The sequence below is a fragment of the Epilithonimonas zeae genome (genome assembly GCF_900141765.1).
GTDB lineage: Bacteria > Bacteroidota > Bacteroidia > Flavobacteriales > Weeksellaceae > Epilithonimonas > Epilithonimonas zeae.
In genome coordinates this window covers 2,422,199-2,584,580 of sequence record NZ_FSRK01000001.1, presented here as the reverse complement: position 1 = coordinate 2,584,580, position 162,382 = coordinate 2,422,199, and the positions used below count along the sequence as shown (strand labels likewise).

The window sequence follows — 162,382 nt, the reverse complement described above, 5'->3', positions numbered from 1 at the left end:
AAGCCCTCTAGCGCCGATGGTACTGCGAAAGCGGGAGAGTAGGTCGCCGCCAGTTTTTTTTAAAGCTCATCAATTTATTTTGATGAGCTTTTTTTATGACCATACCTCAAAGAAGAATCGATATAAGGATACCTTTAATTATATATTGAAATCATATTCAATACTAAAAGCTAGACTGTATGTATTCTGATGAGTTTTTTCGTGTTAAAGTTTTAGAATTATTCTTACTGAAGTTAAAGTCATTAATAAGTACTAAAGTCTCTACTGAAGCTAAAAGCTTCTTGTTTTTCCCTTTGTTAATAAATATACCTACAAAATATAAATTAATTTTTTTATTAAGTAATAAATATTGTTTATGACTTTACTTCCCCAAGAACAAGAAATCAATCAATTATTCATTCAATATCAATCAGAATCAATGTTATTTAAAAATGATAACTAAGAATTATCGGAATGTATTAGAAAAATAAGTTGATAGAAATACAGTAATCAAAGAAAAGAGAAGCGCTATAAGCCGGATTCTGTTGAAGCTTGTTATTTATCTGCGTCATACATTACTGCATCACTTTTGCTGCCTACCCCTCATCAATAGCCGAGCCGACCTTAACTGATGATATACTTGGCATTGCAAAGTATAATTTACTTCAGTCGTACTTTAGTAAACCTCTTAATAAATAAAAACTTGTCTCATTTGTTTAGGCTTTTTTTATTAATCCAATGTTGAATTTTTTTCCGAAAATCTGTTTAACATAATATTTTGTGTTTTATCAATTATATGATTCGGATATATATTATTGGTGTTTTTTATATTATAAAATGAATATTTATTTCTTTATAGTAGATAAAATTTTATTTTAATAATGTTATTTTTTTTAAATGATAATCTTTTTTTTTAAATATTATATTAAATATTTTTTTAAATAAATATTTTTTTTGGCAAAAAAATTCGAAATAAGTTATACATTAGCTTCATCGTAATAATTAATTAACACAAAAGATTATGATGAAAAAATTTACCTTAGTTAAAGCATTCTATGCTTTTTCGGGAAAGCTTGTCTTTTCCATCTTGTTCATTACTTTTCTATCATTGGTAAAAGGACAGGTCACTCAAACTTTTTCTTATACAGGTTCAGCACAATCATTTGTAGTACCATCTGGCGTAACTTCTGTAAGTGTCAAAATATGGGGAGCTGGAGGGGCAGGGTCTGATGGCTCTGGAGGTTCCGGAGCATTTTTGAAAGGAACACTAGCTGTCACTTCTGGACAGACACTTACTATTGTAGTTGGTGGAGGAGGTAGTCTCAACACTAGTGCAGTTTCTGCCGGTGGTTACGGAGGAGGCGGTGCATCAGGAGGAGCTTATGGTGGTTCAGGAGGAGGATATAGTGGTATCTTTAGCTCTGCAACACTTTCTCAAGCTAATGTTTTGGCTCTTGCAGCTGGAGGTGGAGGTGGAGGATATTATGGAGACTCATCTTATGGAGGAGCTGGAGGAGCTACAGCGGGAACAAATGGTGGTAATGCTGCTAGTACATCATATACGAGCGGTAGAGGAGCAACGATAACAGCAGCTGGAACAGGCGGACAATATAATGGAACTGATAACAGAAATGGTTATACAGGTGCAGCTTTACAAGGTGGAGCGGGTAACAGTTTTAGTGCAGCTTATTCTTATTATGGCGGTGGCGGAGGCGGTGGCTACTATGGTGGTGGAAGCGGTTATAGTAGTGGATCAACAACTAATTATTCTTCTGCCGGAGGAGGAGGGTCATCTTATATCAGTGGATCTTTGACAGCGACTACTAATACTGTTGGTACCACGAGTAATGCTGGAGCAGCGACCCAAGCACCTGGAAATGCCGAAACTGGCTATGTATCGGGAATTGGTAATGGAGGTGCTGGCTCTATATCTGCAACCACGGGTAAAGGAGGTAATGGCTTAATTACAATTACTTATAATACGGTTGCTTGTACAACACCTGCAACTCAACCAACAGCTTTGACTTTTGGAACTACCTCTGCAACATCTATTGCTGGATCTTTTACCGCTCCTGGAACACCACCCAGCGGTTATCTTATTTTAAGAAGTACAAGTTCAACAGCGCCAACACCAGTAAATGGAACTTCATATACTACGGGCAACACAGTGACTTTGGGCGGGAATTCTTATTACGTGATTCAAGGAAGTGCAACAACAGCCAATGCAACGACATTTACAGATTCGGCTTTGACGAGCAATACAAGATATTATTATTACATCTATTCATATAATAATGCATGTATCGGTGCGCCTTATTATTTGACAACATCACCTCTTTCAGACAATAAAATAACTTGTGCTGCAGCTCCTACATCACTTTCTGTTGGAACAATTACTTCCGCAGGAGCTACCTTCACTTGGACATCTGCTGCAGGTGGAAATGCCGGAGCCATCAGTTCAACACTTAATATCTATAGTAATAGCGGTTACACAACTTTAGTGACTTCGGTTCCTGGAGTTACTTCATCTTATGTTTTGTCTTCGGGATTAAATTCAAATACAACTTATTATTATCAAATTGTCAATACTAATGTTGGAGGTTGTAGTTCTTCTACCAATGGAGGAAGTTTTACAACGCTTTGTGCAAGTGTAAGTATTCCTTATCTGGAAGATTTCAATAGTGTTACAACGCCAGCGATTCCAAGTTGTACTACAGTTATTAATGCAGGTTCTGGAAATTCTTGGGCAACCGCTGCTAATCCTGCAGCTAATGGTTTTTCTTCTCAAGTATTAAGATATGCTTGGAATACAGGTAATGCTGCTAATACCTGGTTTTTTACCAAAGGATTAAATTTAACATCTGGGGTATCATACAGATTGACATTTAAATATAATAACAATAGTTCCACATTTGTAGAAAAGATGAAAGTGGCTTATGGTACAAATAATACTGTTGCAGCAATGATTAATACTTTAGCAGATTATTCTAACATTACTGGAGGTGCATCCACTGCAAATTCTGTTGTAATAGATTTTGTGCCTAGCTCTACTGGTGTTTTTTATATTGGTTTTCAGGCTTACTCTGCTGCGAATCAGTTTTATTTATATTTAGATGATATTGCTGTCAATGTTTCTCCAGATCCAATTGTTATTACACCTGCTGTTCCAAGTTTTTGTGCCGGAGGCTCAACGACATTGACAGCTTCCAGTACTACTTCATATACCTATAGCTGGTCACCAAGCACGGGACTTAGTTCTACTTCTGGCGCTACAGTTACGGCAAGTCCAACCACTACGACAACTTATACAGTTACTGGAACAAGTGGAAGTATAACCAATACAAAAACGGTGACGGTAACGGTAAATCCGGTTCCAACTAATGTATCGATTACAGAAACGCCATCTTCTGCGGTTGCGTGTGATATGGATTATGTTAAGCTGGATGCGAGTGGAGGAATAGGAAATGCTGTGGCATACAGTGAGGATTTTTCTGCAGGAGTTGGTAGTAATTGGGCATATGCTGGAACTGATACCAATATTATTGGGGTTTATTACAATTCCAACAATGCTGGAGGTACTGCTTATGAAGCTGGATTGAGTTGGAGTTCAGGTTCTAATACTACAGGAACTTGGGTGTTTTTACCATACAATATATCTACTTCTCAAAGTATTCCAATGGATATTTCAGCCTTTACAAGTCTGAATTTATCCTTCAAATATATGTTTGATGCTGATACAACTTCTAACTATGTAAGGGGGATTTATGTTGATGTATCAACTGATAATAATTCTTGGACTAATGTATGGAGCAGAACAGCAATTACTGCAGATATTGCAGCAACACAAATTAGTAATGTCAGTCTAGCGCCTTATATTGGGAATAACCAACTCTACATAAGATTCAGATATACGGGAGAAAGCTATGGTTTGTTTGATTGGTATATAGATGATATTGTTTTTGACGGTAATAAAAAACTGGTTACATGGTCTCCTTCTATAGGTTTATATACAGATGTAGGACTTACGACTCCTTATAATGGTACGGATTATCTTTCAACGGTATATGCTGCTCCGGGAACGGCTACTACATATACAGCTAAAGCCACATTAGGAACATGTGATAAGACGGCGGTAACCTCATCTATTGTTAGAAGTAAAATGCAATATACAGGTACAGGAACCGATTGGAGCACTGGATCTAATTGGTTTCCAGCGGTAGTTCCTGATGTTACAAAATGTGCCAATATCCTTGCTGGTAAAATAGTGGAAATTAATGCAACAGCTCAAGCAAAAACAATAACTATTGCTAACACAGCTAAACTTACAGTTAAGGCTAATAATTCACTTAGAATTATCGATGATATTAATATTACTAATAATTCCAATAATGATAATTTAACAATTGAAAGTGATGCAGTATTGCTACAAGATAATGCTAATGCTGTGAATTCCGGAAAAATATTAGCGCATCGCGATGTAAAAATGCGTAAAATGGATTACACTTACTGGAGTACGCCAGTAACAGGTCAAAAACTATTAAATGATACTACTTTGAATGATGGTTTTTCTGTAGGAACACCAAATAACAGAATTTTCTACTACAATGAGCCAAATGATACATTCAAAGCGGTTCCTGCTACCGAAACCACATTTATTAATGCTAAAGGATATGCTATTAGAGGTAAAGATAGTTATGATCCAGCAGTACTGACTTCAGATAACACATTAAAATTTGTTGGTACTCCAAATAACGGATCATTTTCTACAAATATCCAAAGGTCGGCCAATACGGGTACAGGTGGAACAGTTGAGCATGGCTATAACCTGATTGGAAATCCTTATCCGTCCAATATTGATTTTATTAAATTTTATAATCTTGGTAATAATAAAAATATAATATATGGAAAAGTGTGGTTCTGGACAGATGTTACCCCAGTTACAACGCAACAAGGATCAAGTTATTCAGGAAACAATTATGCAACAATTACTTTGGCAGGAGGAACGCCGCCAACTTACAGTGATACTACAGTAACACCTTCGCCATCTTCTGGTTCGTATACCCCAACAAAGAATATCAAATTGGGGCAGGGTTTCATTGTTCAAGCTAAAAATCTTGGAACAGGTCAGGTTATAAGTTTTGATAATACAGTAAGAACAAACGAGTCTGGAGTATTTTATAATAACAAGAATACAGATCAAACCAATCGTTATTGGTTGAAATTGATTTCTCCTCAAAATGTTATTAATACGATATTGATAGCACACATAGATGATGCTACTAATAATTATGAGGGCGATTACGATGCGGATATTCTTGTTGTTGGCGATGATTCTTTCTATTCTAAAGTAGATTCACATAAACTTCAAATTCAGGCAAGAGGAAGTTTTGTTGATAGTGATGTAGTTACGGTATCAGCTAAATATTCTGCAAACGGCACTTATAAAGTTAGTTTGGAAAATAATCAAGGAATTTTTGCAGAGAATCAAAACGTATATTTGAAAGATAAATTACTGAATATTATAACAAACCTCAAAGAAAAAGATTACAGCTTTACAGCAAGTAAAGGAACAGATGAAACACGATTCGAAATAGTATATAAAGATAATGCTGTATTAGGATCTGACGTTATGACTAAATCCGATTTTGAGGTTTATAAATGGCATGGTAATTATATTGTAAAATCTTCAAAATCTTTAGGTAAAGTTGAAGTTTATGATACATCTGGAAGATTAATGTATTCTGTAAAAACCAAAGAAACAACTTTGGAAATTGATGCTTCTAAATTGGTTAATGGAGTTTACATTATAAAAGCAGAAAATTCTGGCGATTTAAAAACTAAGAAAATTATTAAATAATAAGTAAGAAAAATATTGTTAACAGAACCATCTCGTATAGATGGTTTTGTTGATTTTGAAGCTTTGTAATTAAAAATTTATAATAGCTAAAATTTGATTAATTGAATTTTATATTTTAAATAAACTTATATTTGTTTCCTTATAAAACATAAATTCGATGAAAAAAAATCTATTTTCCTTTTGGAAGTTGATAGGCTTTTCCGGTCTACAAACATTTCTTTTTTCTTGCTTTTTTTTGATCAGTTTCCATAGTTGGGGACAAGTTCTTACTGAAAATTTTACAACAGGTTTGCCTTCTAGTTATACAACTGGAAATATAGTTTTGAATTCTGGTAATTGGAATGGTACAGATATTATTAATGGCTCAGGTGTGGCAGGATTTAGCGGCAACTATTGTCAGCTAAGAAGTGCAACTGGTTCACAGATTACCTCTCCGGTTATTGCTACGGGAGGAATAAGTACAATTCAGTTTAAAGCAAGAGGTAGTGCTACTACTAATGGTATTCAGGTAAATTATAGAATTAACGGTGGAAGTTGGACGGCAGCTACAGGTTCTCCTTTTGCTCCTACTAATTCTGGTGTGACAACATATACTGCTACTATAAATAATACAAGTAATAATATAGAATTCCAGTTCTACAGAACGGCAGGAACTATATATATAGATGATGTTGTTGTGAATGCTCCAGTAGTTAGTACTCCAACTTTAACAGCTTCGGGAACACTGAATGAAGCAACACTTAACGGAGCAACAGTTGGATTAACACTCGCCAACGATACATTTGCAGACGCAACATTGAATGCTTCAAATTTTACCTTAAACAATGCGCCTTCTGGAGTAACTATCCAAAGTGTTGCATATAATTCTTCAACAACAGCAACGGTTACGTTAGCTTATAATAATACAGATTTTGATGCTAATGTTACTAACTTTAGCATTAGTATTAACGGAAGTGAACTTGCTTCTGCTTCCAATTTAACATCCAATAATTTAACTATCACAGCAGTTACAGAAACACTTACTGTTAATACAGGAACTTTAGCTTTTGGAACAGTCTGTAATGGCTCGTCTAAGGAGTTTTCGTTTACTGTCTCAGGAACAGGACTCAAAGCAGGAACAATTAGCTTAGGTTCATTAGCTGGATATACTTACTCTGAAACATCGGGTGGGATTTCTGTGACAGGCTTTTCGCATGCTGGTGGCGACCTCGCTTCGAAAACCATTTATGTTACGCTGACTCCAACTGCAGCTAATCAAACTTATAATGGGAATATTGCAGTTTCTGGAAGTGCGGCTACAGCTGTTAATAAAGCTATTACTGGTAATTCCACAAGTACGGCTCAAGCCATCACAACTAATACAATTACGACATTTGCCCAAACTACGGCAACATTACGAGCTACGTCAATCACTCAAGGGAATTGTCCAAGTTCAACTATTCAGGGTTTTGTATATTCTGTAAAATCAACTAATGCAACACCAACTGTTGGAGGTGCCGGAGTTACTAATGTGACTGTTACCCTTGGAAGTACAAATTATGCTGCGACTTCTCTTACGGAAGCTACAACTTATGTTGTTCAAGCCTATCTTTATAATGGGGCGACTTATACTTATGGAGGTGTACAGGAATTCACAACAACTTTTAGTGGAAGCCTTAATAATGTAACTGGAGCTTCGCAAACGTGTTTAATAGATAACGGAGGAACTATTTCTTGGACAGCACCAACATCTGGAGCTGTGCCAACAGGTTATATGGTTTTTGCAATTGCTGGAGCGACAACGCCAAGCGGAACGCCTACAACTGCATTAACAGACTATAGTTATGCGAATAGTAATTTTTCCGCTTCTACTAATAGTGCAACACCTACAACTTTAGGCAAATTACTTTACAAAGGCACAGCTACATCTGTAGATATTTCCGGATTGACAGAGAATGGTATTTATTCATTTATGATTCTTGCCTACCAAGATGGTGCTTCTGTCAGAAGGTTTTCAAATGGATCTGCAAGTTCAAGAGCTTTGAATCTTCTTGCTCAGGATGATGTGAAAACTTTCACAGGGACTCCATCAAATAATCAAGTGACTCTTGAGTGGACACATAACACGGCAACTTGTTTTGACGAAGTTATGATTGTAGCCAATCAAGGCGCCATAACTTATATTCCATCTGGAGACGGAAGCAGTATCATTGCTGATGATTCTTGGAATAATGCCGGAAATCAGGTGGTGTATAAAGGAACAGCTCTCAGTAAAGCAATAACTAATTTTACCAATGGAACAGAATATTGCTTCAAAATTTGGCTAAGAAAAGGAACAACTTGGAGCGATGGAACTGATGTTTGTGTTACACCAGAGATTACATACTGTGCTTCTTCAGGGAATACAGATTATAATACAGGCATTAGATATGTAAAATTTAATACAATTGAAAATACAACTGCAGCAACTAAAACTGTAGGATATACCAATTTTACTACACCAACGACAACAGTTGTAAAAGGAGAAACTTATCCAATAACGGTTCGTGTTAATACAGCTGGGGATTATATAGTATATAGTAAAGTTTGGTTTGACTGGAATCACGATGGCGATTTTGCAGATTCCGGAGAAGAATTTGATTTGGGAACAGCGACTAACGTAGCAGATGGAGCGACATCTCTTTCGCCTCTTAGTATTGCAGTCCCAACTACTGCTGTACTAGGTGATATAAAAATGAGAGTGAGTGCAAAATATTCATCTGCTCCAACTTCTTGTGAAACGGGATTTGATGGGGAAGTAGAAGATTATATAGTTACAATTACTCAGCCTACAAATCAGGAAATTAATATCAAAGGGAATAATATCAGTATTCCAAATAATTTTGATGAGCCTTATGGTCTTAATAATACACTGTTTGCTGCGACTAACTTAGGGACAGATTCTGTAGAGAAAGAATTTGTGATTGAAAATTTAGGTTTAGCCAATCTTAATCTTACAGGAACACCAGTTGTGAATATCACAGGACTCAATCCTTCCGATTTTATTGTAACACAACAAGCCGTCTCTCCAGTTATTAGTGGAAGTACAACATCATTTAAAATTAAATTCCATCCAACAGTTGCCGGACTGAGAGAAGCTAATGTAAGTATTGCGAATAATGATTCTGATGAAAATCCTTATGTATTTAAAATTCAGGGGACGGGAACTTGTACCACTTCTCCTTCTATTACAGCATTTCCAACAAGCGGACCAGCCAATACTAAAGTTACATTTACAACTTCGGTTAATGATATGACTGGCGCTTCTGTAACTTATAATGGTGTGAGCGTACCTTTTGATTTGATATCATCAGGAAAAATCGAAGCACTGATTCCTACTGGAGCTACCGATGCTAATTTTGTAGTAACATTGGCTAGTGGATGTTCTTTCACTCAGGCTTTTGATGTGATTGATAATTTAGTTACAGATTGTGAAGGTACCGGAGGTAGTGGTGGTTCTACAACGCCAGCTTCTGATATCATTATTTATGAACTTTATGATGAAAATGGAGGTTCAGGTGGTATTATCACACTTTATAACAGAACTGGTGCTACGGTTAATTTGAGTACATATTCTATCCAAAGAGCCGGAGATTATGGCGGAACTTACACAACTTATGCTAACTTAACTGGAACTGTTGCGTCTGGAGCTGTTGCTGTAATTGGAGTGAGTTCTTCTGTCTGCGGATACGCGCCTACAGGTAACGGAAGTTTTGGCTCTACAGGATTTAATGCAAATGATGGTTTTAGATTAATGAAAGGTTCTACTATTATAGATGATGTTCACGCACCCAATACAGTCGGCTATTATCTAAGAAGAAAGAATGATTATCTTTCTCCGAAAACTGTTTTTGATGCTAACGAATGGACATCTCAAGCATTATCAAGTGGACAGTGTTTATCCGGAGGCGACGTAGCGCAACCACCAGTGGTTAAAAATCCGCCAGTTGTTAATACACAACCTTCATATTCTGTGACTTGTGGTGTTAATAATGCGTCTTTGACACTTACTGCAACAGAAGGTTTTGCTGGAGGAAATGGATTGGCTTATCAATGGTATGAATTGGGAAATACAGGAAGCTGGACGGCCGTTTCTAATGGTGGGGTTTATTCCGGTGCAACTTCTCAAACATTGAATATCTCTGATGTCAGCGGATTGGATAATTATCAATATTACTGCCAGGTAAGAGAAAATACACAGACTTGTTATGCAGCAACAAAAGCAGTACAAATTAAACCAGCGTCTAATACTTGGACAAGTAATGTTTGGTCAAATGGAACGCCTGTTTTGGGAAGCAAGGTAATCATTGCAGGAAGTTATAATACTCAAACTAATGGTGCTTTGGATGTTTGTGAGCTTACAGTGAGTTCTGCAGGAACAATGCTTGTAAAACCAAATTATCCTATTAAAGTCAAAAATAAAATCACGAATCTAAATTCTACCGCTAATAGCTTTGTGGTAGAAAGCGATGCTAATTTGATTCAGACTGATAATATAATTAATGAAGGAACTATCAAGATTGAGAGACAGGTTTCTGATATGAATAATGTAACCGGACACATTGATTATGTTTATTGGAGCTCTCCAGTTGCAGGACAAACGATCAAGGGAGCAAGTGGTTTCTCTCCAAATACACCTTCAAATGGTTATCTTCAGTATAACGAATCGACGGATAAATTTACGGTCACTTCCGATGCTACTTTCCAAACAGGAAAAGGTTACGCAATCCGTGCAGAAAATTCTTTGCCTGATGGATATGGCAAAACTTATAGCTTTACGGGCGTTCCAAATAATGGAAATCTTCAGTTCTTAAGTTTGCAAAAATCTGCCGGAGCAGACAAAGGTTATAATCTGGTTGGAAATCCTTATCCTTCTAATATCAGTTTCGATTTGCTTTACAGTTTGAATAGCGCCAAAATTTATAATACAGCTTGGTTCTGGACTAATATAGATTATACTGCTACACAAATGGGATCTGGATATACTGGAAATAATTATGCTGTGTTCAATGGTTCCGGAGGTGTTCCGCCGGCTTATGATTGGGCAGATTATGACCCAGAAAACCCAAGTGGTATTACACCCAATGGCAATATAAAAGTGGGACAAGCTTTTATCGTACAAGCGAAAACTGCTGGTGCACTAGATTTTAACAACGGAGTCAGAATTACAGATAACGGAACTTTCTATCAAAAAGGTGTAACGAAAAATAGATTTTGGTTGACGATGAGATCTCCAAAAAATATGGTTAACACAATTTTGATTGGTTATATCCCAGGTGCAACTAATAATTATGAAACAGATTTTGATGGTGAATTATTTGTTGTAGGATCGGATTCTTTCTATTCAGTTTTAGGAGCTAAAAAATTAGCAATCCAAGGTAAAGAGGATAATTTTTCTAATGAAGATGTAGTAACTCTTGGAAATGTTTTTTCAGCTGACGGAAGTTATGTCATCAGTCTGCAGACGCCAGAAGGTATTTTTGATGGTAACCAAACCGTTTATTTAAAAGATAAATTGTTAAATAAATATATCAATCTAAGTACTGATACAAATTATACATTCACAGCGGTTAAAGGGACGGATGCAAGTAGGTTTGAGATTGTATATAAGGAAGATGCAGTTTTGAATACTGGAGCTTACTCCAAATCTGATTTTATCGTTTATAAAGATGGCAATAGTCAGGTTATCAAATCATCCAAAAAATTAGGTAAGATTGATATTTTTGATGCGTCTGGAAAATTAATTAAATCAATTAATATAAATCATACTGAGGCAAAGATTGATGTTAGTAACTTTTTAAACGGAGTTTATATCATGAAAATCGAAAACTCTGGAGATATAAAATCTAAGAAATTCATCAAATAGAATTTTATTTTCCAATATTAAAGGCACTTTTAAGTGCCTTTTCTTGTTTTTGTATCTGTCAAAAAAATCAAACACTTATTTAAATATTCGTATCTAATTTCTAAGATTAATAATTAATTAAAAATAAATTAACTTTTTTTATATGAGTATATAAAAATTAATTAATTTAGCGCCCTCATTTCTACTTTTTTAAAATAGAACCTTATATATCGATGAAGAAAAATTTATTTAATCCACAAAACACAAAAACTTTTTACCATCAATTTTTATTACTATTAATATTATTCCTTTGCAGTAATGCTTGGGGGCAGACAACTGTTTTTAGTGATGATTTTGGATCGGTTCAGTCTGATACCTATACAACTTCGGGTGTTATAGGGACAAGTCCATGGACAGTGAATAGATCTGGCGCAGACTGGGGTGCCAGAAGAAGTTCTGCGGGACAGTTAGATGTCACAAATGACGCATCAGCAACCACCAATGTTGCTGGATGGGGATTTGCAAATGTGGCTTTAAGTAGTTTCTCGACTCCTTTTAGCTCAACCTTAAATTCTAATTCAGGTTTGGTAACTTGGACATTTAATTTTAGAACTAATAGAACAAGTGCTTTAGCTGGCTTTTCAGCAACCACTTCATATGGTTTAGCATATATTCTGGCGGGTACTTCAGCAACGGCAGGAACAGCAGGAACGGGATATGCAGTTGTAATGGGAGGAGGTTCTAATAATAATATTGCGCTAATAAAATATTCGACAGGTTTACAGGGGACAAGAACTACTATTATAGGTTACGGAAACACACCAACAAATCTTACAGATTACATCAGTGTAAAAGTTACCTATAACCCAAACGATAATACATGGAATTTATATACAAGAGATGATGGAACTACTTCATTTGCAGATCCTTCAGCAGGAACTCTTACACAAATAGGAACTTCTACTGTAGATAATACATATACAAGTACCGCAATGTCTTTTTCTGGAGCATATTGGCAAGGTAGTACAGGTGCAACACAATTTTCGACTTTCGATAATTACAAAGTAACTGTAGTATCTGCGGCAACTTGTGCCGCCCCAACTTCTCCATCAACAACTGGCGTTACTTCCAGTTCTGCAACTCTTAGTTGGACTGCACCTACCTCAGTACCTGCAAGCGGTTATCAATATTATTTATCAACAACCAATACTGCTCCAGATGCTTCTACAACGCCAACGGGAAATGTTGCTTCAGGAACATCTGTAAACGTTAGTGTTTCAGCAAATACAACTTATTATTGGTGGGTAAGATCTAATTGTAGTACTTCAGATAAAAGTAGTTGGGTTTCCGGAGGGAATTTTACAACATCACAGTTAGCTGCTTCTTTTCCTTACAGCGAAAATTTTGAAGGAACTAATGGAAACAATTGGACATTTGTTAATGGTTCTCAAACTAATAAATGGTTTGTGGGATCTGCTGTAAATAATGGAGGTTCACAATCCTTGTATATTTCCAACAATGCGTCTGGGACTACTCATAATTATGCTAATACAACATCAGTTGTACAGGTTTACAGAGATATTACAATTCCCGCAGGATCAACAAATGCAAATATAAGTTTTGACTGGAGAGCAAATGGAGAGACTTTTGGTAGCACAAAATACGATTATTTTTCAGTCTGGATTGTTCCTGCTTCATTCAATCCCACGGCTGGCTCTGTTATCACTACAGTTCCAAGTAGAATAAAAGTTGGAGATTTTAATTTAGTAAATACCTGGGGAAATTATACTAATAACTCTATTGATGTTAGCTCTTTTGCTGGTACTACAATGCGTTTAGTTTTTGAATGGCAAAATGATGGTAGTGGTGGTGCGCAAGCTCCTGCTGCAATTGATAATCTTGCAGTAACTTTACCACAAGCCTCTACAACTGTAACTCCAACCTCATTAACAGGCTTCACTGCAACAACAGCTTCTGACTCTGCACAACAAAGTTTTACAGTTTCTGGTGTTACTTTAGGAAGTAATAATATTACCATAACACCATCAACAGGTTATCAGATTTCTACAACATCAGGTTCAGGATATTCTTCTACACCTATTGTTTTAACACCGACTTCGGGAACTGTTGGAAGTACAACTATTTATGTTGTGCTTAAGAAGAATTCTACAACAGGTGCTGCCAATGGTTCAATAACAGTGAGTGCATCTCCTGCGGTAACGCCGGATAAAACGGTGAGTTTAGCAGGAACAATTAGTAAGGCGACTTTCACATCTGCGAATTCGGGGAATTGGGAAACCGCTGCTAACTGGGATCTTAACGCTGTTCCGGGTGCGGATGATAATGTGGTGATATTATCAGCGCATACTATCACTGCTACAACTGCACAAACAAGGAATTCCGGAACTACAACTACAGTTTCCGGTGTGTTAGCGACCAATGATTCTTATCTTAATAACGGAACCACAACCATTAATGGAACTTTCCAGATCAATGCTAATGGCTGGGGCGGGGGTTCTAACGATTTTGTTTATGGATCATCAGGTAATTTGATTTTCGCTCATAATAATGGCTCCGAATACGGATCAATAGATGCAACTCATAGATATTGGCCGGCAACATCCGGTCCGGTCAATGTTACAATCAATTCCAATAGTCCCATTAACTTGGGAGTTGCAAGAACAGTGACTGGTATCTTACAAGTAGCAGCAGGATTTAGAAATCTTGGAAATATTACTGTCGGTACTAATGGTACATTAAGATTGAATTCTGGCTACAGCTGGCTTAATGCCAATAGTAGTCCTGTTTATGGAACATCATCCAAATTAATTTATAATTCTGGCGGTTCTCCGGGTAGAAGTAATGAATGGACGGCTAGCACAGGAACAGTCGGAACAACAGCGGGTCTTCCTCAAGACGTACAGGTCAGCAATAATACAGCCATTAATTTTCCGAATGGAAATACTGCAACAGGTTCTGGTACAGTTGCGGCGATGGCAGGAGGCATTGTCACAGTAGACAGTGGTTCTGCTATTTATCTGGATTATGGTACGAACGGAAATTCGGCACTGATTGTCACTAAAGATTTATTATTAAACGGAAGTTTGTCATTAGGAAATGCTGAAGGCGGGAATATCACTGTTGGTGGAAACTGGACACAAGCAACAGCAGCAACTTTTTCTCCAAAAGGAAGAAGAGTGATATTTAACGGATCAGCAGCGCAAACTATTACAAAAACAGGAGGAGGAACTTTGGATTTTGACAGATTAGAAATCCAGAAAACCAATGCTACCAATGTCTCTTTGAGCAATGCGGCAGGAAATCTTACAAGTTTAAATCTTAATGGCACTAGTCTTAATGCGCTTGCTATTACAGGTTCAGGAACCGGCAGTCTAAATCTGAATGCTAATACTTTGACATTTAACAATGATGGTGGTGATATCTATGTAGACGCAGCAAAAACAATTGTGGCTTCTTCGGGTGCTGTTATTAATTTCAATGCGAATAAAAAAGTTTCTAATAACTCAGGAACAGGTAGTCTGACTTTTGCAGCAAATGCAACAATTAATATTAATAATAATGCAATAGTAGATTTCGGAAAGTCTTCCAGTACTAATATTTCTACAGTAAATGGTGTTCTTAATATCGTTGGGAATGGATCTTCGGTTACTCCAAATGGTCCGATCTATGCAACAGGTTCCAAATTAGTTTATAAAACTGCAGGAATATATGCGAGAAAAGCAGAATGGAATGCGACTTCCGGTGCAGGTTATCCATATGATGTACAGGTTACAGCCAACACAACTTTGAATTATCCAAACACAGGATCCGGTGCTTTTTCTACAGCTTTAGGAATTGCCAGAGACTTAACAATCGACAGCGGTTCCTCACTTTATATGGATTATGGTAATGGCGGAAACAAAAGTGGATCGCTTACTGTTGGCAGAAATATTGTTAATAGTGGAAGCTTATCTTTAGGAGATTTTGCAGGTGGAGATTTATCGTTAGGGGGTAGCTGGACGAGTTCCGGTACTTTTATACCGAACAACAGAGCTGTTACATTTAGTGGAAGTGATGGTAATGATCAAACTATCAATAGCGCAACAACCTTTGATTATCTTACTGTCAACAAAACAAGCACAGGAAGTGTTGTTTTGGCTGCAAGTATTATCGTTAATAAAGATTTAACTTTAACCAATAAGAGTATTGTTCTCGGAACTAATAATTTAACACTTCCAAACAATAGCTCTATAATAAACTCAAATGCTAATTCTTATATCCAAGCCATAGGAACAGGTCGATTAATACGTCAGAATGTAGATGGAACCAAAGATTGGGTATTTCCAATGGGTGTTGCTGCCGCTGGTAGATATGCACCGATTACTATTAAAAATTTATCAGGAACAACAGATTTGTCTGTCAATGTCAGTACATCAATTACTCCTACTGTTTCTGATGCAACCAGAGTATTAAGCACAAAGTGGTTAATTGCAACAACAAATAATGTTACTGCTAATATCTACACGGAATGGCAAGGTGTTGCAGCAGAAACCAATAGTATGACAATCCCAGCAACTGGAAGTTTAGCAACGACTGTTGGTGGAGCACCTTATACTTTTTACAATGTAAATCTGGTTGCAAACAACACCACTGCTACAGCTGTTAGTCTATCCAATACCGCAGCGAACGGAATTGTAATCGGTAATGATAATGCAATTTCAATAGCAAATGACGAATGTTCTGGCGCAATTAATATAACTGTAGATGCAGTAGCGGTTTCCGGTTCAAATAAAGGTGCCACTTCAAGCTCTGGTTTTAGTGCTTCTCCGTGTTCATCTAGTAGTAATAGTAGAGATGTGTGGTATAAATTTACTACGTCAAATGAGGGGAACTATAAAATAACTGTTTTCAAATCAACGGGTACAGGTGCAATGTCTGACCCTGTATTAGATTTAAGATCTGGAACTTGTGTAGCATCTGTAAATATCGGATGTTCTGATGGACTTGGTGATGAAGTTGTAACGTTATCTTTAAATGCTAATACTACTTATTATTACAGGGTTTTTAATTATGGAAGTGCTACCGGCGATGGATTCTTTACAACATCTGTATCAACAGTTCCAACTGTTATCGTCAATCCTATAGCTTTAACTTACGGAGATGTGACTTACAATACAACGTCTGATAAAACATTTACGGTTAAAGGTAATTTCTTAAATCCGGCAAATGATAATATATCAATAGCTTCTTTATCGGGTTATGAATACTCTTTAGACGGTGTTGCGTATTCAACTTCACTTACTCTTCCATATACAAGTAAAACATTGGCAGAGACAACTGTACATGTAAGATTTAATCCGACATCGGCTTGTACAGATTATAATGGAAACATTTCAGTTTCCGGAGGTGGAGCAACTACAGCCAATATTGCTGTTACAGGAAGAGGGGTAATCCAGGCGCCTACTGCGAATACAGCTACAGATATTACAACTAATTCTTTTGTTGCAAACTGGACGACGGTGAGTGGTGTAACAGATTATGAGTTGGATGTTTATACAAAAGGAATTGTTTCCAATACAGTTTTGAATGCTACTTTTGATGATGTTACCGGAGCAAGTGGTAATACAGGAGGTAATGATGGGCAATGGAGTGGAAGTATTGCTTCTGCAACAGTTCCGGCCGCTTACACAGCCGCAGGATGGGCTCTTACAGCTGCAAATGGAGCAGATAAGAGTTTAAAAGTGGGCTCGGGGAGTACTTTAGGAGTTCTTACAACACCTGACTTAGTTATTAATGGTTCAGGAACATTGACTTTCCGTGCAGGTGCTTGGAATGGTACTTCTGAAAGTACGTCATTAAAATTATCAGCTACTAATGCAACACTTGATTTAGCAACTGTTACTTTGGTAAAAGGCAGCTTTAATACATACACTGTTCAGGTTACGAATGTAACAGGAAATGTAAAAATTAGTTTTACAGGAGGAGGAGCTGCTACTACTTCAAGATTCTTTATTGATGATATTAAAGTAGTGACATCTGGCATCGGAAATATTCCAATTGCTGGCTCAACATTTACAGTCTCCGCTCCCGCAACTAGTAAATTAATTAATGGACTTACACAAGGACAAACTTATTATTATAAAATAAGAGGTATAAACGGAACTTGTAAATCAGCAGATTCCAACGAAATAGAAGTAACTACAAATAATACCATTATCTGGAACAATAATGCTTGGACCAATACAACAGGGCCAGATACAACTTTAGATGCAATTATCAGAACACCTTATTATGTGAAAGCTAATGCAGATGAGTTCGCAGTCCATAATTTGACAATAGAAAATACAGGTTTACTGAAAATTAAAACTGGTCACGGAATTACAGTAAGTGGTGATATCATAACACCAGATAATAAAATAATTATTGAAAGTGATGCAAGTCTTACTCAGACTAAAATTGCTAACGGAAACAGTAACAATAAAGCTATTGCGAAAAGAAATGTAAAAATGAAAACTCTTGATTATACTTATTGGAGTTCTCCTTTACAAGACCAGGTATTGCTCAATACAACTAACGTGAATGCTGCAAACAGTAGTGGTGGTTTCTCTGCAGGAACTCCAAATAATAGAACTTATGAATACAATGAGGTAACAGATAATTTCAAGGCTACAACCAATGCAACATTTGTTCCTGCAAAAGGTTATGCAATTAGAGGTAAATCAACCTATGGAACTGTACTTGCAATGGATTCTTTAACTTTTAGTGGAAATCTTCATAATGGTGATTATTCCATCCAAATCCAAAAATCTAAGAATACAACAGGTACTGGAGGTGTGATTTATGAGCATGGTTATAATTTGATTGGTAATCCTTATCCTTCTAATATTAATTTTATCAATTTTTATAATTTAGATCAAGGAAATGGCAATAAAAATAGTGATGTAATCTATGGAAAAGCATGGTTCTGGACCAACTTCTCTGCAAGTGGCACGCAGGCAGGTTCATCTTATGCTGGTAACAATTATGCTACTATTACGCTTGCTGGTGGGACATCTCCTACCAGTGTAGATTCTGCTGAAGGAAATCCAATGCCTAATGAATTCATAAAAGTAGCACAAGGTTTCATTGTGCAGATGAAAGGGACGCCTCCAACAGGAACTACACCTAATCTTGGAATTGTTAAATTTGATAATTCAATCAGAACCAACAATAATACGGGACATTTCTATAACAATAATAAAAATGCTGATGAAGGAATCAATCGTTACTGGGTTAAGATAGTTTCTCCTTATAATATTGCGAATACAATTTTGATAGCTCATATGGATGGTGCAACAAACAACTATGATCCTGATTATGATGCTGAATTGTTAGCAGTAGGTGATGATTCATTCTACTCAAAGGTTAATGCCCAAAAACTACAAATCCAAGCTAGAAATAATCCATTGAATAACGAAGATGTTATTGTATTGGGAACTAAACATGCAATGAGTGGACTTTATAAAATAAGTTTGGGTAATAGAGAGGGCGTTTTTGCTGAGAATCAAAAAATCTATTTGAGAGATAAGCTAACAGAAACTTATACAGATCTTACGATTCAGGATTATTCATTCAATGCAAATCAAGGAATAGATGATAACAGATTTGAAATCGTGTATAAAAATAAGGAGGTTTTGGGAACTGAAGGTATTGGAAAATCTGACTTCCTGGTATATAGAGACGGAAATAATTTTGTTGTAAAATCATCCAATAATTTGGGTAAGGTTGAGCTGTATGATGTAACTGGAAAACTGGTACAATCAAGATATTCTTCGGACAAAGAAGTTAAATTTGACAGTTCTGTACTTATTTCAGGAGTATATATCATAAAGGCTGAAAATTCTGGAAATATCAGAACGAAAAAAATAATTAAGTAAATAATTCTTAAAAGTATTGTTAATATTATTTAATGTTAATAATTTTAAGGATTTTGTTAAATTTTTATATCTTTACAACCTGAAAAATATGTTTAGTTTTAAACCATCGATGAGAAAATATTTGATCTTAATATACCTGAGTTTAAGTATAATGTCTTTTGCTCAATTTAAGGAGAATGCTTTTGATAATGAGCAATCCAAAGTTAGTCAGGAAAATGCTGTTAATCAAACTTCAGCATTTGAAGAAGAACCAACAACAGCATCAGCATTACCTCCAGGTGGTGAACAACCAGAAGGTCCAGGTAACCCTGGTGAACCGGTCCCTATTAATGGATTTGTTCCGGTGTTGTTATTAACTGGTATTATGTTAGCCATATATTATCAAAGAAAAAAGAATAAAATTAATATTTAAATTTTTAAATCCGAAATTTCAATAATTTCGGATTTGTTTTACCTGATGTATAAAATTTTCATAAAACCTTTGTTTGATTTTGTTTTTGCGTTTTTACTTGTTCTGATGCTATCTCCTGTATTTGTAATAATAATTATCTTATTATATTTTTTTAATCAGAAGAATGTGTTTTTTTTACAAGATCGTCCGGGTAAAAATGAAAAGGTTTTTAAAATTATAAAATTCAAGACCATGACGGATCAAAAAGATGAGTTTGGTAATCTTTTATCCGATGAATTGAGACTTACAAAGTTAGGTAAGTTTGTCAGAAAAACTTCTTTAGATGAGTTACCACAATTAATCAATGTTTTAAAAGGCGATATGAGTTTTATAGGTCCAAGACCTCTCTTGGTCCATTATCTCCCATTGTATAATGATGAGCAGAAAAAAAGACACAATATAAAACCAGGTATTACCGGCTGGGCTCAAGTCAATGGACGTAATGCAATTACCTGGCAACAGAAATTTATATTTGATGTTTATTATGTGAACAATTTAAGCTTACTTTTGGACTTAAAGATATTTTTATTGACCATAAAAAAAGTAATTAAAAGCGAAGGAATCAACACAGCTGGTGTAGCAACTACAGAAAATTTCAAAGGGAATGAATAAAGAAGTCTGTATTTTGGGCGCGGGAGGACACGCAAAAGTAGTAATTGAAATAGCTGAGGATTTAGGTTATAAAATTACTGGTATTTATGATCAGAATATAAATGTTACAACTATACTAGATTATAATGTCTCCAATGACATTGATTCTCTATTACAAAAAGAGAATATATTTTATGCATTTGGAAGTAATTATAATAGAAAAAGTAATTCTTTAAAGTACAAATCGGCTGATTTTAATTTGATACATCCTAGTTCTATAATATCCAGAACTGCTGTTTTTGGTCATGGTAATGTAGTGATGGCTGGAGCGGTGATTAATTCTTCTGTTCAAGTAGGTAATCATTGTGTTGTCAATACTTCTGCCTGTATAGACCACGACTGTGAAATTGAAGATTTTGTACATATTTCGCCCAACGCTGCTCTTGCAGGTAATATAAAAGTTAAAGAAGGTGCTCAGGTAGGTATCGGTGCCTCTATTAAACAAAATGTTATAATTGGGAAATGGTCTGTAGTAGGAGCTGGTGCTGTTGTTATCAATGATGTGCCTGATAATGTGATAGTAGTAGGAAATCCTGCGAAAATAATAAATAACATTCCAAAATAGTATAAATATTATTTTCTATCTGGTTAAATAATTTTCCGTAATAAAGTTAAATAATATTAACTTTGTTAATAATAAAAATGAATTTGGGCGATTCTAAATTAGTCACTATTAATGAAATCTAAAATCTGGTTATCATCTCCACATATGGGTGGAGGAGAAATGAAATATGTTCAAGATGCATTCGATCAAAATTGGGTTGCTCCGTTAGGAAAAAATGTAGATGAATTTGAAACTTCAATAGAAAATTTTCTTAATGAAAATAAGTTTGTTTCTGCACTTAGTTCGGGAACTGCAGCTTTACATTTAGCATTAGTTCAATTAGGTGTTGGATATGGAGATGAGGTAATCTGCCAATCGTTTACTTTTTCGGCTTCTGCTAATCCAATTAAATACTTGGGAGCCAATCCTGTCTTTGTTGATTCTGATGAATCTAATTGGAATATGTCACCGGTTTACTTAGAACAAGCTATCCAGGATAGAATCAAAAAAAATAAAAAACCAAAAGCCGTTATTGTTGTTCATCTGTATGGTATGCCAGCAATGATGGATGAGCTTTTGGAAGTATGTAATAAATATGATATTCCATTAGTAGAGGATAGTGCTGAATCCTTGGGCTCTACTTACAAAGGCAGACATTGCGGAACTTTTGGAGAATTTGCTTTACTTTCTTTTAATGGCAATAAAATTATTACAACGTCTGGAGGAGGTGCCTTAGTAACTAATACCAAAGAACAAAAAGATAAAACAATTTTCTTGTCAACTCAAGCAAGAGACAATGCACCCCATTATCAGCACTCGGAGATTGGATATAATTATAGATTGAGTAATATCTGCGCCGGAATTGGTAGGGGACAAATGGAAGTTTTAGAACAAAGAGTGCAAAAGAGAAGAGAAAATCATGACTTTTATAAAAGTTTATTTTCAAATATAGAAGCGGTGAATGTTTTTTCAGAAATAAGTTCAGATTTCTATTCCAATCATTGGTTAACAAGTATAACAATTAATCCTACCCTTACAGAAAAAACAAATCTGGAATTAATGACTGCATTTGCAGAAGAAAATATAGAAACGCGTCCATTATGGAAACCGATGCACCTTCAGCCAGTTTTTAAAGATTGTCCATATTATGGAGAAACTGTTGCAGAAGATTTATTTAAAAGAGGCTTATGTCTTCCTTCAGGATCTAATTTAACAAGTGATGATAAAAAAAGAATTAATGAAGTAATAAGTAAATACCAATTTTAAAAAATAACTAACCAAATAAAATGGATAAGGTTAAAAATCTTAAAAGATTTTCACTGAATGATAACGTACTGGATCTTGCGGACTTAAAATTTTTGCCAAGATGGGTCATCTTAGTTATTGATATATTAATATTGATTCTTTCTCTTACTGCGTCTCATTTACTTATAATGGGGTTAGAGGTGAAGCATTATGATGTTTTTCCTTTACTCTATGTTTTTATGTTTCTTATTTCGGTTAATGTTTTTTATATGTATATATTTAAAACTTATCTTGGAGTCATAAGACATTCTACTTTTGTTGATTTGTTTAAAATATTTCTTGCAAATCTTTGTAGTAATTTAACCATCATTATAATCAACTATACTTATTATTTTGGGTCACAGCAAAAAGTAGTATTAATACCTTTTTTGGGGTTATATTTTGCAATCTCATGTCTTTGTTTATTTGTTTTCAGACTTTGTGTGAAAGGTGGATTTAATCTCATTAAAGAAAATAAGAGAAGCCTTAGCAGAAAGAAAATTTATATACTAGGCGATGATGACTTATCTGTTGCGATAGCCCAAGTTATTCTTTCTAGTCCTAATCTTCCGTTTGATATTCAGGGTTTTATATCTTACAGTAATAAAAAAGTTAATATAAAACTATTAGATAAAAAAATTATTACCAAACAGAATTTCATTAATAATTTAAGAAATGGGATTAGTGATATTAATGGAGTTTTGGTTATAAAAGAAGCACTTCAGAAAGATGAATTAGAGTTTTGGGTTAATTTATTTTTAGAATATAATCTTAAGATTTACAAAGCGCCGGCAATGCAGAAGCTTAGGACAAACGACATTATTAATAATATCAAGACTATTCAAATTGAAGATTTGCTTAACAGAAAACAAATTAAGTTAGATAATCTTGAAGTTAAAAAAAGACACTTCCAAAAAACAATTTTAGTTACAGGTGGAGCAGGCTCAATAGGTGGTGAAATTGTAAGGCAAGTGGCACTTTTAGAGCCTCTGCAAATCATTATTTTAGATCAGTCAGAAACGCCGCTTTATGATACTGAGTTGGAGATGAGAGAGTTATATCCTCATATTAATTTTAAATTTATATTGGCAGATATCTCTAATCTTAGTCGATTGGAACCATTGTTTGCTAAATATAATTTTTCGATGGTTTATCATGCTGCTGCTTATAAGCATGTTCCACTGGTTGAAGATAATCCCCATGAGGCCGTTTTGGTTAATGTTTTAGGAACTAAAAACTTGGCTTTGCTTTCAAACAAATATAATGTGAACCGTTTTGTAATGGTTTCAACTGATAAAGCTGTAAATCCTACTAATGTGATGGGAGCTTCCAAGAGAGTGGCGGAATTATTTGTTCAATCTCTTCAGAATTTAGAAGGAAATACTACAAAATTCATCACAACGCGTTTTGGAAATGTTTTGGGATCCAATGGATCTGTCATCCCTCATTTTAGAAAACAAATAGAAAAAGGGGGGCCTGTTACAATTACTCATCCGGAAATTGTGAGATATTTTATGACCATAGCAGAAGCTTGTGAATTAGTATTGCATGCTGGAACAATGGGAGCAGGAGGTGAGATATATGTTTTTGATATGGGAGATCCCGTTAAAATATTAGAATTAGCAAAAAGAATGATTAAGCTTTCAGGCTTCGAGCCGGATATTGATATTAAAATTATTTATACAGGTTTAAGACCAGGTGAAAAATTATACGAAGAGCTTCTAAGCGATAATGCAAGAACTTTACCTACTTCTCATGATAAAATTATGATTTCTAAGGATCCGTCTATGCAATTTGCAGAAATAGATCAATTAACAGATCTTGTGATAGAATTTTCTAAAAAAGAAGAAAAGCAGGAAATAGTGAGAATACTAAAATCTATAGTTAAAGAATTTAAAAGCAATAATTCTATATATGAATCGTTAGATAAATAAGAATTCCTATATTTGCAAACCTTCAGTTAAGAATTATTATATATGAGAAGAGCTTTATCCATAATCTTTATGGCTTCATTATTTTGTGTTATATTTTCGTGCAAAGTAAAAGAAGATATTGATTACATGAAAAATATAGAGCAAACAGCAATTCAAGCATCGATACAAACATCTACTTTTACAATTCAGCCTGGAGATCAATTGATGATTTCTGTGTCGGCAAAGGATAATGATGTTGTAAGACCTTTTAATCAGAATTATTCGTCGAGTGATGTCTCTCAATTTTCATTACCGAGTAGTAATTTGCCTGTACAAGCACAAAGCTCTGTTTCTGGACCCACATATATCGTAGATTCTAATTCTAATATAGAGTATCCAATACTTGGAAAACTAAATACCACTGGAAAAACAATTGAGGAGTTTCGTGATATCTTGAAAGAAGGTCTTAAAAAGTATGTGAAAGACCCTGGAGTGAACATTCGAAATACTAATTTTAAAGTAACAGTATTGGGAGAGGTTAACAAGCCGGGAGCTTTTTTGGTTCCAGATGGGCAATCTATGACCTTGCTTGCTACTTTGGGACTGGCAGGAGATTTAACAATATATGGACAAAGGAAAAATGTATTAGTTATCAGGAATATAAATGGGGTGACTAGTAAAGAATATATAGACTTGACAAATGCTGAGTTTATTAATTCTCCCTATTATTATATGAAGCAAAACGATGTTGTATATGTTTCTCCCAATAATACAAAGAAAAATTCCTCAGCATTTGGACCGCAAGCAGGTGTATTTATATCGATAGCCTCAGTTGTTGTAGGACTTTTGGCCTTACTATTCAGATAAATATTTTTTCAGTTTCATTGATAAGATGATGGAAAAAAACACTAATAACCCCTCAGAATTTGATATTCACGCAGTACTAAAACCTTACCTGTCAAAATGGTACTGGTTTCTTATTGGTGTTTTTATAGCATTGGTATTAGCCTTTGCCTATATAAAAACATCTCTGCCAATATATAATGTGAGAAGTGCAGTACTTATAAAGGATGCCAAAAAATCACTCGGAGCAAGTGTAGGTGATGTTGGTGTTTTGGAAGGACTTTCCGGCTTTGGTGGGATGAGTACTAATAGTATTGAAAATGAGTTAGAAGTTTTTAAGACAAAAAAATTAGCAAGAGATATAGTTTCTAATAATCAACTGCAAGTTTCCATATATCAAACCAATGATATTGTTGAAAAAGAACTTTTTGGTGATACCTCTCCGGTAGCCATTCATATAATCAACGAAAAGAAAAATAAAAAGTTCCCAAAAGAACCTTTTTTATTGCGTTTTGAAGATAGTCAACCTGTTTTAGAATCAGAAGAATATAACATTTCTCAAAAAGTTGTCTTTGGTAGATATATCAGTTTACCTTTTGCCAATATAATTATTGCAAAAAACAGGTTATTTGATTCTGAAAAAGTGGGTAAGATTGGTAATCAATTTAAAATTTATTTCAATACGTTAGAGGGTGCGGCATCTTCTATACAAAGGTTGGTGCAAGTAGATCTAGCCGACAAAGATGCTACAATAATTAATTTGTCTCTTAATTATCCACAAACTGATAAAGCAAAAAAAATTCTGAAATCTTTAATCGACTCTTATAATAAGGATGCTATTTTAGACAAAAATTCTGAATCACAAAAAACAAAGGAATTCATTGATCAAAGAATTGTAAAAATCTCAAGAGAGTTAGGAGATGTAGAATCTGAAAAAGAAAAATTTAAGACAGATCATAAAATAACAGACCTGATGACAGAATCGAAGATCAATCTTGAGAGTTCTTCGGATGCGAGGAAAAAGCAGCTTGAATTAGGGGCGCAGTTTGAATTGAATCAAGATCTTATATCTTATCTCAACAGGCAGAACGGCTATCAAGTTCTTCCTATTAACATTGGGTTGGATAATAGTGAATCCAATAATAATATTGCAGCATATAATAAACTTGTAATAGAAAGGAATAGATTGTTGGAAAATGCCACACCGCAGAATCCTATCGTATTAGATATTACGCAACAGATTGATTCTATGAAAAAATCTATTGAAGAATCCTTGAAAAAAAATAAAGTTGCTATACAATTGGCGCTTGATGAGTATATAAGTGAGCAGAATAATATAGGATCGAAGATTACGAAAATACCTTATCAGGAAAAACTTTTCCGAAGTCTGGAAAGGCAACAGCAAATCAAAGAGAATCTTTACTTATTACTTCTACAAAAACGTGAGGAAACGGCAATTTCTTTAGCCGTTGTTGCACCAAAAGCGAGAGTCGTAGAACCTGCATTTGTTTCTGATAAACCTGTGGCACCTAAGAAGATAATTATATTATTATTAAGTCTCGTCTTCGGATGCCTGTTACCATTTGTAATAATTTATTTAAAGGAACTATTCAATACCAAAATTAGTTCAAAAGATGATCTTAAGTTATTAACCAAAATTCCTATAGTTGCAGAGATTCCCGCTATCAGTAAAAATATAGATCATCTGGTTAAACGAAATGATTTTTCTCAATTAGCAGAATCTTTTAGGATCTTAAATACAAATATTGATTTTTTATTACCAAAAAATGCTGATAATAATGTTATTTTTGTGACATCTTCTGTTAAAGGTGAGGGTAAAACATTTGTATCAATGAATCTGGCTTTAACTCTTACTAACTCTAGTAGGAATAAAGTTGTTATTATAGGCACAGATATTAGAAATCCACAACTCCAACGATACAATGATGGTGTTAATCCAGGGAAAGGTCTAACGGAATATTTGTACGATGATCACATTACTGTCGATGAGATTTTATTCAAAAATCCAAGTAACGATAAGTGTGATATTATTTATTCAGGGACAATTCCACCTAATCCAACAGAATTACTTACAAATGGAAGGTTAGGGATGTTATTAGAAGAGCTAAAAGTAAGGTATAATTATATTATTGTAGACACAGCTCCATTACTTTTAGTAACGGATACTTTTACTTTTGTAAAGCACGCAGATCTTGAGCTATATGTTACAAGGGCTAATTTCACAGATAAGAAACTTATAGAATTTGCAAACGACTCTGTTGAGACAGGGAAATTAAATAATGTGGCATTTATACTAAATGATGTAACAAAGCAAAACTTTGGCTATGGCAATAAGTATGGCTATGGCTACAACAACAAATAAATTACTTAATGGACGTTACGAAAAAAGAAGAAGAATTCAATTTAAGGGAGGTTATTAAACCGTATACAAAAAGATGGTATTGGTTTCTAGGAGCAATGTTTCTAACAACAGTTCTTGCAGTATTATATATAAAATTTACGACGCCTATCTATAAGATACAATCATCCGTACTCATAAAAGATGCAAAAAAAATGTCCACAGCATCTGGAGATTTTGGCGTGCTGTCTGGACTTGGAGGCTTTGCTGGAATGGGTACTAATAGTATAGAAAACGAACTAGAAATTTTTAAATCTAAAAAGATTATAGAAGATGTTACAAAAAATCTTAAACTTCAGGTTTCTATTTATTCTAGGGAAAAATATCATGACGTAGAATTATACAAAAATACTAACCCATTTATTATTCATGTAATAAATGAAAAGCCTTTTGAGGAGTTACCTAAAGAGCCAATTAATGTTAAAATACAAGGTAATAAGATTACTCTTTCTTCTAATGAATTAAAAGCTAATATTATTACGACCTTTAATAAAATAATCAGTCTTCCATATGCTAATTTTATAATCACAAAAAATTTAAATTTTAATCTTAAGAAAGTTAAAAAGTTGGATTTGAATGATTTTTATTTTACTTACTCCGATTTTGCTACTATTGTAGATAATTATCAAAAGGCATTGGAAGTAGATTTGATGGATAAGGATGCAACAGTAATTGGTTTATCTATGGCACATTCTAATAAGGAAAAATCTCAGGATATTCTTAATAATCTAGTTGATATTTATAATGAGTATGCTATTAATGATAAAAATACAGAATCGAAAAAAACCAAAGATTTTATAGATGAAAGAATAATATTAATATCAAAAGAGCTTGGAGATGTAGAAACAGAAAGAGAACAATTCAAAGTAAAAAATGATATTGTTGATATTGCAACAGAAGCAAGAATCAATTTGCAGATAGCTACTGAAACTAGGAGAAAATCTCTTGAGACAGATACACAAATTGAGGTTTCCAAGATGCTTTTGGGGTACATTGACAGCCAATCTTCAACTTATCAAATTCTACCTACAAATATAGGTTTAGATAATCCTACAGCTACTTCCAACATTACAGCGTATAATAAACTTGTAATGGATAGAAACAGATTGTTGGAGAATGCTACACTAGAAAATCCATTGGTTAAGGAAATTACAAAAGATCTTAATGGACTTAGAACTGCTATGCGGGAGAGTATTCAAAGATATTTAATAAACTTGAATACCAGCAAAAATCAAATTGATAGAGAAAATAACTATAGTGATACAGAAATACAAAAAGTTCCAAGACAGGAAAAGCTTTTCAGAAATATAGAGCGCCAACAACAGATTAAGGAAAACCTATATCTTCTTTTACTGCAGAAAAGAGAAGAAGCTGCAATTTCCATGGCCATGACAGATAACAAAGCAAGGGTTGTAGATCATGCCTACGTTTTGAAAAAAGCTGTTGCCCCCAAAAAAATGTTATCTATATTGGGTGCCTGGATAATGGGACTTTTGATACCATTTGGCTTTATATACATTAGAGAACTTCTTAATAATAAAATAATCAGCAAGCATGATTTAGAGAAAATTACAGATACCCCAATTTTATCAGAAATTCCTAGATTGTATAAAAAAGATGGTGAGACTATTGCTAAAAATGATGTGTCTCCATTAGCAGAATCCTTTAGGATTTTGGTTACCAATCTTAATTTTATGTTGCCTAAGACCAATGAAGCAAAAACTATTTTTGTGACTTCTACAATCAAAGGAGAAGGTAAAACATTTGTTTCTGTCAATCTTTCGTTAGCTTTGGCATCATCTACAAAAAAAATATTAGTAATTGGTTCCGATATTAGAAATCCACAGTTACAGAGATATAACCCTGAGATGAAAAATAGTAAGGGCTTATCCGAGTACCTTTATGAAGAAATTAATAACCCCAACGATATTATTCATCCAAGTGGATTCCATCCAAATTGTGACTTTATTTACTCAGGAGTTATTCCACCGAATCCGACAGATTTACTACAAAATGGTCGTTACAATCAATTATTAGATGCCGTACGGAATGTCTATGACTATATCATTTTAGATACCGCACCATTGATGCTTGTAACAGATTCGTTCTTAATATCCAGTGTCGCAGATGCTACTGTTTACGTTACAAGATCAGAAATCACAGAAAAAGGGTTTATTGATTTTGCAAACAAAAATATTGCATCACAGAAAATCAAAAATGTTGGTTTTGTTCTCAATGATGTTCATAAAACTAATTTTGGCTACGGAAATAAATATGGCTATGGCTACCAAGCAGAAGAGAAAAAATGGTGGCAAAGGATATTTTAATTATAATAACAAATGAGAAATCCTGAAATTATAAAACTTCCAAAGATAGTGGATCCAAGAGGTAATCTGTCTTTTTTTGAATATCCGAATCAATTGCCATTTGAGATCGCAAGAACCTATTGGCTTTATGATGTTCCGGGAGGAGAAGTACGTGGCAGTCATGCTTTCCGAGAACAACAGGAATTTATTATTGCTTTGTCGGGTAGTTTTGATGTCGTTCTGAACGACGGGGAGAAAGAAGAACGTTTTTCTCTTAATAGATCCTATTATGGATTATATATACCCAAGATGTATTGGAGGAGAATAGAAAACTTTTCAACCAATTCATTGGCTTTAATTGTATCTGATAAGAATTATAACGAAGCAGATTATATTAGAGATTTTGAAGATTTCAAAAATTTGAAACATGGATAAGAAGACAGTTTTCGAGTGCTCTGTTATTGATTTGGGAAAAGTTAGTTTTCCGGAAGGTAATCTTACTGTTATAGAAAATGATTCACAATTTCCTTTTGATGTAAGAAGGGTCTTTTATCTTTATGATATCGCTGGTGGCGAAAGTAGAGGTGCACATTCTCACAAAGAATGCCATCAATTCCTAATTGCCGCAAGTGGTAGTTTTGAGGTTCAATTGGATGATGGAAAATATAAAACACAAGTGTTTCTAAATCGTCCTGATGTAGGATTACATATCCCGCCAGGCGTTTGGGCATCTGAAGTTAATTTTTCTTCCGGAGCTATTTGTTTGGTTTTAGCTTCTCATACTTATAATGAGAATGATTATATAAGAAATTACGACGACTATTTAAAATACATCAATGAGTAAAATTCATCCTTTATCCGATGTACAAACAGCAACCATAGGAGAAAATACTTTGGTTTGGCAATACACAGTCATTCTAAAAGAAGCAGCAATTGGTGACAATTGCAACATCAATTGTCAGGTTTTTATAGAGAATGATGTTATCATAGGTAACAACGTAACGGTTAAACCAGGCGTTCAGATTTGGGATGGGATTCGTATTGAAGACAATGTATTTATTGGACCGAATGTCACTTTTACCAACGATCGGTATCCACGTTCCAAACAATATCCGGAAGAGTTCCAACAGACCATTGTTAAAAAAGGAGCAAGCATTGGAGCCAATGCAACTATCCTTGGAGGAATTACTATTGGCGAGCACGCATTGATAGGAGCTGGTAGTGTGGTAACAAAAAATGTTCCCGCAAATGAATTGTGGGTAGGTAATCCTGCAAAAAAACTCAAAAATATAAACAAATGATTAAGTTTTTAGATTTACAGAAAATTAATTTAACCCATCAGGCGGAGATAGAAGAAAGACTTATTGCTACTTTTAGAAGTGGATGGTATCTACTTGGCAATGAAGTAAAGGTATTTGAAGAAAACCTGGCTAAATATACAGGTAGTGCATTTGCAATAGGTGTTGCCAATGGATTAGATGCGCTAAGATTGATTCTCCGAGCATATATAGAATTGGGAATATTCCAAAAAGGGGATGAGATTATTGTTCCTGCCAATACTTATATAGCTTCTATATTAGCTATTTCAGATAATGACTTGGTTCCAGTCTTGGTTGAGCCATCTCTGGAACATTATAATATTGATATTGATAAAATTGAGGAAAAAATTACTGAAAAAACCAAAGGTATTTTAATTGTACATCTTTATGGAAGAGTCATTTTTTCTGAAAAACTGAAAGAGATCTCTGAAAAATATCAATTGAAAGTTATAGAAGATAATGCGCAGGCCATTGGTGCAACGTGGAAAGGAATCAAAACCGGAAATTTGGGTGATGCCGCCGGATTTAGCTTCTATCCGGGAAAAAATCTGGGTGCTTTAGGTGATGCCGGTGGAATTACTACCAATGATGAAGCTTTGGCAAAAACGATTAGAGCACTAGCCAACTATGGATCCAATCAAAAGTATGTTAATATCTATCAGGGTCTGAACTCGCGATTAGATGAGATCCAGGCTGCTGTCTTGGATGTGAAATTGAAATATATTGACACTGAAAATGACCGTAGAAAAGAAATAGCAGCAATATATATAGCTGAAATAAAAAACCCAAAAATAGTTTTGCCGGAAAATCCTAAAGATATTGCAGAACACTCTTGGCATATCTTCCTCATCAGGTCAGAGGATAGAGAAGCTTTGCAAAAATATCTTACGGACAAAGGTGTTCAGACACTTATTCACTATCCAATTCCGCCACATAAGCAGCAAGCTTATAAGGAGTGGAATGATTTGTCTTTTCCAATCACAGAGCAAATTCATAGAGAAGTTCTAAGTTTGCCAATATCTCCTGTTATGACGGATGAGGAAGTCTTATCAGTTATACAAATTATTAATGAATTTTAATGATTGCAAAAACAAAGAAAATACTATCGAGTGATCTTGTAAAAGTTTTCTCCTATACAGGGTTTTCTACTTTAATAAAACTTATCACAAGTTATGTAACGGTAAAAGTTGTTGCTAGTATTATTGGTCCCTCTGGTGTAGCTTTGGTTGGGCAATTACAGAACTTTACATCAATCTTCACGACGGTTGGAGCTGGTGGCATTAATAACGGTGTTGTAAAATATGTTTCCGAATATAAAGAGGATAAAACTACTCTACAAAAATATTTAAAAAACGGTTTCAAACTAACAGCTTATTTTTCAGGGATATCAAGCCTTTTTTTAATTGCTCTGTCAACATATTTGAGCCGGTGGGTTCTTTTTGAGGAAAAGTATCATTATCTGTTTATCCTTTTCGGGCTTAATCTGATGTTACTTTCATTTAATAATTTTTTCTTGTCTGTACTTAATGGTTTCAAAGAATTTAAAAAATTTGTAAGCATTAATATTTTTACTAATATCATCAGTTTGATATTTACCGTGATATTAGTATGGATATATGGTCTAAAAGGAGCACTAATTTCGTTGGTAACTTATCAGGGATTTATTTTGCTTATTACACTGTTTTATCTGAAGAAGAAATCCTGGTTTTCAAAACAATTATGGGGCAATTGGGATAAGCAGATTGTTAGAAAATATTTTTCATACACTCTTATGGCTCTTGTAACTGCAATGACACTTCCTGTCTCGCAATTGTTAATCAGAGGGTATATTATAAAGGAGTATTCTATAACAGATGCAGGATTTTGGGAGGGAATTAATAAGATTTCAGCAATGTATCTGATGTTTATTACAACATCTTTTAGTGTCTACTATCTTCCGAAACTTGCTGAGATAACAGATAACAACATCTTGAGAAAAGAAATTTTTAAAACGTATAAAATCATTACACCACTTATTTTTATAACTTTAGTTATGATATATTTGTTAAAGGATGTCGTAATAAATATACTTTTTACAAAAGAATTTTATCCAATGAAAGAACTGTTTTTATGGCAATTGATTGGTGATTTTTTTAAAATTATGAGCTGGTTGTTAGCTTTTGTGATGGTAGCAAAATCTATGACTAAAATGTATATCATTACAGAAATTTTGTTTGCAACTTCTCTAGTTTTGTTATCCTATTATTTTATAGACCACTTTGGTATTTTAGGTTCTACACAATCGTATTGTATTAATTATTTTTTATACTTTGTTGTAATGGTAGTAGTCTTCAGTAAAAAATTGAAATTAGCAAGATGAAAATTATAGTACCAATTTTAGGGAAATTTGGAAACTCGGGAGGGTTTCGTGTGCTTTCCAAACTTGCCAACTATTGGATTTCCAGTGGTAATGAGGTCAGCTTTCTTGTGTATGTTGGTTCAGAACCACCTTATTTTCCAACTACTGCAGATTTTTTATACTACAATAAAAAAGGTAATTTGGTTTCAAAAGACCAAAAAGATGCGTCTCTGCCATTATTGAGAATGTTTCAGATGAGGGTAGCAATGCAGACTGCTCTAAACAATTGTTACGCAGATGTTGTTTTGGCTAATCATTGTCTGACTGCGTTACCTGTAAAAAAATCAGTAATTAAGGCAAAAAAGTTCTACTATGTTCAGGCCTATGAGCCAGAGTACTATTATAGAAAGACTTTGAAAGATTTTATTTTTAAAAAAATAAGTAAGAATTCTTACAATCTCGGGTTAGATATTATAGTAAATGCTGATATGTATAAGAATTATGCTAATTTGCATTCGACAAAGGTGGTTTATCCTGGAATTGATCTTGAGGTTTTTCGTCCTGCTCTCAATGAAGAATCAAGCAATGAGAAAATTATAATTGGAACAATTGGCCGATTGGAAGAATATAAAGGAACTGCATACGTTATAAAAGCCTTCCAGTTGCTGCGACAAGAATTGGGTGAACGTGTAGAGCTTCATGTCGCGTTTGGAGAGGAAGCAATGGGTAATATTGATGGTGTAAAGGTTTTTTATCCCAATGGAGACCATAATTTAGCAGATTTTTATAGATCTTTGGATATCTATGTTTGTGCCGGAACTGTACAATTGGAAGCAATACATTATCCTGTTTTGGAATCTATGGCTTGCAAAATACCCGTTATTACAACTGGATACTATCCTGCCTCTATAGATAATGCAGAAATTGTACCTATAAAAAATGCGGAAGCTATCAAGCAAAAACTCTTAAAAATTATATCAGATAAAGATGATGTTAAAATTAATAAAGCTTTTGAAGATGTAAAACAGTTCGAGTGGACACATATTGCTAATAAAATGTTGAACTATTTTAAAAACTAAATAAGTTTGCAAATTTCATACGATGGTTGTGGAATAAAAACAATGATATATAATTTTTTGATTTTTTTTGTTGTCTGTCCATTTTAAAAAGAGATAAGACAGATTATTAACACTTATGACTTACTATTTATTTTTTGTCGTAACATCAATTTTGGCTTTAGCAGGAAACTACAAGTTCAAAAATATTGTTGTTACAATACTAATTATAGCACTTGCCTTATTTGCAGGTACGCGGACGGAGATAGCGCCTGACTTTAAGATGTACAAGAATTTTTTCAGATTTAGTGAAGATAGCTACAAGGACTTTGTTGATAATAATGTGACTTTAGAACCAATTATTTATATTATTCCAAACTTTCTGAAACTTTTTTTTGGTAGTAAAACGGATATTATAAACGGGAGTTTTCTTTGCTTTGCTTTTTTGGGAGTAGCTACCAAATTGATTGCTCTGAAAAAATATGCTAATAATTTTTTTCTGGGCTTCATTATCTACTTTACTTATCTCTACCTTATGATGGAAATGATAACCATTAGAGCTGGTATTGCCGGAGGTGTTTTTCTTCTCAGTTTACCTTATTTATACAAAGGAATGTATAAGAAAAGCCTTTTGATGATTTGCCTTGCAATGATTTTTCATACATCCAGTGTAATCTTTTTTGCCATTTTCATCGTCATAAGATTAAATGTTAAGATAAAATACTATTATTACTCATTAATACTTTCCTTTATATTAATAGCAACAAAAGTTAATCTCTTAACATTACTTCTATTAGATAAGGTTTTTCCAAAAGTTAAAGCCTATTTGGATTTGATGGAAAAAACTAAAGAGGAAGATGTCAATATTTTTAGTTTTAGAATCTTAATAGCTTTGTTTATGACTGTTTTCTTAGGATTCTACTATAATAAGCTGAAAAAAATAGAAGGATTTGAAGTCTTGTTCAGGATTCATATAATTTCACTTTTCCTGTTTTTCTCCTTCAGTGTTACAGCATCGGTATTTTCAATCAGAACATTTGAGTTATTATCTGTGGCTCAGTTATTACTGTTTCCTATGTTAACTTACGTTTTTGCACCTAAATTCAAATATATAGCCTGGGTTATTTTAATTATCTTTTCTTTTGCCCAGATATACTACATGATAGATATTTCGGAATTTTATGAACAATATAAATCTTGGCTTTTTTAATATTTCAAAAATAGAAAATACAAGATGTAAATCTTTTTTTATAAACGATTTTTACTTAGATTTAAAAAAAGATTTTCTATAAAACGTTATGATGAAATTAGCAGGTGTTGTAATCACTTTTTTTCCTGATATTCCAGAATTACAAAAAAATATCAATTCTTATATTGACGATTTGGATTTTCTTGTTATTTGGGAAAATACACCAATTGATAAACGGAATTACAAGGAAGATGATTTAAAAAATATAAGTGACAAAGTTATTGTTATGGGAGTAGGCAGTAATCTAGGAATAGGCGCTGCTTTGAACCAAAGTATCTGGCATCTTTTGGATTATGACTGCGATTATTTTGTAACTTTTGATCAGGATAGTAGTTTTGACTTCGGTGTTTTAAATCAATATAAAAAACTCGTTACAGAAAACAACCAGGAAGAAATTGGGGTTTTTGGTACCAATTATATTTCAAATGATAGTCTAGCTTATAGTGGTGATTTTGATAGTTTGGTAGTCAATGAATGTATAACATCTGGCTCTATATTTCCTAAAACAAATTTTATAAAAGGTCATTTTTTTAATGAGGATTTTTTTATTGATGCTGTGGATTTTGAGTACTGTTACAGGATTGCTAAAACTTCTGGGCTAAGTACAGTCATTTTTCCAAAAATTATTCTCAATCATAATATTGGCTACTCTGATCAATCTTTTGTAAGTAAACTGTCAGACAACTATTCGGCATTTCGTACATTTTTCCTGATAAAAAATCAAATCTATATTTGGCGAAAATATCCCGACTTATTTGAATTTAAAAGAAAAATTCATTTGGTCATAAAATACATTATACTTAGGATTGTTTCTGTTGTTTTTTTTGAACGAGATAAATACGCAAAGTTGAAGTCGATAATCAGAGGAATTAATCAAGGGCTGTCTAAGCCATAATTTGATAAAAGAAACTAATGAAAGTAAGCGTTTGTATTGCAACTTATAATGGCGAGAAGTATATTGTAGAACAATTAACATCTATTTTGAATCAAATAGGGCGTGATGATGAAGTAATTGTTTCAGATGATCACTCAAGCGACAGAACTATAGAATTTATAAATTCTCTCGATGATTATAGAGTGAAGGTGATTCTTAACAACGGTGAAAAAGGTTATACCTCTAATTTTGAAAATGCACTCTTGAATTCTACAGGAGAAATTATTTTTTTATCAGATCAAGATGATATATGGTTACCTGGTAAATATGAAGTTGTTGTAAAACATCTTGAAAAATATGATCTTGTTGTGACCAATTCCAAAGTTACGGATGAAAACCTAAATGTGACACACCATTCGTTCTTTGCCTTATATCATTCCAGAAAAGGCATTGTGAAGAATCTTATAAATAATACGTATTACGGCTCCTGTATGGCATTCCGAAAATCAGTTTTAAATTACGCTTTACCATTTCCAAAAGACAGAAAAGTTGGTTTTGATATTTGGATCGGACTTGTAGCAGAAATAACGGGTAAAGTCTTTTTCTTACCAGAACCCTATCTCCTCTACAGGAAATCTGCAGCCAGTGTTACTGTAGTCGGAAATAATCTCTTAACAAGAAGTAATAATCCTTTGTCAGAAAAAATTATTAAAAGATTAATCATTATGTACTATTTTTCTGTATTTTACGTAAAATATAAATTTGGAAAAAAAGAGATCAATTTTTAATCTCTCAAAAACATTTATTAATAATCATGAAAGTAGCATTAGTTCAAGATTGGCTAACGGAATTGGGTGGAGCAGAAAAAGTATTTAAACAAATTCTTGACATCTATCCTGATGCAGATATATATACTTTAGTTTACAATAAAGAAGTTTTGAAAAAGCTGGATATAGAAGAAACAAAAGTAACTGCATCTTTTATTCAAAATTTCCCTTTTTCAAAAACGAAATATAGAAACTATCTTCCTTTCTTTACAATGGCTATAGAGAGTTTTGATCTTCGGGGATATGATCTTGTGATTAGTTCTTCATATTGTGTTGCCAAAGGTGTTCTTACCACATCAACACAAAAACATATATGCTACTGCCATTCTCCAGTACGCTATGCGTGGGATCTACACCATCAGTATTTGGAAGAAGCAAATCTGAAAAAAGGATTAAAGGCTTTTGTTGTCAAATATTTTTTACATAAACTGAGAATTTGGGATATTGCTTCACTCAACCGTGTAGATCAATTCGTAAGTAATTCTAATTTTATCAAAGAAAGAATTAAAAAAGTCTATAACCGGGACTCTGTTACTATCTATCCCCCAATAGAGATTGATGAGTTCGAGTATCATCACACAAAAGATGATTTCTACATAACTTGTTCCAGAATGGTTCCTTACAAAAAGATAGACCTTATCGTAAGTGCTTTCTCAAAAATGCCAGATAAAAAGCTGATAGTTATAGGTACAGGACCAGATTATAACAAGATAGAAAAACTGGCAACATCCAACATTACGTTGATGGGCTATCAGACTTTTGCAGTCCTGAAAGATCATATACAAAGGGCAAAAGCTTTTGTTTTTGCAGCAGAAGAAGATTTTGGAATAGTTCCGTTAGAAGCACAGGCGGCTGGAACTCCTGTTATTGCATATAGAAAAGGAGGTGCTCTGGAGACTGTGATAGATGAGAAAACGGGTATCTTTTTTAACGAACAAACTGAAGAATCAATTATCGAGGCGGTGCAAAAGTTCGAGATTATTGGAAGTCATTTTAATACAAAAGACATTAGAGAAAATGCCGAAAAATTTAGTCCATTTTCTTTTAATGATAAATTTACAAAGCTATTAGAGAATTTATAATTTAGATAATTCTAATATGATACTATTCAGGAAAATTTTTCTCTTTCTGATTTTTAATCAGTTGGTATTTGTTAGCTGTCAGAGCAAAAAAGAGAAGGCAAGCATCGATATTGATTTGAGTGTTAAACCTTCAAATATTAATTCTATGTCTGGATTCCTTCACTATCAGGATATTAAAACTTTGGATAGTGATATTAAAAAACTGAAACCAAAGTATTGGAGAATAGGGTGGTCTTTTAATTCTATGGAGGAGATAGATTATATGCGAAAGAATAACATCACACCAATCATGGTTGTAAGTGATAAATATGGCTATCCTTACGAGACTCACAAAAAGTGGGAAGACCCTTTGAAAACAGATAAGCTTGTTGTATTATTGAAAAATATGTATCAGCAAATGGGTAATTCGGTAATCTATGATATTTGGAATGAATCAAGTTTTGAAGAAAAAGAATTTTTTTCCATTTTTAAAAAAGCCCATGATATTATTCGTTCCCAGCCAGGCGGTGATAAGGCTCTCATATCGGGACCTTCTTACGATAAATATGATCCAAAGCAAATAGACCGTTTTCTTCAGTTCTGCCTGGACAATAATGTTAGACTTGATGTGATGAGTTGGCATGAATGGCGTTATGGTGATAAAGAATTTCAGGATATTAAAAAAGATATTGCAGAACTAAAAGTGATTCTTAGCAATAGATATGCTAAAGTTGGCGTGAAAAAAATAATCCTTAACGAAGTAGTGTTTGCAGATATTCAGTTTAATCCTACAGAGATTTTACAAACTCTTAAATCTTTAGAAGAAAGTGGAATAGATGGAGCCTGCAAAGCATGTTGGGAAGAAAGCAACGGCGTATCCAACTGCAATAATAATTCTATGGATGGTATTTTGGATCAAAAAGGAAAACCAAGATCGGCTTGGTGGGCATATAAATTATATAATCTAAGTCTACAAAATAGAGTTAGGGCTCACTCTGATGAGAGTAATCTCATACCTTTCGTTTCCTATGATGATAAGAATATTCATTTAATTGTAGCTAACAATAGCAAGTATAACATTAATCAAGTGAGGATATCAGCCAAAAACCTACTGAAAAATAAAGACTTGAAAAAATATAAAAATTTTAATCTAAAAGTATATCAGATTCCTAATACTGGTGAAAATGTACTTTTAGAACCCAAGTTATTATCATCAAAACAAATGAAGTTGACCAATAATCAACTGATTTATAATTTGACTGACACAGGTTCCAAGACATTGTATTATTTGGTTTTATCAGGAAAATAAACCTTATAATGGTAAATTATCATATCTAGACTCCATAATTGCTTATTCTAAGATAATCCAAGACAAGAAGTTTACTTAATAAAAAGAAATTGTTACTTAAATGTTTTTTTTAGAAATAAACAACAATTATTTTCTATTTTTGCAATCATAGGACTAAAACATGAAAACAGAAAAAATAGGTATAACATTCTCGGCATTCGATTTACTTCACGCTGGTCACATTAAAATGTTGGAAGAAGCCAAGACTGTTTGTGATTATCTCATTGTAGGTCTTCAGATGGATCCAACCATCGATAGACCACAAAAAAATAAACCATCACAATCTGTTGTAGAACGATACATACAGCTGAAAGCTTGTCGGTCAGTTGACGAAATTATCCCTTATAATACAGAAGAAGATTTGATGGATATTCTAAAATCTTTTGTAATTGATGTAAGAATAATTGGTGATGATTATAGAGATAAAAACTTCACGGGTAAAGATTATTGCGAAATGAAGGGTATCCAAATCTATTTTAACAAGAGAGATCACAGATTTTCCAGTTCAGCACTCAAAAAAGCTGTATTTGAACAAGAATTAAAAAAAATAGATTCCACTTTGGGATAATAATTATATGAGAATAAAAGAAACACCTCTCAAAGATTGCTACATAATCGAGCCAACTGTTTATAATGATGATAGAGGTTATTTTTATGAGAAATTCAATGAACAAAAGTTTACAGAACTCTCTGGTCAAAACGGGCATTTTGTTCAAGATAACATTTCGAAATCGTCTTATGGCGTTCTAAGAGGTTTGCATCTTCAGAAAGGAGAGCATGCACAGGCAAAATTGGTTTCTTGCTTGGAAGGAAGAGTTTTTGATGTGGCAGTAGATCTTCGACAAGATTCTCCGACATTTGGTCAATGGTTCGGTATCGAACTTACAGAAGAAAATAAATTACAGCTATACGTTCCAAGAGGTTTCGGACATGGTTTTTCCGTACTTTCTGAGACTGCTGTGTTTTCTTACAAGTGTGATAATTTTTATAACAAAGCTTTTGAAGGTGGCGTGTTATGGAATGATGCGGATCTTGCGATAGATTGGCAATTGCCTTTGGAGGATATTTTACTTTCTGACAAAGATGCTGTTCTTACACCTCTTTCAGCCAAAAACTTTTGATACATACTCAAAAACACAAAAAACACTTTAATGAATTCATTCACTTACCTTGTTGCAAAGTTAGGAATGACTATAATCTAATAGAGCTGGATATATGATTGTTTATCTATTTAGGCACTTACCGAAAATATTTCTTGTTGTAGATTATATTGTAATCAATCTTTTTCTTTATTTATACAACTTTTACTTTTTTGAAGACCAGAGAAGTGATCTGTTTAATATAGATTACAAAATTCAATTTGTTATTGTCAATTTTTCCTGGTTTATAATTACTCAGCTTACAAGGCTCTATAAATCCAATACATTACAAGAATCATCGCTGCAGTTCAATGCACTTACAAAGTCTTGTTTTCTTTTTATTATATTTTTTCTGATTTATCTTTTTTTGGTATTTTCACAAAATATCAATTATGCCAAATTTTCACTGTATTTTATAGTAGTAAGCTTTTTAATGTTTACAAGCAGGTTTATTTTATTTTTATACAGGAAAAAAAATAGAGTGGCCATAGGAAGAAAGCTATATGCCTTCAGTACGGTAATTGTTGGAGAAAGTAATTATTCCAAATTATTGATGTCTGACAGAAGACTTAGAAGAAGTCTGGGTATTAGAAGTTCTTATACATATGATAAAGATAATTGTAAAGAAAAAAATATTGGCGATATCAACCAACTTTTCTCCGATTTGGAAACTGTGAAAATTAATAATATTATCTTCTGTGATGATAAAATTGATATAGATCTGTATGAGAAAATTGTAGATATTGCAGAACATAAAATGATTAGAATCTATATGGTTCCCGAATTTAAAAATAGTCATTTGGGATCTTACTATGTTGATGTGATCCATGAGATGCCTTTCCTTAAACTAATCAAGGAACCTTTGTCTAATCCAAAAAAACAACTTTTAAAAAGGTCTTTTGATATTTTGTTTTCGCTGTTTGTAATTGTTTTCCTCTTATCTTGGTTAATGCCAATTATAGCATTAATAATAAAATTGGAAAGTAAAGGGCCTGTTTTTTTCTTGCAAAAAAGGTCAGGTTTAAAAAATAAACCTTTCGATTGTGTGAAGTTTCGTAGTATGGCAGTTAATGAGATTGCAGATTTGCAGATAGCCAAGAAAAATGATTCCAGAATAACCAAATTTGGAGCCTTTATGAGAAAAACCAGTATAGATGAATTGCCACAGTTTATCAATGTTTTTCTTGGTGATATGTCAGTGGTCGGACCTAGACCTCATATGCTTTCGCAGACAGAGCAATACTCTAAGATAACAAAGAAGTACATGACAAGACACATTGTAAAACCCGGAATTACAGGTTGGGCACAAGTCATGGGTTCCAGAGGTGAGATATTTTCGGACAGAGATATGGAGAGAAGAATAGAAAAGGATATTTGGTACATACAGCATTGGTCGTTTTTCTTAGATCTTAAAATTATATTTCTTACGTTTTATAATATTGTCAAAGGAGACGAGCAGGCTTATTAGTAATCTATTTTTAATAAATACAAATAACAAGGAATCAAAAATTGATTCCTTTTTTTATTCCTAAATTTGCAAACTTAAAATTGTAGATAATGCGTACCAAATCTGTAGGTAAAAAGAAAATTAATATCGTGACACTTGGATGTTCCAAAAATGTCTATGACTCAGAAGTTTTGATGGGTCAGCTGGAAGCGAATGGAAAAAAAGTCGTTCACGAGGAAAAAGGTGATGTTGTAGTGATTAACACCTGCGGATTTATTGATAATGCGAAAGAAGAAAGTATCAACACCATTTTGGAGTATGTTGATTTGAAGAATCAGGGTATTGTGGAAAAGGTTTTCGTGACGGGTTGTTTGTCAGAAAGATACAAACCGGACTTGATTCGTGAGATTCCGGATGTTGACCAATATTTTGGAACGCGTGATTTACCGATTTTGTTAAAACATCTTGGTGCCGATTACAAACACGAATTGGTAGGTGAGAGACTGACAACGACTCCTAAGCATTACGCCTATCTAAAGATTTCTGAAGGTTGCGATAGACCTTGTTCATTCTGTGCAATCCCATTGATGAGGGGGAATCATATTTCAACTCCGATTGAAAAATTAATCATAGAAGCCCAGAAATTAGCAAAGAAAGGTGTTAAAGAATTGATTCTTATTGCTCAGGATTTGACTTTTTATGGTTTGGATATTTATAAAAAAAGAGCTCTTGGAGAACTTTTGAAGGAATTAATCAAAGTAGAAGGAATCGAGTGGATTCGTCTTCATTATGCGTTCCCGACAGGTTTTCCGGAGGATGTTTTAGATATTATCAGAACAGAACCTAAAATCTGTAACTACATTGATATTCCACTTCAGCACATCAATACAGAATTGTTGAAGGCCATGAAACGAGGAACAACATTTGAAAAAACAAATGCACTTCTGGATAAATTCCGTGAGAAAGTTCCGGATATGGCTATTAGAACAACCTTAATTGTTGGATTTCCGGGTGAAACAGAAGAAAAGTTCGAAGAACTGAAACAATGGGTAAGAGATCAAAGATTTGACAGATTAGGTTGCTTCACTTATTCTCACGAAGAAAATACAACGGCTTACGTTTTGGAAGATAATATTCCGGATGAAGTGAAGCAGAAAAGAGTAGAGGATATTATGGAAATCCAACAACAGATTTCTTGGGAGAAAAACCAGGAAAAAATTGGAAAAACCTTTAAATGTATTTTTGACAGAAAGGAAGGTGATTATTTTGTTGGACGTACAGAGTATGATTCACCCGATGTAGATAACACAGTTTTAGTGCCTGCAAAAGATGTCTATATCTCGATTGGAGAATTTGCCAATGTCAAAATTACTTCAGCTGAGGATTACGATTTGATTGGAGAATTGGTGTAATTCATAAAATTATTAATTAAAACCATCTTAATATTAAGGTGGTTTTTTTGTTTTATGTTAAAAAAATATTCGTTTTCAATTAAGTTGTTGTAATTCAGTATTTTATAATTTTATTGTATCCCGTAAATAATGTAAATTTTAATATATTGAATTATTAATAAAATATACTATTAATTTTTATCAAATATGTAAGTTATTTGATTTAGATGAGTTTATATTTAGCTAACATTAATTTAAAAATGATTTTAATTAATTTAATCAAATTATTGTTTAATATTTAATTGTCTGATTTTCAGTAATATTAATATTTTGTCTCAGTCTTAATTGATGAATATAATTAACAAAACTGAAAATAAATTAACATTATTTAACAAATCTTCTAATCTGCGTACTATAGCTGTATTACAGCTTCCAAAAATTAGTTTTTACCTCGAATCTGCTAGTCAAACTTCAAAAGCGAGGTTTCAGTAATCATTCCGAATATCTTTGCAGAGTCAAAACCAATAAATATATTCAAAATGATGAAAAGAGTTATTCTCGTAATCATAATGATGATTTCAACACTTGGCATTTATTCCTTCAAGAGTGATGCCACAGATGCCAAAACAAGTTTTGCATCGTTCTACCACGATAAGTTTAATGGTAGGAAAACAGCAAGCGGAGAAATTTTCAGTAACAGTGAGTTAACCGCTGCTAACAAAACCCTTCCTTTTGGAACAGAAGTAAAAATTACTAATTTGATTTCAGGGAAAAGTGTTGTAGTGAAAGTAAATGATAGAGGTCCTTACCATTCGTCAAGAGCCTTTGATTTATCTAAAGCTGCATTTAGTTCAATCGCAGATACCAGAAAAGGTACTATCGCTATTGAATACGAAATTATCGACTAAGATTATCTTACATTAAAACAAAAAACCATCTCAAAACGAGATGGTTTTTTGTTTTATATAATTCTGGTTTTAATTCCAGATTTCATTCATTTCTGTGAGGATGATTGGTTTCCCATCCGTAATTACAATCGTGTGCTCGTGTTGCGCCATAAAACCGCCTTTGTTTCCAACCATTGTCCAGCCATCGTTAGTTGTATCAGCAATAGATGAAGAAGTCGAAATAAAAGTTTCTATTGCAACAACAGAGTTTTTCTTAAATCTTCTTTGGTCAAATCTATTTCTGTAATTCAGTAATTCATCTGGTTGCTCGTGTAAACTTCTTCCGATGCCGTGGCCTCCTAGATTCTTAATAACCTTGTAGCCCCTCTTTTTGGCTTCGGTTTCCATCAGATGTCCAATGTCAGAAATTTTCACACCACCTTTGATCTGATTGATGGCTTTTTTCAAAATCTCCTTGGAAGCATCCACTAATTTCTGATGTTGATGAAAATCCTTTCCAACTACGAAAGACGAACCATTATCTGCCCAAAAGCCATTCAGTTCGGCAGAAACATCAATATTGATGAGATCGCCCTCTTTCAGAATTCTTTTCTCTGAAGGAATCCCGTGGCAAAACTCGTTATCTACACTGATGCAAGTCCATCCCGGAAATCCGTAAGTTAAATAAGGCGCAGATTTGGCTCCAAAATCAGCTAAAATTTTCCCTCCGAAATCATCCAGCTCTTTTGTGCTCATTCCAGGTTTTGCAAACTCTACCATCGCTTTCAAAGTATAGGCGACCGCTTTGCTGGCTTCCTGCATTCCTTTCAATTCAGATTCGTTGTTGATTGACATTTGTTTTGGTTTTAAGTTTTAAAGTTACGAAAGAATTCTTTATGCTTAAGATTGCTTTAATGTAGCCATTTTCTGTAATAATTCTTTTTTCAGCAAGAAAAAATTTCTTACAATATAGAAATGATAACTATTAACGGCAAAAAATAGGTGCTGAAGATTTGTCTCCAGATATTCATTTTGATTGAAGTATATTAAGTCGTTATTGATATAATATTCCAAATCTTTTCTATTCTGCTCACTGATTTCTTCTTTTAGCAAAGGATTTTCGATGATTTCTCGTAACTCTTGTTTTAGTTTTATTTCCAGCGGTTTTAGCTTTAAGAAGTTTTTGGTAATGCGCTCAAAAGGTGTTGTGGTGCTAACAAAATCTAAAGCTTTGCTGAGTTCCGCAAAAAAGCCGAATTTGTCACCGTAATACTTGTCATAATCATAATACTCAGAAAATGATTGTCTTAATTCAAATTCTTGATTCTTATCTTTTGCTAAACTCAGAAAGTATTGATATCGTTTTGCGTAATTTCTTCTTGTAATTTTTTGATTTGCTCATCTAGTTTTGGAGTCAGAATTTTAGCTTCTTTCGCTTTATATTTTCTTCCGTCATAATCAAAAGTTTTGATGTCGATGGTTTTATCAGCAATAGAAGAAATGGTGTTTTTGTCATTTTCCAAAGCAATTAAAGTATACACTAGTTCTACTTTTTCTTTAGAAAATAAATCCTCAAAATTGGAAACGTTCTCTGATGGGGTAGAGGAATTCAGGTCAAACTGATTCGGGTTTTTGTTATCATAATAATTATTGAAGATTTTATCAAAAGTATCTTTATTATAATTTTTCTCAAATTCATTTTGAAAAGTATCGAGATCTAATTCTGATTTAGGCTTTTCATATTGTACATTGGAAAATATTTTTGTAGTCAGTTTTTCTTCCGTAGCATCTATATTTTTGAACAAAGTTCTTGCAGAGTTGTTGTCATAATCTTTTATAATATTTAATTGTTGCAGTTTGGCAATTCTGTCTTCGGTAGAAGGATGGGAAGCCCATTGATTTTCTATTATCAATTTGGATTTGTTAAACAGTCCGGCTTCAGAGATTTTTACAACAGGTAGATCATATTTCAGTTCCAGTTCGCTTTCTTTTGCTAAAAAATTCATTACGAAATTTTGTTCTTTGTAAATATTTTTGCTGGTTTGGCTTTCTTCGATTTTGCTGTTATAAAAATCGATCACAGAACTGTAAGAATTACCCGCTAAGTCTAGCCTAAGAAGTGATTCTTCCAAAGCTATCGAACCTGCGATATTGGCTGCTACTTCATCTGCGTGAAACTCCATTTCTCTGGAAAGTGCCATATGACGGATGTTAACGAAGGAATACATCTTTCGCAGAATCCATTGGATGGCTTGGGTTATTTTTATTGCTAATTCTGCGAAGATGGCGAAATAACCACTTGCATTGGCCCAATCTTGGACGGTGTTTCTGTAAGATTCATCTTCGTTCACTAAGTTGAAAATGATTTGATTTACATTATAGACATAACCTCCAACTTTCATAGACCGTTGAGAAAAATGTCCGAATTCGTGAGCCAAGATAGCCTTCAGCTCTTGTTTTGTGCAGGCATTAACAAGTCCAATTCCAATAATCAGATTTTTTTTGATGGGCAGAAACATACTCCAAAAACTGGAATCATAGAAAACGCTGGCGTTCACATCGTAAGCCAGATAAACTTTTTTTGGAAAATCTGTTCCTGCTTCTTTTACGATCTCGTCTATCACTTGGAAGAGTTGAGGTTCATCATTTCTAGTGATTTCAGTAAGGTCGCTTCTATCATTGATGTGTTTTTTAAAAAGAAATTTTATCAGGAAATAAGAAATTAAAATCCCAAGGCTGGCAAGTCCAATACCTATCATAACTGTAAAAAACATCGGTTTTATACTAATAATCCAAAGTCCGGCGGCGATACAGCCAATGGTCAAAGCAATTGCGGAAAGGAATAATAAAATATAAACAATGATGAATAAAATGATTGAGAAAATTGCAGAATTGCTTTTCTTCTTAAACTCTTTTGAAACCTGAATCAGCATAAATGGTAATTAATTTTTTTATAAAAAAAAAATCAAATAATATACTGAAAACATTATTAAAAAAATCAAAAAAAAACCGCTCAGAAAATCTGAACGGTTTAATATATATTTGCTTCGGTCGCTGACCGTTACATCATTCCTGGCATTCCGCCGCCCATTGGCATTGCAGGTTCGTCTTTTTTGATTTCAGTGATCACACATTCGGTTGTAAGAAGCATTCCTGAAACTGAAGCTGCGTTTTCTAGAGCAACTCTCGTTACTTTAGTTGGGTCAATGATTCCCGCTTCCAGCATATTTACATATTCGTCAGTTTTAGCATTATAACCGAAGTCTCCAGTTCCTTCTGCAACTTTGGCAACAATTACAGAACCTTCACCACCAGCGTTAGCAACGATTTGTCTTAATGGTTCCTCAATAGCTCTTTTTACGATTTTGATACCAGTTGTTTCGTCAGCATTATCACCTTCGAAGTTAAGGGCAGAAACCGCTCTTACTAAAGCAACACCACCACCGGCAACTATACCTTCTTCAACAGCAGCTCTGGTTGCGTGAAGCGCATCGTCCACTCTGTCTTTTTTCTCCTTCATTTCTACTTCAGATGCAGCACCTACGTAAAGTACAGCAACGCCGCCAGCTAATTTAGCCAGTCTTTCCTGAAGCTTTTCTTTGTCATAATCAGAAGTTGTCGTTTCCATCTGAGCTTTGATTTGAGAAACTCTGCCTTTAATTTGAGCTTCGTCACCACCACCATTTACAATCGTTGTATTGTCTTTATCGATAGAAACTTTTTCAGCAGTTCCCAACATTTCGATAGTTACATTTTCCATTGTGAAACCTCTCTCTTCAGAGATTACAGTTCCGCCAGTCAGAATTGCGATATCTTCCAACATTGCTTTTCTTCTGTCACCAAAACCTGGTGCTTTCACAGCGGCAATTTTAAGAGAACCTCTTAATTTATTAACCACCAAAGTTGCCAAAGCTTCACCTTCAACTTCTTCAGAAATAATTAATAATGATTTTCCGCCTTGTGCAACTGGCTCAAGAACTGGTAACAATTCTTTCATAGAAGAGATTTTCTTCTCAACCAAAAGAATGTAAGGATTATCTAGTTCAGCAACCATCTTTTCAGGATTAGTTACAAAATAAGGCGATTGGAAACCTCTGTCAAACTGCATACCTTCTACAACATCTACAGTTGTGTCGATACCTTTTGCTTCCTCAACAGTGATTACACCTTCTTTCCCAACTTTTCCAAAAGCTTCGGCGATCAATGAACCGATAGTTTCGTCGTTGTTTGCAGAAACAGAAGCTACCTGTTTTACTTTTTCTGTTGAATCACCAACAGTTTGAGACTGAGATTTTAAGTTTTCAACAACAGCAGTTACCGCTTTGTCGATACCTCTTTTCAAGTCCATTGGGTTAGCGCCGGCTGCTACGTTTTTAAGACCTTCTCTTACGATAGCCTGAGCAAGAACGGTTGCAGTTGTAGTACCATCTCCAGCGATGTCATTGGTTTTGGAAGCTACTTCTTTCACCATTTGGGCACCCATATTTTCTACTCTGTCTTCTAGTTCGATCTCTTTTGCTACAGAAACACCATCTTTAGTTACGTGAGGAGCACCGAAAGATTTTTCGATGACTACGTTTCTACCTTTTGGTCCCAAAGTTACTTTTACTGCATTAGCCAATGCGTCAACACCTCTTTTCAAAGCGTCTCTTGATTCTATATCGAATTTTATTTCTTTTGCCATTTTTTGTTGTATTAATGTACGTTGTACAATTTATTTTACGTTTTACAAATTTTTAACCAATGATTCCAAGTAAGTCACCTTCTTTTACAATCAAGTAATCTTTACCTTCAAATTTCAACTCGGTTCCAGAATATTTTCCATAAAGAACTTTGTCGCCTACTTTTACAGTTGTTGGCTCGTCTTTTTTACCTGGGCCAACTGCTACTACAGTTCCTTCTTGTGGTTTTTCTTTCGCAGTGTCTGGGATAATCAATCCAGATGCAGTTTTCGTTTCAGCTGGAGTTGGTTCTACCAAAACTCTGTCTGCTAATGGTTTAAAATTTACTGACATAATAAGTATATAATTTTAATGTTATTCTGATTCCTACATCTCCAACAATGTGCCAATGGCGATGGAAAGCGGAACATGCAACATGGAAGTTAAATTTTGGCAGAATTTATTTATAGATGTGAAATTTTGGCAGAAAAAAAGTTTACCGATTGGGTAAACTTTATATTAGTAAGTTCTCATTATTCCATTATCATTTTCCTTCCACCTGCATTGATTTCCTGCTTAAGAACTTTTCGGGAATCGATATCAATGTAATAAGTGCTCTCCGTTTTTCTATCCTGAATATCATCAGTTGTTTTTACAACCCAAACTTTTTTACCATTATATTCAGATTTCTCAACTTTTTCTATGTAAGCTTTGATAACGCCTTTTTTAGCTGTCGGATTATAATCGAAAATAGAAATTTCTGTTGTATAATTTTCTTTCAAAGGTAAAAATCGGATTAAGGCGGGATAACTGTTGCTGTCAAAATATGGCGAAGTTGTAGCTTCATCAATCATATCTTTTTTCTGAGTTTTCTTATCAAGATAATATCCGGTTGCTTTGTTTTTATTAAATCTAATCGACATATTTCTCATCGAATTTAAAGACGAATGATAAACCGGCTGGAAATTTGAAATTTTAACAATAGTAGAATCAACCCAAGCTTCAGGCGATTGTTTCATCTTGACGGTCGTTTTTATCAGAAGGTCTTTTTTGTTTAATTTCTTAAAATCGGTGGTCACTTTACCAATTTCAAATTTTGAACCAGCGTTTTCCATTGTCCAGCTTACTTCCGATGATTCATCTTGGATATATTTTGAATCAAGCTTAACATTAGTTGGTGAAAGAAGGTTTTGTGCCGAAAAATTGGCAGTGCCAATTATTAAAAGAATAAGAAATGTTCTCATATTTTTTAATAATAAGTAGTGCCGACTAGAATATAGTTACAGCAAACAGAATTTACATTAATTTAATTTCCGAACCAAAGATTTTCACCTTCCAAAAACAATGGTGTTTCAAAATTATTGGTAAACAAACTTCCGGTGCCTAAACCTTGTGGCATCGGATTTTTTTTGGTGTAAGTATATTGAGCAATTGCATTCAGTCCAATATTGCTTTCAAGTGCTGAGGTAATCCACCAACCAATATTGTTTTTTTCTGCCAAATTTATCCATTCATCAGAACCGGAAAAGCCTCCAATTAAACTTGGTTTCAGAATAATATATTGAGGATCGATTTCTTTTAGCAAGTCTTTTTTAGATTCGAAATTTAAAACACCGATTAATTCTTCGTCCAAAGCAATCGGAGTTGGTGTGTTTTTGCAAAGTTCTGCCATAGCTTCCCAATTTCCAGCCTCTATTGGTTGTTCGATAGAATGAATGTCCAAATCTGCTAATTCCTGCAAAACAATTTTAGCCTGTTCCGGTGAAAAAGCGCCGTTGGCATCTACACGAAGTTCGATTTTTTCTTTTGGGAATTTTTGTCTTAAAGATTTTAATATTTCTTTTTCAGAATCCCAATCGGTTCCGATTTTTAGTTTGATACAGGTGAAATCATTTTCCAACTTTTCCTTGATCTGAGATTGCATAAAATCCGAATTTCCCATCCAAATTAATCCGTTAATTTTAATTGAATGTTTTCCATCTGTAAAATCACTTGGAAAATACAAATCTCCCTGATATTCAAGATTAAGTAAAGCCTGTTCGATTCCGAAAATAATAGAAGGATGATTGATTAATTCTTCCTGTAATTCTTCCAATTTGAGATTGATATTACGGCAAGCCCATTCCAAAGCATCTTCATAATCATCATCGTCATCAAAACTCAATCCTCGGAAAAGAGAACACTCACCGATTCCTTTTTTGTCATCTTCAAAAATTTCTATGAAATAAGTTTCTTTCGTGTTCAGAACACCTCGCGAAGTTCCGCTAGGTTGTTTGAAATTGAGAATATATTGATGGAATTTTGCAGTCTTCATTTTACAAAAATAAGAAAAGACCGACGAAATCGGTCTTTAGTATAGATTAAGATTGAAAATTAATCTTTGTGATTAACAGCTTTTGTCATAAATTCTTCAGCCTTAGTTACCATTGCTGCGCTACCACAGAAAAATGGAACACGCTGGTGAAGCTCTGTCGGTTCGATTTCCATAATTCTTTTGAAACCGTCACTGCATTTTCCGCCAGCTTGTTCTGCCAAAAATGCCATCGGATTACATTCGTAAAGTAATCTCAATTTTCCATTCGGCGATTGTGAAGTGGAAGGGTAGATGTAGATGCCACCTTTCAGCATATTTCTATGAAAATCAGAAACCAAAGATCCGATATATCTTGAAGTGTAAGGCCTGTCGCCTGCTTCTTCCTGACAATATTTGATATAATCTTTCACGCCTTGTGGGAATTTAGCATAATTTCCTTCGTTGATTGAGTAGATTTTTCCTGAAGTTGGAAATTTGATATTTTTATGAGAAAGGTAATAAGTTCCGATAGAAGGATCAAGTGTGAATCCATTGACGCCGTTTCCTGTGGTATAAACAATCATAGTAGAAGAACCGTAAACAATATAACCTGCAGCTACTTGATTAACGCCTTTTTGTAAAAAATCTCTAAGTTCAACAGGGGTCCCTGGATTGGTAACTCTTCTGTAGATGGAAAAAATTGTACCTACTGAAACGTTAACATCAATGTTGGAAGAACCGTCCAAAGGATCAATCAAAACAACATATTTACTAAGGTGTGCATTTTCTGTACATTTGATTTCGATAAAATCATCACTTTCTTCGGAAGCAATTCCGCAAACAACTTCTCTCTGAGACAATGCAGCGATGAAAATATCATTCGCCAAAACATCCAGTTTTTGCTGATCTTCACCTTGTATATTTTGATTGCCCACATTTCCAATAATATCAGCAATTCCGGCTTTGTTCACTTCTCGGTTGACGACTTTTGATGCAATCCTGATGGAACTGATGAGACGGGAAAGTTCCCCTGTAGAATACTTGAAATCATCCTGCTTTTCAATGATAAATTCTCCTAAAGTCTGTAAAGCCTGTTGTGACATATTGGGTTAATTTGATTTTCTACAAAACTAATTTTTTTTTCAAAGAAATAAAACAAAATTTATCAATTTTTGATGATACTTATCATAAAATCATTAATATGGTTTCATTATTTCACTTTGAAACATTAGAAAAAAAATGACTGATTTTTATATTTCGTTCATTATTAATATTTTTGAAGGTTAATAATCAATTAACGACTTCTTAATTCTTAATAAAAAAGTTTAACGGTAAAAAATCTAATGAAAGTTTACAAATTTGGTGGTGCGTCTGTAAAAGATGCTGAAGGTGTGAAAAATGTAGCCTTGGTTCTAGAAACTCAGGGGTTTGAAAAATGTTTAGTTGTGGTTTCCGCAATGGGAAAAACGACGAATGCTTTGGAAAAAGTAGTCGAATATTATTTCAAGAAGCAGGATTATCAGGCAGAAATTGAGTTAATCAAGAAAAATCACATCGATATTGCCAAGGGGTTATTTTCAGAAGGTCACGCTGTTTTTGGGGAGATATCATTATTTTTTGATGATATTGATTCTTTTTTAAGAAGAAATAAATCGCCGAATTACAACTTCGTTTACGATCAGGTTGTGAGTTGTGGAGAGATGATTTCGTCTAAGATTCTGAGTGAGTATCTTAATGATATTCAGTTTTTCAATCATTGGTTAGATGCGAGAGATTACATCAAAACCGACACAAATTACAGAGAAGGTATTGTAAACTGGCAGGAAACGGAACAGAATATTTCTAAGCTGGATAAAATCAACTGTTATGTGACTCAGGGATTTATCGGTTCTGAAAGTAATAATTTTACAGTGACATTAGGTCGTGAAGGTTCAGATTATACTGCAGCAATCTTTGCATATTGCTTAAACGCAGACGAAATGACTATCTGGAAAGACGTTCCGGGTGTGATGACTGGCGATCCGAGAAAATTCGAGAATGTAGAACTATTGTCACACATTTCTTACGAAGAAGCGATTGAGATGGCTTATTATGGAGCTTCTGTTATTCATCCAAAAACACTTCAGCCACTTAAGCAAAAAAATATTCCGTTTTTTGTAAAATCCTTTGTAGAGCCTAAAGAACCAGGAACTAAAGTGGGGAATTCTACAGAAAATGAATTGATAGAAAGTTATATCCTGAAAGAAAATCAAACATTGCTGAATGTAGAAACACGAGATTTCTCTTTCATAGCCGAGGATCACATCAGTTTAATTTTTACGCTTCTGGCAAAGTATAAAATTAAAGTTTCTTTGATGCAGAATTCAGCAATTTCATTAGCTTTATGTCTGGAAGATAAATTTGGAACTGCAAATGATTTTAATGAAGAATTACAACAAAACTTCATTACCCAAATGACAAAAAACGTATCTTTATTTACTGTCAGAAATGCTGAATTGGATAAGTTGGAAAAATTCTACAAAGACAAAAAAGTATTGCTGGAGCAGATTTCCAAAAAAACCTTCCAAATGGTAACCATGTAAAAACACTATGAGTTTAATTTCAAAAGAAGATTTGATAAAAGCCGCAGGACTCGATAAAATTGGTTTTCTCAAGAGACCGGTTGCCTCGGCAATTATGAATCTTACTAAAATAAATGAAGTCAATAATCTTTACAATAAACTGATCCATACCCAAGGTGTGCAGTTCTTTGATGAGTTTATCAGAGAGCAGGAACTCAGTTATATTGTTTTCGAAGAAGATTTGGCAAAAGTTCCCAAAACAGGACCTTTCATTATTGTTTCCAATCATCCGTTGGGCGCTTTAGACGGGATTTTGATGTGTAAAATTCTGTTGCGTGTTCGTCCGGATTTCAAGGTTATGGGGAATTTTCTTTTATCGAAAATTAAACCAATGGAACCTTTCGTCATCTCAGTTAATCCTTTTGAAGGGAGAAAAGATGCTTACAATAGTTCTTCCGGGATGCGAGAAACCTTCAAACATTTGCAAGAAGGTGGATGTATCGGTATTTTTCCTGCTGGTGAAGTTTCTAACAAGAATAATGAGTACGGCGAAGTTCTGGACAGACCTTGGGGAAAAACTGCACTGAAGATTATCAAAAAAGCAAGAGTTCCGGTAGTCCCAATGTATTTCCACGCAACCAACAGTAAAATGTTTTATAATGTTTCTAAGCTGCATCCGGATTTACAAACCTTGATGCTGCCAACCGAAATGATGCGAAAAAGAGATAAACCAATCAGAATAAGAATTGGAAAGCCAATCTCTGTGAAGCAAATGGAAGAAGAAGAAACTTTGGAAGAGCTGGGCGACTATCTTTATAATAAGGTTTATATGCTGAAGTCTTATTATGAAAGACGAAAAAGCATAACTGAGAAATTAAAGCTGCCTAATATGGTGCTTAAAAATCCGCTTCAGAAACAAAATAATATAGTACAGAATATCATAGATGAAACGCCTGTTGAAGATATTGTTAATGAAATAGAAAAATTAAAAGTTGCCGAAAATAAGAAACTTTTTTCTCACGGTGATTATGATGTTTTCTTTACAAAGTCAGAAGAAATTCCTTCTATTATGAGGGAAATCGGGCGACAAAGAGAGCTAACATTCCGAGCGATTGGAGAAGGAACCAATCTTCCTTTTGATTTGGATGAATATGATAACCATTATCATCATCTTTTTCTTTGGGATAATGCAGGCAAAAAGCTGGTTGGTGCCTACAGGATGGCTTTGGGTTCTGAGGTGATGAAGAAATTTGGGATTGATGGATTCTACACAAGCTCACTTTTTGAGTATGATCCGGAATTGCAACCGTTTTTCCGAAAAGTAATAGAAATGGGAAGAGCTTATATTTCAATTGAATATCAGCAAAAACCATTTCCATTATTCTTGCTTTGGCGCGGAATTGTTCACGTTTGCCTAAGAAATCCTGAACACAAATTCCTGATGGGCGGTGTAAGCATTAGTAATAAGTTCTCAGAATTCTCGAAATCGTTGATGATCGAATTTATGCGTTCTCATTATTATGATTCTGCTGTAGCGCAATATATCCATCCGAAAAATGAATTCAAGGTTGTGATGAAAGAGCGAGACAAAGCTCTATTCTTTGAAGATATGGATGCTGATCTTAATAAATTAGATAAAATTATCGACGATCTTGAACCTGAACTTAGATTGCCTGTTTTGATCAAAAAATACATCAAGCAAAATGCAAAAATGATCGCTTTCAACGTGGATCCGAACTTCAATGATGCGATTGATGGATTGATGTATATCAGGATTAGCGATCTTCCTGAAGATACAATTAAGCCTGTTTTAGAAGAATTGAGTGATTTTTTCAAAGCGCAAACTGAAAAAAAATCTTCTGATAATCAATGATTTTAAATAAAATGTGTGAAGAAATTCTAATATAATTTGCATTATAAGAATAAAGAATATACTTTTGCACCACTCAAAACAAAACGAGTGATGGTTTCTTAGCTCAGTTGGTAGAGCAACGGATTGAAAATCCGTGTGTCCCTGGTTCGATTCCTGGAGAAACCACTTACAAACCGCCTAACTAAGGCGGTTTTTTAAATAAAAAAAATCAAATTAGTAGCAATCTAATTTGGATTATATGAGTAAAGAGTGTATTTTTGCACCACTCAAAACAAAACGAGTTATGGTTTCTTAGCTCAGTTGGTAGAGCAACGGATTGAAAATCCGTGTGTCCCTGGTTCGATTCCTGGAGAAACCACTTAAAACCACCTAATTTAGGTGGTTTTTTTATAAGTAATCCAGAACAAAATAAGAACAAAATCCAATTTTGTTCTGAAAATAAAAAAATCCTGAAGCTAACTTCAGGATTTTTAATTTATTTTTTTTCAACTCTCACAGCATCAGGAACCATAATTTCATAGTTCCCGCCATAAGAAATAATTTCCCTTACAATGCTGCTGCTGATATAAGATTTTCCGGAGGAAGTCAAAAGGAAAATAGTTTCAACCGTATTTTCTCTGGTTAAAGCTCTATTGGTTTGCGCGATCGATTTTTCGAATTCGAAATCGGCTGGATTTCTTAGGCCTCTCAAGATGAAATTCACGTTTTTACTTTTACAGTAATCGATTGTCAAGCCTTCAAAATCATCAACTTCCACATTTGGAAATTTTTCGAATGTTTTTCTGATGAATTCTTTACGTTGTTCAAGAGAGAACATATATTTTTTCTGAGAATTCTTTCCGATGGCAATAATGATTTTGTCGAACAACGGGACAGCGCGCTCCACAATATCATAATGACCCAGAGTGATTGGGTCAAACGACCCTGGAAAAACAGCAATTTTCATAGAAATTTTAAATTTTAGATTATGAATTTTAGATTTCTCAAATAATTTAAAATCTAAAATTTATCATTTATAATTATTTGTTAAGTGCTTTTTCTACTTCGTTTCCGCAAAGGTCTTTGATAGAGATTCCGTAGATTTTTGCCTGTTGTGGAAGGATGCTTGCCGGAGAAAACCCGGGATTTGTATTCATTTCCAAAAGATGTGGGATTCCATCAACGATAATGAATTCTGAACGGGAAAATCCACTCATTCCAAGCGATTTGTAAGCTTTTATGGAAATTTCTTCTACCTTTTTTCTGGTTTCTTCATCAATTCTTGCAGGCGTAATCTCTTGAGAAGCACCTTCATATTTGGCTTCGTAATCGAAGAATTCTTTGTCTGGAACAATTTCCGTAATTCCTAAAACAATCACTTCGCCTTTGTAATCCAAAACGCCAACGGAAACCTCCATTCCGTTAAGAGCACTTTCGATAAGGATTTCGTCATCTTCTTTATAAGCAAATTCAATTGCGTTTTTAAGCTCGTTTTTATCTTTCACTTTAGAAATTCCAAGAGAAGAACCACTTTGATTGGGCTTTACGAAAAGCGGAAGCCCAAGTTTTTCTACAATCTCATCGTCAGAAACTTGCTCACCATTTCTTAGATAAATACTTTTTGCAGAAGGAATTCCGTATTTTGATAAAACAGCTAACGTATCTTTTTTATTGAATGTCAGTGCACTTTGATAGAAATCACAGCCTGTATATTTTTGTCCAATTGCGTCCCAGTAAGCTTGCATAATTCCATTTTCGCCTGGCGTTCCGTGGATGATATTGAAACAAACATCAAAGTTAAGAATGTCTCCATCGCCGAGGTTTACTGAGAAATCTGCTTTGTTGATGAATCTTTTTTTATCTTTTTCGTCTAACAAATACCATTCATCTTTTAGAATTATTACTTTGTAAACATCATAAAGTTCACGGTCAAGTGAATCAAAAATTAATTGTCCGCTTTTAAGAGAAACTTTGTATTCATCAGAATAACCGCCCATTACAACGGCTACATTTTTTTTGCTCATTTTAGAAATATATTGAAAACAAATGTAAAGATTTTATGAAAAAGATAGGATTAAAATTTTTCTAAATATTGTAATTAAGAATTTAAAGGGAACTGAAAAATACAAAGGCACAAAAGAATCTATATTTATTGTAGTGTTTTTAAGACACAAAGTTTAATTTCATTAAATAAAAATCTTTTATTTTCTTGTGTCTTAAAACGTTTATATAATTAAAAAAAATCATTGTGCCTATGTGTTAAACCGCTTTAATGAAATAACAATTTCAAATAAGGCCAATAAACCAAAATGCCAACACAAACCGAAGAAATCGTAGCCAACATTACCGCGCCACCAGCTAAATCCTTAATAATTCCAATTCGGGAATCAAACTCAGGTTGGATGTAATCACAAATTTTTTCAACACAAGTATTCAAAGCTTCTGTTACCAAAACAAAAAAGCAACAAAGAATAATCATAGCTGTTTCGATATTTGAAAGCTCAAAAAAAACAATCAGAAAAAGATTAATAATCAATCCTAAAATATGAAACTGGAAATTCCTTTCGTTTCTCAAAATCCAAATAATTCCTCGGAAGGTGAACAAAACACTTTTATGAAATGGCGGTTTTTTCATTGTGATAATATCAACAAAGATAGATTATTATCATAATTGTTAATAACTAAATTAATACACCTTTTACAATCGAACCGAAATCATTATATTTGTGGAATTGAAATAAATACAGTTTATGAGATTTATTGTTGCCAGTGGCGATTTGCAAAAAGCTTTACAGACGGTAAGTGGCGTGATTTCCGGTTCACAATCCAGACCAATTTTGGAGAATTTTCTTTTCGAGTTAGACCAGAACTTGTTGACAGTTACGGCTTCTGATGGTGAAACGACGTTGATCACTTCCCTTGAAGTGAAGTCGGATGACAAAGGAAAATTAGCAGTTCCAGGGAAGATTTTTCAGGATTTCCTGAAAACTTACGGTGAGCAGCCTTTGACTTTGGCGGTTAAAGATTCTGAAGACGGAAACGGAAGCGTTTTGGAAATTTTGGATGAAAAAGACAATTTCGCAGTGGCTTTGGATAATGCGGACGATTATCCGGAATTGCCGGAATTTGATGCATCTCAGAAAGTAACAATTGGAGGAGGAATTTTAGCAGAAGCTTTGGCTAACACTTTGTTTGCTACAAGTAATGATTCTCTTCGTCCTGTGATGACTGGTGTTTTGTTTCAGTTCAAAGAAGATGAGACCAATTTTGTTTCCACAGATTCTCACAGATTGGTGGTTTACAAAAGAACAGATATCGTACATCCGGAGACTTTGGAATTCATTATGCCAAAGAAACCTTTGTCAATTTTCAAAAACATTCTGAATAATTCCAACGAAGATGTTGTGATTGAATTCAGTGATAATATGGCGAAATTCACATTTGGAAATAATATTTGGATTTGTCGTTTGATAGACGGGAAATATCCGAATTACAACGCAGTAATTCCTAAGGAAAATCCAAACGTTTTGACCATCAACAGAAGCTTACTTTTAGGTTCTATCAGAAGAGCATCTATTATGTCAAACAAATCGACCAATCAGGTAAGATTCAAGTTGTCTGGCAATGTTCTACATCTTCACGCAGAAGATACAGAGTACGCAAACAAAGCGGATATGCAGATTCCTTGCGACTATAATGGCGATGATATCAATATTGGTTTCAGTTCAAAATTCCTGACAGAGATGTTATCCGTTTTGGCTTCTGACGATATCACAATGAAAATGTCTCAGCCAAACAGACCAGGAATCGTAGAACCGGTTGACGGATTGGAGGAGAACGAAAGTATCCTGATGCTGTCAATGCCTGTAATCGGTTTATAATTTTAAAATTAATCATATTTAAAATTTGAGATTTGAAATTCAAGTCTCAAATTTTAGTTTAAAAACTTCTTATAAGTTACATCGTTGTGAACTTAAAAGCAGTTTAAATTAAAAAAATCTTTGCGCACTTTGTGTTCAAAAAATTCAAATATAAAAAGAATGAAAATTTCTAATAATTGGCTTAAAGATTATATCAAAACAGACCTTAATTCTGAGAAAATCAGTGCATATTTGACCGATATCGGTTTGGAAGTGGAAGGTGTTGATAAATTCGAAAGCGTCAAAGGAAGTCTGGAAGGAATTATCGTTGGCAAAGTTCTGACTTGCGAAAAACATCCGAATGCTGATAAACTAAGCAAAACAACAGTCGATGTTGGCAACGGAAAAATTCTGGAAATCGTTTGTGGAGCGCCGAATGTTGCTTCTGGGCAAACTGTTCCTGTGGCTGTGGTAGGAACAAAAATCTATGCAAAAGACGGCAATTCTTTCGAAATCAAAAAAGCTAAAATCCGTGGCGAAGTTTCCGAAGGAATGATTTGTGCCGAAGACGAATTAGGTTTGAGCGATGACCACGCCGGAATTATGGTTTTGGACGAAACAAAATATGAAGTTGGGAAACCTTTCGCTGATTATTTTGAATTGACAAACGATGAGGTTTATGAGATTGGATTGACGCCAAACAGGACCGACGCCATGTCACATTATGGTGTTGCAAGAGATTTGCAGGCTTTTGTGTCTTCCAATAATTTGAAGTCAGAATTTACGAAACTAGAATCTAAAGTTTTAAACATCGAAGGTTCTCACGATTTCAAATTAGAAGTCGAAGATTCTGAATTGACGCCAAGATATCTGGGTGCTGTCATAGAAAACGTAGAAATCAAAACGTCTCCAGATTGGTTGAAAGATAGATTGAAAGCAATCGGACTTTCGCCAATTAACAACGTTGTTGATATCACCAATTATATTCTTCACGGCCTTGGACAACCGCTTCACGCTTTCGATGCAGAAAAAATTGCAGATAAAACTGTGAAAGTTGGAACCGTAAAAGCTGGAACCAAATTCAAAACTCTAGATAATGTTGAAAGAACTTTGAACGGTTCCGAAATCATTATTAAAGACGGAAAAGATAAACCAATGTGTATTGCTGGAGTTTTTGGTGGAAGCGAAAGTGGTGTTTCATCTGAAACCAAAACCATTTTCTTAGAAAGTGCTTATTTCAATCCGGTAGCGATTAGAAAAGCGTCTAAGTTACACGGTTTGAATACTGATGCATCTTTCCGCTTTGAAAGAGGTGTTGACCCAAATAATGCCAGAACAGCTTTGACTCACGCAATTAGTTTGATTCAGGAATTGGCTGGCGGAAAATTAGTTGGAGAGATTCTGGAACATTATCCTGAAAAAATCAAAGACCATTATGTGGTTTTCAGATATTCGAAATTAGACCAGATTCTGGGAACTAAAATCCATAGAGAAAAAATCAAAGAGATTTTAAAATCTCTTGATATTCAGATTCTTAATGAGATTCAAAACGGTCTTGAATTATCTGTTCCTGTTTATAGAGCAGATGTTACAAGAGAAATCGACGTTATTGAAGAAGTATTGAGAATCTACGGTTACAACAAAATCGATGCGCCGAAAAAAATCTCTTTCACACCAGTAAAATTGAGTTTCGATGATCAAGATGCTTTAGAAAATTCTTGGGCAAGAACATTGCAATCCAACGGTTTCCACGAAGTGATGAACAACTCACTGACTTCTGTAAAAGATGAAACCAATGCTGTGAAATTGTTGAATCCTTTGAGTAATGATTTGGCATTTATGAGAAAGTCTTTGTTGGAAGGACTTTTGGAAAATGCAATTTATAATATCAATAGAAAATCATCTGATATTAAGTTTTTCGAATTAGGGAAAATTTACCATAAAAAAGAAAAATACGAAGAAAGAAAGCAATTGGCGATTCTGACAGCTGGTAGAGAAGTTTCGGAAAACTGGCGTCAGCCAAAAAGCGCAACGGATTTCTATTATCTGAAAGCTTATGTAAAAGTTCTTTTAGAAAAGCTTAACCTTGAACTTAACGAATCTGCGTTAGATGACGACCGTTTTTCTGATGCTTTGGAAATCAAATCTGACGGAAAAACTATAGCAAGAATAGGAAAAGTTAGTCCTCAAATGTTGAAAGATTTTGATATCAGCCAGGAAGTTTTCTATGCAGAAATCGAATTGGAAACTTGCCAAGCTTTGAGAACAAAAGAAAATTTGAAATTCATCGATATTCCGAAGTTTAATAAGATTAGAAGAGATTTGGCTTTGTTGGTTGATAAAACGATTACTTATGCAGAATTATATGAGTTGGCAAAATCCAATAAATCACCTTTCTTGAAGAATATTAATTTATTCGATGTTTATGAAGGTAAAAATCTTCCGGAAGGCAAAAAATCTTATGCATTAAGTTTTGAACTTCTGAACGAAGAAAAAACTCTTGAAGACAAAGATATCACAGAAGTAATGAACTCTCTTATCAAATCTTTTGAAAAAGAGTTCAAAGCAGAGTTAAGATAAAAACTCAATTATAAAAATAAAAAATCGGGAAATTCTCCCGTTTTTTTTTATTTTTATAGAAAAATTTAAAACTGTGAAAAAAATATTTATTTATTTTGTACTTAATATTGCAAATACTGTACTCTCACAAACTTATAACTGGCAAGCTCTAAATTATCCGTCATCTACTACAGGTCGATACGATGATGTCTTTTTTCTGACCGAAAATCTTGGTTGGGCAGCAAGAGGAGGAAATGGAGCCGTTTTCAAAACAACCAATGGCGGTTCAACCTGGATAGAACAAGTTGTAAGTTCACAGACTGGACAATATTTCAGAAATATAGAATTCCTCAATGAGAATATCGGTTTTCTCGGAACACTCAATAATAACTTTTATAAAACAACAAATGGAGGAACAACGTGGACAAAAGTCAATAATATTTCTCCTTATCCAGCTGCAATTTGTGGTTTAGATTGTGTTGGAGAATCAACTGTTTATGGCTGTGGAGCCTGGTTTTCTCCGGCTTATGTTATTAAGTCAACAGACTCCGGTAGTACTTGGAAGTTTATTGACATGTCGACTTACGCATCTGCTTTGGTCGAGGTTCAGTTTATTGATGAAAATATCGGTTTTATTTCAGGAAGTGACGAACAGGGCGCGGTGATTCTCAAAACAACTGACGGTGGCGATTCCTGGGACAAAATTTACAGTGCAGGAGAATACGGCGATTATGTCTGGAAACTACAGATTTTTCCTGGTAACAAAACAATATTTGGTTCAATAGAATCTGAAACTCAAGGAAAATTACTGAAAACTTTTGACGGCGGATTAACTTGGCAGACCAAAAATTTCCCAGACCCATATGTTCAGGCTGTTGGTTTTGTTTCCGAGACACACGGTTGGATGGGCGGCCATAATTCAGGCTTTATGGAAACTTTTGATGGTGGAAATACTTGGGTCAATAACAGTCTCGGAGGTTCTCTCAATCGGATTTTTTTCGTTAATGGAGCAACTGCTTTTGCATCTGGAAATCAGATTTACAAAATGACAACAACGGGCTTGTCAACCAATGAATCTGGCAATGAAAAAGTTGAAAATCTAAAAATTGAAGTCGTTCCAAATCCGGTAAAAGATAAACTAAATTTGAACATCAACTACATCCATTCCGACCATATTATTATAGGATTGTATGATTTGACAGGGAAGTTTCTAGGGAATATTCTTAAAGATAATATCAGTCAAAAAGGACTGAAAAAGTATTCATTAGATTTCAAATATCCTATAGGTGAATATCTCTTGGCGGTACAATCCAATTTGGGAAGACAGTCTATAAAAATTATGAAGAAATAGTTTTAGGAGCTTAATCCCGCTATCCACTATATCTTTTTCTTTTTTTGCCAAAAAAGAAAAAGGATGCCGTTACTATCGGGGCTAGGGCATTTGTCATCAATATAGATTTCGATATTAGAAATAGAAACCACCAATCAAAAATCATCCCTAATTCAAAATCATTCCAAACATAGTTTTCGTAACTTTGCAGTGATGAATTCTTTAGTTGATAAATACAATATTCCAGGTCCGCGCTACACGTCTTATCCTACAGTTCCTTATTGGAATGAGGTCGATTTTACTGCAAACCTTTGGAAAAAATCCGTAATAAAATCCTTTTCAGAAAGCAATTCTGAAGAAGGAATTTCCATTTATATTCACCTGCCTTTTTGCGAAGCACTTTGTACATTTTGTGCTTGTCACAAAAGGATTACGAAGCAGCATTCGGTAGAAATTCCTTATTTGGAAAGTGTCTTGAAAGAATGGAGATTATATCTTGAATTATTCAATGAAAAACCGAAGCTGAAAGAACTTCATTTGGGTGGTGGAACTCCGACTTTTTTCTCTCCAGAAAACCTTAAAACACTTTTACAAGGGATTTTCGATACAGTTGAAATTGCAGAAGAACAGGAATTCAGTTTTGAAGGTCATCCTAATAATACAACTAGAGAGCATCTTCAGACTCTGTTTGATTTAGGCTTTAATAGAGTGAGTTTTGGTGTCCAGGATTACGACCTGAAAGTTCAGAAAGCAATCAACAGAATTCAACCTTTTGAAAATGTGAAAAATGTTACTGAATGGGCAAGAGAAATTGGCTATAAAGGAATCAGTCACGATTTGGTTTTCGGATTGCCACATCAAACTTGGGAAGCAACAGAATATACGATTAGAAAAACTTTGGAGTTGAAACCAGATCGATTGGCTTTCTATTCTTACGCACACGTTCCGTGGGTAAAAGGTGTTGGACAAAGAGGTTTTGACGAAAGCGATCTTCCAAGTGGCGATGAGAAAAGAAGATTGTACGAAGACGGGAAAAAACTCTTAGAAGAACTAGGTTATATTGAGATTGGAATGGACCATTTTGCGTTGAAGCACGATGATCTTTATCAATCGTTGATTCAGAAAAAACTGCATCGTAATTTTATGGGTTATACATCCAGTAAAACCCAGTTGATGGTAGGTTTGGGAATGTCAGCAATTTCCGATTCTTGGTACGCTTTTGCGCAGAATGCAAAAACGGTGGAAGAATATCAGAAGATTGTAGAAGAAGGTGAGATCCCGGTTTTTCGTGGTCATATTCTCGATAATGAAGATTTAATAATTAGAAAACATATTCTGAATCTGATGTGTCAATTGGAAACGAGTTGGGATTTACAAAATTCATTTCCGGAAATCGAAAATGCGATTGAAAAATTGAAAGAAATGGAATCTGACGGTTTAGTTGAAATATTAGACAATCAAATTAAAATCACAGAAAAAGGACGGGCTTTTACACGAAATGTAGCAATGGTTTTTGACCTCAGAATGATGAGAAACAAACCGGAAACCCGGATTTTTTCAATGACGATATAATGATTAAAAGAAGTTTTAGTAACTTCTTTTTTATTTTAAATAATATTGAAATGAATTTAATCAAACATAAAAATATAATCCTGAAAGGTCAAAAAGAATTTCTAGCTGATGCTTTTTATCTTGAGTCTAAAGAAAAATTTCCATTAATCATTTTTGTTCACGGCTACAAAGGCTACAAAGATTGGGGTGCTTGGGAACTGATGGGAGAGACGTTTGCGAAAGCCGGATTTTATTTTGTTAAATTCAATTTTTCACATAATGGAACTACGATTGAATACCCAAATCAATTTGCAGACTTAGAAGCTTTTGGAGAAAATAATTATTCCAAAGAACTAGAAGATTTGGAAGTGGTTATAAATCATTTTAAAAATCAGAAAGAAGTTGATTCTCAAAATATAACTTTACTTGGGCACAGTAGAGGTGGAGGGATTTCTATAATCAAAGCTTCTGAAAATAGTTCGATTTCAAAGTTAATTACACTAGCAAGTGTTTCTACACTTGACAGATTTCCTAAAGATGAAGCTTTTGAAAACTGGAAAAATGAAGGTGTTTACTTAGTAGAAAATGCCAGGACTAAACAAAAAATGCCTCATTATTTTGAGTTCTATCAAGATTTTGAAATTAATAAAGAAAGATTTGATGTAGAAAAAGCCTGTGAAAAACTCGCAATTCCAAGTTTATTTATTCACGGTTCTGCTGACGAATCTGTTTCTTTAAGCCATTCTGAAAATCTTAAACAATGGACAAAGGATTCTCAAATCAAAATCATTGGAAATGCCAATCACACTTTTGGGGCAAAAGAACCTTGGGAAGACGATTCTCTTCCAAAAGAATTAGATGAAGCCGTTGAAGTTTGTATTGATTTTTTAAGAGAAAAATAAACTTATTTTTTCTTCAAAAGGTTATTGTTTTCTATCCAACGTTTGCTGGTATTGATGTCTTTCAAATACCAAATATCATTGGCATTCATCAGATAAAGACTGTAAATAATAGGTGTTGCAATCTGCTTGCCTTCCAAATAATTGGCTCTGATAGAAATGGCATTTCTTTTACGAATAAAATCGCCACTGAATATATTGGAATAAGTTTGTCCGGTAGCTTTATCATCAATCAGCTCAATCAAAGTGATGCTGTTATCTTCTTTGAATTCGAGAATATGACGTTCTGAATGATCTTCAAAATCTTCTACTAAAACAAATTTTTTATTGTTAATTGTGTAGCCAGAAGCATCCTTCATTTTTTTGTGTTTACTTTCAATTTTCTGCAAAATATCATTGATAGCAGAAAAATTCTGAGAATAAAAATAAACAGAAGAGGTTAAGCTTAAGAATAGGACTAATTTTTTCATTTTGATGTGTCTTCTCTACAAAATAAGCTATTGTAAACTGGATACACAAATCTTTAACAAAAATTATAAAACAGATTTTTGATTATCTTTGCAAAATGATACGGATTACAAAAATTTTCACTTTCGAAACAGCACACGTTCTTTATAATTATGATGGTAAATGCAAAAATATGCACGGTCATTCCTATAAATTATTTGTAACAGTGAAGGGTAATCCAATCAATAATCTGGATGATCCAAAAAACGGGATGGTTGTAGATTTTGGCGATATTAAAAAAATTGTAAAAGAAGAAATTGTAGATATTTGGGATCATGCTGTTCTGGTGAATGGCGCTTCTCCGCACAAATCTTTGGGTGAAAATCTACAGAATGAAGGTCACAAAGTTATTTTTTGTGATTATCAGCCGACTTGCGAAAATATGCTTTATGATATTGCTTCGAAAATCAAATCTAAACTTCCTTCCGAAATCCAATTAGCTTATCTTAAACTTCACGAAACCGAAAATTCTTATGGTGAGTGGCTTGCTGAAGAGAACTGATTTATTGTATTATAGATAATTTTAAGTGCCTTTTTTTGTTAAATATTTGGTGTATTAATAAATTTTAATACTTTTGCACCCTAAAATTTAACAAACAATGAAAAAATTATTAGTTATTGGTGCGATTGCACTTTTCGGAGCTATGAATGCACAAAAGAATACTATCCTTGTTGGTGGTGATATTTCTTTACTAACTTCAAAAGACAAATTCGGCTCTACAACAACAAATGAAAGTAATACATTTAACTTCAATCCAAGAGTTGGTTACCAATTTACAGATAATTGGACTGCTGGTGTAAAATTAGGTGTTGGCACAGGGAAAGTTACAGAGCAAATTTCTGGAACTTCTTATGAGGGAACGGAAAAAATAAATAATTTTACTTACGGCGTATTTGGTAGATACACTCAGCCATTGAGTGAAACTTTTGCAGTATTTGGTGAATTAGATGTTTATGCAAGTAATGGTAAAGTAACTTACTCTACTAATGCACCTGGAAATTTTTCTTCCACAAACAAAACTACAGGTTTTGGTGTAATGTTTACTCCAAATTTGTTTATTAACTTTAAGAATTCTTTTGGATTGAACTTCAACATTGGTGGTTTAGGTTATGAAACTAGCAAAGTAAAAGATTCTGACTTCAAAACTAATGCATTTGGTTTTAGTTTCGGAAAAGGAGTTACTGTAGGTATTTCTAAAAACTTCGGTACAAAATAATATCGAATTATAATAAAACAAAAACCTCGCAATCTGCGAGGTTTTTTAATTGAAATATAAGTCTTTAATCCAATAGAAAAATCAAATTTTTATAAAATTAACTAATTTTGATTTTTGTTAAAATTTTCTTAAAATTGCAGACTTAAAATTAATAACAATGAAAAAACTATTTTTAGTTGGTGCTTTGGCACTTTTCGGAGCTATAAATGCTCAAACAACATTTGGAGCTAAAGCTGGATATGCTTTATCACAAATGAATTCTGATGATGAGGATGATATGGAGTTTGAAGGGATTGGGGTTGATAAGAAATCAAAATCCGGATTTTATGTTGGAGGATTTGTAGAACATAAATTGACCGACAAATTTGCACTTCAGGGTGAGCTTCAATATGCAGAATTGGGTGGAAGATATCAAGGGAAATTACAAGAATCTGGTTACCACGCAACATTAAATATGGATTTTAAAATCAATCAGATTTTGGTTCCAATTTCTGCAAAATATTATCCAACTGCTAATTTTTCATTATCAGCAGGACCTTACTTAGGTTTTGTAGTTTCAAATAAATTCGAAGCAAAATTCAAAGATTCCAATCTTCCAAAAGAAGTAATTGCTGAAGCAAATGCTGAATTAAGTGAATATAATGAAATGTTCAGTGATTCTTTTGATGAGAGTTTACAAAAAGTTACATTTGGATTACACGTTGGTGCAGAATATACTATCTACAAAGGTTTGTTAATTGATGCTAGATATAATTTTGGACTTTCCAATTTAGAAAAGGATACTAATACTTCAACAAAAATGAGTTTCTTTCAAGTTGGATTAGGATACAAATTTTAATTCGATTTCTAATAAAACAAAAACCTCGCAATTTGCGAGGTTTTTTTAATTTGGATAGAAAACATATTTCTGCCTTGTTTTCTCAAAATTTTCTAAATCTTTTTTCCAACTATTTTTTATTTCTTTTTCAGATTTGCCAGCAATGATTTGTTTTCTAAGTTCATCATTTCCAGCTAACTTATCAAAAAATAGATTTTTCAGGAAATAATCTTGTTGTGGATTTTTATAATTCTTGTAAGACTTCAAAAGCCATTCTAAATTTAATTCTCTTAAATCTTGAGAGTATTGACTCAGGTTTTCGCCGTAACAAAGTTTTCCATTCAGGAAAGGATCTTTTGCACCTTCTGTTGGTTTTGGTGTGAATTGATATGAGAAATCTTTTGTCCATGGGGAACCATAGATTTGAAATGGTAAATCAGTTCCTCTTCCTACAGAAACCTGCGTTCCTTCAAAAAAACAGAGACTTGGATAGAGATTGATAGATTTATCATTTGGAAGATTTGGAGACGGTTTGTCAGAAACACCATAACGTTGCTGTTTATGATAATTCAGCATTGGAATCAACGTGTATTTTGCAGTCACTCCGTTTTTCAACCATTTTTCTCCGTTCACCATTTTCCCGTATTCGCCTATTGTGAGTCCGTAAACAACAGGAACATTATGAAGTCCAATAAAACTTTTCCATTGATTTTTCATCATTGGTCCATCTGTGTAACCGTCGTGTGGATTTGGCCTGTCAAGGATAATCACTTCAACATTATTTTCAGCGGCAGCTTCCATAATATAAGATAGTGTCGAAATATAAGTGTAAAATCTTACCCCAACATCTTGGATGTCAAACAAAATAACGTCAGCACCTTTCAGATATTCGGCTTTTGGTTTTTTGTTGTCACCATACAATGAAACAATCGGTAAGCCGGTTTTACTATCAGTTCCATTTTTAACGTGTTCGCCGGCATCAGCAACGCCTCGAAAACCGTGCTCAGGCGCAAAAATAGATTTGATTTTTATATTATTTTCGACCAAGAAATCAACCAAATGTTTTCTGTTTTTCAGAAGACTGGTTTGGTTAGCTGCGACAATGACGTTTTTATTTTTTAATAAAGGAAGATACAGTTCCGGTCTGTCAGCAGCGGTTGCAAAACAATCTTTGGATTGATTTTGAGATTTAATAAATGGTATTGAACTAAAATAAATTAGCAGGATAAAAACTAAAGTTTTATTTTTGAAGCTTAAACTCATTGATTTGAATTTTCCGTTATATTTCTCGAAAAAGATAGCGTTTTCCAAAGATAACAAAAATAATCTCTCCAAGGTGATTGTCTATATCGGTAGGCTTTCTGTTGCTTTGGGCATCATAGTTTCGCTGATTACAATCTCTACAGGTCTTGGCTCCAAAAAGGCTATTGAAGATAGGATTTCCAATTTCAGCGGGGATATTTCTGTAAAATCGACGCGTTCCAATTCTTCTTACAATTCATCTGTTTTGGATGCAAACGGACTGGATACCAATGCTGTGAAAGCAATTCCTGGCGTTGCTGGTTTACAATCTTATGCATCGGTAAGTGGAATCCTAAGAACTGAAAATAATTTTGCGGGTATCATTCTGAAAGGTGTTGGAAAAGATTTCGATAAGGAGAGATTTCAACCGTTTATGATTTCGGGATCGATTCCGGATTATAAAGAAGACGGTTATAATAACGAGGTTATTTTATCAGAAAAAATCGCCAGCGACCTTTCACTCAAAGCGAACGACAGTATTGTTGCCATCTTTTCAAAAGAAGACCAAAAACCGATTTATAGAAAATTTCTGATTAAAGGGATTTACAAAACCGATATCAAATTGGTGGATGATCTTTATATGATTGGTGATATCAATCACGTTCGCAAAGTGATGAATATGAATGATAAAGAAGTAGGCGGACTTGATATTTTCCTGGATGACACGAGCGAAATAGATACTACTTTTCCTCAAATTGAAAGATACATCGGTTATAAAAATTATGCAGAAAAAGTAACAGAAAAATATCCTCAGATTTTGGATTGGGTTAATATTTTCAATCAGAATATATCTTTGATTATTGCCATTATGCTGATTGTTGTAGTCATTAATATCATTATGGTTTTACTGATTTTGATTATCGAAAGAACCAATTCCATAGGGCTTTTGAAAACATTCGGAGCTTCTAATGCGCAGATCAGATCAATTTTTATTAATTATACATTAATTATAATGATTCCAGGATTGTTGGCAGGAAATGTGATAGGAATCGGATTATTATTGATCCAAAAATATACAGGAATTATCAAGCTTGATCCGGAAAATTACTTCATCAGTACAGTTCCGGTAGATCTTAACCCGTTATACATCATTTCGATTTCGGTAGGGATTTTCATCGTATCGGGCATCGCAATGATTTTACCAAGTTACTTGATCAGTAGAATCTCACCACTAAAGGCTATTAAATACAGTTAATTAATTTTTATAGATTTAAAGATCTTAAAAAAAATACTTAAATGATACTAAAAAACCTCAATTATCCGCTTGATTTCAAATTCAAGATCACCACATTGGCCAGCGATTTCAACATTACGGACAAAAATGGGAATTATGTGGCTTATGTTCGACAGAAAATGTTTAAACTGAAGGAAGACGTGATTGTTTTCAATGATGAAAGCAAAACTCAAGAATTATTTAATATCAAAGCTAATCAATGGATAGACTTCAACGCATCTTATATGATTACGGATTTGGTTAATGGCAAAAAATTCGGAAGATTAGCAAGAAAAGGTGTTCGTTCTATCTGGAAATCACGTTATGATATCATTGATGAAAATGACCAGCCAAAATATCAAATCAATGAAGATAATGGTTGGGTAAAAGTTTTCGATAGTTTCATTGGTGAAATTCCAATTATAGGTTTGTTCACAGGTTATTTTCTGAATCCTTCTTACACCGTAAAAGATAATGCGGGTAAAGAATATTTCAGACTGAAAAAAATGCCTTCTTTGGTTGGAAGGAGATTTCAATTGGAAAGATTAATTGATATTGATGACGAAGACGAATCTCTTGTTGTTTTGAGTTTTCTGATGATGGTTCTTTTGGAAAGAGCGAGAGGATAATAGCCTTTATTAAAATAATAGAATATGAAATATTACAATAATATAGTTGAAACGATTGGTAACACACCTTTGGTTAAAATCAATAAAGTCTTGGGAGAGGATTTCCCGGCTTTGGTTTTGGCTAAAGTGGAAACGACCAATCCCGGAAATTCTGTAAAAGACAGAATGGCGCTTAAAATGATTGAAGATGCTGAAAAAGACGGTCGTCTGAAACCCGGCGGAACAATCATCGAAGGAACTTCCGGAAACACGGGAATGGGACTGGCTTTGGTGGCGATCCAAAAAGGGTACAAATGTATTTTCGTGACTAATTCTAAACAATCTAAGGAAAAATGCGATATCCTTCGTGCAGTTGGTGCAGAAGTGATTGTTTGTCCAACTGATGTAAAACCGACAGATCCGCGTTCTTACTATTCGGTTTCAAAAAGATTGGCTACTGAAACGGAAAATGGTTGGTACGTAAACCAATACGATAATTTGTCCAACAGGCAGGCACATTACGAAAGCACAGCACCGGAAATCTGGGAACAGACGGAAGGAAAATTAACACATTTTGTAGTTGGTGCCGGAACAGGCGGAACGATTACAGGTTGCGGGAAATTCTTCAAAGAGAAAAATCCAAATATCAAAGTCATAGGTATAGACACTTACGGTTCAATTCTGAAAGAAATCCACGAGACGGGAGAAATTCATCTGAACCATGCTTACACTTATGTTACTGAAGGCATCGGCGAAGATATTCTTCCTGAGAATTATGATATGAGTGTGATTGACCATTTTGAAAAGGTTACCGATAAAGATGGTGCTATATACGCGAGAAAACTGGCTAAAGAAGAAGGAATTTTTTGTGGCTATTCTGCAGGAAGCGCGATGTCTTCTCTGGTTCAGATGAAAGACCAGTTTACAAAAGATGATATCATTGTCGTTCTGCTTCACGACCACGGTTCCCGCTATGTAGGGAAAATCTATAACGATGAGTGGATGAAAGAAATGGGTTGGCTGGAATAATGAATTATTAATGATAAATTATAAAAAAACCGCTGTCGAGAGATAGCGGCTTTTTTATTTAAATGTGATGAGAATTATACAATTCCGCCACCTACTATCAATCTTAAAAATCCAAAAATAGCTGCTGCTGAGCACATAATAATTCCAGCCGTTGCATTGCCTTTTGGTAAATTATCTTCTTGTACATAAGCCACAATGCTGATTACCAATCCTATCATTGCAAACGGAATATTAATCCAGTTAAAGGCTCCAAGACAAGGAATAAACCCAAATAACATCCCGAAGATGGCTAAGATTCCCATTACTAGACTTGCTTTTTTCATAGTTTCGTTTTTATATTTTTTATAAAGTTTAAGAATACGATTGAATTTAGGAGTAATAATCCGAAAATAGAAATACTGAATGGGTTTAAATTGAAAGCGTTTTCAAAATTAAGATGTTTGATTTCGATAAAAGCTCTGGTTGAGCCACACAAGAAACATTCTTTCCCTATTTTTTGATAGTAACAGGTTGGCGAAATTGATAAAAGTTGATTATCGTCAACAAAAAATAAAACCAATAAAATCAGAATAGATAGAACTGCAGAGATTTTCCAAACAATTCTAATTGCGGTTTTAAGGTCTTGATTTTCGAAGATTTTTTGTGTTGGGTTCACTAGCATTTTTATTGTTCCCGTTGACTTTAATATTTATTTTACAGCAGATATAATCTTATCTATTTCGGTTAATGTATCCAGTAAATAATTCCAAGAATCTCTAAGTTCTATGAATTCAGGCTTATCGAATGGATTTTCTAAAAATGAATATTTTCTGAGACTGCCGAATCTATGAACTTCAGAAGTTCGGAATTTATCATCAAAACTTTGTATATGCCCAAGTATGTTATTTACATATTCAGGGTCTAGAAAATCTATTTCATCGGCAAGTTTTTTAAAAGCTTTTTTTCTGCTTTTGGAAGAATTAAATATTTTGAATTTTTCTTCACTATCAAATAAAACAAAAAATCCCATTATTTTATCCCACATTGCTCTATATCGAACTATGTAATTTGAATTTAAGTGGTGTATTTCTATTCTTTGTATGAATAATGAAGGATTTTCTAAAATATTATTACTTTCATCATTTTTTATGTTATTCTGGTTATTCCAAATAGCTCCGGATAAAAAATTTTCAACAAGTAAAGCTATAAAGTTTAATTTTAAATCCATTAAAGCCGTAAATGTTCTTTTTCCGTGTATATCATACTTAGAAAATTTTTGAAAAGCTGTAACTAAATTTAAATAGGGTAGATCAGTACCTGTTTTAGATTTGCTATAAGAAGATAAATTTTTTTCGAAATTTTCTACATCAGATTCTGTTTTTATAAGTTCATTCATAAGACTTGGTAATTATTTTGTTCTTCAAATCTATAAATAAATAGTTATTTAATTACCCAAAAACCTCAAAATCAATCCCATCAAAACTAGCGAAAACCATCGTTGGATAAGAATCCTGATGGAAGATATTACCTTCAGAATCAATCCCGATTGCACCGGCAAAACCGTCAATTTCTTTCAATTCTTCAAAGGTTCTGTCAAAAGCATTTTCTATGCTTAATCCGTCGGTTACTCGGGTTACGATTTTTGCGGCAGTCGCATTGCTCACGATATCTTCACCAACACCAGTACAGCTTACAGCACAAAATTGATTGGCAAAATTTCCGGCAACCGTCGCAGAATCAGAGATTCTTCCAGGGATTTCAAAACCTTTTCCTCCGGTTGAAGTCGCAACAGCCAGTTTTCCGTGTTTGTCAATGGCAACTGCGCCAACAGTTCCTTTTCCTCCATTTTTCAGTTTCTCTTCGTATTCTTTTATTCGTTGCGGAATTTCCGTTGAGAAGTTTTCAAAACCTTTTTGATTAGCATATTGTTTGGCGCCGTTGCCGCCTAAAACGCGGTCGTCTTCTTTCATTAATTCTTTGGCAACAAAAATCGGATTTTTCACATCCTGTATATTGATCACGCCACTCATTTTCTGAGTTTCGCCATTCATTATCGCAGCGCTCATACGGATAATGCCATCACTTTGGATTTGCGAACCAATTCCGGCATTGTAAAGCTCATTATCTTCCAACAGCGAAACCGAATAAGCAACCGTATCAAAAGCAGAATTGTCTTTTAAGAATTCATAGGATTTTTTCGCAATATCTTTCAGTGAATTTTGTTTAGCCAACTTCACTTCATTACTTTGACTGCTTTCTGAGAAAAATCCACCGTGGATGATTATTTTCATTTTTAAATTTTATTAGTTTTTTCAAAGAAAATCTCACAGATTAAGCAGATTGCTGATTTATTTTAAATGTTAATATGTTGAATTTGCTTAATCTCCGAGAAATTAATATTAATTATTCAGAACTCATCTGCGGAATCGGATTGTACTGGGAATTTACAATCGTCATTTCTCTGCTTTTCAGATCGAAAGTATCATTCATAGAAAGTACGTCTACAATCAGATTTTTGATAGAAATTGGCTGACCCAATTCTACATTGGTTAAGTTTGTATCTTTAATCTGAAGTCCATCAACCAAAATTACAAGACCGGAACCAATTGCTGTCATTGTATCCTCTTCAATGAACAAACCTGTGTCTTCACCAAGACCAATTCCCAATGTTCTTGGATTATTCACAACCGCCTGAAACAACCTTCCGATTCTTCCTCGCTGTACAAAATGGGTGTCGATGATCACATTTTCTATAAAACCAAGACCTTGAGTTGTTTTGATTTCACCTTTCAAAAGTGCTTCTGAACTGGATCCTTGATAAATCATATTTTCCGATGCGGCTGCAGCTCCAGCAGAAGTTCCGGCGTAAATAAAATCTTCGTTTTGATATTTGTTCAGAATCGAATCGTGAAATCTTGTTCCACCAAGAATTGAAGTTAAGCGAAGTTGGTCGCCACCTGTAAACATCACAACATCAGCAGCATTAGCTCTCGCAACAATCGCGTCGCTATTGGCTTGTTCACGATTTTGGATATCAAGAATATTACAATTTTTTGCGCCAAGATATTCGAAGGCTTTTTTATATTCGGGACCAACGATGTCAGGGATTTGAGATGCGGTCGTAATCACTTCAATGACAGAATCTTCTTTCAGTTTCGATTCATCAATAATCTTTCTGAGGATTCCGCGTTCAAAAAAGTTAAGATTTTTTTCAACATTTTGGTCAAAACTGGTCTCTGTAAAACTACCTTTGTTCACAGCGCCTCCAATGATGACTAGTTTTCCTTTTGATTTCATATTAACAAAAATAATAAATCATTACAGAATAAACCTCATATTAATCGTTTAAAAATCCACGAAACAGATTTAAACTTTTAATAATTAAGGACTTATTTCCGGAAAACAGTGCTTGTTGATTAATGAATTGTTAATTTTTCTAATGAATCAATAACAAATTTGTTTTATAATAGAATAATTATTTTCTATTTTTCTTGATTTTACATTATCTTTGATAAAATAGAGAATAAGAATTTACAAATTAGCTTGCCTATTGATTTGACATTTTAGTTCGGCATTAGATTTGGGCAGCTTTATCCGCCCTCCGTTCCCGCTATTTTTATTTTTATCAAAAATAAAAATGAGCTCCACTCAGGTCGGGCTGCGTGCAATTCAATGTCAAAAAATTAGGTTAAACAATCATCGAATATAGAATATGAAAATAGAAAAAATACAAGTTTTAAGAGGTCCCAATATTTGGAGCATCACGAGAAAGAAACTCATTCAAATGCGTTTGGATTTGGAAGAGATAGAACATCAGCCAACTAATAAGATCGAAGGTTTCCGAGAGAGAATTGAAAAACTATTACCATCACTATATTCTCACAGATGTTCTGAAGGAACCGAAGGCGGATTTTTCAAACGTGTAGAAATGGGAACTTGGATGGGGCACGTGATCGAGCATATAGCGTTGGAAATCCAGACATTGGCGGGAATGGATGTTGGTTTCGGAAGAACAAGAGAAACCAAAACGCCGGGAACCTACAATGTCGTTTTCAATTATATCGAAGAAAGAGCAGGCGTTTTCGCAGCCGAAGAATCTGTGAAAATTGCAGAATCTCTTATCGCAGGAACCGATTATGATATCAATTCTTGTATTCAGACACTGAAAGAAATCCGAGAAAGAGAACGTTTAGGACCATCTACAGGAAGTATTGTTGAGGAAGCGGCTTCCCGAAGAATTCCGTGGATTAGGTTGGGGAAAAATTCTTTAGTTCAATTGGGATACGGAATCAACCAACAACGTTTTCAGGCAACGATCACCGGGAATACAAGCAGTATTGCTGTTGATATCGCTTGTAACAAAGAACTGACAAAAAAAATGCTGGAAGATGCAGCAATTCCTGTTCCTTCCGGAGGTTTGGTGGTAGATGAAGAAGATTTGCAAGCGGTTATCAGAAAAATCGGTTATCCGTTAGTTCTGAAGCCTTTGGATGGCAATCACGGAAAAGGTGCTTCCATCAATGTTAAAGATTACGAAACAGCTTTGGTGGGTTTGGAACACGCTCAGAAATATTCCAGAAAAGTTATTGTGGAGAAATATATCACAGGCTTTGATTTCCGGGTTTTGGTTATTAATCATAAAATGGTTGCAGCAGCAAGGAGAGTTCCTGCGCACGTTGTCGGAGATGGGGAACTAAATCTTCAGGAATTGATTGATAAAGAAAATCTTGATCCAAGAAGAGGTTATGGACACGAAAATGTTTTAACCGAAATTGATGTTGATAAAGATACCAATGAGCTTCTTGAAAAACTGAATTATACCTTAGAAACCATTCCGCAAAAAGGCGAAATTGTCTATCTGAAATCAACAGCGAATCTCTCTACTGGAGGAACGTCGATTGATGTCACAGATATGATTCATCCGGAGAATATCCAAATGGCGGAACGTGTTTCCAGGATCATCGGATTAGACGTTTGCGGGATCGATATTATGGCGGAAAATTTAACGCAACCTTTGAAAGAAAGTGGCGGCGCCATTTTGGAAGTGAATGCTGCGCCTGGATTCAGGATGCATTTGGCTCCAAGTGAAGGTTTGCCTAGAAACGTTGCGGCTCCAGTTGTTGATATGCTTTATCCTCCGGGAAAAGAATTCAGAATTCCGATTATTGCGGTGACTGGAACTAATGGTAAAACTACAACGACTAGACTTCTTGCTCACATTGTTAAAAACAATGGTAAGAGAGTAGGGTTTACAACTTCAGACGGAATTTACATCCAAAATACTTTACTTGAAAAAGGGGATACCACTGGACCAATGTCCGCAGAATTTATTCTGAAAGATCCAACGGTAGAATTTGCTGTTCTGGAAACTGCCAGAGGTGGAATTCTTCGTTCCGGATTAGGTTTTGGAACTTGCGATGTTGGTGTTTTGACGAATATTAAAGAAGATCATTTGGGAATCAGTGATATTCATAACCTGAAGGATTTGACAAGGGTAAAACGTGTTGTTCTGGATAGCGTGAAAAAAGATGGTTGGTGTATTCTGAATGCTGATGATGAGTATTCTATGCGATTGGCGGGCGATTTACATTCCAAAGTGGCTCTTTTCAGTCTGGATGAAAATAATCCTCATATCAAAAAATTTGCTAAAGAAGGAAAAATCACCTGCGTTTACGAAGAAGGTTTTGTAACCATCAAAAAAGGCGAATGGAAAATCCGAATTGAAAGGGTCAAGAATATCCCAATCACAATGGAAGGGAAAGCGAAGTTTATGATTGCGAATGTTTTAGCTGCGTCATTAGCCGCTTACGTTTACGGCTTCGAAATTCCGAATATTGCTTTGGCTTTGACGACTTTTATTCCAAGTGCTCAATTGACGCCAGGAAGACTTAATATCTTCAAATTCAAAAACTTCAAAGTGATGATTGATTTCGCACATAATCCTGCGAGTTATGAAGCGATTGAAGATTATCTAAAAAATGTAGAATCCAACAAGAAAATCGGGATCATCTCAGGCGTTGGAGATAGGCGGGATAATGACATCCGAGAGTGTGGGAAAATCGCAGCAAGAATGTTTGATCACATCATCATAAGAAATGAAAAGCATTTGAGAGGTAGGCTGGAAGATGAAATTAATGGATTGATTATAGAAGGTATCCAGAGTATCGACAAAAGTGTAAGCTACGAATGTATCCCGAAAGAAATCGATGCCTTGAAACATGCAATGAGCCTGGCCGAAGAAGGTACTTTTATTACCGCTTTGAGCGATGTGATCAATAACGCCATAGAACTGGTTCAGGAATATCAGGCTAAGGAAGTTCAGGACGAAGGGAATTACTAGATTTCTAAATCCTAAAATATAAACCGTCATTTTAATGGCGGTTTTTTTGTTGCAAGACAAATGAATCCTTAAATTCAACCATTCAAATTGATATCAATGCAACCATTTAAAATAATAACTGCTGTTCTTACCTTAAGTTCATCACTTGTATTTTCACAGAATTATAAAATATCTTCAACAGTGAAATCCGGTAAAGAATTTCCAAAAATTGATGCTGATAGAAACGCTCAGTTTAAAGTTTATTTTCCAGACGCAAAATCTGTAATTCTGGAAGGCGGCGACGGAATGCAAAATGTGAAATCTACGACAACTAAAGATAAAGAAGGCTTTTGGAATATCTCAACTTCACCATTGGAAATTGGTTTCCATTACTATTGGTTCAATGTCGATGGAAAACGAACTAACGACCCGAATACAGAATTATATTTCGGTTACGGACAGCCAACAAGCGGAATTGAAGTTCCTACAAATGAAGATTTCTTCTTCGAAAAAAATGTAAAGCACGGAAAAATTGTTGATGACAATCTAGATTCTGAAATCACGAATGGAAAACGGAATTTCAAAGTGTATTTACCGCCAAATTATGGAACCAAGAATTTTCCGGTTTTATACCTTTATCACGGAACCGGCGAAGATGTTACGGGTTGGGAAAAACAAGGTTACATCAGGAATATTTTAGACAATCTTTTTGCAGAAAGAAAAGCAAAAGAAATGATTGTAGTAATGGATTACGGTGTTGCTTTGACTCCCGAACAGGAGAAATTACCAGACAATTATCCAAGAACAGTCCTTTCCGCTAAAAATTTGGACAAAATCGTAGTTCAGGAATTGATTCCGTACATCGATAAAAAATATAAAACCAATCAAAAACAAGCCATTGCAGGACTTTCGCGGGGAAGTTATCAGGCAATGTTGATTGGCGCTAATCATCCTGATTTGTTTTCAGCGATTGGTTCTTTCAGTCCGGTAATTTATGAGGGAACAGAAAGTCAGCCTTTCAAAGAATTGCCAATTGAAAATCTCTTGAAGTCGAAATCAAAACCTTTCTTTTTTATGGGAATTGGCGAAAAAGAAGACCAGCGTTTTATCAATTATAATAATTTGTTGAGTGATTATTTACATCAAAATAAATATCCGTTCGAACAATACCAATCTACCGGAACTTACCACGAATGGCTGACTTGGAGACGTTGTCTTTATGAATTTTCACAGAAAATATTTAGATAAACTACAAAATAAAACCGCTGATATTGAGCGGTTTTTTTGATTAATAACTTTCAATTTTTCTAGAATATTCTGGTGTGAAAACTTTATCTTGTACTTCCTGTGAATATTTTTTTACCCAATCTTTATAATAATATTCAACAGAAAGCCGACTATTTTCCAGCTTGTATTTTGCAAAAGATTTTCCTATTTCCGGCACTTTTTTCAGACCAAAAGTTTTGTTGGTTCCATTATCAAATTTGCAATCCATTTCTCTCGCCCAAATCATTTCAAACTCATTATCATTAATTTTTCTAATAGGATAGCTATACATGCATTGCCCATGATATTCAAAATTCAAAGTGGCTTCCGAGATATGAAGAATGACTAATCCATTTTCCCAGTTTCCGGTAAAATCATCTGAAAGTTGAAAACTCCGAACGAATGAATTGTAATCAAAACCTTCCATTGTATTGATTTTCCATTGATTATCCTCTTTCATAGCTTTCAAATTGTAAACCAAACCATCGCCCCAACTCCAATTATAAGAAACTGATTGACCGTCTTGTTTCAAATTCATAATCCAGATTTTATCTAAGAAATTATCTGGTCTGTCCTGACAGTTGCACCAGGGATTCGCGCCATTTCCGTAAGGTGGCAATTCTCCAACTTTATAAACTAAGGCGCCGGACTTCATTTCTTCATCAATTTTCAATGCGACTTTGTTGTAGTTATTAATGAAATCTTCGGTGAATAAATTGGTTTTTCTTAATTCTTCCAATCGTTTTTTATGTGCTGTTTTATCAATTTCTGAATAGACAGAATCATTTTCATTCTTTAATAAAACATCAAAATCCTGACCTTTACTTTCTGTTTCATTCCATTGATAAAGGTTCTTTGTTAATGCCAGAAGCGCAATACTATCGTTGGACTTGGAATCTATTTTTAATGCATTTTGTGATTGTTCTAGTTTAGGTGATTCTGTTTTATTACAATTCAATAGCAAAACAAGGAAGCTGAATAGAATTATTTTTTTCATTGCGCGTTTTTATATTAAACGAAATTATTTTGTTGTCTCTACACTTTCCACAGTTATTCCCAGTCAAAAACAGTTTGGCTGGAAAGGACAAATGAACAATCAAATCAGTATATCGGGATTCGAATTTTTATAATCAAAATTATGAAGATTTTTACAGTTATAATCCTTCTTATTCTTCTGGTAGCATTGATTCTTGTATTGAATTTGCATTGCTAAAATAGTTATTATTTTTTGGTTTAAGTATTCTTGTTAAGCAGACTAGGTTTTCTTTTGATTTGGTATATTTGCATTTAAACTCCGAAAGTGAAGCTTCACAACAAGAAAAAATACCTCAGCTTTTTAAAATTCAAAAGAGATTTCCAGCAATATGGGCTGGAGAAAGCGAGGAGCTATGAGATAGTTCTCCATTGGTTGAGTAGCAGAATGAGCAGAAGCCAATTTCTTCTTCTTTCGGGTATTCTGGTTGGTCTCACAGCTGGTTTGGCTGGTGTGATTTTGAAAACTTTGGTTCACAATATTCATTATTTCATCACGCACAAAGTTCACTTTGAGTATCAGATTTTATTCTACATCATTTTTCCTTTTTTAGGAATCGTGTTGACGACAGTTATAGTGCAGACCATATTCAAAGGGCAGGATAGAAAAGGGATTGGTGCTATTCTGTATGAGATTGCCCAAAATTCAAGTATTGTTTCTTCTGTTAAAATGTATTCTCAGATTATTCAAAGTGCTATAACGGTTGGTTTGGGAGGTTCTGCTGGTTTGGAAAGTCCAATTGCAGTTACCGGCGCAGCGATTGGTTCCAATTTCGCGCAAACTTACAGATTGAGTTATAAAGAGAGAACACTTTTATTAGCTGCGGGAGCAAGTGCCGGAATCGCTTCAGCTTTCAATGCACCAATTGCTGGGATTATGTTTGCCTTTGAGATTCTTTTGACAGGAGTGGTTTTTACAGATTTTATTCCGTTGGTTGTGGCGGCGGTTTGTGGAAGTTTATTGTCAAGAATATTACTTCAGGAAGATGTACTTTTTAGATTTTATACAAGAGAAGCTTTCAATTATAAAAATGTTCCTTATTATCTTATTTTAGGAATTGTAACAGGTTTATATGCCAGATATTTTGTAATAATATCTCAGAAAGTAGAGCATTTTATACACAAACTCAAGATGTCGCCTTTACGTAGAGCAATGTTTGGTGGCGCTGTTTTATCATTACTTTGTGTCTTGTTTCCGCCTTTGTTTGGCGAAGGTTATGATACGATTAAAGCCTTTACCAATGGCGAGACGCTTGAGATTATGGAAAACAGTTTGTTCCGATATTTTGAAATCAAGAGTCTGACGGTCATTGTCTTTCTTGTTTTAGTTTTGATTCTGAAAGCTTTTGCTACGCCATTCACTATTTTTAGTGGTGGAAACGGCGGTAACTTCGCGCCGTCTTTATTTGCGGGAGGAACAGCAGGGTTTCTTTTCGCTGTGGTTTGTGAGCAGTTGGGTTTCAAAGAAGTTCCGGTTACCAATTTGGTTTTAGTCGGAATGGCAGGTACAATGAGCGGAGTTCTCTATGCGCCACTCACCGCTATTTTCCTGATTGCCGAATCCAGTTTTGGTTACGATTTGTTCATTCCGTTGATGATTGTTTCGGTAATATCTTATTTGATGGCAAAACGATTTTCGGCCATTTCTCCTGAACTAAAATCCCTGGCTGACGAAGGTAAAATCTTTACCAACAAACACGATAAGAATCTTTTGTTTTCGCTTAATACCAAAGATTATATTGATTATGAATCTCAGACAATTAATGAAAATGCTTCTGTAGAAGAATTGTTTGAGATGATAAAAAACGGCAATAAAAATACATTTGCTGTGATTGATAATGACAAAAAGCTGAAAGGTATTCTGGATCTGGATGACGTTCGCCCTTATCTTTTCAGCAAAGAAACCGAGTCTCTTTCTCTCCGTAAAATGATGAAAGCGCCACCTGCAATCATCAATCCTGAAAATAAAGCACAGGAAATATTACAGATTTTTGATGATACTGGTTTTTGGAATTTGCCTGTTGTAGATAACAACAATCAATTCATTGGGTTTATCTCCAAATCAGCCATATTGATTGGTTATAGACAACTACTGAAATTATATTCTGAATAACAAAATTGTTCAGAAAACTAATGTTTCCTTTTGTGATAATTCAAAAGATATTTTCCTTTCTCAGAGCCTTTGGAAAAATTACCACTTAGTTCCCATAGATAACGGGCATTGGCTCTTGCGTCTTCGTTACTGAAGTTTTCATACTCGATTCTGTAGATAGAACTGAATAACCGTGAACGCCCAACACCGTGATGACAATGGATGAGTACAGGATAATTCTTTTTGTCATCCATAATCTTCAGAAACTTCTGAACTGTGCTATCTTGTGGAATTTGGTCTGTTGGCAGGTTGAAATAATTAACGTCGGAAATCTTATTTATAGCATTTTCTTCGGCACCAACCTGCTTTTTGGTTTCGGGATTCAGTTCGGTCTGTTCTTCACCGTCGCGTAGGTCGATAACTGTTTTTATTTTATGGTCTTTTAGAAATTCTGGTAATTTGCCAGGTGCAACCACACCAGAGTTGTAAACTTTATTTTCTGAGATGGTCACCAGATTGTAACGGACTTTTTTCTGATAAAAAACGAATGCTGAAATAAAGATCGCTATCATTATAAAAAGAAAAATGATTCTTTTCATTGTTGTACTTTTTAATTTCATAAAGTTTGAAGTTTCGAAATAAATCAATCGTGCATTATTCATCATTTAGAGAATCCACGCCATCATCTTTTAGTTTTGCCAAAGCCGTTTTCATACTTTCTACCTGCTCTTTTTGGTGACCTTTCCAAATACTGACTTCTCCCACAATTCTGAAAGGTAAAGTAGATCGGTAGGATTTTGTTGGATTACCCGGGAATTTTCTATCCGTCAGATCGGGATCGTCTTCTATTTCGCCCGTTGGTTCTACGAGGTAAATTCTTTCACGTCCTTCTCCAACTGCTAGTTCTGCACCCCAAATAGCAGCATCTAATGTAGCGCTGAGAAAAATATACTTGGCGTTTTTTCGCTTTCCAAAATTCGAGGTTTTTCCAGGCTCTATCAGTTGCCCCAGTTGTAGGTCAGCTTTTGTTCCGTGAAAATAGGTTTGGGAAAAAGGGGTTGGATTTCCCAAATTGGGAATATTGTGATGTTTTTCAGTCTCCATTATTTAAATATATTGATTTCTATTTTAAAATTAATTTTACTTTAATCTCCACCGCCACATCCACCACAGCTACTGCAAGAACTACCACAACTGCTTCCGCAAGATGAACTGCTACCGCTATCATTTCCAAAATAATTGTTCTTTTCTGTGTAACTTATGACTGGAATAAAAGTGGCTGTCAAAACTGCTGAACCGACAAGAAAATATTGCCATTGCCAATCGTCTTCTGTTTGCCTTGTTGGGAGAATCTCAGTTTTGTATAAATCAGGAATGGTTTTAGTGGAAAACAGTTTCGTAAGTTTGTTCAGATAATAGATAATTAAAACAATCAAAATTACGGTAATCATCAATATTTGAAAGACAGGCTTTTCTCTCAGAATTCCGGTTATTAATCGGATGGAACCCAGCATTAGTAAAATACTTAAAATAACAAAATTGATGTAAAACAAGTTTCCGAATTTCTTCGATTTGATAATATACTTTTGAAATGCATCAGCCCATTTTGCAGTATTCGAGAATATAGGCTTATTCATCAATTGTCTTAACAAAGCAGTGTAATGTGTCCTTCCTAATTCTTCTAAGGTTATGATTACTTGTAACTCTTTTTGCGAATTAACCTTTTTAGATTTCAACAAATCAATGGTTTTATCTGGGTTGATGAAGATGATGTTTCTATCAATTAATTCGTTGACAGTTCCATTGATGATATTGTCAAGTCTTTGAGTCTTTAGATAAACCAATTCATAAGGCTCGAGCTGATAAATAAAAGAATTTTTATCGAAGCCTTTTGTTATATTTTTAAGTTTAATTCGATTATAAAATTCCAGTCCGGCAAATGTCAAAATACTTAAACTAATAAATCCAACGACAAAATAAGGATTATTGATTTCAATATAAACAGGCTTCAACAAAAAGTAAAAAGGTACAACAAGAGCAATGAAACTAAGAATACCAAAGACCAAAAAAGTTCTGATTTTGAATCTAGCTTTATCAAGGTTCAGACTGTCAAACATACCATGATAATCCCAAATACTTTTAGGTTGTTCGCCGAAAATATCAAAATATAGTTTCTGTGTTCTTTCTTTCGCCTGACTGAATTTGTCAAATTCTGCTCTATTGTGTGTCGAAGGAATGTGTTGGATTTGCTTACCAATTAAAGTACAAAAGTTTTGATACGATTGTGTGAAAATCAAGTGCTGATGCCAAACTGTATCCACAATTTCAGATGGAGAAACCATCATCTCAGAAGTAGCTGCCAGATACATAAACTTTTTGTACTCCAGAATTGCAAGCTCTGTAAACGCCTCTGTCCAGAAGTTTTCATTAGCAAGACGGGTCGTAAATCCATATTCACTCGGCGGATCGTCAAAATCAAACTGAAGTATCTCCTCCCAAAGTTCTTTGTTCATAAAGTTTTACTTACGGTTTATGGATAATTTATACAGTTATACTTCTATTTCTCTGTCTTCTTTCTGAAATTCTTCACCAAAACAAAAGTCGCAAACAAAAGCGTAACTGTATAAAGAATAGCCAAAGCGGGTTTTTCAACAGTCATTGTTTTAAAATCGATTTGTTTGTACAAAGCTGAGCCAACAATTAGAGCGACAACAAGCATCGTGAAGATGGGTGCTTTATTATTTTCCATAGTTTAGTTTTAATTTATTGAATTCAAATATACAATTAATAGGAATACACATCGAACCATAAAATCTGTCTATCATTTATTTCAATTATAGGAATCATTACTGCTAAGGTTTTAAGAATTCCTTTTATAGCTTTGTTGAAAATAAAATTAAAGATAATGATTACCGGATTATACGAAACCCATATTCAGGTCAGCAACTTGGAAAATGCTGTCGAATTTTATACCCAAGTTTTAGGATTGGAACTGGCTCACAGAGACGAAAACCGCCCGATTGTTTTCTTGTGGATTGGAAAAAATAAACAGGCGATGCTTGGCTTGTGGGAGCAGAAGGAAAATCTGCAGACCAGACATTTCGCCTTCACCGCAGACAAAGAAGATATACTGAACCGCGCTGCTGACTTCCTCAAAAACAAAAAACTAAAACCCTACAATTTCCTGAAAGATGGCTTAGACAAACCGATGGTTTTTGCGTGGATGCCGGCTTTAGCGATTTATTTCAACGATCCAGATGGCAATCAATTGGAATTTATTTCAATATTAGAAGGTGAAGGTAAACCTGAATTGGGCGTGTTGTGTTATGAAGACTGGCTGGTAAAAAAGTAATCAATATTAAATTGAATTATATATTCCCAATCACAAACATATTTTCCATTGTAGGAACAGCACTTCCGCCTTCTTTTTCAAGCGTAATGGCAAAAGCCTGAGCATTCGGAATATTAGATAGTGCAATTTTGCTGTCTTTATTTTCAGAATATAGTCCTGCGCTTACAGGTTTTCCATCTACAATGGCCCAAAGCTGATACTGAGTACCATCTTTTGTTTTTGGGAGGCTATTTGCACTGAGGTAAACATCTTTAGACGTCTTATCCCAATATACAATAGCTTTAGATTCAGGATGTTTTTCTACACCTGCCAATACTATTTTGATCATATTAGGATTGGAGGATATATCTAATCTTTGCTCCAGATCCTTCATGACAAGATTCTGAGATTTTTTTTGGGTTTGGAGTTCAGCGATCTGTTGTTCATTTTTGGATTGGATATTTATCCAGAAAACATTAGCAGCCAAACTAAAAAGCAGTAAAAGCGACGCTGCGGCAGTAATAATCTTCCAGCTGTTGATTTTTCTGATTTTACGGTCTGGCTTATTTCGTACCTCATTGATATCTGTTGTCATTCCGGAAAGATTGGATTCAATAGTTTGTTCTTGTTGAATTTTGTTCCAAATCTTCGATTTCAAATCATCAGGAGGTTTTACAGCCTGAACGGTTGCGAGATCTTCCAATGTTTTTTGTGCTTCTTCGAAAGCCGCTTTTACTTCAGCATTGTTCTTCATCACACACTCCAAAATACCTGCTTCCTCGGGAGAAGCAAAACCTAGAATATAAGATTCTATAATTCCGGATGATATGTATTCTTTAGTGTTCAATTTATTGATAATCTTTTAGCAAGTCCTTTAACTTCATCAATGCGTTCCTCATTTTGGTTTTTACAGTGCCGAGAGGTATTTTCAGCTTTTCAGATATTTCGTTTTGAGTGAATCCTTGATAATAGGCTAAATTAATCAATTCCTGCTTATCTGTTTCAAGAGTTTCCAGCACATTTTTAATTCCGATAAAATCAGATTCTTCATTAGTTGTTGAAAGTTCTGCAGTGTTATATACGAAATCCGGCAGAGGTTGGTTTTTGAGTTCATTCTGAAATCCTTTAGACTTCAGATAATCAATCGCTGTATTTCGCGCAATATTGATCATCCAGGTATAAAGACGACCTTTCGAAGCATCATATTGATGAATCGAATTCCAAATTTTCACAAAAACTTCCTGGATGACATCTTCAGTATATTCTTTGGAGCAGACGATCCGGAGGATAACACCATACAAAGCACCCGAATAGTGATCATACAAATGATGAAAACCATTTTCGTTTTTCTCTCTTAGTAAGACGAGAAGTTGCTCTTCCGAATAGTTTGTTTTGATAAATGACGATTTAGTAATCCAAATGTAACAAAATAAAAGCCAACATAAATAAAATGTGAAAATATTTTTAAATCATTAATTATAATCTATATCTGTTTAAAAATTTTTAAAGCAAATGTGAATGTATTTTGAATTAATTTAAAAATAATTACCTGATTAACAATAATTTAAAATAAAATGTGAAAATTTTTAAATCCAAAAGATCATCGCTGTCGTAAATCATTTTATCAGTGAATAATATTAATCAAAAAATAAACTAAAATGAACAAACAATCAAAAATCGCAGTGCTGGGAATGATGGCTTTATCATTCGCCTTTAGTGGAAATCTTACTGCACAGACAATGAAGGAAAAAACAGTAATGGTGGGCGGAGCAGCAATGTATCCTTCCAAGAACATTATAGAAAACGCAATGAATTCTAAAGACCACAAGACTTTGGTTGCTGCTGTAAAAGCGGCGGGTTTGGTAGAAACATTGGAGGGCAAAGGACCATTTACGGTTTTGGCACCAACAGATGAAGCGTTCGCAAAATTACCAAAAGGAACGGTTGAAAATCTTGTTAAACCGGAAAATAAAACGATGCTGACAAAAATCCTGACTTATCACGTACTGTCAGGAAAATACAATGCGAAACAAATCTGGGCTGCTGTAAAAGCTGGCAACGGAAAAGCAATGATGAAAACAGTAGAAGGACAAGATGTTACTTTTTGGACAAAAGGTAAAGATCTCTATGTGCGAGATGCTAAAGGTATGGACGCGAAAGTGACTATTGCTGATGTAAACCAGTCCAATGGTGTGATCCATGTGATTGATACGGTTTTGATGCCGTAAGTAGTTGATAAGGCGGCGTAAATTTTTATGCTGCCTTTTCTGATTTCTTAATAGATACCAAATACTAAAAAAATAATATTATGAGAAAAACGATTAATGTGTCCAATCAGGGAGCGACCCTGGATACAGGAAGAAGAAACTTTTTAAAATTGAGTGGTGTAGGATTAGCGATTGCTGGACTTACGCTTGTAGGATGTAACGATGATGATATGATCATTGGTGGAAACAACGGTAATGTTTTCGATCTTGGAAAAGGCGATGTCGGAGTTCTTAATTATGCTTATGCACTGGAGCAGCTGGAAGCGGATTTCTATACCAAGGTGGTAAATAATTTTTACTCAGGGATATCCAGTGTGGAAAAGGAACTTTTTACAGATTTATATCATCATGAGGTAATTCACAGAGATTTCTTCAAAGCGGCAATTGGTGGTGCTGCTCCGAACAGTATTCTTCCAACTTTGGAATTCCAGTATCCTAATGTCAATTTTAGTGATAGAAATTCGGTGTTGGCAACGGCAAAAGCTTTGGAAGATACAGGTGTAGCAGCTTATAACGGCGCAGGAAAATATATTACCAATGCAGATTACCTTGTGATTGCGGGAAAAATAGTTTCTGTAGAAGCAAGACACGCTTCTGCCATCAGAAACCTGATTAAACCTGGTTCGGCAGATTTCTCAGGAGACGATGTAATTGATGCTAACGGGTTAGATTTGGCAAAAGAACCAAAAGATATTGTGATGGCAGCAGGCGGCTTTATCAAAACACCATTTACCTGGAAAGAAAGAAACATCGGTTAATTTATTCATCTTTTAAATTCAATTATTATGAACATTCTTAAAATATTAGATAAGCTTTCTGATGACAAATTCTTTACTGCAGAAGCTTCACGATTAGATACGATTACCAATATTACCAACTTTGGGAAAAAAGCGGCAGTGGCTGCAATTCCTTTAGGGTTAGGCGCCTTAATGACAACACCTGTAAAAGGCGGAACCACAAAAGCTGAATCATCATTTGCTTTCAAAAGTACATTAACAGATGCTTTGCAATTGGCTTTGGTTTTAGAATACCTTGAGGATGAGTACTACAGAATGGGATTGGGAACTTCAGGGCTAATCCCAAATGCTGACAGAACCGTTTTTATGCAAATCTCAAAACACGAGACTGCTCACGTTGCTTTTCTAAAGAGTGCTTTAACATCCTTAGGACAAACACCTGGTGCTAAACCAACCTTTGATTTTACAGCAAAAGGAAATTTCTCGCCGTTTACAGATTACAACCAGTTTTTGATTTTGGCTCAGGCTTTCGAAGATACAGGAGTGCGAGCTTACAAAGGTCAGGCTGGTAATGTAATGTCCAACAAAGATGTGTTGACCGCCGCTTTGCAAATCCATTCGGTGGAAGCAAGACACGCTTCTCAGGTCAGAAGAATGAGAGCAAACAAAGGTTGGATAGAGTTAGCTAATGGTGGCAATATGCCGTCAGCTACTAATCCAGTCTATGCTGGAGAACAAAATACGAATCAGGCTGGCTTCAATACAGCAACAGCTTTTGGTGCTGAGGCAGGTTCTGCATCTTACGATGAACCAATGAGTGGCAGCGATGCTCAGACTATTGCATCATTATTTATTGCATAGACCTTACATAGTATATTTTGGTAAATCATTTTTCAGTTTCGGCTGGGAAATGATTTTATTTTTTTAGCTAGAAATGGAGGTTTTAAGATTGACATTAATTTTAATAAAAAACAAAACCGCTTGATTAAAGCGGTTTTCGAGTATTTTTATCCCATCGGAGTGCAAACTTCTATCAGGAAACCATCAGGGTCTCTCAGGTAGGCTACAGTTTGTCCCCACGGTTTGATCTTAGGTTTTTCTACAAGCGTGGCACCTGCTGTTATAGCTTTTTCAACAGTTGCTTCTACATCATCTGTTGTGAAACCAATCTCAATCCCAAATGGCTTATTACTCAATTTACTTTCCGTAAAGCCTTCGGATAGATTAGATTGTGCTAAAGCGACCGATGCAAAAGCAAGAGTCGTTTCGCCGACCAAAAGCTCACCGTAATCTTGATCTGGGGTCACAAATTTTCTCGTGAAACCAAATCCATTCTCATAAAACGCAACCGTTTTCTCCACATCCTGAACGTATAGAATGGTGTAAGCAAATCTTATCATAGTTTTGATTATTTAATTTTTAAGTCAAATATAACGCACATAGTCTCTAGCTCAAAATCCCCACCGTCAGTTCGAATGATTTTTCGTAACATAACGAAGAAAAATTGTATCGAGGACCTTAATAATTTCTCGGTACGCTCCGTGACGAACAATCATTCATCCATTAATTTAAACTCTCTCATCCTTGATCTCATCAACAATCTCAGGATTCAAAAGGGTAGAAGTATCTCCAAAGTTAGAGAAATCACCTTCTGCAATCTTTCTTAGGATTCGGCGCATAATTTTCCCGGATCTTGTTTTCGGTAACCCAGACACAAATTGGATTTTATCCAACTTGGCAATCGGTCCAATCTGTTCAGAGATCAATTGGTTAATCTCTTTCGCAAGATTCTCTTTGTTTCGGACTTCTCCGGATTCTTTCAGAATGACGAAACCATACAGTGCATTTCCTTTGATATCGTGAGGATAACCTACAATAGCTGATTCGGCCACAGCAGGATGTTCATTGATACTGTCTTCTATTGGTGCTGTTCCAAGGTTATGTCCGGAAACAATCACGACATCATCCACACGCCCTGTAATTCTGTAATAGCCAACCTCGTCTCTCAAAGCTCCATCTCCCGTGAAATATTTCCCAGGAAATGCTGAGAAATAAGTCTCCTTATAACGCTGATGGTCACCCCAAATCGTTCTTGCAATTCCAGGCCAAGGAAAGCGGATACAAAGATTACCCGTTACTTGGTTGCCTGATATCTCGTTACGTTTGTCGTCCATCAGTACAGGCTGAATTCCGGGTAATGGCAAAGTGGCATAGGTAGGTTTGGTAGGTGTCACAAAAGGAATGGGAGAGATAAGGATTCCGCCCGTTTCTGTTTGCCACCAGGTATCGACGATGGGGCATTTCTTTTTCCCGACATTGTCATTATACCAATGCCAGGCTTCATCATTAATAGGCTCTCCAACAGAACCAATGACTTTCAAGGAGTCTAAATTGTGTTTCTGAACCCACTCTACACTTTCTTTGGCTAATGAACGAATCGCCGTTGGAGCCGTGTAAAACTGAGTCACCTTATGCTTTTCAATCACCTCCCAGAATCTTCCTGCATCCGGATAAGTCGGTACCCCTTCGAAGATGACGGTTGTTGCTCCATTCAGAAGCGGCCCGTAAAGAATATAGGAATGTCCTGTGATCCAGCCGATATCCGCAGTACACCAATAAATGTCATTCTCTTTATAATTAAAAACATTCTTAAACGTGTAAGCTGTATAAACCATATAACCTGCACAAGTATGAAGCATCCCTTTTGGTTTCCCTGTAGAACCCGAAGTATAAAGAATGAAAAGTGGGTCTTCCGCATCCATAATCACCGTCACAAAATCCGAAGACGCTTTATCATAATACTCCGACATCCAGTGGTCTCGGCCTTCTTTCATCTTTACATCATTGTGGGTTCTTTTCACAACCAAAACATTTTCTACAGTTGGTGTTTTCTCCAGAGCTTCATCCACAATGCTTTTCAGGTCAAGAACTTTGTTTCCTCTGTAGCTTCCGTCTGATGTGATAACCATTTTTGCACTACAGTCATTCACTCTTGAAGCAACAGCCGAAGCGGAAAATCCAGCAAAGATCACAGAGTGAACCGCGCCCAATTTAGCACATGCCAGCATCGTTATCGCCAATTCCGGAATCATCGGAAGGTAAATGCAGACTCTGTCGCCTTTCTCAACGCCCATTTCACGCAGGACATTGGCGGTTTTATTCACTCTTTCATAAAGTTCATTAAAGCTGATATGCTGAGCTTCTTCTTTTTTGTCATTCGGTTCCCAGATGATAGCGGTTTTGTCGCCACGCACAGAAAGATGTCTGTCCAGGCAGTTTTTGGTAATGTTCAGTTTTGCGTTTTTGAACCATTTGATGTTCGCTTCCTCCATATTGTAATCCACGACTTTGGACCAACGCTGATACCACACAAAATTCTCATCCGCAATCTTGTCCCAAAACTTTTTCGGATTTTTAATCGACTTTTTATACTCCTTGAAATAATCCTGTAAATTCTGAATGTGATAATTTCTCATATATTTTGATTAGGTTTTTAACTCTTGTTACTTTCAAGCCAATTTACATAAAATTAAGCAATTATGAACTGGGAATTACTTGTTATTAAGATAATATTGTCGTTAATATAAATTTAACAGATAAAATTATCTTTTTAATTTGGATAATAAAGATAAATATATTTAAATTTGCGACTTAATTAGATAATATCAATGAAATTAGAAGTTTCCTCAGAGAAACATTTGGTATATGTGGAAGAAATCCGAAACGAAATGGAGGATTCTGCGAAAAAAAGAGGAACAGGCATCGCAAAACGTTCCTCCGAATACTTGGGCAAAAAAATCTCGGAAGGTAATTCTATCATCGCCATCGACGAAGATGGAACCTGGGCAGGCTTCTGCTACATAGAAACCTGGACAAATGGAGAATATGTGGCTAATTCCGGATTGATAGTTTCGCCCCAATTCAGAAACGCCGGATTAGCAACTTTGATTAAAGAAAGAATCTTCGAGCTTTCCCGGGAGAAATATCCAAATGCAAAGATTTTTGGTCTCACCACCGGATTGGCAGTGATGAAAATCAACAGCAGTTTAGGTTACAAGCCCGTGATTTATTCGGAACTGACTCAAGATGAGCAATTCTGGAACGGTTGCAAAAACTGCGTGAATTATGAAATTCTGATGATGAAAGAACGCAAAAACTGTCTTTGCACAGCAATGCTTTTCGTCCCGGAAAAAGTAAATATGAATAAAGAAAAAGATTTTGAATCTATAAACAACGATAATGAGTAAGAAAGTAGTTTTGGCATTTAGCGGAGGTTTGGACACGTCGTATTGCGCCAAATATCTAAGCGAAACTTTGGGTTACGAAGTTCACGCTGTCACGATTAATACAGGCGGTTTTGACAAAAATGATGAGGTTTTGCTTAAAGAAAAAGCAGAAAAATTGGGCGTGGCTTCTTACAGGTTTATAGATGCTTCAGAAAAATATTACAATGATTGTGTCAAATATTTGATTTTCGGTAATGTTCTGAAAAACAATACTTATCCATTATCAGTCAGTGCAGAAAGAACGATTCAGGCACAGACGATTGCGGAAGCAGCTTTGGAAATTGCGGCAGATGCGATTGCTCACGGAAGTACAGGCGCAGGAAATGACCAAGTTCGTTTCGATTTGATTTTCAATGTAATGTGTCCGAAAATCGAAATCATAACCCCAATTCGTGATTTGAGTTTATCGCGTGAAGACGAAATCCAATTCCTAAAAGATCACAACTACGAAATGGATTTTGATAAAGCTAAATATTCCATCAACAAAGGACTTTGGGGAACTTCCGTCGGCGGAAAAGAAACTTTAACTTCCCGATTTTCACTTCCGGAAGATGCTTTTCCTTCTCAAGTTGAAAAAACAGAGCCTTCAAGTCTCGAAATCGAGTTCAAAAATGGAGAGTTGATTTCTGTCAATGGCGAGACGTTTTCGCATCCAGTTTTCGCAATTCAAAAAATTGAAGAATTGGCGTCACCTTACGGAATCGGTCGCGATATCCACGTTGGAGACACTATTGTTGGTATTAAAGGTCGTGTCGGGTTCGAAGCTGCGGCAGCATCAATTATCATAAAAGCGCATCATCTTTTGGAGAAACATACACTTTCCAAATATCAGCAGACCATCAAATCTCAATTGTCAGATTGGTACGGAAACTGGCTTCACGAGGCTCTTTTCCTCGACCCAGTGATGAGAAATATCGAATCATTTTTGCAGGATTCGCAGAAAATAGTCAACGGAAAAATATTTATCACACTTCATCCATATCGTTTCGTCTTAAATGGAATAGAGTCTGAAAATGATTTAATGTCTTCAAAATTCGGAAGTTACGGCGAAGAAAATCTCGCCTGGAGTGGCGATGATGTCAAAGGTTTTACCAAAATCCTCAGCAATTCGCTCAATATATATCATCAGGTTAATAAATTGAATTAGAATAATTTTGAAGATGTCATCCTGAAGGAAGTCGAAGGACTTTGCAACTTTAAATATTTTTAATAATTACAAAAAATCTTTGCGCTCTTTGCGTTAAAATATAAATGAAAAAATCAGTCGGAATCATCGGAGCCAATGGCTATGCAGGAAGCGAACTCGTTCGTTTGCTCGCATTCCACCCGAATATAAAATTAAAGTTTTTGTTCAGTCGTTCCAATTCCGGAATTAGAATTTCAGAATTATATCCGGATTTGGACTCGATTTGCGATTTGGTTTTGACGAACGAAATTTCAGAAACTGAGATTCTTTTCCTTTGCCTTCCCCACAAAGAAAGTCAAAATTGGCTGACTGAAAATCCGGTTTCAGACGATACTTTGATTATAGATTTAGGAAATGATTTCCGTCTCAATACCGATTTCGGAAATAGAAATTTTGTTTACGGTTTGCCTGAGATTTATTTTAATGAAATCCAAAACTCGAAAAGTATTGCCAATCCTGGATGTTTTGCAACTGCGATTCAGTTGGCGTTATTGCCTTTAGCAAAAGAAAATCTGTTGAATGATGTTTATACAACAGGAATCACGGGTTCGACAGGCGCAGGACAATCTTTGCAACCGACTACGCATTTCACTTGGAGAAATGACAATATTTCAGCCTACAAAACTTTAAATCACCAACACGTTGACGAGATTTTAAAACAAGTTAATTCGCTCAATAATCAAGACATAGAACTCAATTTTATTCCGTGGCGTGGCGATTTTGCAAGAGGAATTTTCACAAGTTCTATCATCGAATGCGATTTGAAATTAGAAAAAATTTATACTTTATATAAAGACTTCTACCAAGATTCACCTTTCGTAAAAGTTTCAGAGAAACCGATTGATTTGAAACAAGTTGTGAACACCAATTTCTGCGTCATCCAAATCGAAAAACAAGGAAACAAAATAGCAGTTCATTCCGCAATTGATAACTTATTGAAAGGCGCATCCGGACAAGCCGTTCAAAATATGAATATCGCCAATGGATGGGAACAAACTCTCGGATTAAACTTAAAACCAATTGCATTTTAAGCTTTGCGACTTTAAAGCAGTTTAAAATTAAAAAAATCTTCGCGCACTTTGCGTTAAAAAAATGTAAAAATGAATTTATTCAACGTATATCCACTTTTCAACATCAATCCTGTAAAGGCCGAAGGTTCTTTCCTTTGGGATGAAAACGGTCAAAAATACCTCGATTTTTATGGCGGTCACGCTGTGATTTCCATCGGTCACAACCATCCGAATTATGTTGAGAAATTGAAAAATCAACTGGAGAAAATCAGTTTTTATTCCAATTCGGTTCAGAATAATTTGCAGACAGAATTGGCCGAGAAATTAGGAAAATTGTCAGGTTACGAAGATTATTCATTGTTCTTGTGTAATTCAGGAGCAGAAGCAAACGAAAATGCTTTGAAACTGGCTTCATTCCACAACGGAAAAAAGAAAGTGATTTATTTTTCTGAAGCTTTCCACGGCCGAACTTCCGCCGCAGTGGCGGTAACAGATAATCCGAAAATCGTAGCGCCAGTCAACGAATCTCAGAATTTCATCAAATGTGAATTCAATAATTCGGAAAAACTGGAAAAGGTTTTTGTCGAAAATCAAAACGAAATTTCAGCAGTAATCGTAGAGGGAATTCAAGGTGTTGGCGGCATTAATTTATTGGAAAAAGATTTCATTTTAACGATTGAAAAATTGTGCAAAGAAAATGATGCAGTTTTGATTTTGGACGAAGTTCAGTCTGGTTACGGACGTTCAGGGAAATTCTTTGCGCATCAGGAATTTGACATCAAACCGGACTTGATTACAGTTGCCAAAGGAATGGGAAATGGTTTCCCAATTGGTGGGGTTTTGATTAGTCCAAAATTCGAAGCGAGTTACGGATTATTGGGAACTACATTTGGTGGAAATCATCTCGCTTGCGTGGCTGGAATTGCAGTTTTAGAAGTGATTGAAAATGAAAATTTAATTGATAATTCTGAAAAAATAGGAGCGTACATCGAAGAAAAAATCAAAAATTTCCCTCACATCAAAAAAATCAAAAGGCGCGGTCTTATGATTGGAATCGAGCTCGACCAAGCTTGTGCAGATGTCAGGAAAGCATTGCTGTTTGAGCATTTTATTTTCACTGGAAATGCCAATGACAAGAATGTTCTCCGGATTTTACCGGCGCTCAATATTTCGGAAAAAGAATCCGATTTGTTCATCAATGCTTTAGAAAAAACCTTGAAAGCTATTGATGAGAAAAAGAAAATTTTAACAGAGAATTAGAAAGATTTCTTTCTGATTCCAAAATTCAGCAAAATGAAAAATTTCACTTCAGTTTACGATATAGATAATTTGCAGAACATCATTGCAAAAGCTTTAAAGATAAAAGAAAATCCATTAGAAAATCCAACCAAAGGTAAAGGAAAAACGATTGGTTTGGTTTTCCTCAATTCCAGTCTCAGAACAAGATTAAGTTCCCAAATTGCCGCGCAAAATTTAGGATTAAATGTCCTGACGCTCAACGCTGCGCAAGAAGCCTGGAATCTGGAATTTGCTGATGGAACGGTGATGAACGGCGACACGGTTGAACACATCAAAGACGCCATTGGAGTTCTGAATCAATATTGTGATATCATCGCTGTACGATGTTTCGCAGGAATGAAAAGCAAGGAAGACGACGTGAACGAAAGTATTCTGAGCCAGTTCCTGAAACACGCAAAAGTTCCTGTAATTTCTCTAGAATCTGCGACTCGTCATCCTTTGCAAAGTTTGGCAGATTGCATCACAATTACAGAAAATTGGACAGAAAATAGAAAGCCAAAAGTCGTTTTGACTTGGGCACCTCACATCAAACCAATCGCGCAGGCTGTCGGAAATTCATTCACAGAATGGATGCAACGAATGGACGTTGACTTCGTGATTGCAAATCCCGAAGGTTACGATTTGGATAAAAATTTCACAAAAGACACAAAAGTAATTCATAATCAGGATGAAGCGTTGAAAGATGCAGATTTCGTTTATGTGAAAAACTGGTCGTCTTTTGAAGATTACACAACGATGCCGAAAGTTGAAGAAAATTGGATGTTGACTAATGAAAAATTAGAATTGACGAATGATGCAAAAGTGATGCATTGCCTTCCAGTTCGTAGAAATCTGGAATTAAGCGATGAAGTAATGGACGGCGAAAACTCAATCATTTATCAACAGGCAAAAAACAGAATCTTCTCTGCACAAGCAGTTTTCTCTGAAATTTTGGATGAATTAAAATAACAAATAAAGATTAAATCTTTGATGAGTTTTACGTCTTTGCGAACCTTAAAATATTTTCAATAATTAACAAAAAATCTTAGCGCACTTGCGTTCAAAACAAATGCAAAAACTACACATCATAAAAATCGGAGGCGCTCTAATCGATGACAAGAAATCATTGAAAGCTTTTCTCGAGCAATTTTCTCAAATCGAAGGTGCCAAAATTCTGATTCACGGCGGTGGAAAGATTGCAGAAACGTTGGCGGAAAAACTGAAAATCACGCAGACGATGATTGATGGGCGGAGGATTACCAACAAAAAAACTTTGAAGCTCGTAACAATGGTTTACGCGGGAAGAATCAATAAAAATATTGTGGCAAAATTGCAAAGTTTCAATTGCAATGCAATGGGATTTTCTGGTGCAGATGGGAATTTAATTCAAGCCGAAAAACGCCAGCATCCAACCATCAATTTTGGATTTGTGGGCGATATTAATGAAAAAAGTATCAATCAGGAATTGATTACAAATATGATAAATCTGGGTTTGGTTCCGGTGTTTTCTGCAATCACTCACGATAAAAAAGGAAATCTGTTAAACACCAACGCAGACACGATTGCCGGAACTATTGCTCAGGCTTTATCAAAAAAATTCGAGACAGAATTGTTGTTCTGCTTCGATAAAAATGGGGTTTTGGAAAATGTGGAAGATGAAAATTCAAATCTTGAAACCATTAATAAAAATGAATTTTCTGAATTAAAATCACAAGGAAAACTCCACAAAGGAATTTTACCAAAACTCGAAAATGCTTTCAAGGCCAAAGAAAACGGCGTTCAGAAAGTGTCTTTGATTAACGAGAAAAAACTGTCAGACCAAATAAAACAAGGAAATGAAGGAACTGAAATCTGTCTTTAGCAGAGAAGAACTTGCGGAAAACGCTGTCAAATTACTGAAGAAACTCATCGCAACACCATCGATGAGTCGCGACGAATACAACGCTTCGCTCATCATAGAAGGCTTTTTCAATGAGCATCAATTGACCGTCAACCGATTCAAAAATAACATTTGGGCAACCAACAAACATTTTGACGCTGGCAAACCATCGATTCTCCTCAACACGCACCACGACACGGTAAAACCGAACAAAGCTTACACTTTGGACCCATTCATTCCAGTGGAGAAAGATGGAAAATTATTCGGTTTGGGAAGCAACGATGCGGGCGCGTCTTTGGTGGCGATGGCGCAGACATTTCTCTATTTTTATGAAGCCGAAGATTTGTCGCACAACCTCGTGATTGCATTGACAGCCGAGGAAGAAATCTCCGGTCTGGACGGCATCGAAGCTTTATTTCCTCAACTCCCGAACGTAGAATTGGCAATCGTTGGCGAGCCTACAAAAATGAATCTCGCAATCGCAGAAAAAGGTTTGCTGGTCATTGATGGTGAAATGCTGGGAACGCCTTCTCACGCTGCGCATCCAAACGATGACAATGCGATTGTGAAATGTATGAAGGATTTGCAAAACATCCTCGATTTTAAGTTTCCGAAAGTTTCCGATTATTTGGGCGATGTGAAAGTCACATTATCCGTTCTCAACGCAGGAACGCAACACAATGTAGTGCCAGAAAAATGTAATTTTACGCTGGATGTCCGCGTGACAGACGAATACTCGAACCGCGAAGTTTTCGAAATCATCCAATCGCAGATGGAATCCAAACTGACACCAAGGTCATTCCGACTCAATTCCTCAAAAATCGACGTCAACCATCCGTTTGTTCAGGCTGGATTGGCGTTGGGCAGGACAACTTACGGTTCGCCGACATCCTCGGACCAGGCGATTATTCCGTGCACATCGGTCAAGCTGGGGCCCGGCGACAGCTTACGTTCCCACACCGCAGACGAGTTTATTTACATCGACGAAATCCGAGAAGGCATCGATGTTTACATCAAAATATTAGAGAAAATATTGTAATAAATTTTAAGGATTTGGGCAGCTAATCCGCCTTCCGCTCCCAATCTTTTTTGCAGACGATTTCACATTAAATAGAAATTGAGCATAAGCAAAAAAGGATTTCCACTCAAGTCGGGCTGCAGATTCGGTATAAAACAAGAGAGGATTATAATCACAAAGTTTGTCATTCCGTAGGAAACCTAACGAAGTGGTTCGACGAAGTCAATCTCAACCGTTTAGATTCCTCCGGAATGACAAAAGAACTTTAAAATTCATTCTTAGCTGAGCGTAAGCGCCTTTGCGAACCTTAAAATATTTTCAATAAAAAATCAAAAAATCTTTGCGCTCTTTGCGTTTAAAATTATTAAAATGAAAAAAATCTGGCAAAAAGACAACATCACAACCAATGATTTGGTTACAAAATTCACCGTCGGGAAAGACCTGGATTTTGACGACAGATTAGCAAAATACGATGTGTTGGGTTCTATCGCTCACGCAAAAATGCTCGCAGAAGTGGGATTGATTCGACTCGATGAAGAGCAGGCGATTGTTGCAGTTTTGGAAGAAGTTCTTATCGACATCGAAAAAGAAACTTTCGAAATCGATAAAACCGCAGAAGACATCCATTCTCAAATCGAAAATATCCTTATCGAAAAATTGGGCGAAACAGGAAAAAAAATCCACACTGCAAGGTCAAGAAACGACCAGGTTTTGACGGATATCAAGTTATATTTAATTGACGAAATCAGAGAAATCACAGAACTGACCGATTCATTTTTTCAAATCCTGAAAGACAAAGCCAATCTTTACAAAGATGTTTTGTTGCCAGGTTACACGCATTTGCAAGTTGCGATGCCATCATCTTTTGGATTGTGGTTTGGCGCGTATGCGGAATCTTTGGTAGATGATTTGGAATTGCTGTTTGCGACGAAAAATATCATTAATAAAAATCCACTTGGTTCAGCCGCAGGTTACGGGTCGTCTTTTCCGATTGACAGGGAAAGTACGACTTACAAACTCGGTTTCAGAACTTTGAATTATAATGTTGTTTATGCACAAATGACGCGTGGGAAATCGGAAAAATTATTGGCAAATTCATTGTCGGTTTTGGCAGGAACTTTAAGCAAATTCTCTTACGATGTTTGTCTTTATCTGAGTCAGAACTTTGATTTCATAAGCTTTCCGAAAGAATTTACAACTGGAAGTAGCATTATGCCACATAAAAAAAATCCGGATATTTTCGAATTGGTGAGAGCAAGATGCAACAGAATTCAGGCTTTGCCAAACGAATTGATTTTGGTGACTAATAATCTGCCTTCAGGTTATCACAGAGATTTACAATTGACAAAAGAAATCCTTTTTCCAGCCATCGATTCTTTGAAAGAATGCCTTGAAATCCTGATTTACACACTTCCAAACATCGAAGTGAAAGACAATATTTTGGACGATAAAAAGTATAAATACATCGTTAGCGTAGAAAAAATCAACGAAGAAGTGAAGAATGGAAAATCATTTCGTGATGCTTACATTCAAATCGGTCAGGAAATAGAAAGTGGTTTGTTCGAATACGATTACAAAGAACTCAATCATTCTCATCAAGGCAGTTTGGGAAATCTTTGCCTCGACGAAATCGAGTATCAATTCAATAAAGTCAGAGATAAATTGTTGGGTTAATCCAACTTAAACTTAGTCGTTTTTTTGACTTCAGCAAGAACTATAGAACTGTGATATTGACCAATGTGAGGACTGTTTGAAATCACATTTACAGTGAATTCGTTATAAGAATTGATGTCGTTGGCAAGGATTTTTAATTGATAATCATATTCGCCGGAAAGACTTGTAATTTCCTGAATTTCATCATATTTAGAAATGTAATCTTCAAATTCTTTCAAAGTTTTTTGAGATTGTTCTTTCAGGCGGATATTGCAGTAAACAACAATGTTGATTCCGAGTTTTTCACGGTTTAAAATTGCTACATATTTCTCTACAACGCCTTGTTTTTCAAGATTTTTGATGCGCTCGTAAGTAGGTGTGAAAGTCAGTCCGATTTTTTCGGAGATTTCTTTTACAGATAATGTAGAATCCTCTTGTAGAAGCGAAAGAATTAATTTGTCTTTTTTATCCAAACTCATAATGGGTAATCATTCTTTCAAAAGTAAAGAAAAAAATTGAAGGCAACAATTCGAGAATAGAAGTTCATTGATTTAACATAAAATATTGTGAAGAAGATTTCATAATATCAAAAATATTGGTATCTTTGCACCCAATGAATCTGGTACAGAATTTAGCGACAAAAACAATTGGCAAGTTTGCCGACAACAACAATATTTTTTATATTTAACGAAGTCTTTTAGGCTTCGTTTTTTTTATTTAAAAATTTGAATTATGATTAAGCTTTCACGCATTTCTACTGATAGTATTGAGAAAATTTTACAAGAAACACAACAGTTTGCCGATGGTAAAATAAGTAAGATCAAAGGCGACGTTTTTGCAGCGAACCTGTTTTTTGAGAATAGTACAAGAACAAAAACAAGTTTTGAGGTTGCTGAAAAGAAACTCGGACTTAAGGTTATCGACTTCGAAGCCGATAAAAGTTCGATTGCAAAAGGAGAAACACTTTTGGACACTATCAAAACACTGGAAGCAATTGGCGTGGAAGTAGCGGTTATCAGACATTCTGAAAAGCGTTATTACGATGCATTGAAAGATGCTAAACTAAGTATTATAAATGCGGGCGACGGCGTAGGGAGCCATCCTTCACAAGCGATTCTGGATGCGCTGACAATCATTCAGGAATTTGGAAAGATCGAAGGTCTTAAAATCGGAATTGTTGGCGATGTAAAGCACAGCCGTGTTGCGAATTCTGACGCAGGACTATTCAGAAGATTGGGTGCGAAAGTTTATTTCTCCGGACCAGAATTTTGGTTTGATGAAGGAATGCTGGTCAACGGAACTTATATGCAGTTCGATGATCTTGTGAAAGAAGTTGATGTTTTGATTCTGTTGAGAATCCAGCACGAACGCCACGAGAGAAATTTCAGTTTCAAACCGGAAGATTATCTGAAAAAATTTGGTTTGACAAAAGAAAGAGAAGCAAAGATGAAGCCCGGCGCCATCATTATGCATCCGGCGCCAATCAACAGAGGCGTGGAAATTGATTCGGAATTAGTTGAATGCGAAAGGTCGAGAATTTTCAAACAAATGCAGAACGGCGTTTTTGCGAGAATGGCAATCCTTAAATATGATTTGGAAAACAAAGGATTCGAATTCATCGACTCCAAAAATTAAAATATTTATTCACGCTTTCGGGCGTGTTTTTTTTGAGTAAAAATTGAAATAAAGAAACAAGAAGAAAGATTCAAGAATCAAGAAAAGTCTGAAATCTGAAGTCTCGGTTCTTGAATCTAAAAAAGTAAAAATGAAAAAGAAATTAATATTAGAATCCGGCGAAGTTTTTTACGGAACGGGATTCGGAGCAGAGCAGGACACTGCTGGAGAAGTGGTTTTCAATACGGGAATGACGGGTTATCAGGAATTGATTTCCGACCCAAGTTATTGTGGACAAATTGTTTGTATGACGTATCCTTTGATTGGAAATTACGGAATTAATCGTGACGATTACGAAAGCATCGAGCCTGCAATCAAAGGTTTGATTGTAAAAGAACTATGTGATTTACCTTCCAATTTCAGAACTCAAATCACTTTGGACGAATTGTTCCAAAAGAAAAATCTGTCAGGAATTTCTGGAATTGACACTAGAAGATTGACAAGAATCCTTAGAAACAAAGGTGTTGAAAAAGGAAAAATCGTCAATGCAGATGCAGACGAACAAACTGTTATCGAAGAACTGAAATCAACAACTTTTCCAACTAACCAAGTAGAGCAGGTTTCTACAAAAACGTCTTATGCAAGTCCGGGAAGAGGTTTCAAAGTGGTGTTAGTAGATTTCGGCTCCAAATTGGGAATCATCAGAGAATTATCTCAAAGAAACTGTGACATCATCGTAGTTTCTCACGACACAACTGCTGAAGAAATTCTATTAATGGACCCGGACGGAATTATGCTTTCCAACGGTCCCGGCGACCCGGAAGATAATGCAGAAGCTTTGGTAATGATTCAGAAATTGCTTGGGAAAGTTCCGATTTTCGGGATTTGTTTAGGCCACCAATTGATTGGTTTGGCTTGTGGCGCAAAAACTTACAAACTGAAATTCGGTCACAGAGGTGGAAATCATCCGGTTTTGGATTTAGAAAAAAATAAAGTAGCGATTACTTCTCAGAATCACGGTTATGCGATTGATCAGGAATCTTTGAAAAATACAGATTTAGTTGAAACCCATATTGCTTTGAACGATAGAACGAATGAAGGTGTAAAACACAAAATTCATCCTTGTTTCTCAGTTCAATATCATCCGGAAGCAAGTCCGGGTCCGGAAGATGCGAATTATCTTTTTGATGATTTTATTGAATTAATGGAGGAGTTTAAATCTAATCAAGTAAAAAATTAAAATGGCAAAGCGTACAGATATACAAACAATTTTAGTAATAGGCTCAGGCCCAATCATTATTGGTCAGGCTGCGGAATTTGATTATTCGGGAACACAGGCTTGCCTTTCACTTAGAGAGGAAGGTTACAAAGTGATTTTGATTAATTCTAATCCTGCGACGATAATGACGGATGTGGAGATTGCCGACAAAGTTTATATTGAACCGATTTCTTTGGAATTTGTTTCCAGAATCATTCGCAAAGAACGTCCGGATGCGCTTCTTCCAACTTTGGGAGGACAAACCGGACTCAATATGGCGGTTGAATTACAGAAGTCAGGAATTCTTGAAGAATGCAAAGTGGAAGTTTTAGGAACGAAACTTTCAGCAATCAATCAAGCAGAAGACAGAGATTTGTTCCGAGAATTGATGAGAGAATTGAACGAACCAGTTCCAGAATCAGATATCGTGACAACAGTTCAAGGTGCTGTAGATTTTGCTGATGGATTAGGTTATCCGGTGATTGTTCGCCCTGCTTTTACAATGGGAGGAACAGGAGGCGGAATTGCGTCCAACGAAACTGAGCTTCGTGAAATTGCGGAATTGGGACTTAAATATTCACCTGTGACACAATGTTTGATTGAAAGGTCAATCGCCGGTTTCAAAGAAATTGAATACGAAGTAATGCGTGATTCCAACGACAACGCCATTGTGGTTTGTAATATGGAAAACATCGACCCAGTCGGTGTTCACACAGGAGATTCTATTGTAGTTGCGCCTTCGCAGACACTTTCTGACAGAGAATATCAGTTGTTGAGAAATGCTTCCCTAAAAATCATCAGAGCTTTAGGAATCGAAGGTGGATGTAATGTTCAGTTGGCATTAGACCCACATTCATTCAATTATTATATCATCGAGGTAAATCCTAGAGTTTCGCGTTCATCGGCTTTGGCGAGTAAGGCAACAGGTTATCCGATTGCAAAAATCGCAGCAAAAATCGCAGTTGGTTTGACATTGGACGAAATCAAAAATCCGGTAACAGGAACTTCTTATGCTTGTTTCGAACCGGCTTTGGATTATGTGGTAACCAAGTTTCCTAGATTCCCATTCGATAAGTTTGAAACAGCTGACAGAAGATTGTCGACTCAGATGAAAGCAACAGGCGAAGTAATGGCAATCGGAAGAAACTTCGAAGAATCTTTGCAAAAAGCGATTCGTTCTTTGGAAACGGGATTGAGACATCTTGGACTTAAGAAAAAACAGGCAGATGCTTTAACAGCCGAAGAAATCGAAAGAAGGATCCGGGTTTGTGATGACGAAAGATTATTCATTATTGGTGATGCTTTACGAAGAGGGTACGATTGGGAACAGATTGTAGAGTGGAGCAAAATTGATAAATTCTTCATCTGGAAAATCAAAAAATTAATTGATTTTGAAACGAAAATCAAAGAAAATAAATTCAATAAAGACATTCTTCTCGAAGCTAAGAAATTAGGTTTCGCAGACTTGAATATCGCGCATCTTTGGGAAACCACTCAGAAAGAAGTGTTCCAGTTCAGAAAAGACAACGGAATAATGCCAGTTTACAAAATGGTAGACACTTGCGCCGCAGAATTTGAATCAGAAACACCTTATTTCTACGGAACTTACGAAGATGAAAATGAAAGTATCGTTTCTGACAAAGAGAAAATCATCGTTTTGGGTTCTGGTCCAATCAGAATTGGTCAAGGTGTTGAATTCGATTATGCAACGGTTCATTCGGTTTGGGCAATACAGCAGATGGGTTACGAGGCGATTATCATCAACTCCAATCCTGAAACGGTTTCTACAGACTTCTCGATTTCAGACAAATTATACTTCGAACCTTTGGCAGAAGAAGATGTGATGAACATCATCGAACTCGAAAAACCAAAAGGAGTTGTGGTACAATTCGGAGGACAGACAGCGATTAATTTAGCGGATAAATTGGCAGCGCACGGTGTACAGATTTTGGGAACTTCCCTTGAAGATCTGGACAGAGCTGAGAACAGAGATAAATTTGAAAAAGCTTTACAAGATTTAGGAATTCCTCAACCATTGGGGAAAACTTCGACTTCAAAAGAAGAAGCGATTGTGATTGCCAACGAGATTGGTTATCCGGTTTTAGTTCGTCCAAGTTATGTTTTAGGAGGAAGAGCGATGGAAATCGTTTATTCTGAAAAAGAACTCGCCCATTATATGGAAAATGCGGTGGAAGCTAGTCCAGATCAGCCAGTTTTGATTGACCGTTATCTGACAGGAAAAGAAGTGGAAGTAGACGCCATTTGTGACGGCGAAACGACAATAATTCCAGGGATTATGGAACATATCGAAAGAGCAGGTGTTCACTCCGGAGATTCGATTGCGGTTTATCCGCCTCAGACTTTGACGGAAACTCAAATCAAAACGCTTGAAGATTACACCATTAGATTAGCAAAAGGCTTGAACGTTATTGGGTTAATGAACATCCAATACGTGATTTCTGGCGGAGAAGTTTTCGTCATCGAAGTGAATCCGCGTTCGTCCAGAACCGTTCCTTTCTTATCGAAAATCACAGATGTTCCGATGGCAAATTTGGCAACGAAAGCAATTCTTGGAACGAAATTGAAAGACCTTGGTTACCAATCAGGTTTGGTTCCGAATAAAGATGGAATTTTTGTAAAAGTTCCGGTTTTCTCTTTCAGTAAATTAACAAAAGTTGATATTTCTCTCGGCCCGGAAATGAAATCGACAGGAGAAGTAATGGGTAAAGATTCAACTTTCGAAAAGGCTTTGTACAAAGGATTGATTGGAGCAGGGAGAAAAGTTCCGACTCACGGTTCTATTTTGTTCACCGTTGCAGATCAGGACAAAGAGGAAGCTGCTGAAATTGCAAGAAGATTTCATACTATCGGCTTCAGGATCTGGGCGACAGAAGGAACAGCGAAATACTTCGAGGAAAAAGGAATCCAGACGAAAATCGGTTATAAGATTGGAGAAGAAGATGTGAATTTGATAGATCTTATTCAGAAAGGAAAGGTACAATATGTTGTGAATACGACCACGAAAGGAAAACAATCCGAAAGGGACGGTTTCCAGATCCGAAGAATGTCCGTAGAAAACGGCGTTCCTTGTCTGACATCAATGGATACGGTGGAAGCGATTCTGAAAGTGATCGAAAGTATGAGTTTTAAAATGGAGACGATGTAGTTTTCAAAATAAAATATATTTGAAGCCTCGTAAGATAACTTACGAGGTTTTTTTAATTACCGTGCATAATTTGGAAAGCTTTTTTTTATTCAATATACATTTGTCCTGTTAATTAACAAACAATAAAATTTTAACTAAACAAATTAAAAAAAATGTCAAAAAATCACAAAGCTGATATCAGCAACAAAAACATCGGAACAAAAGGGTTGAATACTACTTTTAAAACAGCAAATAACAATCATGCAAATCAATTAAATCCTAATAATAAAATTTTTCAACCAAAGAAGAAATAAAATTTAAAATTTTGTAATCGTTTATTATTTTTGATAAACGATTTTTTTATTATGATGAAACATATTGTTAAAATATTTCAAAATCTTCCTCTCGAAAAACAAGAAAGGTTAATTGAAAACAATCTCGCTAGAATCTATGGTTCGCAAGAAATTGCAGGTGAGAGAATAAAACAAATAAAAGAGACGGCAGACTCAGATAATGATTTTGAACAACTGTTAATAAATGAGTTGAATGTTGATTTTTTGATGAAATTAGCAGAGCCACTAATAAAACCAGTTAATATTACTGAGATAATTTCTGGACTTAAAAAACTATCCGAAATCGATTTACAATCTTTTATTACCAATGAGGATAACCTTCATAATTTTTTTAATATCGATGAAAAAGATGAACAAAAAATTATCGATGAAAACTTTACGATTCTTTTCAATGTAAATTTAAAGAAAATGACAAATGATGAGAAGAAGATTTTTCTGATTAAAAAGTTTACAGTAAATAAGGATGATATAACAGAAGAATTTGGAATCAACAAAAGAACTTTGAACAAGTGGTTAATTTATTTTTTTAAAGACAAGTATAAGGGAAAAAGAAAAATATATCTTGATGAATATCTTGAAATTTTTTCCACTTTCATTACTTCAGAAAATGAAGACTTGTTCGAAGATTTTGAAATAGAAAAAATATATACCAGATTAAAAAAAGGACATTCTTTTTACAAATCTGATATTGCTTTTCTTCTGGAATCAGATTTAAAAACACAAAGAGAGAATGTAAAACAGGTTTTATTATATAATTTTATGGATAAATTTCCTTACAGGATAATGAAAGAAATCACTGATAAAATGGGCGGGGAAATTGATTTTTAACTATTAAGGAAGCCAAAATTTGTTTCAAAAGCTAGTTAATTTATTTATACCTTTAATCCAAATAAAAATCTATGAAAGTATCACACATTTTATCTTTAGGAATTTTCTCAACATTGTTATTTTCCTGCGCCACTGTTCACGACAGATTGCAAACAGGAACCATTGTAAGAGATTGCACAGGAACTTACCTCAGAGTCGGAGAAAATGAAGATTACCTGGTTTGTAATGCCGAAATTCTGGAATCTAAAAAAGAGGGCGAAAAAGTGTCATTGGTTTACGATTACACCAAAGAATGCAAAGAAAGAGACGGCAAAATTATGTGTATGATGTACCACGAAAGCAAAGGAATGATTCGTGTTAAAAGCGTGAAATAATAAAATAAAATCCCTCATTATTAATGTTTATGGGGGATTTGCTCTTAATTAAATTTGAAATATGGTGCGTCAAAATATTTACTAGGCTTGATGTAAATGTGTTTTGTTTCCGCATCGAAAATCCAATTGAATCTTCTTATCAAATCAGCTCCAAAATAGCTGGTAGATTGATTTTTAATTTCCCCACTGAAAAATCCAGCCGATACATTCTTTAAAGTAATGTTATCAATAATTGTCAACATTGGCAAGATTCCCTGTTTAGTTATAATGCTTTTTCCTGCAGAATTTTTTAATGTTTTTTCGCCTGTTATTTTCAGTTTTTTATTCAGATCTTTTGTGTCCGCAAACTGATTGTTATAAAGCAAGCCACCAGCATAACCCGATTGTAGAAGGAAATTTGATTCATAAGTTTCGTTGTCTATCAAATTATCACAGGATAAAAATATTTGTCCTTCCTGGTTAGATATATAAGAAACTTCTTTGTAACCTTTGATGTCAGGTTGTTTATCATAAATTACAAATTGATTGTTGTCATAATCTATTTTATAAGTTTTTCCTTTGAACATTCCTGTTCCGATTTTTCCGTCAGCTTCTGGTCCGGTCAGTTCGTTGTCATAGAATTTCACATTTTTCCATTCCAGGTTTCCAATCTTAACCGAATTATTTTCACTGATTTCATTTTTGAATACAATACTTTTTGCCGGTTTCAGTCTTTCGGGAGAAACAGAGGCATCCTGCATTGCGATTTGAAACATCAAGTCCAGAGAATCTTTGTCATTGACCAACGTTTTTACAATGATATTGTTGTACTTGGTAATTCTGAACGGAATCTTTTCCTGCGCATTAATTGAATTAATGAATAAAGCAGTGCATAAAAAGAAATAGATTTTTTTCAATGTTTTAAAGTTGTCAATGGTTGTTAATCTCAAATTTAATAAAATTAATTATACATTTAGATTTAATTTGAAATTTCTGGAACACCTATGATTTTAGAATTGTTGCAAACCCAACTTTCCTGGCAAACGAAAGAATTGAAGCGGAATGAATTTCTCAAAACGTCCGGAACTACCGATACGAACATTTATTTTGTAGAAGAGGGAAGTGTCCGGATTTTTATCGTAGATGAGGATGAAGAACGGATTATTCGTTTCGGTTATCAAGGCAATATCATTGTTTCGTTGGATTCTTTTTTGTCTGGAAAGCCTTCTGAGTTTTATATTCAGGCAATCAAAGCTTCAACGGTAAAAATGGCTTCCAAAAAGGATTTTTATGAATTTATTAATTCCAGTAATGAGAATCTGAAGTTATGGAATTCGATTCTGGAAGATCTTGTTTTGCAACAGATGGAGCGTGAAAAAGATTTGCTGTACAGTTCACCAAAAATCCGTTACGAAAGAGTTCTGAAACGCAGTCCGAAGCTTTTTCAGGAAATACCAAATAAGTATATTGCAAACTATCTCAGGATGTCGCCGGAAACATTATCGAGATTGAAAAAATCTTGACTTCAATCAATCTTTTTATAAATGAAGATTTGGACTTTTGTGAAAAATTTTGACGATGACGATTCCAATTAATCAATTACTTAACGAACTTAAAACTATCACAGAGAATAATATTGAGTTTGCTGAATCATTACTCAATCAAAATAATAGAACTTTAAATTTTCGAAAATCAGAAGACAGCTGGAGTATTTTGGAATGCATGGAACATCTCAATTTTTATGGTGATTTCTATCTTTCGGAAATCGAAAATCGAATCAGTGAAAGCCGGTTTCAAACAACTAAATCCTATTTTAAAAGTGGAGTTTTAGGAAATTATTTTGCCAATATGATGCTTCCGAAAGAGAAACTCAATAAGATGAAGACTTTGAAAATATCCAATCCAATTCATAAACTTTTGGACAAATCTATCATCGAAGAATTTATCAGCCAACAGAATAAAATGCTTGAACTTTTGGGAAAAGCAAAAAATGTTGATTTGGAGAAAACGAAAACTTCAATCAGTATTTCAAAACTCATTAAACTGAAATTAGGCGATACTTTCCGCTTCGTAATTTATCACAATTTGAGACATATCAAACAAGCTGAGAATATTCTGAAAAGTATTCAAATCGGAGTAAATTGATGAATTACTCTTGCAATTTGATAATGTAATCTTGGTAAATTTTTTGGAAATCAGCTAAGTTTGCTTTTCCGGATTTGATAATTTTTCCGTTTTTGTAGATGTTGTAAGGATTGGGTTCCTTGGCGTTTTTATTTTGATAGTCTAGAGTAATCCCATCCGTAATTATTCCCGAATCATTAGTTTTTAAATAGGTCAAAATCTTTGGTGCAAACTTTTCCGCATAATTTCCATAGAAAATTTTCAAAAGTGCATCTTCTTCACTGAAAAATGCTCCAATATTTTCAAAAATTGCGTCCAGATTATCCAAGTCGGTTCGGATATTCAGTCTATAAAAAAGTTTAAAGGTCTTGTCTGGATTATCATTGCCAAAAACCTCATAATCTGTTTTGATACTTACATTTTGGATAATATTATCAAAGAAAAAACGATTAATCATCGTGTTTTTTGGTAACTGATTGATATCAAAATCAATACTTTCAACAACGATTGCAGGTTTGTCTTTATAGAAAAAAGTTCGGACTTGTTTATTATTTTTTAATTCAATTTTAATGACAGAATTTTCATCATCAGCATTTGTAATTCTGATTTCGTTGTTTTTCTTGGCAAAGATTAGAGCATTACCGTAATTGACAGCGTACATTGCTACGACAATGCTATCCAGCTTTCCATTTTTATATTTTTTGAACGTGCTTCCACTTTCGATTTTCGTTTCTTTATAATCTGGCGACTCTAGATTCTGTCCAAAAGTAAATAGTGAAGCCATTAAAATAATAATGATTGTTAGACTGTTTTTCATACGATTTTATGTTGCTTCAAGATACAAAATTATCGCTTCAAAAGATTAATACTCACTGTAGCCAATTCAGAATCTGGAAATTTCTTGAAAAGATTAGTATCAGGTTCCAAACCGGATTCTTTACAAATTCTGTGAAAAACATCCACTTCTACAATGTATTGGTCAGAAAATCCGTGTGTTGCATCATAAGCTGTTGATGCTGTTAAACCAAGATTTTTTGAAGTGATTTCTGGCGAAAGCGTATGAAGTTCAATCAATAGCAGTCCAAATTTCTCAACATAAGGTGTCCATTTTTTAAGATGATTCAGCAGGTTTTCTTCCACATCTTTGTTGGACAATCGTTTTCCTCGGAAAGCAAAAGCACCAGTTGATGTACTAATTCTATCAGAATTAATATCCAAAACATCTTCCCAAATCCTGTTATGGTCAAGGAAAGTCCTGATATTTAAAAGTTCGCTAAGTTCAATATTATAATCGGATTGTAAATCTTCTGCCAGTTTTTGAGGATTTCCAATGTCGCCCCAAATCACTTTTGCCCAAATATCATTTTTAATGAGATTGGCTCTTGTGACTTTCAACGCAGCCTGATTGTAATCTGCACCTACCAAAAACAACGGATTTTCTTCGAGGTGTTTTCCACGTAAAGTCTGCCTTTCGATGACTTCGTAAAGATGTTGCAAAAGTGCACCGTTTCCACAGCCCATATCCAAAATTCCTTTTGGCTGTTCGCTCAAAGGTCGGTTGAAAATATCAATGATAAACTCATCAATCACTTTGAAATAAGTCAAATGTGCGCCACCGCTTCCCCAAACATTCATTTCACGGTTCACGTGGATTTCGTCTTCGCCGTCTTCAATTTCTCTGATTTCTGAAGCTTTTCCAAAAATCAAATTATCGAGTTTTGAGAACATCGGAAGATAAGAAACTGTTACGCCATAAGCAGTTGCTCGTCTTGCGAAGAACAATCCTGTTTCGGTGAATTGGAAGTTTTTTCCTTTTTTCGAAAACCAACCTAACTCGGAAAGATAATCGAGGATTTCCCCAAAATATTCAGGGGTTTTATGGAACTCTTCTGCGCTGAAACTGGCTTCCATAAAGTATTTGTGAAACATTCCGCTCATTCCGAGTTTGATGATAATTGGTCCAACAAGAGCTCCTTCGATATGTTTCTGGATTTGGTAATTCAGAGAAAATTCGTCTGCGTTTTCATTCAGAAAAGATTTGTATTTTTCAAAAAGCCGAATCCATTTTTTACAAAGATTTTCAGTTAGTTCTTTAGAATTAATAACATCATCATCTGCTAAAAATTCTGCTAAATCAACATAAAAATTCTGATGAGAAAAAGCGTCTTTGCTTTTAGAATTAACAGAAATTTTTACAATATCAGATTGATTATCCAATTCGTAATTCAAAAATCCTTGAGAAGCCAAAACCCGCAATGCGACATTCAGATAACCTTCGTTAGCTTCAAATTTTTCGTTGATTTCAGAAAGTTCCAAATTGTCATTAGCAAGAATAAAATTCAGTACTTTTTTCTTGGACAAAGCCGAAATCACAGGTGCTGTAACGATGCCGTCCAAATGTCTGAAAATAGATTCGCGAAGTTTTCTCTTGTCCATAAAACTGTTGATTTTGTGTTTTGGAAGATAAATATTTTCCTCCAATCTTAGCAAAGAAAAAATACTTGTTCATTTTTCGGTTGTTGACTGATTACGAAAACGATTAAATTTGTATCATTCAAGACAATCAATTATGGAATTGAGTAACGAAATAATGTATCAGGCATCGTTTGAAAAGAATCCGGAATTCGAAGGTGTATTTTGGATGGGTGTAAAAACGACGGGGATTTTCTGTCGACCAACTTGTACGGCGAGAAAACCGAAACCTGAAAATGTGGAGTTTTTTGATAATACAAAAGATGCCATACAGAAAGGTTATCGCCCGTGCAAAGTTTGTAAACCATTAGAAAATCCTGATGAAACACCAATCGAAATTCAAAAACTGATGGATGAATTGTCAGAAAATCCGGAACTCAAATTCAAAGATATTGATTTGATAAATAGAGGAATGGAGCCTGCAACTGTAAGACGTTGGTTTCTCAAACATCACGGAATGACTTTTCACGCATTTCAAAGAACTTTCAAAATCAATTCGGCTTTCAAGAAACTTCAGCAAGGAGAGAATGTCCTGGATGTAGCTTTGGAAAACGGGTACGAAAGTTTAAGTGGTTTCAATGACAGTTTCAAATCAATCATCGGAACTTCCCCAAAGAACTCAAAATTGGAAAAGATTGTTGACCTCAAAAGAATCGAAACACCGCTGGGAACAATGATTGCCTGCGCCAACGAAAACGGAATCTGTATGCTGGAATTCTCCGACAGAAAATCACTTTCGAAAGAACTGGACGATATTTCAAAATATTTCAAAGCCAATATTATTCAGGGAGAGAATCCTTATTTTAAAATATTAGAAAAAGAATTAGAGGAATATTTCGACGGCAAAAGATTGGATTTCACCGTTCCGCTTGCGCCTGTTGGCACGGACTTTCAAAAGAATGTTTGGGAAATCCTGAGAACTATTCCTTACGGAACAACAAGGAGTTACCAGCAACAAGCCGATATTCTTGGCAATCCAAAAGCTGTAAGAGCGGTAGCCAATGCGAACGGACTGAATAAAATCTCAATCATCATTCCGTGTCACAGAGTCATCGGAACTAATGGAACTTTGACGGGTTATGGTGGAGGAATCTGGCGAAAACAAAAGCTTTTGGAACTGGAGAAAGCGATACTTTTTTAATGATTAGAACAGATAACACAGATGAAATATGATAATAGATTACCAAAAAATTGATTTGTATGAAAAATCATTTATCCAAAAGATAGTGTTGAAACCACCTTTTGAGTTTGTATTTCCTGTTTCTGAACAAGCCTGCTTTTTGTATGTGAAGAATGGCAGAATGCAATATAAAACAGATGAAATATATTTGGATATTCCTCAAAATTATTCGTTATTTTTAAATTGTGTCAATTCTGGAAAAAAGATAGAACAATTGGATGCAGACGCTAATAGCGAGATTGTAATTGTCACTTTTCACGCTGATATTCTGAAAAAAATCTACGAAAGAGAATTTCCCGCTTTGCTACAATCGCCAAAGAATGCTGTCAGCAATCAATCGGGCGGAAAAATTAACAACGATTTCCTGATTCAGAAATATATAGAGGGACTGTTGTTTTATTTTGAAACACCAGCTCTTGTAAATGATGATATTTTGATTCTAAAATTGAAAGAAATTATTATTCTATTATCTCAAACCCAAAATGCAGAAACCGTAAATGTTATCTTATCACAGCTTTTTTCGCCAGTAACTTATACTTTCAAACAAATCATAGAAGCCAATCTGTTTTCTCAGGTTAGTGTAGAAGATTTAGCACAAAAGACCAATCTGAGTGTCTCTTCTTTCAAAAGAGAATTTGCAAAATTGTATAATAATTCTCCTGCCAATTATATCAGAAATAAAAGACTTGAGAGAGCATCGGAACTACTTTTGACCTCGGACAATCGCATCACAGACATCGCTTTTGAATGTGGTTTTAATGATTTGGCGAATTTTACCAAAAGTTTTCATAACAAGTATAATACATCTCCAACCAATTATCGAGTGAACCAAATGCACAAATAATTGACCTTTTTTGCAAAATGTTTCATTTTTTCATATCTCAAATTTGCACTGTCAATAATGACACAACAATTTGAAATTAAAACAAAATGGGACTATCTGGTTTAGGGATTTTTCATACCATCATCGGTATTATAGCGATTGCAGCTGCCATCATCGCTTTTGTAAAACAAGGGAAAATTGATTTGAAAAAGCTTACAGGCAAAATTTATTTTTATTGTACGCTCGTCACATCGCTCACATCATTGGGATTGTTGAAGCACGGCTTCAATCCTGGACATGTTTTTTCGTTATTTATCGTCATATTAATTGTGGTTGCTTTTTATTTGTCAGAAAAGAAATCTAATAATCATAAGGCTCGGTATTTTGAAAACTTTCTTCTGTCTTTCAGCTTTTTTCTATCATTTGTGCCGACGGTTAACGAGACTTTTACAAGAGTCCCAATTGGTCATCCATTAGCAAAAGCACCTACTGATCCTATTATTGCAAAGACTTTGCTGTTCTTTTTCATACTTTTTATTGCCGGTTCAGTGTATCAGTTTAGAAAACAACGCACTATTAATAAGACTGAAATGAATTAGAATAATCTGTGTTTAGAAAATAATAATGTTGATGAACAGCTTTTTGTTTTAAATTTGGTATCAGTAAACAGAATATGATACCACAAAACCTGAAAGATATCGCAATGCTTTGGTTTAAAGCTTTCAATGAACATAATTTGGAAAATCTGCTTGAACTTTATCATGATTCAGCAGAACATTATAGTCCGAAACTTAAAATCAGAGAACCGGAAACAGATGGTTTGATAAAAGGTAAAAACGCTTTGAGAACTTGGTGGAAAGATTGCTTTGAAAGGCTTCCGACTTTGCAATATGAAGTCAATAAGCTGACCGCAGATTCTGAACAGATTTTTATGGAATATACCAGAAAAGTGGAAGGCGAGGAAGATATGAAAGTGGGAGAGGTCCTGGAAATCAAACACGGAAAAATTGTCTTCTCCAGAGTCTATCACGGCTGAAAATAATTAAAAGGTTCGATAACCTCAGCCTGACAGAGAATATAACATTTATCAACCATAATTATCATATGAACATCCAACCAACTTTAGAGAACGACTTTGTAAGATTAGTTCCATTAGAAGAGAATGATTTTGAGCAATTGTTTTCAGTGGCTTCTGACCCAAAGATTTGGGAACAACACCCGAATAAAGACCGATACAAAAAAGAGGTTTTTCAAAACTTTTTTCAAGGCGCAATGGAGAGTCGGGGCGCTTTCAAAATTGTAGAAAAAAATACTGGAGAAATTGCCGGAAGCACAAGATTTTATGATTATAACCCGGAAGATAACTCGATATTCATTGGTTATACATTTTATGCAACCAAATTCTGGGGTTCCAAACTGAATCCAAAAGTCAAAAAACTGATGCTGGATTATATTTTTCAGTTTGTAGATAAAGTTAATTTCCATGTTGGAAAAGATAATATCCGTTCTCAGAAAGCAATGGAAAAGCTAGGTGCGAAGAAAGTAGATGAAGTTAATGTAGCTTACTTTGGCGAACCAGAACGATTGAATGTCGTTTTTGAAATTACAAAAGAAAATTATCTGATATGAAAAAGTACAGAATCCAGGCAAACCCTTTTATTGTTCCGACAACGGATGGGAAATTAATTGAAGAACATTGGGGGAATTCTACCAGAAACTCAGAAATCTCCATTGCGCATATGGTTGCACCGCCCAACTGGAGCGAACCATACCAAACGCCGGAATTTGATGAATTTACATTGATTATCTCAGGCAAAAAGCATTTCGAGATTGATGGTGATTCTATAATTCTGGAAAGAGGACAAAGTATTCTGATAGAAAAAGGAGCCAGAGTCCGTTATTCTAATCCCTTTTATGATCCTTGTGAATATATTGCGATTTGCTTGCCTGCTTTTTCTATGGATTTGGTAAACAGAGAGTAGTGATAATGTGAGTAAATATTCTTATATTATTTTATGGATTAAATATGGATAATTTATATGATGTTTTTATGAGAATATTGTATTTTTGAAAGGGTTTTGGTTGGATAAGCAGAGCTCATTTGCAAAATAAAACGATAGTTCTATGAAAAAGTCGCTCTACTTAATGCTTATTCTTTTTTCTTTTTATACGGTTTCTTATTCTCAAATCAGAAAGGAAACTCAAAGAAACATCATCAATAGTTATGATAGGATTGAGATTGATGATAAAGAGATTGCCAGTATGGATAAGGTTAAAAAACTGGCTGATCAATCCAAGAAAATAGACTTTCAACAAGGTGTTTTGAGAGGTTTGACGATGTTGCAAAAGATTGCCTTGATGAAAAATGATTACATCCTGTCCGGAAAATACAGTGACGAGGCAGAAGTGTTGGCTGAAAAACTGAAAAATAACTCTGCTCTTAGTGCAATCTATTTGTACCGAGGAAAAATCAATATTATTTTAGATAAATTACCCGAAGCAGAAATAATTCTAAACAAATCCCTTGGGTATGCTGAGAAAATAGAAAACCCTGCAGATAGACATATTCAGCTTTGCCGTATTTATGCAAATTTTGCAGGAATGTACGAGGGAGAAAATGATCCCAAGAATTGGTATGTTTCAACCAAAAAGAGCCTTAATGCTATAGAAACTACACCTACCAATAATCTTACGGAATATCAGAAATCAAAATACTATTATCTCTATATTTTTGAACTGATGAATATGGGCAGTTATTATGTCTATGGGCAGAAGCCTCCGGATTTTAATATAGCAGAAAAATATTTTGTAAAAACCTTAGAGTTCCAGACAACTGCTCCAAAATACTTTAAGATCTGCGAAAACGATGTTTATTATGCAATTAGCGGTTTTTATCTGGAAAAAGGCGACTATCAAAAGAGTATAGATTATTCTCAAAAGTTACTCGAAATTGAAAAGACTAAAAGTGAACCGAGGAATCGATTGTTTGCTTTTAACAATATGAAGAATGCGTACGGCTTTCTCAAAAATACCGCAGAAGAAAACAAGTATATGAAGTTGTACACTGCGCTTAATGACAGTATCAACTTTGTGGAGAAAAGAGCAATTGTTCATCAGTCCAGAGATGAAATTAAAAAAGCCAATGTCAAAAATGAGCAATCAAAAAAGACGCTTTTGTTCTATGGCGGGATTGTGATTGTAATTATAGCGTTTGGGTCTTGGGTCTTGGTTCGTAGAAATAACAGGATACTGCGCAAGAATTATGAGGCGATGATAGATAGGCTTAAGGTTGAATCGGTTCAAACTGAAAATTCAACCAATGCCATTCACGAAACTGAAGATAATACTCAAATTGAACCAGATTTTACTGATGATTTTGAAGTTTCTAACAAAAACTTGATCTCCGCCGAAACAGAAGCTCGAATTCTCAGAAGGCTATCAGCTTTCGAAAAATCTGACAAATTTCTTAGAAAAGATTTTACAGTCAGTCACTTGGCAACTCATCTTAATACCAATTCCAAATATCTGGCAGAAATTATCAAAAATAACAAGTCCCAGAATTTTAGCAATTATATCAATAATCTAAGAATTAATTATATCGTCCATAAGTTATATAATGAGCCGAAATATAGAGAGTGCAAAATCAGTTATCTCGCTGAGGAATGTGGTTATGCCTCACCTCAGGTGTTTGTTTTGGCTTTTAAAAAGATCAATGGTGTTACGCCGTCTTATTTTATCCAGAGTCTGAAAGAAGATGAAGTTTTGGTGTACAATTAATTTTACAAAACCAACTCTTCAAACAATCTTTCAAAAGTTTTTTCCAAATCTGGGCTTGATCCGGGATGAGGTCTTGAGGTTTGAATAATAGAACTTTTCACGGCAGTTAACCATCGGAAACGTTCCGGAATTTCAAGCTGAGCAATAGAGCCTGCAGACTTTTCACCTTTGGCAATACTGACAAAAGATTCCAAATGTTTTTTCACATCATTATAATCTATTTTCGATTGGATGACGCGAAACTTCTCCTCGCAAAGATGAATTTTTACCTGAATGAATTTTTCTCTTTTGGAGAACATAATTAATCCAACGTTGAAGAACTCTTCGCGTTCAGGTTTCGGAACCAAACGGATTACCGCGTACTCATATAACTTTTGCTCTTGCATTTTTGGCTTCATTTAAAAAGTTGTCAGAATTATCGCGTCTCAGGATTAGGAATTGGAAATATACCTCTTTGATTTCGGTTGGAGTTAAATCGGTGTCATTCCATTGTAGCCAATCTTCAGGAATCAGTTCTACGATTTCTCTCAAAACATCATCTGTCAATATCGCTTTGAATCGTTGATTCACTTCATCCAATTCTGAAGCTTGAGGAAGGAGGACGTGGTCCTTTATCATCACAAAAGGACTTACAGCGTTCTTCTCCCAATTGTCCCAGTTGTGATGGAAGTATAGGGAAGCACCGTTATCTATTAACCACAATTCCTGATGCCACATCAACATATTGGTATTGCGGAAAGTACGATCGATGTTGGTAAGAAATGCATCCAGCCAGACAATTTCGGATGATAATTTCGGGTCGATTTTTACTGCGCCCGGATCATAAGTGATGGCGCCGGAAAGATAATGAAGAGCGAGATTCAGTCCACAGCTATTTTTCAATAAGTCTTGAATTTCCTCATCAGCTTCGCTTCTTCCAAAATCCTCGGAAAGATTAGCAAATACCAACTCCGGAATACGAAATCCTAAAACTTGAGAAACTTTGCCTCCAATCAATTCTGATATCAAAGCTTTCACGCCATGTCCTGCGCCACGGAACTTCAGTACATATTTGAAATCGTCATCAGCCTCTGCCAAAGCAGGCAAAGAGCCTCCTTCTCTTAATGGCAGGATGTAACGTGTGACGGTAACTGTTCTTAAAGATAAGTCCAATTTGTAATTTTTCGTAAAAATAGGGATTTGTTTAGAGTTATGATAATTATTAAAAGGCTGAAATAAAAAAAGAGACCATCTATTAATGGTCTCTTAAAATTTAAAATTAGTTATTGTTTTAGTTTTTAATAACTTTAATTGTTTCTGATTGCTTATCGGAATTAATTTTCAAAATATAAACTCCAACAGGTAATTGTCTCATATCAATAAATCCTTTTTCAGAATTGATAATAACATTTCTAATTGCTGATCCAGAAGCATTGTAAATTTCTACAGTATTAATCTTTTTGTCATTGCTAATTTGTAATTGGTCAACGACTGGGTTAGGATAGTAATTAATTTTAGATTTATTAACATCCTGAACAGCTAAAGTAGTGTCGGTAAATTCGTATCCGCCTAAATCTGGTGTTGTAGCGCTTCTTGTATTGCCGTTCATATCTAGAGTGACGTCTGCTACAGGTGTTCCTTTGTTATCTAAGGTAGCATTTCCTGTTGTTGCTGGGGTTAAATCTGTTGCAGACACAAATGCTGGTAATACATTGATTGAATTCACATTGCCTCCAAAGCCTGTTTGTAAATTAGCTAAAGTGGCTCTAGCAGAACCGATATATCCAAGATTAGCTCCTGAAGAGTAGTAGTCATTATAGTCGATATTTGAAAAAACGGTATTAGCCGCACCGGAATAGATCGTGTACTTTTCTCCTGTCTGTGTTTGTTTATTTACAAAAATATTATTTCGAAGATCTATTGCTCCAGCTGCAGTAACTGTGCTTAATACGTTAAATGCGGAAGGTCTTCCTGCGTTCGTTTGGTTGGTGTCCATAACTACCGTATTGTAGTAAATCTTGAAACCGGCGCCGTTGCCAATTACTATACCGTTGCCGTTATCAGCTAATCCGCCGCCTGCTGAATATCCGGTGCCTGCAATATCATTAATAACATTGTTGTAAATTAATAAATTAGATGTAGCTGAGCCTGAATTGATATAAAGACCTACAGCGCCGTATCCGGCAGTGTTGGGTTGTTTGATATCCGAAATTCTGTTGTTGAAAATACTTCCGTTAGTTACTGCGGCGCCAACTAGAATACCTTGTGTTGTATTTGTGGAAGTTGCAGGAAGAGCTACTCCTTTTATTACGTTTCCGCTTACCTCAAAGTTTTTGGCGTTTTGTACTGCGATACCTCTAAATAGCATTTTGTCTGCAGTAACCGTAGATCCTATTTCGTTGTTTCTTACGATCCACCCAGTGTCGGTATTTGTTGCATTTCCAACCAAAAAGATACCATTTTGAGCTCTTATAAAAGTGTTGTTGATGGCTGAGAAGTTATTGTTGGGTACTTCGGCAGCTCCTAGAGTCGTTCCTGAAACAATAACGCCACCAATAGTTCCTGTTCCTGAGGATCCAGCAAAATTTGTATTTCTAAGCGTTATGTTTTCTGACCCATCCGTCGCAGTGCTGGAAACCCAAAGCACGACAGGTGTAGTGCCTGTTGTTGCTACAAAAGTGTTACTAATAGTCAAATTTCTTGAAGAGCTTCCATTATTGCTTCCGTTAATTGTTACGTTATCGGCACCATTGAATTTGATAGTTGCAACAGTACTTGCGCTGGTAATTGTTGCGTTAACTCCTGTTGCAGGTTGGATAAGAACCGATGTGTAACTGGAAGTGCCTGAGCTCGCATTTAGAATTGCTGTAGCAGTTTCGGTTGTATTTCCGGTTATGCTAATGGTGATAGCACCTTGGTGTGTTCCTGTATTAATGGCGTCAAAAGCTCCTTTCAATGTCGTGTAGGTTCCGGTTGCTGTACCAGATGATGCGGTAATGTCAACTTGTGCATACAAATTTGAAACTGCAACGCTTACAGTTAATAATAGTAGAATTTTTTTCATAATAGTTAATTTTTAATTCAATGTAAATTTATGATAGTTTTTTAATATTCGGATATTATTTGTGTTAATTTTTAAAAATATTTATTTAATCATTGGGAATATTTTATTAATAATGTTAAAATGCGTAGTTATTTCGTATTCTAATTATAAATGATTGAACGTATATTTTAGAACAAAAACCATTACTTTCAGAACATTTTTAATGAATAGGTCACGGAAGATTATAAATTTGAATCCTTACAAAATGTAGTTGGCAATATAAAAAATAGAGACTGCATTTGTTTATCTTTGTTAGGCTGTGAGAATCTATTTTGGCTTTTTTCTTTTTTTTCTGATTGTTTTTTGTTTCGGGCAAGAATCTATTCAGTCATTGGAAAGAAGTCTTGATAATAAGATTAAGAATTCAGATTATTCAACTGCTTTAGAATTGATTAATCAAAATAGAGAACGTTTTAAAGATTCTGAAAAAGTAAATTTGGACGTTTTAAAAGTGAAAATTCTAACAGAATTGGGACTCTATGATGAAGCTTTCAAACTGTCTCAAAATCTCATTAATTATAAATTAACGCCTGAACAGCAACTCAAAATCCATATCGAAAGAGAATTGATTTTTGAAATTAATAATGATGAAAAAGCCTCCAAAATCGAAATTGATAAAGCGGAACAGATAATCAAAAATCATCCCGAACTTAAACCTAAAAATTATACTCATTTTCTTATCAGGAAATCATCTTATTACAGGGTGAATGGTCATCGGGAAATTGCATTTGAAATAGCTAACGAGGCTAAAAAATATGCGATATCAGTCAATGATGAATCAAATCTTCCTGATGTAGAACTGATTCTCGGGTTGGGAAATCGGAACAATCCTGAGAAAAGATTAGCACATTTTCAGCGTGCACTTTATTTGTACAAAAGACTTCATCACAACGAGGCGATTAATTCTATGTATAATAATATTTCGTTTTTATATTTCTCAAAGCGGGATTATAAAATGGCTGATGTTTACATAGATTCTGCAATTGCTAATTCCAAAAATTCAAGAGTTTTAAATTACAGAGCGGATATTTTTCAATTGAAAAGTGAAATTATGGAAAAGCAAAATCAATCTGATTCCGCTTTACATTACTATAAACTTGCTTCAGACTTGTACAATCAGTTCCGTAATCAGCAAAGAGATCTTAAAGTTAAAGAACTGGGAATTCAATTTAATTTTCAGAAGGAAAAAACAGAGAAAGAACAACTACAAAAGAACATTGCAGGCACTCGAAAGCTTAATATCACATTATTTATTTCTGTTTTCGTTTTAGCGTTTTTACTTTGGTTGATTCTTAAAAATAAAAAGAAAATAGAAGTTCAAAAACAAGAAATTTCCGATAATAATCTTGCTTTGAAAAACAATCTTGAGCAAAAACAATTCTTGGTTCAGGAACTTAATCATCGTGTCAAAAATAATCTGGCTGTGATTCTCAGTCTGATAGATTTTCAGAAAGACCAAGCTGATAGTTCTGAGTATAAAAACAGATTCGAAGACTTGCGTCAACGGATAAAAACGATAATGATTGCGCACGAACTGTATTCTTACAGTGTGAATCATAATGATAATGCACTTATCGAGGTCGAAAGTTATACGAACAGGATTTTCGAAACGCATCAAAACAGTTCACAAAGAGTTATTGATTATAAAATTGATATCGAAAATATCACTCTGAAAGTAGACAAAGCATTACCATTTGGTTTGATTCTTAATGAATTGATTACTAATTCTATAAAGCACGCAAAAACAGAGTCGTTAATATTAAATTTAAAATTAAATTTGATTGATGATAAGATAGAATTGTCATATTCGGATAACGGAACCGATTTCGATTTTGAAAATAAGAAAGATTCGCTCGGACTTTTGATTATCGAAGGAATGGTAAAGCAGCTGAAAGGGAATTACATAAGAGATAATGCTAATTACAAAATCACATTTCTCAATGACTGAGCATAAAAACAGAATACTGATTGTAGAAGATGAGGTCTTGATTTCGTTCTCTGTCAAAAGAATGCTGGAGCCGTTTTTCTTGTCCGAGATTGCCCACGATTATGAAGAAGCAAAACTGTTGTTGTCTCACAAATTATTTGATTTGGTTTTGATTGATATTTCGCTTTCCGGAGAGAAGACGGGATTGGATTTGGCGCAATTCATCAATAATAATATTTCGATTCCATTCATTTTTACAACCGCTTTGACCGATCCAAGTACACTCGAAAAAGTGACTAATCTGAAACCTTCTGCCTACCTTTCAAAACCTGTTGAAAGTGTGAATTTGATCACAGCGATTAATCTTGCATTGGCCAATCAGGATAATATCTTCAAGATTGAGATTGGCAAACAGGTCTATTATTTCCAATCCAAAGATTTTCTTTTTGCAGAAGCTGACCATATCTATGTCGAAATCTATTTGAAGTCCGGTAAAAATCAAATTCTAAGAACAACGATGTCCTATCTGGAAGAGGTTTTCCCTTCTAAATATTTTAAACGGATTAACCGAAGCGTAGCCGTTAATCCATATCATATTTCAAAAATCGTGAATGATAAATTGCATTTGGAAGATAAGGTTTTCAAGATTTCCAAACATTTCTAATTTCATTTTAGAACAAAAAAGCATAGTTTCAGAACATTTTTTAAGATAAAAATTTCATCATTTCTAATTTTAATGGATGAATGCTAAATCATCGTCATTCAATTCTAATCTATTAAAACTGAAATTATGAAAACATTTCTATTCTTTCTTTCTTGTTTGTTGATTCCTGCTTGTGTTGGTGCGCAGATTTCACCAAGTCTTAACGGTATTGTTTATGTCAATGCGGCTGTAATTGATGGTGCAGAAACGGGTTCTTCGTGGTCCAATGCTTCTAAAAATTTGAAACAGGTCGTTACGGCTGCCAACTCTAATCCAGCAATCAAAGAAATCTGGGTTGCCAAGGGAACTTATTATCCTTCTATTACTTCCAACAGAGATGAGTTTTTTTACATTACCCGAAATGATTTGAAGATTTACGGCGGTTTTATAGGAACAGAAACTGCTTTGTCACAGAGAGATATTGTTGCTAACGAGACGATTCTTAGTGGTGATATTGGAACTGTAGGATCTGCTTCTGATAACAGTTATCATATCATGATTATCGATGCGTATGATTCAGCGATTGACAATTCTACACAGATAGATGGTTTTATTTTTCAGGATGGAAATGCAAGCGCCGGATCTGTTTTGAATAATTATTTTCCAAGATATACAGGAAGCGCAATTCTGGTTTATCCTTCGATTGCGAATAATTCTCCGTTGATATCCAATAATATATTTAAGAATAACTCGCAGTTTCAGTTAGGAGCTTTGGCAATCGAAGCTAATACGTCAGGAGCTAATGTCACGCGAGTAGAGAACTGTTCTTTCTATAGCAATTACGCAAAATATGCAGGTGGAGCGCTCGATGTTTTTAATCATTATGGAACGGACCAAAATATTGAGATCAAAGGCTGTCGTTTTGAAGAAAATGTTGTAGACAATGGTTCTCAAGGCGGAGCAAATGGTGGACTTGGGGCGGCCATTTTTGCTTATGGTAATAATAATATTTTAATCAATAAAAGTAAGTTTATAAATAATAAAATAGGGCCTTTTACCCAATATGCCGGAGCCTATAAAGGAACAGCAATTGCGGTGAGAAATGGCTCCAGTGTTACTTTGGTTAATAGTCTCGTTTATTCAGATCAGATTTATATTCCTTTTTATAATAATGCTTCTTCCCTCAGTTTTATTAATTCCACGGTCTATAATCCAGATGGCGGGACAATTCTGGCAACTGTAAATCCAATTCTTAATTTGATACAAAACTCTATTTTTTGGATGGGTGGCAATTCTGTCAATACAATTGATGGTGCTGGGGCAACTGTAACAGCGAACAATTCAATTATTCTCCCAAAGTATAATGTGACTTTGAACGGTTCTAATAATTATACAACTGATCCTTTGTTCAAAGATATTGCCGGAAAAGATTTCACATTGCAAACTTCTAGCAGCGGAATTAACCATGGAAATAATTCTTTCTACGATGCTTCAAAATATGGTAATTACGACCTTTCAGATAAAAGCAGAATCGAAGAAACAACGATTGATATTGGCGCTTTTGAATTGCAGCCGACTTTATCAATTTCGGATATTAATGAAGGTAAAAGTATCACTATCTACCCAAATCCTGTAAAGGACATTCTGAACTTGAAAACTCAGGAAAAAATATTGAAAGTGGAAATTATATCACTGGAAGGGAAAAAAATAATATCAAAAAATATGACTGGCGAAATGAATGTAGATCTGAAGTCATTATCAAAGGGGATTTATCTAATTCAAATTTATACTGCTAAAGATATTGAGAGTTTCAAATTCATTAAAGAATAATTTGAAAATAAAAAGCACTTTGGGATAAATGAAAGATAATCAGCTTGGTTTATTTGTAAAATCATTTGTCCTCCCATTGTCCACCCAGAAAAATTCAAATTTTTAAGTATAACAATTACATTTATCGAAAAAAAATTTAACAATCTTAAAAAGTAAACATTATGAAAAAAATCAATTCTTTGTTGGTAATGGTTTTATTAATCTTTTCCAATGCTTTTGATGCACAAACAAGTACAGAACATTTTGAAACCGAATCGCACGCAAGCAGTTCTTTTACGGACAATGGTGTGATTTTCAATATTATTTCCCACATAGGTACGTTCCAAGTACAGGGTAATTTTCCTGGAACAGGCTGGAACGGAACAGCAAATGATAATAGATACATTGATAACTCATACACGACAGATAGTCCAGCTTCTTTTAGCATTAAAACAACATCTAATTTATTCAAAGTTAATAGATTTTGGATGTTTTTATCTGCATTAAATCTTGATTTAAATGTTGCCGGAACCCTTACTATTACTGGTAAATTATCTGGAATTACCAAATTTACTCAGACCAAAACGAATGGTTTTGCTACTTCTTTTGGAAGCTCAAATGGTTATACCTTAATTGATTTGACAAATCTGAATGGTCAGAACTATTCTAATATCATCATAGATCAGCTTCAGATTACTTTGGGTGGAGCTTTTAGATATGCGGGTTTAGACGCCTTCACTTGGGTTAAGGATTCGGGTATTGTAATTGATCCTAATGCCCTTACTGTAAGTGCCGGAGCGCAGACAAATGTTAGCTGTAATGGTGGATCCAATGGTAGTGCTACTGTCAATGTTTCTGGGGGAACAGCACCTTACACCTATAGCTGGTCTCCAAGTGGAGGTACTAATGTTACGGCTAGCGGACTTGCTGCGGGAAATTACACTGTCACAGTAAAAGATGCTGCTAATGCGACAAAAACTCAAAGTTTTACCATTACGGAGCCTACTGTTTTGGCTGCAACTACAAGTTCCTCACCTGCAAGTTGTGGAAGTAATAATGGTACAGCTTCGGTAACTCCAAGTGGTGGAACATCTCCTTATACTTATCTATGGTCTAATGGAGCAATTACTAGTTCTGTTTCCAATCTGGCTTCAGGGAATTATAGTGTTACAATAACAGATGCCAAAGGATGTATTATTACACGTAATTTTGAAATTAATGGACAATTGCCATCTGCTCCGGCTATCAGACTTAGCTTCAACAATGGAGAAACGTTATCAAAGTTTACTGTAATAGGTCAAGGTATCAAATGGTATGCGACAGAAGCCAATGCTATAGCTCATACCAACGTACTGCCTGGTACAACATTAATCAGCAACAATTCAACTTACTACGCTACACAAACTGTCGATGGTTGCGAATCCAAGATCGCTTTAGCAATTAATGCTTATAATGAAACCTTGAACGTTTCTGACATTAATAAGAATTCTCAGATCACACTATATCCCAATCCGGTAAAAGATGTTTTGAATCTAGCTTCGGAAAGCAAAATGGATAAAGTTATTATTTCCGATTATTCAGGAAGAAAACTATTGGAAAAATCTTTGAATGGTAGTAAGATTGTAGATGTTCAATCTTTGGTTAAAGGAACTTACCTTATTCAAATCTTTACCGAAAAAGGTGCAGAAACCATCAAGTTTGTTAAGGATTAAAATTATTCTTATCAACAACTAAACTAACACCATAAAAAGTAGGCTTACTTAAGCCTACTTTTACCTAATATTAAGCCTTCTGTCAACCGATAGTGGGCTTGCTATTTTATTAATACAATGAAACTAAGATATAAGTCATTTTTTTGATATTAGGTATTCTTTAAAATAAAAAATGAATCGCTATTTTTGAAAAAAAATAAAAAATGTCCAGCTTCATAGATTTTGGAATTGCCCAAAAACAATACAACAAAATGAATAGAATCTCGCAGCTTTTCGGTACAAAGTATCCAATCGTTCAAGGTGGAATGATTTGGCATTCCGGATGGCGATTGGCTTCGGCGGTTTCTAATAATGGCGGATTAGGATTGATTGGTTCAGCGAGTATGTATCCCGACATTCTGAGAGAAAATATCAGAAAATGTAAAGCTGCAACAGACAAACCTTTCGGAGTGAATGTCGCTTTGCTTTACCCAAATCTTGAAGAAATCATCAATATCATTTTGGAAGAAGGCGTAAAAATCGTTTTTACATCGGCTGGCAATCCGAAAACTTATACCGAGACTTTGAAAAAAGAAGGTATCAAAGTCGCTCACGTTGTGTCGAGTGTGAAATTTGCTGTAAAATGTCAGGAAGCTGGCGTAGATGCAGTTGTAGCAGAAGGTTTTGAAGCCGGCGGACATAACGGACGAGATGAAACGACAACACTTTGTTTGATCCCGAATGTCAGGAAGCATATCGACATTCCTTTGATTGCTGCGGGAGGAATTGGTTTGGGAAGTCAGATGCGTGCTGCGATGACCTTAGGTGCAGACGGTGTTCAGATTGGTTCTCGTTTTGCAGCAACAGTTGAAGCCAGTTCTCACGACAATTTCAAAAATAAAATTGTTGAACTGAAAGAAGGCGATACGCAATTGACATTAAAGGAATTAGCACCGGTTAGATTAATTAAAAATAAATTCTTTCACGACTTAGAAAATCTTTACGAAACGGGTAGAAATATTGAAGCTCTGAAAGAAACGCTCGGAAGAGCCCGTGCAAAACGCGGAATGTTTGAGGGCGATTTGGTAGAAGGCGAACTGGAAATCGGACAAGTTTCTGCTTTGATAGACGAAATTCTTCCAGTTGAAAAAGTCTTCGAAAACTTAATTAAGGAATTCAATGAAGCAAAAGTTGATTTGACTTTGTAAATTCCAGGTAAGTCAGATTGCTCATCATTTATAATTCATCATTAATCATTTATAATTAACCACGTGTTTTCCAAACAAGAAGCTCAAAAATTGAAAACAGAATTCTGGACGGCTTTCGGGAAAGCTTTTCCGAGAAAATGGCTGTTGTATGATACCAAAATCAAAGATTTTTCTTTCAAATTTTACGCAGATAATAAAAAAGCTGAGGTTTCGATTGATATCGAGATGAAGGATGAACTGTTCCGTAATGCTTATTACGAGAAGATTTGGTCTCTGGAATCCATATTAGAAGATGAGATTGGAGAATTTACAAAAGATGAGTTTTATGTTTTGGATAATGGAAAAGTCATCAGCAGAATTTGGGTGGAGAAAACTGGAGTCAGTATTTTCAATAAGCAAACGTGGCCAGATATTTTCGAATTCTTTGTAGAAAAAATGGACGCCTTCGAACGTTTGTTTTATGAATATGAGGATTTCATCAAAGATATTTAATGAGCATTCAGAATACATTTTACTTTTTACAAAATACATTTTACATTAATGAAAAACATCACCATAAAAGCCAACGATTTTTTTGAATTACTGAAGTTAAAAGACCAATCGATGTGGGATATTTTTGCACAAATGATTGATGGCGAAGAAAAGGAAATCGGTTTTACAGATGAACACGATCAATATATCTTTCATTATATTCTTCCAAAAACTCTGGAAAAATTACAAGAAGACAAAGCACTTTTTGCTAAAGAATATGTAGAGAAATTATCAGGACTTAACTAAGTTTTTCTTCCATTCCAGATAACCAATGATTGCCATTGCTGTGAAAATCAAATATTGCAGCGCTGTAAATCCCAGACCTTTGTAAAGCATCATTGGAACGCAAACTATATCCGCAACAATCCAGAATATCCAGTTTTCAAGATTTCTTTTGGCCATAAAATACATTCCGACAAGGAATAATGAGGTGGTGACAATATCCGTGTAATTCGCCCAATCGAGGTGATAAAGTCCTAGTTTGACGCCTTCCATAGAAAACTGATTATCGATAAAAGGTTTGAAGTAATAGATTAATCCAACAAAAAGGAGGCTTCCAAAAAATAAAGCACTTCCGAAATTCCAATCGTTCTTACTTGCTTTTTTTACTTCTACGTGGATGTGGTCTTCTGAACTTTTTGACCAAAGAATCCAGCCATAAATACTCATAACTGTATAATAAACATTGATGAGCATATCTCCCAAAAGTCCAAAGACAAACATAATATAAATGAAAAGGACCGTAGAAATGATCCCTGTAGGATAAACCCAGATGTTTTTTTTGATGGAAAAGTAAACGCTAAGTAAACCGAATACAGTTGCAATGACTTCTAAAACAATCAAATAAGTTTCGTAAGATTGATATTGAGCAGTGAGTTCTTCGAGAAAATTCATATCCTCAAAGATAATTATTAATGTTCAAAAATGGGTTGGCTTATTCATAATTAATACAGATAAGTAAAATTAATTAGTTAAAAAAAGTTAATGAAAGCATTTTTTTAATATTTTCGTAATTCAAAAATAAATATAGAAGAAAAGCCCCCTTTAAATTTTTGGGGATAAAAAAAATTTTAAATTATGGCAAACATTTGGATTAAGAAGCCAATGGAAGCGTATGAAGCAGACATTAAAAAAAGTCAGCTGAAGCGTGTATTGGGAAAATGGAGTTTAACAGCTATTGGGATTGGTGCCATCATTGGAGGTGGTATTTTTGTTTTAACAGGTACAGGTGCTTACTATAATGCCGGTCCTGCTTTAGCACTTTCTTTTGTCATCGCTGGGATAGCCTGTGTTTTTGCGGCATTGTGTTACGCAGAATTTGCATCCATACTTCCGGTAGAAGGTTCAGCTTACGCTTATGCTTACGGAACGGTAGGAGAGATTTTCGCTTGGATTATCGGCTGGGGACTGATTCTGGAATATGCAATGGGCTCTATGACAGTAGCTGTTTCATGGTCCGGATACTTTGGAAAATTACTGAAGATGTTTGGGCTGCATTTACCGGCTTGGTTAACAACAGACCCACAAACATATCTTGCTGCAGGTAATTCTGGATTTTCTATGAACCTACCTGCATTTTTAATTGTATGGGTAGTGATTGGGATTCTTTTAAGAGGAACAAAGGGTGCTGCAAAAGCCAATAACTTCATTGTTGTGATGAAAGTTTCAGCCATTATTTTCGTAATTGTTGCCGGAGTATTTTTTATCAATCCAGAAAACTGGTCACCATTTATTCCTGCTGCAACTACAATTACAGAAAACGGCGTTTCACATTCAGCTTATGGTTATGCGGGAGTTGTTGCCGGTGCATCTGCTATTTTCTTTGCTTATGTAGGATTCGATGCCGTTTCCACACAGGCGGGAGAAGCGATTGACCCTAAAAAAGACGTTCCATTTGCAATCATTGCATCTTTGGTGATTTGTACATTATTATACATTTTGGTATCATTGGTTTTAACGGGAATGATGCATTATACAGACTTCAATCCATTGGGTAAATATCCGGATGCAATCAAAGCGCCTGTTGCTTACGCATTTGATATTGCTGGACAAGCTTGGGCTGGATATATCATTACAATTGCAGCAACAGTTGGTTTGATTTCCGTATTAATGGTAATGATTATGGGACAATCCAGAATCTTCTTAGGAATGTCAAAAGACGGATTAATTCCAAAAACCTTCTCAAAAGTAAATCCAATCACAGGTGTTCCTTCTAAAAACTTGATTATTTTAGGTGGTGTGATTTCAGTAATTGCTTCATTTACACCAATCAATGATTTGGCACATATGACCAGTTTTGGAACCTTGTTTGCGTTCACAATGGTATGTGTTGCAGTTTGGGTTTTGAGAGTTAAAGAACCGAATCTACAAAGAAACTTCAGGGTGCCAGCTTTGCCGGTTATTGCAGTTTTAGGAATTGCCATCAACATCTATTTGATTATCAACCTGAGCAAAGAAGCGCAAATGTACTCTTTGGGTTGGTTGGTTATCGGATTCTTTATCTATTTCTTGTACAGTAAGAGAAATTCAAAACTTCAGAACGGAGGCTTTGGAGAGACATTTAAGGCAGAACAAGAACCCTTGGAAGATGTTGATATCGACATCGACAACAAACACTAAAATATAAATTCCGCATCTTTTTGCGGAATTTTTTTTGGAGCTTAATCCCGCTATCCACTATATCTTTTTCATCATTGCGAACGAAGTGAAGCAATCTTTTGAACCATTTACCCCGCAATAACAAAAAAGGATGCCGTTCCTATCTGGGCTAGGGATTTTGTCTGTATAATCAAATTTTATCAACAATCATCAACATTCCCAAACTTTCATTAATTTTATAAAATGAAAAAACTAGTACTATTTTCACTGACGATGATTTCGTCATTTCTACTATCTCAGAAATTCACAGTCGATACTTTATTGACCGATAAAATCAGCATCAGAGCCATTCAACTCTGGGACGGAAAAGTTTGGTACGCAGGTACGGATTCTAAATTTGGATTTGTGAATTTGAAAGATAAAGCGGATAAGAAACAAATATTGCTTTCTGATAAAAAGTTACAGTTTCGAACTTTAGCACAAGATAAAGCTGACTTTTATACAATTAATATTGAAAGTCCAGCTTATTTTTTTAAGATTGATAAGAAAACTTTAAAGTCAGAAACTTTTCATACTGATTCTGCAAAAACAGCTTTTTACGATTCATTTGTTATTCAATCGAAGAATTTAGGAATTGCTATAAGTGATCCTAATGAAGATGGTTTTCCGAGATACTTCAATTTTAATAATAACAAAAATTATGAACTTTTGAATTATCCAAAATATGATAAAGGTGAAGCTCATTTTGCAGCCAGTAATACTAATATTGCTATGAATAAAGGTGTGGTATGGATTGCAACTGGCGGAACGAAAGCTAGAATTTTTAGATTTAGCTGGAATTATCCTTTACATTGGGAAGTTTTTGATACACCATTTGTTCAAGGAACTTCTTCTAAAGGAATCTATTCTATTGATTTTTATAGTGAAACTAATGGAATTGCAGTAGGCGGAGATTACACCAAACAATCCGAGAATATCAATAATATCGCAACGACAAACGATGGTGGACAAACTTGGCAAATCCAAGCCAGTGGACAAAATGCAGGCTACATGACTTGCGTTAAATTCCGTCCAAAAACAAATGGGAAAGAAATCGTTGCGGTCGGAGACCAACACATTAGTTTCTCATCAGATTATGGAAAGACCTGGACAAAAATTTCAGACGAAAAAAATCTTTACGCCTGCGAATGGCTCGATAAAAATATATTAATTTTAGCTGGAAAAGATAAAATTATAAGACTGAATTTCGATTAGAAAAATTGATTTTATGGCTATCAAGGATAGTTTATAGCTTTGTCCAATTCTATAGGATTATTATATTTCTTGATAACATTGCGCAGTTGATTATTGATTTCTCTCTGGTTTTTGGAGTTGACAACTGTTCCATCATTCAAAAAGAAATCTTCAACTTTTGAATTACCAATTCCGTTTTTGATGAAGTTGAAAGGAGATTCGTAATAATTCAGTTTCATTGCTTTATATTTTTTCCAGTCTACTGGGATGCTCATCTGTTTAGACATTTCTATGAATTGATTCTCTTCGGGATTTGCGATTTTTTCAGATTTAGCCAATTCAAAACGGTAATTGTTTTTATCATCAGAAAGTTCAATAATTAAACCAGGCAAACCGTGAAATTTATGCGGACCTTCTGGAAAAGGAAAACTTGTTGCGAACCAAGCAATCCAATGTCTTCCACCCCAAGTTGTGGTAGCTTTTTGTAATGTTAAATTTTTAATCTGTCTCTTTTCATCGGTCAATTTCCAGTTTTGGCTGTTCTCAGTTTTTAGATTCAGAACTGTGTTTTCTATCAGGTCATATTCCTCAAACTGATTATTTCCAATCTTGTGAACGATGATGTTAGACGTATTCAGTTTCATATCCTTAGGGAAAGGGATATTGTTGTTGATTAATGAGTCTGCAAGATAAAAATCCCAAGTGTAGAAAAGCGTTTCAGACTTATTAATATCCAAGATGTAATTTTCTTTCGTAGTAACCTCAGATGTAGAATCTTTTTTATAAATCACATCATATATGAAACGATGCGTCTGTGCCTTTGCAAAATTGGTAAGCATTACCAATGCTAAAAAAATATTAATTCTGTATTTCATTCGATTTTTCATTGATGAATTCTTCCTCTTCCTTAGATAAAAGTATGTCGCCTTTATCATAGCTCATTTTCAAATATTGCCAATAATCTTGGTTGATTTTGACTGGATTTTGAACTCCTTTTGAATCCGATTTTGCGAAATTTTTGAAAATAATCTCTCTTGCAGAACGTTTCTCATAAATTTTATCTCCGACAAAAGTTTTTAAATTTTCTACCACAAAACCAATTTTCGACGGTACATATTTATCCCCATTTTTATAATAATCAAAACTAAGGATTCCATCTCCCAATTGTACTAGATATTCTACACCGTCCTCATCTTTTAATGGTAAAGGTTTGGTAGAACTTTGATTGAAATGTAAGTCAAAATGCGTGATGGCTTTATCTATTTTATTATACAAAATCCGTCCTTTGTAAATATGGGTAGAATCTAATTTGATAAGAAAAGAAATATCTTGTTCTGTTCCATTATCGTCTAACAGCTTTCCAGATGTTTTTGACCTTTTCAATTCAGCAAACCTCAAGGTTCGTAAAAGTTCAAAACTTAAGAACAAATCTCCGATGTTATCTTGAGTAGTATTTTGTTTTTTTATTTTGATTTTATTCTCATAAGTTTCGGATTTCAAATATCGCAAATCATCTATCTGAAGTTGAACGAAATTATCAAATCTGTTGTTGATAGCTTCTTTTGGATAATAGGTTCCATCTTTACTCCAGAATTTTCCATCTGCAATCATCAGAAGTTTCATTTGGTTATTTTCAAAAGCTCTTTGTTTTATCGTGATGTCATAAAGTTGAGGTTGGTCATAATAGATTTTTGAGTAATTGTCAGAAACATCTTTCAGTAATTTTTTGATGTCGATGGAAACAATTTTTAATTCATCAATATTTTGATATTTTGGTTTTAAACTAATTATCGGTTTGTAATTTTTCACTGTTTCGGACAAATAACCAATTGCAGAGATCTCTTGTTTATCACTATTTTCAGGCAATAGAATATAGCCGTCATCATTGGAATAATAGACATTTTGGTTGGAGATGATTCTGGCATTAGGAATTGGTTTCGATGTTTCAGAATCAACAATTTTAATTTTTTGTTGACTAAAAACAATAATAGGAAACTGCAATAAGAGTATTAGTTTTTTCATGGTTATAATTTAAAGCTAAAGTACTTTAAATCCTGATTTTATTGTTATAATGAAATATTAAAGTTGACGGATGAAATGTTAATTTAAAGTTAGAATCACACGCTATAATTTAATAAATTAATCCTTAAATTAAATTCAACAATTCTAGAATCCCTACTTTTGCACCGAAATTAATGAAATAGGTTAATGAAAAATACGGTTATTTTTGATATGGACGGTGTGATTGTGGATACAGAACCACTTCACAAAAAAGCTTACTATCAACACTTCGGGGAACTGAATATCGAAGTTGACGCAGAATTATTCTCAAAATTTACAGGCAAATCGACCCGGAATGTCTATCAAATGATTAAAGAAATTTTTGGGATCGATACCAATGTTGAGGAATTAATCCAAAGAAAAAGAACCTTATTTTACGACTTATTCGATAGTGACCCAGCTTTGAAATTGTTAGATGGCGTAGAAATTCTAATCACAAACCTTTATTCTTCTAATTTCCAGTTGATATTAGCTTCTTCGGCTGCAAAATCTACGATTGACCGAGTATTTAAACGATTCAATTTATTTCCATTTTTCTCACATCTCGTGAGTGGAGAAGATTTCCCAGAATCTAAACCAAATCCTGCTATTTTTAATGAAGCACAAAGACTCTCAGGTAGTGAAAAATCAAATTGCATTATTATAGAAGACAGCACCAACGGAATCCAGGCTGCAAATGCTGCAGAGATATTCTGTATTGGTTACAAAAGTGAGAACAGCAAAAATCAGAATTACGAAACTGCCGATTTGGTCATTCATCATTTTGATGAATTGAAAATTGATGAATTGAAATTGATTTAAGAGACTCTTTTTTTATTGGAAGATTCTACCCATTCATCATTTTTGCAGACCTTACAATTGCTGTGTTCTCCGGATTTGAATTCCTGAGTATAGCCACAAAAAGTACAAGAATAATGAGTGGTTTTAGTAAATGTCTTTCGTGGATTTTCTAATGAATTGGGCATAATCGGTAAACCATATTTTACATCTTTATCTTCGTAATAAAAAACACTAATTTCACCGGAAATTTCCTCAATCGCTTTTTCAACCTGACCAAGTTGCGAAACGCCTTTCAGTCTTAGCTCCGCAAAGAATTCGTCTTCTCCAAGGGATTCTTTCTTGAAATCATCAATACAAAAAACTCCATCCTGAATCAAACAAATCGGTTTGCCTTCAACCAACTTTTCAAATTTTTTGCTTTTGCCAATTAAGTAAGTAATAATAGTATATAGGCTAATAATCATTGTGAAAACAACAATCGCAGGCATTATTCCAACATCTTTATAAAACATCGGGTCACCAGCGGCAGAGCCGAGCCCGATAATCACAACAAGCTCAAAAACTGATAATTGTTTCACGCCTCGTTTTCCCAAAAGCCGAAGTCCGAAAATGATGACAAAGAACATTATTCCAGTCCTGAGAACCGTTTCTAGAAGGAAGTTCCAATCTTCGGAACCGAGTAGAATTTGCTTAAAATCGAACATAGTTTTTTATCGCTATGTCCAAAAAATAAGCCAGAACTACAAGACAAGTAGTAACTTACTTCTCAAAAAATGCCATAGAACTCCCAATCCAAATCGCATCTTTCTTATTAAAATCTACATTTACCATTGCAGCTTTAGTCATTCTTACAAGATTGACAAGTAGTTCGGGATTTTCATCCTCTGGATTCCACGCAAAAAGCAAACGAATTTCGGCTTTGGAAAATTCTCCGTTGATGTCTTCAAAAAGAGGCGCATAAGTCACTTTTCTTTGAAGGATATAATTTTCTTTATCTTCAATTTGACTAATGATTTTCTGACTTGGATTAAGATTCACGCCACTTCCTGCAAATGAGAAAAGCGGTTTCAGAACGAAATTTTCCAGTTGTTCATTTTCAGTAAAACCGGACAAGAAATAACTTTTTGGAACAAAATCGTGTTTCAATTTTGGAAGGATATATTTTGAGATTTTGAAAAACCAATTCGGATGTGTGATCCATTCTACATCAACGTCTTCTCGGAAATTAAATTCGGTTTCCAAACTTTCAATCTTATCCAATTCATCAAAAATCACACGATTATAAATTCGGTTGATTTGGATTAGTTTTCCCTCATTTTCATAAAACAACTTTTTGCCTTCTTTTTTGATTTTCGTCAGACAAACCGTTTTGATTCCAAGATATTGCTCTGTCAAAACAAAATCAATTGCTGTTTTTTGTTTTTCAGGATAGATTTCCAGAAGAATCACATTTTCAGGATTTTCGTTTCCGACGATAACCTGTTTTATTTTTTTGATGTATTCATCTTTCGGAAGCGAGTTTTTCAATTCATTCAGAAAAGGATAAACTTCGGTAATGACTTCTTCAAACAACTTTTGAAATCCAAACAGACTTGGAAAAGCCTGCAATTCTATCAATTGCGGAATCACATTTCCATTTTCATCCTGACAGATTCCAAAATCTATCGCCACAAAATGTGGTTTTTGAGTGTCATTTGGAACATTACAATTAGCAGGAATTGCTTTTCTTAATTCCTCATCAGACATCTCTTTGATTTGCGAAATGATTGTCTGAGAAGCATCATCCAGCTTTTGCTGAAAATCTTTAGTTAAAAAAATAGGGCTCTCAGAAAGCCGAAACGCGGCTTCGTGACCGCATTTCTGTTTTATTAATTCATTAACTTTTTGGTGTTTTTCCTGAGAAAATTCTTCGTTGAATTGAGTTCTGTATTTTGGAATCATAGTTTGTGTTTGGTTGTAGGTATTTGGTTTTAGTTAGAATTATAATTAACCAAATACCAAGTTTTTAATAATTTGCTCAGAAGCAAGCTGTAAAAATCTTGGGATAATTTGTGCTCTGGTTAACACGATTTTGTCATCATCGTCCATTCTGTCAATTGTTTCAAGATATTTTTCCATCCCAAAGGTTTCAATCATCGCTTCCTTATTTTTTTCGTCTTCCAGATTTTTGATGAAGCCAAGCGGGTCAGCTTCCGGATGAAATTGTGTTCCGAAAATCTCGTCAGAAAAACGAACTGCCATCATTGCTCTTTCCAGATGAACTGTTGGGCGGATTTTTTCCAAAGCCACGATTTTCATTCCCAACTCGTCCAATTTTTCCTGATTTGGTTCAATACATTGGTACGCTCTGGAATCAACACCGTAGAAAGGATCGGGTAGATTTTTAAATAAAAATTCCTGCTCGCCATCTTCCGATTTATGGATTGGCATCACGCCGAAAGAATATGATTTTCTCTTGCATACATTTGCAATCCCAAAATGAATAACAGCTAATTGGAAAGAATGGCAAACCAAAAACAGATATTTTTTCTGTTCATTGGTTTTGTTGTGTTCCCAAATCTGCTTCAAAAAATCAGCAAATCTCTGCTCCCATTCATAACCTTCGCGATGTGGATTTCCCGGGCCACCAGAAGAAATGAAGATGTCAAAATCTTCAATATTTGGCATTTCATTTTTATAACGAACATCAAAAAGCTCCAGTGAAACATCGTATTCCGACTGCTCCTGAAAGGCTTTCGATAGCTCTTTTATATTTCTCATCCCTTGATTTGGATGATTATTGTTCATATCAAGAAGTGCAATTCTTACATCATTTTTACTCATATTCATAATTGTCTTTAATAAATTGATTTTTGCTTACCGTCTCTGAAATTAATTATTACAATTTGTTTCTTTTTCGGATTTATTTTGTAAACGATATAGTTATTTTCATCAACCATTCCTTTATGCAGATGTTTGAATCTAATAGTTTTAGGATATAGACTTGGCTGTAATTTGATTCGTTCAATGAATTTATGGATATTGTCTTCCAATCGCAGAATTTCCTTTTTTGTCCAATTTGATTTTAGATATTCAATTGTTTTGAAAAGCCCTTTTTCTGCACGATCTGTCCAGACGATTTCTATTTCCATTCATCAAACAATTTCATCACATCTTGGTTCGATTTAACTTGTCCGTTTTCAGCTTCTTTTAGTCCTAATTCAATTTCCTGATGTTCCGCTTCACTTAATTCTTCCCACCAATCCTTCGAAGATTCTTTCTGGAAAATCTCTTTTATCTTCTCAAGAACACTTTCTTTCTGAGTATTCAAAAGTAGTTTCATCAGTTCTAATTTGGTTGTTTCGATATTCATAACCAATCTTTTTGCAAAGTTACAAAATTGAAAATATTTCTTTAATTTATTAAATAACAGAATAAAATTAATACTCCATAATTACAAAAGTCCTTTCTCGGTTTCGTAAATCATATAATCTACAACTTTCTTCATATCACCGCCGCTTTCGTGAAAAACTTTCAATTGTCTGTCGGCACCGGTGCCGTTTTTCACAATTTCTCTGGCGTATTCAACTTCTTTTCGACAGCCTAAATCATCAACAACATCATCAATAAAAAGTAATAGTTCTTCCAAAAGGTCACGATATGGAACGCTGGCTTCTTTTCCAAAATCAATCAGATGTGCATCTATTCCATCTTTGGAAGCACGCCATTTATTTTCAGTTAGTAGAAGTCTTCTGTAACTTCTGTAACTTGTATTTTGCTGGTGCATTTTATAAACTTTTGCAACCAAAGCCTGCATAATTGCCGCAAGACAAACCGTTTCATCAATAGTCAAGGGCATATCACAAATCCTGAATTCAATGGTCGGGTAGAAAGGATGAACTCTCAAATCCCACCAGATTTTCTTCGCATTATCAATCGTTCCGGTTTTTACCATCAGATTGACATAGGCATCAAATTCTGCAACACTGCTAAAATAACTTGGTAATCCCGTTCTTGGGAATTTAGCAAAAACTTCCTGTCTGTAAGATTTGAAACCCGTCAATCGTCCAACCCAAAATGGGGAATTAGTTGATAAAGCGTATACGTGAGGTAAAAAGTAACGCATCACATTCTGGATTCTGATACCTTCTTCTCGGTCAGGAATCCCGATGTGAACGTGCAATCCAAAAATCAAATTCGATCTTGCAACATCGCCCATATCGCTTACGATTTTATCGTAACGGGCATCTTTTGTAATGATATTATCTTTCCAGTGCGAGAATGGATGTGTTCCACCTCCGGAAACTCGCAAACCTTGGTCGTGAGCCGTTTTTACAAGATGTCTTCTAAGGTCAGTCAATTCCTGGCGCGCCTGTTGGATATTTTCACAGATGCCTGTTTCCATTTCAACGACCGACTCGTGCATCTCGTGTTTTAGATTTTCGCTGAGAACTGCTTTTCCTCCTTCTATTATTTTGGAAACGTGAGAAACCAAATCGCGGCTTTCCGCATCGATGATTTGATATTCTTCCTCAACACCAATTGTGAATCTGTGCATATTTTTTCTTTGTGTTTGTAAATTAAAGTTAGTAATAGTTAGTTTAACAGTGAATTACACGCAGCCCGACCTGAGTGGAGCTCTTTTTCTTTTTTGATAAAAAAGAAAAAAGCGGGAACGGAGGGCGGATTAAGCTGCCATAAATATTATTATTTTTTTAAAGCTGATTGGTTACAAATTTTCCCCAATCGATATTGATTTTGCCAGGCTTGTAGTCTTTAGCTTTTTCGATTGCTAGTTTTGCAGCGTGTTCTACAATCCATTGGAAATTTTCTTCTCCAACTGAATTTCTATCTGCATCAGGAGCCGGATTACAGAAATCAATCGCATAAGGAATTCCGTCTCTCACAGCAAATTCCACTGTGTTGAAATCGTAACCCAGAGCTTCATTCATTTTGATGGTATAATCCGTAATTGTTTTTAATAACTTTTCGAGTTCCTTTCCTTCTGTTTGATGTGTAGTTGCATATCTCAAATGGTGTGGGTTTCTCGGCTCGTAAGGCATAATGTGAACATATTTTCTGCCCAGACAATACACTCTATAATAATCCTCAAAGACAATCTCTTCTTGAACCATCATTACCAATTGTTCTGTCTCAGCGTGTTTTGCCCACATATCTTCAGGACTTTCAACTCGATAGACATTTCTCCAGCCACCGCCGTCGTGAGGTTTCATATAAGCAGGAAAACCAATATAATTAAAAATGTATTCCCAATCGTGAGGGAATTTCAAATTTCTGAAAGATGTTTCAGAAGTGTTTGTTGGTCTTTCGTGTGAAGGTAGTAAAACGGTTTTCGGCAACGGAATCCCTATTTTTGACATCAATGCATTGTTGAAGAATTTTTCATCTGCACTCCACCAAAATGGATTATTGATAACGTAAGTTCCGTTAACAGCCGCATTTTTAAGATAAGCTCTGTAAAATGGAACATCTTGTGAAATCCTGTCGATAATCACAGCGTAACCATAATCTGCACCTTGTTCTAATTTATCTATTTGAACCGGTTCTGCGATATATTCTCCTTTTCCTAATTCATTGACTTTATCAATAAAAGCCCACGGAAAAGTATCTTCCATTCCGAATAAAATTCCAATTTTTTTTGCCATAATTTTGTTTTTTTAAGGTCGGAAGACGGATGTCCGAAGTCCGAAGTTTGTATGTTTATTTTATTAATTTAAATTTTTGATTACCCGAAAAACCTACCTATGAACTTGGGAAAAACCATTCTCCAAAGCACCCAGTCGTGGTCTATCCATTTTTGTTCATCATACCAATGATTGATTCCTTTTTCAGTTAAGATTCCTGCCATTTTTCTAGTTGGTTCCAAACAAATGTCACGGTCAGATGTGCTGAGAACAATATGCATATGTTTATATTTCCAGGCTTCGTCATTTTTCACGAATTCGTCTGGGCAATTGAAATAAATCAGTTGGTCTTGATAACCGTCCATAAAATTCCTGATGTTAAAAGCGCCTGACAGGCAGAAAAGATGCGAAACCAAATCCGGAAATCTGAACGCGAAATTCGCAGCGTGATAACCTCCGAAGCTTGCACCTGCTACGGCAACGCGATGTGTGTTGTGGGTTCTTTGGATGTAAGGAATGAACTCCTGAGCCAAAAACTGAACATACATTTCGTAGTTTCTGATTCTTTCATAAGGAGAAATTCCTTTGTCATAAAAACTGAATTTATCAATCGTCTGAACATTGAATAATTTTAAAATTCCATTGTCTGTGAAGTGAGAAATGCTTCCGTTCAAATGGAAATCTGCATTCTGAGTATAAGACCCTTGAGAAGTTGGAAACATAATAATCGGGTAACCGAAATGTCCTGTAACTTCGACCTGAAGGCTCATCCCGAGAATGTGTGAATAATAATCTGTATGTGTTATTTGTGGCATTTGTATTTATAATTGATGAATGATAATTGATAAACTTAGAACTTAACTTGTCGGTTTATCTTTTGGAGGAAGAATATTTAGAATCTGTTCTGTGACAACTTCTGCTGCTTGGTCTAATCTTTCCTCGATGATATCTGCTGTTTTTGCTTTGTAAACAATCCCAACGTGATAATCGATTGGTAAAAATTTTTCTACTTCTTCACTTTGCAAATTGTGAGTGTCGGGATGTTTATCTTTAGCTAATGCCACAATCAATCCTCCAAATAATTTATGAGTTTCTTCCACAGAATATTGAGTTCCATCTAAAAGTGCGTTTTCCAATTTTGCCCATTCTCTCCAGATGTTGACACCAGTCGCAGCTTCTACCATATCAGGAATATGTGCTCCGCCAACTCTGGAAGACGTTTCCAGGAAATAATATCGTCCGTCAGTTCCTCTGATATATTCGCTGTGAGTTGCGCCGTTTTGGATTCCGAATTTGTCCAGAACTTGTTTGTTAATTTCGTTTAAACCTTTTGCTTCTTCTGAATTTTTGTCCAGAGTTTTGGTACGGAAAACACCGCCTTCGTGAGAAACTTTCATCGGTGGAGAAAGATATTTTGAAAAGCAGGAAAACACGATTTCTTTATTGTAAACCAGACAATCCACGTGATAAACATCGCCTGGCTTGAAAGATTCTAAAAGAAATTTGTAACGTTCATCACCAAGATTTTCCACAGCCGGCCAAAGTTCTTCGGCTGAATTGATTTTCTTAATGCCGCTGGCTGAAGCTTCGGAACGAGGTTTCAAGACCCAAGGTCCGGGAACATCTTGTGTGAACTGATGTAGTTTTGCATCATTGAAAATTGATGAAAATTCTGGTACAGAAATTCCGTTGTCTTTTGCCTGTTGGCGCATTGCCAATTTATCTCTGAAATAACGATGCGTTGTCTGTCCCATTCCAGGAATACGGTAAGTTTCACGAATCATCGCCGCTTTTTCCACATCGAAATCATCTAATGCAATCACAGCATCGATCTGATGATTTTTCATCAAATATGCGAATCCCTGAACCAAATGGTCAAGATTCCAAACCGAAGGTTCCAGTTCCGGCATATAATAAACTTCATCGATAGCGTGCCAAGGCCAAGGTCTTTCCTTCAGATTTTCCGAAGTGATTAAAATGACTTTGTTCCCGATTTTTTTGCACTCGTCCATAAAATCGTAACCTTTGTAATAACAGGAGATACAGACAATCGTTTTTTCCATATTCATTTTCAAAATTGTATTGTGTAAAAAGTAAAATTTACAAAGATTTACTTCTTTATTTTTAGTCTAATAGTTTTCAATTAAATCTAATAAAAGTTGAATGCCATAACCAGTCGCCGCTTTATCTTTGGCATAACCAACATTTCCAAAAGCAACGCCTGCGATATCAAGATGCGCCCAATTTGGATGACCTTCTATAAACTGTTCCAAAAATTTTCCTGCAATAATACAGTCTCCAAAAGGTTTCATCGATATATTTTTAAAATCAGCAACATCCGAAGTGAAATCATCTTTCCAAATATCCCAAAGTGGAAGATTCCAAAGTCTTTGGTTGGTTTTATCCGCAGATTTTTCCAGTTTGATTTTCAAATCATTATTGTTAGAAAAATAAGCTCCACAAGTGTAGCCAAACATTCTAACCGAACTTCCGGTAAGTGTTGCCAAATCTATCAAAACATCGGTTTTGTAATTTTTTGACAAGTAAGAAAGTCCGTCAGCTAAAGTCATTCTTCCTTCTGCATCAGTGTTTAGCACTTCAATTGTTTTTCCATTGTAAGCCGTTACAACATCGCTTGGCAAATACGCATTTTCCGAAACAGCATTATCTGTAATCGGAAGAATAGCGATGATATTGACTGGAAGTTTCAGTTCCGAAGCTGTAATCAACGCTCCGATAACGGCGCTTGCTCCGCCCATATCGCTTTTCATATAATGCATATTGTCAGATGGCTTGATGGAGATTCCGCCTGTGTCAAACAAAACACATTTTCCCACTAAGCCGAAAGTTTTTGCATCATCTTTTCTGCAATTGTATTCCAAAATCGTGAAAGATGCTTCCTGTGAACTTCCTTGATTTACAGCTACAAACGCACCTAAACCTTCCTTAATCGATTCTTCTCTGTTGAATGATTTATATTTTAATCCATATCTATCTGCGGTCGATTTCAAAAAATCTGAAATCTGATTCACTTTTTTGTGATTGGCTGGTTTGTTCAGCCATTCCATTCCGGCAAATTGTCCGTTGCAAAGTGCTTCTGTTTTCAAGGCTAGATCTTTTCCTTCTTCCTCAGAAATATTTTCAAAATGAAGTTCAAAATTCTCCTGCCAAAACGGATGCGATTTCTCAAAAGGGTAGAGGTACGTTCCCAAGAATAAACCTTTTACAAATTCTTCCGTCAAATTCAATCCTAACTTTGAATGAACCGAAGTCGCAACTGCCTGCAGATTTTTTTTGTAATCATTCGCAAATTTGTTGGCTATTGCCTGAATTTCAAAACCTTTCGAATCTTTCCCGATTCCAATGAAGAAATCAAATTTATCAGACTGAGTTTTGATGAAAATTTCATTCTTTTTCCCATTGAAGAATAATTCAACATTCGGATACGAGCTTTTTTCCTGTTCCCAATCATCTTCGCTGAACAGATATATGTTTTGTATTGTTGATTCTTTTTTATTGTAAATTTTGATCATAGTTTTATAAGTTTTGGCTAAAGCCAAATACAATATTTAATTCTTCATCGGGCTAGAGCCCGATGCTATTGATGTCATTTTCTAATTCATTCTTGGCTTTCACAGGACTTTCGAGACTATCGATGTAAAGCCATTCTACTGCTCTTGGAAATTCCTGGGACCAGAAAAATTCCTGATGTGTTCCTTTGTCGCTGATGTTGGTTCTGACTTCAAAATCGAATGATTTCTGAGCTGTCAATTTCTTCAAAGCTTTTTCAAATAACCTGATTCTCCCAACCATTCGGGAGCCTTCTAATCTTCCGCCGTAGAGATAAACTTTGATCTTGTAAGGATTAGTGAAGTTTATCATCGGAAAATCATTTTCAGGCTCAACCCAAAGAGACGGAGAAAAAATCAATAATTTGGAATAGACTTCCGGATAAAGAAATCCCCCATAGATGCTGATCAATCCACCCAAAGAACTTCCACCAATTCCTGTGTTTTCTCTATCTTTTTTAGTTCTGTAATTTTTGTCAATCCAAGGTTTCAATGTGTCTGTGATGAATCTCAAATATTTTTTGCCTTCAGCATTTTTTGTCACATCTTCATTATCAAAAATATATTCCTTGATTCTATCATCGTTGCCATGTTCAACAGCTATTACAATCAAATCCCCGCGACCATATTCTGCAAGCAAAGACAATTTTTTATCGATTTCCCAATTTCCGTAAGCCGAACCTTCATTGAACAAATTCTGCGCATCCTGAAGATACAAAACCGGATAACTCTTCTCTGAATCATAATAATCATAAGGCAAAAGCGCCCAGACTTTTCTGGTTTTGTCGAGCTGAGGAATATAAAATTCTTCATCCATCAATTCTACAATCGGGAAAAATTCTTGTTTGAAAGGTCCCCAATTCAATCTCCATTTTTCTACAGAATCTTGTACTTTCTTTTTCTCTTTTTTTGTCTTTCTGTTCGGTGTGATGTTATCATATTTATCAATTTCCACATTTTCCCAACCGCCTTTTGTGAACTTATATTCGATTTCATCATTTAAAATTTCTTCGGGAATATTGATGTAATAATTATCCTCATTCAATTTTTCCAATTCAAACTTTGAATCTTTCGGATTCCACTTGTTGAAATTCCCGGTAATGAAAATCGGTCGGTCATCATTATCTTCTGATGTCAGAAAAAACTCCATTCTATTTTAATTCTCTTATTTCTTATAAATTTATAAAATTATTTCAATTGATGAAAAAATGTTGAGTATTTTTCTTTTAAAATTTAAGTTTGTTAATGAATATTAATCTAATTTTTAAAATCATTGAATTAATGAAAATTTAATATTTCGAAATAATAATCAGAAAAAATAAAAAAGCTTTCGAAGATTGACTCCGAAAGCTTGAATTTTTGTTTGAAAAACTTTAAAATTTATTCTGATTTTACAACTTTTGCCCGTTACTTAATCTATATTATGGATTTGCATATTCTTTCCACGTTTTAAAATGAATTGATATATTTTTTCAGTTAACTCAACAACTTCCGGAACCGTTTTAAAATCATCCCAAGTTAATTCTTTATTTAATGTTTTTTCAAGAATGATTCTACTAAGAGAAGCCTTGTCTTTGAACGTTTGCCATTCTTCTCCAGCGCCTCGAGGTATTTTTTTTGCAACTTCATTTAAGGGGATTCCTGAATCTTTTATTTTTTTTAAAAATTTACCAACATATTCTGTCTGGTTTAGTTCTGATATAGTCGAAAAGTAATTATCAATCTCATTTTGAGTTTCTTCTGTTACTTCTTTTTTATTACAAAATTCAATCAAAATTTTTCTCCAAACTTCTATTGATAAAAGATTTTCAGATTCTCGTATATTTCTAATTATTAAACCTTCTAAATTATTATCGGCAGAGAATTTTTCTTCGAGTAATTTCAATCTCTCAAATTTTTTAGTTCCTTCTTTTGCCATATCAGAATCGGCGAATAGAAAAATCTTATTGGATAACGCTAAAGTGTTTATCTCTTTAAGGAATTTCTCATCATCGTCAATTTCATCCAATTCGTCTCCGAAAATGTAATGTTCTATATTTCCGCCCGCATATTCGAAAAAGGCGAAATCAATATCTTCTTTAGGATAGTTTCTTTTGTTATCATCATCGCAATAGGCTCTCAGAAATGATTTAATGTAATTGCGGTCAGAAATTCCTTCGACCCAAATACTTGAGTTAGCAAGAAACACTGAAGTGTTGTTAACTCCTAAATCTTTTAATAATTCATTATTTCCAGAGTTTACATTTCTGACAATGATTTTTTTATTTCCCTTTTCTAAAACTGGATTGAAAGAATAAATTGAGACATTGTCGCTTTCTAATGTTAAGTCCAATAAATGATTTGAATGCGTGGAAATAAAATATGTGAGATTTTTTTTAGTGATATCATTATTTAATGAAATCTGTTCAAAGAATAATCTTTGCATACCTGGGTGAAGATTAAGTTCTGGTTCATCAATAAAAATTGTAGAATCATTTTCAGCCATAAATATTTGATACATCAAAATAATAATAGCTTGTATTCCGTCTCCAAGTTCATATAATTTTCTTGTGTCATTTTCGCCATCAATATGAATTGTAATTATTTCTCCAGAATTATCTCCATTTAAGCTTTTGTCCTTGTCAAATTCGGCAACAATATCAATCTTTTTTCCGCTGAAAAAATTATTTTGTACAAACGTTTCAAAATCTTCAAACCTTTTTCTGATTTCTTTTCTTGCATTTCTAGCATTAAGAATGGATTTGTATAGATGTAGCCCAGTAAATGTTTTTACATTTTCAGTTGGGTAATTTTTTTGTAAAGTATTGTAGAAAATGTCATCTTCTATTTTATGTCCTTCAGAATTATATAGAGAATGGGCTGTTCTCAGAGTAGGGATGTAAATTTTTTGTGTATTTTCCTGCTCGACAATATCTGTCATTAAAGCAAAAATTTGGAGATTTATTTTATCTAAAATAGTTATCAGATTTTTTTTGATAGGCTTATCGAAATATGCCCATTTATGTTCAGGAATATTGTCAAGAACTCTAAATGCGTCATTATTTACCCTTGTCGTTTTTGTAATATCGTTAAAATTTAAATTTTCAAACTTTTTTATATTTATAAGGGGCAAGGCACCATCGCTAAGCAATATGTTTTTTTGTTGGCGTGTTATAATGTCATTGGTAATACTCTTGTTGAAATTTATAATTAAATCATCAATTTTTTTTAAAGGAATCCTTTTGTAATCTTTTATTTGCATCAAATGTCTCATCATCCAACTTTTTCCGCTGTTATTAGCTCCTACAAAAATGTTTACAGTACGGATATTTGGTAAAAACCGGATTACTTTTTCATCCTCAAATAAATAGTATCTATCAATAATTTTATTATTTGTGTTTTCATTTAATAGTAAGTCATATTTCATTGAATTCGTTTTTGTTAAAAATAAAAAAACCTCAGAATAATTGCAATTATTCTGAGGTTTAAAAGTGAACTTTGTTTTATTTATTCCGATTTTACAACCTCGGTTCTTTCCGAGATTCCATTGGCGTTGAATGCTTCAATTTGGAAATAATAGGAGTCTGTTCTGTCAGCTCCGGTGAAAAAATATTCGTTTTTACCATAAACCATAATACTTCCATATAATTTGTCAGGCGATTTTCCCCAATAAATGACATAACCGTCAGCGTCTGAGTTTTGTTGCCACTTGAACCAAATGCTTCTTCTCTCGCCATATTTTTTCGGGTCAGCCCGCAATGGAACGAAGTTTTGAACTTTTGCGGGTTTTGTTCCGGCACCTTTTCCAAAAACTCGGAATCCACTCAAAGCAAATTTTCCTGTCGGCATTTTCAGATTTTCCATTTTGAGGAATCTTGCTTTTGCTGGCGTTTCCAATTCTACATAATCGTGCGGAACATCGGTTTGGTTTTTTGATTTGTCAACAATTACTTTCCAGTTTTTGCCGTCATTAGAGCCATAAATTTTGTATTGATGCATTTTGCCAAGCGTTTTTCCCATAAACTCAACATCTTGGTCGGCATAATTAATTTGGATTGCATTGATTGTAGAAACTTCTCCCAAATCTGTCTGAAACCATTCTCCTGAATTTCCAGTTTTTGCAGACCAATAAGTCTTGATGTCTTCATCTACTGCAAGATTGGGTTGATATCCGCCTAAAGTCGAGGAAACCTGAACGGGTTTGTTATAGTTCAGCAACATCCAACCAGGAAATAAACCTTTCGAAAAATCTTTGCCCTGAGCAAATTGTGGCAAAAGCGTCGGATAATCGCCGTAAGCCGTGTTGGTGTACATTACATCGTCTTTGTCAAAACCGGTTGGCCAGATTCCCAATCGTCTTTCGAAATTATTTTTGGTCGAGATGAAAATCGTGGAAACGTGCCACCAATTATTGTAGTTATCCTGAAATGTGGCACCGTGTCCCGCTCCTCTTGCAAATCCGCCAGGTTTGTAAGAAAACGGATTGTGTTGCTGATATTCAAAGCCTTCCAATGGATTTTTCGAAACATAAACACCATCAGAATATCCACTGAATTCCGTTGCCGGCGCGCCGTATTGAAGATAATATTTGTCTTTATATTTTGTCATCCAGGCACCTTCCACAAATGGCTGAAGGAAAACATTATCATTGTATTCTCCGAATCTTTCCCAGCCGTGGTCTTCTGGTTTAAGTCTGATGACGGGTTTTACAAAACCTTCAGATTGAAGAGTTTTTGTTTTGACTTCGGTTCCGAGAAGAGGCCATTCGTTGCTCGAACCCCAATAGAGGTAAAGTTTATCTTTGTCTTCATCATAATGAAATGCCGGGTCCCAAGCGCCAACTTTCAAAGTATCGACTGCGATTTTCCAATCGTCTTTCGTTGGGTTGGTGCTTTTCCAAATCGGAAAATCCTGTTCCCAAGTTGAACCGAAAACATATAAAGTGTCCTTCATTGCCCAAACTGCAGGTGCGTTCAGGTCGTGTGTATATTTGTTGTCTCTTAGGAATTTTCGATAGACAAATTTCCAGTCCAGCATATTGTCACTGTACCAATAACCTTCCTGATTGGTAGAAAACAAGAAAAGTTTTTTCTGAAAATTAACGATTACCGGGTCCGCAGTTGCACGATGTTTTCCTTGCTTGGAGAAAACTTCAAACGGCGTGTAACCATAATCGATGTTAATAGGATTACAATAGGTTTTTTGCTGAGCTGAAAATAATGATACAATAGATAATGAAACTATTGCGAGTAATTTTTTCATTTAAGTTTTATTTTAATTCCGAATATATTGAAAATTTGGAGAAGGGCAATTTATTCCTTCCAATTTTCCTTAATCAAGTCTAATAGGAAATCTGGACATCTTACGATTTTATTAGTTTCTGCATCCAGAAAAAATAGAGTAGTAGAAGCTTCGGTAATTTTGACTTTATCTTCATTGTAAATCTCATAATCGAATTCGATTTTAACACCCGGAATTTTTTTAACATAAGTATGAATTTCCAAAAGTTGGTCATAAAGTCCTGGTTTCAAATACTTAATTTTATATTCGGAAACGGGAAGAAAAATTCCTCTCTTTTCTATTTCGTCATAAGACATCCCAAGGGTGCGGAAAAGTTCAACTCTCGCTACTTCAAAATATTCTGCGTAGTTACCATAATAGACATATTTCATTGGGTCAGTTTCTCCGTAACGTACTCTTATTGAGTTGGTTGTGTGTATCATTTTAAGTCGTTAATAATTCATACAAATATATTTTTTAATAATCAATAGTGAAAAAATTTTTTTATGAAAATTAATAATTAGATATTTGTTGTCTTCTTAAAAAACTAAAATCCCACCGGAAATAGCAGCAGAAAAATGAATGAAAATTTAGAGTTAATCTGGGATAGATGCATCCAGTTTATGCGGGATAATCTAAACGCAGCGGAGGATAATACAGACCTCAAAAAGTTAGAAAATTCTTTCGACTTATTGTTTGATAAAGTTCAACCAATTTCTTTGGTGAACAATAATCTGACGTTGCTTGTTCCTAGTGATTTTTACAAAGAATATATCGAGGACAATTACTTGTCTTTACTGTCTGCTGCGCTTAAGAAAAATATTGGTAAAGGTGTGAAGTTGTGGTATTCTGTAATGGAAAATAAGCCTGCCGGAAAAGAAAAACCAATTACGATGAATGTAAAAGGGATTTCTACCCAGGCTCCAAAAATCCAGGAGGCCAGACCGGTTCTTAAGGATAATAATGTCAATGCTTTTGCGGTTCCGGGAATCAAAAAAATCAATATTGATTCTAACTTGAAAGCGGATCAATCTTTTGATAATTTCATCGAAGGAGAAAGTAATAAGTTTGCTTCCACTGTTGCGAGATCGATTGCAAAAAGGCCAGGCTCAACTGCTTTTAACCCGTTATTTGTTTATGGTGGATATGGAGTTGGTAAAACTCATTTGGCGCAAGCGATTGGACTTGAAGTGAAAGCTTCTTTTCCTGAGAAAGTAGTTTTGTATCAGTCTTCTGAAAAATTCATTCAGGATTTTGTGAAAGCGGCGAAATCTCAGAATAAAACAGATTTCCAGCATTATTATCAGATGATTGATGTTTTGATTATTGATGATATTCAGTTCTTGTCAGGAAAAGCGGCAACTCAGGATAGTTTCTTCCATATTTTTGACTATTTGCATCAGAACGGGAAACAAATTATCTTAACTTCTGATAAAGCACCGGCAGATATTCTGGATACTCAGGAAAGGATTATTTCCCGTTTCAAATGGGGACTTTCTGCAGAAATCAAATCGCCAAACTTCGATACAAGAAGAAAAATCATCGTTGATAAATTAAGCCGTGACGGAATCGAATTAACGGACGATATGTTAGATTATTTAGCATCAGAAGTTAAAACCAACGGTGTAAGAGAACTGATTGGTGTTGTGAATGCAGTAATTGCTTATTCAACGGTTTATAAATCTGATTTCAGCCTTGATTTATTAAAAGATACAATTAACAAATTAGCGACAACTCAGAAGAAAACCATCAATATTCCTTACATTCAGGAGATTGTTTGTGATTATTTCGGAATTCAGAGAGAACAATTGTTGTCTAAAACTAGAAAAAGAGAAATCGCTTTACCGAGACAATTAGCAATGTATTTTGCAAAAGAATATACCAATGCAACGTTCACAAAAATCGGTGAAGAAATGGGCGGAAAAGACCATTCAACTGTGATGTATGCTTGCGACACGATTCGAGATGTTTCAAAAATTGATAAAGAATTGAAGAAATACATCAAGGATTTGAAAGATAAAATTGCACAATAACAATACAAGGATTTAAGTTTTTAAATCCTTTTTTTATGATCTTATTTTTTTTAATTTTAAAGTCATAATACTTTTTACATCTTACTTAATACAAATTTGATTAATGAAAATATTAATGGTCTGTCTTGGGAATATTTGCAGAAGTCCTTTGGCAGAAGGAATCTTAAAATCTAAACTCGATGATAATTATTTTGTTGATAGTGCAGGAACAATCAATTACCACGAAGGAAATGGACCTGACGAACGTTCTGTAAAAACCGCTTTAAAAAACGGAATAGATATCTCGATGCAGAAATCAAGGCCAATCAAAAAGTCAGATTTGGATGACTTTGATTTGATTTTCTGTATGGACAAAAATAATTACAAAGATGTTTTGAAAATGGCAGACGATTCTCAAAAACATAAAATCAGATTAATTCTTGATAACGAATTAGAAGTTCCTGATCCCTATTACGGCGGAATAGACGGTTTTGATAAAGTTTACAAAATGCTCAATGATTCTTGTGAAATAATTGCAGAAAAAATCAAGAACAACACCATATAATTCATAAACAATTCTAAATTTGTAAGATAAGTCTTTTTATGAATTTGGACATTGAACAAAAACCTTTAAAACCGAAAAAATTCTACCAGCTTCTCTACATTCAGGTGCTGATTGCGATTGTCTTCGGTGTTTCTCTCGGTTATTTTTATCCTGACTTGGGTGAGAAAATGAAACCTCTTGGCGAAGGCTTTATCAAGCTGGTCAAAATGATTATTGCGCCGGTCATTTTTCTTACCGTTTCCACCGGAATTGCCGGAATGAGCGACCTTAAAAAAGTCGGAAGAGTAGCAGGAAAAGCATTCATTTATTTTTTTACATTTTCAACTTTGGCTTTGATTATCGGAATGATTGTCAGTCATATTGTTCAGCCGGGAAAAGGTCTTAACATCAATCCAAATACGCTGAACGGCGCAGAAGTTGAGAAATATGTAAAAGCGGCACACGACAATTCTTTGGTCAGTTTTATTTTCAATATTATTCCAGAGACGTTATTTAGTCCGTTGACAGGTGATAATATTTTGCAGGTGCTTTTGGTAGCAATTTTATTTGGGGTCGCTTTGGCAGTCACGTCGGAAAAAAGTCAGCCAGTTCAAGATTTTCTTCAAACCTTAACAATTCCAATTTTCAAAATTGTAGAAATTTTAATGAAATTGGCGCCAATCGGAGCATTCGGGGCAATGGCTTTCACGATTGGAAAATATGGTGTAGAATCGTTAAAAAACTTGGCGATGCTCGTCGGAACATTTTATGTGACCTCGGCGTTGTTTGTGATTTTGATTTTGGGAAGTGTTGCTTGGTATAATGGATTCAATATTTTCAAATTTCTGAAATATATCAAGGAAGAGATTTTTCTGGTTTTAGGGACAAGTTCGTCTGAACCTGCACTTCCAGGATTGATGAAAAAAATGGAAAATGCAGGCTGTGATAAAGGCGTCGTTGGTTTGGTGGTTCCGACTGGCTATTCCTTCAATCTCGATGGAACCAATATTTATATGACTTTGGCGGCGTTGTTCATCGCTCAGGCTTGTAATATCGATTTGACTTTGGAACATCAGATAGGTTTACTTTTGGTCGCAATGTTGAGTTCCAAAGGTGCAGCTGGCGTTACAGGTGCAGGATTTATCACTTTGGCGGCGACTTTGGCTGTTGTTCCCGAAGTTCCGATTGCCGGAATGACTTTGATTCTCGGGATTGACAAATTTATGTCGGAATGTCGTGCTTTGACCAATGTTATTGGGAATGCAGTAGCAACGGTTGTCGTTTCCAATTGGGAAAATCGATTGGACAAAGACCGATTAAAAGAAGTTTTGAACTAAATTTGTAATTGTTAGGATTTGGGCAGCTTCATCCGCCTGTAGTTTATCCTGAGCTTGACGAATGGCTCCCAATCTTTTTTGCAGACGATTTCAGATTAAATAGAACTTTAGGGTTAGCAAAAAAGAATTTCCGCTCAAGTCGGGTTGCGAGTGATTCGACTTTAATAATGACATTGGAAACGGAAGCGTTAAGAAATATTGAAAAAATTGCTTTAAGAAAAATCTACTGTTTGAAGCTGTTGCTGGAAAAGCATTGGCAGCGAGTTTAGATTTTTTAGTAATTTATTCAATATTTTAGCTGAGTTTCCACAGTCTTGAATTTTTGGTTCTTTTGTTTCAAGAAAAAGAACATAACATAATTAATAAACATAAAATGCTATACCTTTTACCAGCTTATCTTTCAGAAAATTCTCCTGTTGATTATTTTGCATCGACAATCAAAGACATTATTATAAATGTCGACCATTACTTTGTGGAAAACGAAAAGACAGCCCGAAAGGTCATCAAGTTTTTTGCTCCCGAGAAAAAACAACCGGAACTCAAATTGTTTCTTCTTGACAAATATTCTGAAACGGCAGATTTGAAAGAAGCTCAGAAACTAATGAAAGAAGGCGTAGATTTCGGATTGTTGTCGGAAGCAGGTTTGCCTTGCATTGGCGACCCAGGAAATATTATTGTTGGTTGGTCTCACAAAAATAATATTAAAGTGATTCCTGTTAATGGGCCAAGTTCTTTCGTTTTAGCTTTGATTGCGAGTGGATTCAATGGGCAACAGTTTTCATTCAATGGTTATTTGGCTATTGAAAAAGATAAAAAGAAAAAGGAAATTCAACATTTGGAAAATATGGTGGAGAAAACTGGATTCACGCAGATTTTTATGGAAACACCTTACAGAAATAATCCATTATTCGAAGATTTAACTAAATTTCTGAATCCAAATACAAAATTGTGCATCGCTGCCAACATCAATGACCCAGAAACTGAATTTATCAAAACAAAAACGATTAACGATTGGAAAAAAGACAAACCAGAATTGCATAAGATTCCAGCTGTTTTTCTAATCGGAAAATAAATTTAGAAGATATTAGAAGTTAGATTTTAGAAATTAGTCCAAAATCTAACTTCTAAAAACTAAAATCTAATAATATGAAGCAGACTTATCCTTTTTACCTCAAGTTATCTTGTATTCTCATCAGTATTGTTGTTCTGGGATTTTTAGCGATTATCGGCGAGCAAATTTTTGTTCCGATGATTTTGGGATTGCTTGTGGCGATTTTACTGACACCGCTTTCCCGTTTTATGGAAAAGCGATTGAGATTCCCGAGAAGTTTGTCATCTATTTTGGCGAGTCTTTTGGCTTTGGCAATTATTGCAGGCGTAATTTACGGAATTTCAATACAAGTGGCTAAATTGTCGAATGACTGGCCTCAGTTTCAGAAACAATTTATCACTTTGACGGACGATTTGCAAAGCTGGATTTCCAAAACTTTCGGAGTCAGAAGACGCGACCAATTAGAGTATTTAAATGACACAGCAAAAAAATCTATCAGTACAGGAACTGCGATTTTGGAAAGAGCATTGAAGTCGATTGGTTATATCTTGATGTTGACAGGTTTTACGTTTTTGTTTGCCTTATTTTTCCTTTTGTACAGAACTCATTTACTTAAATTTTTAGTAGCAAGTTTCACAGAAGCACATCACAAAACTGTTTTTGAGGTGGTTCACAGTATTCAGTTTATGGTGAAAAAATATCTGGTTGGATTGTTTCTGCAAATGATTATTGTGACCATTTTATCTTTGATTGCTTACACGATTATCGGCGTTAAATATAATTTTATGCTGGCAATCATTACAGGAATCTTAAATATTCTTCCTTACATCGGAATTTTTATTGCTTTATTGATTGGTGCTTTGATTACGTTTGCAACTTCTGGAATCAGTCACGTTTTGTTTATTGTGATTGCGATTGTTGTGATTCACGCAATTGATGGAAACATCATAATGCCAAGGGTTGTTGGTTCCAAAGTGAAAATCAATTCTTTGATTGTTATTATTGGACTTGTAATTGGCGAAATGCTTTGGGGAATTGCGGGAATGTTTTTGACGATTCCGGTTTTGGCAATTTTGAAAATTATTTTTGATAGAGTGGAAGGTCTCCAATCCTGGGGATTCCTAATGGGTGAAGATGATGAAGTTCCGGTTTTCAAATCGACTTTTGATAAGTATTTTCAAATGAAAAAAGCTAAGTTGAAGTCTAATGAAGTTGATGATTCTGAGAGTGAATCTGCTGACTAAATAATTAAATTGAATTATGAAAAAATTAAGTTTCCTATTCCTCATATTGTCTTTATTTTTAAATGCTCAGACTGAAAAAGAAAATATTGCATCGATAAAAAAATTCCAAAAAGAACTGAATTCAGAATATCTAAACCCAAAAGAATCGCCTTTACGAGGAGATAATCTTAAGAATTTTAAAAAGCATCCGTTCTTTCCAATCAATCTGAAATATAGAGTTACTGCTAAATTTGTAAAAACTGAAAACCCTGTTCCATTTGAATTGCCGACTTCCTCTGGGAAATTCAAGCAATATCAGGAGTATGGGAAAGCGACTTTTGAGTTGGACGGTCAATCTTTGACATTGACTTTATATCAAAGTCTGGATCTCATGAAAATGGAGAAATATAAAGATTATCTTTTTCTGCCTTTCCGGGATTTGACAAATGAGAAAGAAACTTATGGCGGCGGAAAATATATGGATTTGAAAATCCCATCAGGAAACGAAATTGTCCTGGATTTTAATCAATCTTATCAGCCTTTTTGCGCTTATAATGCTTTTGATTACAACTGTCCGATTGTTCCGGAAGAAAATAAGTTACCAGTAAGAATTGAGGCTGGTGTGATGTATGAGGATGTTTATCATCATTAATTGTTCGCTGATTATAAAAAAACCTTTCCAAGTTCTAAGCTTTGAAAGGTTTTTTTATTAACAATTTGAGATTTTAGATTCTTTCCAATTCTCCAGAATCAATCGTGGTTTTGAAGGTTCCGTAGTTAACAATCACTTTGTTTTTTGAAATCTTTTCAATGGTCCCAACACTTGTACTTCCGGCGATTCGGACGCGTTGACCGACTTTCATCCAAACGGCACGTTCTGCTTTACGTTTTTCTTCCAACTTTTCGTTGGTTTCAGCAATTTTTTCGATGACGTCTTCTTTCTTCAGTTGTTGCGTGATTTTGCGTTTCACCACCTGAAGACGTTTTGTTTCATCTTTGTCAGTTCCCAATTTTCGGAATTTTTCCTGTTCCAGGATTTTCACAAAATCTTTAACCACATCTTTTCGGGATTTACCTTTCACATAACTGTCGATAAACGCTTCAATCTTGTTTCCAAACTGAAGTTTTCTGTGTTCTTCTTCATACAATTTTTGGAAATTGAAAAGCTTTTGCTGAAGCTGTTCATTCAGTTTTTGAAGATTATCACGTTTGTCTTCTACAGAATCACGTTTTTCCGACAAATCAGATTTCAGTTTTTCAACTTCGAATTTTTCCTGCTGAAGTTTTACAATCGTTTTGTCAAGATTTACAATATCGTGTTCTACTTTCTTTCTTGCGTTTTTAATAATAAATCTAGGAATCTTATTTTTTTCAGCCACTTCAAAAGTGAAAGAACTTCCGGCTTGCCCGATTTCCAATTTATAAAGCGGTTCCAAAGAATGTTCGTCAAAAAGCATTGCTGCATTAGTTGCTGCAGGCAATTGTTCTACAACCAGTTTGATATTGGTGTAATGCGTTGTGATGATTCCGAAACTTTTCTTGTCGTAGAAATATTCCATAAAACTTTCTGCCAAAGCACCGCCCAATTCCGGGTCAGAACCGGTTCCGAATTCATCAATCAATAACAATGTTTTGTTATCCGCTTCACGAATCATTCCGGACATTTTTTTCAGTCGGGAAGAGTAGGTTGACAAGTGATTTTCTATGGATTGATTGTCTCCAATATCAGTCATAATCTTTTCAAAGAAAAACATCTCAGATTTTGGATGACAAGGAACTAAAATCCCACTTTGAATCATTAATTGTAATAATCCAACGGTTTTTAACGTGATAGATTTTCCACCGGCATTTGGTCCGGAGATACAGATGATTCGATTATGTTCTGTTAAAGTTAAAGTCTGTGAGAAAATCTCTTTGTTTTCGTTTTTATTCCTAACCCAAAGCAACGGATGAAAGGCATCTTTCAAACGCAAGGTTTGATGTCTGTTGATTTTCGGTAAAATTCCGTTGACTTTTTCGGCAAATTTTGCTTTGGCTCGAATTAAATCCAAATCGAAAATATAAGTTTGATAATCCGAAAGTTGTGGCTGGAATTCTGCAATCTCTGCAGTTAGTTGACGAAGGATTTTATCGATTTCTTTTTTCTCTTCTTCCTGATTTTCTCTCAGTTTGAAATAATGTTTCACAACATTTTCCGGCTGAATGTAAGTGATAGAACCTGTTTTGGAAATACCTAAAACACGCCCGTTCACTCTCTTTTTGAAACCGGATTTTACCGCTAAAACTCTTTGGTCTTCGACAATTGTTTCCCTGATATCTTCTAAAAAATCTGAATAAGTAACCAAAGATCGGTTGAAGTTTTCGTCAATCGCTTTTCTGGCGTGTTGGATTTCTGTTCTTAAGGTTTTCAGAATCGTTGAAGCTTCGCTTTTGACTTCTCCGAATCGGTTGAAAACTTTATCCACTTTATCGATAATTTCTTTTCGGAATTCCAAATCTTTGATTTCTTCCAATAATGTTGGAAAAGCTTCTGAAAGCTGAGGGAAGAATCTTTGCAATTTCCCGATTTGCTCGGTAATTGTTTTGATTTTGATAAACGATTTATTCTCTAATCTGTAATTCTCTATCAGCATCAGTTTTAGTTCCTCTTCGATGTCTTCATACTCATCAAAAGGAATGGCGTTGGAACTTTCAAAACTCGTTAAGAATTCTGAGGTTTTTTTCAAAGAGATTTCTGCCTCGTCTATTTCCATTGGACGAAGTTCCATTATTTTGTCTGCCGTTTTCGGCGAGTAAGCGAAAGGGGCAATTTCCGAAAGGAGTTCCGGAAATTCTAATTCGTTAAGGTCTGCTTGATTAATATTCACATTGCAAATTTACGAATTTGAAATATTATGAATTTTGAAAATTTTTGATGAATAATTTCTTTCAGAAATTTGTCTTCGAGAGCCTCAGACTGATAGATTGCTAAATTGTGCGATATTTTATTTGGTAATTTCTTCAGAATTAAGTTTTTTATTTGTCTTCGATTGGTTTGATTTGAAAGTGAAATCGTCGATAAAGACGCCCAAAACCTAATGAGTGGTTCGGTGAAGTTAAATAAAAAGGAACCTACAGCTGAGTCTGCAAGTTCCTCGAATCACAATGTCTTTCTAGCGCGATATTGTGATGTTGAAAAATCTAATTATATGAAAAAGTTATTGGATTGATTTTAAATTTTTGTTGCTAAGCTGAATGTCAAGTCCAAGTCATCTTTTACGACGATCATTCCACCCATTTTTTTCGGAGGTGTGATATTGAAATCACTGAATTTAACATTTTTGCGTCCGATTAACTTGTTGTTTTCTATCTCAAATTCTACGTTGTATCTTTTACTTTGGTTCATCATTTTGACTTCTACAATGGCGATATAATTTTTCTGAACTTTGGTGAAGTTGATGAACTTGATAATCATATTCGGGTATTTTTCAGAATTCAGTATTTTCTGAAAATCCTTGGTCATCATTTTGTTTCCACAATCAAACTCGTTGACTTTCAGAATGATATTCGGGAGGCTTCTTTCTGTGAAAGTATAAACGCCTGTTTCTGCTTTGAATTTGTTATTCACACACTGAAACTTGTTGACGTTGGTACTTCCGTTGATCTGAACAAAGTTTTCCTGTGCCTTTGCAAAAAGCGTCATAAAACCGAAAAGTAAATAAAGAAGTCGCATAATTTTAA

The 162,382-nt window shown here is 34.8% G+C and carries 138 protein-coding genes and 2 tRNA genes; 88 read left to right on the top strand and 52 right to left on the bottom strand.

Annotation, left to right across the window (positions count from 1 at the left end):
- Nucleotides 1-1,000 precede the first annotated feature (1,000 nt).
- From BUR19_RS11720 to BUR19_RS11590, 27 genes are all read left to right on the top strand, one after another.
- Entirely contained in the window at nucleotides 1,001-5,836 is a 4,836-nt protein-coding gene (locus BUR19_RS11720; RefSeq protein WP_074235492.1) for a glycine-rich protein, read from the top strand.
- Nucleotides 5,837-5,993: 157 nt separating this feature from the next.
- The gene (locus tag BUR19_RS11715) at nucleotides 5,994-11,720 is read left to right on the top strand and encodes a GEVED domain-containing protein (RefSeq protein WP_074235491.1); all 5,727 of its coding nucleotides are present in this window, start codon (nucleotides 5,994-5,996) and stop codon (nucleotides 11,718-11,720) included.
- Nucleotides 11,721-11,932: 212 nt separating this feature from the next.
- A complete protein-coding gene (locus BUR19_RS11710) occupies nucleotides 11,933-19,615 on the top strand; it encodes a T9SS type A sorting domain-containing protein (protein WP_074235490.1) in 7,683 nt (2,560 codons plus the stop codon).
- A 109-nt stretch (nucleotides 19,616-19,724) separates the two neighbouring features.
- Complete coding sequence (locus tag BUR19_RS11705) at nucleotides 19,725-20,027, top strand: hypothetical protein (protein WP_175565898.1); 303 nt, start codon at nucleotides 19,725-19,727, stop codon at nucleotides 20,025-20,027.
- A 45-nt stretch (nucleotides 20,028-20,072) separates the two neighbouring features.
- The gene (locus BUR19_RS11700; protein ID WP_074235488.1) at nucleotides 20,073-20,678 is read left to right on the top strand and encodes a sugar transferase; all 606 of its coding nucleotides are present in this window, start codon (nucleotides 20,073-20,075) and stop codon (nucleotides 20,676-20,678) included.
- Complete coding sequence (locus BUR19_RS11695; protein ID WP_074235487.1) at nucleotides 20,671-21,282, top strand: acetyltransferase; 612 nt, start codon at nucleotides 20,671-20,673, stop codon at nucleotides 21,280-21,282. The genes BUR19_RS11700 and BUR19_RS11695 overlap by 8 nt, the downstream gene beginning before the upstream one ends.
- A 111-nt stretch (nucleotides 21,283-21,393) precedes the next feature.
- Entirely contained in the window at nucleotides 21,394-22,527 is a 1,134-nt protein-coding gene (locus tag BUR19_RS11690; protein ID WP_074235486.1) for an aminotransferase class I/II-fold pyridoxal phosphate-dependent enzyme, read from the top strand.
- Between the two features lie 20 nt (nucleotides 22,528-22,547).
- Nucleotides 22,548-24,479: a polysaccharide biosynthesis protein gene (locus BUR19_RS11685; RefSeq protein WP_074235485.1), complete on the top strand. Its 1,932-nt coding sequence runs from the start codon at nucleotides 22,548-22,550 to the stop codon at nucleotides 24,477-24,479.
- 42 nt (nucleotides 24,480-24,521) lie between these two features.
- Nucleotides 24,522-25,325 (top strand): polysaccharide biosynthesis/export family protein, encoded by an 804-nt coding sequence (locus BUR19_RS11680; protein WP_074235484.1) that lies wholly within the window; start codon nucleotides 24,522-24,524, stop codon nucleotides 25,323-25,325.
- Nucleotides 25,326-25,353: 28 nt separating this feature from the next.
- Nucleotides 25,354-27,684 carry a GumC family protein gene (locus tag BUR19_RS11675; RefSeq protein WP_074235661.1) on the top strand — a complete coding sequence of 777 codons (2,331 nt, stop codon included), beginning with the start codon at nucleotides 25,354-25,356 and terminating at the stop codon, nucleotides 27,682-27,684.
- Nucleotides 27,685-27,692: 8 nt separating this feature from the next.
- A complete protein-coding gene (locus BUR19_RS11670; RefSeq protein ID WP_074235483.1) occupies nucleotides 27,693-30,047 on the top strand; it encodes a GumC family protein in 2,355 nt (784 codons plus the stop codon).
- A gap of 12 nt (nucleotides 30,048-30,059) precedes the next feature.
- Nucleotides 30,060-30,461, top strand: coding sequence for a sugar 3,4-ketoisomerase (locus tag BUR19_RS11665; RefSeq protein WP_074235482.1), 402 nt, complete (start codon nucleotides 30,060-30,062; stop codon nucleotides 30,459-30,461).
- Nucleotides 30,454-30,870, top strand: a complete 417-nt coding sequence (locus BUR19_RS11660) for a sugar 3,4-ketoisomerase (protein WP_074235481.1) — start codon at nucleotides 30,454-30,456, stop codon at nucleotides 30,868-30,870. The genes BUR19_RS11665 and BUR19_RS11660 overlap by 8 nt, the downstream gene beginning before the upstream one ends.
- Nucleotides 30,863-31,327, top strand: a complete 465-nt coding sequence (locus BUR19_RS11655) for an acyltransferase (RefSeq protein ID WP_074235480.1) — start codon at nucleotides 30,863-30,865, stop codon at nucleotides 31,325-31,327. Before BUR19_RS11660 ends, BUR19_RS11655 begins: the two co-directional genes overlap by 8 nt.
- Nucleotides 31,324-32,424: a DegT/DnrJ/EryC1/StrS family aminotransferase gene (locus tag BUR19_RS11650; protein ID WP_074235479.1), complete on the top strand. Its 1,101-nt coding sequence runs from the start codon at nucleotides 31,324-31,326 to the stop codon at nucleotides 32,422-32,424. The genes BUR19_RS11655 and BUR19_RS11650 overlap by 4 nt, the downstream gene beginning before the upstream one ends.
- Nucleotides 32,424-33,704, top strand: coding sequence for an O-antigen translocase (locus tag BUR19_RS11645; protein ID WP_074235478.1), 1,281 nt, complete (start codon nucleotides 32,424-32,426; stop codon nucleotides 33,702-33,704). Before BUR19_RS11650 ends, BUR19_RS11645 begins: the two co-directional genes overlap by 1 nt.
- Nucleotides 33,701-34,762: a glycosyltransferase family 4 protein gene (locus tag BUR19_RS11640; RefSeq protein ID WP_074235477.1), complete on the top strand. Its 1,062-nt coding sequence runs from the start codon at nucleotides 33,701-33,703 to the stop codon at nucleotides 34,760-34,762. The genes BUR19_RS11645 and BUR19_RS11640 overlap by 4 nt, the downstream gene beginning before the upstream one ends.
- Before the next feature lie 151 nt (nucleotides 34,763-34,913).
- Nucleotides 34,914-35,948, top strand: a complete 1,035-nt coding sequence (locus tag BUR19_RS11635; RefSeq protein WP_175565897.1) for an EpsG family protein — start codon at nucleotides 34,914-34,916, stop codon at nucleotides 35,946-35,948.
- A gap of 88 nt (nucleotides 35,949-36,036) precedes the next feature.
- Nucleotides 36,037-36,882 (top strand): glycosyltransferase family protein, encoded by an 846-nt coding sequence (locus BUR19_RS11630; RefSeq protein WP_074235475.1) that lies wholly within the window; start codon nucleotides 36,037-36,039, stop codon nucleotides 36,880-36,882.
- A 17-nt stretch (nucleotides 36,883-36,899) separates the two neighbouring features.
- A complete protein-coding gene (locus BUR19_RS11625; RefSeq protein WP_074235474.1) occupies nucleotides 36,900-37,649 on the top strand; it encodes a glycosyltransferase family 2 protein in 750 nt (249 codons plus the stop codon).
- A 26-nt stretch (nucleotides 37,650-37,675) separates the two neighbouring features.
- Entirely contained in the window at nucleotides 37,676-38,770 is a 1,095-nt protein-coding gene (locus tag BUR19_RS11620; protein ID WP_074235473.1) for a glycosyltransferase, read from the top strand.
- A 145-nt stretch (nucleotides 38,771-38,915) separates the two neighbouring features.
- Nucleotides 38,916-40,058, top strand: coding sequence for a hypothetical protein (locus BUR19_RS11615; protein ID WP_139297318.1), 1,143 nt, complete (start codon nucleotides 38,916-38,918; stop codon nucleotides 40,056-40,058).
- Between the two features lie 160 nt (nucleotides 40,059-40,218).
- Nucleotides 40,219-40,665, top strand: coding sequence for an adenylyltransferase/cytidyltransferase family protein (locus BUR19_RS11610; protein WP_074235471.1), 447 nt, complete (start codon nucleotides 40,219-40,221; stop codon nucleotides 40,663-40,665).
- A 7-nt stretch (nucleotides 40,666-40,672) separates the two neighbouring features.
- Entirely contained in the window at nucleotides 40,673-41,218 is a 546-nt protein-coding gene (gene rfbC, locus BUR19_RS11605; RefSeq protein WP_074235470.1) for a dTDP-4-dehydrorhamnose 3,5-epimerase, read from the top strand.
- Between the two features lie 94 nt (nucleotides 41,219-41,312).
- Nucleotides 41,313-42,704 carry an exopolysaccharide biosynthesis polyprenyl glycosylphosphotransferase gene (locus BUR19_RS11600; protein WP_074235469.1) on the top strand — a complete coding sequence of 464 codons (1,392 nt, stop codon included), beginning with the start codon at nucleotides 41,313-41,315 and terminating at the stop codon, nucleotides 42,702-42,704.
- 89 nt (nucleotides 42,705-42,793) lie between these two features.
- Nucleotides 42,794-44,095: a 30S ribosomal protein S12 methylthiotransferase RimO gene (gene rimO / locus BUR19_RS11595; RefSeq protein WP_074235468.1), complete on the top strand. Its 1,302-nt coding sequence runs from the start codon at nucleotides 42,794-42,796 to the stop codon at nucleotides 44,093-44,095.
- A 518-nt stretch (nucleotides 44,096-44,613) separates the two neighbouring features.
- On the top strand, nucleotides 44,614-44,982 hold the full coding sequence (locus tag BUR19_RS11590; RefSeq protein ID WP_074235467.1) for a septal ring lytic transglycosylase RlpA family protein: 369 nt from the start codon (nucleotides 44,614-44,616) through the stop codon (nucleotides 44,980-44,982).
- Nucleotides 44,983-45,051: 69 nt separating this feature from the next.
- Here the strand turns inward: BUR19_RS11590 and map are convergent, their stop codons facing one another.
- The 7 genes from map to fbp form a co-directional block, all read right to left on the bottom strand.
- Nucleotides 45,052-45,816 (bottom strand): type I methionyl aminopeptidase, encoded by a 765-nt coding sequence (map, locus tag BUR19_RS11585; protein ID WP_074235466.1) that lies wholly within the window; start codon nucleotides 45,814-45,816, stop codon nucleotides 45,052-45,054.
- A gap of 488 nt (nucleotides 45,817-46,304) precedes the next feature.
- Nucleotides 46,305-47,894 carry a M48 family metallopeptidase gene (locus BUR19_RS11580; RefSeq protein WP_083600755.1) on the bottom strand — a complete coding sequence of 530 codons (1,590 nt, stop codon included), beginning with the start codon at nucleotides 47,892-47,894 and terminating at the stop codon, nucleotides 46,305-46,307.
- Between the two features lie 128 nt (nucleotides 47,895-48,022).
- Nucleotides 48,023-49,645 carry a chaperonin GroEL gene (groL, locus tag BUR19_RS11575; RefSeq protein WP_074235465.1) on the bottom strand — a complete coding sequence of 541 codons (1,623 nt, stop codon included), beginning with the start codon at nucleotides 49,643-49,645 and terminating at the stop codon, nucleotides 48,023-48,025.
- A 52-nt stretch (nucleotides 49,646-49,697) separates the two neighbouring features.
- Nucleotides 49,698-49,976, bottom strand: coding sequence for a co-chaperone GroES (locus tag BUR19_RS11570; protein WP_074235464.1), 279 nt, complete (start codon nucleotides 49,974-49,976; stop codon nucleotides 49,698-49,700).
- A gap of 179 nt (nucleotides 49,977-50,155) precedes the next feature.
- The gene (locus BUR19_RS11565; protein WP_074235463.1) at nucleotides 50,156-50,866 is read right to left on the bottom strand and encodes a DUF3108 domain-containing protein; all 711 of its coding nucleotides are present in this window, start codon (nucleotides 50,864-50,866) and stop codon (nucleotides 50,156-50,158) included.
- 62 nt (nucleotides 50,867-50,928) lie between these two features.
- The gene (locus BUR19_RS11560; RefSeq protein ID WP_074235462.1) at nucleotides 50,929-51,936 is read right to left on the bottom strand and encodes an o-succinylbenzoate synthase; all 1,008 of its coding nucleotides are present in this window, start codon (nucleotides 51,934-51,936) and stop codon (nucleotides 50,929-50,931) included.
- A gap of 59 nt (nucleotides 51,937-51,995) precedes the next feature.
- Nucleotides 51,996-53,018: a class 1 fructose-bisphosphatase gene (fbp, locus tag BUR19_RS11555; RefSeq protein ID WP_074235461.1), complete on the bottom strand. Its 1,023-nt coding sequence runs from the start codon at nucleotides 53,016-53,018 to the stop codon at nucleotides 51,996-51,998.
- A 240-nt stretch (nucleotides 53,019-53,258) separates the two neighbouring features.
- On the opposite strand from fbp, the gene BUR19_RS11550 reads away from it, so the two are divergent.
- The 4 genes from BUR19_RS11550 to BUR19_RS11535 all read left to right on the top strand — a co-directional run bounded on the left by BUR19_RS11550 (nucleotide 53,259) and on the right by BUR19_RS11535 (nucleotide 56,707).
- Nucleotides 53,259-54,497, top strand: coding sequence for an aspartate kinase (locus BUR19_RS11550; protein ID WP_074235460.1), 1,239 nt, complete (start codon nucleotides 53,259-53,261; stop codon nucleotides 54,495-54,497).
- Nucleotides 54,498-54,504: 7 nt separating this feature from the next.
- A complete protein-coding gene (locus tag BUR19_RS11545; protein ID WP_074235459.1) occupies nucleotides 54,505-56,349 on the top strand; it encodes a lysophospholipid acyltransferase family protein in 1,845 nt (614 codons plus the stop codon).
- A 92-nt stretch (nucleotides 56,350-56,441) separates the two neighbouring features.
- Nucleotides 56,442-56,514 (top strand) — tRNA-Phe (locus tag BUR19_RS11540).
- Nucleotides 56,515-56,634: 120 nt separating this feature from the next.
- A tRNA-Phe gene (locus tag BUR19_RS11535) sits at nucleotides 56,635-56,707 on the top strand.
- Between the two features lie 117 nt (nucleotides 56,708-56,824).
- Here the strand turns inward: BUR19_RS11535 and coaD are convergent.
- From coaD to BUR19_RS11520, 3 genes are all read right to left on the bottom strand, one after another.
- On the bottom strand, nucleotides 56,825-57,295 hold the full coding sequence (gene coaD / locus BUR19_RS11530; protein ID WP_074235458.1) for a pantetheine-phosphate adenylyltransferase: 471 nt from the start codon (nucleotides 57,293-57,295) through the stop codon (nucleotides 56,825-56,827).
- Between the two features lie 73 nt (nucleotides 57,296-57,368).
- Nucleotides 57,369-58,352 (bottom strand): D-alanine--D-alanine ligase, encoded by a 984-nt coding sequence (locus tag BUR19_RS11525; RefSeq protein WP_074235457.1) that lies wholly within the window; start codon nucleotides 58,350-58,352, stop codon nucleotides 57,369-57,371.
- Nucleotides 58,353-58,597: 245 nt separating this feature from the next.
- Nucleotides 58,598-58,963: a diacylglycerol kinase gene (locus BUR19_RS11520; RefSeq protein WP_074235456.1), complete on the bottom strand. Its 366-nt coding sequence runs from the start codon at nucleotides 58,961-58,963 to the stop codon at nucleotides 58,598-58,600.
- 115 nt (nucleotides 58,964-59,078) lie between these two features.
- Between BUR19_RS11520 and dnaN the strand changes: the two genes are divergently transcribed.
- From dnaN to BUR19_RS11495, 5 genes are all read left to right on the top strand, one after another.
- Nucleotides 59,079-60,209 carry a DNA polymerase III subunit beta gene (gene dnaN / locus BUR19_RS11515; protein ID WP_072998965.1) on the top strand — a complete coding sequence of 377 codons (1,131 nt, stop codon included), beginning with the start codon at nucleotides 59,079-59,081 and terminating at the stop codon, nucleotides 60,207-60,209.
- 159 nt (nucleotides 60,210-60,368) lie between these two features.
- Complete coding sequence (pheT, locus tag BUR19_RS11510; RefSeq protein WP_074235455.1) at nucleotides 60,369-62,768, top strand: phenylalanine--tRNA ligase subunit beta; 2,400 nt, start codon at nucleotides 60,369-60,371, stop codon at nucleotides 62,766-62,768.
- 73 nt (nucleotides 62,769-62,841) lie between these two features.
- On the top strand, nucleotides 62,842-64,098 hold the full coding sequence (locus BUR19_RS11505; protein WP_074235454.1) for a photosystem II stability/assembly factor-like protein: 1,257 nt from the start codon (nucleotides 62,842-62,844) through the stop codon (nucleotides 64,096-64,098).
- 192 nt (nucleotides 64,099-64,290) lie between these two features.
- Nucleotides 64,291-65,649 (top strand): oxygen-independent coproporphyrinogen III oxidase, encoded by a 1,359-nt coding sequence (gene hemN / locus BUR19_RS11500; protein ID WP_074235453.1) that lies wholly within the window; start codon nucleotides 64,291-64,293, stop codon nucleotides 65,647-65,649.
- A gap of 50 nt (nucleotides 65,650-65,699) precedes the next feature.
- A complete protein-coding gene (locus tag BUR19_RS11495; RefSeq protein ID WP_074235660.1) occupies nucleotides 65,700-66,530 on the top strand; it encodes an alpha/beta hydrolase family protein in 831 nt (276 codons plus the stop codon).
- Between the two features lie 2 nt (nucleotides 66,531-66,532).
- Here BUR19_RS11495 and BUR19_RS11490 read toward each other — a convergent pair whose 3' ends face one another.
- Entirely contained in the window at nucleotides 66,533-66,997 is a 465-nt protein-coding gene (locus tag BUR19_RS11490; protein ID WP_074235452.1) for a hypothetical protein, read from the bottom strand.
- 95 nt (nucleotides 66,998-67,092) lie between these two features.
- Between BUR19_RS11490 and BUR19_RS11485 the strand changes: the two genes are divergently transcribed.
- From BUR19_RS11485 to BUR19_RS11475, 3 genes are all read left to right on the top strand, one after another.
- The gene (locus BUR19_RS11485) at nucleotides 67,093-67,536 is read left to right on the top strand and encodes a 6-pyruvoyl trahydropterin synthase family protein (RefSeq protein WP_074235451.1); all 444 of its coding nucleotides are present in this window, start codon (nucleotides 67,093-67,095) and stop codon (nucleotides 67,534-67,536) included.
- A gap of 97 nt (nucleotides 67,537-67,633) precedes the next feature.
- Nucleotides 67,634-68,251 (top strand): outer membrane beta-barrel protein, encoded by a 618-nt coding sequence (locus BUR19_RS11480; RefSeq protein ID WP_074235450.1) that lies wholly within the window; start codon nucleotides 67,634-67,636, stop codon nucleotides 68,249-68,251.
- 157 nt (nucleotides 68,252-68,408) lie between these two features.
- Nucleotides 68,409-69,089, top strand: a complete 681-nt coding sequence (locus BUR19_RS11475) for a porin family protein (protein ID WP_074235449.1) — start codon at nucleotides 68,409-68,411, stop codon at nucleotides 69,087-69,089.
- Nucleotides 69,090-69,134: 45 nt separating this feature from the next.
- Here BUR19_RS11475 and BUR19_RS11470 read toward each other — a convergent pair whose 3' ends face one another.
- Entirely contained in the window at nucleotides 69,135-70,331 is a 1,197-nt protein-coding gene (locus BUR19_RS11470) for an exo-beta-N-acetylmuramidase NamZ family protein (RefSeq protein ID WP_074235659.1), read from the bottom strand.
- A gap of 4 nt (nucleotides 70,332-70,335) precedes the next feature.
- On the opposite strand from BUR19_RS11470, the gene BUR19_RS11465 reads away from it, so the two are divergent.
- Genes BUR19_RS11465 through BUR19_RS11455 form a run of 3 tightly spaced genes read left to right on the top strand, consistent with a single transcriptional unit; the run spans nucleotide 70,336 to nucleotide 73,220 of the window.
- On the top strand, nucleotides 70,336-71,565 hold the full coding sequence (locus tag BUR19_RS11465; RefSeq protein WP_074235448.1) for an ABC transporter permease: 1,230 nt from the start codon (nucleotides 70,336-70,338) through the stop codon (nucleotides 71,563-71,565).
- 41 nt (nucleotides 71,566-71,606) lie between these two features.
- The gene (locus BUR19_RS11460; protein WP_074235447.1) at nucleotides 71,607-72,212 is read left to right on the top strand and encodes an LURP-one-related/scramblase family protein; all 606 of its coding nucleotides are present in this window, start codon (nucleotides 71,607-71,609) and stop codon (nucleotides 72,210-72,212) included.
- A 24-nt stretch (nucleotides 72,213-72,236) separates the two neighbouring features.
- On the top strand, nucleotides 72,237-73,220 hold the full coding sequence (locus BUR19_RS11455) for a PLP-dependent cysteine synthase family protein (protein ID WP_074235446.1): 984 nt from the start codon (nucleotides 72,237-72,239) through the stop codon (nucleotides 73,218-73,220).
- Between the two features lie 74 nt (nucleotides 73,221-73,294).
- Here the strand turns inward: BUR19_RS11455 and BUR19_RS11450 are convergent, their stop codons facing one another.
- From BUR19_RS11450 to BUR19_RS11430, 5 genes are all read right to left on the bottom strand, one after another.
- Entirely contained in the window at nucleotides 73,295-73,543 is a 249-nt protein-coding gene (locus BUR19_RS11450) for a hypothetical protein (protein ID WP_083600754.1), read from the bottom strand.
- Nucleotides 73,540-73,881 carry a DUF2752 domain-containing protein gene (locus BUR19_RS19280; protein ID WP_074235445.1) on the bottom strand — a complete coding sequence of 114 codons (342 nt, stop codon included), beginning with the start codon at nucleotides 73,879-73,881 and terminating at the stop codon, nucleotides 73,540-73,542. Before BUR19_RS19280 ends, BUR19_RS11450 begins: the two co-directional genes overlap by 4 nt.
- Nucleotides 73,882-73,908: 27 nt before the next feature.
- Nucleotides 73,909-74,595, bottom strand: coding sequence for a hypothetical protein (locus tag BUR19_RS11440; protein ID WP_074235444.1), 687 nt, complete (start codon nucleotides 74,593-74,595; stop codon nucleotides 73,909-73,911).
- Between the two features lie 52 nt (nucleotides 74,596-74,647).
- Nucleotides 74,648-75,490: an isoaspartyl peptidase/L-asparaginase gene (locus BUR19_RS11435; RefSeq protein WP_074235443.1), complete on the bottom strand. Its 843-nt coding sequence runs from the start codon at nucleotides 75,488-75,490 to the stop codon at nucleotides 74,648-74,650.
- A gap of 112 nt (nucleotides 75,491-75,602) precedes the next feature.
- Complete coding sequence (locus BUR19_RS11430) at nucleotides 75,603-76,496, bottom strand: cyanophycinase (RefSeq protein ID WP_074235442.1); 894 nt, start codon at nucleotides 76,494-76,496, stop codon at nucleotides 75,603-75,605.
- Between the two features lie 415 nt (nucleotides 76,497-76,911).
- Between BUR19_RS11430 and cphA the strand changes: the two genes are divergently transcribed.
- Both cphA and BUR19_RS11420 read left to right on the top strand, forming a co-directional pair.
- Nucleotides 76,912-79,539 (top strand): cyanophycin synthetase, encoded by a 2,628-nt coding sequence (cphA, locus tag BUR19_RS11425; protein WP_074235441.1) that lies wholly within the window; start codon nucleotides 76,912-76,914, stop codon nucleotides 79,537-79,539.
- 96 nt (nucleotides 79,540-79,635) lie between these two features.
- A complete protein-coding gene (locus tag BUR19_RS11420; RefSeq protein ID WP_083600753.1) occupies nucleotides 79,636-80,766 on the top strand; it encodes an alpha/beta hydrolase-fold protein in 1,131 nt (376 codons plus the stop codon).
- 40 nt (nucleotides 80,767-80,806) lie between these two features.
- Here the strand turns inward: BUR19_RS11420 and BUR19_RS11415 are convergent, their stop codons facing one another.
- The gene (locus BUR19_RS11415; RefSeq protein WP_074235439.1) at nucleotides 80,807-81,781 is read right to left on the bottom strand and encodes a hypothetical protein; all 975 of its coding nucleotides are present in this window, start codon (nucleotides 81,779-81,781) and stop codon (nucleotides 80,807-80,809) included.
- 303 nt (nucleotides 81,782-82,084) lie between these two features.
- Here BUR19_RS11415 and BUR19_RS11410 point away from each other — a divergent pair, with 303 nt between their 5' ends.
- On the top strand, nucleotides 82,085-83,929 hold the full coding sequence (locus BUR19_RS11410) for a chloride channel protein (protein ID WP_074235438.1): 1,845 nt from the start codon (nucleotides 82,085-82,087) through the stop codon (nucleotides 83,927-83,929).
- 17 nt (nucleotides 83,930-83,946) lie between these two features.
- On the opposite strand, the gene BUR19_RS11405 is transcribed toward BUR19_RS11410, so the two are convergent.
- Genes BUR19_RS11405 through BUR19_RS11390 form a run of 4 tightly spaced genes read right to left on the bottom strand, consistent with a single transcriptional unit; the run spans nucleotide 83,947 to nucleotide 86,657 of the window.
- A complete protein-coding gene (locus tag BUR19_RS11405; protein ID WP_074235657.1) occupies nucleotides 83,947-84,507 on the bottom strand; it encodes a dual specificity protein phosphatase family protein in 561 nt (186 codons plus the stop codon).
- A gap of 55 nt (nucleotides 84,508-84,562) precedes the next feature.
- Nucleotides 84,563-85,012: an NAD(+)--rifampin ADP-ribosyltransferase gene (gene arr / locus BUR19_RS11400; protein ID WP_083600751.1), complete on the bottom strand. Its 450-nt coding sequence runs from the start codon at nucleotides 85,010-85,012 to the stop codon at nucleotides 84,563-84,565.
- Between the two features lie 41 nt (nucleotides 85,013-85,053).
- Nucleotides 85,054-86,421 (bottom strand): hypothetical protein, encoded by a 1,368-nt coding sequence (locus tag BUR19_RS11395; RefSeq protein ID WP_074235437.1) that lies wholly within the window; start codon nucleotides 86,419-86,421, stop codon nucleotides 85,054-85,056.
- Between the two features lie 44 nt (nucleotides 86,422-86,465).
- A complete protein-coding gene (locus BUR19_RS11390; RefSeq protein ID WP_074235436.1) occupies nucleotides 86,466-86,657 on the bottom strand; it encodes a hypothetical protein in 192 nt (63 codons plus the stop codon).
- 156 nt (nucleotides 86,658-86,813) lie between these two features.
- Here BUR19_RS11390 and BUR19_RS11385 point away from each other — a divergent pair, with 156 nt between their 5' ends.
- The gene (locus BUR19_RS11385; RefSeq protein ID WP_074235435.1) at nucleotides 86,814-87,260 is read left to right on the top strand and encodes a VOC family protein; all 447 of its coding nucleotides are present in this window, start codon (nucleotides 86,814-86,816) and stop codon (nucleotides 87,258-87,260) included.
- Nucleotides 87,261-87,276: 16 nt separating this feature from the next.
- On the opposite strand, the gene BUR19_RS11380 is transcribed toward BUR19_RS11385, so the two are convergent.
- Together BUR19_RS11380 and BUR19_RS11375 are read right to left on the bottom strand one after the other, a co-directional pair.
- Nucleotides 87,277-88,086 carry an anti-sigma factor gene (locus tag BUR19_RS11380; protein WP_074235434.1) on the bottom strand — a complete coding sequence of 270 codons (810 nt, stop codon included), beginning with the start codon at nucleotides 88,084-88,086 and terminating at the stop codon, nucleotides 87,277-87,279.
- A gap of 1 nt (nucleotide 88,087) precedes the next feature.
- The gene (locus tag BUR19_RS11375) at nucleotides 88,088-88,564 is read right to left on the bottom strand and encodes an RNA polymerase sigma factor (RefSeq protein ID WP_083600750.1); all 477 of its coding nucleotides are present in this window, start codon (nucleotides 88,562-88,564) and stop codon (nucleotides 88,088-88,090) included.
- Nucleotides 88,565-88,897: 333 nt separating this feature from the next.
- On the opposite strand from BUR19_RS11375, the gene BUR19_RS11370 reads away from it, so the two are divergent.
- From BUR19_RS11370 to BUR19_RS11360, 3 genes are all read left to right on the top strand, one after another.
- Nucleotides 88,898-89,467, top strand: coding sequence for a fasciclin domain-containing protein (locus BUR19_RS11370; RefSeq protein ID WP_083600749.1), 570 nt, complete (start codon nucleotides 88,898-88,900; stop codon nucleotides 89,465-89,467).
- Nucleotides 89,468-89,547: 80 nt separating this feature from the next.
- Nucleotides 89,548-90,264 carry a ferritin-like domain-containing protein gene (locus BUR19_RS11365; protein ID WP_074235432.1) on the top strand — a complete coding sequence of 239 codons (717 nt, stop codon included), beginning with the start codon at nucleotides 89,548-89,550 and terminating at the stop codon, nucleotides 90,262-90,264.
- 27 nt (nucleotides 90,265-90,291) lie between these two features.
- Nucleotides 90,292-91,104 (top strand): ferritin-like domain-containing protein, encoded by an 813-nt coding sequence (locus BUR19_RS11360; protein ID WP_074235431.1) that lies wholly within the window; start codon nucleotides 90,292-90,294, stop codon nucleotides 91,102-91,104.
- Between the two features lie 146 nt (nucleotides 91,105-91,250).
- Here the strand turns inward: BUR19_RS11360 and BUR19_RS11355 are convergent, their stop codons facing one another.
- Both BUR19_RS11355 and acs read right to left on the bottom strand, forming a co-directional pair.
- Nucleotides 91,251-91,643: a VOC family protein gene (locus BUR19_RS11355; RefSeq protein ID WP_074235430.1), complete on the bottom strand. Its 393-nt coding sequence runs from the start codon at nucleotides 91,641-91,643 to the stop codon at nucleotides 91,251-91,253.
- A gap of 168 nt (nucleotides 91,644-91,811) precedes the next feature.
- Nucleotides 91,812-93,719 carry an acetate--CoA ligase gene (acs, locus tag BUR19_RS11350; protein ID WP_074235429.1) on the bottom strand — a complete coding sequence of 636 codons (1,908 nt, stop codon included), beginning with the start codon at nucleotides 93,717-93,719 and terminating at the stop codon, nucleotides 91,812-91,814.
- A 192-nt stretch (nucleotides 93,720-93,911) separates the two neighbouring features.
- Here acs and BUR19_RS11345 point away from each other — a divergent pair, with 192 nt between their 5' ends.
- The 8 genes from BUR19_RS11345 (at nucleotide 93,912) to argH (ending at nucleotide 102,574) form a co-directional block, all read left to right on the top strand.
- A complete protein-coding gene (locus tag BUR19_RS11345) occupies nucleotides 93,912-94,490 on the top strand; it encodes a GNAT family N-acetyltransferase (RefSeq protein WP_074235428.1) in 579 nt (192 codons plus the stop codon).
- Complete coding sequence (locus BUR19_RS11340; RefSeq protein ID WP_074235427.1) at nucleotides 94,483-95,676, top strand: argininosuccinate synthase domain-containing protein; 1,194 nt, start codon at nucleotides 94,483-94,485, stop codon at nucleotides 95,674-95,676. Before BUR19_RS11345 ends, BUR19_RS11340 begins: the two co-directional genes overlap by 8 nt.
- A gap of 104 nt (nucleotides 95,677-95,780) precedes the next feature.
- Nucleotides 95,781-96,746, top strand: coding sequence for an N-acetyl-gamma-glutamyl-phosphate reductase (gene argC / locus BUR19_RS11335; protein WP_074235426.1), 966 nt, complete (start codon nucleotides 95,781-95,783; stop codon nucleotides 96,744-96,746).
- A gap of 69 nt (nucleotides 96,747-96,815) precedes the next feature.
- On the top strand, nucleotides 96,816-97,985 hold the full coding sequence (locus BUR19_RS11330; RefSeq protein ID WP_074235425.1) for an aspartate aminotransferase family protein: 1,170 nt from the start codon (nucleotides 96,816-96,818) through the stop codon (nucleotides 97,983-97,985).
- A gap of 33 nt (nucleotides 97,986-98,018) precedes the next feature.
- On the top strand, nucleotides 98,019-98,972 hold the full coding sequence (locus BUR19_RS11325; RefSeq protein WP_074235424.1) for an N-acetylornithine carbamoyltransferase: 954 nt from the start codon (nucleotides 98,019-98,021) through the stop codon (nucleotides 98,970-98,972).
- Between the two features lie 100 nt (nucleotides 98,973-99,072).
- Nucleotides 99,073-99,864, top strand: a complete 792-nt coding sequence (gene argB / locus BUR19_RS11320) for an acetylglutamate kinase (RefSeq protein WP_074235423.1) — start codon at nucleotides 99,073-99,075, stop codon at nucleotides 99,862-99,864.
- A complete protein-coding gene (locus tag BUR19_RS11315; RefSeq protein WP_074235422.1) occupies nucleotides 99,839-100,921 on the top strand; it encodes a M20 family metallo-hydrolase in 1,083 nt (360 codons plus the stop codon). The genes argB and BUR19_RS11315 overlap by 26 nt, the downstream gene beginning before the upstream one ends.
- 348 nt (nucleotides 100,922-101,269) lie before the next feature.
- On the top strand, nucleotides 101,270-102,574 hold the full coding sequence (gene argH / locus BUR19_RS11310) for an argininosuccinate lyase (protein WP_074235421.1): 1,305 nt from the start codon (nucleotides 101,270-101,272) through the stop codon (nucleotides 102,572-102,574).
- Here argH and BUR19_RS11305 read toward each other — a convergent pair.
- Nucleotides 102,571-103,032 (bottom strand): Lrp/AsnC family transcriptional regulator, encoded by a 462-nt coding sequence (locus BUR19_RS11305; RefSeq protein WP_074235420.1) that lies wholly within the window; start codon nucleotides 103,030-103,032, stop codon nucleotides 102,571-102,573. The two genes, argH and BUR19_RS11305, sit on opposite strands and share 4 nt — an antisense overlap.
- Before the next feature lie 253 nt (nucleotides 103,033-103,285).
- Here BUR19_RS11305 and BUR19_RS11300 point away from each other — a divergent pair, with 253 nt between their 5' ends.
- The 5 genes from BUR19_RS11300 to BUR19_RS11280 all read left to right on the top strand — a co-directional run bounded on the left by BUR19_RS11300 (nucleotide 103,286) and on the right by BUR19_RS11280 (nucleotide 110,125).
- Nucleotides 103,286-104,188: an aspartate carbamoyltransferase catalytic subunit gene (locus BUR19_RS11300; RefSeq protein ID WP_074235419.1), complete on the top strand. Its 903-nt coding sequence runs from the start codon at nucleotides 103,286-103,288 to the stop codon at nucleotides 104,186-104,188.
- 130 nt (nucleotides 104,189-104,318) lie between these two features.
- Entirely contained in the window at nucleotides 104,319-105,407 is a 1,089-nt protein-coding gene (locus BUR19_RS11295) for a carbamoyl phosphate synthase small subunit (RefSeq protein WP_074235418.1), read from the top strand.
- Between the two features lies 1 nt (nucleotide 105,408).
- Complete coding sequence (carB, locus tag BUR19_RS11290; protein ID WP_074235417.1) at nucleotides 105,409-108,591, top strand: carbamoyl-phosphate synthase large subunit; 3,183 nt, start codon at nucleotides 105,409-105,411, stop codon at nucleotides 108,589-108,591.
- Between the two features lie 344 nt (nucleotides 108,592-108,935).
- Nucleotides 108,936-109,751, top strand: a complete 816-nt coding sequence (locus BUR19_RS11285; RefSeq protein ID WP_074235416.1) for a hypothetical protein — start codon at nucleotides 108,936-108,938, stop codon at nucleotides 109,749-109,751.
- A gap of 71 nt (nucleotides 109,752-109,822) precedes the next feature.
- On the top strand, nucleotides 109,823-110,125 hold the full coding sequence (locus tag BUR19_RS11280; protein ID WP_074235415.1) for a hypothetical protein: 303 nt from the start codon (nucleotides 109,823-109,825) through the stop codon (nucleotides 110,123-110,125).
- Between the two features lie 44 nt (nucleotides 110,126-110,169).
- On the opposite strand, the gene BUR19_RS11275 is transcribed toward BUR19_RS11280, so the two are convergent.
- Nucleotides 110,170-111,021 carry a hypothetical protein gene (locus tag BUR19_RS11275; protein WP_074235414.1) on the bottom strand — a complete coding sequence of 284 codons (852 nt, stop codon included), beginning with the start codon at nucleotides 111,019-111,021 and terminating at the stop codon, nucleotides 110,170-110,172.
- An 87-nt stretch (nucleotides 111,022-111,108) separates the two neighbouring features.
- On the opposite strand from BUR19_RS11275, the gene BUR19_RS11270 reads away from it, so the two are divergent.
- Entirely contained in the window at nucleotides 111,109-111,627 is a 519-nt protein-coding gene (locus BUR19_RS11270) for a Crp/Fnr family transcriptional regulator (protein WP_074235413.1), read from the top strand.
- Nucleotides 111,628-111,682: 55 nt separating this feature from the next.
- Complete coding sequence (locus BUR19_RS11265) at nucleotides 111,683-112,249, top strand: DinB family protein (RefSeq protein ID WP_074235412.1); 567 nt, start codon at nucleotides 111,683-111,685, stop codon at nucleotides 112,247-112,249.
- Between the two features lie 4 nt (nucleotides 112,250-112,253).
- Here the strand turns inward: BUR19_RS11265 and BUR19_RS11260 are convergent, their stop codons facing one another.
- Nucleotides 112,254-113,045, bottom strand: coding sequence for a hypothetical protein (locus tag BUR19_RS11260; RefSeq protein WP_074235411.1), 792 nt, complete (start codon nucleotides 113,043-113,045; stop codon nucleotides 112,254-112,256).
- Between the two features lie 29 nt (nucleotides 113,046-113,074).
- The gene (locus BUR19_RS11255) at nucleotides 113,075-114,664 is read right to left on the bottom strand and encodes a class I SAM-dependent methyltransferase (RefSeq protein ID WP_074235654.1); all 1,590 of its coding nucleotides are present in this window, start codon (nucleotides 114,662-114,664) and stop codon (nucleotides 113,075-113,077) included.
- Nucleotides 114,665-114,797: 133 nt separating this feature from the next.
- Here BUR19_RS11255 and BUR19_RS19245 point away from each other — a divergent pair, with 133 nt between their 5' ends.
- The 7 genes from BUR19_RS19245 to BUR19_RS11220 all read left to right on the top strand — a co-directional run bounded on the left by BUR19_RS19245 (nucleotide 114,798) and on the right by BUR19_RS11220 (nucleotide 120,480).
- Entirely contained in the window at nucleotides 114,798-115,841 is a 1,044-nt protein-coding gene (locus BUR19_RS19245) for a bifunctional transcriptional activator/DNA repair enzyme AdaA (RefSeq protein WP_074235410.1), read from the top strand.
- A 28-nt stretch (nucleotides 115,842-115,869) separates the two neighbouring features.
- Nucleotides 115,870-116,724 carry a helix-turn-helix domain-containing protein gene (locus BUR19_RS11245; RefSeq protein ID WP_074235409.1) on the top strand — a complete coding sequence of 285 codons (855 nt, stop codon included), beginning with the start codon at nucleotides 115,870-115,872 and terminating at the stop codon, nucleotides 116,722-116,724.
- A gap of 86 nt (nucleotides 116,725-116,810) precedes the next feature.
- Complete coding sequence (locus BUR19_RS11240) at nucleotides 116,811-117,302, top strand: hypothetical protein (protein WP_074235408.1); 492 nt, start codon at nucleotides 116,811-116,813, stop codon at nucleotides 117,300-117,302.
- 74 nt (nucleotides 117,303-117,376) lie between these two features.
- Nucleotides 117,377-117,739, top strand: a complete 363-nt coding sequence (locus BUR19_RS11235; RefSeq protein ID WP_074235407.1) for a nuclear transport factor 2 family protein — start codon at nucleotides 117,377-117,379, stop codon at nucleotides 117,737-117,739.
- A 68-nt stretch (nucleotides 117,740-117,807) separates the two neighbouring features.
- Nucleotides 117,808-118,332, top strand: coding sequence for a GNAT family N-acetyltransferase (locus BUR19_RS11230; protein WP_074235406.1), 525 nt, complete (start codon nucleotides 117,808-117,810; stop codon nucleotides 118,330-118,332).
- Complete coding sequence (locus BUR19_RS11225; RefSeq protein ID WP_074235405.1) at nucleotides 118,329-118,685, top strand: cupin domain-containing protein; 357 nt, start codon at nucleotides 118,329-118,331, stop codon at nucleotides 118,683-118,685. Before BUR19_RS11230 ends, BUR19_RS11225 begins: the two co-directional genes overlap by 4 nt.
- 142 nt (nucleotides 118,686-118,827) lie before the next feature.
- Nucleotides 118,828-120,480 (top strand): helix-turn-helix domain-containing protein, encoded by a 1,653-nt coding sequence (locus tag BUR19_RS11220; protein WP_083600748.1) that lies wholly within the window; start codon nucleotides 118,828-118,830, stop codon nucleotides 120,478-120,480.
- Between the two features lie 2 nt (nucleotides 120,481-120,482).
- On the opposite strand, the gene BUR19_RS11215 is transcribed toward BUR19_RS11220, so the two are convergent.
- From BUR19_RS11215 to BUR19_RS11205, 3 genes are all read right to left on the bottom strand, one after another.
- A complete protein-coding gene (locus BUR19_RS11215) occupies nucleotides 120,483-120,866 on the bottom strand; it encodes a DUF3037 domain-containing protein (RefSeq protein ID WP_074235404.1) in 384 nt (127 codons plus the stop codon).
- On the bottom strand, nucleotides 120,844-121,632 hold the full coding sequence (locus BUR19_RS11210) for a HipA family kinase (RefSeq protein WP_074235403.1): 789 nt from the start codon (nucleotides 121,630-121,632) through the stop codon (nucleotides 120,844-120,846). The genes BUR19_RS11215 and BUR19_RS11210 overlap by 23 nt, the downstream gene beginning before the upstream one ends.
- A 118-nt stretch (nucleotides 121,633-121,750) precedes the next feature.
- Nucleotides 121,751-123,523 (bottom strand): T9SS type A sorting domain-containing protein, encoded by a 1,773-nt coding sequence (locus BUR19_RS11205; protein WP_074235402.1) that lies wholly within the window; start codon nucleotides 123,521-123,523, stop codon nucleotides 121,751-121,753.
- A 370-nt stretch (nucleotides 123,524-123,893) separates the two neighbouring features.
- On the opposite strand from BUR19_RS11205, the gene BUR19_RS11200 reads away from it, so the two are divergent.
- The 7 genes from BUR19_RS11200 to BUR19_RS11155 all read left to right on the top strand — a co-directional run bounded on the left by BUR19_RS11200 (nucleotide 123,894) and on the right by BUR19_RS11155 (nucleotide 131,617).
- Nucleotides 123,894-125,510, top strand: a complete 1,617-nt coding sequence (locus BUR19_RS11200) for a sensor histidine kinase (RefSeq protein WP_139297316.1) — start codon at nucleotides 123,894-123,896, stop codon at nucleotides 125,508-125,510.
- Nucleotides 125,503-126,153, top strand: coding sequence for a response regulator transcription factor (locus BUR19_RS11195; protein WP_074235400.1), 651 nt, complete (start codon nucleotides 125,503-125,505; stop codon nucleotides 126,151-126,153). Before BUR19_RS11200 ends, BUR19_RS11195 begins: the two co-directional genes overlap by 8 nt.
- A gap of 126 nt (nucleotides 126,154-126,279) precedes the next feature.
- On the top strand, nucleotides 126,280-127,962 hold the full coding sequence (locus BUR19_RS11190) for a T9SS type A sorting domain-containing protein (RefSeq protein ID WP_074235399.1): 1,683 nt from the start codon (nucleotides 126,280-126,282) through the stop codon (nucleotides 127,960-127,962).
- Nucleotides 127,963-128,123: 161 nt separating this feature from the next.
- Nucleotides 128,124-129,653, top strand: coding sequence for a T9SS type A sorting domain-containing protein (locus BUR19_RS18720; RefSeq protein WP_083600746.1), 1,530 nt, complete (start codon nucleotides 128,124-128,126; stop codon nucleotides 129,651-129,653).
- A 251-nt stretch (nucleotides 129,654-129,904) separates the two neighbouring features.
- Nucleotides 129,905-130,840: an NAD(P)H-dependent flavin oxidoreductase gene (locus tag BUR19_RS11165; protein ID WP_074235652.1), complete on the top strand. Its 936-nt coding sequence runs from the start codon at nucleotides 129,905-129,907 to the stop codon at nucleotides 130,838-130,840.
- Between the two features lie 63 nt (nucleotides 130,841-130,903).
- Nucleotides 130,904-131,332: a DUF4268 domain-containing protein gene (locus BUR19_RS11160; protein WP_074235398.1), complete on the top strand. Its 429-nt coding sequence runs from the start codon at nucleotides 130,904-130,906 to the stop codon at nucleotides 131,330-131,332.
- A gap of 48 nt (nucleotides 131,333-131,380) precedes the next feature.
- The gene (locus tag BUR19_RS11155) at nucleotides 131,381-131,617 is read left to right on the top strand and encodes a hypothetical protein (RefSeq protein ID WP_074235397.1); all 237 of its coding nucleotides are present in this window, start codon (nucleotides 131,381-131,383) and stop codon (nucleotides 131,615-131,617) included.
- Here the strand turns inward: BUR19_RS11155 and pnuC are convergent.
- Nucleotides 131,603-132,265 (bottom strand): nicotinamide riboside transporter PnuC, encoded by a 663-nt coding sequence (gene pnuC / locus BUR19_RS11150; RefSeq protein ID WP_074235396.1) that lies wholly within the window; start codon nucleotides 132,263-132,265, stop codon nucleotides 131,603-131,605. The genes BUR19_RS11155 and pnuC overlap by 15 nt on opposite strands.
- Before the next feature lie 183 nt (nucleotides 132,266-132,448).
- Between pnuC and BUR19_RS11145 the strand changes: the two genes are divergently transcribed.
- Nucleotides 132,449-133,990, top strand: a complete 1,542-nt coding sequence (locus BUR19_RS11145; RefSeq protein ID WP_074235395.1) for an APC family permease — start codon at nucleotides 132,449-132,451, stop codon at nucleotides 133,988-133,990.
- A gap of 222 nt (nucleotides 133,991-134,212) precedes the next feature.
- Nucleotides 134,213-135,223: a WD40/YVTN/BNR-like repeat-containing protein gene (locus tag BUR19_RS11140; protein WP_074235394.1), complete on the top strand. Its 1,011-nt coding sequence runs from the start codon at nucleotides 134,213-134,215 to the stop codon at nucleotides 135,221-135,223.
- 20 nt (nucleotides 135,224-135,243) lie between these two features.
- Here the strand turns inward: BUR19_RS11140 and BUR19_RS11135 are convergent, their stop codons facing one another.
- Together BUR19_RS11135 and BUR19_RS11130 are read right to left on the bottom strand one after the other, a co-directional pair.
- A complete protein-coding gene (locus BUR19_RS11135; protein ID WP_074235651.1) occupies nucleotides 135,244-136,077 on the bottom strand; it encodes a GLPGLI family protein in 834 nt (277 codons plus the stop codon).
- Nucleotides 136,061-137,224, bottom strand: a complete 1,164-nt coding sequence (locus BUR19_RS11130) for a hypothetical protein (protein WP_074235393.1) — start codon at nucleotides 137,222-137,224, stop codon at nucleotides 136,061-136,063. The genes BUR19_RS11135 and BUR19_RS11130 overlap by 17 nt, the downstream gene beginning before the upstream one ends.
- A gap of 186 nt (nucleotides 137,225-137,410) precedes the next feature.
- On the opposite strand from BUR19_RS11130, the gene BUR19_RS11125 reads away from it, so the two are divergent.
- Nucleotides 137,411-138,064: an HAD family hydrolase gene (locus tag BUR19_RS11125; RefSeq protein ID WP_074235392.1), complete on the top strand. Its 654-nt coding sequence runs from the start codon at nucleotides 137,411-137,413 to the stop codon at nucleotides 138,062-138,064.
- Here BUR19_RS11125 and BUR19_RS11120 read toward each other — a convergent pair.
- The 14 genes from BUR19_RS11120 to BUR19_RS11055 form a co-directional block, all read right to left on the bottom strand.
- Nucleotides 138,061-138,747, bottom strand: coding sequence for a DUF421 domain-containing protein (locus BUR19_RS11120; RefSeq protein ID WP_074235391.1), 687 nt, complete (start codon nucleotides 138,745-138,747; stop codon nucleotides 138,061-138,063). The genes BUR19_RS11125 and BUR19_RS11120 overlap by 4 nt on opposite strands.
- A 55-nt stretch (nucleotides 138,748-138,802) precedes the next feature.
- A complete protein-coding gene (locus BUR19_RS11115; RefSeq protein ID WP_074235390.1) occupies nucleotides 138,803-139,984 on the bottom strand; it encodes a hypothetical protein in 1,182 nt (393 codons plus the stop codon).
- 45 nt (nucleotides 139,985-140,029) lie between these two features.
- A complete protein-coding gene (locus tag BUR19_RS11110; RefSeq protein ID WP_245799059.1) occupies nucleotides 140,030-140,872 on the bottom strand; it encodes a type 1 glutamine amidotransferase in 843 nt (280 codons plus the stop codon).
- Between the two features lie 8 nt (nucleotides 140,873-140,880).
- Complete coding sequence (locus tag BUR19_RS11105) at nucleotides 140,881-141,174, bottom strand: type II toxin-antitoxin system RelE/ParE family toxin (RefSeq protein ID WP_074235388.1); 294 nt, start codon at nucleotides 141,172-141,174, stop codon at nucleotides 140,881-140,883.
- Entirely contained in the window at nucleotides 141,165-141,395 is a 231-nt protein-coding gene (locus BUR19_RS11100) for a hypothetical protein (protein WP_074235387.1), read from the bottom strand. The genes BUR19_RS11105 and BUR19_RS11100 overlap by 10 nt, the downstream gene beginning before the upstream one ends.
- A gap of 81 nt (nucleotides 141,396-141,476) precedes the next feature.
- Nucleotides 141,477-142,580, bottom strand: a complete 1,104-nt coding sequence (locus BUR19_RS11095) for a carboxylate-amine ligase (RefSeq protein ID WP_074235386.1) — start codon at nucleotides 142,578-142,580, stop codon at nucleotides 141,477-141,479.
- Between the two features lie 157 nt (nucleotides 142,581-142,737).
- A complete protein-coding gene (locus BUR19_RS11090) occupies nucleotides 142,738-143,688 on the bottom strand; it encodes an ATP-grasp domain-containing protein (RefSeq protein WP_074235385.1) in 951 nt (316 codons plus the stop codon).
- An 80-nt stretch (nucleotides 143,689-143,768) separates the two neighbouring features.
- Nucleotides 143,769-144,482 carry an alpha/beta hydrolase-fold protein gene (locus BUR19_RS11085; RefSeq protein WP_074235384.1) on the bottom strand — a complete coding sequence of 238 codons (714 nt, stop codon included), beginning with the start codon at nucleotides 144,480-144,482 and terminating at the stop codon, nucleotides 143,769-143,771.
- A 42-nt stretch (nucleotides 144,483-144,524) separates the two neighbouring features.
- Nucleotides 144,525-145,736, bottom strand: a complete 1,212-nt coding sequence (locus BUR19_RS11080; RefSeq protein ID WP_245799058.1) for an ATP-grasp domain-containing protein — start codon at nucleotides 145,734-145,736, stop codon at nucleotides 144,525-144,527.
- Nucleotides 145,737-145,796: 60 nt separating this feature from the next.
- Nucleotides 145,797-147,200, bottom strand: a complete 1,404-nt coding sequence (locus tag BUR19_RS11075) for a M17 family metallopeptidase (RefSeq protein WP_074235383.1) — start codon at nucleotides 147,198-147,200, stop codon at nucleotides 145,797-145,799.
- A gap of 52 nt (nucleotides 147,201-147,252) precedes the next feature.
- The gene (locus tag BUR19_RS11070; RefSeq protein WP_074235382.1) at nucleotides 147,253-148,386 is read right to left on the bottom strand and encodes an alpha/beta hydrolase-fold protein; all 1,134 of its coding nucleotides are present in this window, start codon (nucleotides 148,384-148,386) and stop codon (nucleotides 147,253-147,255) included.
- Nucleotides 148,387-148,647: 261 nt separating this feature from the next.
- Nucleotides 148,648-150,642, bottom strand: coding sequence for an AAA family ATPase (locus tag BUR19_RS11065; RefSeq protein ID WP_074235381.1), 1,995 nt, complete (start codon nucleotides 150,640-150,642; stop codon nucleotides 148,648-148,650).
- Between the two features lie 80 nt (nucleotides 150,643-150,722).
- Nucleotides 150,723-152,477: a discoidin domain-containing protein gene (locus BUR19_RS11060; protein ID WP_074235380.1), complete on the bottom strand. Its 1,755-nt coding sequence runs from the start codon at nucleotides 152,475-152,477 to the stop codon at nucleotides 150,723-150,725.
- A 50-nt stretch (nucleotides 152,478-152,527) separates the two neighbouring features.
- Nucleotides 152,528-152,938, bottom strand: a complete 411-nt coding sequence (locus tag BUR19_RS11055) for an acyl-CoA thioesterase (RefSeq protein ID WP_074235379.1) — start codon at nucleotides 152,936-152,938, stop codon at nucleotides 152,528-152,530.
- Between the two features lie 135 nt (nucleotides 152,939-153,073).
- Here BUR19_RS11055 and dnaA point away from each other — a divergent pair, with 135 nt between their 5' ends.
- The 7 genes from dnaA to BUR19_RS11020 all read left to right on the top strand — a co-directional run bounded on the left by dnaA (nucleotide 153,074) and on the right by BUR19_RS11020 (nucleotide 159,314).
- The gene (gene dnaA / locus BUR19_RS11050) at nucleotides 153,074-154,528 is read left to right on the top strand and encodes a chromosomal replication initiator protein DnaA (RefSeq protein ID WP_074235378.1); all 1,455 of its coding nucleotides are present in this window, start codon (nucleotides 153,074-153,076) and stop codon (nucleotides 154,526-154,528) included.
- A gap of 103 nt (nucleotides 154,529-154,631) precedes the next feature.
- Nucleotides 154,632-155,072, top strand: coding sequence for a low molecular weight protein-tyrosine-phosphatase (locus BUR19_RS11045; RefSeq protein ID WP_074235377.1), 441 nt, complete (start codon nucleotides 154,632-154,634; stop codon nucleotides 155,070-155,072).
- A 38-nt stretch (nucleotides 155,073-155,110) separates the two neighbouring features.
- Nucleotides 155,111-156,388, top strand: a complete 1,278-nt coding sequence (locus tag BUR19_RS11040) for a dicarboxylate/amino acid:cation symporter (protein ID WP_074235376.1) — start codon at nucleotides 155,111-155,113, stop codon at nucleotides 156,386-156,388.
- Nucleotides 156,389-156,396: 8 nt separating this feature from the next.
- Nucleotides 156,397-156,657: a hypothetical protein gene (locus BUR19_RS11035; RefSeq protein ID WP_074235375.1), complete on the top strand. Its 261-nt coding sequence runs from the start codon at nucleotides 156,397-156,399 to the stop codon at nucleotides 156,655-156,657.
- A 104-nt stretch (nucleotides 156,658-156,761) separates the two neighbouring features.
- A complete protein-coding gene (locus BUR19_RS11030; protein ID WP_074235649.1) occupies nucleotides 156,762-157,460 on the top strand; it encodes an SAM-dependent methyltransferase in 699 nt (232 codons plus the stop codon).
- A gap of 74 nt (nucleotides 157,461-157,534) precedes the next feature.
- The gene (locus BUR19_RS11025; protein WP_074235374.1) at nucleotides 157,535-158,683 is read left to right on the top strand and encodes an AI-2E family transporter; all 1,149 of its coding nucleotides are present in this window, start codon (nucleotides 157,535-157,537) and stop codon (nucleotides 158,681-158,683) included.
- A gap of 16 nt (nucleotides 158,684-158,699) precedes the next feature.
- Nucleotides 158,700-159,314: a DUF1684 domain-containing protein gene (locus tag BUR19_RS11020; RefSeq protein WP_074235373.1), complete on the top strand. Its 615-nt coding sequence runs from the start codon at nucleotides 158,700-158,702 to the stop codon at nucleotides 159,312-159,314.
- A gap of 73 nt (nucleotides 159,315-159,387) precedes the next feature.
- Here the strand turns inward: BUR19_RS11020 and BUR19_RS11015 are convergent, their stop codons facing one another.
- Entirely contained in the window at nucleotides 159,388-161,529 is a 2,142-nt protein-coding gene (locus BUR19_RS11015; protein ID WP_074235372.1) for an endonuclease MutS2, read from the bottom strand.
- Between the two features lie 344 nt (nucleotides 161,530-161,873).
- Entirely contained in the window at nucleotides 161,874-162,374 is a 501-nt protein-coding gene (locus BUR19_RS11010; RefSeq protein WP_074235371.1) for a YceI family protein, read from the bottom strand.
- Between the last annotated feature and the right edge of the window lie 8 nt (nucleotides 162,375-162,382).

Excerpts from the sequence above, each read along its gene's own strand:
- BUR19_RS11565 (WP_074235463.1), bottom strand. The coding sequence starts at position 50,866 with ATGAGAACATTTCTTATTCTTTTAATAATTGGCACTGCCAATTTTTCG.
- argH (WP_074235421.1), top strand. The coding sequence starts at position 101,270 with ATGAAAAAAATCTGGCAAAAAGACAACATCACAACCAATGATTTGGTT.
- BUR19_RS11080 (WP_245799058.1), bottom strand. The coding sequence starts at position 145,736 with ATGAATATGGAAAAAACGATTGTCTGTATCTCCTGTTATTACAAAGGT.
- BUR19_RS11010 (WP_074235371.1), bottom strand. The coding sequence starts at position 162,374 with ATGCGACTTCTTTATTTACTTTTCGGTTTTATGACGCTTTTTGCAAAG.
- BUR19_RS11165 (WP_074235652.1), top strand. The coding sequence starts at position 129,905 with ATGAATAGAATCTCGCAGCTTTTCGGTACAAAGTATCCAATCGTTCAA.
- BUR19_RS11475 (WP_074235449.1), top strand. The coding sequence starts at position 68,409 with ATGAAAAAACTATTTTTAGTTGGTGCTTTGGCACTTTTCGGAGCTATA.
- BUR19_RS11060 (WP_074235380.1), bottom strand. The coding sequence starts at position 152,477 with ATGAAAAAATTACTCGCAATAGTTTCATTATCTATTGTATCATTATTT.
- BUR19_RS11685 (WP_074235485.1), top strand. The coding sequence starts at position 22,548 with ATGGATAAGGTTAAAAATCTTAAAAGATTTTCACTGAATGATAACGTA.
- BUR19_RS11550 (WP_074235460.1), top strand. The coding sequence starts at position 53,259 with ATGAAAGTTTACAAATTTGGTGGTGCGTCTGTAAAAGATGCTGAAGGT.
- BUR19_RS11120 (WP_074235391.1), bottom strand. The coding sequence starts at position 138,747 with ATGTTCGATTTTAAGCAAATTCTACTCGGTTCCGAAGATTGGAACTTC.
- groL (WP_074235465.1), bottom strand. The coding sequence starts at position 49,645 with ATGGCAAAAGAAATAAAATTCGATATAGAATCAAGAGACGCTTTGAAA.
- BUR19_RS11435 (WP_074235443.1), bottom strand. The coding sequence starts at position 75,490 with ATGAAAATAATCATCCACGGTGGATTTTTCTCAGAAAGCAGTCAAAGT.
- BUR19_RS11600 (WP_074235469.1), top strand. The coding sequence starts at position 41,313 with ATGATTGTTTATCTATTTAGGCACTTACCGAAAATATTTCTTGTTGTA.
- BUR19_RS11135 (WP_074235651.1), bottom strand. The coding sequence starts at position 136,077 with ATGAAATACAGAATTAATATTTTTTTAGCATTGGTAATGCTTACCAAT.
- BUR19_RS11640 (WP_074235477.1), top strand. The coding sequence starts at position 33,701 with ATGAAAATTATAGTACCAATTTTAGGGAAATTTGGAAACTCGGGAGGG.
- BUR19_RS11495 (WP_074235660.1), top strand. The coding sequence starts at position 65,700 with ATGAATTTAATCAAACATAAAAATATAATCCTGAAAGGTCAAAAAGAA.
- pnuC (WP_074235396.1), bottom strand. The coding sequence starts at position 132,265 with ATGAATTTTCTCGAAGAACTCACTGCTCAATATCAATCTTACGAAACT.
- acs (WP_074235429.1), bottom strand. The coding sequence starts at position 93,719 with ATGAGAAATTATCACATTCAGAATTTACAGGATTATTTCAAGGAGTAT.
- BUR19_RS11395 (WP_074235437.1), bottom strand. The coding sequence starts at position 86,421 with ATGAACAAAGAACTTTGGGAGGAGATACTTCAGTTTGATTTTGACGAT.
- BUR19_RS11670 (WP_074235483.1), top strand. The coding sequence starts at position 27,693 with ATGGACGTTACGAAAAAAGAAGAAGAATTCAATTTAAGGGAGGTTATT.
- BUR19_RS11300 (WP_074235419.1), top strand. The coding sequence starts at position 103,286 with ATGATTAAGCTTTCACGCATTTCTACTGATAGTATTGAGAAAATTTTA.
- BUR19_RS11140 (WP_074235394.1), top strand. The coding sequence starts at position 134,213 with ATGAAAAAACTAGTACTATTTTCACTGACGATGATTTCGTCATTTCTA.
- BUR19_RS11620 (WP_074235473.1), top strand. The coding sequence starts at position 37,676 with ATGAAAGTAGCATTAGTTCAAGATTGGCTAACGGAATTGGGTGGAGCA.
- BUR19_RS11610 (WP_074235471.1), top strand. The coding sequence starts at position 40,219 with ATGAAAACAGAAAAAATAGGTATAACATTCTCGGCATTCGATTTACTT.
- BUR19_RS11630 (WP_074235475.1), top strand. The coding sequence starts at position 36,037 with ATGATGAAATTAGCAGGTGTTGTAATCACTTTTTTTCCTGATATTCCA.
- BUR19_RS11220 (WP_083600748.1), top strand. The coding sequence starts at position 118,828 with ATGAAAAAGTCGCTCTACTTAATGCTTATTCTTTTTTCTTTTTATACG.
- BUR19_RS11330 (WP_074235425.1), top strand. The coding sequence starts at position 96,816 with ATGAATTTATTCAACGTATATCCACTTTTCAACATCAATCCTGTAAAG.
- BUR19_RS19245 (WP_074235410.1), top strand. The coding sequence starts at position 114,798 with ATGGAATTGAGTAACGAAATAATGTATCAGGCATCGTTTGAAAAGAAT.
- BUR19_RS11100 (WP_074235387.1), bottom strand. The coding sequence starts at position 141,395 with ATGAATATCGAAACAACCAAATTAGAACTGATGAAACTACTTTTGAAT.
- BUR19_RS11570 (WP_074235464.1), bottom strand. The coding sequence starts at position 49,976 with ATGTCAGTAAATTTTAAACCATTAGCAGACAGAGTTTTGGTAGAACCA.
- BUR19_RS11285 (WP_074235416.1), top strand. The coding sequence starts at position 108,936 with ATGATGAAACATATTGTTAAAATATTTCAAAATCTTCCTCTCGAAAAA.
- dnaN (WP_072998965.1), top strand. The coding sequence starts at position 59,079 with ATGAGATTTATTGTTGCCAGTGGCGATTTGCAAAAAGCTTTACAGACG.
- argB (WP_074235423.1), top strand. The coding sequence starts at position 99,073 with ATGCAAAAACTACACATCATAAAAATCGGAGGCGCTCTAATCGATGAC.
- BUR19_RS11675 (WP_074235661.1), top strand. The coding sequence starts at position 25,354 with ATGGAAAAAAACACTAATAACCCCTCAGAATTTGATATTCACGCAGTA.
- BUR19_RS11065 (WP_074235381.1), bottom strand. The coding sequence starts at position 150,642 with ATGAAATATGACTTACTATTAAATGAAAACACAAATAATAAAATTATT.
- BUR19_RS11020 (WP_074235373.1), top strand. The coding sequence starts at position 158,700 with ATGAAAAAATTAAGTTTCCTATTCCTCATATTGTCTTTATTTTTAAAT.
- BUR19_RS11105 (WP_074235388.1), bottom strand. The coding sequence starts at position 141,174 with ATGGAAATAGAAATCGTCTGGACAGATCGTGCAGAAAAAGGGCTTTTC.
- BUR19_RS11440 (WP_074235444.1), bottom strand. The coding sequence starts at position 74,595 with ATGAATGAACTTATAAAAACAGAATCTGATGTAGAAAATTTCGAAAAA.
- BUR19_RS11040 (WP_074235376.1), top strand. The coding sequence starts at position 155,111 with ATGAATTTGGACATTGAACAAAAACCTTTAAAACCGAAAAAATTCTAC.
- BUR19_RS11680 (WP_074235484.1), top strand. The coding sequence starts at position 24,522 with ATGAGAAGAGCTTTATCCATAATCTTTATGGCTTCATTATTTTGTGTT.
- BUR19_RS11430 (WP_074235442.1), bottom strand. The coding sequence starts at position 76,496 with ATGAAATCAAAAGGAAAACTAGTCATCATTGGAGGCGCTGTGAACAAA.
- BUR19_RS11700 (WP_074235488.1), top strand. The coding sequence starts at position 20,073 with ATGTATAAAATTTTCATAAAACCTTTGTTTGATTTTGTTTTTGCGTTT.
- BUR19_RS11580 (WP_083600755.1), bottom strand. The coding sequence starts at position 47,894 with ATGCTGATTCAGGTTTCAAAAGAGTTTAAGAAGAAAAGCAATTCTGCA.
- BUR19_RS18720 (WP_083600746.1), top strand. The coding sequence starts at position 128,124 with ATGAAAAAAATCAATTCTTTGTTGGTAATGGTTTTATTAATCTTTTCC.
- BUR19_RS11470 (WP_074235659.1), bottom strand. The coding sequence starts at position 70,331 with ATGAGTTTAAGCTTCAAAAATAAAACTTTAGTTTTTATCCTGCTAATT.
- BUR19_RS11450 (WP_083600754.1), bottom strand. The coding sequence starts at position 73,543 with ATGAAAAAAGCAAGTCTAGTAATGGGAATCTTAGCCATCTTCGGGATG.
- BUR19_RS11255 (WP_074235654.1), bottom strand. The coding sequence starts at position 114,664 with ATGGACAAGAGAAAACTTCGCGAATCTATTTTCAGACATTTGGACGGC.
- BUR19_RS11490 (WP_074235452.1), bottom strand. The coding sequence starts at position 66,997 with ATGAAAAAATTAGTCCTATTCTTAAGCTTAACCTCTTCTGTTTATTTT.
- BUR19_RS11225 (WP_074235405.1), top strand. The coding sequence starts at position 118,329 with ATGAAAAAGTACAGAATCCAGGCAAACCCTTTTATTGTTCCGACAACG.
- BUR19_RS11260 (WP_074235411.1), bottom strand. The coding sequence starts at position 113,045 with ATGAAAAACAGTCTAACAATCATTATTATTTTAATGGCTTCACTATTT.
- BUR19_RS11315 (WP_074235422.1), top strand. The coding sequence starts at position 99,839 with ATGAAGGAACTGAAATCTGTCTTTAGCAGAGAAGAACTTGCGGAAAAC.
- BUR19_RS11655 (WP_074235480.1), top strand. The coding sequence starts at position 30,863 with ATGAGTAAAATTCATCCTTTATCCGATGTACAAACAGCAACCATAGGA.
- BUR19_RS11145 (WP_074235395.1), top strand. The coding sequence starts at position 132,449 with ATGGCAAACATTTGGATTAAGAAGCCAATGGAAGCGTATGAAGCAGAC.
- BUR19_RS11690 (WP_074235486.1), top strand. The coding sequence starts at position 21,394 with ATGAAATCTAAAATCTGGTTATCATCTCCACATATGGGTGGAGGAGAA.
- BUR19_RS11695 (WP_074235487.1), top strand. The coding sequence starts at position 20,671 with ATGAATAAAGAAGTCTGTATTTTGGGCGCGGGAGGACACGCAAAAGTA.
- BUR19_RS11560 (WP_074235462.1), bottom strand. The coding sequence starts at position 51,936 with ATGAAGACTGCAAAATTCCATCAATATATTCTCAATTTCAAACAACCT.
- BUR19_RS11095 (WP_074235386.1), bottom strand. The coding sequence starts at position 142,580 with ATGCACAGATTCACAATTGGTGTTGAGGAAGAATATCAAATCATCGAT.
- BUR19_RS11370 (WP_083600749.1), top strand. The coding sequence starts at position 88,898 with ATGAACAAACAATCAAAAATCGCAGTGCTGGGAATGATGGCTTTATCA.
- BUR19_RS11295 (WP_074235418.1), top strand. The coding sequence starts at position 104,319 with ATGAAAAAGAAATTAATATTAGAATCCGGCGAAGTTTTTTACGGAACG.
- BUR19_RS11715 (WP_074235491.1), top strand. The coding sequence starts at position 5,994 with ATGAAAAAAAATCTATTTTCCTTTTGGAAGTTGATAGGCTTTTCCGGT.
- BUR19_RS11420 (WP_083600753.1), top strand. The coding sequence starts at position 79,636 with ATGCAACCATTTAAAATAATAACTGCTGTTCTTACCTTAAGTTCATCA.
- arr (WP_083600751.1), bottom strand. The coding sequence starts at position 85,012 with ATGGAGACTGAAAAACATCACAATATTCCCAATTTGGGAAATCCAACC.
- BUR19_RS11355 (WP_074235430.1), bottom strand. The coding sequence starts at position 91,643 with ATGATAAGATTTGCTTACACCATTCTATACGTTCAGGATGTGGAGAAA.
- BUR19_RS11645 (WP_074235478.1), top strand. The coding sequence starts at position 32,424 with ATGATTGCAAAAACAAAGAAAATACTATCGAGTGATCTTGTAAAAGTT.
- BUR19_RS11625 (WP_074235474.1), top strand. The coding sequence starts at position 36,900 with ATGAAAGTAAGCGTTTGTATTGCAACTTATAATGGCGAGAAGTATATT.
- BUR19_RS11245 (WP_074235409.1), top strand. The coding sequence starts at position 115,870 with ATGATAATAGATTACCAAAAAATTGATTTGTATGAAAAATCATTTATC.
- BUR19_RS11205 (WP_074235402.1), bottom strand. The coding sequence starts at position 123,523 with ATGAAAAAAATTCTACTATTATTAACTGTAAGCGTTGCAGTTTCAAAT.
- argC (WP_074235426.1), top strand. The coding sequence starts at position 95,781 with ATGAAAAAATCAGTCGGAATCATCGGAGCCAATGGCTATGCAGGAAGC.
- BUR19_RS11455 (WP_074235446.1), top strand. The coding sequence starts at position 72,237 with ATGAAATATTACAATAATATAGTTGAAACGATTGGTAACACACCTTTG.
- BUR19_RS11485 (WP_074235451.1), top strand. The coding sequence starts at position 67,093 with ATGATACGGATTACAAAAATTTTCACTTTCGAAACAGCACACGTTCTT.
- map (WP_074235466.1), bottom strand. The coding sequence starts at position 45,816 with ATGTCAATCAACAACGAATCTGAATTGAAAGGAATGCAGGAAGCCAGC.
- BUR19_RS11325 (WP_074235424.1), top strand. The coding sequence starts at position 98,019 with ATGAAAAATTTCACTTCAGTTTACGATATAGATAATTTGCAGAACATC.
- BUR19_RS11305 (WP_074235420.1), bottom strand. The coding sequence starts at position 103,032 with ATGAGTTTGGATAAAAAAGACAAATTAATTCTTTCGCTTCTACAAGAG.
- BUR19_RS11405 (WP_074235657.1), bottom strand. The coding sequence starts at position 84,507 with ATGAAAAGAATCATTTTTCTTTTTATAATGATAGCGATCTTTATTTCA.
- BUR19_RS11545 (WP_074235459.1), top strand. The coding sequence starts at position 54,505 with ATGAGTTTAATTTCAAAAGAAGATTTGATAAAAGCCGCAGGACTCGAT.
- BUR19_RS11090 (WP_074235385.1), bottom strand. The coding sequence starts at position 143,688 with ATGGCAAAAAAAATTGGAATTTTATTCGGAATGGAAGATACTTTTCCG.
- BUR19_RS11525 (WP_074235457.1), bottom strand. The coding sequence starts at position 58,352 with ATGAGCAAAAAAAATGTAGCCGTTGTAATGGGCGGTTATTCTGATGAA.
- BUR19_RS11460 (WP_074235447.1), top strand. The coding sequence starts at position 71,607 with ATGATACTAAAAAACCTCAATTATCCGCTTGATTTCAAATTCAAGATC.
- BUR19_RS11195 (WP_074235400.1), top strand. The coding sequence starts at position 125,503 with ATGACTGAGCATAAAAACAGAATACTGATTGTAGAAGATGAGGTCTTG.
- fbp (WP_074235461.1), bottom strand. The coding sequence starts at position 53,018 with ATGTCACAACAGGCTTTACAGACTTTAGGAGAATTTATCATTGAAAAG.
- BUR19_RS11345 (WP_074235428.1), top strand. The coding sequence starts at position 93,912 with ATGAAATTAGAAGTTTCCTCAGAGAAACATTTGGTATATGTGGAAGAA.
- BUR19_RS11615 (WP_139297318.1), top strand. The coding sequence starts at position 38,916 with ATGTCTGGATTCCTTCACTATCAGGATATTAAAACTTTGGATAGTGAT.
- BUR19_RS11085 (WP_074235384.1), bottom strand. The coding sequence starts at position 144,482 with ATGCCACAAATAACACATACAGATTATTATTCACACATTCTCGGGATG.
- BUR19_RS11055 (WP_074235379.1), bottom strand. The coding sequence starts at position 152,938 with ATGATACACACAACCAACTCAATAAGAGTACGTTACGGAGAAACTGAC.
- BUR19_RS11240 (WP_074235408.1), top strand. The coding sequence starts at position 116,811 with ATGGGACTATCTGGTTTAGGGATTTTTCATACCATCATCGGTATTATA.
- BUR19_RS11660 (WP_074235481.1), top strand. The coding sequence starts at position 30,454 with ATGGATAAGAAGACAGTTTTCGAGTGCTCTGTTATTGATTTGGGAAAA.
- rimO (WP_074235468.1), top strand. The coding sequence starts at position 42,794 with ATGCGTACCAAATCTGTAGGTAAAAAGAAAATTAATATCGTGACACTT.
- BUR19_RS11130 (WP_074235393.1), bottom strand. The coding sequence starts at position 137,224 with ATGAAAAAACTAATACTCTTATTGCAGTTTCCTATTATTGTTTTTAGT.
- carB (WP_074235417.1), top strand. The coding sequence starts at position 105,409 with ATGGCAAAGCGTACAGATATACAAACAATTTTAGTAATAGGCTCAGGC.
- dnaA (WP_074235378.1), top strand. The coding sequence starts at position 153,074 with ATGAATGAAAATTTAGAGTTAATCTGGGATAGATGCATCCAGTTTATG.
- BUR19_RS11110 (WP_245799059.1), bottom strand. The coding sequence starts at position 140,872 with ATGAATATGAGTAAAAATGATGTAAGAATTGCACTTCTTGATATGAAC.
- BUR19_RS11190 (WP_074235399.1), top strand. The coding sequence starts at position 126,280 with ATGAAAACATTTCTATTCTTTCTTTCTTGTTTGTTGATTCCTGCTTGT.
- BUR19_RS11280 (WP_074235415.1), top strand. The coding sequence starts at position 109,823 with ATGAAAGTATCACACATTTTATCTTTAGGAATTTTCTCAACATTGTTA.
- BUR19_RS11340 (WP_074235427.1), top strand. The coding sequence starts at position 94,483 with ATGAGTAAGAAAGTAGTTTTGGCATTTAGCGGAGGTTTGGACACGTCG.
- rfbC (WP_074235470.1), top strand. The coding sequence starts at position 40,673 with ATGAGAATAAAAGAAACACCTCTCAAAGATTGCTACATAATCGAGCCA.
- BUR19_RS11235 (WP_074235407.1), top strand. The coding sequence starts at position 117,377 with ATGATACCACAAAACCTGAAAGATATCGCAATGCTTTGGTTTAAAGCT.
- cphA (WP_074235441.1), top strand. The coding sequence starts at position 76,912 with ATGAAAATAGAAAAAATACAAGTTTTAAGAGGTCCCAATATTTGGAGC.
- BUR19_RS11650 (WP_074235479.1), top strand. The coding sequence starts at position 31,324 with ATGATTAAGTTTTTAGATTTACAGAAAATTAATTTAACCCATCAGGCG.
- BUR19_RS11665 (WP_074235482.1), top strand. The coding sequence starts at position 30,060 with ATGAGAAATCCTGAAATTATAAAACTTCCAAAGATAGTGGATCCAAGA.
- BUR19_RS11030 (WP_074235649.1), top strand. The coding sequence starts at position 156,762 with ATGCTATACCTTTTACCAGCTTATCTTTCAGAAAATTCTCCTGTTGAT.
- BUR19_RS11270 (WP_074235413.1), top strand. The coding sequence starts at position 111,109 with ATGATTTTAGAATTGTTGCAAACCCAACTTTCCTGGCAAACGAAAGAA.
- hemN (WP_074235453.1), top strand. The coding sequence starts at position 64,291 with ATGAATTCTTTAGTTGATAAATACAATATTCCAGGTCCGCGCTACACG.
- BUR19_RS11070 (WP_074235382.1), bottom strand. The coding sequence starts at position 148,386 with ATGGAGTTTTTTCTGACATCAGAAGATAATGATGACCGACCGATTTTC.
- BUR19_RS11705 (WP_175565898.1), top strand. The coding sequence starts at position 19,725 with ATGAGAAAATATTTGATCTTAATATACCTGAGTTTAAGTATAATGTCT.
- BUR19_RS11390 (WP_074235436.1), bottom strand. The coding sequence starts at position 86,657 with ATGGAAAATAATAAAGCACCCATCTTCACGATGCTTGTTGTCGCTCTA.
- BUR19_RS11385 (WP_074235435.1), top strand. The coding sequence starts at position 86,814 with ATGATTACCGGATTATACGAAACCCATATTCAGGTCAGCAACTTGGAA.
- BUR19_RS11710 (WP_074235490.1), top strand. The coding sequence starts at position 11,933 with ATGAAGAAAAATTTATTTAATCCACAAAACACAAAAACTTTTTACCAT.
- BUR19_RS11115 (WP_074235390.1), bottom strand. The coding sequence starts at position 139,984 with ATGATTCCAAAATACAGAACTCAATTCAACGAAGAATTTTCTCAGGAA.
- BUR19_RS11720 (WP_074235492.1), top strand. The coding sequence starts at position 1,001 with ATGATGAAAAAATTTACCTTAGTTAAAGCATTCTATGCTTTTTCGGGA.
- BUR19_RS11590 (WP_074235467.1), top strand. The coding sequence starts at position 44,614 with ATGATGAAAAGAGTTATTCTCGTAATCATAATGATGATTTCAACACTT.
- BUR19_RS11415 (WP_074235439.1), bottom strand. The coding sequence starts at position 81,781 with ATGAAAAAAATAATTCTATTCAGCTTCCTTGTTTTGCTATTGAATTGT.
- BUR19_RS11155 (WP_074235397.1), top strand. The coding sequence starts at position 131,381 with ATGAAAAACATCACCATAAAAGCCAACGATTTTTTTGAATTACTGAAG.
- BUR19_RS19280 (WP_074235445.1), bottom strand. The coding sequence starts at position 73,881 with ATGCTAGTGAACCCAACACAAAAAATCTTCGAAAATCAAGACCTTAAA.
- BUR19_RS11520 (WP_074235456.1), bottom strand. The coding sequence starts at position 58,963 with ATGAAAAAACCGCCATTTCATAAAAGTGTTTTGTTCACCTTCCGAGGA.
- BUR19_RS11360 (WP_074235431.1), top strand. The coding sequence starts at position 90,292 with ATGAACATTCTTAAAATATTAGATAAGCTTTCTGATGACAAATTCTTT.
- BUR19_RS11230 (WP_074235406.1), top strand. The coding sequence starts at position 117,808 with ATGAACATCCAACCAACTTTAGAGAACGACTTTGTAAGATTAGTTCCA.
- BUR19_RS11125 (WP_074235392.1), top strand. The coding sequence starts at position 137,411 with ATGAAAAATACGGTTATTTTTGATATGGACGGTGTGATTGTGGATACA.
- BUR19_RS11075 (WP_074235383.1), bottom strand. The coding sequence starts at position 147,200 with ATGATCAAAATTTACAATAAAAAAGAATCAACAATACAAAACATATAT.
- coaD (WP_074235458.1), bottom strand. The coding sequence starts at position 57,295 with ATGAAAATTGCTGTTTTTCCAGGGTCGTTTGACCCAATCACTCTGGGT.
- BUR19_RS11480 (WP_074235450.1), top strand. The coding sequence starts at position 67,634 with ATGAAAAAATTATTAGTTATTGGTGCGATTGCACTTTTCGGAGCTATG.
- pheT (WP_074235455.1), top strand. The coding sequence starts at position 60,369 with ATGAAAATTTCTAATAATTGGCTTAAAGATTATATCAAAACAGACCTT.
- BUR19_RS11215 (WP_074235404.1), bottom strand. The coding sequence starts at position 120,866 with ATGCAAGAGCAAAAGTTATATGAGTACGCGGTAATCCGTTTGGTTCCG.
- BUR19_RS11365 (WP_074235432.1), top strand. The coding sequence starts at position 89,548 with ATGAGAAAAACGATTAATGTGTCCAATCAGGGAGCGACCCTGGATACA.
- BUR19_RS11265 (WP_074235412.1), top strand. The coding sequence starts at position 111,683 with ATGACGATTCCAATTAATCAATTACTTAACGAACTTAAAACTATCACA.
- BUR19_RS11045 (WP_074235377.1), top strand. The coding sequence starts at position 154,632 with ATGAAAATATTAATGGTCTGTCTTGGGAATATTTGCAGAAGTCCTTTG.
- BUR19_RS11025 (WP_074235374.1), top strand. The coding sequence starts at position 157,535 with ATGAAGCAGACTTATCCTTTTTACCTCAAGTTATCTTGTATTCTCATC.